Genomic DNA, 229,821 nt, shown 5'->3' with positions numbered 1-229,821 from the left:
TGGACCGGCCAGAGCATCCTTATACCCATGCGCTCGTGGCAGATTCCCCGCGTTTGCGGGATACGGCAGCGTAACCGCATCAGGCTTGAAAGCCCAGCTTTCGGGCGCTCAATAATTCTCAACTGTTTTAGTAGACAATCTGTGTTAGCCTCGTTCTCGACAAGTGGAAGCGGACCACCGCACTGGCTTGAATGCTAGGAGCGACAAAAGTGGGACCTTCGACATGCGCGACACGATCCTGAAATTCGAAGTTTCGGCCCTGGCCATCCGGGCGCGGACGTTTATCTTCTCAGACCCTCGATCGAAGGCGCTGCTGCCGCTGATCGAACGCACGGCCCCCAGCAATGCCACGATTCTGATCACCGGCGAGACGGGCACCGGTAAAGAACTGGTTGCCCGACACGTCCATCAGCAGAGCGGAAGGGCCGACCGGCCATTCGTAGCGGTGAACTGCGGGGCGTTTTCCGAGACGTTGATCGAAAGCGAACTTTTTGGGCACGAACGAGGGGCCTTCACTGGTGCGCACAACGCCCGGGAAGGATGGTTCGAGGCAGCCAACGGAGGGACCCTGTTCCTTGATGAAGTGGGCGATTTGCCGCAGTCGCTTCAGGTCAAGTTGCTGCGCGTCCTGCAGGAACGCGAAGTGGTGCGCCTTGGCGCGCGGCGTGCCGTCAGTCTCGACGTGCGATTGATCGCGGCGACTAACGTCGATCTGCGCGCGGCGGTGGAGGCCGGGAAATTCCGTGAGGACCTCTATTACCGTCTCGGCGTGGTCACCCTGCCGTTGCTCCCGCTGCGCGAACGGCGAGCTGATATCCTGCCGCTGGCCCGGCACTTTCTGGGGGTCTATGGGGAGAAATCCGCTTCTCCGGCGATCGAGTTGAGCCCGGATGCAGAAGATCTTGTTTTCCACTACGCATGGCCCGGCAATATTCGCGAGCTGGAAAACGTCATCCAGCGGGCCAGCCTGGTTGCTCCGGGCAAGCTGATCGAGCCCGAACACCTTGGATTGCCCAGCCACAGGCAGGTCGAGGGGCCGATGCCTGCGCGGGATGCCGAAGGCTTCGATCAGATTCGCGCCACACTTGCGAAGCTCATCGGTTGCGGAGAGCCACAGTTACTGGACCGGCTGATCGATCTTGCCGTTCGCGAGGCCTTTGCCTCGTCGAATGAAAATCAGGTTCGAACCGCGCAGGCGCTTGGCGTCACGCGCAACGTAATCCGCACTTATTTGAAAAATGCTGGGCTGATCGGCGAATAAGGGTACGCGGCGGATGGCAGGATCCGCCGCGCCCCTCACAACTGTCAGGATGCTGCCGAGAGCGTGGGGCGCTCATCGATCAGGTCGCCGCTCTGGCGCTGATAGGCTTCGTAGAGCGCTGCGTAAGCGCCGCCTCTAGCCGTGAGATCGGCATGACTGCCTAGTTCGACAACCTGACCTTCGCGTATCACGGCGATGCGGTCAGCATCGCGGATCGTGGCAAGGCGATGGGCAATGATGATCGCGGTGCGCCCTTCGCACAAGCGGCGCAGCGCGCGCTGGATCATGCGTTCGGTATGGACGTCGACGGCGGACGTCGCCTCGTCAAGCACCAGAACGGCAGGATCGGTCAGGTAGGCCCGAACGAGGCAGACCAGCTGACGCTGACCATGGCTGAGGTTCGCGCCAAGCGGCCCGACTTGCGTGTGGTAGCCATAGGCAAGGCGTGCCAACACTTCGTGGGCGTCCAGCGCGCGCGCGGCAGCGACCAGTTCATCGTCGCTCGCCTCGGGGCGGGCCTGACGCAGATTGTCGAGCACAGTGCCGCTGAACAGCACGTTGTCTTGAAGCACCACGCCGACATGGCGGCGCAGTTCGGACTGGCGCATGTGTTTCACGTCGATCCCGTCTATCAGGACCTGGCCGCTCTGGGCTTCGTAGAAACGCGTCAACAACTGGACCAGCGTGCTCTTGCCGTGGCCCGTAGCTCCCACCACGGCCACGACTTCGCCGGCATGGATGTGCAGCGAAAGATCGTGCAGCACTTGTGGCAACGTGCCGGGGGCGTAGGAGAAACCGACCGAGCGGAATTCCACTTCGCCGTGCAGGACTGGGACCGGAATAGGCTCTTCGTGGTCGAGGATATCGGGCCGGGTATCGAGCAGGAGGAAGATGCGTTGGGCTGAGGCAGAGCCGGAGGCGTAGCGTTCGAACAGGTCGTTCAGGTCCTGCAAAGGGCCGAGAAAAAGCATGACGTAGAAGAGGCTCTGCGCGAGCTGGCCCAGAGTGATCTGCCCTTCGAGCAGGCCATAACTGCCGACCAAGAGGATCATCGCCATGCCGGCGGCATTGAGCAGCCCACTGAGCGGGGCGAACCATCCTGAACGCATATTGCCGCGCACGAGGGAGCCGTCGAAGTCCGAAAGCAGTTCGCGGTAACGTTTCCTGTTGGGCTCCTCGCGCACCAGTTGCTGGATCATGCGCACCCCCGAGACTGTCTCGACGAGGTGGGATGTGAAGCGGCTGCGGTTTTCCGCGACTACAGCCCAGCTCTTCTGGGAAACACGCTTGAACAGCCAGGTGCCGGCCACAAGGAAGGGAACCACGCTCGCCAGCGCCAGCAGCAGTAGGGGGGACATGACCCACAGCATCAATGCCGCGCCGGCAAACCGCAGAATCGCCGAAAGCATGTCCGGAGGGCCCTGCACCAGCAGGGCTTCCAGCGCGTCCACGTCGCGGTCCGCACGGGAGAGAATACGGCCCGCCTTGGTCCGGTCGAAATAGCCGACGCTGAGCGCCTGGATATGTTCGAAAATGCGGATGCGCAGGGTGTTCAGTACGGTCAGTGCGGCGGAACCGGCAAGATAGCCGGACAGTCCCGCGAAGACGAAACGCGCCAGCCAGGTGGCCGCAAGGCCGAGACTGAGCCAGGCAAGCAGGCGTTCGTCCAGCGTCCAGCCCCGGGCATCCTTGACAAGGCCATGGTCCAGAAGCTGGCCGATGAACCAGGGGCGGGCGAAGACGATGCCGACCAGCAGCGTCTCCAGCGCGAAGACGCTGACGACTTGGCCGCGCACCGGTCCCAGCAGCGGCACGAGGCGCCCGAACATGCCGCGATCGAGCGCGTTGCGCGCCAGCATTTCCTCGATTTCGATGTCACTCAGGACACGTTTGTTGTCAGGCGGCGGCACGGTCGATTCCCAGCAGGTCGCGATAAAGCGGGTCGTGAAGAAGGTCCTCGTGCGCGCCGCTGGCGCGGATGCGGCTGGCGGCAAGAACGAGTGTGCGATCGGCGAGCAGGACCGACGACAGCTTGCTGGTGATCAGCAGCACCGTCATACGCCCGCCATGGGCAGCGCGCAGGCCGCGTATACCCGTCAGCACATGGCGTTCGGTGACGGCGTCGAGCGCGCTTGTGGCATCGTCGAGGACGAGAATATCGGGCTGCGCCAACAGCGCGCGGGCCAGACAGAGGCGTTGGCGTTGGCCGCCGGACAGGGTAACGCCGCGGTCGCCGATCCGGGTTTGGAGGCCATCGGGCAGGCGCGCAAGCAATTCTCCGGCCCCAGCAAGGGCAAGCGCCTCTTCCAGTGCGCCGTCATCGGCGTCGGGCGCGGCGGCGCGCAGGTTTGCGGCCAGCGTATCGGAGAAAAGGAAGATGTCCTGCGGCACGACATGGACGCGCTTTCTCAGCGTGGGAAGATCGAGCCGGCGCACATCGTGCCAGCCCAGCGCGTCGGAGCCGATCGCCACCGAACCGCCGTTTACATCGGCAAGGCGGGGCAGCAGCGACGCCAGCGAACTCTTGCCTGCTCCTGTCGCCCCGACCAGAGCGACGATCCGGCCCGGTTCGACGGTGAGACTGCAATCCTGAAGGACGGCGGTGTCGCCGCCCGGCGCCAGCAGGCGCACCGCTTCTAGCCGGAAGCCGAGCGGGCCGCCGGGCAGAACCTCGCGTCCGCCGACGATCGCCGGCTGTTCGTCCAGCAAATCCCAGATCCGTGCGGCGGAGGCGCGGGCGTCGGCAAAGATGCGCATGACGCGGCCCACCGTTTCGACCCGGAAGACCAGCGTGGTTGCGATCAGCAGGGCGGAGACCAGCGCGCCCACGCCCAGCCGGCCGGCGGCGACGAGATGGGCTCCGCAGGCAAGGATCCAGACATGGCCCAGTGCCACCACCGCCTGCGGTATCGGAATGCGCGAACTGCACCAGCCCAGCGCATGGCGGGACTGATCGAGAAAGAACCCGACATGGCCGCGAAACTTGCGAATGCGCCCTTGTTCCAGCCGGAAAGACTTGATGACGCGGACGCCGCCGATGCCTTCAGACAGGTCCTGGTTCACCTGATCGTAGGCATCGCTGACATTGCGGTCGAGCACGACGAGCGTGTCGGTCTGCCGCACGAAGATCAGGAAGCCCAGCACGGTCAACAGGAACGGCACGAGGCCAAGGCGCCAGTCGTACAAGAACAACAGACCCATGGCCGCGCCCACCACCAGCGCGGTCTCCACCGTCTGGCGCCAGAAGGCGACCAGTGCGTCGCGCAGCTTGTCGGCATCGCGGGTGGTGCGGGTGATCATCTCGCCCATGCCGTGCTGCCAGTGGTAGCCGAGATGAAGCGACTGCACCTGCAGCAGTATCTTCTCGCGCAGGGTCGAGAGCAGCGACTGGCTGGCGCGGATGCTGCACATGCCCGCGATGTACTGCACCACGCCGCGCGTTGCGGCGAGAGCTATCAGCAGGGTGGCCCAGTGCAGGGCAATTCTGAGGTCGATGCTGCCATCGGCAAGCCGCCTTGCGGCTTTGCCACTGTTTACCGCGTCAAGTGCACGGCCGACCAGCCATTGCTGGAAGGCGAGGCTGAGATTGACGAATGTAAACAGCGCCAGCGTGACGGTGAACAGCACTGGGATCGTCCGATAGAGGGCGAGACTGCGGAGCAGCGGATAGCCGGCCAGCGGTGAAATGCTGCTACGGGGCGAAGATGGCTTTCCGCCTTGGGGTTCTGCATCCTCGGGCTTGAGATCCGGGGCAGCGGTAAGGGTTGCGATTGTCATGTCGGCCTGGGTCAATCGCCGGACGGCGGGGCAGGGCGGCGCACGGCGGCGGCGGAGTATTCATGCGGCGGCGTACCGTTTAGGTAGTAGTCGCCAACATGATGCAGGCGCCACCGGACGGGATCGTGCGTAGTGTGGACGCGTACGTCGACCCAGAAGCGATCGAGATTGAACTTGCGGTAGGAAGAGCTTGCGCCGAGTAGCGAGAACATGTCGCTGGAGATCAAGAGTGCCGCCTCGTCCGTTTTCACGCGCGCGGCGGCGACCGACAGGATCAATTCGTCGTCCAGCGCCTCGGGACGACCGGCGGCGATATAAGTGTCGTAGAGTGCGGCAGCGTCGCGCAGCAGAGATTCTGCGACGCGCAATGCCACGGCATAATCCCCAATGCGCTTAATTATGAGCGGTTCCTGCACCGCGCGCTCCACATCGGCGTCGATCCAGACGTTGGAATGGGCGTTGAGATAGCCGATCGCCGCCTCGAACGCGCCTCGAGCGATGCCAGCATCGATGGCGGCGTGAAGGATCTGTGCCCAAGTCAGGCCGGTGCGCTCCGGCTTTGCCGGTGTGCCGGCGGCGGGAGGCGTTACCTGCTCTGCGTCAAGGACCAGATTGACGAAGCGTACGCCGCCGCTCATCGAATGGCGCTGACCGAAAGCATTCCAGTCGTTGTCGAGTAGCAGCCCCTGCGTATCGCGATGGATGATGAAACCGATTTGCCCTTCTTCACTTTTGGCACCCGAGAAGATCCACTCCGCCAGATAGCTGCCGGTGGCATAGAACTTGGCGCCGTTGACCACCCATTTGCCGTCGGCTCGGCGTTCGGCTCGGACGCGGGTATCGAACTTGTGCTTGCCGCCCACTTCGGCCGCAGCATGTGCCAGGCGCTTGCCCGCGCGGACATCAGTCAGAATTCGGTCGCGCAGGGGATCGGCAGGTCGGTGCAATAGGCCGCGCAGCATCATGAAGTGGATCTGGACCAATTGACCGACGCCGCCATTGGCCGCCGAGATGATGCGCGTGATCTCGACGACGGTGGCGACCGACGCGCCGATCCCGCCGTACTCGGGAGGCAATGCGACAGTCGTGATCCCAGACCGTTCAAGGATGGCGCTCTGCTCATAGGGAATGCGGTTGCGCTGGGCAGGATCGGACGAGATCGCGGCGATCAGGGCAGCAGCGTCGTGCGCCGCGGCTATGGCTTCCGCCTCGCTGGAGAACCCACTCGCGCCGGGCGGCGAGTGAGGCGTCGCGTGGTCGAGGACCTGGCTTTCGGGTGGCACGCTCATGACGGCGAATTCTCCCTTGCGACGGTCTGCGTCGCCGTTTTCGATTTGGGGATGTGAGAATGCGAGGGGTTGGAATGCGTGGCGATGGCGATCTCCTGCTGACGCAGCCTTGCCGCGCGCCCGTATTCGTCAGGCGGGACGCCGTTCAGGTAGAAGTTTCCGATGTGGTGGATGCGCCAGCGGATCGGGTCATGGGTCGTATGGACGCGCGCGTCGGCCCAGTAACGGTGGAGGTTCCAGCGATCGAGCGTGGAATTGGCGCCCGTGAGCGAGAACAGGTCGCTGCCGATATGAATTGATGCGGCATCCGACTGGGCGCGGGCGGTGGCGACGGCCAGGATCAGTTCGTCTTCGAGCGCCCGGTTGTCCTGATCGTCCTTGAACCGATCGAAAGTCCGCGCTGCATAGCGCAGGGAGGATTCCGCGGCGCGGACCGCTACCGCGTATTCGCCGATGGTCTTGATCGTGTACTGCTCGTCCGCGGCGCGGGCGACACCGGCTTCGGGCCAAGGGCGCATGGCGTCACGGATATAAGCGGTGGCGGCCTCCAGCGCGCCGCGGGCGATACCGGTATCAATGGCGGCGTGCAGGATCTGCGGCCAGGTGAGGCCGGTGCGCGGCATGAAATTCGCAGCGTCTCCCGCTCTGGGCCCGGGTGCGAATCGGGGATCGACTTCGACATTGTCGAAGCTGATGCTGCCGCTGACCGAATGCTGCTGGCCATAGGCATCCCAGTCATCCGCAAGGACAAGGCCCGGTGCGTCGCGGTGAAGCAGTACGCCCACCGGCCCCTCGCCGCCGACGGCAGAGATCGAAATCCATTCGGCAAGATAGCAGCCGGTGGCGAACGTCTTGCGGCCATTGAGGCGTAAGATGCCTTGATCGTCGCGGGACAGGCGCGTGCCGCCGCCCATGCCTTTCCCCTTGCCTTCGGCGAGCGCGTTGCCGAAGCGTTTGCCCGCGAAGATGTCGGCGATCAGGCGTTTGCGAAAGGCATCGTCCGGGCGGGAGAAAACGCCCCGGATCATCACGTTGTGGATCTGCAGCAATTGCCCCACGCCGCCGTCCGCCGCAGAGATGATCCGGACAGTTTCGACGACCGTTTCGATCGATGCGCCAAGGCCGCCGAGTTCGCGCGGCACGTAGATGCTGGTGATGCCGGAGGCGGAAAGGATTTCGGCCGCTTCGTATGGAATGCGGTCATTCCGGACGGCGTCGCGGGCCAGCAAGGCGATCTTCTCCGCTGCGGCATGGGCGGCGGCGATGGCCTCGGCTTCGCTGGCAAGGCGGGGGGGAAGGATGGTTCCGGTCATTCTTGTTCCCGCTCAGGCCGTTTGCAGTTCGTGCGCGCTGGCGGCCGCCAGTTCGCGGCGGCGGACTTCCTCGCGCACGGCGGGGATGATCCAGCGGCCATAGTCCACCGCGTCGTAAAGGGGCTCGTAACCGCGGTTGAGGAATGTGGTGACACCGATATCGTAATAGTCGAGCAGCGCCGCGACGATCTGGTCGGGCGTTCCGACGAGCGAGGTGGAATCGTGGGTCGCGCCAACGGCCGTCGCTGTGCCCATCCATAGGCAACGGTCGTGCCGCTCGCCGCGCTCTGCCGCAGCGAGAAGGCGCTTGGTGCCGGTGCCCTGAACGCCGTGGAACAACGGGTTTGGCGGAGCATTGCGGCGGTTGCTGGCCAATTGCTCGGCGATCCAGTGCGCGCGTTCCCAGGCCTGTTCCTCGGTCTTGCCGATAATGAGGCGCACGGAGAGGCTGACGCGGGGGGCAGGCTTGCCGATAGCGGCTGCTGCGGCACGCAGTTTGCCGATCTGCTCCTTCACGTCCGCCAGCGGTTCGGCCCAAAGCGCATAGAGGTCGCAGTGCCTTGCAGCGACGTGGTAGGCGGCATCGGAAGAGCCGCCGAAGGACACCGGGATATGCGGCTGTTGCAGCGGCTTTATCGGGGTGAAGACGTTTTTGAGCTGATAGTATTCGCCTTCATGATCGAACGGTTCGTGAGATGTCCAAGCGCGGCGCAGGACATCGAGATATTCGCTGGTGCGGGCATAGCGGGCGTCCTTGTCAGTCAGAAAGTCACCGTTTCCAGGCTCTGCGGTGATGCCGGTGATGGCGTGCACGCGGATACGACCACTGGTTACATGATCGAGCGCGGCGAGCGATTTGGCCGCGTGCAACGGCGTCGTCAGGCCGGGACGATACGGGATCATGAAGCCGAGCTTTTCGGTGTGGGCCGCAGCAAAGCCGGTAGCGACGATGGATTCCCCGCCGCCGAGCATCAACACCCTGTCAAAGTCGGCCTGCTCATGCGCGCGGGCCAAGTCTCGTAGAAAGTCGAGATCAAGGTTCTGCCCACCACCGGCCGGCCCCAGAAACTGATTGCGGGCGGCCAGCGCCCCGACAAATTCCACCGGCATTCTTGTACCTCTGACTGGGCGCGAGACGCGCAATTCGCTCTTCGCCTATCAAGAGGTGTGCCAATTTGGTGATCGTGGCTGTTCACCGGCATTATCGCCAGTTCGTTTTCCGTGAGGATACTGCGTTTAGTTCAGATTTGCGCAGTAATCGGTAGGCAGGTGTTGAAAAATCAGAGCTGGCTGCTGTCGGAAGGGACGTTGCAACCGTCGCCGACTAGCCCGAGAGCAGGATGATAAATCCTGCCTGATTTGAGATCGGGAAGGGGGGGCAATCGATCGATTGCCCTGATGGCCGGTGTTGGCGCCGCTCGGGTAAGTGCTGTGACAGGGAGCAGCACAACCGCATGTCTCCCTAGCGAGAGCTGGACGATATGCGTCGTATCATTGCGATTTGGGCGTCGCGAATTGCTTCGGCGATGCCGGCGCTATCGTTCCGAAGCGTAACAAGAGAGCCTCTGCAACCGTAAGGTTTCATTACCACAGCTCGGCCGAGCCCGGTTTGTATAGTCTCCGCCTATAGCGCTGCAAATTATTGATATTTTAGGCTGATACATACGATAGCCAATCGTATGAAGAATGTTGGGAGACAATGCGTATACGAGCCGGTGAATCGTCGTCAGGCCCTCTGCCTATCAGGCGCTGTTGCCCTGGCGGCTATCCCATGCGGTTCCCATGCGGAGATACGCAGAACTCCCCAGGCGCGCGTAATTGTCGATAATGATTTTGCAGGTGACCCCGATGGTTTGGTCGCCCTTGCTCACCACCTGGCATCCCGGGCAACTCGCTGCGTGCTGATAACCACTTCCACGCTGGACCCCAAGCTCGCTGCAGGTGGTGGGCTGGACCCGGCAAGAACGGCGGAAAAAGGTGCCCAGCTTGCTCGAGAACTGCAGGCCAAGATGGGAGTGTCTTCGGCGACTTGCCCAGTGGCGGCAGGATGTGAAAGAGCCGGTTTGAGGACGAGCGAGCCGTCACCGGCAGTCAAGGCCATCATAGCTGAGGCGATGCGCGATGATCCGCTGCCTCTCTTCTTTGCATGCGGCGGGCCGCTGACCAATCTTGCGCAGGCGTTGCAGCTCGAGCCCAGGATCGGGGCGCGCATGACGTTGGTTTACTATCCGCGAACTTCGACTGTCAGTTTTCCAGCGCGCCTTTCACCTCATCGACCGCGCTCATCGCCTCGTCTGCGGCGCCCGCCGCATCATCTGCTGCACCCTGCATGTCAGGCACCACGTCGCGCCAGTTCTCACTCGACAAGCGCTCTGTCTGGGACATTGCTTCATGAGCTGCGTTCTGGGCGCGCTGTGCCGCTTCGGATGCATCGTCCACCGCGCTTCCTGCATCCTCCAGTTGTTGTTTGAGGCCGGAGTTTTCCTCCTCAAGGCTCGAAACCTGGTCTTCCAGTTCGGAAACCCGTTCTTCAAGCTCGCTTCGGCTTGGGCCGCCGCCGCACCCAGCCAGCGTCAGTACTGCCGCGGCAGCCAATGAGCGCATCTTTCCCCCCTCTCATTTGCCAGCACGGGCAAGAACTATTTCGTTAGTGCGTGCGGCCTATTGAAATCAACCTCTTGTCTGGTACTTGCGCCCCCTTCCAAACACCCAGGGGGGAACAATGAAGAAGACGTCGGCCGCAATTGCGGTCATGATTGCGCTCGTCGGTGCTACACCGGCATTGGCATCCGGCATCGTCGTCGAAGCCAATGGTGCGCGTTCCGAGGGGCAATGGGGCGGCGAGCTCGGCGCCGGTTACAAGATCCCGGTCGTTGCCGGCTTGCGCTTGACGCCGGCTGCCGGTGCCTTCCTCTACAAGGGCGACAACGATCGGTATTTCGAGGATGGCAATGGCGGCAATCCTCGGTGCCGGGACGGAGAGACCGGTCAGTACGCCAGCGACAGCAAGTGCAACAATGTCGCTGCCAGGTTCTACGGCCGCATCGAGGCGACATACACGATCCCGGCCACCCTCACGTTTGGCGCAGGCGCGCGGTACATGAGCAGCAAGGTCAGGCCTTACGGGACCCTCGGCGTGCCGTTGGCGCCCCGGATAGATCTCAAGGGCAACTTTGGCGACCATTATCTGGCCGCCGGCCCTCTCGCTCACTTCTGACTGATTGCAGGGCGGCCGATGGGCCGCCCTGATTTTTCCAATGCGATGCCGCTCGCACGGCCTCCGCCGGAGAAAGGACCTCTGGAACGCTATTTCAGCGCCGGTCAGTCCGTGAAGGCGCCCGCGGGCACGGGGGTTCCGCTCTGTTCGGTCCAGATCAGCTTTGACAAATCAAAGCCCATGGCGGTGGCTGCTGCCAGCATGCCCTGTGCTGTTTCCGGGCGCGGGCGGGGCGTTCGCGACAAAACCCACAGATGATGACGGTCGGGCGTACCGACCAGCGCTGTCTCGTAATCGGGCGTGATCGCAAGGACCCAATAGTCTCCCTTGGCGAAGGGGAACCAGCGCAGAAACTCGGGCAGGAAGCTGACCTTGAGTTTGGCTTTGCAGGCATCGACGGCCAGCGCCCGGCCGATGGCCCTGTCGGGCTTTCCATTCTCGTCGAGGAGCCGGTTCTCGACGCGAAGAGTCCCGTCATCATTCAAAGAATAAGTGGCCGTGATGTCGGTTGCCTTGGCGACCTCGTATTTGAGCGGAAGGCGGCAGATTTCGAACCACGTCCCGAGATATCGGACAAGATCGAGTTCAGCGACAGCGCGGACTTGGGTATTTTGCTCGGACATGAATACACCTCCTGCAGTGCAACCGGCGAATGTACGCGGCGGTTCCGTGTCCGTGTCGCCGCGATGAAGGTGAGGATGGATTGGGCCGGTGGTCAGCGGGAAGAGGAGGGGGCGCCTCGAAGACCGAATGATGCCGCCGCCGCTCCTGGCTTTGGGCAGTGCCATTCAGTTCCCTTCTCTCTTGCGAGAGAAAGCCAATACGCCGCTTGTCGCTCTCCCCGCATCCCGCTTCTGCCCGAAAATATCCGGGAGATCGCTCGCCGCCGGTACGCCGGCACGTGCCGCCGCAGGTCTGGTGCTCAATCGAAAGAGCTCTTGCAACTCTTCACGGGCTTTCGAAAGGAAATATGTTCGCGGGCTGAGGCGTGTTTTTATATATCCAAACGAAAAGGCCCGGCAGCCGAGTTGGGAAACCGACTGCCGGGCCAGTGTCGGTCAACTCGGAGGGAGCTGCCTTTGGGTCGCGCTGGACAGAATATTGAATATGCCTGCCACAAGTGTGATAGAGATCACGGTTTTGGTCTATTATATAGGCATGCAATCGATTTTCATCGTGTTATTGCTCAAATTTAACTTGGCGGCGGCCCGCCTCCTGCGTCACGGCATTCTGTGTGCGACTTTGAACACAGAGGGGCTGTCATGGGGGATGAAATTCTTGTTGAAATCATTGGGGCCGGCGCGGCGTGGGCGGCTCTACTGATCGTCACCACACCGTTCGTCGGGTTCGTATTGCGCGGGCTGGAAAATACCGATTGGCTATTGCAGCGGGCCCGCGTGAGCAATGCAGTACTAGAGGCTCATATCCAGCGGGATCTCAAGGGTCAGCGCATTGTCAATTCTGTAAGCGTACTGATCGCGGTTGGGCTCATTACGGCACTGTGGTGGCTGTCCAATGCAGCGGTCGCGCTGGTCGCGCTTGCGATCATGCTGGCACGGGTGCCGGATCTCAACTGGGAGATCGGTAGCGGTCGCCGGATCGGACGCACCGACATGCGCAAACCGGCCTTCTATAAGGCGGCAAGCGTGATCCTGTGGGCAGCATTGCCTATGTTGTGGTTCGCGCTCTATCACATGAGGTGAACTGGACAGGCAGCCGGGCGGCGTCGAACCTGAGTTCCTCTGAGATACCAGGTTCAATCCGCGGTGCCGAAACTGGCAAAATCGAGAGTATTGCGCGGGGAGCGCGCCCGACTTGATCACGCTGGGACGGCACGAAGCGCGCTGTGGCGTGATCGCACGCGGTCTGCGCGTATTTTGCCGATAATTCTGCTTGTCTGAAAAATTCGGTGAATGTTTACTGCCTCCACCTGGCTGATGGCGCTCAACCACCGGCAGCCACGGCAAAGCGCATCAACTTCAAATTCATCGATCGAGCAACGGAGCATTGAGGTAAACAGTCGGCAGGGGGCCGGGCGCATTAGGCGGGGTAGACCATGACAGACAGTGGCAGCGGGGATTCCACCCAGGGCAAGGGCGCGGCATCGGCCTATCAGCGAGAACTGGACGCGATCGAAGCCCGCCGATCAACGTATGACGTGGACCGTGGTGTGCCCCACTGCGGGCTCGCGCTTTCTGGCGGCGGAATTCGCAGCGCGACGTTCAGTCTCGGCCTGCTACGAGGCCTCAGTTCGCATAAGCTCCTCCAGCGTATCGACTACCTCTCCACCGTGTCCGGCGGCGGATATACCGGTGCATTCTATTGCGGCCTTTTCGCCAAACGCGGAGATGAGCAGCCGATAATACCTTCCCGATCAGGAGGTGTGGATGCACAGAATGGCGATCTTCTGGGCGGGGACGAGGCGCAGCGGGCGCTTGCATACCTGCGCCAATCGGGGCGTTATCTGACGCCCGATGGTTTCCGCGACTACATCTATGCAATTGCCTTGTTGTTCCGCAACTGGCTGACACTGTCCATCGTTGTCGGTATGACCGTGGTTCTTGCCGAGCTTCTTTGCGATGCGGCGCGCGCCGCGCTTCTACAGCTTTCGTCATCGGGGCCGCCGATACTGAAGGCAATCGCATCGCTTTATTCCGCACATCCTTGGCTGAGCCCGATACTGCTGCCGGCGTGCCTGTTGATTGTCCCCCTGCTGATCAGCGTGGGGTGGGCTTACTGGCTCACGCAAAGCGATGCAGCGGGGCTCCCGGTCGGGCCGCCATTCTGGGGGACCTTGCTGATTGTCTTCGCCTGTCTGTGGGCGCTGGTCAGCGGTGATGCGATCGAGACGCCATACAACTACCTTCTGGCGGTCTTGCCGGCCTTGGCGGCATTTGCCTTGCTATGCTGGTTGATTGCCGCGTGGCACAGTGCGCCGGCGGCAAGGGATAAGCCTGCGCACCTGAAGGCGATCGCGCAAGATGCCATACGGCACCGCCTGACAAGCGCCCAGGGAGCGTTGGCGCAGGCGTTGCTTTGGACCCTCCTGGCTGCTCTTGCCGATATGATCAGCGCATTCATCTTTGTGGAGGCGCGTAATATCCATTCGTTCTTTGGGGCGTCGATAGCGGGGTTTGCCATCCCCGCGGGTCGGTGGCTGGTGCGCCAGCTTTCGTCACTGAAAGTGCCGGGCTCGGGCAAGCCTTCGCTGTTGGCGCGCTTCGGCCCGTTTCTCGCCTGGACAGCGGCGCTGCTCTTCATTGGTGCAGCGCTTGTGTTCTGGGGCGGCCTTGCGCACTTTGTCGCCTTCGGTGGCAGCTCGTTCGGAACGCTTGTCTGGCCCCCGTGGACGGCGGCTGTGCTGTCGTGCGCAGCGTTCGTCATATTGGCCTCGATCACCACCGGCTTTGCAAATCTGTCGTCGCTGGCAACGTTCTACGCCGGGCGTTTGCGGCGGGCCTATCTTGGTGCTGGAAATCCGAAGCGGATCGGCATCGCCAAGACCGACAAGGACGTTCGGAGCGGCGTTTCTCCAAAACCGCAGCGTGTCAGCGATGCACAGGACGGTGACGATTTGGGGCTTGTCGAATACTACCGGGAAACCAGCGCGGGCGCACCTGTGCACCTCATCAACGTCACTGTGAACGCAACCCGGGGGCATGGCCCGGCAACGGTCCAGCGCGATCGCCACGGTCTCAACCTGACCGTCTCGCCCGATGGAATAAGCTACCGGCTCTCGCCGCAGGATCCACTCGTCCTGCTTCCGCTCGGGCAAGACCCGGCGCAGAACGCGAATGGGAATGCGGAGGGCCGCCAAAGAGATAGTGTACCGGGGATTGCCAAGGACAAACCCCATCCGGGGCAAAGCCTGCCCTTGTCGATGTGGGTGGGCATCTCGGGCGCTGCCTTCACCACCGGCCTGGGTTCCCAGACCAGCCTTGCGAAATCGGTTCTCGCCTTCCTCACCAATGTTCGTCTCGGTTACTGGTGGAATCACGACCGTGAGCATCGTTTCCGCTGGAACAGCTATCGACTGCTGTTCGACGAAATGTTCGGCAGTTTCCCGGGCGTTGAGCGGGCGCAGTGGTATCTTTCGGACGGCGGCCATTTCGAGAATACGGCAGTCTACGAACTCGTCAGGCGCAAACTGCCGCTGATCATCGCCTCGGACAACGGATGCGATCCTCACTACGGATTTGAAGACATCGCAAATCTCGTTCGCAAATGCCGGATCGACTTCGGCGCGAGCATCGAGTTCATCAGCGAACCCGAGGAATTGAAGCGCGTGGTACCCAATGCGCGTGTCCGTGAACTCTTCGCAGCCCCAAGCGGCTTCGGCCCGTCCGCCACCAGCAAGGATGCTATCGCAATGCTCGGGCGCATTCGCTACGCGGACAACACAGACGGTACGCTGATCGTGATCAAGCCGCGCCTGACCACCGACGGTCCGGCCGATCTTACGCGCTACCTCCTCGACAACGCCGAGTTTCCGCAGCAGACGACGATCGACCAGTTCTTCGACGAAGCGCAGTGGGAGAGCTATTACGAGCTGGGTCGGCTCATTGCCGTCAACCTGTTTGCGCCGCGCACGACCCAGGAATGGGAGCCTGCAAAAATGATGCCGGTAAAATGGTGACGTCCTGACCTCGAACGATGAGCTGCGCGGATCGCGCCGCCGCAGGTGGGCCATGCCCTCTGGCAAGCCGTTAGACCTCGGCTCGGCCGATAATGCTGCGGGCAGGATGCGTAATGGCTCCGCCTAGCGCAGATCATGGTCCCGCCTGGAATCGATGTTCATAGGGTAATTCCTGCATTCCCGCGCAAGGGGGGACTCCAGTGCCTCCATGCACGCGTCATCGCGAAAGGGCCGACACGTGTTGCCGTCGCTTCTTTGCTCGGATGCAGGGTCTGTTCCCGTATCGAAAGCCGGGCGGGCTACTCTCCTGTCTCGTGCGAGCGAGGGTCAATAGACGCAGATCTTGCGGTCGCTGCCCTGTAGCCAGCAAGCGGGATCCTGCTTGCTGCGCGTGAACGAACCTTGCGGAACCATCCTTGCGCCGTTGTCGTAATTGACGGTGACCTCGGTCGGGGACATCTTGTCGGCATAGTAGGCCATTCCCGCAACTTCGATGGCAAAGCTGCCATCGCCGTTGCGCGGGCAGAACGTGCAGACCTGCGGCGCAGCACTGTCCAGCACGCACTTGGCCGCCCGTCCGGCGCTGATCGTGCCGCCATCGTAATCCGGCGCCGGTTTGCCTGGCATGCCGACCCGCAGGGCATTTCCATGGCCGTCCTTTACCTGAGCCAGGACGCTCGGTGCAGCGAAAGCAAGGGCAGCGAAGGCGGCGATCTGGATGAGGTGCATGAGTGATCTCGCTCGGAGTCTTTTGAGGGGGAGTTCGAGGCGATGCCGCGAACCGGAAGTGTCCGGCTTGTGCCTATGCCGCCTCGTACTGGAGCGGGCTATCGGATGTCAGGTCGCCTGCAAGCCAGCGGGTGATCTCTTGGGCCCGGGCCAGCGATGCCTCGAACTTGCCGAACCGCTCCATGACGTCCTCATCGAGGATCGCGTCGAGATTGCGGATCACAACCGCCGTCCCCTGCATGTTCACGGTCGCCGCATTGTTGGCGGTCGTTCCATAATCCACGTCGACCCCGATGATGCAGTTCGCGCCCATCGCCATTGCCTTGGTGACGAGGATCGAGCGGGCCGTCGCCTCACCGCTGTTGACCTTGAGCGCCATGCCGGAATTGACATTGGTCGCTCCGAACATGTCCGAGAAGCCCTGACTGAGTTCGCTGAACATGCCCGTGCCAACCGTGACGTTCGCGGTCACCATAGACTTGATGCGGCAATCGGCGCCCGGCGGGACCTGCGAAATCGTCATCATCGGAAAATCGACGACGTTCGTCGTCAGGTATTCCTGGCACGCGTGGCGTTCGGTCCTGAGATTGAGGATCGCGGCCTCGTATTCGCCCCCGCCGCACTTCTCGCAGATTTCAGCGTACTGCGTGCCGGATACGAAGTTGAGGAGATTGGTCTGCTTGGCGCTGTAGCGCCGGTTCGGACCCTTGATGATTCCGCCGCTGGTGATCTCCGCGCCGCAATTCCCGCACGTATCGCTCATGTAACCCCCTGATTTTCCCGAAGGGCGGTCATGTCGCGTGAGGCTCCGGCTTGCAATAGGCTTACATTTTATTCCTTATTTATTCAATTATCGGGCTTTGCAACCAAACGACCCCCAGCAGCTATCGGAGGCTATCTTGGGTGCGCCGGCCTGAGCCCGCGTTGGCATCACCGTGCGCGACGAGCGCATGCGGCTCAAGGCCGCAGCAGAGCTCGCCCTGTCGATCGTCGAGCGGCTTTCCGATTACCCCGCCATTCCGGATCCCGATCAGTTCAAGTTGTCTCCGTGAGGAAGCCTTGATCTGAGGACCTGCTCGGCTCCGCGCACAGGTCTGGGTGTTTTGAGAAAGTGCGTTTTCAGTTCGATGGATTGCGTTTTGGCGGGTTCGAGAGAAGCGAAAGCGCCAGATCGGCCTCCGCTATCCTTCTCAGCAGTGACCATGAGAGCACGGGAGGTTCGAGCAGGAACTGCACGTCGCGATAAAGTTGCCTGGTCGATGCCAGCGAGAGGCGGCGGAATTTGCCGGGTGCATCCGGTGCAGCCACGATTCTTGCCCTCTCGATGAGTTCCATGAGGTAGTCGCGAACGCCCGGTTGGATCCCCGGCGTGGCGACGGTCTTGGCGATTGCCTCGATAGTTTCGCACTGCGTGCGCAGTGCCTCCCGCCTGTCTAGCATCGTGACCCCCGCTGCCCCTTGGGGAATTATAGGAAAGGCGAAGTCAGGATAGGCCGACTAAAAGGTCGATCAGACTTTTGGATGAGTGCGCCGTGATAGCACTGTACTGGCACAGCTCGAGACTGCCGGAGACCAGCATAGCCGTTGCGCATTGGTCCCGATCTTCGATCGCGGGCAGGGCGAGATCATTGTTTCCAGCAACCCGCTACACCTTAATCGTTCTGCGCAATCATGATCGGCCACCAGCGGCCTGTATCTTCGTAGACCTCCTCGGACCATCGATCGGTAAGACGACCGTCGCTGAAGTGCGTAGGCGCGACATCGGCCGGTTCGTCGTCGAGTTTGTGCAGGAGCACCGCGCCCCCGAATATGAAACCTCCCGGCGGCAGAGACTTGAACTCGCAGGCACCGGGATCGCAGACCTCATCGACCAGGAGAGCGAGCTCGCCGGCCGGGCAGGCGAAGATGCCAACCGATACCTTGTTGTGTTTCACGCGGACCATCCAGGCATTGTCAGCCAATCAAGTCTCCATCCATTTTCCCGTGCCTGGCTCCTTGAATGTCAGATCGAGGACGGGGCGGCGATTGAAATATGATGTCCGGGCTTGTCCGGATACATCGGACACAAGAGTGCGATCATGGCTAACCGGTCGGTAACTGCATTACGGTTAGAGGCGATCGACTCTCTGGGGGACCAACCATGCTTCGCACACTATCCGTTGCCGCTTGCCTCGTGCTGGCGCCATCTGTTGCTTATGCCGATGAGGCCGCCTCGCATCTCGAACTTGCCTGCATGGGAGGCGGCGCGGCGAATAAGGTCACCGACACGACTGCTTACGGGTGGGACAATCATGGGAATTCGGCCGGCGCCAATGTTGTGGGGACCCGCTCGGTCGGCTTCGAGGACCAGGTCAATGTCTCGATCGATGGCAGCGAAGGCCGGATCCGCATGCCGCGTTTCATGCTGCCGCCGATCCATGGCGGCGATGATGGCTGGTTCAAGCTCAAGTCGATCAAGTTCGGAGAGCGCGAAATTACCGCATCGGTCGCCGTCAATACGCTCAACAATCCCAAGATGCGGATCGACCGCTATACCGGCATGATCAGCATTTCAGGCAAGGCCGGCGAATTTACCGGTCGCTGCGAGAAGTACGATCCGGCGACCGAGCGCAAGGCGTTCTAAACCGGAGCCTACTGATGCCGCTCGATCACTTTGTCTCCCAGGTTCATCTGAAGCGCTTCTATGCCCCGGCCCTGAGCGGCAGGAAGATGCATGCCTTCCGCAAGACGGATGGCAAGTCATTCCCTTGCGGCTCCGAGGACGTTTGCCGGATAGCGGATGGCAATACCAATGAGTACCTGTCCGAACCAAGGCTAATCGAGGAATTCGCGAAACTCATCGAGCCGCGGTACAATGCCGCCTGTGCGGTCCTGGAACGAGGCGGGGTCGATCCGGACGCTGTCTTTGTCATCGCCGGCTTCGCAGCCTTCGTGCTGTGCTGCTCACCGACCGGCATGCGGCTTGCCTGCGCGCCGCATGAGGCCAGGCTCCCGATCGAGGCTGAACTTATGGAGCGCGCCGGCCTCCTCGATCCGCCGCCGCCCGACCTCGGCGGCAGAACGCTTGCGGAATTGATCGCGGATGGACAGATCGGCTTTAATGTCGATAGCAGATATCCTCAGGCGATCGGCATCAGCAACATTATCGGGCATGTCACGGCCTTCGGCAATTTTCACTGGGACGTCCTGCTGAACGACCATCCGGACACACCCTTTTTCACCAGCGACTTCCCGGTTGCCGTGGAGACCACTGCCGATTCCCGCGTTATCAACCGGATCGTTCCGCTCACGCCCCGACTGGCAGTGCGGATCTGTCCGCGAATTGAGCTTGCCGGAAAGAAGCTTGGCCCGACATTCGAGCACTTCAGTTATCGGATGGCAAAGCCGCCTCGCCAGGAAATGATCGCGCTGAACCGCCTGATCGTGCGCTCTGCTGAAAAGCTGGTCTTCTATCCTCTGGCGCGGTCGTGGGTTGCCGGGTTTGTCGCCAAGAACGCCGGATTCAAGGCTGAGGTAGAAACGCAGCACTTCCCCCATGGTACTGGTTTTTTGAGCATGTCTCGGACCGTGGTCCAGGAGCGATGATATCGAACGGCGCCCCCCTGCGTTAAGCTCTATGCCGCCTCGTTAATATGTCTGATCGCCTCATCTTCGCGGGCAGGGGCCATCGATATTCGAGCGGTTTCGGCCTTAGTGGACGATTTGTTCGCGCTAATTGAAAAGTGGGGGCGGCCTGTCATGAGCGGTCTCGATGCAGTCACTGCTCGCGAGTGTCACGTGAGCAAGCCACCCTGTTTCGCGCGACTCAGAGCGTTTTCTAATCAGGTGGGATCACCTGATGGCTCGGAAAGCGCGTCCAACCACCAGTTTAGAGCAGCCGAGCCGACGTAGTCAGATCGGCTGCTCTAAACGCGCCTGTTCAGGTTTTGACGTGCGCGTTGCATCATCCACTTCACCTTCCCGTACAACGCTTCGCGGCTTTCGAGCGCAACGTAGCCATCACCGCAATTGGTCTCGGCCGACAGCTCGGCATGCGCCCGATTGAGGCGTTTCAGGCGCACAATCTGGAAACCCATAACCAGCAGGCCAAATCCGACGATTTTTGCCATCCTCCAGAGTTCGTCGTGGGTAGCCGGGTTTAGGCCCAGCGTGTTGAGGTGCAGGAAGGCGACGACTTCGTGATAGAACAGCGTCGCGGCGGAAAGCAGGCATGTGCCGGTAATGTTCCAGTAGCTGCCTTCGACCACGCCCAGTGCTCGTGCACGATCGAGGTCCGCCTGAGTGAATTGCGCCGTCTGCAGCGTGATTGTCTCGAGCACAGTATCTCCGTTTTCAGCTTGTTTCTCCGTTATATGATGGACGAGCCGTCTTCTGGACCTTGGTGGATTTGGTAAGTTGCATCGCAGCTTACGTGTGCGCCTCCCGCCGACGGCGTGACCGCGCTCTATGCCGCCCGTGAAAGGCTGATCGCCCTCCATTTCGCGGACAGGGCACCGAGCCCCCTCGATTTGCGAGCGGTCTCGTCCTTCGGTTGCGATCGCCGGCGCCAAGAGGCGAGGGGTTCGGCCGGTCACGACCGGCCTCGATGTGGGCGCGCGGGGATCCCCACGCGCGGCGTTTTGGTGAGCCTGTCCCCTTGCGAAGCCGGCGGGTGGGCTCGCCGCCCGTCTAGGCCCGCCGGCGGCGCCTGCAAGCCGCGCGAGGCGCGGCTCCTCCACTCACGTTCCGGCCGCAAGCGGTGCAGGCGCCGCCCTGTTGCGGGCCCTGTCGGTCGTCCGGGCCGCCCACCCCCCGCCTTCGCCGGGGGAGGCCATGGTGGTTTTGGGGCGGGTTTGGAGGTGAGACATGCGCAGCAATCGTGAGGTTTCGCTTGGCCGCAGAGGCCCGGAAAACAGGGCTTCGCTTTATGACGAGGTGACAGCCCAGATCATTGCCCAACTCGAAGAGGGGCGGGTGCCTTGGGTGCAGCCTTGGAGTGGTCAGGCTGCCGCAGGGCCGGTGGCGGGGCTGCCCGTCAATGCCCTGATCCGGCGCGGGTACTCCGGAATAAACGTGCTGATCCTGTGGGGCGCGGTCATTGCCGGGGGCTGGGCTTCGCAGGGCTGGCTGACCTTTCGGCAGGCGCTCAGCGCTGGCGGCAATGTCCGCAAGGGCGAGCATGGAACGCAGGTGGTCTATGCCGATCGCTTCACCCCCGAGGCCGAGAAGACGCGGGCGCAGGAGAGTGGCGGCGATCCGCGCTCGATTGCTTTCTTGAAGCGCTTCACCGTCTTCAATGTCGCGCAGTGCGAGGGCCTGCCCGAGGACTTCATGCCCGAGCCGGTGGCGTTGCCCGAGCGCGAAGTCGTGCCGGTGGCCGAAGCCGTGATTGCCGCAAGCGGGATCGATTTCCGGATAGGCGGGGACAAGGGGTTCTATTCGCCGGGGCAGGACTTCGTTCAGGTCCCGCCGCAGCAGGCATTCCACGATCAGGTGAACTTCTACCGGACGGCGCTGCACGAATTGACGCACGGAGTCGGCCACTGTTCACGACTGGGTCGGAACCTTACCGGCCCGTTCGGTTCCAAGGACTACGCCCGCGAAGAACTGGTGGCCGAAATGGGTTCGGCGTTTCTCTGTGCCTCGCTCGGGATTGTGCCGACCGTAAGGCACGCCGATTACATCGGCGCATGGCTCGAAGTCCTGCGCGAGGACAACCGCGCGATTTTCCGCGCCGCCAGCATGGCAAGCAAAGCGGCCGACTGGCTGCTTTCGCGCTACGAGGCGAGCCTCCCCGAAGGCGAGGGACCGGACCACATGGGCGCCCCTGATGACGGCCAAGGTGACGAGGGGAGGGCTCAGCCATGACCCTGCTTTCCCGCTCCATCCGCTCGATGCTCAGTGCCAATTTCGAGCATTGCATGCAAAATCCAAAGTTCGACCCATTCCCGCTGGTCCGCCTGTTCAATCCGATGGGCCGCGCGGTCTGGCTGGTGAGCGAACTCTATGCCGATGACGACACCCTCTTCGGGCTGGCGGACCTCGGCTTGGGATGCCCCGAACTCGGGATTTCCTCGCTTCGCGAAATCGAGGCGATCCGACTGCCCATGGGGCTGACCATCGAGCGCGACATGGGCTTTTGCACCCGCCACCGGCTTTCGGTCTGGACGGAGGCTGCGCGCCTTGCAGGCTCCATTCCCGATGCCGCGTTGCTTCTGGACCGGCTCAGCCGCGAGGACCCTGCCGCCATCAGGCTTCTGCCCCGCTGAGGGCCGATGACGCGGGCGGTCGTTCACCGCCATTTCCAAGCCGGTCCGCCCGACCATTCCACCTGAAGGACGGACCGGCACTCTCAATCAGGAGTGCTAACCATGAAACTCGAATTTATCCCGCTGGACAACCTCTCTGTCAGCAAATCGAATATGCGCTACGCGCGTAGAGCCCCCGACGTTTCGGACATCCTGCCGACAGTGAGCGCGCGCGGCGTGCTGCAACCCATTCTCGTCAGGGCAAATTGCGGGGCCAATGATGACGAGCGCCATTACGAGATCGTCGCCGGATGCCGCCGCTTCCATGCTGCGCAGCTTGTCGCATCCGAGCGGCTCGCGGCCTGCGCCGAAGCCGGCGAGCCGGACCCCGAGATGGCCATGGTGCCCTGTGCAATTCTCGATGACACTGACGATGCCAGCGCCGTCGAGGCCTCGCTGATCGAAAACATCGCTCGTCTCGATCCGGATGAGGTGTCGCGCTGGTCCTGCTTTACCCGGCTGGTGAAGGAAGGTCGCAGCACCGCAGATATTGCCCTGACATTCGGCCTGCCTGATCTTGCCGTGAAGCGCATTCTCGCGCTCGGCAATCTGCTGCCGCGTATTCGCGAGTTGTATCGCGTCGGGGAAATCGATGTCCCGACCGTCCGCCACCTGACGCTTGCATCCAAGAATCAGCAGAAGGCTTGGCTGGCCCTTGTCGATGACCCGCATGCCTACGCCCCGCGCGGGTTCAATCTCAAATCGTGGCTGTTATGCCGAGGTCGGCATAACAGCCAGTACCTGCTTTTCGCGCCTGATGGGAGATTTGAGATCCAAAGCAAGGATGTCGGCTATCCATCGCACAAGCTCAGGAATTATGACGGTCGTCGCGTGATGTCGCGCTTCCTGTGCCTGCTCTCTTGGAACCGACCCAGCCCGAACGTAGAGCCGCTCATAGGCAGCATTACGGTTTGGCGGCCAGAAATGCGCATCAAATAGCTGACCCGGGCTGCGAATGAGGTGCACGTCAATGTCGATGCCAGCCTCAGCCAAGGCCCCTTCAAGGGCGGAGGGCCTCAACGGGTAACTATGCCCTTTTGGCAGTTTTGCGGTTTCTGAACGCATCGCGGCACAATGAATTTCAGATATTTATTTAGCAATGCCCAATCTCCCGACAAAACGGAATGGCAGGCTTTCAGTGTTTTAACTGGAAATCTGCCTTTCCGGACACGCCAACAAAGCCGGCATATTCGACATTGCCGAACATCCCGATAGCGGCCATTCTCGCGGGAAATTTTTGCGGACTACGAGAGGCGGCGGTGCTTTCCAATTCGACGAATAGGCTCAAATTGGCGGGTCTAAGTTTCCTATATGCCGGCAGTGTGTTCGTTCTCGACAAGCTGGGTGTTCATGACCTTGCCAGTCCATGGCTTTGGGTTTCCCTCGTCCCTCTTATTGTAATCTACGTAGGCGAGCGCGTCGGCTGGATTTCGATGTTTCGGGGAATATCACTCCCCGCGCTGTTACTGTGGGCCTCCGCGGACGCTGTGGTCTGGCTTGTGAACACCCAATCCACGGTGCCCGTGTGGATCGGATATTTCATAATGGGCTTGTTTTTCGGCGCTGCCGCCTTCGCTTTGATACGTACATGGACCTATCAGGATAATCCGCGCCACGTCCGGCTGCTAAAAGCCGCCTGTCCGCTTCCCCCAACCAAGCAGAATGGCAGGATTTCAGCGTTTTAATCGGAAAACTGCCTTTCCGGACACGCCGACGTAGCGGCCACTAGATCTTGCCTTGCCTACTCGGAAACAAGCCGTTCATTTTTGCAAGTTATTTAAGGGTTGAAGGATTGAGTCGCACGCGATTTCGAGACGGAATGAGGGAAATTCCACTATGAAGGCCACGTTAGCAACTTTTGTTCTCGCCCTCACTTTCCCGTCAACCGACTCTGCTGCGCAAGCTTTCGATAACCCGAGGGATTTGCAGCCGTATGGCGATCTTGGTTCTTGGCAAAAGGTTCTCGGCAAAGCCGAGATTAAACAAGAAGAGCAAGTTTATCAAAGCCGACTGGCTCATATAGGTATCAAGGCCACCGTCCATTCATGCCAGTTTGTCAGCCAGATTTCTCGCGGAGTAGCGGATGGGGCAACTGCAACTGGCGGCCTCTGCTCGATCTCGATCGGGCGTGAGGCTAAACGTGACTTCTGGGTTTGCGAAAACAATCTTGGATCATTCAACATAAGTGATGCTGAGCAATATAGTCTCGATTATGACACCTCGAAGAATTTCATAGGCAGTACTTGTTGGGGCTTTTGAATACGCGCAAAATCCGTACGGTTTACCCAAAGCAGACTGTCCGGTTTCTCCGACATCAAGGTCGTGCAGGCGGGCAAGAAAACCCGCCATATGGCGTCTTTCGCAGGCATCGCGACAATGAACCTACGGCCGCTTTGCAACAGTTGGCTTGGAGCCAAGAACGGCGGCTCCCGTCTGCCCAGCACACCCGCAGGCGAACGGCAATTTTTCAATATTTTAACCCGGAAGGCGCCGTTCCGGACACGCCGACTTAGCTGCCGTTGTTACTTGTCGGCCTGCTTGTTCAGTCGGGACATCTCACTAGGCTAAACATGCGCGTCTCCACCGCATCCGCATCGACCGCGCCACCCCGATCACCGTCCCCGAGGATCGCCCGAAGTTGCAGATGATCGCCCTCCAAATTGAACCCCATCGTGATCGCGCGGGGCAAGCGCTTGGCGCCCGGCTTTTTCGCTGCCTGCTTGATCGCCTCGGACGGCTCAACAGTTAGGATGACGTCAGTCGGTGAAGCATCCCCAACAAGAGCAATGTGGCCAAAATCAAACGTCCCGTCTGGCAGGTGCCAGCGAATTGTCTTGCCACTGAAAGTGGTGAAGCGCTTCCCGCACTCGCTAAGGCTGTTGGCCCACTTACCGTCAGCCATTCTGTCAAAGGTCGCGCTTTTTGTACCGCAGGCGGCTAGGACGAGGGTAGCTAGGGTTACAAATATCGTTCGCATAGTAGCAGCTTGTGCCTTAGCCGTGTTGCCAGACCGTAAACTGGTAGGCCGCTATGACACACTGATCGCGATTAAGCGGACGGTGCCGAATCCCCAGCAACGCTGAATGGCAGGCTTTCAGCGTTTTAATCGGAAATCTGCCATTCCGGACACGCCGACATTGCGGACGTTGATTGATGTCCCCCTCTGGTCGTGTCATGTCATGACGATGCGAGAGCGCTACGAACCTCCCTCGGATTTTCTGAAATTGGTTATCGCAGAGCAAGTGCCTCTGGCCGGTGGATTACACGCTGATGCAAACCTCCAAAGGCTAATAGAATTCACGCGGGACCCTGATCGGGTAAATCGCGATTGGGCCGTACTGCTTCTCAGCCAAGAGGGAGGCGACACATCCGCAGTGCGCGATGCCTTGTATCACGCGGCAACAGATGTGGACGATGTGGTCAGGGGCGAAGCGATACTCGGTCTTGCGGGACTCGATCCCGCTATCGCGCTGCCCTTTGTGCAAGTGGAACTCAGCAGGGATTCAGTCACGATCCCTATTTTGGAAGCAGCCAGCATTTGTGCCGATCCTTCGTTGATCGGTGACCTGAAAGTATGGAGCCAGCCTTCGGATCAGCCTTACGCAGACAGCCTCGCTGCGGAAGCATTGGCGGCTTGTGAGCGGACTGTCCGCTAATCCCGACGAAGCGGAATGACCGATTTTCAGGATTTTAATCTGATACCTGCCCTTCCGGAGACGCCAACATAGCGGACTTTTACTTACATCCCGCCTCGTCTGCGGTCCGACCGTAGTTAATTGCGGTGCCGTCCTTGGCGATGATCTGAAAACGCCCGCCGTAATCCTTCGGCTCCCGCATGTTTCGAGGGTCATCGGAGCGCTTCGACAGCAAAGGCCAAAAAAAGCCGATACCGCGTTCGTCGCGAACGAACACGTATTGCCCCGCTCCAATGGGCCGCAAACTGAGAGCCGGACTTACGGTGAAGTGGTACCCTTGTTTGTCCGGCTCTACCGAATAACTGAAGGTGCGTCGTTCAGGTTCTATAATCGTGATCGCGACCGCCCCGACTTTGAGAGACGGGACGCCTGACGCTGTATAACAACCCAGAACAGCGTTTCGGTTGATCGGTTCAGAACGTGCAAAGATCGCGATCAGCAGCACAGGGACCAGGATTGCCCCCATCGTCATGCAAAGAAAAATAATACGGACCTTGAGGGAAAGGCCCTCAAATATGCTTCCAGCCATGACCGAACACTGGCCTAAAGCCTTCGTTTCGTCATCGAAAATGTGTCTGCTTCCCCCAACATGGACGAACCCGCTTTCGCGGGAGGGGTGCGTGGTGAGAGGCAGGGGTATATCGTGAGGTTTTGGTCGGGGTGAGGTTTCCGTCCCAGAGTGAAGTTCCCTTGAACGAGAGGAACTCACGATGGCTACGATCTCCACTTCTGCCCCGATCAGCCCGCTGCGCCAGCGCATGCAGCACGACATGATGATGCGAGGCCTGCTGCCGCGCACACAAGACCAGTACATTCGGCACGTCCGGCGCTTCGCCGCCTACCTGGGCCGACCACCCGATACGGCAACCGCAGAGGATCTGCGCAATTTCCAGATCCACCAGCACGAGAGCGGAGCCAGCGCGGGCACCATAAACGGCGCGGTGTCGGCGTTGCGCTTCCTCTACACCGTCACGCTCCGGCGCCGGGACTTGGCACGCGCACTGGTCGCGACACGCCGCCCGGACAAGATGCGCGAAGTCCTCAGTGTCGAGGAGGCCACCCGTTTGCTCGAGGCGGCACCCGGCATCAAGTACAAAGCCGCGCTTGGCGTTGCCTATGGTGCAGGCCTGCGCGTTTCTGAGGTCGCGCATCTCAAGGTTGACGATATCGACAGCGAGCGCATGCTGATCCGGGTTGAACAGGGCAAGGGCGCGCGCGACCGCAACGCCATGCTGTCGCCGCATCTGCTTCAACTGCTCCGTCTGTGGTGGCGCGAGGGCAAGCGGCGCGGGGTGATGTTCCCGCATGGCTGGCTGTTCCCCGGGCGCAGCTACACCGATCCAATCTCATCGCGGCAACTCCACCGCGCCGTCCAGGAAGCCGCCGAGGTCGCGGGCATCCGCAAGCGCATCAGCCCGCACACCCTGCGCCACAGCTTCGCCACCCACCTGCTTGAACAGGACGTCGATATCCGCGTCATCCAGGTCCTGCTCGGACACGCCAAGATCGATACCACTGCGGTCTACACCAAGGTCTCGACCCGCACGATCCAGGCTGTCGCCAGTCCGCTCGACAGGGTTGTGGCCCTGATGGAGGGCAAGGCCCCTCCCGGCTGAGACCGTGCGCACCTCACTCGAGGTCGCCGATATCTTCCGCAGCGCCGGGCCCGGTTACAGGGCGGCCCATGCCGGACACCTGAGCCTCGCTCAGCTCAAGGTCATGACCGCGATCGAGAACTGCCGCACCGCAGCCCTCGGCGGCCACATCGAAGCGTGCCAGGACTGCGGGCATTGGCGTCTCGCCTACAACTCGTGCCGCCACCGGCATTGCCCCAAGTGTCAGGGCGCGGCCGCGCGCACCTGGTTGGCCGAGCGTGAGGCCGATCTCTTGCCGGTGGGCTACTTCCACGTGGTCTTTACCGTGCCCGCCGAGATCGCCTCCATCGCGCTACAGAACAAGGCCCTGGTCTACGACCTGCTGTTCAAGACGGCATCGGAGACGATGCTGACCATCGCTGCCGATCCCAAACACCTCGGCGCCCGCATTGGCATCACCGCTGTCCTGCATACGTGGGGATCGGCGATGACCCACCACCCGCACATCCACATGATCGTGCCGGGCGGCGGCATCGCACACGATGGCAAACGCTGGATCACTTCCCGGCCCGCATTCCTTCTACCCGTGCGTGTACTCGGCAAACTGTTCCGGCGCCTGTTCCTCGCCCGCCTGGCCGAACTCCATCGCGCCAGGCGGCTTGGCTTCTTCGGATCTCTGGCCGGTCTCGCCGATCCGCCCGCCTTCCAGCGCCACCTCGCCCCTGTCCGCAAGAAACCCTGGGTCGTCTACGCCAAGCCGCCCTTCGCCGGTCCCGAAGCGGTGCTCGCCTATCTCGCGCGCTATACCCACCGCGTCGCCATCTCGAACCGCCGCCTCATCGCCTTCGACGAGAATGGAGTGACGTTCCGCGTCAAGGATTACCGCCGCGACGGCGCCGATCGTCAGCGCGTCATGACGCTTGAGACCTACGAATTTATCCGCCGGTTCCTGACCCACGTCCTGCCCCGGGGCTTCCATCGCATCCGCCACTACGGCCTGCTTGCCGGCTCCGCGCGCAAGACGTCGCTTGCCTTGGCCCGTCACCTTCTCGATGTTGTCGCGCCGAGCGAGCCGCAGCCCGACCAGGCTGAAGACTATCGCCCACCGTGCCCGTGCTGCGGCGGCCACATGGTCATCATTGAGGCCTTCGTCCGCTGGCGGCAGCCACGTGCGCCGCCGCCGCCCACATTCGCCCGGATGCTTGCGCCATGACCCGGCATGGCTTGCGCCTCTCCAGGTTCGGCAGATCGGCACGCCGGGCAACCGCCCCGCACGCGCCTCATCTTATGACCACCTGGCTCGGCTCCCAACGAACGCCCTGGAAGCCCCTCTCCACACTTCCGAAACATCCCGGCACCGTCGGCGCTAGCCCGCGTCGCACCGTGCGCGGTGGCCCCAACCAGACCACCCCAAAGCACAAATCCCCATAGACCAGCCTATGCGGCCCGCGGGTTCCTCCATGTTAGAATTTCGTACGCAAGCGCCCGAAATCCTTCGACCTCTCTGCCATTCAGCCAATCTACGGGGCTATCCGAAAGCGGAAATTCATTAAGGGTGGAATTTGTTGACGTGGCCTAACGGCCTCTTGAGCCGCCACAATAAGGCGCGCCGGCGTTTAGACGAGCTTCCCGGCCTCGCGCCGCATGCCCGCCGTCATCCTGCGGAGCCTCTTAAGGTGATCGTCTGTACCGGTGATCCGAGCCATGGTGTCATGGTAGGGGCCAGTGCGCGCATCAATGCAGATGGGGGCGTCATTTGCGTTGAATGACGAAGCTCCCTACCTTCTTGCCCTCGTTGCTCCCCCTGTGGTTGTGGTACAGCCGATGGACCTGAAGTTTATCGGGTGTATTCGTTCTGATTGACAACTCGGCAATCTTCGCACGCGTGAACGTCGCGATAGCCTCGTTCAGCAACGCGTGAGGGCTTCGGCTTTCCTTGGCGTAATGGACGTTGCCTGATTGGCGGTAAACCACAAGAATCCAGTCACCATCGCCGGAGAGCAGCGCTTCTCCATTAAGCTCGTGCAGAAAAATCACCCGGCGATTTGATGGATCTTCAAGTGCATTCTCAGACGCGAAAAATCCGATAAGTAAAATTACACCGAATACAGCGACGGCGCCGAAGCTGACCAGAAGTTCAGTTGTCGATTGCTCTTTCGCCTTTGCGAGTGCATTTTCACTCGGGATTAGAAAACTGAACGCAGTAAATGCGATGACCTGCAACCGCCAGATTTTCATATCCGACTCCCGTAAGCCATAATATTAAATTATAGTTGCCGGCAATTCCTTATGCAACTGTGAGGCGGATCATATCTTCCTCCCCCGACATACCCAATGCGACCGCGCCGCATCTAGCGATGCACGCTGGATCGAGAACTTCCCCCCCGTACCCATCCGTCACCTCGTGGTCGCTGGTGACCTTGGTCACATTCAGCGCGAGAATGATCAGGGTCACGTCGCCCCATGCGCCCCTCCCGCGCGAGCGGGTTCGTCCAAGTCAGCGATACCAGTCCTTCGGCACCGTTGGCTGGAACGGCGGTTATGTTCCAGACCCGGTCGAAATCTAAATGCCTGCTTCCTGGCGCGGGAAAGCCGCGCTCTAACGTCTTGAATGGGCGCGTTGCTGCCGTCTCGCCCCGCCCCTTTGTCGCCGTTCAGCCGTTAATTTTCGAACGCCAGGTTCGGACGTTCCGCTCTTATGTTCGTTTTCAAGAGCGTTTGGCATGACAGTCTCCTTTCGTCGCTGACGACGAAATTTGGAAGTAAAGTTTGGTGTACGAAGTAGGAGACAGGGCTTTAGACGACGGTTGGCACACTCTTATTCGCGGGTTGGATACCGCATTTCCGTATGTTCGTCTGGGGCTGCCTCGGTCTTTTGTTCGGGCATAGACTTTAATAGTCCGCCACAAAGCGGATGCGAGGGTTCCCCACCGGGGCCCTGTCCCCAACTTCGTACATCAAACAGATGATATCGGCTTCGATTTTCTCCTTACTATGATTGCAGGCGTCCGCCTCAGTCCTGTGCGGCAGGTGAGACCTCTTGCCCAATGGCCCAAAGAAACGCCGCCATCTCGCGCGCAATCGCGGTTACGGCGACGGCCTTTCGCTTCCCGGCCGCCATAAGTTTTCGATAGCGAGCGCATAACCTGACTTGCGCCTTCCAGGCGATTTCCCGCACAGGGATTGGCAGATCTTCCAGGCGAGCTTGAAGCGTGTGGCTCACTCTAGCCGGGAAGCGATATGTCCACGCGCCCTCGACCAGCACCCGGCGCGCCCGCATGTTGCCTCCCTTCGTGATGCCGCCGCGCCTCACCCGTTCCCCAGTCGAACTTTCTGAGGGCACGAGCCCCAGATACGCCATCAACTGCGGGGCGCTGTCAAAGCGACGTATGTCCCCGATCTCGACAACAAAAGTGACAGCGGTGAGGAATGCAACGCCGCGCATCGCCTGATAGGCGTTGACGACGGGGGCCATCGACCAGGAGGCTGCCGTCTCGGAAACCTGTTTGGTGATCCTTTCCAAGCGGACTTCAGCATCCTCGATCGCTCGCATATATTCCTCGAGCACAATGTGGTGGGCTGGGTGCGTGAAGCTTTGCTTGGCCAGCCATCGACGATGGATCTTTGTCCATGTCGCCTTGCCTTTGTAGATCCGACCGTGTCGTAGCAGGAATGCCTGAAGCTGCTGGCGTGCTTTTCTCAGCGCGTCGTTGGCGGCTTCGCGCGCTCGTACAAGATCGCGTACTGCTTCATGCGCTTCGTCGGGCACCCATACTCGTGTCAACTCGCCAGCACGGTGGAGCCGAGCCAAGCTTAAGGCATCACGCCGGTTTGTCTTCACCCTGTCACCGGGACGCTTGGGGATAAGTGACGGTGCCACAACCTCGCAGTCATGACCCAGCCCCAGGATCTGGCGATAGAGATCGTATCCGGTCGGTCCAGCCTCGTAGCAAAAGTGAAGCCTGCCCCCGCGCTTTGCCAGCTTCGCCACCATCGCGACTACAGATGCAGGCTCCGACGAAATGTCACCAAAAAACCGCACTTCGCCAGTCCGATCACCTTCCGCAATTGCGACCGAGATCTTCAACTTTGACGTGTCGAGTCCGACGAAAAGTTCGCTATGCTCTTCCATGGTCCGCCCTCGCTTAAGCTTGGGGCACGGCGCTGGCCCTTCCGGCGCAACCCCCGATCCTAGCTTACCGTGGGGGCGGGCCACCTTCACCAATCGAACATACGGTCTTTCCCCTCTCCGGCACGCATGACTGGCCGATGCACGAACCGCTTCGCGGAGGGCGTAATCGGCGAGGTTCCTGCACGGATCGTGGGTCGCCCGGGGATTGAGCGTCGCGGGCGGTAGGTTGAGCATTCCGGCTCCTTTCAACCAAGGAGCCGAACGATGATCGAGTCTATTTCCGCCGCCCCCATCAGCCCGCTGCGCCAGCGCCTGATCGAAGACATGGAACTGCGCCATTTCTCGATCGAGACAAAGCGCAATTATATCCGCGACGTTGCACGCTTCGCGACTTGGCTTGGACGTCCTCCCGACAAGGCGACTGCGGAAGACCTGCGCCGTTTCCAGGTCGAGCAGCGCGAAGGGGGCATGCCGTCTCCCACCATGAACAGCGTCGTTGCCGCGCTGCGTTTCTTCTTCACGCACACGCTGGATCGACCGGATCTCTCCCGGCGGCTCTATCGTGAGAAGGTCGTGCGCAAATTGCCGGTCGTGCTGAGCCGCGAGGAAGTCGCGCGCCTGCTGCAGGCCACGACATGCCTCAAGCACCACGCCGCGCTGGCCGTTGCCTATGGCGCGGGACTGCGCGTGGCTGAGGTGTCGATGCTCAAAGTTTGCGACGTCGACAGCGAGCGCATGCTGCTGCGGGTCGAACGCGGCAAGGGCGGCCGATATCGCAACGCCATGCTCTCGGCCGACTTGCTCGCCCTCCTGCGCGAGTGGTGGAAGATCGGGCACCGTGAAGGCGTGATGCACCGCGACGGATGGCTGTTCCCCGGCCAGCACTACCTCAAGCCGATCAGCACCAAGCAGCTTCACCGCGTGGTCGTCGAAGCTGCCCAGTCCGCCGGGATCGCCAAGCACGTGAGCCCGCATACGCTGCGCCACAGCTTCGCCACGCACCTGCTCGAGGACGGGATCGATATCCGGATCATCCAGACCTTGCTCGGCCATGCCAAGCTCGAGAACACCGCCTTCTACACCAAGGTGGCAACACGCACCGTCCATGCCGTGGTCAGCCCGCTCGACAAGCTCGGGATCGTCATTCCGCCACCAGTCGCACCTGACGGCTGAGCCGTTGCGCGCCTCGCTCGAGGTCGCCGATATCTTCCGCAGCGCTGGGCCCGGCTACAGGACTGCCCATGCCGGGCATCTGAGCCTGGCCCAGCTCAAGGTCATGGCGGCAATCGAGAACTGCCGCACCGCCGCGCTCGGCGGCCACATCGAAGCCTGCGTGGACTGCGGCCATTGGCGGATCGCCTATAACTCGTGCCGCAACCGGCACTGCCCGAAGTGCCAGGGCGCCGCCGCGCGGACCTGGCTGGAAGAGCGCGAGGCCGACCTGCTTCCGGTGGGCTACTTCCACGTCGTGTTCACGCTGCCGGCGGAGATCGCCGCGGTAGCCCTGCAGAACAAGTCGGCGATCTACGACCTGCTGTTCCGCGCCGCATCGGAGACGATGCTGACCATCGCCGCCAACCCCAGGCATCTCGGCGCCCGTATCGGCATCACCGCCGTCCTGCATACCTGGGGGTCGGCGATGACGCATCATCCCCACGTGCACATGATCGTCCCGGGCGGCGGCATTGCGCCCGACAATGCCCGGTGGATCTCGTCGCGCCCCGCCTTCCTTCTGCCCGTACGGGTCCTGGGCAAGTTGTTCCGGCGCCTGTTCCTGGCCCGGCTGATGCAACTCCACGCAGCGGGCCGGCTCTCCTTCTTCGGATCCATGACCCATCTGTCGGAGCGCACAGCCTTCCTGCGGCATCTCAGGCCCACTCGCTGCAAGCGTTGGGTCGTCTATGCGAAGCCGCCCTTTGCCGGCCCGCAGGCCGTGCTCGCCTACCTGTCGCGCTACACGCACCGCGTTGCCATCTCTAACCAACGCCTTCTGCGCTTCGACGAGACCGGCGTGACCTTCCGCTACAAGGACTATCGCCGCGATGGTCCCGAGCGTCAGCGCGTCATGACTCTGACCGCCGATGAGTTCATCCGCCGCTTCCTGCTCCACGTTCTGCCCCGCGGGTTCCACCGCATCCGACATTACGGCTTGCTTGCCGGCTCATCCCGCAAGGCAAGCCTCGCCCTCGCACGACAATTGCTCGAGGTTGCCACCTCGCCAACGGCTTGTGCCGAAGAGGTCGCCAACGATCCGCTTCCGCCGTGCCCCTGCTGCGGCGGCCACATGATCGTCATCGAGACATTCACGCGCTGGTGCCAACCTCGCGCGCCGCCACATGCAGCCCTGCAACACCGGGAAGCCGTTCCATGACCCGGCATGGATCGCGGCCCTCGTGGGCCATCGCGCTCTCGCTTTGGCCATGGGCCCGCCTTGCGCCGAATGGTCAGAGCGCTCCTCAGAAAACACCGGATCGGCTGCTGGAACGCCTCGACGTCCCCCGGTCAGACGGCGAAACCAACCTCGACCGGTCCGTTCAATGGCGCTCGCGTCGCCGCTCCATCGCCATCCCGGCGGCCCCAAAAGCGAAATATCCATAGACCAGTGAGCGGGGCCCGCGGGTTCGTGCCTCGGAGACTTTCGTACGCCTATCGGCGCCCGAAACTCTTCACGGTAGCTGACTGTCGCGTTTGGAGCGCTGAGTAGCGACTTGCTGCCGCTAAGCCATGTCGCAAGGGGTTGCGACGCTTTTCCAATCCGAGACAGAGTGTATCGCGCATTCGCCTCCCCACAAGCGGCAAGAGATCGTGCGCAAGGCACGTTCCCGGCGGGGTCGCGTGTCGTTTACCGGAAAACATGTGATTTTTGTTAGGCGACACCAAAATATGTGATGTGTTCCGCGGCTACAGCGCGCGCCTTGAGAACTTGAGCAAAGACGGTCGTTATTTAGACCAAATTGTCTAAACTTCTTTCATTGGCCAATGCCGGGGAACGCGCAGGCCAGCGTCTGCAATCTCGGCCTGCAACCTGTCTGACATGCACAGCAAATAACTGCAGAATCGCGGCTCGATCCATAAATGCGCATCTCCGATCATCTCTCTTCGGAAAGCAAGATGACGCATCAGGGATGCTTTTTCCTCATGCGACACAGAAAGACGATCCTGGGTAATCCTGAACGAATTAGGGCGACTTTGCACTTCTGAGAAACTGTCGATCCGCCTCTCTACCACAAGAATGTATCGGCTGCCGATCGGTTCAGGATCTCGATCCCTTCTGACTTCAATTGGCACGAAGGTATGAACTCCGGGTTCCAGCCAGTCGATGAATGACTTCAAAGCTTCATCCACTGTCAGAACCGGCCCGCTGAACGTGGCGAGCGAGGCCAGCTTGTTGAAGTTTCCGCTAGTATCCTTGATGTAATAGAGAGGCTTTTCGTGGTCCCGTATGCATTCGTCCGCTCCCTCGTGTGCGGAGCCGAAGAACTCGCGACGCATGGAAAACTTGTTGACTGCGTGGCAGGCATACCTATGTGCGCCCGAGCGATTTTCATCTTGAAAGATCGCCTGTTCGCCCAAAGGCATTTGATCTGCAAAGTGGCGCTTGAGGCGCTCTCGCCAACCATCGGAGGAAATTCCAGCCGAACCTTCGAATTTACCCGGAAGAAAGAAGCCATTGCTTCCGGGCGGGTGGTTCATTCCCCAAACCAAGACAACCTCCGTATCCTGAATAGCTTGGATTTCTCCGCCGCTTCCGTTGGTCGTATGAAGGAATCAGCTTAAAGTTCTATTGCTGATGCGGCGTCGTGTCACACGACAGTCGGCTCGCGAGACATAGCAAACGGATATTCGACAATCAGGTGGTTTCCCGCATGGCCGGTTTGCTGAGCGCGCATTTGGACGTTGAATGACCGACTTGGGGCGCTTTGCTGCTCAGCACCTCATGTATCAATTGTCGCGCCACCCTATGCCGTGAAGAATCGGCATTCCGGCCAGTTCCGCTGTTCAGTTGGTTAGGTTTTGCCGATTGGCCGATCCTTGAGCCAGAGGCCGAATTGCCGCATGACCTCGACCACTGGCACAAGGCGTTGGCCATCCTCGGTCAGATCATATTCGACCGTCACCGGCACCGTCGCGAAAACGCGGCGACTGACCAGTCTCGCTTCTTCCAGCGCACGAAGATCGAGCGTCAGCATGCGTTGCGAGATGCCGGGGATACAGCGGCGCAGTTCGCTGAAGCGCTTCGGCCCATCGAGCAGATAGGAGACGATGAGCAAGCGCCACCGCCCGCCTAGCAGGCGCATGGCTTCCTCCACGGAACAGCCCGTCACATTCGTCCTTCGATTGACCCGGAACTGATGATCCGAATGCTGCTCATCGGCTACTGCCTGGGGATGGATCATAACATCTGCCTCTCACCCTCGCAGAAGCGTCCAGCCGTTTGCAGGTCTTCGGTCCCTAAACGCCGACATACTGTTCATCCAAGGCGTTTCTGGCTTGGCGGCATGAGCAATCGTGCTCGCGACTACCCGGTGGGTTTCGATTTAGGCGACCTCCTGTGTTAGGCAAGCCCATGTCCGACCGGTATTATTCCGACCTGCGCGCATTGCGCTGCGTTATCGATCAAGGCAGTTTCGTTGCCGCGGCCAGAGACCTTCGAGTGTCACGCTCTGCGCTCAGCGAGACGATCCGCCGGCTGGAAGGCCTTGTCGGCGTGCAATTGCTCAACAGAACAACGCGTAGTGTCAGTCCCACGCCCGCGGGCGAGCGTCTTGCCGCACGGTTCGGTTTGGCCTTCGAGGAGATCGAGGCTGCCTTGAGCGAAGCCAGCGCTATGGGGAGAGAGGTCACCGGGGTGGTGCGTGTTCACGCACAACGCCTGGGGTATGAACTCTTCCTGCGTTCGTTTCTGCCAGGGTTCGTTCGCCGCTTCCCCAGAAATAGTGTGGAGGTCCAGATCGACGACTCCGGCGTGGATATCGTTTCGGAGCGGTTCGACGTGGGGATACGGCTTGGAGAAATGCTGGATCAGGATGTCATCGCCTTTCATCTTCAGCCCAATGTGAGGCAGATTGCTGTCGCCGCCCCGGCCTATCTCGACGAATATGGCGTGCCGCTTCATCCGCGTGAGCTTCGCGATCATCTTTGCATCGGTTTCCGCTGGCCGGGCCATGCAGCCTTGTACAACTGGGAGTTCTGCGAAAATGGTGCGTGGTTCTCCGTACCAGTATCTGGCCCTTTGACCTTCAACGATCAGCGGGCAGCACTCGATGCCGCGATCGCCGGCGCGGGTGTTGCGTTCTGGCTCGAGAGCGAGGTCGAACCGCACATTGCCGCCGGACGTCTTGCACCAATCCTGACGGCCTATTCCGCCGTTTTCCCGGGTTTTGCACTCTACTACCCGCCACATCGTCATCGGTCCGCCGCAGTGAAGGCCTTCATCACAGCCTTGCGTGAGGTGGGAAACCATTGAGCGATTGTATCGGAATGACCGAACAACTCATCCGGAATGTGCGGTATTAACGTTATGGCACGGCCGCTCCAAATGATGTTCTCGACATCATTGGAGGCCGATATGGATACGAAGATCACTGCTGGAGATTTTGCGGGCAAAGTCGCGATCGTCACAGGTGCCGCTAGCGGTATTGGCCGCGCGACCGTGGAACTGCTACATGCACGCGGCGCATCTGTAATCGCCGAGGATCGCAATTCAGAGGTCAAGGCGCTTGCCCGGCTCGGGATCATCCCTGTTGTCGCCGATGTGGCGGACGAAAGCGCTGCCTGTGTGGCTGTGGCGACAGCGATCGAGCGGTTTGGAAAATTGGACATCCTCGTCAACAATGCGGGTATCATCATCAACAAGCTGGTGGTGGACACGACCCTCGACGACTGGGACCGAATCTTCGCCGTCAATATTCGAGGCGTGTTCCTGCATTCGCGGGAGGCAATGCGGGCGATGATCCCGAAGGGGAACGGCGCAATCGTCAATGTGGGGTCCTATGCCTGCTTCCAGACATTCCCCTCGATCTCGGCTTATGCGGCGTCGAAAGGCGCGCTTGCTCAGTTCACCCGAACTCTGGCGGTGGAAGCGATAGGCCATGGCATTCGCGTGAATGCGGTGGGCTCTGGGGATACCGTGACAAATATCCTCAATCTCATCCACGAGGACGGCCCGTCGGCGCTTGCCGACTATGGCAAACACGCACCCATCGGACGAGCCGCGCAACCTGAGGAGATAGCCAAGGTAATCGCCTTCCTCGCATCCGACGAAGCGAGCTTCATGGTTGGATCCGTCGCAATGGCAGATGGAGGAAAGAGCGTAGTGCTGCCCGCCTGACCAGTCCAGGGCGCGCTCCTTGAGTGCGACTTCCCTGCCAGCGGCGCGAGGCAGAGCGCGTTCGCCAATCAGCTTCATCACCCTTCAAGTATCTCGATGGCGCATTATGCGCTTACGTCTTGGCGCAAGCATGTCCTGATACTGGCCGCAACCGCGCCTTGGAGGTGAGTGTCGGGCCGCCGTCCTTCACCAAAAACTGACGATGCGAGGATCTCGTTATATAAGGATCGCTATATAACCTTGACGCACTCGCTACTCCATTATATAGTGATTATTATATAATGGAGTTCAGATGGCCCGGCCCCGCGAATTTGACGAATCCGACGTGTTGGACCGGGCCATGGCGGTGTTCATTTCGCATGGGTACGAAGGGGCTTCCATGGCCGCTTTGTCGTCCGCAATGTCTTTGACGCCGCCAAGCATCTACGCGGCGTACCAAAGCAAAAGAGGTCTCTTCGAGGCTGTCCTCAATCATCACGTCCTATGTCAGGGTGAAGCGCGCGCGCGCGTCCTCGCCTCGCCAACAGCGCGGGAGGTTGCCGAAGCGTGGCTCATAGAGGCCGCGAAGGGCCTTACCAATCCCGAGGAGGGCGCCAGGATTTTAGTGGCAGGAGGCCTTTCGGCTGGGCCGGGTAACGAGGACGTGCCGTTCGCGCTCGCCCGTCGCCGGCAGGCGAATGAGCTGGCGCTCTGGGATAGGTTCGAGCAGGCAAGGGCCGCTGGCGACCTTGCAGCCGACGCCGATCCCGCTGGCCTCGCCGCCTTCATCACGACCGTTCATGACGGAATGTCCGTCCGCGCCGCATCGGGCGCAACGTTCGACGTGCTGGAGCAGATCGCCCGCCAGGCCATGAAGAGCTGGCCAAAATAACGACAATCCGGATTGCCCGGCTGCATCAAGTCTTTCTGAGCATATCGCGTAGATCGAAACAGACCTCCGATGCGGGAGGGCTCAGCTCAGGGGTAGCGCATCAAGCCAAGGCATTCATCAACGGTCAAAAAACGGACTCTCGACATGGATCTCCAAATCGACGGCAAGACGGCTCTGGTCACAGGCAGCAGCAAGGGGATCGGCGCCGCAATTGCTCGGAAGCTCGCTCAGGAGGGCGCGACCGTCATCGTTCACGGCCGCGATGGCGTTCAAGCTGAAAGCGTCGCGCAGTCCATTATTAACGAGGGGTGGCGCGCCCGTTTCGTCATCGGTGATCTGACTTCGGAGAGCGACGTGCAGCGGCTGACCGAGGAGGCCGAGGCGACCAGCGGGAGGATCGACATACTGGTAAACAATGCGGGCGGATCGGGGGGCAATAAGGGGGCGTGGAACGGCGCGCAGGCTGCCAACTGGGCTGCTGCGTATGATCGCAACGTCCTGACAGCCCTTCGCGTGATTACGCGGCTGCTTCCCGGGATGCAGGCTGCGAAGTGGGGCCGGATCATCAACATTTCCAGTTTGGCGGCCACTGTGCCGCCTGCCGGCGCGGGCGACTATTCAGCCGCCAAGGCTGCGATCAACGCCATGACGGGCTCGCTGGCTAAGGCCGCGGCCGGCGACGGGATAACGGTCAATGCCATCTCGCCCGGCACCATCCACAGCGACACGTTCGATAAGCGTTTCCGGGAAACAGCAGCCGATCGTGGACTGGCAAAGGCAGACGCACCTTGGGAGGAGATCGAGCGGGCAGTTCTGCCGCTCTTCGCCCAAGTCCCAATGGGGCGGGTCGGCCACCTAGAGGAAATCGCCTCTGCCGTTGCCTTTCTCGCTAGCCCGCTCGCCGCCTACATCACGGGCATAAATCTCCGCGTCGATGGAGGAATGGCGGCGAGCGGCCTTTAGATCGCGGTTTCTCCTAAAGGAGATGGCCGCAGCGACGTATCGCATCGCTCGACTGCGAAGAGCAGGCCGACGCCCGTGGGGGAAAATGAAACGTGAGTAACAGTAAACGAGGTGTCATGCGGGAAAGGCAATTGGTGCCGGTCCCACAATCAATCAGTTTGGAAGCACAGGCGGCGTTGCAGCGTCTCGTGGGTGACGACGGCATACCCGTGAATGCATTGTACGACATGCCTGCCCCCGACGCGAAGGAAGCCTGGCGCGGCCTCAAGACGGCAGCCAACCTGCAATATGCATCCTCGGTTCGAGACCTAGGTGGCACCGTTCGCGCAAGCCTCGCAGCGATCAAAATCGGCGAGACCACGATTCACCTCGCTACGCCCGAGGACCTGGTTCGGTCAGATTGCGCCTATGTCGACCTACACGGCGGCGCGCTCGTGTTCGGCGGGGGCGACGCATGTCGCGAAGGTGCTCGTATGCAGGCCGACCAACACGGCGTCAGATGCTATGGCGTCGATTACCGCACACCGCCGGAGCACCCCTATCCCGCAGCGCTCGACGACTGCCTGGTGACCTACCGCCATGTGCTGGAGCGGCACGAACCCAAGAATATCGTGATCGGAGGAAGGTCGGCCGGCGGTAACCTCGCTGTTGCGATGCTGCTTCGCGGAAGGGAAGAGGGGCTCCCGATGCCCGGAGGCCTCGTTCTTCTGTCGCCGGAGGTCGATCTCACCGAATCAGGCGACAGCTTCCAGGTGAACCGGATGGTCGACGTAGTGCTGCCCGGCTCGCTCATGTCGGCGAACCTACTCTATGCCGACGGCGTGGATCTCGCGCATCCTTATCTTTCTCCGTTGTTCGGCGATCTTGCGGGACTGCCACCCACATTCATTCAGACCGGCACACGCGACCTTTTTCTGTCCAATGCCGTACGCCTTCACCGCGCGTTGCGGCGGGCTGATGTGGTGACCGAGTTGCATGTTTTCGAGGCCATGCCCCATGGTGGGTTCATGGGCGGCACGCCGGAGGATCGGGAACTGGCTGAAGAGACGGTCCGGTTCGTGCGGACCCGCTGGCGCCAAAGCCAGCAGGATGCTGTCCTCTAAGGGGCGGTGAGAGGATGTTCGTGCCTTGAAGATGAACGTGCCTATCGAAGGCAACGTTGTCGCTATCACGGGGAGCAGTAGTTCGGCCAGCTTCACGAGGACGTTTCCGCGGAGGTTGCGAAAGCAAACATCGAGAGCGGCGTGACGCCTGGAAAGCCTGCTTAACGGAGGTCTCGTTTTAAGGAGGACGCTTTGGATTCTGGACGACTGCCATGTCGGCGGATTTCGAGCTAAGCCGGGCAGGGCGCTTACGGCGGGTTGCGACCCATGCACGAACCCGCTTCGCGGGAGGGGCGCGTGGGGCCGCCTCGCCACGCCCCATTCTTTCCGTAAAGCCGCCAAATTTCGACGCCCAGGTGCGGACTGTCCGCTATTCCGGCAGTTCCCGACCAACATTCGCCGTTCGCCTCATCGCTACGGACCGCCCGTTTCTGGGATAAGCCGCCATTGGTGAAACCTGTCGATCAGGCATTGCGGACGATCAGATTTCCGGATCACTTGAAGGGACCTGATTGGAAGACCTAGCCTCAACAGCCGTCACCAACCGAGAGTGTCGCGCGCCTTATGCAGCTTGCGTAATCCCGGTGAATGCCTGGACGAGCGCGTCGAACGTGAACCTATAGCGGCTGCCGTTTCGCAGGTCTTCGTGCATCACGATCCAAACCGGCAGAGGCAGATCGAATGCGTCTGCCAGCACGCGACAAAGATCTGGATCGCGCCCGGCAACCACGGTCTGGCAAATGCCGATGCCGAAACCCGCGCGGATGGCTTCGAACTGGGCCGCCGCGTCGTCGACGCGCAGGGCGAACATCGAGCGCTCGATCCCCGGCAAATGGCGCATCCCTGCCCGGGTGAATGGCGTTTCGGCATCGAAGCCGATCAGGTCGTGTTCGCGCAGCTCTCCGATCCGGTTCGGCCAACCTCTTCGCTCGAGATAGCTGTGGTGTGCGTGAAAGCCCAGTCGGACGGATCCCACGCGCTTCGCCACCAGCGATTTCTGCTCTGGCTGTGCCATCCGAATCGCGATGTCGGCCTGGCGTTGCAGCAGGTCGTCCAGGTCGTCGGTCAACGCCAGCTCGAAGTGCAGCCTGGGTTGCGCATGTCGCAGGCCGGTCAGGATCGCCGGCAGATGGTGCGTTCCCACCGCCTGGCTGGCGGTGATGCGCACCGTGCCTTCCGGCATCCCCGGCGCGCCTTCGGCGGATCTGCGGAGCGCCTCCGCCGCGGCGACAAGCGCTTCGGCGTGCGGGCGCAGCGCCAACGCGTGATCCGTCGCTGACAGACCCCGCTGCGAACGGATGAACAGCTTGGCATCGATCGCCTGCTCCAGCGCATCAATGTGGCGGGCAATGCTGGGCTGGGTCATGCCGAGCGCGCGCGACGCAGCCGAAAGCGAGCCCTGCTGCAGCACCGCGGCAAAGCTGCGGTAGACATCCCAACTCGGTTCCTTGGTCATCTATTTTCGTATAGCGGATGCACACCATACGACAATTCCCGTTTACCTGCATCGGCGTCATCTTGCCTCCAGACAAACAAGGAGGCGAACGATGAAGAAAGCAGCCCTGGTGCTGGGTGCGACGGGTGGAGTGGGCGGCGCCGTGATGCATCGTCTGATCGCTGGCGGTTGGAGGATCAAGGCGCTGACCCGCCGCGCCGATGTCGACTTCCCGGAAGGATGCGGGGCGGTGATGGGGGATGCGATGGATTTCGCTTCGGTTGCATCTGCCGCCCAATACGCGTCGGTCATCGTCCACGCGGTCAACCCGCCGGGCTATCGCGACTGGGATCGCCTTGTCCTGCCGATGCTGGACAACACGATCCGCGCCGCATCTATCATCGGCGCCCGCATCCTCTTGCCGGGGACGATCTATAATTACGGGCCGACCGTGTTCCCGAACATTGTAGAGGACGCACCGCAGACGCCGAAGACGCGGAAAGGCTTGATCCGCGTGGAGATGGAGCAGCGGCTCCGCATCGCGGCGGAACAGGGGAAGTGCAGCGCGCTCATCGTCCGGGCGGGCGACTTTTTCGGCCCTGGTGCGGCGAACAACTGGTTCGGGCAGGGCATGGTGGCTCCCGGGGGCCGTCCCAAGGCCATTCGTAATCCGGGCACGCGAGGCGTCGGCCACCAATGGGCATATCTGCCCGACGTCGCCGAAACCATGGTCGGGCTGCTGGAGCGCACGGATCTGCCAGCCTTCGCCTCATTTCACATGGAGGGGCACTGGGACCATGACGGGCGCCAGATGGTGCAGGCCATCGCCCGCGTGCTCGGGGATCCCGTTGTGCCGATCCGTTCGCTGCCATGGTGGCTACTTCGCATCGCCGCGCTGGTGGCGACTACGCCGCGTGAAATGATGGAGATGCGCTATCTCTGGCGGCAGCCGGTCCACATGGCCAATGACCGGCTCGTGGCGACACTGGGCGGTGAGCCCCGCACGCCGCTCCTCGAAGCGGTGCGCGCAACGCTGACCGATCTGCAATGCATCTGAGGCCGCCGCAGGCGTGGTGGCGCGCGGTGTGCCCTGACCGTCACGCCTACCCTCGACCCACGCCCCTTCGACCTGCAAAGAGCGACGCCATGCAACTGTTAGCGCGGACACTTTTCGTTCTGATCTGGTCCACCGGCTTCAACGTGGCGCGGGCAACGACACCCTACGCCAGCGCGGAACTCGTGCTCACGGCCCGGCTAGTTATCATTGCGGTGCTGCCCACTTTACCATTCTGAGCGCCGAAGGCTGGCCGTGAAGAGACCGGCGGCTTTCGGATCGCGAAGGGGAGACAGCTGCCGTTCCAATATCGCCAACGTTACGGTCGTTGCAATCTGTCGTACCATCTGGCTACCTAACTCTATGAATACAGCCTCAATTGAGCATCTATGGTCGAGCTTGTGGGCGACGCACTTTGTCGACGGGGAGGCTCGCCTGCGATTCGAGTTGGGCGGCGAAGAGTTCGATAATACCGTCCAGCAAGTTCCTCGCTTTCTTCAAGCCCATCGTCGAGCATCTATCATAGCTGATACGCTGTTCACCGAGAACTGCGTGGCAGTCGTTGCTTGGAATGGGCAAGTGCCATTTCCAGCAGGACTTCCTGAGGAAGTGACGGACGGATTTGCCGCCTTGCAGTCCACGGGATTTGACAGGCCACTGATAAGCGAATGGCAGGCAACGCTTTATCCTGATCCAGATGACGAGGCGTATTTATGGACACTGCGCAGCTATGATCTGGGTCAAGACAAGTTGGCTCGCGACACCATTCTTTGGCACGCCATTGCCTGCGAGATGCCCATCTATCCGAGCGCTCCGGTCGTAACCTTCCTACTTGATCCTTTTGAATCTGTGATGCTGCATGTCTACGACGACCGAGGAATGGACGTGATTGCATTTGAGCCAGCCAAGCTTCATGGAATTCACGCCGATTTCGCCGATTGGCTTCTGGACCACGACCGTGAACGGATGGAGAAGCTGTTCTAGAACTTATGGCAGCAAACCCCCGGCAAAGCGGAATGGCGGATTTTCAGAGTTTTAATCTGAAACCGGCCATTCCGGACACGCCAACTAAACGGAATCTGGACAACTTCAGAGGCCGTCTTTTCGAAGCCCTGCCGATAATGCACCAATGCCTTTATGGAGCATGAAAAAGATCGATACATAGGCGAAAGGGAACGGCGGACAATTCTCTACACAGCTGTAGGGATTGTAGGATTCTTCCTCTTTATAAATGACCTAGTGGGCGAGATTAATGGCGGCGGGATCATATTGCTCATGTCCGGTATCCGAGCAGCAAATGCTCAAGTTCCGGCCATCGATATTGATAGAGCCGGCCTGAGAACAGTATTCATGGTGGGATGTGCCTTCGTGATCGCCAGCATCGGAATGGCATTGAAGGCCGACATCACCAAAAAGGGGCCGCAATTCCTCTTCATTTTCTCTATCATCGCTGGCGGATTCATTGCGGATTCAACGTTTGATGAGCCTCTGATCGACAGGTACATGACCGCACGTGGGTACAGCCATTGTGCTCGCCGGGATCACGAGGTGGGGCGCGGCAAAGGGAGTGTTTGGTTCGATAGTTATGTATTGAACGCTGCAGCTTGCTCTAGAGTTGGATCTGCGCGTTGACGTCCAGTTGCCCCAACCAAGCGGAATGTCAGGGTTTCAGCGTTTTAATCGGAAACCTGCCGTTCCGGACAGCCGGCGCTGCGGACATAGAAATTGCCTCTGATCGTACACTGTGGTCAGACTGGACTATGAGAAATTCATGCGTCTTTTTGCCTGCCTTGCAGCCGTCTCTTTGATGGGCTTTGGGTCCGATGCCGCATATGCGAAGTCGGCACGACACGGGCGACCAAGTGCTTGTGCAGAGGTGGTGGGAATTTTTCGATATTTTTGGGAAGGGAGCATGCTCTTTACTAGAGACTGTGGTGGCGAAGAGGCTTTCATCCCGCTGCTTGATGCCCCCAATATAATGGAAAAGCTGGGGCTTCGTAATAATGCCCCTCAGACTGGTACCCTCGATATTTGCGTCAAAATTCAAGGGAAGCCCGACTATCGGCAGCGCGACGATGTTGGTCGACCAGCCTATCTGATACGCAATGTGGTTTGGGCCAAACCTGCGACCTCATCCAACTATTGCGTGGAATAAAGTGACGTCCGCATCTTCCGACAAAGCGGGATGACCGATTTTCAGGTTTTCAATCTGAAAGTTGCCACTCCGGACGCGCCAACGAAGCGGTCGTTAACGATTCGTCTTATTATGCTTGAAACCCGCTGCGAATTAGAATTGGCGCTATGAGAAAAAGACCTCCCATCCTCTCTCCGCTCCTCACCTCATTTATGATGGCAGCGCTCGGGGCATGTGATAGCCGCGATTTCCAAACCCTACCGGATGGTGTGAACTCCGTAAGGGTCGAGATGGGTCTCTTTTCTAGCGAATGGACAGTAACCGTCAGGAACAAGGGTGGTAGCGCATCGGATACGATGTTCGCCGCAAACGATCATCAACTTACCAACATATATCTCACGCCAACAAATCAACTGGTGGCCATTGAGCAAGGTGGCAGTGATGCGTTCTTCGCTCTGCCTCAGGACAGCTCTCCTGAGGCACTTAATGGAAGCCGATACAAGGAACGTGACACGCGATCTGATACTTGGCGGTATATTGGTGTAATCCGAAACGGAGATTTCATTTCCGCAAATGAAGCGCCAGAATGCATAGGTTTATTGGGTGCAGGGAATTCACCGTACCGAAAAAAATACCAAGCCCCCGATTTTTGTTGAGAAGACTAATGCATCTGGACCCAAAGCGACGGTAATTCTCACAGCAGCTCGGAAAACTGCCAAGCCGCTTTCCCCAACAAAGCGGAATGGCGGATTTTCAGAGTTTTAACCGGCAACCTGCCGTTCCGGACACGCCAACTTAGCGGACGTTGCGGCTCCAAGCAGGTCGGATATAGAAGGCCACATGACGACCTTACTTCTTTGGACGCTCGCTTCACTCTCAGGTGCCCTATACTGCGCTGTGAAAGCCGTGATTGATTTCCGCACACGCAGATACGTTTGGGGAGTATTCGGGCTGATCAGCGCTGCGCTTTTCATTTTCACTCCCGTCCAGACCCACTCAGTGACAGTGGATTTGCCGGCAGCAGAGAAATGACTGCATCCGCCGGCAAAGAGGAATGGCAGATTTTTAGGACTTTAATCCGAAAGTCGCCTTTCCGGACACGCCGGCGTTGCGGACATTGATGTGCGTAGTAGGCGGTAGTCATGAGTGAGAGTTACGAAGGCTTGCCGCCCGAAGATCGCGCCGGCTGCATTTCAGCGGCGACCATTGGCGTACCCGTCCTGATACTCGATCTGGCCCGTGCGATGGGCGATGCAGGGCCGAAGCGAAACGAACTCATCGATCGCATCCCGATCTTCTTGCCCACTCTATTCATTGTGATAGCCATCTTTTTCATAAGCCGCGCGGTAGTTCGCTACCTGAAATAGCGTGCCCGCTTCCCCCAATATTGCGATCATTGAGTATTGCATCAAGCGCTCAGAGCACCAATTTAATTGCAACAAACACCATAGCGGCCCCAATCGGGAGACCCCAATTCAATAACCATCGTCTGAAGAGGTGCTGAGGGTGCTGAGATCGCCACTGCGTTGGCGAGACAAGCTCTCCATTCCTAGCAGCTGAAATAACTGCTGACATTTCTTCGTAGGTTGCCCCAAAGTGGCTCGGAGGCAATCTAAGCTTCCGACCAGTCGCCCTTTCGATGATCTGAAGCAATTCAACTCCCTGACTGCCATAGCTTTTTTCCGGGCCATCGAATTCTTGCCAGTTGTAGGCGGTTTCGCGCTCACGCATTGAGCGATTTTCCCAACGGATGCCTCGCAGAGAGATTTCCATTTTTGGAGGCCAACGTAGTTTTGCAAAAATAACGTAATCGATCCAAAGAAAAATTGGAGCAATAAATAGCATTACCCAAGCATTGCTCATCTTTCTGTCACCCAGGATGACGGCATCATATGCCAGAGCAAGAATGCCGAACGTGATAGGGGCCAAAAAAAGCGCAACCAATACGAACCGAAGTCGGTTGGCTTGGTAAGTGATGACGCCGTCGTGAAATTGCATGACAAATGTGTTATCATTGTCAGTGTGATGCGTCGATGCGTTCGACGTCGCTCTATGTCAGCCAAGCCCGGTCATCAGCGACACCGCACAGCGCTCACGAAAGCGGAATGGCAGTTATCTAGGGATTTAATCTGAAACCGGCTGTTCCGGACACGCCAACTTTGCGGACATCGAGCTGATAGCGTAGTTTGCCCTAAAATGCCGGAGACGAGAGAAGTGAGCACGGACGCGCGAAACTCAATTTACCTTTGGGTAGGCGGCTTAGCATTCTTCGGCCTTTTCTGGGCTGGCGTCCATTTTGCCGTTTTCAACGGCGTGTCGAGCATATGGCTTTGGCGGATGCTCGTCATTGTGACCATCATAAATCTGACCCGATTCATACGGGGTCTGTGGAAACGACGTGCGTCGAACCCTAACAACCCGAACCGCCGCTAATGTCCGCTCTCCCCGGCAAGCAGATCATAGAGCTCTGCCCAGCGCGGCTTTCCAAAGGCGGAATGGTGGAATCGCAGGATTTCGATCTGAAGTCTGCCAGACTGTACTCGCCGACGTTGCGAAAATTCGACGAGAACGGCATCCTTCGACGATGGCACAGCCGACAGATCACAATCCGCAGGTGGAAGGGCGTCTGGCACGGCAACTTTTCGCTACCGCTTTGATGTCCGACACGAAATGGCGGAAGCTGTTCGAAGTCGTCCAGGCGGCGCGACCGGATTTAGGGCGTATGATCGTGAAGTTCATCGATACTCCCGAGGATCGTCCCATGCGGTTTCCTCCCGATCTTCGTTGCCCTCGCGCTTATATGGATACGATCGAGTTCGGCCCCACAGCACTTCGAGCTATCGAGTGGCTAGAGTTTGAAGCTGACCTGTCCGCAGTCCTTGCTACGGTTGGTCGCTTTCCACTTAAGGTCGATGAGGGGCGCACGCGCGTAATTGGCTATAGTGACCCCTTCGACGCGAATGGCAGCTAACCCCAACATTTCTGTCATTCAGCGCCTGCTCAAGGACTTCCCGATAGCTGCCAATCGTTCAGGCAATTCTATCCTAGCGGCGTAGCAACGCAGACCGACCGCTTTCAGGTTCATCAAAGCAGCTGCCGAATGATTGAATCGGGGCGCGCAGCCGACCGCGGACTCAGCCTCACGGCTAAATAAGTGGGATTGGCAGTTCATTTCCACCATCCTCCGGGACACGATCTCGCTCAGAAAGTCCAAGCCCTGGCCTTGGTGCCGGGATGGTGTCCTTCGCGGAACTTCAACAGCGTCAACCTTGCTGGGCAGAGGCGCGTGGCCGAAGCTCGCTAACGATGACACCGATCACGATGAGTAGAGCGCCGAAGAGAGCCAGACCCGGCAATCGATCGCCGGCAATACGCCCAACGATACCGGCCCATACTGGCTCACCGGCATAGATGATTGTTGCCCGTGCAGGTGAGACGGACTTCTGTGCCCAGTTCATAGTCAACTGGATTATCGCGCTCATGATCCCGAGGCCCAGCGCAGCCGCAGCCCACGTGTAGGCGAAAGTGGGAATAGCTTCCCCCGCGAACGGCATCGCGAGGAATGAGAGTGCGCTGGCAACAAGGAGCTGGATGGTCGTAATCCGCGCACTATCAACTTGGGACGCGAACTGCCCGATGAGCAGAATCTCGCCTGCAATCGCCGCGGCGCTGACAAGAGTCGCGAGTTCGCCAATGCCAAGCCCGATATGGAGAACACCAGGACCGGCGAGGCAAACAAGACCCGAGAAGGCGAGGAAAATGCCGAGCCAAGTCATTGCTCTCGGGCGGCGGCGCATGATCACCCACTGCAGAAGCGGTACCATGGGGACGTAAAGTGCAGTCAGGAAAGCAGAGGTGCTGCTGTTGATCGTTTGCAGCCCGAATGTCTGAAGCGCGTATCCCAAGAAGATCGACGCGCCGATCATACTGCCTGCAACGAGCTCGGTCCGGGTCACGCCCAGAAGCGCTTTGTGGAAGAAGACCAGGCTAAGCGCGCCCGCGGTCAGAAACCGGACGCCAACAAAGAAGAGGGGGCCGACCTGCTGGACAGCGAGATGGACAATGAGAAAAGTCCCGCCCCACAGGAAAGTGATCGCAATCAAGGCCAACTCCTGGCGTGAGAACGCCACTTTACGGGACAGTGGTTGATGCATCATAATGCGCGTCTATGAGCAGTATATTGCACAGTCAAGTTGGCCGAGGCGACGTCCTCGCACACGTCGCCAGCAACCTCAGGCGGATCCGTCTGGCAGCAGGGCTGAGCCAGGAAGGGCTTGCGAAGGCTTCCGGGGTCAGCCGGCGGATGATCGTCAATCTGGAAGGCAGTGATGCCAATGTCAGCCTGTCCAATCTAGAGAGGCTGGCTGAAGCGCTCAATGTCAGTCTCGCGGCGATGATCGCGGATCCTGCTACGCGTAAAGAACGTATCGATGCTGTGACTTGGCGCGGCGTGGACAAGGCAAGCATGGGATTGTTGCGTGCGAGCATTCCGGCAGTTCGCGAAACGCAGCTTTGGGAATGGAGTCTTGCTCCTGGGGAGCGATATCCGGCTGATCCCGATCCTGATGGATGGCGACAGATCATCATAGTCTCGCAAGGAGAGCTGCGGCTTGAAAAACCCGATGGCAATGCAACCATCAGGTCAGGAGACTTTCTGATCTACGAAAGCGCTCAGACCTACGCTTACGTCAACGAAGGCAGAAAGGTCGTGCACTTCGTCAGCCTCGGAGTTTTTTGATTCCGGGAAGAGGTGCGCGGATAATTTCATTTTTGGCCGTAGTTTTTTGCGCCGGTCACGGTCGGAAATTTGCCGCCGGCCGCGACCGTCGTGCATCCTTGCAAGGATAATGTGCGCGAGAATTTAGCCGCCGCAGTTCTCTTGTGACGAATGTCGATTGAGGGACGTCGGAATTCCGCGCGCTTCTGAGGATTGCGCGCAACGGTCTAAGGCTGCGCGGAAAATCTCCCGACTTTCAAAAAAATACTCAACGTAGCGATTGACTAGTTCAAAAATTGAATCAATATTCCTCCCAACGACAAAATAGCCGGACGGGAGAATGCCATGAGAGCCATTTGGCCGACGGGCGCAGCTATGCTGGCGCTGGTTGCGATCGCCACGCCCCTGATTGCCGCACCTGCCGATACGATCCGATCGAGGGTGGACAATTACCGCGAGCTTGGGGCGGCGTTCAAAGCGGTGAACGATGGTCTGCGCGGCGATGTTCAGTGGGTGCTGCTGGCGCAATCCGTGCGCCAGATCCGGAATGCCTCGCGCGGTCAGTATGAATGGTTTCCTCAGGGCAGTGGGCCTCAGGCGGGCGTGAAGACACGCGCCAAACCGGATATCTGGGCGCAGCCGGCAAAGTTCAGAGCCAATCAGGATGCATTCGCCAAGGCGGCCGATGACCTGCAGCGAGCGGTCACCGCCAAGGATGAAGCAGCCGTCAAGGTCAGCGCACGAAACCTCGGCGGAGCCTGCAAGAGTTGCCACGACGCTTTCCGCGCACCGGAGGGCTGAGGTGAGCCGGGAGCCTGCGGCGATGCTTGCCGCATTTGCCGCCACGATCACCGCCATTGCTCCGGCCGGCGCAACCGCGCAGCCCGCCGATTTCGCGATCGCAGCGGCAGACGGATCGCCATTGCCTGCCGGTATCCGCACCAAACGGACCGATGATGGCAGCGTCTATGTCGATGCCCGGGGTGAAGTGCTCTATGGCATGGACATGCGCACGGTCCTGCGCTGGGCGCCGGATCCGAGCAAGTATTGCGCCGGAGCCTGCGAACAGGACTGGCAGCCACTGCTTGCACCGGCCGGTGCCGCGCCGAATATCCGCTTCCCAGATGGCTCGGGCAAGGCTGCCGATGCCGACGGCTATGTGGATCCTCGCAAGGCACCCGATTGGACGGTCATTGTCGGCGCGCAGGGGCCGCAGTGGGTCTACAAGGGATGGCATCTCGTGTTCACCCGGCATTCGGGTAACCGGGCGTCGACGGCGTTCGACGGCACGGACGGCATGACCTGGAACACCCTGAAATACGTGCCGGCCGTGCCGAAAATCGATGCGCCGAGCGGGATTACCACCGCATTTGTCGACGGCGCTTACGCGCTGACGGACAAGGACGGCCGCGTCCTGTTCACGGGAAAGTGCGAGCGCGATTGCCGATGGCATCCGTTGCCGGCGCCGATGGCGAGCAGCGGCTCCAGGGATTGGAAAGTCGCCCTCGCCGGCGATGGCCCGGAATGGACATTGCAGGGAAGGCGCGTGTTCGTGGCAGCGGAGAGCGATCCCCATGCCGTGCCGCCGGGGGCCAAGATCCTGCGGCCCTGAGATTGTGAGGGAGAGGCAAGGTGAATAATCGAAAAGTGCGCGGGCGCCTGCTTCTAGGGGGCATAGGCTGCACGTTTGTCGCAGCGGTTGGTGCCGGCGCCTTGCTGTCGCTGCAAGCTCCGGCGCAGGCCGATGCGATGGGAGGCAAGCTGCCGGCTCCACCGGCGGATGGGGTGATGGGCTTCGTCGTTCAGGACTTCGTGCCCCCGGTGCTTCAGGACAAGGCCGCTTGCCCGACTGGAACCAGCCCCAAGATCCGCGAGACCTATCTTGCGTCGCTGTCGCCTGACGAGCGCGTGCGGCTGGAGCGCAAGGAGAATGAGCCGGAACTGACCAAACGCTGGCAGGCAACCGTGTACGGGCCGAACGGCACCAATATCTGCTCGCAGCCCGATCAGTTCGACCGGCCGTTGCTGAAGACGGTACAGAGCGCGAATGCGGGCGGCCTCGATCTCGACGGCGAAGCTCCGGGCCAGAGCTGCAACCACGAAGAGTTCACCGCGCCAGACGGCCGCACCGGCATCGACAATCAGGAATACCGCGTGATGGGCTGCACGCTCGAATGGCGCGGCAAAGACGGCATCGGCGGAGACCTTCTGACCGGCATGCGCCAGTTCCATGCCTCGGGCGAATGGACGCAGGTCATCCTGCTGCGCGGTGTCGACAGTCTTGAGAACGACGACGATGTGGAGGTGATCTACGGCAATACGCCGGACCGGCCGCAACTCGACAGCCACGGCAATTTCCTGCCCGGTTACAGCTTCACGATCTCCGACAAGCCGCCTCGCCACCGCAACGTGCTCCATGGCCGGATCGTGGCCGGCGTTTTGATGACCGATCCCCAGGACATCAAGTTGACGCAGACCTGGGGGCAGGGCGGGCCGCGTGATATTCGCGGTACGCGCACGGCCTATGATCTGCGCCATGCCAAATTGCGTCTGGCCTTCCAGTCGGACGGGTCGCTGCGCGGTCTGGTCGGTGGCTATCGCCCGGTTTTTGATGTGATCCAGAGCCCGTCGATCGGTGGCGTGGGGGCCGCGCTGGCGGCCGGGATCGATTGCGCGGGGACGCTTGCGACGCTGCGCAAGTATGCGGACGGCATCCGCGATCCCAAGACCGGCAAGTGCACGGGCGTTTCCAGCGCCATGGAACTGCGCGCCGTGCCGGCCTTCGTCAACGACGTGCCGGCAGCGGCCCGTCCCGTCAGGAATCAGGCGCAATGAGACCTTCACGCTTTGTGCCGCTCGGTATCGCTGCCGCTGCGCTCGCCGGTGCTTTGTGGTTCGGCGGAGCAGGGTCGACCATTCCACAGGTCCATGCCGAGGCGAACGCTTCGCAGACACTTCTGGAGGGGCCGCAAGTCGTCGGCATGCGCCGGCTGACCGAAGCCCAGTATCGCAATTCCATTGCCGACATCTTCGGCACCGATATCCGCGTGGCCGGGCGGTTCGAGCCTATCGTTCGTCCGGCGCATCAATTGATCGCTTCCGGCGCGCGCAGTGCGGCAATTTCGCCATCGGGGCTGGAGCAGTTCGATGCGATGGCCCGCGACATCGCCCGGCAGGTCTTTGATGAGAACCATCGCGGGCAGTTCGTGGCATGCACACCGAGCGATCCGGCGAGTGCGGATGCCGAATGCGCACGGCGGACGCTGGCGCCGCTGGGCCGACTGCTGTTCCGCCGCCCGCTGACCGAGCAGGAACTGGCGCTCTATGTTCGCATCGCGGGCGAGGGGGCTGGCCCCACGAAGTCCTTCGCGAAAGGGCTGGAACTCGCGCTCAGTTCCATGCTGGTTTCACCCTGGTTTCTCTACGTGGTGGAGACGGCCGAGGCTGATCCGGTGAAACCCGGCATACTGCGGCTCGACAATAGCTCGCGCGCTGCGCGCCTCAGCTTCATGCTCTGGAACTCGACGCCCAATGCCAGTCTTCTGGATGCTGCGGCGGCCGGCAAGCTGACCGATCAGCCGCAACTTACGGCAATCGTCCAGCACATGGTCGCCTCGCCCCGCTTCGAACAGGGCCTCAGGGCCTTCTTCTCCGACATGCTGCTGTTCGAGAAGTTCGACGAGCTTGCCAAGGACCCGGTGATCTACCCCTACTTCAATCAGGATGTGTTGCAGGCACTGCCCGAACAGATGCTGCGCACGATCAGCACGCAGCTGCTCGACGGCGATGGGGACTACAGGGAGCTGTTCACCACCCGCAAGACCTGGATGAACAGGCCGCTGGGCGCTCTCTACCGGGTTCCCGTCAGCCAATCGCAGGGCTGGGTGCCTTACGAGTTTTCCGCAGGCTCCGATCGGTCCGGGCTGCTGGGGCTCGCCGGCTTCCTGGCGATGTATTCCCATTCCGGCCGCAGTTCGCCAACGCTCCGAGGGCGGGCGATCCGCGAGCTGCTGCTGTGTCAGCCCGTGCCCAATCCGCCGGGCAATGTGAATTTCACTGCAGTGCAGGATGTCACCAACAGGGCGATGCCGACGGCCCGTATTCGCCTCGATGCGCACACGACCGATCCGGTCTGTGCAGGCTGTCACAAAATCACCGATCCGATCGGACTTCCGCTTGAACGCTTCGACGGCATCGGCGCATTCCGGGCCAGCGAGAACGACGCGCCGATCGATGTCTCGGGAGCAATGGACGATGCCCATTTCACCGGCGGCGACGGCCTTGGGAAGACCATCGCCGCCAGCCAGGATGCGACGATGTGCGTGACCTCGCGCGTGCTGGAATACGCGACCGGCAGGCCCAGCGAGGACGGTGAACTCGTGGAGAGGCTGGAAAGCCGCTTTGCAGGCGACGGCTATCGCTTGCGCAAGCTCGTCGAGGCGGTCGCGACATTGCCTCAAACCTACGAAATTCCCCGCGAAGACCTGAAGGCCGGCACCGCGCAAGTGGCCAGTCGGCGCTAACGACAGGAGGATCATCATGGCATTCGACATGTCCCGCCGCTTTGCCCTCAAGGGCATGCTGAACGGCGCCGCCATTACCGTGGGCGTTCCGCTCCTCGATATCTTTCTCGACAGCAACGGGGAGGCGCTTGCCGCGACCGGGGCGCCGATGCCCGTACGTTTCGGCACGTGGTTCTGGGGTCTCGGCGTCAATCCCACCCGCTGGTTTCCGGATAAAGCTGGGCCGGGATACGACCTCAAGCCCGAGCTTGAAGTGATCAAGCCGCATGCCGGAAAGATCAATATCCTGGGCAACTTCAATGTCATGCTGGATGGAGCGCCGAACCTGCCGCACGTTTCGGGCGGCCCGGCGATCCGGACCGGACGCGCGATCACGGCGGAGGGCGGGCTGCCCGGTGAAAGCTTCGATGTCACCATCGGCGACCGGATTGGCTCGCGCACGCGCTTTCGCAGCCTTGAGACCTCGGCCTCGGGCGATCCGCGCAACTCGCTGAGCGGGCGGGGTGGGGGCAATCTCAACCCGTCGGAGGGATCGGCGGCCGGGCTCTATCGGCGCTTGTTCGGCACCGGCTTCAAGGATCCCAACAGCGCCCAGTTCACGCCCGATCCCGAAGTGATGGCGCGCCGCAGCGTCCTTTCGGCCGTGACCGAACAGCGCCAGTCGCTGGAAGGCGCGGTCGGGGCGGCGGACCGGCAGAAGCTCGACCAGTATTACACGTCGGTACGCCAGCTTGAGAACCAGCTTGAAGTGGAACTGACCAAGCCCGAACCGCTTCAGGCCTGTCTGGTGCCGAAGCCCGTTGCCGATCGCGCGGTCAATGCGGAGATCGAGAATGTGGTGACCAACCATGCGCTGATGACCGACCTGCTCGTCATGGCGCTCGCATGCGACCAAACGCGCGTGTTCAACATGATGTTCAACAATGGTGCTTCCTCGCTCACGCGGATCGGTAGCACCATCACCCACCATCAACTCACCCATGAAGAAGCGCTCGACAACCGGCTCGGCTATCAACCGGAGGCCACCTACTTCCTCAATCGCATCTTCGAGGCGTGGACCTACTTCGTCGGGGCGCTCGACAAAGTGCAGGAGGGATCGCGTACCCTGCTCGATAACACGCTGGTCTTTGCGCATTCGGAGACCGAATTCGCCAAGTTCCACACTATCGACAACATCCCGATGATGACGGCGGGGAGCGCCGGTGGGCGGATCAAGACGGGCATCTACGTCGATGGCCTTGGCACCCCGGTCAGTCGCGTGGGGCTTACGCTGCAACAGGTGATGGGAGTGCCGGTCGACAAATGGGGGGCCAAGAGCATGGAGACGGGCAAATCGATCGCGGAGCTGGTTGCATGAGGCTGTATTTGTCCATCGCGATGGCCGCAGGCGCGCTCGTTTCGATGCTTGTGCCCGTGATTTCCCATGCCCAGCAAGCACCGGCTTCGAGCTCGGTCCGAATGGTGGGCACAGTGCTCAATGCCGCCGCCATCGACAAGGAGCTTGCCTTCTACAAGGCAGCGTTCGGACTTGAGGTGGGCATGACTCTCGATCACGGGACGCGGCGCGAATACATGCTGCGCTTCTCGCGGGACCCGATGGAAGCCGGGCTGATTCTGGTTCACGACAGCGCCCCGGCCAGCCCCGCGCGCCTGACGCATGGCAATGCCTTTGATCGCATCGTGCTGCGCATCAGCGACATGGATGCGCTGGTTGCCCGGCTCGATGCCAGCGGTTTCCCTCACGAAGCGGTACGCAAGGTTGCGCAAGGGTATTTCGTTCTCCAGCTTCAGGATCCAGAGGGCTATCCCATCGAAGTGATCCAGAGCGGCGGTAAGGAGCATGCACGATGACCGCTTCTCGCAGACAACTTCTTGCGCAGGCATTTGCCGTGGCCGGCGCAGCATCCGTGGGAATAGTCCTTGGCAGCGATGCTTTCGCCCAGGGTGCCGCCCCCGTTTGCTATGATCCGGCGTCGCTGCCCTTCACGCAGAAAAGCCGCCGCAAGTCGCTCGGTTATATCGAGGCCTCGTCCGATCCCGCGCGGCATTGTTCGGCTTGCGCATTCTTCACGGCGACGGAGACAGGCTGCGGGACCTGCCAGATGCTGTCGGGCGGGCCGGTCAATGGTGGCGGCGTCTGTAATTCGTTTGCGAAGAAGGCGGCGAAATGAGTGCTGGAACGAGCGTCCGAGTCTGGGATCTGCCCACGCGGCTGTTCCACTGGTTTCTCGTGCTGTTGTTCGCGTTCTCCTGGTGGAGCGCGGAAAACCGGCACATGGACTGGCACTACCTGTCGGGCCTGAGCCTGCTTGGCCTGTTGGCGTTCCGCTTGATATGGGGCTTCGTCGGCGCCAGCACGGCTCGCCTGCCCGCACTGTTCGCTTCCCCGCGCGCGGCGATTGCCTATTTGCGGGGACGGGGCAATCCGCGCCTGGGTCACAATCCGCTGGGCGGTTACAGCGTGATCGTGATGCTGCTTTTGCTGGCCGTACAGATCGGCACGGGACTTTTTGCGACGGATGTCGATGGCCTTGAATCCGGCCCCTTGTCGTTCCTGGTTACTTTCGATCAGGGCCGTCTGGCGGCGGAAGTCCATGCCTTCAGTTTCAATCTGCTGCTTGCGCTGGTGGCGCTGCATATCGTCGCCATAGCTTACTATCTCGTCGTTCGGGGCAGAAACCTGGTTGCGCCGATGCTCAGCGGGCGGGATCCCGCGATCGGCGATGCGCAGCAGCAAATGAAGCCGGGGCACCCGGTTGCCTTTGTCATTGCCGCTTTACTTGCTACCTTGCTGGCCTGGTCGGTCAGCAAGGGTTTCGGTTTGTGAAAGGTACACCGCGCGAAGAGCTTTTAAGGCGCGCGTTTTCCCCCCAGGAAGGGGATACTGAGCGACCGAAAGGTGCTGATGACGAGATAGAATGGAGCGATATCGCCCCGGTCATCGAAGGGCTGGTCTTTGCGGGGCGCCCGATTGGCGATGCGACGGCGGAGGTCACGGAGCGATACGATCTTGGGCCTCGCGGATGCTACATCCTCAGCGCTATCAATCGCGGGATCACCTACCCGCAAGACCTCGCTTCGCTGCTCCGGATCGGGCGAAGCTTGGTGACGGCGGAACTGAATCGGCTCAATGCTGCCGGACTTATCGGCAGCACGCCGGGCAAAGATGATCGTAGGCGTGCCGAACTCAGTCTGACCGCGCAGGGTCGGGAGGCCAGTGAGGAGGTCCGACGAGCACTGGAACAGAGCATCCGCGAAAATTTGCGAGAATATTCGTTGGAAGAGATCAGATTGTTCGCGCGGATGCTGATGAATGTCTCCCGTCCTCGCGACTCCGCAGGCGATGACGAGGCTCTCGACCGGTCCTGATCGTCCATCTTATCGTTGCCGGGAAGCCAACCCGAAGAATGGTCATCAGGCCGTTGAATGGGTGATAAGCCGATAGCTCGCGCGACGTGGTCGGCTCGCTGCGGATCCAGGTTTACGGCGAAAAAAGGGCGGAGGCCGTGAGACCCCCGCCCAGTTGCTAGCTCGGAGAGAGCTTACTCGGAGGTATCAGCGAGAGCCAAAGGCGTAGCGCACGTTGATGCCGAATTCGCGAGGCGCCGTTGCCGTTACGCCGGTGTATGTGCTGGTCGCAGTGGCAGCCATGGTGCTGGTAGCGCCTGTCGGGATCAGATAGCTCGTGGACAAGGGGTTGGTTCGCGAGAGTGTTTTGGTCGTGTCCAAAATGTTCTTGGCGAACAGCGACACTTCCCATGCTCCCTTCGGATCCCTGATTCCGGCGAACAGGTTGAGCAAACCGTAAGCGCCGACGTCGTCGAACAGGTTGGTCGGATCTGTCTGTGAGTGCCCGTTAAAGCTGAACAGACCGCGCAGGTACCCATCCACCTTGTGGGAAATGGGGAGCGTATATTCGCTGGTCACTGACGCGCTAAACGGTGCCTGGAACCCGGAACGCTGCGAAACCTGGCAGGATGCGACATTGTTGGCGCCGACAGCTGCCTGCAACTGAGCCAGACTGGGAGCAGATGTAACCGAATCCGGAACGCCGTCTCCGTTCAAATCGTTACAGGGCACTGTCCCGTTCTTGATCTTGCCGAGCGAGTAGCTGCCGACGAGGCCGACAGACCACTGCGGCGTCACGCTGAAATTGAGATCGCCCTCGAGGCCATTCACTTCAACGGGAACTGCCCCGACGAAATTGAACTGCGATACCTGCTGTGCAAGCCCGGTGACGGCACCCGCTGCATTGCGAAGGGCAACAGTGTTGATGAAGTAGACGCCCTGGCCGCCAACGCGGTACGGATAATTTTTGAACTTCTGATGGTAGGCGGTGAGGTTGGCCCGCAATCTGCCGTCCATCAGGGTGCTTTTGACACCGAGCTCATACGACTTGGAGGATTCTGCCGGCAAGTTCGTGAACGAATCCTCGAGCGCGGAGCGGGCAAGGTTGAAGTCGCCGACTACATTGATGCCTGGGCGCCACGAGCTTCCGGTGCTTACATAAACCATCAGGTCGTGATTGATGTTGTACTTGGCCGATGCGGAGTAAATCCACTTCTTCGCATCCTGGCCGTCCGTGGAAATCGTATTTCCGTTCACAATCGTTTCGTCATTCGACGTATAGTCGATGTGGCGCAGGCCCCCCGAAAGCTCGAACGCGTCGCCGATATGTCCCGTCAGGTTGCCGAAGAACGACTGTTCATGGGAGGATCCGACGCGTTCGATCGGCGTATAGACCACGGAAAGCAGCTGCCCGGTTGGCAGGCCGATCATCGTGGGTGACGTCAACTCGGTTGGTGAACTGTTCTTGTAGTCGAAGAAGCCTGCCACATAGTCCAAAACTCCGAACATGCGCTCGCTGTTCTGGATGCGAACTTCATGCGATGTCGAAGCCGGGTGAGAAAACGTGGTCTGATACACGTCCCCAGGGAAGAAGTTGGCACCATCCTGGTTGGCCGTGGAAAATATCTTCTGTGTGTAGTGCTGCCCCTGATAAATCAGGGTCTGCCCCCACTGGCTCGCTTCCGCGCGCCAATTGTAGATATCGTAAACCTGACGGATTTCTCGGGCGTTCTCCTGATCGGAGAGGCGGTCCTTCGTGGAAATGAAGATCGGGCTTGCCGGATCGTCGGGATTGACCTCGCTAAAGGATGCCACCTGATCATAGGCATAAGACAGTCTGTCCAGGCGCTGATACAGCGCCTCAGCCTTGAACCAGTCAGTTGGCTGCACCAGCGCGGAAATCCGTCCGCTTTTGGTTCGCGCAAAAGGATCTCGATCCCTGAAGATCGTGCGAACGCGATCGCCATCGCCTTCGTCCCAGACGCCGGCGGCACGGATTGCGGCAATACCCTCGATAATCGGAATGTTGACGGCACCCTTGAAGTTGGTGGTGCCGATGTCATTTGCTGTCAGGTCGACTGTGCCGCCGAATGAATAGAGATCGGGCTTCTTGGCGGTGACAGTGATGGAGCCAGACGGCGCAGCCCTGCCGCGAAGCGTGCCTTGGGGGCCGCGTTGGACCTCGATCTGCCCGATGTCGTACATTTGCTGCAGGATTACACCGGCAGTGATCGGAGCATCGTTGAAATAGAATTCAACGGTCGGATTGTTACCGCTTGCCGTGATGTCGAAATTGACGCCGCGCATGCGCGCGTTACCGCCGGTGCCGTTGGATTCCGTCGTGAGTTGCAACCCCGGCACGATCGTGGAGACATCCTTGAAATCGCGCAAGTTGAGCTTGCTGACTTCATCCGAGGTCACGGTATCGATGACGGCAGGTACATCTTGCACATCCTCATCGCGGCGCCGTGCCTGTACGATGATGACGCTTCCGACTTCTCCATCGCTGACTTCGGGTGATTTGTCCTGCGCCACAGCAGGCGCCGAAAAACCCGCCAATGCCGCAGAGCACAACCAAAGCGCATGAACCCTCATTCAATCACTCCCATATATTGTACGACTCGTTTAATTGCTTTGGCGGATAGGAGGGGGGTGTCAATTTTTTGTCGGACAAGTTCATCCCGATATAGCCGTATTCGCTACGGCGATGGCTGGGGCACCTTCGTCGAGATCAGGCTTGGTTGAGCTTGTCGCCGATATGGGCTCTGCGCTGTACAGAGGCGACCTTCCTACGAGGGGCAGGGCGTCTCCGCGTTGAAATTGATCGCCGATTTAACTGCTTTCGGCGGAATTTTGCCGACTTCGGCTGAGGTCAAATCGTTCAGCGTGCGACGAGCGTAGTCGGACAAATGTCGAGTGACGCGCCGAGCAAACTGAAAGGACCGGGCAGACAAATAAACAGAGCGGTTCGCCACCTGCTTCTTTCGCCTGCCCGATAAGGTTTTCAGAGGGCTCGGGGTTCAGGCGAGCCAAAGGGAGGGAGGTCCCTTCTGATATCACTACGGATAGTATAATTGAGTTGAGTGTCAACGCGAAGTTCGAACGCAATCGGCCCGTATATTTGGCAATCGCGCGCGCGATCCGAACCAGGCTTTCAGGTACCCACCATCAAATTCAGCCGAATGCGATGGTGGGGACCCGCCATAGCATGATGCAGGTGAAGGCACCTCCCAACGATCAGCTACCCTGGATCAGACCTCAGGGGGCTTTGACGAGGCCACTGCTTCGCACTTCCCATGATCCGTTCTTTGGAAAACCCGGTGCTTTGCCGTCCGGCGCGCCGTCCCACCCACCAGCCATCATGGCCACGGCATAGAGCAGGGATCCATTGCTCGGAAGGTAGAGCGGGATGGCAGAAAACTGCGGCGAATGGCCGTTCGGGAGGTAGGTGTTCTTATCGGATTCCATCATCAGCGCTTCGATTGCCAGATCGGGTTCGCCTAGACGCGCAGCAGTCATTGCCATGACAGGAAATTGCCAACCGATGTCGCCATGCTTGGCGTCGAGTATCTTGCGGAAGGTGCGTCGCATCACTTCGCGATCGATGCCATCGCCGTTGAGCATTCCCAAGCTGCCGATGATCATCGGCATGGTCGTGTCGGTGGCAGTTTCACCGGTTACATAGACGCCGTCGCGAATTGGGAGGGGCGGCATGTTAGCGAGAATGTGATCCCACTTCTCTTCCCGGGGCAGGCCCAGCCGCTCGCGCCATAGCTGTGCTGTTTTAAGCCCATAGCGCCAGTACGTCAGTTCGAAGACGTGGTTCCATTGGCGATCGTGATCCTGGGCGTAATGTTCATTGGCGTCCGACAACGGAGGGCCGAGGCGATAGTAGCCGAGGCCTTTATCGAAGACGATGAACGACGCCATGAACTTGGCGCTTTCAAACACCATCTCCTGATGGAGCATCAGCGTTTCGCGGGTTGGCCGGTCGCGATAGCACAATTCGGCGAGACTGATCGGGTGAGGCTGCTGCCAAACGAGAAATGGCTCGATGTCGTTGGGCTTGAGATCGCCTTCGGGTCCGCAGCTTTTTGGCCAGCGCGCCCCGTCATAACCCTGCTTTCTCGCTAGTCGCTGCGATTTCGCAAGGATCCGGCGATAGAATCCGAGACTGCGTTCGAGCAATTCGCTGCGTCCCCACAGCGCAAAGTGCGCGCTATGGAAGAAGTGCATTTCAAGGTGGAATTTGCCGTACCAGCTGTTCGTAGTCAGGCCGGTTTCTTGAGGGGGCGTCGTGCCGCACGATTGAATGCGCGTCAGATATTGCGACAGTACAATGCGCCGTTCCAACTCCTTGGCGCGGGGGTCCGTGCAGCCTGCCAAATCTATCGAACCACGCGAACTCCAGAAATTCTCCCACATGGCCGTCGAAGCGGTGGCCGTTTTTGTGGGACTTGGAAGGTTCGCGGGCAGCGCCGACGGGGCAAACGCAGCAACAAATTCGAGCGTGCGGGCAGATGCCGATGGAGATAGCAGGAACGTATGGGGCGCCGTCTCGGCCAGAGAGGCATTGCCCTGCCACTCGAGCGCAACATCGTAGTGGTCACTGTCCAGATCGCGAGCAAAGTCGGCGCGCGACTTCCTACTCCGTCGCATGACGGTGCGATGGGCAGTAGGGCGATCCCATATCGCGCCATCCCCGACAAAACCGGGGAAAGCGAAAATCGGGCCTTTCTTGTGGGCTGCACCGGGACCGTATGGAAAGGCGATGCTGACGGCCAACTGCCCCTTACCGATAAGCGCCGATTCCACGCGGACCGCGATTTGAGCCTGCGTGGGATGGCAACTCGTCGTCACCGTCACGGGTTCGCCGTCGAACACGAAATGGCTTTTGATCAGGCCCTGCCACAGATCGAGCTCCTGATGGATTTCCGTCAGATCGCTCAGCTTTGCAGGCGTTCCGGCCTTGTCTTTTAGCATCATCGCGATGCGCCCGAGATTCATTCTGCCAGGCGTCGAGTACAGGTAATTGGAGGCGGCCTCCAATTCTGCCGGTGTGACACCCTTTTGGTAGACGAGATAGGGGACGTCCCGTCCATCGACCTTGCTGTTCGTCCAGGGGAAGTCTTCCAGTTTGAAGCCCTCTGGGCTCGGTTCTGTGTGGAAGCCCCATTGGGATTGGGTGGCGAGCGGAATGCCCTTTTTGTAATCGCTGGCAAAGGACTGGAGGCCAGTGACGTCTGTGGTGAATGCAAACTCGCCGTTCCCTACGGAGAGAGGGCAGTGGATGTCGACAGCGTTGAGAACCACTTTATGCCGATCGACAAGCGCGCGCCTGTCAGAATGGATATCGGCAGCGATCGCTTGTTCAGGATTCAAGCCCAAGCCGATGGCGGCCGCGCCGACCCCGCCAATTGTGCCCACTGCAAACTGTCGGCGGCTCACGCCTGCAACGTTTCGAATTCCGCTCACGTCAGTTGCCTCTCCATGGCCAAGCTCTCCGGCCGTAAGCCTACTTAAACGTCGAGGCGTATTTTAAAAGGCGCTTATCGAATTAGCGTTGATCGTAATCGGCAAGGCGATGGAGGGTGCCTGATTGTCTGCAACGTTTTCGGGTTCGTTACGTCGGCAATCTCCTGACAGCACAGACGGATTGAGGAGTGCCGTTAATTGCTGGTGTGGAGATTTAGGATGATGCGCCGGTAGCGAGTCAGCGCAGGAGTGCCGTTGTCAGTCACTGCAAGGATGACATGAGCGATGCCGCTCTTTGGGCAAGTGTGGGAGTCAATCCAGGCGGGGCGGCACGTAGAGGTGGCGATTATCTGGGGCCGGGCGGCGTGGGAAGCTGCGATAGTCACGGATCCGAGCGACGCGCCGGTGACGGCCCCTGCCTCACTGTACTGAAACCATTCGAACGCGAGCCCGTCATGGTCCGGGTCTCTGGAGTCGGTCGCATCAAGTGCAATGGGCTGCCCAATGGTCGCGTCGATTGTGATCGGCTCATTGCCGCCCAGCCCATTCACCACGACTTGCGGTGGATGATTGGCGTTGGCGTATGATTTCACTGTCCAGTCCATGCGGGCGGCGAAGTCATTCTGGAATGCCGTTCGCCAGCGCCAGATTGTTGCTTGATCCGAAGTATGGCCATCTACAGTGTCGGCCGATGTAACCCTCGAGAATGAATCCCCACCCTGCGTCCATATAGGTCGCGTTTCCCCGTACGGCTTGCGAAGCAAGTATCTTCCGCCCCAGCCTCCCCAGTCGGGGTGGTCGGACGATTGGAGGCCGTTGGGGATGAGACCCAAAAAAGACGGCGTATCGCCTTCCATGATGAAGAGGTAGCGCGGGTAGTGCTTTCCAAGAGGCCCTTTCGACCTGACGTTCGCGTCGAGCCATTCATTGCTGACGGATGTGAAATCCGCGCCCTCGCCGTTGCGGTAAAACCGGTCTCCGCTGATCCCGGTCCATGTCGCGCTCGCGTATTCCTGGCTGTCGACCGTCGAAGGCTTTACGATGTAGAACAGCTTCGGGAATTCCTTGCGGATCCACGCTCCAGCATCGTCCTGGTCGGAAATTGCGGAAACTCGCAATTTCTGGACGAAACTGTCGACTTCGCTCGGGCTCCGAGTTGCCTGTACACGTTGCAAGGCTTCCGCGAGTGTGCTTGCTCCGCCCCACAAGGTCACCCACAAAGGGCGGGCGTCGTTTCGGTCTGTAGCTGCAATCAGTGCCTTGGCGCCGTCGGAAAGGGACTGCGTGCCGATCGCCTTCAGCCCGTAGCCAGCGATGCCCTTTGAAACTCGCGCCTTTAGAACTGCCGCATCGGGCCAACCGCTTGCATGCTTGCGCAGATTGGGCAGGACCTGGGCATAACCGTCGATGACGTTTAACGCGATGTCAGGGGAAACCTTCGTTGGCTGCCAAACGGAGGTTGTTGCCGCGATTCCCTCGATGTCGAGTTCGTTGGAATAAACCAGTAGACGAACCAGTGACATTTGATCGTCGGGCTCGTTGCCTATGTCCGAAAGGACGAAGATCCTTGGCTTGCCGGGAGACTCCGCGGCCAGGACGGGTGAGGGCGCGATTGCGAGACAGCCGACAGCCGCCAGAAGCCATCTGGATAACGCAGATCGCTGCTGCACAAATGCCTTGGACATATGGGGCTTATGAGCAAACGCGAGACGAGTTCTCGATCCTGGTGTCATGAGGTGTCCAGTCGATTAGTCTGAACACCTCATCGTGGAATCTACGAATCAAAGCAACACGGCGTTCGTTTTTGTGAGCAATTGATGCGAGTCATCATTTTACAACGACGCGCACCCGTCTAAGATTTTGAATGCGCCCGAATGCCGTTTTGCGATCGCCATCTCGCTGGGAAATTCCGCGCAAGGCCGGAAAGTATGTGCCCGGCTTATCAAACCTATGGGTGATTGTGACGCTCGCGGTCTTGAGACCGGGCTTCACGGGTGATTGTACGGCAAACGTTCCAGCTCCTTCGAAATCCCATTCCGCCGCAATGACTGTGCCGGTTCCCGGAGGAACCTCGATCGTGCCCGTGAACGTCACGGTCTGGCCAGCGGCGATATCGGCACGTTCGCCCCCATCCACCTTGAGTGCGACGACGGGCTGGATGCCCCGTCGTTCTGCCGCGGTTGGCGGAACGATGATCTGCCCGTCGTCATAGCGGTAGTTGGTTGAAGCTGGAGGAGCGATGCCTTTTTCAACCCACAGCGCCACGTCGCGAAGCGCCTGATTGAGAACCGGTACGTAGCTAACGGTATGGATCGCATCCTCTTGCGAGTCGCTGTCGCCGTGCAAGGCGTGGTCCGTGAACCACAGCCGGAAATGGTCATCGGCTTTTGATCCGAAATGCTTCTCTACACGCGCGCGATACCAATCCGCCGACCAGGGATAAGCTTCCCGATCCCACAGCGATTCGACCAGGATCATCTTGCCCTCGAAATTGCCCTCGGGGATCGATCCTGCGGTCGCCTTGGTGAACAGCGGGCCCAGCAACATCGGTCGTTGAGGGTAGATCGGCTTGCCGTCAGCGCCGCGGAACTGGTCCCACACCTTGAATTCCGCTTCCGGCACCTGGTGCCGGTGATAGGTCTGAGCGGCCAGGAAGTTGCTGTTGTCGACCTGGACCTCATCGCCCTGGGCGAGCTTTGCAGCCACAGTGGGATCGACGATTCCGAATACAGCGGTATCGCCTTCGATCCTGCTCAACGTCAGCCGCGCGCCTTTCGCGGCTCCGGACAGGACGATGAGATCGCCGCCCAGGAATTGGATAGCAGGCGGCGGTGAGGACAGGCGGACGGCGACGACATACTGCGCCTCCTTGCCTTGCGCCGCGGCATAGCTGTCATCGACATTGCCCTTGGTCTTGCCGTTGGTCACGCTCGTTTCAAGCTTCTGGCGCGCGGCGTCGGCGCCGGTCACCAAGCTTGCGATCGTCGCCTTGTGCTGCATTCGGTAGCCGGTGAAACTCTCCGGGTGATCGAAACCATAATAGCCCGGCTTGGTCCAGAAGTCGGTGAAGTAGCCGGGGTCCGCCATGACGACGCCGCCGTAGAGCGCCGCAAAGCCGTGGATCCCCATCGTCTTCCATCCGAACCAGGACTGGAGCGGGAAGCCCATGCGCGTCACTTCATGCAGCGCAGCGGCCTGTTCGGTGTTCAATCCCGCATAGGGATCGCCGCTGCCGCCGGGTTCCATAGCGTCGACAATCTGCGGGAACTTGTCCTGCAGCAGCCGCATCGCGTGCATGCGAATGGTGAAGCTGTTGGGGATCGCCATGCTGGACCCCAGCACATGGGGTACGGCACCGTCCCAGACGCCGCGTGTGTTTTCCATCGAGCCGACAGTGCGATAGGCTCCGCCACTACCCCCATAGGCGTAGCCGTAGGGCCGCTTGCCGCCGTACATTTGGAGAGCGACGACGCGCGAATACTGAGCGGCAGCTGCGTTGGCGCGATAGGCGCCGATTGTTGGATCCTGTGAACCGAAGCCGGCAACGGCAGGGCCGCCGCCGTTGGTTTCGACGAAATAGCCGCCGCTGGCGATCGAAAAGCTGATCTTGTCGTTTGCCGGCGAACTAGGCTGTTGGGCCAAGTTCTCGTTGTCGGGAGCGGGCGTAAAGTGCTGGAAGAACCTGCCCTGGTATTGCGCCTTTGGCGGGAAATAGAAGGAAAACCGCGTGTCGGTGCCCTTGAAGCCGCCATGGACATAGCGATGGCGGACCGGTGCATCGCGCCATTCGTCCTTGTCGATGTAAGGCTGGGCAAAGAGAGGATCGGGCGCCGGAGCGGTTGCCGGGGAGGCGTTGGTATCGGTAGATGATCCCTGCGCCATGGTGCCCCCTGCAATTGCGGCCGAGGCCAGAGCAAGCCTGATGAGTGTGCCGGTGATGCCGTTCTTGTTGCGCGCGCGCTTCATGCCGCAGGCTCCGTATTCTCGGGATGGGAAGGGTGCCGCCGCCGCCCAGGAGAGAGGACGGTGGCGGCAGATCGGGCGATCAGAACTTCTTGCTGATTCCGAACTGGAACACGCGCCCGATGGAGGTGACCGCATAGCCGTCCAGCGAGTTCAGTGAACCGTTGTAGGGCGGCGGATCCTTGTCGAAGAGATTGTCGACATTGAAGGTGAGCGACAGGTCATTCATCACGCCGCTGCCCTTGAAGTCGTACTGTGCGAACATGTTGATCGTATCGAACGCCTTGATCTTCGACTGATTGAGGTTCGACGCGAGCGGAGCGACGTCCCAACCGCCAAGGTGGCGCCAGGTGGCCTGAGCACGCAGATTGCCGAAGGTTGCGCCCAGCGTACCGGTCAGGATGAAGCGCGTCTGGGCTTTGACCGTGTCGACGAAGTCCGCCCCCGCGACCGACTGCTCCTTGCGGTTCAACACATAGTTGCCGTTGATCTGCGTGTATACCGAACCAAAGCCTGTCGGGTGATCGTAGGCGAGCGAGAAGTCCAGGCCATCGGTGTTGACCGCGGCGAGATTGGTGCGCCGTCCGTCGGCAATCGAATAGACCTGCCCCTCGGTCACCGTATAGGGCGAGACTTGCGCGAGGCCGCCCGGCACTTGCGAGGCCAGCGCGTTCACCTGAGCGATCGTCGGGTTCATCACGTAGTTACCCGTGAAGAGCGTGTAGAAGGTCGACGGGTTGAAGACCGGCGGTATGTCGATGAGGTCCTTGAACCGGATATTGTAATAATTGAGCGTGGCGGTGAGCCCGGGCAGCGTAGGCGGCGCAATGTCGAAGCCCAGAGACCAGGTGGTTGCCTTCTGCGGCTTAAGATCTTCACCGCCACCGCCGAGGAAGATCTGGGCCTGGCCCGGCTGCGGGGTTACGGCCGGGTTGGCGAACAGGATGAATGGGAAGGCGAAGATCGTGGCGGGGGCTGCTTGGGCGCCGTCGGCAAGGCTGGGGGCCTGGAACGATTTGCCCCAAGTGCCGCGCAGCTTCAGACCGTCGAGAGGCTCATAGGTCGCGCCGAACTTCGGATTGAAGGTGCCGCCGAAATCGTTGTAGTGGTCGTAGCGTCCGGACGCCGATAGGCTCAGCGAGTAGAGGCCGCCCGTCCGGTTGTCAGGGCCGACGACAGGGACCTGAACTTCGCCGAATACAGCTGCGATCCGCCGGCTTGCCCGGTTCAACGGGATATCGTCGACAGCGCTTGCGCTCACCGTGCCGTTGATCCGGGATTGGTAGCTTTCGTAGCTGTACTCGCCGCCGACAGCGACTTTCACATCGCCGCCAGGCAGGTGAGCCAAGCTGCCGTCGATAACCACGCGCGTATTGGCCATCTCGTTCTTGCCCAGACCGTAGTCGAGGAAGTTCGAGATTAGCGGCAGGACGCCGCTGTTTGCCGGGTTGGACAGATTGTAGGGATCGAAGTTGCCGGTAAGGACCAGCGTCGACAGCGTGCCGTCGTCGATCTTCTCGTTCGCAACCTCAGATCGGCCGCGCCCGTAATTGGCCAGCCAGCGCAGTTGCCAGCCGCTGCCGAGATCGGCGGTCATGGTGGGGGTGAAGCCCCAGGTTTCCAGCTTGGTGCTTTGCCGCGTGTGCTCCCCCAGCACCGAGGAGAAGTCCATTGAAACGGACTGGGCCTGGAAGCTGTTGGCATCGCCGGTGTTGCGGTAAAACGGGTTGAACACGAGACCGGGGGCGAAGGGATTGATTGGCGCGATCGTGGCGGTCGCAGTGACCGGGCCGCCGTCGCCCTTATTCACGCGGTTCATGTAGAACGCGCGAACGTCGAAAGTGATGGGGCCGCCGTCGTCGATGGAGAGGCCGGCAAAGACCGAATGGCGCTGTTCGCTGGGATAGAACGTACGATTGTCGCTGACATCGCAGCGGTTGCCATTGCCAAGCGTCAGACCCGGAAGAGCGTAGATCGAGGAGCCGATCGAGACGTTACCGGCACCGCAAGTGAGGTCGAACGGGAGCCCGGTCGGGTAGTCGAGCCGGCGGACATAGTCGCGGTCGCGGCCATAGAGCGAGTCGTGCCACGAGTAGTCGTAACTGGCGTAGACGGATACAGAATCCCAGGTCTTGCCAACGGTGAGATCGGCATTGACGGATTGATAGTCGTCACCGACGCCAAAGCGGCCCTTCGCTTCGATGCCGTCGAAGCGCTTGCGCGTGATGAAGTTGATAACGCCGCCGACAGCGTCCGCACCGTAGATCGAAGAGCCGCCGTCGAGCACGATTTCGACGCGTTCAATAGCACCAGGCGCAATGGCGTCGGGGTCAGGCACGGTCTGGCGGACACCCATGCCCGGCAAGCGATGGCCATCAACGAGGATCAGCGTGGACGAGCCGCCACCCGACGCGCCGGGCAGGTTGCGCAGATTGGGGCGGTTGATCGTGATCTGGCTCGAACTGATGGCCGAAACAATCGGCGCCGAGTTGAAAGAGGCGGCCTGCGGGACGGTGGCAAGAAGCTGTGCCGTGGAATTGGCGCCGATGGCGGTGATCGCCTCGGAATTGATCGAGACCGCTTCCGATCCTGCCGGTGCCACGCCGCGCAGCAGCGTCCCCGTGACGATGATTTCCTTGATTTCTTTGTCGGTTAACGCCGACTGACTGTCCTGGTCGGGCGCGGCTTGCGCCAGAGCGGCGATGGGTGCGAGTGCCGCCAGCGAGACGCCAAGCAGTGCGCACTGACGGACGGCTCCGAAAGTCGTTTTCATATCCACTCCCCTGTATGGCACCTGCGGATTTTGTTCCGGGTTGCCGGTCTTTTTTTGGCGCCTGCGATATTCCTCCGAAGGTTTTCGCCCGCGTCCGTTCATAGGGGTGACAGATTCGCGGTCGGTTGTCTTGCTAAAAATTTAGATACTAAAATAAATATCCACGGGTCGGTATTGCCCGGGAGGCTGAATTGGCCGATTGGGTGGTGATGCGTTTAACCGATCAGGAATATAACCGCCTTCTGTTGCTCAAGAAGGTGCGGATGAGCGAGCCAGTGGCACGAATCGATCTGGTCGGGCTCACCGGGCTCACGGGGGGCACTATCACTGCGATTACGGCCGATCTCGTCAGTCGGGGGATCGTGATCGAAGAGAAAGTGGCGTCCAGTTCGCCGGGACGACCCCGTGTGAACCTGCGCATCAACCCGACCGGCAAATACGTCGTTGGCATGACTGCGACGGGCGAAGGCCAGGTGGTGACGGAACTGGTCAATCTGAGAGGCGAGAGCCTTGGTGCGTTCAGCACAGCCCTGCAACCGGCGACCAAAATTGCAGATCTGGCGCATCAATTTGTGTCGGCACTCGAGAATGCGGTCACCGATTGGCCCGTGAAACGCGAAGAAATCTTCCGGATTGGCGTTGGTCTCCCTGGCATCGTCAACAGTCGTACAGGAATTGTCGAGCACATCGTCACGCTCGAGCCGGGGCCTTGTGACTTTGGCGGGATCATCTCGCAGGCCTTTGGCATTCCAACGCTGGTCGATAATAACATCAACCTACTGGCCCGTGCGGAGCACTGGTTCGGGGCTGGTGCTCATTCCGATGATTTCACGTTGATCAATGTCGATCTCGGTATTGGTGCGGCGCTCTACAAAGGCGGACAGCTGATCACCGGTGCCCATGGGATAGCTTCGGAGTTCGGACATACCAAAGTGTTGCCGGATACTGGACTTCCGTGCTTCTGCGGGGCGCGAGGATGCCTTCAGGCCTATTGTTCCGTGCAATCGATCGTGCATCAGTCTTGCGAGCTGTTGGGAAGAGAGATCCCGTCTCATGAAATCATGCATGCTTGCTTCGACGGTTTGATGCGAGAACACTCGGCTGACTCAATCGACATTTGGCCGGTGCTGGAAAAGGCCAGCCACTATCTTGGAATTGCTGTCGCCAATCACATCACCATGCAGGATCCGGAGGCCGTGATCATTCTTGGGCCGCCTATAGCCAAAATGGAGAAGCTGCGCGGAGCGTTCTTCACCGCTTTGGAGCAGAACACGTTCCCAGCGCTGCGCCGGCGAACCAAGCTCCACTTCAAAATTTGGGACAAGAGCGCATTTGCGCGCGGTGCGGCCGCAATGGTCCTGGAACATGTTTACGCGGTGTCCTGAGGGAGGGTTGGTAGCCGGGTCAGGACCTAGGCCGTCGCAGCCATATGAAGCTTTGCATAGAAGTCGGCAAACATGAGTCGGGTATCAATGCTGCGGTAAAGACGCATCTTCCTCGTCCCGGTTTGCTCTTCGCGTTTTCCCTTCGCATCAAGCCGAGGCGTCGGAATTTCATCGAATTCGTGCGAGCCCCTGCTTCCCGGTATTCCGGACGTCAATGCCGTCACGGCGACGAGGGGACTATCGCCCATGGTCCAGATTTCCCCCATGTTGACCCTGTAGCGAGCAAGCATTTCAGGGCCTTCTAAGGCTCGCGCATAGAGCCAAGCACCTATCTTGCCGAGAGGCGCGACGGAGACTTGTAGTTCGGTCTGGGATACCGGGCACATAGCGTAAACTTCCGAGGGGATCTGCCAGATCGTGACATTGCTCTCGTTGAAGATGTACTGCGCGGCAAGCGGGTCCAGACTGAAATTGTACTCCGCCCCGAAATTGGCTGCGTTGCCACCAATCCAGACCAGCGTCATCTTTGCAGCGATCTCCGGCTTGATCATCAGAGCGCTGGCGATCTCGGTGAGACCACCTCCGACGGCGACAAACAGGGGGAGCTTGGTATCCGTCCGCATCGCTTCATCGATGATCTTCTGAGTGCCGCGCGAGAGCATCGGTTCAGAGGCAGCGGCAAGCTTGCGAACGGCACCGGCAAAGACGGGGACACGCTCAGTGGCGCCGGTCAGCGCGAGTATCTCGCGCGCCAGTTCGCTTGATCGTTCAGCCGTTTCCTGAGGGAGCAATGCCTTGGTTGCAATGATCCCGCGCAGATCAATGGATGGTGAAAGCACCGCATGGACGGCGGCAAACAGGCCGTCGAGGTCGCCGCTCAGATCATTGATGAACAGCATTCGCAGCCTGGGGCCCATCTCGGGCGAGAACGCCTTTGCCGAGCGGGAGGCAGTCCCGTCCAGGCTGGCGGCGCGGGCGGTCGATGAGAGAGAGGAGACCACTCCGGTCGCGGCCAGGATTTGCATCAGATTGCGGCGATTGATTGCCATTGGGCCAGTCTCCGGGCTGGTATGATTTGTCTGTTCTTAAGCGAATCTAGCAGGGGGCGACTTCACCGCCCGCCGCCCGTTATTGATGGTAGGCTTGTAGTTCGACCGGCCCGATAAGCCCCGCCGGACGAAGAGCTGCCTTCGGCAAATACGTTGGGAACGCCGTCCAGGTAATCTTGGTCGCGCCAGGCTGAGCATCGCCGATCAGGCGGTTGACCCAGAGATTTGCCACGCGCACTTCGAGCTGGTTGGATCCCGAATGCATCTGGTTTCCGATGTCCAGGCGATAGGGCTTGTGCCACACCGTCCCGACAACCTGGCCATTGACTCGTACTTCGGCCAGGTCTCCCACGTCGCCGAAGTCGACGGTCAGGCGCCGGCCAGGCTCCCATCCCGCAGGCGCGGTGAAGTCCTTGGTGTAGGTAGCAATACCGGAGAAGTAGCGAATGCCAGGTACATCGCTTTCGTTCAGCGGCGTCAGGCTCGGAAGTGCCGCACCTGCCGGTGCGCCTCGCCCCTCCTGAAACTTCACATTCCAAGAACCGTCCAACCGGATGGCGGGATTTGCTTCTGTCTGGGCGTAGGTCCGCGCGGAAGTTGTCGCTCTCTTTCGGAAGACCACGTGTACTGACTCTTCGGGGCCAAAGTTCAGCGGAATGATTGTTTCACCGTGTTCGATCCTGAAGCTGACTGGCTCGCTGCGGCCTGTGTCCGCGTGCCACAGCTCCGGCTCTTTTCCAGTCACGCGGAAACGAGCCTCGATGTTCTCCTGCCGATATTTCCTGTTCACGAGGAAATAGGTCTCGCCTTCAGGAAGCGCGCGATGAACGAAGAGGATCTGGCTATCGCCCTGTCCTCCATCGAAGTGGAAATCGGGTGCGACGCCGGCTTGCTCGAGCGCGGCACCAGCGTCTGACGTGGAAATGACGCGGCCCCGGCCGTGCCTGGTTTCCGCGCCGCCCGGCCACAGTCGTTTCACCAAGGCATCGAACGCGAGGCGGTTGTCTCCCAGGCTCGGGTCGGTAGTTGGGGGAGGGCCGGCGACAGTGGCGCCGCCTGCGACCAACGCCTCAATTTTCTTCAATACCTTCAATGTCATATGAGTGGAAGTGCCACCCAGAAAGAGCAGCTTGTAGCGCGCGCCGGCAGGTGTGATCAGGTCGGACCCTTCGTTCTGCAGCAAATTCACCAGTGCATCGGGGTTGATCAGATCGAAGGCGTTTGATTTGGGGGCACCCGAAATGCCCGACTTGCTGAAGAGAGAACCTGCGGGGGCCTCCTCACCGTAAAAGTAGGCGAGGTCCGCCACGTTCCGGCCTTGCTGGAGCATGAGCGCATTGCGTGCGATGTAAGTGACCCATGGCGCGGCAAGCTCAGCCCAGGTCTCGTGCCGGTTGAAATACTGTCCGAAGACGCCGAGCGAGAGGCCCGGCACTTTGTCGTCGGTTGGTTGGTGAACCGAGGTATGGATGACAGGCAGGTTGATACCCTGCGCAAACTCCAGATCGATAATCGGCCTCAATTCGGAAGGGCCGGTGGCCCAGGGCATGAGTATTGAGGTCATGGATTCGGCCGCAGCAATGTTTTGGCCGTAGAGATGGGCGACAGACGATGCCCCCTTCATGTCTGTCAGGAAGGAATTGGAAGGCGCAAGGTCGCGCGGACTGTACCACATGGCTGCCATTGGATAGTCGGCATGACTGCGCATGGTCATGTCGTCGCCAAGGGAAGGGCGGCCACCTTCCAGTGACTCGCCATAGACTTTGAGCCCGTTCTCATGCGCAACTTGCGCCACAGTTCCGTAGTGCGCCGATGCGTGGAGATCGGCGATCGTGCGCCTGAAATCGTAGAGGAAGCCATCCCGCTGCTCGGACGTGCCGATCACTCCTCCGCTAAGAACCGGAAGCCACGGAGTTGGATCGTAGCCGCGCAAGCGCTTGAATTCATCAATCAGGCCGGGAGTCCAATTGAAGGCGCCGACTTCGGTCGAATCCGTAACGAGGGCACGAACCCCGCGCTTTCCGATCAAAGCCGCTCCGGCCGTCGATCGGTACATGTCCAGATAGTGCTCCAGGTAGGACCGCACCGCGCGCGCATCGAGCTTGTCGACTTCAAGACCTGTTGCCTCATCCGTTGCAGGATGGTTCGTCTTGCCCACCAGCGACCATCCGAGACGGACAATCCGCCACTGGCTGTCGTCCGGTAAGGTTGGCGGCGTCCACTCAATAGATCCGTCAGCGCGCATCCGCTTGGTCAAATTGACGACGGCCTTAGGCGACGGGCCGATCTCTTGGCCGGGTTGGGCCCCGGAACCGAAGGCGTAGTAATCTCGCGCGACGGAGAAGCCGGCCTTGGTTTCAAATTGGTCGGTCCTCGGCTCGCTCGACAATCGCAACTCAGCGATGGGCAAGCCACTCGGCCCGCGTCCAATCCCCAATGAAGACAAGGCGGACAAGTCGACGCCAGAAGGTAGGCTAAAGCCGGAAGATGCCGTGCCGGTCCCGCTCGCCGCGGCAAAGACCACGCGAAAGCGCTTGCTGGTCACGGCAGGAAAGCTGATCGTCGAAGGAACATTGCTCACTTCGATATCGGCGACCGGGGACCAGTTCATGCCATCCTCGCTGGCCTCCAATCGAGGGCGAAGTCCCGCACTCATCGGCGTCGCGGCAGTGCCGGGGGCAAACAGTGTGAGAGAGCGCACGGTTTGTGGCTGCTCGAATTCGAGTTGCAGCACCGCCGGTTTTGCTTTGGTTCCGTTGGCCAAGGTCACTGCCGTGAGCAGGCTTGTGTCGAGCAGCGGGCCCGCATCTATCGGGTTGCCGTCGATGTCCGTTGCTCTCGGTGTCGGCAGTGGGCGGCTGGCTTTTACCGGGTACGCGAGAACGAGCGCATCCCTATAGAATTCCGTGATCGATTTGGCAGTTTGGTCGCTTCCTTCGGGCGGCAGATCTCCATACAGTCCGATCGTGCCTGCTGGCCTGGGGAGTGTGCCCGAGAACCGGCTTCCACCCGCAACCGTCACTTCACTCCAGACCAGTTTTTTCATCGCGTCTTCGGGCTTCACCCAAGGACCCCCGGTTTCCGACCAGCCAGGAGACGAGGCGATGCCCAGTTCCAGGCCCAGGCGATCTGCTTCCTCGGCTGCGAAACGGAAAGCATCCCGCCATTCCGGCGTCATGTAAGGAAGGCGTTTGTCGACAATCTGCGGTGTGGTCTGATTTGCATCGAAGTTCTGGACACCGCCGATCCCAACCCTCTTCATCCAGGCGAGGTCCTTGGCGATGCCCTCTTTGGTGATGTTACCATTCATCCAATGCCACCACACCCGGGGCCGGGCCGGTTGGGGAGGGTTTTGAAATGCCAGGTTCAAAGGATCGGTCGATGACGTGCTTTCATTGGGGCGAACCGAAGGCGCAGCATCTTCTGCCTGTATAGACGTTCCCTGCACCGCAAGCATGGCTATCAGGGATAAATTAAGCAGGCCGTATAATTTAATGCAGGCCATCGACAACCCTCTTCCAAATTCATTTTCTATATCGGGCGCGATGAGCCACATTCACTGACAATCCCGAGGGTGATCGAGTAAATCTCGTCAAATTATCGGCCGATGGCATAGTCGCCGCGGCTACCGAACCAATATCACCCCTACGCTCAGGCGCCGACTTTCTGGTGCCGAATCAAGCTTCCGCCAACTGAATGCAACTACAATCGCAACGACACGTATATTAAGTGGTTTGCGCGCACGCGCCATAAAAAAACGCTGCGTGGTGCGAGTTCAAGATTTTGACACGGAAGGTCTGGGCGAGCGGGCGAGTGAAACCCGCATCTTTGGATCTGCGCTTCCAGGACCACCGGCCGTTAGGGCCGTAATGCCGAACCAGCTCCCTGAAGACTGGAAGCCGGGTCGGCGTACGTTCGGTGGCGCTGGGTTGCTCAGGTAAACTCGGCCAGTGCCTGGCTTTCAAATGCGATCAGGTCCTCAAATCTTCCGGATTTCACTTTGAGGCTCCAATCCGGATCGACAATGAGCGCCCGGCCGACCGCGATCATGTCGAACTCGTCTCGTTCCATCCGACCGAGCAATCCGTCGATGCTGGTGGATGCAGCATTTTGGCCTTTGAAGACGGAGAGGAAGTCGCTGTCGAGGCCGACGGATCCGACGCTAATTGCGGCCTTGCCTGTAAGTTTCTTGGCCCACCCGGCAAAATTGAGGCCATGCTCGCCATCGATTTCCACAAACTCTGGCTCCCAGAAACGGCGCTGCGAGCAATGGAACACGTCGACCCCGGCATCGGCAAGTGGCTCAAGCCATGCCGCCATGCAGTTTGGTGTGAGGGCAAGCCGGGCCGTGTAATCCTGCTGTTTCCATTGACTGACCCGCAATATCAGCGGGAAATCGGGACCGACAGCGGCTCGGATCGCGGTGATAATTTCGGCTGCGAACTGGGAGCGCTCCGACAGCGACGGCCCGCCGTAGCGGTCAGTGCGCAGATTGGTCGCCGACCAGAAGAATTGATCGACCAGATAGCCGTGTGCACCATGAACTTCGATGCAGTCGAAACCGATGCGCTTTGCTTCAGCCGCTGCATTTGCGAAGGCCGCTACGGTATCGGCGATGTCCTCCTCGGACATTTCCCGTCCGCGTAATTGACCCGCCGCCTGAAGGCCGGACGGGCTCTCGACGGGGACGTCGGGCTCCCAATCATGGGTGTGGCTCTTGCACGCACCCGTGTGCCAGAGCTGGGGCCCGATCGCGCCGCCGGCACCATGGACGCTCTCGACTACTGATTGCCATCCCCCAAGCCTCTCGCCGTAGAACAGCGGGACATTGGGCTCATAGCGCGAGGCGGGGCGTTCAACCACGACACCTTCGGTCAGCAGCAGCCCGGTTTCCCCTTCGGCACGGCGACGATAATAATCGACGTGAGAGGCGGCGACGTAGCCATCCATGGCGAAGCCGCGCGTCATGGGGGCCATGACAATGCGGTTCTTGAGATCCATGCTTCCGATACGAATGGGCTGGAATAGCACGGCGGGATCGGCACTCATTAATCGGGCTCCAGAGCTGCTAAGCAATGGCCTAATTATGCATGTGGCCACGCGCGCCAGCCAAGGCGAGATTGTTTTGCCCCCTAAGTATCGGATCGCCGCTCGGGAACAAAGTCGCGGTCAAACATGGTATGCAAGCGTTCGATCACGCGTTCGAGATCGGCGCGATCACGATCATCGAGCTTTCGAAAATGAGCTAGGAAACGCCCCTGCGTTTCAAGCATGGTGGCAACCGCATCGACACTTGACCTCCCGGCATCGGTCAAGGCGAGCAGAAATGCCCGCCGATCGTTCGCGATCGGTTGCCGGATAATCAGGCCACGCTTCTCCAGCTTTCGGGCGCGCTCTGAGAGAACCGCGTGCGAGACATGGAGCGCCCGAACGAGATCGGTTGCGCGCAGGGCCTGTGGCTCGGCCATCATGATGGCGCCGAGCATGTGAAAGTCTGCGATGCTCAGCTCTTGCCCGGCTGCGATCCTGTTGAGATCGTTGGCCATGAGTTCACCGACTTTGAAGAGGTGCCAGATAGCGCCAAAGTGGGCGACCTCAAATCCGCGTTCGGCGAAGTACTGCTTGCCGCTCGCGATCTGCCGGGCCGGGCTTGTGGCATCGGAATTGCTCATAGGGCCTCATGTGAGTGGTTGCCGCTGTGCTCGTGGATACATGCATTCCCCGTCAAGTCCGGATCCGGATTGGATCGACGTTCTAGCTGACTGGCAGCCTGCATCAGCTCCAACTCGCTGAATTTCGCTGAGCCGGGCCAGGATGCAGGCGCCATCGCCGATCGGCTAGGCCGAGCCCATGTAGCGCCCGCCGTTCACACTGATGGTTTGGCCGGTCACGTAGTTGGCTCCTTCGGACGCGAGATAGGAGCAGGCAGCAGCAATATCCTCGGGCTTTCCTGGCCGCTTCATGGGCATGGTCGCCGCGTAGGTGTCGATGTCGACGGGCGTGTTGCTCCGCAGCATGGGCGTATCGACAAAACCGGGCGGCACCATGTTGGCCGTGATGCCCTTATCCGCATATTCGATGGCAAGGACTTTAGTCAGACCCATCAGGCCGGCTTTGGCCGAAACATAGTGCGCCATGCACGGCGCGCCGGTCTGTATGGACGAAGAGGTGATGTTGATGATCCGGCCCCATCCGGCCGACAGCATGTCGCCGACAATCTCCTGCGTGCACAGGAACGGCCCTTTCAGATTTACCGCGATCATGCGGTCCCAGTCAGCCTCGGAAAGCTGCTGGAAAGGCACGGTCCCGGTGATACCCGCATTGTTGACGAGGATGGTAACTGGCCCGAGTTTGCTGCGGGTTTCCTGTGCGGCCGCTGCGATATCAGAAGTATCTGCCGCGTTGACGCGCAAAGCCACGGCTTTGCCGCCTTCATCGCTAATACGTTTGGCGGTTTCCTGAGCACCACCTTCATCAAGATCCCAAATGGCGACGGCAGCGCCATCCTGGGCCAATCGGAGAGCAATGGCCCGGCCAATGCCTGAACCGCCGCCTGTAACAACCGCATTCTTGCCTTGAAGCGACAACATTCGTTCCTTTCAATCTTTGCCCCACTGACGCAGGCAGCCTGCCGGAGACGTCACCATCGCGGCCAACTTGCGTCTGGACGCCTGACCCGGGCATTGGGCCGACGGCTCTTCCATTATTGCCTCGTCCACGGATACCGCGGGTCGCCGGGAATTGGCGCAGTGAAACGGGCAGCACCAAGACAAAATCAGTCGTGACGTATAGCAAGGTGATATACCATTGGGCCATTCGGGCTCCGCGTGGGGCCAAACCCTGACGTTCCCAGCAGAGGGGGCTGGGGTCGATCGTTGCAACAGTCGGTGAGGGCCGCTTACCGGCTCAGGCAGCTGTCACTATCGCTCGGACACAGGGATAATATCGCGGATAATCACGAAATTAGAGCCATACCAATGATCGTTCCCCGACCTCCGACTGTCGCCAACCGATTGGCGAATCGGAAGACGAGAGGGTTTCATTTTCATCCGGGCATTTGCGGAATCGGTGCCATCGTGATGGGTGCCGGGTTCGGGCTGCTTTTTAGATATCATTGTATCGCAACGGATTCCCGAGGCGGGATACTCCAAAATTTTGAACAACGCGACGTTGCTTTGCTGCGATTCTGATGATAGCATCGGGACAGACGACCTGAATTGGCCACTTGGCAATAAAAGAGGGCGACTGGGATGGGGAAATCAGAAACAATCGTGACCGAGTTCCGATTGTAAAATCCTGACATGCAATAGTTATCGCGCCTTTTTGGTGCCGATGTAAGCTGTCTAATTGCTTCGCAGTAGATTGCGAGCGCCGCCTTCGTGCGTCCAAAAGACCCGCCAGAAAGATAAATTCTGCGAGCAAATCGCAGAGCGGGGGTAATAATTCATAACAGGGAGAGTGTCTTGAAATCCATAGCTTTTGTTTTGCTGGCTTCGACGGGCGTATCGGCGCTTTCGGCTCCCGCTCTGGCGCAGCGAGCCACCGAAACCACCGCCGAAAGTACCAACGTCATCATCGTTCAGGCACGTCGCCGCGACGAAGATGTACAGGACGTGCCGGCGGTAGTGGATACCGTTACGTCGGACTCCATCGCAAAGCTCAATATTCGCGACTTCAAGGAAGTGCAGACGCTGGTTCCCGGTCTGCAACTTGGTACGGAAGTCAACGGTGTGGGCGGCAGTGCAAAGCTGCGCGGCGTGAATTTCGATATCAATGCAAGCGGCTTCAATTCGACCGTCGAATTCTACATGAACGACGCTCCGATCACGGCCGGCGTTTTGCTTCAGCAGATGTTCGATATTGGGCAGATCGAAGTCTTGCGCGGACCGCAGGGCACCTTGCGCGGCCGCGCGTCGCCGTCGGGTTCCATCACGGTAACGACCCGCAAGCCGGACCTGATCTCATTCGGCGGCAACATGGACATGACCGCCAACGATATCGGCACGATCAACGTCAAGGGCGCGCTGAACGTGCCGGTAATCGAAGGTATTGCAGCAATCCGCGTCGCCGGCGTCTGGGATGAGAACGAAGGCGATCGGGTGCGTCCGATTACCGCCGGCCGCGATCCCTTCGAACGCACGAAAGCCGGCCGCATCAGCGGTCTCATCGAGCCGGCCGATTGGCTCAAGTTCGAAGGCGTCTACCAGTACATGGAACGCAATGCGGTCGGATGGGACCAAGTGGCGTCGTTTAGCGAAGTTAATCCCGATGCGCTCCCCAGTCCGGTTTTCATTTCCACAAAAGACCGGCTCTCGATCCAGACGCTGCCTCGTACCGTTCATCAGGTCTACAACGTCTACAACTGGCATGCAGAAGCAAGTCAGTGGGGTCAGTCGCTGATCTATCAGGGCCAGCACTATACGCAGAAGGTCTTGGCCAGAAACACACAAGATGGCGCGAACCTGTTCCCGGGCGAGGATGTGCGGCAGGTTACGCAATCCCAGGCCATCGCGACTTCGCACGAAGTGCGCCTGCAGAATGAGACGCGTCTGTTTGACGCGCTCGACTACGTAGTCGGTTTCTTCGACCAGAAAAATGACTCTCCTACCGATCTGACGCGGCCTACTCCCGTTCGTCTGCCGATCGCGTTCGGGGGCGGACTTGCTGCGGTTGCCCAGACGCCGATTTCCCGCCTCGGCGGTTCACATGAACAGTCCTTCTTTGGGAACCTTACCGGCCACATCGGCGACGCAACCGAGATTTCAGGCGGCGTCCGGCACATCGACTATAACTCGGACAACCAGCTTGTGGTGGCGGGGCAGACGATTTCCAGCGACGGCCAGGATGCCAAAAAGTGGATCTACTCCGCTTCGATCAAGCACAACTTCACGCGCGATCTCATGGTCTATGCCAGCACCGGCAGTTCGTGGCGCCCCGGTCTCAATGTCGTTGGCGATTTCAATATTACCCCTTCGGCGTTGGAACAGAGCTTCCTCAACCTGCCCGCAGAGACGTCAAAGTCATATGAAATCGGCTTGAAATCGACGTTTCTTGACGGCCGCATGAGGTTCAACCTCACAGGCTATCATCAGAAATTCAAGAATTACCCATACCGCGTTCCGGGCAACGGTGTGTACTTTGTCAACACGGCGGTCGATCGCAATAGCGCCGGGCAGGTCATCGGCACGCACCAGGAAGTGGCGCAGTTCAATTTTGTTGGCGCGGTCCCGGTTGAAGTGAACGGCGTCGAAGGCGATCTTTCGTTCGACATCTCTGATCGCTGGAATCTCGATCTCGTTGCCAGCTACTCGCTGGGCAAGGTCAAGGATGGCACCATCCCGTGCACCGACCTTAATGGCGACGGCATTCCCGACGTTGTGACCTCGGCGCCTTCGCTTGACCAACTCAAAGCCGCCGTTGGTGCGAACAACGTTTCCGCATGTCAGGTGACGCAGCGCTCGGCATTCCAGGCACCGTTCTCGGCGACCATCCAGAGCGAGTACCGTGTCCCGGTCTCGAACAAGGTAGATGGGTATTTGCGCGGCCTAGTGTCGTTCAACGGCAAGTCGCAGACCGACCCCAGCAACATCTTTGACGACGTCGGTGCCTATGCGCTTGTGAACCTGTTCGCCGGTATTCGCGACCCTGACGGAGCCTGGGAAGTATCGCTGTTTGCCAAGAACATCTTCGAAACCGAGAAGACGCTCACCCGCACAGATCCGCTAAGCACAAGCTATCAGCAGCTTGGCTTTGGTGGGTTCGGTCCGAACGGGCCCATCCTGACGGGCCCCACATCGCAGAACACGACCAGCACGTATAACGGCGTCACCATGACCGCGCCCCGCGAGTTTGGCATCAACGTCCGTTACGCATTCGGGTCACGCTAAAGGCGCAGCAATGCGTCCCTCCGGCCTGGAGGGGATGGAGCAATCCATCCCCTCCTTTTTTGTGCCGGACCGACCAGCTTCCGTCCGGTCAACTAGGCCAGGACGAAGGGCGAGTTACGCCATCGTTAGAGAGAGGTTTGCGCCGGCGATGCCTTCGCTGGAGAACCGAAGGCTAGCTGGGCCGGTTGTACCGGTGCCCCGAAGGATAAGCAGGGCACGCCCGCGATAGGTTTGTGCAAACGGTGCCTGGAATGATCCCACCGCCAGCGGATCGGCGCTGCCGAACCCCGCGAGCGCCGCCGGGCCGCCGATCTGGACATCGATCCTGCGCTTATCGTCGGGAAGGACGCGCCCCTGCGCGTCGACGACTTCAACAAGCACATAGCTCAGCCGATCTCGCTCAGCGCCGCCGGTAGCGGTTTCGACGGTGGCCTTGAGGCGTACGGCAGCGCCAACGGTTTCGATAGTGCGCCGCGCCAGCACTCTTCCGCCTTTGTATGTCACGGCTTCGAGTTTGCCCGGCGCGTATGGGACTGCGAATTCGGCCCGCCGCCTGTCTTTCGCAGTCATGTCCTTCGTGCCGACAGTCTTGCCATCGAGAAGGAGTTCGACGCGCTCACCGCCTGCGTGAACGCGCACATTCAACTTCTGTCCTTCGGAACCGGGCCATGTCCAGCTCTGGAGCTCGTCGGACCAACCCCAGTTCGAGACGTACTCGAACATTCCCTCGCCGACCGGGCGCTGCACGGCCATCTCCAACGGGCTGACACCCCAAACAACGTCGCGCGCCAGGGAAGACGCCTTCTGATGACCGATCAGATCGATGTCGCCGCACCACGCGTTCACCCAGGGGAAACTGGGCATATAGAAGGGCATAGCGTTCAATTTGAGCTGCTTGTTCGCTCCAATCCCTGCTTCGCCAAGGTAATCCATCGCGGTCCAGAGGAACTCGCCGAGGAAATACGGCGCCTTGTCGGAGAGCTCCTGATAATCGTAGACGTCCCGAGCGAAGGTTTCAGACGCATAGATCACGCGTTCAGGATGACGCGCCTCTTCCTCGACGATGTCCTCCAGCCTGTAATTGTAGCCCGGCACGTCGAGGAAAATGGTCGAGGCATTGTCGGCCTTACCGGCCCGTCCGGCATTCGCCGTCCCTTCGTCCGCCACCATTTCCTGACCCAGGACGCCATTCAGCGCAGCGGTGACAGGGCGTGTCGGATCGATCCTGCGCGCAGTATTGGCAAGCTTCCATTGCCATTCGACACCTTCGTCGGTGGCGCGGAAGGGTATTTCGTTGCCGATGCTCCACATGATGACAGAGGGGCTGTTGCGTGCCGACTTGACCATCGTTTCCAGCACCGCTTGCCAATGCGCCGCAAATTTCACCGAGAAATCCTGCGGTTCCTTGGCGACATGCCAGGAGTCAAAGGCTTCCTCGATGAGATAGACACCGAGGCGATCGCACGCTTCGCGTAAGCTACGCGATGCAGGGTTGTGGGACGAACGGATGGCATTGAATCCGCGCGCTTTCAGCAAACGGAGCCGGCGTTCATCGGCATCCGGGAATGCACATGCCCCCAAGAGGCCGTTGTCGTGGTGGATGCAACCGCCGCGCAGATGCACTCGCTCCCCGTTGACCGTCATTCCGAGCTTTGGGTTGAACGAAACGATCCTGATCCCGAATGGCTGGCGAATGAGGTCGATCGTGCGTCCGCCGCGAACGAGCTCACTTTCGAGCGTGTAGAGTTCAGGCTTGTCTGCAGACCAAAGGCGCGGACCGCGCAGGCGCAAGGTCTGCGATGTGGAGGTCGCCGCCGGCGCCGTAGCTTCCACAGCAACGCGCCCGCCGGGTTCAACAAGCCTCGTCTTGAGGACATCGCCGGGTTTGGCATCGACTACAGCGGTACCCACCTCGACAATGGCCCGGCCCTGTTCGAGCTTGCTGGTCCAAGCGCCAATGCCCCAGCGGTCGATATGGCCGGACCCATTGAGGACTTCCAGGTCGACGGAACGATATAGCCCGGAACCACTGTACCAGCGGCTGTTCCGGCCTTCGTTGCGCAAGCGTACGGCGAGAACGTTGTCGCCGGCGCGGTCCAGGTACGGCGTGAGGTCGTAGGCGAACGGCGCATAACCGAACACATTGGAGCCCAACAGCTCACCATTGAGCCAGACATCGCTGTCCAGATAGGCACCGTCGAAGACGATCTCGATGCGGGCGTCAGCTGGAAACTGGGAGACTGTGAAATGCTTGCGGTACCAACCTTCGCCGCCTTCCGTGAAACCCGTGGCGGTGCCACCGATTGCACGCTTGTTGAATGGACCGACAACACCGGGAGGGGCCTGGTCGGGCAGATCTTCTACGCTCCAGTCATGCGGCAAATGCACAGTTCGCCAGCTGGCATCGCTGAAATTGCGCGCGGACGCGTCCTGGGCGCCGCGCATAAAGAGCCAGTTGTCGTTGAAGTTTTGCCGCCGGCCACTTGGCGAGGGGCTTCGCCGCGTCTCTTGGGCAGCGAGTGCCACTTCAGGCAGGCCCGCAACCGCAGAAACTGCTGCGGCGGCTAGAACCGTGCGGCGGTTGGCCAGGAGGAAATTGGTAGCCATCAGCGCTCTCCCAGCGTCTTGAGCTTCACGTCGATGCGATCAAGCGCATCTACCTTCACGATCCCGAACTGGATCAGCGACCGGAACGAGAAATTGCCGAGATGCGGTTTGATCATCTCGTTACCAATCATCGCGTTGATGTTGGGGATTTCGGCGAGAACGATGGCCCATGCCTCCGGAATGTTCCTGAGATCCGCGATTGCGGTGTCGCGGGTGCTGAGCACGCGCGGAGTTCGCCGTGGCGCCGTGAAGGCGCGGGCGGCCGGGTAAATAGGTGCTTCCATCAGTTTCGTCCGTATTGAAGGATGGGAAGGGCGACCGTCGCGGATTTCGGATCCGGCAGGAAAATCGGGTTCGGCGCCGACGCTAGCTCATATTCCTGCTGCCGCATCGGCTCGGTCCAATCGCGGGTGGTCGATGCCCTTCGGTTCAGATTGAGGGCGGACAGCCGGAGTTTCTCGTCCGATTTCCTGCGAAAGGGCAAGGAAGCGCGCGATCCTCGCGACTGGCAGGACGAGAACCTAACGTCCGGATACCGGTAGCGCCGGGCGGTTATGGGCGCCGCCGCATTTGCCGCCAGTGCCTGGATCGTCGCCCACCATCACCGTCTGTCGAGGCACATGCTATGTTGGCGCTTGCGGTTCTCATCGAGATGAGACTTGAGGTAAGCACGGAGCAAAGTGAATGCCTCCGGTGTCATCGCGTCAAAGAAGCGAAACGCGAGGAGACCCATCCGGGCCGTCTCGCGTCCCCCGCCCCACCTACTTCTTCGCGGGAAGCTTCGCGAGCTCAGCGTCGATCGAAGCCAGCTTCTGATCGGTCACCATATCACTCGCGTATTGCTGGATTCCCCGCAGCGTCATGCTGCGGGCCATGTCAATCTGGGAGCTCTTCACCAGGTCCGGCAGGTACTTTACGAGAATGGCCTTTGCCGCCGGGTCATCCAGCAGTGTGCCAAGGTCAGTATCCTCAGTCGTGTAGTGCTGCGCGGCTGCCTGCGATTTTGCAGGCGCCTGGTTCGTGGGCGCCTGTGCGCCAGCTGCGGTGGCAAGGCCGAGGGCGAGCGCGGTGGCGATGATCATACGCATGGAAATTGCTCCTTCTCCAATTTTTTTGTTACGCCGAATCCTGACGTTCAAAGCCGGATTGGCGACACTTAATGTACAATGCGTATATATCAATGGCGCGGGTGGCTAGAGGGGAAATGAATGGGACGTGCGAAATCCGTCCCGGCAATGGATGTCATGCGCGGTCCATAATCGCGTCGTTCACATCTTGGGTCGCCAACGCGGTCCCCACGATCCGGATTGGTTGAGCCGTAATCGGTCGACAACCGCGATGACGAAGGCGGGTGGGCAGACGCAGCACCGTCGGATCCCTGAGGCTATCAGGTCTCACCGACATGACAAAGACGCGCGCTCGGCCAAGATCCCTGATCAACAAGGCCAGCGATTTCTTGCCTCACGAAATTCTCCACTTGAAGAATGGCGCGTGCCGCCTCTGCGTCGGGTCGCAATGCAAGAAACAGCTGGCGTTTCACCGCGGGCTTTCTCAAGCGCGCAAAAGTCAGCCGACCGAGCGCCGCTTCCCGGAGAAACGCGCTGTGGGGCAGGGCCGTGTATCCAAGGCCCGACTCGACGAGCTCTTTCATCAGGCCGTAGCTATCCGCCTGAACGGTCACATTCAGCTTTATCCCGGCCTTCGCGGCAACGGTGTCCATAAGGATGCGCAGGCCGTGGGAGGGGCTTGGTAAAATCATTGGCAAATCGGCAAGCCTGCGCAAATCGACAACGCTCTCCGTTGCAAGCGGCGAATTTGGCGGACCAACCAGCATCATCTCGTCTTCGAGCAGGCGGACCGCATTCACGCCATTGGGTGTCGGGCCATAGAGTATTGCTATGTCGAGCTCACCTGCATGCAGCCATTCGAGCAGATGGCCGGTGTAAGCATCGACGATCCTGAGTGAGATGTTGGGAGCCGACGCCGCAACGCGGCGGGCAAGGGCACCGGCCAACATTTGAACGACCGTTGGCGGCATTCCCAACACCACGTTGCCTTGAGCTTCTGTGGGCAGGGAGCGCACCTCATAGATGGCATGGCCGATTTCGCGAAGGGGTCCCGCGATCCTCGTGTAGAGCATTTCTCCGGCCTCAGTCAGGTTCATTCCTCGTGCGGCGCGTACGAACAGGGTGACTCCCAGTTCCTCTTCGAGCAGTCTCATCTGGCGACTGAGCGAGGGCTGCGAGATTCGCAGGCGTTCAGAGGTTCGGGAGAGCGATCCCAGCTCAGCGACCTGGGCGAAGTAACCTAGCCGTTTGAAGTCCATGCTGCGCTTCCTCGACGAATACGACCTATAGACCCGTTCTATATCACGCGACGCGTTTTGTCATGGTTTCGGCCAATGGCGCTTGATAAGCCGCCTCCATAAGACAGACCCATTGCCGAGAGAGACGCCATGAAGTTCGAAACAGTTGACCTCACGCCGCGCATCGGCACTGAGATCAAAGCCAGCAAGGCGGAGCTCCTTAAAGGCGGTCTTGCTGAGGAAATTCGCGAACTGCTCGAACAGCGCGGGGTCCTCTTGTTTCGCGAGTTGGGTATGACGGATGAGGAGCAACTCGCGTTCGCATCGACGCTTGGCGAGGTGATCCCGCAAGGGATACGCGGGATCTACAAGATCAGTCTCGATCCGGAGGTCAACGATACCGCCGACTATCTCCACGGGACCTACTACTGGCATATCGATGGCGCTCAGGACGAAGTGCCGACCCGCGCTTCGTTGCTGAGTGCACGGGTGCTTTCAGAGGTCGGCGGCCAGACCGAATTTGCCAACACTTACGCGGCTTACGATGAACTCGAACCCGCCATGAAGGCCCGTGTAGACGGGCTTCGAGTGATCCACAGCCAGGAATACATTCAGCGCGTAGTTGTCCCCAATCCGACTGAAACCCAACTTGCGCGCTGGCGCGAGCATGCGGAGAAATCGCATCCGATGGCCTGGACGCACCAATCGGGTCGCAAATCCTTGGTGTTGGGACTGACCGCCGGGCGCGTCGAGGACATGGATCCCAACGAAAGCCGAGCACTGCTCGACGAAATGCAGGCTTGGGCCACGCAATCGCGCTTCGTCTACCGTCACCACTGGACCGTTGGCGACATGATCATCTGGGACAACACTGGGGTAATGCACCGCGTTGAACCCTATCCCGCTGACAGCGGGCGCCTGCTCAGCCGGACTACGCTTCTGGGGGAAGAAGCGCTGGTCTGACGGCTCGGCCAATTTTTGGAGTGTGCGCCGCAACTGGCGCAGGCAGGCGAAAATAGCCCTGCGGCGAGGAGAGCGCCGCAGGGCTATTTTGCGTGAACAGCAGCAAAAACGCCTAAGGTCGGTTTTTTCGGCGGAAAGCCTCGCGCACCTTCTCCCCGTGGCGTTTGAACGTTTGTCGGTCGTTCGTGCGCGGAAATGGCGTGTCAGGCACGGGTACGCCCAGGAATGAGCAGAGCGGCTCCCAGCCTTGTTTGACATCGAACACCAGCAGCCGTTCCGAAGGAATGCGGGCTCGAACCTCTGCATTGTGGCGCTCGAAGGTAGAGATGGCATTGGTCTCGCTGATATCGTTGTGAAACGTTTGCTTCAGCACGATGGTCGACACGAATTGCATCGGGAACCTGGCCAGCGCCATCAGCAGACGTGCGGCCCGCCCTGGCATGTTCTGGAAGATGGTCTCGTTCATGCTGACATACCACGCGCGGCTCTCACGTACCGTCAGGATGACCTTGGCTTCCGGGAAGGCCTCGGCCAGTTCTGCATAATAGTGGCAGCCGGGCCAGTCGACGGTGGCACGATAACCATCGTAGACCTCTCTCCAGTCCCGTTCCTTGCCGCTTGCAATGCCATTCCAGATTGGTCCTTGGCGATGCATGTCGTCGATGACCTCGGTCATGTGGTGGCATGGCCCAAAACCAAGCTCTTCGAGCGCGCTTTTCAGCGACAGTGTACCTGTGCGTCCAAAGCCGGCGCCAATGACTTCTAAGCCCAAGCCTCTTCTCCACATCGGTTGAACGTGAGTTCGCTTTTAGGTCGTGAACCCATAAAGTCGGAATGGCCAGACTGTTGGCCTGGGAGGGGGATCCTTGTACGATTCTGCGATGAGGGTCGAGGCATCTCCCCACTGGACGGCCGCTGCGATGAGGTGAGCTGATGCTACTGATTGTTGGAACAGTGCGCCTACCGGCGGAGAACCTTGAGCTAGCGCGGCCCGTGATGAAACGCATGGCCGACGCCAGCCGTGCCGAAGACGGTTGCGTTCAATACGGCTACGCTGAGGATGTTTTTGATCGCGGCCTAATTCACGTCAAAGAGCTCTGGACAACTCAGGCGGCCCTTGATCGCCATTTTGCCTCTACGCACATCGCTGAATGGCGCGCAGCTTGGCCAAAGCTCGGGATTGGTGAGCGTGACCTGTGTATCTACGAGGTTGGCGAACCTCGGCGGACGTAAACTGATGGCGTGCGGATTATTAACAGCTGCGCCAGTTTAAGACTTTTTGCCTTTCATCTCGGAGCTGATCCTGATTCGGCGATGGAGTTCGGGCAGAATGTCAGTCGGCTTACTCACTGCTGCTCGGGGGCATACACTGCTGGAATGGCAGAGGGTTCGTGGCGGGGCGAAACACCTGGACGGCTAATCCCGAGTTTTCCGGCCGAATTTGTCCCTGCGGCCAAGGGAGATGCCTTCTCACGAAGGTGCCGATCGATGCTGGATTTGGGATGATCGCTCGTTCGATCCTGGCGTCCTCCGCCGTGCTGTCTCTTGACAAAACGCATAGGACGTAAATAAACGCGACGTATGTTATGTGGCGGATGGGATTCGTATTCCCTTATCGACCGGCAGGAGAGCGATCGTGTTTGAAGCAATGACGTCAGGGGAGCACATGCTCCGCCTCTGGTTGACAGCGTTCGTGGCGGTCGGGGTCGTGGCTGGCATCGTCAGCGGCTATTTCAAGGCCCGCAAGATCCAGCCTCGCGGATTCAAATGGAAGACTCTGCGCACAGAGGCCTTGGTGGCAGTTGTCACTATTGCGATCTCAGGCAAGATTATCGGCCTGTCGACCGGATGGCTCACGACGCATGGCTGGATTCGGTTCAACCCCGGCGGCGCCACATGGTGGGTGATCGGCCTGGAGTACGCGCTCTACTTCTTCCTGTTCGACACCTGGTTCTACTGGCTCCATCGCTGGATGCACAAGGAGCCCATCTACACCTGGGTCCACAAGCTTCATCACAAGTCCACGTCGCCGAATCTGCTGACGACACTATCGGTCAATCCGCTGGAATCGATCATCAACGGCGGGTTTGTGCCGCTGTTTCTGACCGTGTTCACAGTGCACGATGCAACGCTGGCGCTGATCCTGCCCACTAACATCTTCATGGGTCTCTATGTCCACTCGGGCTATGAATTCATGCCACGGTGGTGGAATCGTACATGGGCAACGAAATGGTTCATCACGGCCACATTCCACGACCAGCACCACCGCTATTTCAACGGCAACTACGGGGGCTACACGACGATCTGGGATCGCCTGTGCGGTACGATGCGCCCCAAGTTTGAAGCCGATTTTGACAAGATCAAGGCACGGACCGAAACGGTCGACCCGGCTGCAGAAGCGGCAGCCTAGGGTTTTGATCCACAGCGCAGGGGATTTCAGCAAGCCGATCAGCGGGCGGGCTTTCAAAATATACGAATCGTAGACATTGTGGGGCAACCGCCTTTGGTCGGTGCTGAATACACTAAGAAAATTCATGGGAGATCTTGGCATGTCGAATGCACGGCTACGGATCGGGCGGCGAGGTTGCTATCCTGATACCTCGCTCAGGCTTCTCCCATGACCCAGGCGCTTGATCGGCGGACGCGAAGCGACCGGGACCGCCGTCGCACGGTCGATCCAACGGCATTCTTTGCCACCGAGTTGCCGCGCCTTCTCGAACGCAACGGTCCTATCGCAGCGCAAGGGTTTCAGGCGCTGAACGCACCTCCCTTGACGCTGGAAATCAGTGGTGAAAGCTGGACGCTCACGTGCTTCGGCCAGACCATGTCATTGTGTCCCGGCGGCAGCGACGGTGCTCTGGTTATCAGTCTGACGCTCGGCCAATTCTCTGATTGGGCCCAGAACCAGATCACCTTCAATGGCTTGCTGGTCGCGCGACTTCTCGAATTCAGCGGCGGCAATTTGCGGGATGTGTCGGTTTGGGACTCACTGTGGATATGCCTTCTCGAAGGCTGGCCGCTCATTGACGAGGGTTTTGCCTTCCGCGCGCTCGATGGCTCTGCGCTCGATCTCGCGCAAACATTCACACTGCATGATGACCCCAGCTCCATCGCGCATTTCCTGCGCGAAACAGGGTTTCTTCATTTGCGCGGAGTTCTCGATGCCGACGAGGTCGCGAAGATCTCAGCGGATATGGATCACGCGCGCCACCGCTATGTCGAAGGCGATGGTCGGTCATGGTGGGCGACGCTTGTGGACGGGACCCGGACCTGCGTCCGGATGCAACATTTCGCAGAGCTCTCAACTGCAACGACACGCTTGCTGGCGTCGGAACGCTGGGAGCGCATGATTGCCATCCTTGAAGGGCCGGAAAATTTTGCGCGCAAGCCGATTGAAGGCAACATCATTGAGGCGCTTTTCAAACCTGTCGGCGTGGTTGCTGGGCCTTCGGACCTGTCGTTCCATCGTGACTGTCATCTCGGACGGCATAGCTATGCCTGTTCCCGGATGACGGTGGGCGTTGCAGTGACGGCGGCGGACCCTGCGAACGGCCAACTACGTGTGGTTGCCGGATCCCACAGGCTGGCAATGCCGGTCGAGACCGCCAAGTTGGCGCCGTATCTACCTGTCGTGGCTCTGGAGACCAGTCCGGGCGATCTGACGATTCATCTCTCGTGTACACTTCACGAAGCGACTGCACCGCAGTCTGCCGAGCGCCGCGTCATGTACACCGAGATTCCGCTGCGTGAACCGGACGACAGACTGATCGATACGTCGGTGGCTCAGCTGCGCGGGCAGGTCAACGAACTGCATCGGGACAAGGCGTGATGGACATTCGATGGCTTGCCAGCCTCGGTCCCATATATCCGTCGCTTACCGGTATCGGGAGTACGGACCGCGACGCTCAGCCGACCGTTCGAGGGCCAGGCCGGAGACTGCGAGGCTCGGTCGTCCAGAAGTTGGGACGCGAAATCGTATCCGGGCGTTATCGTCCCGGTGACGTCCTTGCAGGCGAAATTGCATACGCCGGGGAACTGGAAGTGTCTCGCGGTGCCTATCGTGAAGCGATCCAGGTCCTGACTGCCAAGGGTCTATTGGAAAGTCGGCCGAAAATCGGAACGCGCGTGCTCGATCGGTCTCACTGGAATGTGCTCGATCCAGACGTACTTTCCTGGGCATTCAGCGACCAGCCCGAGATCGGCCTCGTGAGGGATATATTCGAGCTTCGCGCTGTCATCGAACCGGCAGCGGCAGGCCTCGCTGCTGCGAGGTGTGAAGATCGTGATGTCGTTGCGATGAAAGGCGCGCTCGATGTGATGCAGCGCAAAACCCTTTCGACCGACGAGGGCAGGGCTGCCGACCGCGATTTTCATCATGCCATTCTTCACGCCACCCAAAATGCCGCGCTCGTCCATCTGACGGCCAGCGTAGGGGCGGCCGTCAGCTGGACCACGCAGTTCAAGCAGCAGGCAAAAAGCTTGCCGCGCGATGCGATAGCCGATCATGCGATGGTTTTTCAGGCCATTGCAGACAGGGACTGCGCGGCAGCCGCCGCGAATATGAGGGCTCTGGTCGAAATGGCCCTCGAAGATACTCAGCAAGTTATGGAGGGCATGTGAGGGACTTATCACGGCGAGGTGTGCTCGCAGCGGGCGGTGTTCTGGCCGCAGGAGTTGCCACGCGAGCTCTGGGACAATCGGCACGGAGCGAGAGTGCATACAAGTCTTTCCGGCCGGGCGAAATCTGGCTCGACACCAACGGCAAGCCGATCCAGGCCCATGGCGGATCCATGATCCACGCGGACGGTCGCTTCTACTGGTATGGCGAGAACAAGGAGTTCACCGCCGGCAAGTCGGATATCTGGACTTGGGGTGTGCGATGCTACGCCTCAAGCGATCTCTATAATTGGGAAGATCTCGGCCTTATCATTCCGCCGGTCGAAACCGATCCAAAATCGCCGCTCAACCCGCGATCGGCCAAGCTCGACCGCCCGCACATCATCTACAACCAGCGCACCAAACAGTTCGTGTGCTGGATCAAGATCATGGGAAAATCGGACCAGACAAGGACCGTCCTGGTCGCGGACAAGATCACCGGACCTTATACGATCGTTCGGAGCGACATTCGGCCGCTTGGCATGAGTGCGGGCGATTTCGATCTCATTGTGCACCCCGCCGATGGAAAGGCGTACATGTACTTCGAGCGCGTCCACAGCGAGATGATCTGCGCCGATCTCACCGACGATTACACGGATTTCACCGGATACTATTCAACCCACTTCCCGCATCCGGCGCCGCCGGCGGTTCGCGAGGGGCCGGCGGTCTTCGCCCGGCGCGGCAAGCTCTATCTCGCGACGTCGGGGACCTCAGGCTATTTCCCCAATCCGTCGGAGATTGCCGTAGCCGATACCTATCACGGCCCCTGGACGGTGCTGGGCGATCTGCATCCGCAGGATCGCTCGCGGACGTCATTCAACTCGCAGATCAGTTGCATCTTCAAGCATCCGGGCAAGCAAGACCTCTACATCGCCATGGCCGACCGGTGGATGGGGCCGCAAGATAGCGATGCGTTTAAGAGCGGAGAGACTTCGCGCCTACTGCAAAGCGCAATCACCAAGGCCATGAGCCGTCCTCGCGGCCAGCTAACACCTGAAGAAACGAAGGCGATGCCTTTGTTGGGCTTGAACGTGGCGACCGCCCAGTCTCGTTACGTCTGGCTGCCGATCCGCTTTCAGGACGACCGACCGGTGATCGAATGGCGAGCCGATTGGACGCTTGACGAATTCGCCTGACACTTGGTGAGCGGGCTGCTCGAGAATGGATGCTGGCACGTGCGCTGTGCCAGCATCCGCCTCCGCTTCATACAGGGATGGTTGCTAGAAGGTCCGGAAGATCGAGCCGCTCTGCGTGTTCCGTGAAGACTGGTTCCAACTGAGCTTCGGCAGTGTTCAGAATGCAGGCTAGCGTGAGATAGGTGCCTATCACGTAAAGCAATTCCATCCGCTCTTGCATCGAATAGAAATTGCCAAGCTTGCTCCAGGTCTCCTCATCGATCCGTTGATTGCTCCAAAGCCCGTCGGCGGCAGCGATGATCAGCCGGTCTGGCGTGTCCCATCCTTCGCCGGGATCCTCGGATTGCAGGGCCCGGAAATTCTCTCGTGTCAGACCTTCGCGCAGGCCCGAAAGCATGTGATGGACCCATTCGTAGTTGCTGCGGGCCCTCCAGGCGATGCGCAGGATCGCGATTTCCTTGGCGCGCGCGGCCAGAACCACGCCGCGTGAAACTGCCGCGTTGAACCGCAGCCAGGGTGCGGACAGCTGCGGATGGTTCGCGAGGACCAAGATCGAATTGAAATCAGACCCCTTGGCGCTTGATCCTGGCGGCAGCATGATTGGAAACAGATCCCGGACCTCCTCGGTCCACTCCTCTTCAGGAACGTTGGGAATACGCTGTTCTGCAAGCGGCATCGAATATCCTGACGTTGGTCCGCGCTGCAGCCGGGAGCGAACCGAGGCTGCGTGCGAAATTGAAGTGAGATCAATCGGGCGAGCGCGGCCAGGCAGTCGCGACAATGCGAGTGCGCTGCAGACGCAGCGTTTGGATCAGCCACAGACCGTCCCTTAGCGTGTATGTCTCGAAGTAGTGGCCGAAGCCGGCAAGTTCTGCAAAAGCGGACCCGACCGGCAGAAACAGCCTGTCGGTCATTGCCCAGATCCCGGTTGCCCCGGCATCGCCAACAATGTCGATTTCACAGTTGGGGGCTTGATGGCAGCTGACGATACCTGCGGCAGCAAGGCCATTGCCGGCGTAGGCGGCACGGCCCTGCAGCACAAGGCTGAGCTCAGGGAAGAAGTCCCTGCCACTCGCCGGATCAACGAAGCAATCAGTGTAATCGAGGACGCAATCAGGCGCGAGCACGCTACGAACGAGCCCGCCGTCGCCGGTATCGACGCCGCGAAGATAGCGTGCCTTGATCTGCTGGATCGCTTCGATCGCCGATAGCCTGTCGACGCAGGTCATGCAGTTGGGGGAGCCGCGTCGAGCCCTTCAACGATGATCGTGCGCCAGGTAGCGGCTTTCTGACGGAACGGGAGTGCATCCTGATATGCATCGCTGTTGTACCATGCGCGAGCGGCGTCCGCGTCGGGGAACTTGAGTATGACGACGCCATCGGGCGCGGTTCCCTCCAGAGCCTCGATCTTGCCATAGACGACCAGCGGCTGCGTCCCAAAGTCTGCCTGCGCCGATCCTGCATTTTCACGATTGCGGCGCGAATATTCCGCGATCGCCTCAGGGTCGGTAACCGGGCTTTCGCGATAGACGATCAGATAAGCGCTCATTCTTAATTCTCCCAATGTGCCGTACGGGCCTTCCCGCCGGCTGGATTGTCCCTGCTGGTCCAGTTTGACCTTACAGAAGATTGATGGCGATCTTGCTGAAGCTTGCTCCCGCTTCGAGGTGCCTCGCAGCATCGCCAAGACGTTCCAGGTCGAAGACGGCATCGATGACGGGGCGGGTCGCGTGCTGCGCAGCAAAGGCGAGCATCGCCACGCACTGCTCCCGGTTGCCCACTACGATAGGAACGATGGGCTTGCCGATGTCCTGGCCCCAACTCGCAGCTCCCTCGAGCCTACCAACCGCCGAAATGATCCCGCCATCGTTCAAAGCGCGAGCGCAGGCAGAAACCTCTGCCGCGCCGACAACATCCACTACGATATCGTAGCCCTGACCGTCTCTGGCCTGGCGGGCGGCCTCGCTCCAGTCGGGCATTTCGCGGTAGTTTATCAGGACATCCGCACCCAGTGCTTGGGCCCGCGCAAGCTTTGCATTGCACGAGGAGGTAATAGCGACGTGCGCCCCGGCAGCCTTGGCCCATTGCAGCGCCGCAATCGAGACGCCGCCAGTACCTTGCAGCAAAACCCATTCTCCGGGACGCAGTGGCCTTGCCGCGAACAGCGCATTCCATGCCGTGACGCCGGCACAGGGCAGGGTGGCAGCCTCGAGATCGCCGAGAGCGTCGGGCAAGTGGCACAGGCTTTCGGCATCGAAAACCGCGTACTGACGGGCAACTCCATCGACCGGACCACCGAGCATGGTTGCAGGCGGTCGTTGTCCGCTCAACCATCCTTGAGCAAACAGAGGGGAAACACGGTCACCCGCTGCGACGCGCTCCACGCCTTCCCCCACTGCGACGACGTGTCCGGCAGCGTCGGATAACGGAATATACTGGCGGCTTTCAATTCCAGGCAGCTGACCGCGAAGTGCCAGCAAATCGCGATAATTGAGACTTGCGGCCGTGAGCCGGACAAGCGCCTGCCCGGGACCTGGAACGGGAATGCCGACCTCCTTAATCGTAATACTTTCGATGCCGCCGCCGCTCGTCGCGAAGGCTGCTTTCATCGTGGCCATTGGTTTCCCTTTCTCGCTGGGCGCGATCCGTGCCTTCGTTCGGTCTCCACCTGCCAAGGATGGCATGTGGAGCATCCGCCGAGGCATCATCCGGCATCGTAGCGCCGCTTGATTTCCGCCATGCAGGCGATGTGGGCGTCGATATCGGCACCGAGTCCCTTGTCCGTAGTACGCACGCTGCCATGAGTACCGCCTGCGTCGCGAAACTGGCGCAAATGGTCTGCCGCTTCCTGCTCGCTGCGAGCAAACAGCGCGAGCAGCTCGCTGCCAAAGCAGTCTCGGTCGCGGCCCAGTTGTTCGAGGTGGTGCCGCACGTGGCCGAGCGCGGCGACACCGTTTGCACCGTCGGCGGCAAACACAAATCCATCGCCGAGCCTCGCGCCACGTTCATACGCGACTTCCGAATGCCCGCCGATCCAAATCGGAATCTTACGGCGCGGACGCGGGTTTATCCCGGCCCGGTCGATCCGATCGAAGCGACCTTCGAAGCTGAGTACAGGAGTCTGCCATAGCTGCCGCAAAAGCCCGATTTGTTCCTCGAACCGCGCAGCCCGCGTCCGAAAATCCTGGCCGAGCGCATCATACTCGACATAGTTCCAACCGATGCCGACTCCGAGCCTCAGGCGTTGCTTGGAGAACAAATCCAGGTCTGCTGCTTGCTGAGCGACCAACGCCGTCTGGCGCTGCGGCAGGACCAGAACGCCAGTCACGAACTCAAGGCGGGTCACACCTGCGGCAAACGCAAAAAAGATGAACGGATCGTCGAAGCTGTCTTTCTCCGTGTAGGGGCCAGTAAGCTTGGGCTCCCGACCCTCATGCGGACATTTGACTACGTGGTCTGGCATCAACAGGTGATCGAATCCGAGGTCTTCGGCGGCCCGGCAGAATGCGCGAAGGGCATCGGGGTCTCCCGGGACTTCGCGGGTTGGATATTTAACGCCAATTTTCATTGCGGACCTGCTCAGACGTGCCGGCGGCACGCTCCTCTCGAATATCGCGAGGATGCATAGCAACGTGAGAGGTGAGCGAACCAAGTCAAACTATGTCGGCAAGATATATAATTCCTCTATACCTTCCGCAGCCCGATTTGGACGTCCATGACGCGTCGTCTCCATCGAGTCGTGCGCTTTTGGCCATGTTCTTGGCATCTCGGTTGTGCGAGCACCCACCAAATGGAGCCCGTACCGGAACCTTGATGTCTAAAAATCGCTAGACAGTCGGCTAGATTGATCGCCGACCAGATATCTCCGTGGGCTATGGCTTCCCACTGATCCTTGTTCTCGGTAGCGTCAGGCTAACGGCCGCACAACCGAAACGGCGAGTGTTCTTCGATCAAGGTCGGTCAGGCGAGTACGAAGGCGAATACAACCACGTAAACGAACACGGTCACGGCCATGCCCAAGCCACGGAACCGAATTGAGAATGCGCTTCGATACAAGGATCTTCGACCTGCTGCTCGTCAATATGAAACGGTCTTGTATCGACAGACGCAGCAGCGCGATTGGCGGGAAATGTTCTTTCGCAACGATTGCGCGATGTGGGCCAAATGGACGTGGTCCAGGGTTTTCCCCGTTGGCGTTCCGCAGAATGGGGAGGACAGCGTGAGTTGGATCCGTCAATTCCTGCTCGAACTCTGGGCAATGCTGATTTTTGCATCGGTTATCGGATTTCTGGGACCGTTTGGGACCTATGTGGAATCCGATCTGCCCGCTCGCATTTGGGAATGGTGGACTCACCTGATGGGCGCCTACGTCCTTGTTCGGCCAGCGATCATCATCTGTAGTATCTTGGCAGATGCTACCTCGCTGCCCAAAAAGGCGACAGTTTTCTGGGGCGTCGTTATCGTCAGTCTGCCGCTTACATTGGTGTGGCAGTGGGGCGCCCATGTACTTTTTCACGCGCTCGGCGGCTTCACAGGAATATGGCCCTTTGCGCTGTTAAGTTCGGTGGCTGTGCTGGCAGTAGCGTGGTGGGCGCGGCGGGTTGATGGACAGCTTCGCAGCGAAGGTATCGCGACTGCCGCCGATGCGGTTCGATCGGTCCCAGCTAATTCTAAAGTGGCAGATAGCGCGACAGGTTATCGCGTAGAGACCGATTTGGAGCACGCTGTGGTTTCAACATCTTTGACGCCTCGCCTGGCGCACCGGCTCCCACCGCACTTCAACGGACCAATCCTCGCGCTCCAAAGCGAAGATCATTATGTCAGAATCCACGGCAGTGAGGGAAGTGAACTGGTTCTAATGCGCCTTCGCGACGCCATAGCTGAGATGGACGGTGTTCCCGGAAAGCAAGTCCATCGCAGTTGGTGGGTCTCGCCGGATGGAATCGCGTCGGTAAAGTCCGATGGGCGAAACCGAATCCTGGTACTCAAGAATGGTGCTTTTGCGCCGGTTGCCCGAGAATCAGTCCGTAGCCTCGAACGCAGCGGTTTTTTGCCCGGCGAGCGCTGACGGCCAAATTAAGCGTAGAAGGGCGGAAAGTCTTGCATTACCAGACGGACGCTCCGTTCATAAGCAGGTCGACAGTGAATGTCGCCTGTTGCCGAGCTTCTGCCTCGGTTACGGTCTGATCCAGCCCGCGCCGTTGCAGCCATCCCGAGTTGATGGCCATTATGGTCTGGGCAATCGAACGGGGGGCCTGGGACTGGATACCGGACTTTGGCCCATAGGTGTGGATCTCGTCGCGTAGATAGTCGACCATGTCATTGTAGGCGAAAAAATCTGGTCCCTGGGCATCGGCTCCACGGCCTGAAGCGCTCAGCGCGAGACGTGTGAACGCCCTCACCTCGGGCTTGCCGGACCAGACGAGGATCGTGGTGATGAACTGGATAAGTCGCTCACGCAGATTGTCGCTGAGGAATTGGTCCTGCTTCGACGTCACCTTGGACCATGAGGCCACGCGGTCCCGGAGCACGCCGTTGAGCAGGGCCATTTTGTCGGGAAAGCGCTTGTAGAGCGTAGTCTTCGGGACACCGACTACATTCGCCACCATTTCCATGGTCGTGCCGTCAAAGCCTTCGCGAAGGAAGACTTCGGCTGCTCTGGCGAGAATCTCATCGGTGATCGCTTGGGACTGAGCCTGCGAAGGACGTCCTCGACCAGTGGGCCGCGCAGCAGTGGCCGTCTTCTTGACTTGGGTCGTGGCCTTCGCTTTGGTCAACGCATTTTCCTCTTACCGTCTGAGGCACATTAGCGACACGCGGGTTTCGAGCAAGTTGCACTTGCGAGTTCTCGGCGGCTGAAATGCGATCACTCCGACTGTCAAATATAATATACGAAAAGTATATTAAGTTTAACACGGCGCCGAGTTTTATCCCATCGATTGAGCGGATGCGATGCCAACGACGAGCATCGATCAAGTCGAGAGAGGAAATGCTATTTCGCCGTCAGCTCTTAGGCAGCGGGGCCATGGGCCTTGCCTTTACCAGCTTCAGCGGAACAGTCCGGGGCGCCAGACCCGCTGAGCCGATCGAAATCGATACCCGGGGGACGATCGGCAATCTTGCCCATCTCTGGGAGGAATGCGTCGGTTCCGATCGCGCCGCCATCTCTCTACGCGAAGAGTGGCGCCAAGATCTGCGTCTTTGCGTGGCCTAGGCTGGTATCAAGTGGGTTCGATTCCATGGAGTCTTCGGCGACGAGTTGGGGGGTAAGAGGATTCTCGAAATGCACCGCAATGGCGGACTGAATTGGCAGAATGTCTAACGCGTCTACGACGAGTTGCTCGGGAACGGGGCCAGGCATTGAACGTTGGGCGCGGCGATCTATTTCGAAGTCCGTAAAAAGCTTAGCGGGGAGGCCCCGATATAGCGAAGCGACTTCAAAAAATTAATTCTGCGTTCGTCTGTATCAGATGCAGTATCTTGCCGATCGTGGCGGCGGTGCAACTTGATAGCATTGAGATCGCTTTGCATCGCACGAGATGACAGCGGAAGCCGTCATAAGGTGAATAGGCGCAGTAAAGTGGTCTGGAATCGTCCGGGCGGCTGAGACGTATGTCCAAGTCTTATGTGACTAAAGGTCTCGGCCCATGTCTCAAGACAATGGTGTCCCTCACGCCCGGCACTTTTCATGAAAACTGCCGCTTGCCTTGATGAGCTTCATCCGTATGGTTGCAAATGCGCCTTCAAAGGGTGTGAAGGCGAGCCAACTGCCTTGCTGGAAAAATCGCTCGGTGCATGCATCCGGGCCGCTGGCGTGAATGTCCAGGCCTCAGGCTAAAGACGTCGGTAAACGATTCCAAGTGTTGGCCCCGCGCGGCGAATGCCTCGCGGTCTCCGGCTGGAGAACTGCCCGTGTTTTTGGGCAAGAAGAACGCGTCTTGCGTGCGCGTATTCAAAACCCCTCTCATTGCAGGAGGGGTGATCTCATGCGGCTGAATATCGACGTAGATTGTTCGCGAGGCTCGACGCTCGGCGAAGGTGATCCGCTGCCTCCTGAAGATCGGGCTCCATTTCCGAAGGGGAACTGGATCGACCGGCTCTACCGGTCCCACCGCGATAAGCTTGTGCGATTTGCCATGCGCCACACCCAGCCCGATCGCGCGCCTGATGTCGTCCAGCAACTCTTCGCCCGGCTCGCTGCAAGGGGGCAGGAAAATCCGCTCGAAGTGGAGGCGCCAGGCGCTTATTTGCAGCAGGCTACGATCAACCTGATCCGGAGCGAGGCAAAATATGACCGGCGTCGCTGCGCAAACCTCCACGTCTGTTCGGATGACGTTCCGATCGCCGACGTTGACGCTGTCGCGGCCTCCGAGGCCCGCGACATGCTGGTCCGGCTCGAAGCGATCATGGCCGAATTGGCCCCTCGTACCCGCGAAATCTTCCTCGCTCACCGCTTTGACGGCTTCACCTACACAGAAATTGCGGTCCGGACGGGTCTGAGCGTAAAGACCGTCGAGAAACACATGAGCCGCGCGATCGGGCATGTCACTCGAAGGCTCGATCCATGACGCCGTGCAGGAAAGCGATGGGAAGGGAATGAGCCTCGAGCAGGATGCCGATGACTGGTTCGTTCGGATGCGGAGACCGGATGCGGAGGCCGTCCGCGACCAGTTCGAAGAATGGCGCGCTGTGCCTGGCCATGCAGAAGCGTACGAACGCAGGGTACGGTCGTTCGACACGACCATGTTTCTTGCCAGCACAGGCACTGTGCGAAACCGGGATCTCGACATCGCGAAACCCTGGGCGCTGCGAAAGTACGCAGCGGGAGCCGTTGGTCTCTTACTGCTGGGGGCGCTGGTTCTCATCGTAGCGCATCGCGATTGGAGTGCGCCGCAAGCAGTCTCCCGGATGGAAGTGGCGTCACTGGAAGAAGCTCCCAGGCGAATTGCACTTCAGGACGGGTCGACCGTAATCCTGGACCGCGGATCGAGGATGCAGATTTCCTTCGACCGGCATCGGCGGCTGCTGCGGTTGCTCGCCGGGCGCGCGCGCTTTGCCGTCGCACACGGACAAGCGCGACCATTCGTGGTCGAGGCAGGCGTGGGCAGAGTGATTGCGCACGGTACGCTCTTCGATGTGGAACTGTCGCCGAACGTTGTGAGGGTTGCTCTTCTGCGGGGCGCTGTCGAAGTGCGCAATGCCGCTGACGAGCATGGCAGTAGGAGACAGGACCTCACAGCCGGGCAGGGAATTGCGATCGAAGGAGGCTCCGTTGGCAAACCCACGCCGATCGTTGCTGCCGATAGCCAGTGGCCCAACGACATGCTGGTTCTTGACGGGGTGGAACTCAGTCAGGCTGTCACCGCTTTCAACCGGACTGCTCCCACTCCAGTCCTGTGCGAAGTGTCGTCGGCCCGCTCCATGAAGGTCACCGGGGCGTTCAGGCGATCGGATTCCGAAGGCTTCGCTCGGCAAGTGGCTGCCACATTCGGCTTAGGCTTCGAGAAGCGCGAAGATGGCAGTTTCGCGATTGTGGGCGGCGCGCGTTCAGGAAAGTAAGGGCACGCCGCTCAAGCGGCGATAGGCGAAGTGGGCAGGCCGTCAAAGCGCGGGCGGCCCATGTGCCTCGAGGTCGACCGTACTACACCTCACGAAAGTGTTGTCGTGGACCCGAACTTGTCTAGAATCGGGTGATTATGAAGACCGACCTCGATCACCTTCCCGAACAGAAGCGCGCCGACCTCAAGCGCGTAGTCGAGATTATCTTCTCCGAGTTCGGCGACGTTCTGGGGCTCGCGACGCAAGGGTGGAAGAAGCAAGGGCGGATCACGAAAGTGATCCTCTACGGTTCCTACGCAAGAGACGACTGGGTGGCGGATCCGGTGGGCGGGTACTTTTCGGACTACGACATCCTGGTCGTTGTCAATGACGAGCGCCTGGCCGACGAGGCAGAATACTGGGGCAAGGCGAAGGATCACCTCAACCGCGCATACGACATCACCAAGGTGCTGTCGGCGCCAGTGGGGCTCACTGTTCATTCGATGGCGGACGTGAATTTCCAGCTGTCGCGTGGAAGGCCGTTCTTTGTCGATATCGTGCGCGAAGGCATCGTGCTCTACGAGCTCGAGGCCCAGCAGTTCGAGCTTCCCAGGCCGCTCGATACCGGACTGGCGCACGTCGAGGCAGAGAACCATTTCAACCAGTGGTTCGAGAGTGCCAGTCGATTTCTTGCATTTGGCAAAATGGGTGTTCAGCAAGGTTGGAACAATCAGGCGGCATTTCTGCTGCACCAAGCGACCGAAAACTTCTATCACACGGTGCTTCTGGTGCTGAAGCTCTACAGCCCGAAGTCGCACAACCTCAAATATCTGCGCGGGCGGGCCGAAGACATCGCGCGCGACCTGATCCCTGTCTGGCCTCGCGACACCAAGTTCGGGAGCCGGTGCTGGGAACTGCTCTATCAGGCCTATGTCAAAGGCCGCTATTCGCCGCACTATGTCATTCGCGACGTGGAGCTTGAGTGGCTGGTCGAGCGGATCGAACTGCTCGAGGCCGAGGTGAAGGCGATCTGCGAGAGGCGCCTCGAGATTTCTCGGGCCACGTAACGGCCCGTTTTCAAGGCATTGCCGGTGAGAGTTGGTGGCGATGCCGGGCGGTCCCAAAAAAATTTGCCCTTAGCGTAGGGTGTTTCTGCACGGACGGCGCTTCGCCTCCGAAGGGTTCTGCCAAGAGCAGACCTCGGGGACGGAGGTTCATACGTGCGTTACCACCTACTGGCGTGCTGCAGCATGGCTGCGGCCGCAACGATGATCTGTGCGCCGGCTGCTGCGAAAGCCGATACGAGGATCGAGGTCCATCTTCCGGCGCAGCCGCTCTCCGCATCACTGCGCGACCTGGGGCGCCTCTTCGGCCGCAATGTCAGCGTCGATGATGCGGTGGTCAGGGACCGGCTTGCTCCTGCGGTCGATGGCAACCTGACATTCGAGGAAGCGATCGGCTCTGTCCTTGCCGGCACCGGATTGAAGTTCACGCCGTCTGGCGGCGGTGTGATCGTCAGCAAGCGTGCCGAAAACGATGCCGATGAGGGCGGCATCGTCGTGACGGGTTCGCGCATTCGCGGAGCGCCGGTCGCCTCGACGCAGCTCACATACGGCCGCGAGGAAATGCGCAATGCCGGGCAGTCGAGTGCGGATGACGTGATCCGCGCCATTCCGCAGAACTTCTCAGGTGGCCAGAATCCGGGTGTGGGCGCCAACCTGCCGGGCGGAAAAAACCTGGACGTTGGGGGCGGGGCCTCGATCAATCTGCGCGGGCTGGGAAGCGACGCGACGCTGACGCTGCTCGATGGCCGCCGGCTCAGCTTCGATGCAGCCCTGCAGAGCGTCGATGTCTCTGCCATTCCCTTCGGGGCGATCGAACGCATCGACATCGTGCCTGACGGCTCGTCGGCGCTGTTCGGCTCCGACGCGGTTGCGGGCGTTGCCAATATAATTCTGCGCCGAAACTTCGACGGGCTGGAAACGACGGCGCGCGTGGGCGGCTCGACCGATGGGGGCAACTTCCAGCAGCAATATGGGGCAACGCTCGGCAAAGTGTGGCCGTCCGGCCGCGCCATGGTCTCGGGAGAGTACGGGAGCAACTCCGCGATCAAGTCGAGCCAGCGCTCCTACCTGAAGGACACGTCACCGGGCCTCGAAGTCTTCCCGGCGATGCGTCACTACAATGCCGCGCTGACGCTTCGTCAGGACATCGCCTCCAATCTGACTTTCGATCTCGACGGTATCTACAACAACCGCCGGCGCGAGCAGGTGATGCCGCTCGATGCGACCGGTGACCTCTCGGTCAGCCGATACGACACGCTTCAGAAAGCCGAATCCTGGGCGTTGGCGCCGAGCCTGACATTGTCGCTGCCGGCGCAGTGGGAAGTGACGCTCGCAGGCAGCTACGGATGGAACAAGGTCTATTACGAAGGAACGGTTACCTACGGCGCGACCTCGGCGAGCGTGGGTAATGGCTTCTATCGCAATGCGACCGCCAATGTGGAAGTGAGCGGCAACGGCAAGCTTGTCGATCTTCCTGCGGGGGCAATCAAGGCGGCGTTCGGAACGGGGTATCGCCGCGACGAGTTTCACCGTGAGACGACCCTTGGGCCCAGCCAGTTCGTCGATAAGTCCCGCGACAGCTATTACGCCTTCGGGGAGCTCAGCATTCCCGTCATCGCCCCCGACCAGAACTCGCCTCTGGGCAAAAGTCTCAATCTGAGTGCGGCCGCGCGCTACGAGAAGTACCCCGGCATTGCTTCGGTGGCGACGCCCAAGCTGGGCCTGATCTACGATCCGACGAAGGACGTGTCGATCAAGAGCAGCTGGGGCAAATCCTTCCGGGCGGCGACCTTCTACGAGCAGTATACCGCCAACCCCGGATACCTTGAGGACTCCTATTACTTCGGCGGTACGAGCGGGACGGTGATCGACTTCCAGGGCGGAAATCCCGATCTGAAGCCCGAGCGATCGACAAACTGGTCGGCAACGCTTGTACTGCATCCGACCGCTCTCGACGGTGCCGAACTGGAAGTGAGCTACTTCGACATCCGTTATCGCAATCGGATCGTGACGCCGATCACCTATACGCGCGAAGCCCTGACCAACCCGGTCTACGCGCCATACGTCACGCTCAATCCCACGGTCGACCAGCAGAACGACGTCATCTCGCGGCTCATCACCTTCACCAACCTGACCAGCGGGCCTTACGATCCCGCCAGTGTCGTTGCGATCGTCGACAACTCCAACGTCAATGCCGGCCGTCAGGACATCCATGGCGTCGACATTCTCGGCCGCTACAGCTTCGATCTTGGCGAGGGACGTCTGAGCGCCTCGCTCAATGCAAGCTATCTCGACAGCAAGCAGCAGCTCGGCCCCGGCCAGGATTGGACACAGCTGGCCGGCACGCTCTTCAATCCGCCGCATGTTCGCGGTCGGGGTGAGCTGGGTTGGACCGGCGGCGACGTGACGGCCACTGCCGCAGTCAACTACATCGGGCCGGTCCGCGACATCCGATCGATGCCATCGATCAAGGTCTCCGGCATGGTCCCGGTCGACTTCACGCTGCGGTTCCATCCCACCGGTCTGCATGGACCGTTCGGCGGGATCGACGTGATCGCTTCGATCCAGAATGCCTTCAATGACAAGCCGGATACGATCGCCACCAGCTCGTTCCTCGACACGCCCTACGACAGCACGAACTATTCCCCGTTCGGCCGGGTGGTCAGCCTGTCGGTGACCAAGAAATGGTAATTCGCGTTCCAGCCATGCTCGCGGCGCTTGCCGCAGGCATGGCCTCGCCGCCGGCGCATGCCACCTGTGAAGACCTTATGCCATTGGTTGCGGGTATGCATGGGAAGAGGGACATTACCACCCGGGACCTCTCGCGCTTACGCGATATCGGATATCCGGAAGTCATGGGCGGACCAGCAAGTCCGCTTTCTCTCTCGCCCGATGGCAAGACCATTGCTTTCGTAATCACGCGCGGCGACCCGAAAACCAATTCGATCTGCTCGGCGCTGGTCACGGTCGCGACCGACGGCCGCTCTCCTCCCGTAGTGCTCGATAGAGGCGGCGCGCTTCCCAAACTGGCGGGCGTATTCAGGGGCGTGTTCATCACGACCGGTTTGCCTGAACTCATCACGCCCGCCTGGTCTCCCGATGGCAGGTCGCTTGCTTACCGAAAACTGGTCGACGGCGTAGTCCAGATCGTTCGCGTCGGAGCTGATGGCACCGATGCACGGGTGGTGACGCAGTCTCCGGTAAATATCGAGGATTTCTCCTGGTCGCCCGACGGGTCGCACATAACCTACCTCGCCAGACCAGGGGAGCTCGAGTCGAAGCGAAAGGCGGAGGCAGATGGCCTTTCCGGCTGGCGCTACGACTCGAGCATACTTCCCCAGCAATCCTGGGAGCCGCAGCCCTGGGCGAGTGACATCCCGCAGCAGGCCTTCATCGTGGATCTCGAGACCGGGGCGGTTCGGGCGGCAACCGAAGACGAGCGAACACGCTCGTGGCCGCCGCCCGTACCGGGTACGCACGGCGGCGCAGCGGTAAAGGCGAGCAATGGCGCGATCGCTTGGACCGCAGGGACGACCGATCATCCGGAAGCGCCGCTGCGCGTCTGGGCACAGGTGCCCGGCGGGCAGGAGCTTCCCTGCGGGCTGGAGCAATGCGCCGGGCGCATATCGCGGATATTCTGGGAACAAGGCGGGCGCTCGGTTCTGTTCCTCCGGCGTGAAGGCTGGAACGGCGAAGACTGGGCGCTTTATCGTTGGGTGCCGTCATCCGGCCGCATCTCGCTTGTCATGCGGACGCGCGATGCACCGACCGGCTGCCTCCAGGCATCCAGCGAGCTCATATGTGGCCGTGAAAATGCGACCACGCCGCGCCGCATCGCTGCGCTCGATCTGAAGTCCGGGCGCTTTAGAACTATCTTCGAACCAAACCCGGAATTTGCCGGTTTCAGGCTGGGGACGGTGCGCAGGCTGCGCTGGGTCAATGACCGGGGCCTCCCGGCGTGGGGCGATCTTGTCCTTCCACCGGGGCACGATGGACATGCCAAATTGCCGATGGTGATCGTGCAGTACCATAGCGCAGGCTTCCTGCGCGGCGGCATCGGCGATGATTATCCAATCTATCCCATGGCCGCGAGGGGCATGGCGGTTCTGAGCTTCGAGCGGCCACCGTCCTCCTCCTCGACCATCCCCGGTCTGAAGACCTGGGAAGAGACACTCGCCGCAGATCACAAGGACTGGAATGAGCGGCGCAGCCTTCTCTCGTCACTCGATCGCGGCATCGACGCGGCAATTGCAACAGGCTTCATAGATCCAGGCCGGATCGGCATCACCGGGCTCAGCGACGGCGCCTCGAGTGTCCAGTTTGCCTTGGTCAACTCGCGCCGGTTCTCTGCGGCGGCGATGAGCTCGTGCTGCGACGATCTGCTGAGCTCGCTTGCATTGGGAGGCTTTGCCTGGGCCGACGAGAACCGAAAAACCGGCTTGCCACCCTCGGTCGACGATGACCGGGAATTCTGGAAGCCGCTATCGCTGACCGTCAATGCGCGGGCGATTAACACGCCAATCCTCATGCAGCTTGCCGACCGGGAAACGCTGCTGGCGCTGCCCGCGTTCACCGCACTTCGCGAAGCCGGAAAGCCTGTGGAACTGTTCGTCTATCCCGACGAGTTTCATGACAAGTGGCAGCCGGCTCATCGCCTCGCGACGTACGATCGCTCGATCGACTGGTTCGCGTTCTGGCTTGCGGGCCGTGAGGACGCGGACCCGTCAAAGCGGGAGCAATATTCGCGATGGGAGGCTATGCGGATTGCCGGGAAGCGGGCGCAAACGCCCTGAATTCCGCTTTCCTATAGCCGCAATCTCCCCGCTGAAGCTGGCGCCGTGGGGTGCGTAATCCGAAATCTGAGATAGCTCTTACCTTTGGTGAATTGGCCGATTGGCGATTGTCCGGTTCGGGGCCGCAATAAGGAGATGTCTACCGTTCGTCCGGTGTCGGATTTCACCCGATGGACCGAAGCACCGCGATCATCCCACTGGACCAGGTTCGACATGAGTATTAATTAGGCTCATGGGCACCGCTTCCTCGAACCAGTCTAACATTTCCGGCTCCTGTCTTTGCGGAACCGTTCGCTTCAACATCAACGGCTCCTTCGACAGCTTCTTCCTCTGCCATTGCTCGCGGTGCCGAAAGGGAAGCGGCACGGCCCATGGCGCCAATCTCTTCGCGACTGACGCATCACTCCATTGGGAAGCCGGAGAGGCTGAAGTAAAAATTTTTCGCCTGCCTGGCACCCGGCATCAACGCAGCTTCTGCCTCGAGTGCGGGTCAGCGCTCCCGGATGTCCAGATGGATGGCGCACTACTCAAGGTTCCCGCAGGCTGCCTCGATGGACCCATCAAAATTCGACCGACAGCACACATCTGTTGCGCCAGCCGTGCAGACTGGGATGTCGATCTGGATGAAATCGTCATGATCGATGGCTCGCCCGGCTGAACGCCCCAAGTCCCTGGACATCAATAATGAGGATCCCTCGAAGACTTCGCCAATCACGTGTTTCCAGCTCGTCTGCCGCCATTCCTGAAGACGAAAGAGGAGTAGGGGGAGGCGGGCAAGCCGGCGCGTCACCCCAACCGGGCGCCTATCTATGCTGAGCAGCCAGGCGCAGTTCTGCGAGTCCTTCTTCGACCGAGACCAGCGGCGAATAGCCCAGTTCCTGTCTGGCCCTGGTGATATCGAGCGTCACTTCCACCGCCATTGTCGCCAGATCCTGCCGCGTTACCGGAGGTTTCATCCTGCCTCTGGTCAGCTTGGATAATATTTCGCCAACCCTGGCGACGGTATGGACCACCCATGAGGGCACTTCTTTGGCCGGTGGAGTAATGCCTTGCGTTTCCAGAATGCCCGATACGAGATCGCGAAAAGCGATCGGCTCGCCATCGGTGACGAAGTAGGCCTCGCCGCTTCTGCCGTGATGCAAGGCAAGATCGATACCGTGGCACGCATTGGCCACGTGCGTCGCCGAAGTCAGATATCGCCCGCCGTCGATCCAAGCCAGGTTACCCGAGCGAGCCGCTTCCACGAGGATCGGCAGCGCTGTCGTATCATCTCGTCCCCACACGAACCGAGGGCGCACGGCCATAACATCGAAACCTTCGCCCGCCGATGCGAGTGCGATGCGCTCCGCTTCGGCTTTGGTGCGCGAATAGGCACCCGGAAACCGTTTCGGGAAGGGGCGGTGCTCGTCGGCGTTGATCAGCGGCTTACCGTCGAGCAGCACGGATTCCGTGCTGACATGGACCGCGCGCGTGATACCGGCCTTGCGGGCCGCGGCAAACACGGCACGTGTTCCTTTGACATTGACTGCAACATGGTCAGGCGTTTCCGGACCATGATTGGTATGGGCCGCCGCATGAACCAGTGCGCAGCAACCTTTCATAGCCTCTGCCAGTTGCGGGTCGGATAGCCGTCCCTCAACGGGTTTCGCTCCAAGCGTACGGACAACGCTTGCCGCCTCGGGCGAGCGCACGAGCCCAACCACCTCGCACCCGACGTTCACGAAGTGCCGTATGAGATTGCGGCCGAGATAACCGCTCCCTCCCGTGAGGAAGATGTGCGAGCAGGGGCCAGGAGCGGAGGCGTGATTGCCTCCCTCCGCGATGCGGTCGGTCATGATTTGAAAGTGCCTTCAGTTGGGGGGAGTTCGGCGGAATGTCGTCAGGCCGGGCGTGCGGTCGCCAGCCAGCGAATGTCCGCCAGCAGGGCAGTGCGCTCCGCTTCGGGCCATTGATGATAGTCGAGAGATTCTAGCAGCTTGAGGCCTTCAAGCGCGAGATAGGCCAGCATCGGACCGCGCGCACCTTCCGCCTCTTCGCGAATGCGCGCGATCACCGCATTCTGATTTTCCTGGATGGCAGAGCGCAGCCCCTGATCCTGCGCCAGCGCCGCGCAGATGTTGAGAGCGACTGCTCGAAAAGCATCGGGAAAGGGCTCGGCCGCCGCCGTGATACGCCCATGAAGCGTGCGATTTTCGGCAGCGTCGCAAGCTTTCGCCGCTGCCTCGTTGAAGGCATTGTCACGGGCAACTGCGCGTTGGACCATGGCCTCCAGCAGCGCCTGTTTCGACCCATAGTCGTAGACGACGCTGCCCTTGCTGATCCCGGCTTCCTTTGCGACACCTTCCAGCGTTAGGCGCGCGGCGCCAGCGCTGGCGACGACCGCTTCTGCAGCATCGAGGATGCGATCATTATCGATGGATTTCTTGCGGCCCACGGGCATTCCAATTTATATCTGACCGGATGGATATAAATTGGAATGCGGTCGTCCGTCAATGATTCAAAGATGCGGCTGGAGCGGTTTTGGGATGGGCACGCAGCGTAATGAATTGCGAAAATGGCGCTCGGCTGCCGATGCCGCAGCCGACCCAATCCGGTCGTTCCGTGGCCAAATTTTCTGCCCTAGGTGCAGCCCTTCCGCTCTTCATTCTGAACGCCCAAGATTGGGCTAGTAGGTGCCGCCCGTTGCTGAGGCGCTCCTGCCCCTGTGGAGTTGGCCCGGCGCGGCGACCTCGCTGCCTCGGCGAAAACGGGCGCAGGCGTGCGATCTTCGAAACTGAATCGGGCCGCGTGCGCCGCATATTTGAGAAGCTTTTCACCGTTGCTTGGGCCGTAAAGGACCCGCGCTTGGTACAAGCCCCCTTGCATCTATGGACGCCGATGAACGTAGCTTCTGCAAGGGGGGTAGCGCATCGTTGCACAACGATGCCAGGAACCGGGCGCCTTCGCCTCCACCGCAGGTGCCGATGGCAAGCAACGTCATTAACGCGCGATAGCCGCTGGCCTCAAGATCCGCTACATCGTCCCGTCCGAGGCTTGCCTTTACGAGCCTGTAGCTGTTCACGAATCGCAATGTCCGGCGCGGCGAACGGTCGAGGATCTCGGCGACCATGCCCATGTAAGCTCGTTCGTCCGGCGTGACGAGAAGACTGCGGGCGCGGGGCCTTGTCTCCTTGACGCTTGCCCCCGCCGTGTCGATGTCATCCTGCGGCATGGCGTACTGATGCAGCTCTCTTTCACGCGTGGTCTGCTCGGCCCTCTGCCAACATTCGGTCTTCCAGAAAGTGGCTGATAATCGCTGTACAGTGAATATGGACTTATTGGCGAATATACGCTAGAGGGCCGTTATTCACTGGACAGAAAATATGCTAAAATTCAAAAATGAAGAACAGGAGCTGCTGGACGGGCTCGTCGACGCGATCGGCGGATTGCCCGAAGGACAAGCCTGGATCGAAGGTCGGGAGGTCGCGCTGACGCCGCGCGGCGGCCGAGTCGATGCCATTATCGAGGCGATGATCGCGGGTCGGTCGCTCAAGCTTCTAGTCGAAGCCAAGCGCGAGGCCTTTCCGCGCGACGTGCGCCAGGCGGTTTGGCAGCTCCGCAGCCACCTCGCTCATCAGAATGACCTCGAACGCGAGGTGGTGCCCTTCTTCATCGCGCGCGCCATCTCACCCGGCGCACGCGAGATACTGCGGGAGGAGAAGATCGGGTTCTACGACCAGGGCGGAACGCTCTACATCCCGGCACCGAACACCTTCGTCTATATTGATCGCCCCGTCCCGCCCAAGGACAGCAAGGCATTCGGGGCGATTTTCCAGGGCCAGCGCGCTCGGGTGGTCCAGGAAATCTTCGCGAGACGCCCGGACTGGGTGAGCGTCAAACAGATCGCCGAGGATGCCGAAGTCTCATCCGCCACCGCATCCGAAACGCTCAGCGAAATGGAGCGGCGTGAATGGGTGGAGGTCGAAGGCGCCGGGCCTTCGAAATTGCGCCGGCTGCGCGCACCGAAGCTTGTCCTCGACGCCTGGGCCGATTTCCTCGCCGATCAAAAGCCGCCGAAGTTCGAGCGCTACTATGTCTCGAGCACCAATGCCGAAGAGCTCGCCCAAAAGCTCGATCGGGCATGCGGTGAGGCGAATGCTGCTTATGCGGTGACGTCGGAGGCGGCCGCACAGGCTTATGCGCCCTATCTCTCGAACGTCTCTCAACTCCGCTGCCGGATCATCCCCGGACCCCAGCGCGATCTCGCGCTCGAACGCCTCCACGCCCGCCCGGTCTCGGAAGGCTGGAACCTCGCCGTGATTGAGACCAGAGCGCGCGGCGACGTCACCGTCGGCGACCGGATCGAGGGGATCGCCCTCGCCCGGCCGCTGCAGGTCTATCTCGACCTGCTGCAGGGCTCTGGTCGAGCCAAGGACATGGCCGCCCATCTCCGTACAGAAAGGCTCGAACAGTAATGGCCAAGCCCCGTACTATCGGTGGCTATGGCGCCGTTGTCACCGAAGGCTGCGAGCGGGTTCTCGTCACGCTGCTGCGCGGGCTCGGCCCGTGGAAGGAGTCGGTCTTCCTCATCGGCGGGCTCGCACCGCGCTACATCATCACCGCCCGTCCGCCGTCCGTTCCGCAGCATGCAGGAACAGGCGATGTCGACATCGTCGTCGACATCGCCATGCTCACCGACACGAAGGCCTATCAGACGCTCGAGAAAAATCTTCGCGCGATGGGCTTCGACCGTGCGGAGAACGACGCCGGTAAGAAGCAGTCCTGGCGCTGGAAAGCGCAGGTAAGCGGCGGCGCGACGATGATCATCGAATTTCTGGCGGACGCGCCCGGACTCAGCGGTGGACGCGTGACCGAGCTGCCGACCGAAGGCAACGTGACCGCGATCAACATCCCACACGCCTCGATGGTGTTCGACCTCCATGATCAGGTCGAGATCACCGCCGAGTTGCTCAATGGCGGTGGCCGCGCGACGGAGGTGGTCCGCTTTGCGGACATCGTCAGCTTCACCTGCCTCAAGGCGTTCGCATTCGACCAGCGGGCCGAACCCAAGGACGCGCATGACCTCGTCTATTGCCTGGAGCATTACGAAGGCGGCCAGGACGCTCTCTACGGCGCGTTCAGCGCCGCTATGGAGGGAGAGCACGGCGCTGTAATCCGAGAGGCCCTCGGGCGTCTTGCGGTCCGTTTCAGCGACCCTAATCCTGACGAGAGCTATCTTCGTGACGGGCCCACCGCCGTGGGGCGCTTCGAGGATGACGACGCCGACGTGGAGACTGAGCCAGAGCTGCGTGACCAGCGCATTCTCCGTCAGCGGCGTGTGGCCGACGTGATGAAGGATTTTCTGGCTGCGCTCGACCCGTCGGTGTCGAAATAAAGAGGTGATGGTGCTGAACCCGGTTACACCGGGAGAGGCACGCAAAGAGAGAAACAGGGCATATGGATATCGCCGAAGCTCGTCATCTTGATAGTGGCGCCAAATTATTCCGGGGCGATTTGCGCCTCCACAGTTTTGGCGGATCGCATGATGTCCAGGACAGTACGGCGACACCTGCTGCTATCGTGCACACCGCCATCACCGAGCAACTCGATCTGATCGCGATCACGGACCACAATGAGATCAGCGGAGTGGGCGCGGCCACGTTCGCCATCGAGGGAACGGATGAGGACACATGGATCGACGCTATGCTGCCGGCCTGGGGCAAGATCGCCGCTGCCTTTGGAATCGATCAACCGCCGCGCGAGGTCATATTGAGACAGATGCGGCACGGCTGAGGGTCCCCGCTTTGTTTCTCTGCCGTCCCGAAAAGGGAAAAAGTCGCATGTCCGGTTCTATAGAGCACGGCATTCGATGACTCGACTCTGAACGGCAGGAATGCCCCAGGACCCAGCGGTCATTCCCTACAAAAACGACCCTTCCCAGCCACTCAGCCGCCGATTTTCACTCCCCAGGTGCGGCCCGTCAGCTTTTCCGTTCTGAATACCCAAGACTGGCCGTAAAGAGACCGTCGGGCTTTGGCATCGACACGACGACAGCCGCCGTTCGTGGGCCGAAGCCCCCTCCATGAAGCCCGCTTTTTGTTAATGCGGCAAAGTGCAGGGAGTTCTTGCCGAAAATAGTCCCCCAAGTTGCCGTCTATCTGCGATATTTGAGGACAGTAGGATTCAGCAAGAGCTCAGTCGAGCGATTGCACGTTTCAATCGAACTTGCCCGGACAACCGGAAGCAAATTACGGCAAGACCGGCTTCAGCATCAACATCCGCGCCGCACACGAACAGATCGACCGCCGCAATTCCGTTTTCAGGCCAAGTATGGATGGAGATGTGAGATTCCGCCAGCAACGCAACACCGGTAACGCCCATGCCGGGGCCGAAGTGGTGCAATCGGATGTCTATCAACGTCGCGCGCGCGGCGGCGGCAGCTTCACGTAACGTCGCCTCGATCAGCGGCAGATCGCTCAATCCGTTGCACCCTTCGATATCGGCGATTACGTGGAGGCTGTTATCGGGGGTATGCGCCATTTCAGGCAAGACTTTCGAAAGGATGGTCGAGCTCGGAGAGCGCAGCTTCAGCGGCGCAGACGCCGCGATGATGGGCTTCTTCGAATAGCGAAAGGCCGCTCATGTCGGAATGGGCGAATAGCACTGGTGGATGCGCGGCGACGGCGCCTAAACGTGCAGGATCGGAGAGGAAGCCTGGCGTTGGCCGGATCATCGCATGGCCCCAGCGCCAGACGTCGATGCGCTCTATAACGCCGTCCAGATCGGGGTTCATCGCCAACAGGTCATCGCGCACCATGGTCTGCCATTCGCGCAGCGGGCGCGTCATCATGATCTTGCGCGCTTCTGCCGGGCTCTCTTTCGACAACGGCAGATACCATGTGAGTACGGTCGGCCCGCCGTCGTTTGCCTCGCTTTGATGCGTGGCGACCACGTAGCCCAGCGCTTCGCTGGCAGTCGAGACATTGTCCCACGCCAACGACACGCCCTTGCCTTCGGGATGGCGCCCCACGGTGACATTGGCGACTACCCACGGGGCATAGGACATGGCTCCCTCGGCCGCGAATTGCGGGGCAACGCGCGCGGCGACGAAATGCGGCATGGCCATGATCACCGCCTTCGCACGCAGTCGCCTGCTTCTGCGCGCGGTGTGATCGAACAGGTCCACCAACGCGCCGTCTCCATCACGTTCAACGTGAAACACGCTGTGCGCCGGTCGCAAGTGCGGGCGGATACGCTGCGCCATCAGGCTGACGAGGCGGCCATTTCCTTCCGGCCATGTCAGTTCGCGGTCGCCGTCGCCCTGGGTCGCCCAGCCCCGACGACCGGCGAAATAGTGGATGCCCGCCCATGCGGAGACATGCTCCGGCTCGCTGCCGTAATCGTCCCGGCAACAGTAGCGCAGATAGGCGCGCAGCACCGGAGAGGTGAAGCCTTCGCCATCCAGCCACTTTGCGAAGCTCACACCATCGAGCGCGCGGAAGATCGGATCGATGCTGGAATAGGCCATCGGAATGGCAAAGGCCGGGCGGCCGTCTGCGCCCACCGCCTTGCGATATGCGTCCATCCGCCGGTCGAACGCTGCGCGCTGATCGCGGTCGGCAGCGGTTACGCCGGAAGTGGGGTAGAGCCCTTCCTGCCAGCGCCCGCGCCACAGCAGGCGCTCCTCCAGGTCGGCGCAGAGCTGGTAGGGATCGTAAACAGGCACGCCTTCCTGCTCGCCCGTCATCATACCGAACTGGCGCAGCATATGGCGCAGCGCCGTTGCCTCGCGATTGGGTACCGGAAGGTAATGTGCGCCGAGCGGATAGGCACTCACGGCATTGCGGCCGGATCGCGCATTGCCGCCGGTCAGGTCTTCCATTTCGAACAGGGCGAAACGATCGAACCCCGCCTCGCCCAGCCGCCAGCCTGCGGCAAGGCCCGCCGCGCCGCCGCCGGCGATCAGGACGTCGATCTCCTCGACCGGTCCTTGCGGCGCGGGAAAACGGCGATCGCGCAACAAGTGGCCGCGCTGCCAGTCGGCGCCGCCCAGTTCGCCGGCAATCGCGGCTTCGCCGCAGCCGCCGAGCATCGCCGCACCTGCTGCAAGCGTACCACCGGCCAATAGCTGCCGCCTCGTAGGCTCAGCCTTCATATTTGCCCCATTCCTCGGCGAAGCTGCGCACGAGGGCCTGGTTGTCCAACCGGTTCACCGGTGTGGGGCGGCGGGCCATGTCGGGCGGAAAGTCAAACATCGCGCGTTCGCTAGATGCGGTCAGGAAGCGCAAGCCATGCGGCAGGCTCACCGCGTCGGTCAGCGGGCGATGCGCGGCCAACGTGAAGCCCCATTCGCCGAAGCTGGGCACGTAGGCATGGTATCCGCGCGAGGAGAGCCCGGCCGCTTCCAGCGTGCTCGCCACCGTCCAGTAGGAGCGCGGAGCGATCAGCGGGGATGTGCTCTGCACTGTCATCACCCCTTCGGGCGCGAGCAGGCGGGACACTTCGCGATAGAAGGTTTCGGTGTAAAGCTTGCCCAGCGAGAACTCGGTGGGATCGGGAAAATCAACGATCACCGCGTCGTACTGCCCCTGCGCCTCGCGCACCCAGCGAAAGGCGTCGGCATTGTGCACGGTGATGCGCGGCGAGGAGAGCGAGTGGTTGTTCAGCGCGGCCAGTTGCGGCGTATCGCGGAACAGATGCGTCATTTCCGGATCAAGATCGACCAGCGTGACATGCCGCACGCGCGGATCGCGCAGCACTTCGCGCGCGGCAAGGCCGTCTCCGCCGCCCAGGATCAGCACTTGCGCCGGATCGGCAACGCGGCCCAGCACCGGCCAGACCAGCGCCTCGTGATAGCGATACTCGTCCCGCGTGGAGAACTGGAGATTGCCGTTGAGATAGAGTCGCAAGTCCTCGCCCCGCCGGGTGATGACGATGCGCTGGTACGGCGTGGAGCGGGCGTGGATCACCGGCTCCCCATAGAAGGCCACTTCGGACCAGCGCTGCATCCGGTCCGCCATGGCAAGGCCGACCAGCAGGCTGGCTGCAACCACCAGCGCCGCCGCCATGTCCGCGCCGATCCGCCGTTGGCGGCGCAGGGCAAACAGCAGCGCCAGCGCGACCGCCACGTTGGCAAGGCCGAACACGAAGCCGGTCCGGATCATGCCCAGCCACGGCACCAGCACCAGCGGGAACAGCAGCGATGCGATCAGCGCGCCGACATAGTCGTAGGTCAGCACGTTGGACACCAGTTCGCGGAAAGCGAAGCGGTGGCGCAGGATGCGGATCAGCAGCGGAATTTCCAGGCCCACCAACACGCCGATGGCCAGTACCAGCGCGTAGAGTACCACGCGGAAATCGCCCACCAGCGGGAACAGCATGAACAGGCCCGCTGCCGACCAGCCGCCCAGCGCGGCGATCATCACTTCCACCCGCACGAAGACGCCGATCTCGTCGCCCCGTACATGGCGCGAAAGCCAGCTGCCCACGCCCATCGCGAAGAGGTAGGAACCGATCACGGTGGAGAACTGGGTGACGCTGTCGCCCAGCAGGTAGCTTGCCAGCGTGCCCGCAAGCAGTTCGTAGATCAGACCGCAGGTCGCAACGACCAGCACCGAAACCAGCAGGATGATCGCGAGCGAGGCGGGGGCCTTGTCATCATCCCCCATGCCCTCACCGCCCGCGGCGAGATCGCTTTCAGCCATGAACGGCCGCGGCGATGATGTTCGAGATGCCGATGGCCACCGCGCCCGCCAGCAGGGCGACGGCCGTGTTTTTGCGCTCGATGATCTCGCGCCAAAGTTCGCCGGGGGTCAGTTTGTCCACCAGCACGAAGCTGACGATGAAGATGACAATGCCCAGCAGAGCATAAAGCAAAGTCGCGAGGAAGACGGAAAGCGTGAGCATGTGTGGGCTCCCAAAAATCGATATTGCCGGAAAAGGACTTGCCGAAAATCACTTGTGCGTGGGGCCGCCGCCGCGTGCGCCGAAGCCGCTGCCAGTGCGAGCTTCTCGCTGCTCGTCGGAATAGGGGGACCAGGCGTAGAAACTCGTCAACGCGATGCCCCCCAGAAGCATCAGGCAGCACAGCACGTGGAAGATCAGGCGCGGGCTCATCGGTTTTTCCAGCCGCGATAAATGGCAAATGCCGGCATCACCATCACCAGAATGCAAAGCGTCCAGAAGTTGCCCTGCGGCATCGTGTTGGTCTGGACGACGATCTCCACGGGCACCGGATTGGGCTTGTCCGCTCCCCACCCGCCATAGGAACCGGCGCTGGAATTAGTGGAAGAATCGCTGGCGGACGTCGATGCCCATGGCGAGGGCGTGCTGTCCGGCGGGACGTCGGTGGGCCAGCGGTGCGCGCCGGCGTCTACGAAGACGTCGTAAGAGCCCCTGGGAATGTGCCCGAACTGGGTCGTGGTCCTGGTGCTGCCTTCGCTCCACGGGCCGTCGCTGTCGCTGCCGGTATAATGTTCGACAAGGCCGTAGGCATCGATGGACTGCCCCGTCGCCCGGTCGACCAGACTGTAATCGAGATCGACCCACTCGTTTTCGATCGTGCTGGCGCGCGCGCGGATGCTCACGAATTGCCAGGGACGGCTGACAGTAATGCGACCCACCCTGATGCCTTCTGCCGTCCGACCGAAGGGCGCTTCGATATCGCTGGTGCCCGCCGCCGATCTGCCTGCGAAGACCCACATCAACAGCGCGACGGTCAGGATCGTCAGCATCGAAGCCCCGAACATCGCGGGAATGTCGGAGGTATCGGATCGCCGTTCCGCCTGGAATAGCGTATAGCCGCGACCGCTGGAGTTGCCCCGCTTCGTTTGGCGTGCCGGTTCGGGCATGGAAAGACCGAAAGCGCTTTCCACCTGACCGCCCGGCAGCGCAACGAGCTGGGTCCAGTTGATCTCCCCGTCGGCTTCCTCGCGCGAAAGCGTGAAATCCCGGCATGTGTAGGAGGCGCAGAGCGCCCGATCGCCGCTGGCGATGCGCCAGTAGAATTCGCCGATCACCTTGTCGACGGTGGCCTCGCTGGCCTCGTCCTCCTGCCGGAAGCGCTGGCCGCGCCACTGGACGGAGCCTTCGCTTTCCTGTGGCCGATCCAGCAGCATCGTGCCGAACTGCCAGTCGCCGTCATACTCGACGAGCCAGCGATAGCCGACATAGGGGTTGAGCAGGAGGTATTCGCGCCAGTTGGACCACGCATCGCTGCGTTCCAGCGCGCCGATCACATCCCACTCGGTGTCGAACAGCTGCCCCCGGCTGCCCAACTGCAGTGTGAAACCGGCGGCAGCGCGGTTGCGCCGTTCGATGATCTGCACTTCGGGCCGCGAAACGTCGAGAATCGAGCCGCAATACTGGCAAGCAAGGTTGATCGACCAGCCCGCCGCCCGCACTTCCAGCGTGCCGCCGCAATTGGGGCAGGAGACCGCGCGCACGGCGCTTTTCGGCGGGTTCACCGCATCTGCTCCGGGATCGTCCAACCCTCGATCTCGCTCAACACGCGGGGCGCCAGATCGGCGAGTTCATGCCAGCTGCCCAGCCACGCCGTCGCGCCCTGCCCGTCAAGTTGGAGAGACAATGCCTCTCCGCCCGGCGTGCGGAAATCGACATTGGTCATCGTCCAGCCGGCACGCGGCGGAAACGGCAGATCGCCTTCTCCGCCAAGGCATTCCGCCTGCTTCACATCAGACACGGCATAATCCGCACCGTCCAACGTCAGAATCTGGCCCAGGACCAGTTCTCCCCCGTTCGCAAACCGGTGCGCCAGCGGCGCTGCCATCACATCGGGCCGTTCGGCGGTGAGCATGTACATGCCCATCGCCTCCCCCAGCCAGCGCGTCTGCCCATCAGCCGAGGCCAGCAACCATTCGTTCCACGAACCGCCGCTCCAGCCCCAGCGTACCCTGCCGGCGGCAACGAATTCGCTACCGCCGATCCGGAAGTGCGTGCCGATCTGCACCGGGGAAACATCGTCGGGTACCACGGCAACCTTGCCGATCTCCTCGACCGACTGTTCCAGTCGCAGGATCAGAGACTGGCAGTGGCTGCATGTCGTGTAAGGCGCGGAGAGCCCCCGCACAGGCAGGGCCGCGCCGCAGGACGGGCAATTGATCACGCCGGTGTTCCCCCCGATACTTTCGCGTCAGCGGATGCGCGAGAGCAGTTCGGCCTTCTTGGCGTCGAACTCCTGCTGGCTCAGCGCGCCGAGCGTGACCAGCTTGTGCAGCTTTTCAATGGTGGCGATGGGATCTTCCTCGGAAGCCGCTACCGAGGCTGCAGCCGCCGTGCCCAGTCCGGCCGACATCGCACTGCCCAGCGCCGTTGCCGCCGCCACGCCCGCGCCGATTCCGGCAACGCCGCCGTCCGCGCCCGCTGCCTGCTCGATCGCCTCGGCCGCCTGAAACCGGGTGTATTGCGCCAGATCACCCAGCACGCGCATCGACGACCCCTTATCGAGATGGGCCTGCACTTCCTCCGGCAGCGACACGCTTTCCACGTAGAAGCTCAGGCATTCGAGGCCCCACTGCGCGAAGGCCTTGTCCACTTCCACCTTGATCCGGTCCGACAGCGCCTGCTGGTTCGCCGCAAGGTCAAGGAAGGCAATGCCGCTGCCGCCCAGCGCCGTCGCCAGCGCGGTCTGGATCGCGGCGCGCAGTTGCGGCTCCAGTGCGGCGACCGAAACGCCTGCTAGCGTGCCCAACACACGCGAAACGAAGGGCTCCAGATCCGCCACGCGGAACGAGTATGATCCGAAAGCGCGGATGCGCAGCGCGCCGAACTCGGCATCGCGCACCGTCACCGGCTGAGCAGTACCCCACTTCAGCCCGTGCTGCTCCTTGCGCGAGAGGAACACGACGTCGGACTTGAAGGGCGACTTGAAGCCCTTGTCCCAGTTCATCAGGTTGGTCAGCACCGGCAGATTGGCGGTGTTGAGCGTGTGCAGGCCGGATTCGAAGAAGTCCGCCACGCAACCTTCGTTGACGAAGACAGCGGCCTGGCCCTCGCGAACCGTCAGTTGCGCGCCATTCTGAATTTCGCGATCCTCGAAAGGCACGCGCCAGGCGAGTTCGCCCGGGTGTTCCAACCATTCGATGACATCGACGAACTGCTTACGAAGAAAACCGAACATAGGAGGCCCGCACCTTTCGCGACCTACCCTAGAGGCTTTCCCATCCCGTGCAAAGAAGCGCGTGATGTGTATCGCATTATGCGGCCCTTCCGGCCCCTCAGAAGATCCCCAGAATTGCGATTTTCTGTAGTCTAAACCGACGGCCAGTTTCAGGCCATTCCGACCGTGGCGGAGACGTCAGTTAAGTTGAAATTTATGTGCCGATGCAGAGCAACGGGACAGGAATATGACTCCGATCTACCATCAACGTGGGAGATCCGGAGCAACCGTTTTTTTGGGTTCAGCGTACACGGAGCAGAATGACGGCAATGGGTGCGCATTTTCGGACAATCAGCCGATGACATCGGAACCAAGCCACGGAACTTGCGGTAGGTGACGTCGTCTTTTTCCGCTAGCAGCAGGCTATGAGCATCGTTCAGATCATACGAACTCGGGACTGCCCCGAAATGCCATGGAAGAACGGTGGCGGAACGACCCGAGAAATCGCAGTCTTTCCACCCGGCGCCGGCATGGACGACTTCCTTTGGCGGCTCAGCATGGCAAGAGTGGAGCATGGTGGCGCCTTCTCGACGTTCCTCGGTATCGATAGGACACTTGCGGTGCTGGAAGGCACCTTGCACCTTGAAGGCGACGGAGTGGATATCCGGCTTGATCCGCAGAGCGCCCCCTTTCCCTTCGATGGCGGCGCACAAATATATGGAGAACCTGCGGGCGGTCCGGTGCTCGATCTCAATGCCATGACCCGGCGCGGCGAGTGTACCGTAAAGATGGCCCGCCGGGGGGCAGGCATAGTCACGGCAAGCTCAAGCGCTTCCTTCCTTGTCCTGCTGGAATCGCAGGATCTGGAGAGTTCGCCAATGGAAGCGCTGGACTGCGCCGTGTTCACTGGCAAGATCTTACTTGAGGGTGACGCGATACAAATTGATTTCATCAGCGAATGCTAAGTTCTTGACCGAAAGCAGTCTTTCAAGTGGCGGGGCTGGAGCGACGGCTGCTTCCCAGCTTCCGCCTACCGATGTCGACCCAAGCCGGTCATTCAGCGTTCAATTGCTGTTCCCTAGGTGCGGACGGTCCGGTTATCCATCGGAACCGATCCAAACAGGCGGTGTCACCGGCAAAGCAGCGCTTGCCGGCTAACATGAGCTCCTTGGACCAAATGTAATACAGGTTCTGGGCAATGCCTTCGGGGCGACGTAGTTCGGCGATGCGGTCCTCGCGGTGCAATCCGTCCAGCACGATCGGATCTTGTCCTCGACCGAGAAGTGCCGCCGCGCCTGTCGGCGAATGTCATTCACCCAGGGTTTCGGTAGCGGCCTTGGTCGGCGATTTTCGCAAGGAGGGTAGGCTTCATCTGCGTTCCTTCGTCACCACGACGAGGCCCAAACCCTTTTTAAATCTCACCCCTGATCGATGCCTTGAGCGCTGACGCCGGACAGATGCTAGGATCGCCCACATTGAACGGCAATGTAGTCTATTCTGCAAATCACTTCGTCGCCGGAACGACAGAAGGCGCCGCAGCGACGGGAGGTGTGGTAGGTGCAACTGACTTCGGTTCACCCACAGCCAATGGTGCTGGCGCTGCGCTGGCAAAAGCAAGCGGCACGTCTTCGTCAACAAAGCCGCTGACCGCAGCGCCGACTGGAACTTTGGCGCTCGTACCGGTCATGAAGAAACCTGCAGGCAGAAAAACGATCGCCGAAGTCGCGACAGCACCTACACCACCTGCGACGCCCTTGTCATCAAAGGCGCCTGACAGTCGAATCTGCCTGCCATTGACCATGACATATAGCAATTCGGCTGACAGGTGGCCTGACTTTCCCCACATGCCCTTGTTGCTCACGTCAGTAACTTGACCAACAGCAGGACTCCCCCCAGGGATCACAACTCGGCCGTCGACCAGCACATCGCCAGAAGTTTCCAGTCGAAAACGCTGTCCAACCCGAAGCTTTTTGCCCTTCGTCGTCAATTCCTCAACCAACTTGAGCGGAACCGCTGTACCTGTACGGAGAACCGCGTTTTGTGGGTTGGAGACAGGCAGCACCACGTTTGCGGTTTGAGCGCTCGTAGGATTTACCGCTTGCGCACAAACGGCGGTAGGAACGAGCGATGCAGCGATAATCACTGCGAGCGAAACCGATTTCATTAAAAACTGCCCCCTAAGCCTTGATAGGCGGTGCTAGCTATGTGCTCGATAAGTTTACGGTCAAGTTCCAAGCATAATTACATTTCTGTAACCGCGCGCCTGTCGCTTTCGGGCTTGAGATAGTACCGCGCATTCGCGTCACTCACGAGTGCCGCTATTAAGACCAATCCGAATGTCATATCTTTTTCATCTGGCAGATAGAAGCGATCGGGCTGCTGCCATCCCGATTGCAGGACTGGATGGGCTCGCGCGACACCTTTCATGCTGCTGACTGGCCAGATCAGCCGGCGACCCATCCGAGACACTCAGCGGCCAAATCTGTGTTTTCAGGAGCGGACGGTCGGCTCTTCGGCGACTGTCGTCCAATTCCCTCAGATCGATGGCGACTACGCGGACGACTGTACCGATGACAGCAGTCGCCCACTGATCGTAAACTATGGTTATTCGGCTTCTGCCATCCACTGCACGGCGTCCTCACCGGCAGGAATCTTCAGCGGTGCGTTCGGATCGGTGGCGGCCTGCCAGACCGCCGCGGCCACATCGGCTGCATGGGTTACCGGACCACTCTCTTCGCGGAAGCCGGCGATCATGCCTTCGATCATCGGCTTGTAGTCGGCATTATCCAGACCCCGCAGATGCGGCATGGCATTGCTGCCGAAGCTTGTCTCGGGCGAGCGCCCCGGCAAGACGATATGCACGCGCACGCCGAAAGGCTCCATTTCGACCGCGAGGCTCTCGGTAAGCGCGTTCACGGCCGCCTTGCTTGCGCGGTAAACACTGACCAGGGGCAGCGGCTTAAGCGTTGCCGAGGAGGTCACATTGATGATCGTGCCGCTTCGGCGTTCCCGGAACTGGGGCAGGATTGCCTGCAACATGGCCAGCGTTCCCAGCGTGTTGGTTTCGAACAACTGCCGCGCGGTGTCGGGCTCGATCAATTCAATCGGGACGGCGGCGCCGAACCCGGCATTGTTGACCAGCACATCGACCGTGCCGGCTTGCGCGAGTACGCTCGTGATGCTGCCCGGATCAGTAACGTCGAGGGACAGAACGGAAAGATTGTCGGATTGGGGCAGGATATCGGCCTTGGGCTGGCGCATCGTCGCGATGACGTTCCAGCCGTTTTGGAGGAACAGTTTCGCAGTTTCGAGGCCAAAGCCAGAGGAACAGCCGGTGATGAGGATGGTAGGCATGACAACGTTCCTTTTGGTTTGCGGTCGTCCCACATATGGCCATGGATCGTCAGACCATCTATGGTCAACTGTCTCGAATCCATTGGCGATAGTCCTGTAATGAATGTCGATCCGCTTGCCGAAATCGTGACGCTTCTCCAACCCTCGGCGAGTTACTCCAAGCTCGTCGAATATGCCGGGTGCTGGCGCATTCGCCGTGATGTCGAGGGCAAGCCAATCTTTCTCGCCGTCCTGGAGGGCGAATGCCGATTGGTGTCGCCGGGTCGGCCGCCAATCATCGTCCGCGAGGGCGATTTCGTGCTGTCACCTTCGACCAATGATCACATCGTCGAAAGCATCGATGCGCCGTCGCACGCAGTCGCAATGGTGCCGACGGAGATCGGCGAAGGGCGGTTTCGGGTCGGACAGCTTGGCGATCCTGTCAATCTCAGGATGCAGGTGGGCATTTGCAGCTTCGCCTCGCCCAATGCTGCTTTGCTCGTATCCTTGTTGCCGGCGATGATCGTTGCCCGCGGCGAGCCGCGGCTCGCGCTTTTGCTGCAACTGGTTGCGGACGAGACCCGGATGTCCCGACCGGGACGCGAGCTGGTGTTGGAGCGCCTGCTCGAAGTGCTGCTCATTGAGGCGCTGCGATGCGGGGCCGATGTAACGTCGATACCCAGCGTCTCGCGCGGGCTGGCCGACGACCGCCTGGTCTCCGCCTTGCGCGCCGTACACGCGCGACCCGCACATAGCTGGACCGCAGCCGATCTTGCGGCCGAGGCTGGTATGTCGCGCTCGGCCTTCTTCGCACGCTTTAATCGGATCGTCGGGATGCAGCCGATGGAATATCTGCTGGCCTGGCGCATGGCACTTGCAAAACGCCTCCTCCGCACGCGCGAACTGGCGATAGAGCGTATCGCCGCACAGGTCGGCTATGGCTCAGCCAGCACGTTCAGCACTGCCTTCACTCGCCACGTTGGAATGCCGCCGATGCGATACGCTCGGGCAGTAATCGCTGAATAGCAAAAACGGCGGGATTCCGTCCGAAACTGCCATTTACTTTGGGAGTTGGAACGGCGACATAGTCCCAACTGCCACCTACCGATGTCGACCCCTGTCGGTCGTTCAGCCCGTGGTTTTCCGTTTCCAACTGCGCCTGCCGGCTTCTTCATTTTGGATGCTCAAGACCGGCCGGAATGTGCGCACCGGTCGTCACACGCCCTATTGGACCAACCCGCATCATGCGCTAGGCGACAGGAATGCGGGGGCTGAACATTGCGATTGCCGGCTGTGGGCCGTGCGGGCTGGCTGCGGCCCTGTTGCTTCACCGTGCCGGGCATCACGTTTCCCTGTTCGAACGGTTCGAGACACCTCGGCCTATCGGGTCCGGACTGATGATCCAACCTACGGGGATGGCGGTCCTTGACCGGCTCGGCCTGCTGGACGCGGTGCTGGCGCGCGGCGCGCGCGTTGACCGCCTGTTCGGCACGGCGGGCAAGCGGGTCGTGCTCGATGTGCACTACGCTGCGCTGCGCCGTCCAGACACCTTCGGCATTGGCATACACCGCGCCAGCCTGTTCGCGGTCCTGCACGAGGCCGTGCTGCAATCGGGCATTCCCCTCCACTCCGGACGTACCTTGGCCGCGAGTACGCTGCTGGGAAACAAACGCACGTTGCGCTTTGCCGATGGCCAGACGAGCGGCCCCTACGATCTCGTCGTCGATGCCCTGGGCACACGAACGCCGCTTGCTCAACCGACAGGCCGGGAACTGGCCTACGGAGCACTGTGGGCCAGCCTGGACTGGCCTCAGGGTGCCGGATTTGATCCCCACGCCCTTGCCCAGCGTTACGACCGTGCGAGCATCATGGCGGGCGTTTTGCCCATCGGAACACCACCGGGCGCGACTGTGCCGAAGGCCGCTTTCTTCTGGTCGCTCCGGGCGGATCGGCTGGACGACTGGCGCGACGTTGGACTTGCCGCCTGGAGGGCGCAGGTCGCCGCGCTCTGGCCCGATTGCGCTGCGCTACTCGATCAGATCAACGATCCGGATCAACTGACTTTCGCGCGCTATGCGCATCGCACCCTGAACTCGCCGGCGGAACCGGCGCTGGTCCATATCGGTGATGCATGGCATTCCGCCAGTCCGCAACTGGGGCAAGGCGCCAACATGGCGCTGCTCGATGCCTGGGCGCTGGCGCGTGGTCTGGAGCATGCGGACACGGTCGACGAAGGCGTTCGGCACGGCATCCGGCTGCGCCGTCGCCATGTCCTGACGTATCAATGGCTGACTGCGCTGTTCACCCCGGTCTATCAATCCGACAGCCGGTTGCTGCCGTTGATCCGTGACCGTCTCGTCGGCCCCCTGTCGAAGCTGTGGCCGGCCACTGCCATACAGGCATCGATGGTGAGTGGATTGGTAGGCAATCCGCTCCGCCCGCTGGGTCTGGAAGACGATCTTCAGATGGCCCGGCCCGTTGAGGAAGCGGCATGACTGCCACTTCGGACTATGGCGATCACCCGATCATCGTGTTCGACGCGATGTGCGTGCTGTGCTCCGCCAATGCCGCCTTCGTGCTGCGGCATGACAAGATCGGGCGGTTCCGACTTGCCTCGATGCAGGGGGAGGTCGGAGCCGCGCTCTATCGACGGTTCGGCATCGACCCAGCCAATCCAGAAACATTGATCGTGGTGGAGGGCGACACGGCCTTGCGGAACAGCGATGCGGTGCTGGCCATATGGGCAGGCCTCGATCGTCCGTGGAACGTGCTGGCAATGTTGCGGATGGTGCCGCGCTGGCTGCGCGATCCGGTCTATCGCTGGATCGCACGGCATCGCTACCGATTGTTCGGGCAGAGGTCGGCCTGCTGGATACCGACGCCCGAGCAGGCCGGCCGCATCCTGTGACCCGCATTCTGCTCCTCGGCGGCTATGGCGGCTTCGGCGGGCGCATCGCCCGGCGGCTTGCTGCTGCGGGGCATGAGGTGCTGGTCGCGGGCCGGTCCTTCGACAAGGCGCGGGCCTTCTGTGGGGAAACGCCGGGCCTGATACCGCTGGCACTGGACCGCAGCCGGATCGCTCAGGCTTTGGGCGAGCACCAGCCTGGCATGGTGGTGGATGCATCGGGTCCGTTCCAGGCGATGGACCATGCCATTCCGAAGGCCTGCATCGCCGCCGGAGTGCATTATATCGACATCGCCGACAGCCGCGATTTCGTGTGCGGTATCGCGGTACTCGACGCTGCGGCGAAAGACGCCGGGATCGTCGTCCTTTCCGGCGCATCAAGTGTGCCAGCCTTGTCGGGCGCGGCCGTACGGCATCTCGCCGGGGGCATGGACAGGGTCCGTTCGGTCGAAATGGCGATCAGTGCGTCGAACAAGGCGGCGGCGGGCCCGGCCGTGTCTGCGGCGATACTGGGCCAAATCGGGCAGCCCATGCACCTGTGGCGGGGGCAGCGCTGGACGCAAGCCTTCGGATGGCAGGAGATGCATACCGCGCGGTTCGAATGCGCGGGGGGCGAAGCGATCGCGCGGCGCAGTGTTGCGCTCGTCGACGTGCCTGACCTTTCCCTCCTGCCCCTCAGGCTGGCAGGCCGTCCCGCCGTCGCTTTTCGCGCGGGCACGGAACTGGGGTTTCAAAATTGGGCGCTGTGGTTCGCAAGCTGGCTAGTGCGCACGCGCCTCGTCGCATCTCTCGCGCCGTTTGCATGGCTCCTCAACCCGCTCCAGACACTAACCCGTTCGCTCGGCAGCGATCGGTCTGCCATGATCGTGCGCCTGTTCGGCGATACGGCCGGACAACGAGTGGAGCGGCGATGGACACTGATTGCGGAACGGGGGGACGGGCCGGAAATACCGACCTTGTCGGTCGCGCCGATCGTCGCGCGCATCCTTTCGGGCAAGGCGGCGGCGGGCGCGCGCGATGCCGGCGAGGCGCTGACGCTCGACGACTATGCCGATGCGTTCAGGCAATTGACCATCCACTGCTGCACGCAGGAACTGACGGCATCGCCCTCTTTGTATGAGCGCGTGATGGGCGACCGCTTCGCGCAACTGCCGCTGGAACTCCGCACAATCCACGATGAGCATCGCGATGCGGGCGCGACCGGAGAAGCGCAAGTAACGGGCGCCGCGAACCCCATCGCCGCATTCGTCGCCCGGATCGTGGGATTCCCGAAACCCGGCCTCCATCGCCTGCACGTCCATTTCCGGGAGAGCGGCGGGTGCGAAACCTGGACCCGCGATTTCAGCGGACGGCGTTTCCGCAGCCATCTCAGTCAGCGCGGTTCCCAGCTTGTCGAGCGGTTCGGCCCCCTGCGCTTTGCCTTTGACCTTCCCAGTGACGCTCAAGGTTTAAGTATGGTGATGCAGCGGTGGTGGATCGGCCCGCTGCCTTTGCCGAAATTCATGGCTCCGCGTTCAATCGCGAAGGAATGGAGCGAAGACGGGCGTTTCCATTTCGACGTCCCCATCGCGCTGCCGGTAATAGGACGACTGATCCATTATCGAGGATGGCTGGAGAAAGCGTAAAGGGCGAGATATCCAAGCATCCCGTTTCTTTGTCTGACTGCCACCGACCCATCTTTGTCGTTCATGGACAAAATTTCGATCCCCAGGTCCGGACCTTCAGCTATTCAAACCTCGCACCCTCCAATGACGGCAAGGGACTGATCGCCTTCGAAACAAAGACACTCCAGCCGTCCGTTGGCTGGCAGATTCGCGGGGGCAGAATTCCTACTTGGTACTCCTACTATCGACCGTTCAATTCCTACCGGGACGGATCCTTCGCATCCGAGACCAGCTAAGTCTTTCCCCCCAAGCGTCTGCGGGTTCGCCCCGATTGGCGGGAACCAAGAGGGCAGGCGACTGTATTGCCCGGGCTGTCGACGAATTCGCGATGGAGCAGGTATGACAGGATCTACGGCAACCGTTCCGGTGACGGTGGACAATTTCAGGCGCGCCGAAACGGAGCTTTACCTCAAACAATTGTCTGCGCAGGGCGCGTACGGCCAATTCAAACATGATCGCGACGCGCCAGCCGCGGACAATCAGGCCGTCATCCGCCTGAACCGCGACACGCTCTACAGCTATGCGGTGCTGGACCTGACTTCGCCCGCGACCATCGTGAAGAGCGATACCGGCACGCGCTTTCAGTCGCTGATGGTGATCAACCAGGACCATTATATCAAGCTGGTCGCCTACAAGCCGGGTACCTACCAGCTCACCCACGATATGGTGGGCACGCGCTATGCGGTAGTGGCCTGCCGCACCTTCCTGAACCCGGCCGATCCGCTGGATGTACAGGCCGCGCACGCCGCCCAAGATGGAATCGTTTTGAGCCAGGCCGACGCGGGGAGGCTCGAACTGGTGGATTTCGACCAGACCCAGCGCGCCAGACTGCATGACCTGCTGAACGAGCTGGCCGCGTTCGAGCCGGATCCGAAGGGGCGCTTCGGTGACGAGAAGGTTGTCGATCCGGTGCATCACCTGATCTACACCTCGGCCGGCTGGGGCGGGAACGCGGCCGAGGACGCAATGTATATCTCGGGCAGCGTACCGGCGAACGACGGCACGACCAGCTATGTGATGACGCTCGCGGACGTTCCGGTGGACGGCTTCTGGAGCCTGATCGTCTACAACAAGGACGGATTTTTCGAGGCCCCGGTGGACGCTGTTTCCTTCAACAGCGTCACCGCGACACCGAATGCGGACGGCACGGTGACGCTGCATTTCGGCGGCGATCCCAAGGCGCCCAATTACCTCCGGATCATGCCCGGCTGGAATTACATGCTGCGCCTCTATCAGCCGCAACAGCCGGTCCTCGACGGCAGCTGGAGCGCACCGATTCCAACGCTGGCAGAATAAGGGGGAAAGGCATGACTGCGAACACGACGATGGCCGCCGCGCCGCTGGTACCGGTCAATCTCGACAATTTCATCCGGATCGAAACACATCATTATATGAAGCAAGCGGTGGACAAAGGCTGCTTCGCCAAACTCTTGCATGCGCGTGGCCCAACGCCGGTGGACCAGCAGATCATCATCCGCCTTAACCTCGACACGCCCTACAGCGAAGGCGTGTTCGACTTGACCTCGCCACTGACGATCACGATGCCGGACCCAAAGGACCGCTTCCAGTCGCTATTGGTGATCAGCGAAGACCATTATATCCAGCATGTCAGCTATGGCGCCGGCACCTACAGCTTCACGGCTGACAGCGTCGGCAGCCGCTTTGCCTATGTCTTCATACGGACCTTCATGGACTCGCTCAGCCCCGACGATCTGACAGCCGGCGCCGCCCTGCAGAACCAGATCCAGGTGGAGCAGGCGTCGATAGGTTCATTTGAAGTACCCGCCTGGGATCCGCAGAATCTCGCCAATGTGCGCGCGGCGCTTCTGGCCGGGGCTGTATACATGCCGGATGCAAAGCGGGCCTTCGGACGGCCGGACCAGGTGGACCCGGTGCGACGGCTGTTCGGAACGGCGGGCGGCTGGGGCGGCAATAACGAGCATGACGCTTTCTATTTCCCGTTCCAGCCCGCCGATAATGACGGCAACACGCCCTATGTGCTGACGGTCGGGACTGTGCCGGTGGACGCCTTCTGGTCGATCACCGTCTATAATCAGAAAGGCTATTATGAGGCGCCCGAAAACGCGATCTCGGTGAACAACGTTACCGCCAGCCCGAACGAGGATGGCACGGTAACGATCCATTTCGGCGGCGATCCCCAGGCACCCAACTATCTGCGGATCATGCCCGGCTGGAATTATCTGGTGCGATTATACCGTCCGCAGCAGGTGATCGTGGACGGCGACTGGCATTTTCCCACGGCCTCTCCAGCGGCAAAGTTATGAGCAGCATGACCAACTCAGGGACAGGGTGCTGCCCATCGCTAATTGCAACTCTTAAGGCTGAACTTGAGTCTCGAGCGACCAAGGTGGGATGATTTTCTGCTGTCCTGCGACGACCCTTATAAGACGCTGAGCGATCAAATCCCGGCCCCTAGGTGCAGACCGTCCGGTTTAGGTAGCTCGCGACCCTAGTGCAACGTTCGCTGATGGGCTTTGAGAGGCGGCTTCCGCTAAGACTTACCATTCGTGGAGCGCGGAACTGTCCAGCAACAAGTCCCGATTTCGGCCGTTCAGCTTCCCCTATGCCATGCAGCGTAGCAACGGTTTGCCATACGCGTCCTCAATAAGCGGCAGGTCGCCGTGACGCAGGATCTCAATGGCTTTCAATAGGGCATACTGGTGATCCTCGACGTTCGACCCGTCTGTCGTTGCTCCGGGAAGCGGCACTCTGCCAGACCCTTTCCGATCGTCGTCCGCGAAGAGAGACCAAGCCGCCCGATGAAGTCGCGGGGATAGGACTGCGCTGATTCCGGTCGTTTACGGACGAGTATGACCGGCGACATCGACACTTCGGCGGTCCCGGCTGGTCGCCAAATCGGCGCAGCGCAAGAAACTGTTGGGTGCCTGCGATGGCAAAGTCGTGCGTCTGTTAGATGATACTCAATTCGACCGAATGTGCTACTTTGCTTCAGCGGTGACTGGCGGGTCCAATATGAAAGAAGGCGATGCTTGCGAAAGAGAGCGTGAGGTGTGCGTGGGTGGCCGCATTGATCGTGGCATCGTCACTGCTATGCACCTCGGCCCTTGCGCTCGACCCTCGTCGGCCGATCAACAGCTACCAGCATACGCGCTGGGGAACCGCCGAGGGCGCTCCTGCCATTATCACCGCAATTACCCAGGACAGGCATGGGTATTTGATCGTTGGAGCTGCAACAGGCCTCTATCGGTTTGACGGAATTACCTTCGAGCTTATCCGGCCAGACGATGCGGAACTGACGCGGGGGCGTGTAGTCCATCTCCTGCAAGGAAAAGATGATACAATCTGGGCCTTTTACGACACCGGCCAAGTCGCGAGCTATCGCAACGGCAGATTGACGCGCGATCGGACGATCCCAAAAATCCCGGCGAAGACTCCAGCAGGCGCCGTACAGACGTCAGATGGAGACCTCTGGATGGATGGCAGCGGATCAGGGACCGGAATCCTACGTCGCCATAACGGCAGTTGGCAGCCTGTAACAGCAGAAGCGGGGATCAACCCGTCCGAGTGGGCAAACATCTTCCTGGCGGCACGTGACGGCTCGTTATGGATCTCAACCAACCACTCTCTTCTCGTCAAACGACAAGGAAGTGAGCGCTTTGAGACGCTGAAGCCTGCGACCTTGCGAACGGTCCTCAGTCAGGACCGTCAAGGGCAGATCTGGGCATCCGATAGTCACGGTACAGTCGCGATCGACGCTCACGGGCGATCAATGGGACAGGTTTACCTGACGCCAAATTTTCAAAATTTTACCGCCAAAAGTCTCTTCGACCGCGATGGCAACCTATGGATGGCCAACGGTCAAGAGATTTTACGAGTTCGCACGCCGGGCCAACCTGTTCGCTCACCAAGCGGGCGCGTCTTGCCGGCCGTGGAGCGGTTGACGGCCAACGACGGGGTCGGCGCGAATACGACCATGTTTGAAGATCGCGAAGGCAATATCTGGGTCGGTACGTCGCGCGCGCTGCACCAGTTTCGGGACGTACCTATCTTCCTGGAGCCGATGCTGGCGACTACATCTGCTGGCTCGCAAATAAGCATGCTCGCAGCCTCGGACGGGACGGTCTACATGGCGGTGGGGCAATCCTTGTTCCGCGCTCGGCCTGGTGCCAGGCCAGAGAAAATCGCTAACCTCGCTGCTAGTGCAGATTGCCTCACCGAAACCAATGATGGGGCTATCTGGCTATTCGAATTCGATCGCGTTGTTCGGCTTCATAAGGGCATAGCCACCGAAATGGTGAGGTCGAAAGACCTTGCCAGCTTCGGCGTTTATAATGACGGTGGATGTGCGGCCGACAATTATGGCACAGCCGTGACAATCGAAGGTTGTGTTGCGTTTCCCAATCAAATGTCGATTGGCCGGCGATGTCCGCTTGCCCCAACAAAGCGGAATGGCCGATTTTCAGAGTTTTAACCGGAAACCTGCCATGCCGGACACGCCGACATTGCTGCCGTCGGCAGCATATGTCACCATCTGGCAATGAGGATCATTTCGATAGCTATACTTTTAGTGCTCGGCGGCTGCGACCAGCAAAGTCAGCGCATTTGGAACTGCTCCTCCAAGCCAATAAATGTTACAAAATTACTAGATAATGGTCGTCAATATAATGATGTGATCAAGGCTCGAAGCTATCTCGCTTCGATGCATGGTGGTGTACAAATTATTGCACTCGAAGTTGGCGATAAGGGTAATCGGCACATCATTTGGTCGCGGGAACAATCTGGATCAGACTTTTCCTCTTCTGCCGATGATGCTTGCGGAACAAAATTGGATGGGGTCGCTGGCGAGCAGCTTTACGACCGCTAACCTAGGCAAAGCGGAATGGCAGATTTTCAGGATTTTAATCCGAAAGCCGGCTATCCGGATCCGCCGACATTGCGGACATGACTTCCGTTGCTAAAGTCGTACGATGTCTCTTGAGATTGCTATCCCGGTCGCTCTTTTCGGCGTACCGATCTATGATCGGCTATTAACCTCGCACGCTGCGTCATTCATGCCCAGCCTCAGGTACAGCTATACGCCGTTCACTAGGCTTAGATGGTTGAGTTGCATCGTTCTTTTGATCCGTACTTTCATCACGTTCTTACTGGCCGAGCCTCCGGAGCAGAGAATCTGGGTGGGAGTACCGTGGCTGGCTGCGATGTTCTTCCATGGTGTTGTTGCCATGGCCGACCTAGTTCGGCAACGGCGGGACGCAGCTACTAGGCCTCACGGCAACTAACCCCAGCAAAGCCGAATGGCAGGCTTTCAGCGTTTTAATCGGAAATCTGCCATTCCGGACACGCCGACATTGCAAATACTCTGCGGGCGTCAATGCTCGTCAAACTCCGCGCACAGTGTAAGGTGTTTCCATGTATCTGTTGCCTATCGCCGTTGCGGTATCACTCGCAGCCCTTGCACAAAGTGCTACGATTGACTGCCATGCCGGGCCGTCCGATTTTTTGAGTGGCAAACAATACTGGAGCGGCATACCAGCGGACGTGGAAACTCCGGTGAAGAACCGGATTTATGTCCTGAAGTCAGGGGAAATTACCTGGAACCATTATCCCCTTACTATTGATGAGCTAGATTATTTATTAAAGCAAGTTCGCAACTCCGGTTATCACCCCCTGACCCAATTTGAGTGGGATGATAGAGCCCCGTGCAGTAGCATTGAACTCGTGCGCAGCATGATGCGACAGCGGCTAGGATGCGCCCATTCACGAAATTGTATGGAAGGGGCGGATCCGCGAGCAGTGCTTCCGGCTAGCCGCCCCTAACGTCCGCTTCACCCAACTTTCCGACTTTGAGGGCGCCTGATTCGGTTGCCGAGAGCGGTCGGTCATTCAGCCGAAGGGCTGCTTTTCAAGATTTTAACCTGCAAGGGGCCTGTTCGGAGCCGCCGACAAAATCGCCATTCGCTATGCGATGATTAGCCGCTAAAGCTGCCAGATGTTCATTAGGTTCGTAATTGACGCATTGGATGAGGATTCAGGTCGGCGGCAGGGGCTGTTTCAAGCTGGAGAAGGTCTGGCTTTAAGTGGCCATATGAATTTTGATGATCTCGAATATCTCGAAACTTTATATTCTTGGTTCAAAGCTAATCTGCCTGTGCCGACTCGTTTTGCACTTTCTGCAAGGCCCCATGCTAAAGCACAGGCGTTAAGCTGGTTTCGCGCCACTTCAGTCGAGCATATTGATCAGATGCGAGAATATCAGCGGGTTTTGGAGCAATACGGCCTTCAAATCACCATGCTTAAAACCAGACGCCCCGGCTACATCGTGTTTGAAGATCAGCATCAGGTGGTTGCATATCCATTTGCCGATACCCCGTGTTAAGTGTCCACTAAATCGGCCTCTCTGTTCAAAACCAGCCGGTCAGCTTTCCCCAACAAACCGCAATGGCAGAGTTGCAGGGTTTTAATCCAAAACCTGCTGTTCCAGACACGCCGACTTTGCTGACGTTTGCAAACTGTGCCAGAGTTGCGTTTACTATGGGGGGCGGATGAAGACGATACTCTGGCTGGCAATTCTGGCATCGCCTCAAGTTGCTCAAGCAGAACCGCTTGAGTGTTCGAAAACCGTCGCGCTTTATCAGCCTAAGGCTGGGGTAATTGCCACAGGTGCAGTCGCCAAAGAAATCGCAACCATCTACCTTCGCCAGATATATGGGGCAGAGCAAATCCGGAATGAATCTCCAATTATCGCGACGCTCCGTGACGGCGTGTGGACAGTGGAGGGTAGTGTCCCGCCCGGCGCGGACGGTGGCGCTGCCATCATCCGCCTCTGTCGTCGTAATGGGATGGTCCTGAGCATCATTCAAGAAAAGTGATGACCACTTCCCCCGACGAAGCGGAATGACGGATTTTCAGAGTTTTAATCTGATACCTGCCGTTCCGGACACGCCGACAAAGGAGACGTTCAAAGTTATCGCTAGCTCAGTAAACCGTGCGGCAGGGCTGGAGTTGCCACCAACGGAGATGAAGTCGTCCAGTATGCACCGCCACGCAAACGCGGTCGCCGACAGCGCTTGCATAGTAATCCACACCGCTCACATCAAAGAGCCCTTCTGTCGTCGTATTACTGAACGCAGCTGCGGGGCCTGCGAGCATGATATAATCACCGCCCCCCTTACCGTGCGTGCGATGCATTTGAGTAATAACGCCGGGCACGACGCGCGGAGGCAATGCCTCGGTCCCAGCGTTGACGAGCTTTACAAGGGGTTGAAAGAAAAGCGCGCCAACGAAAAAGCTTAGCATGATGCGCACTGGCCAATCAATTTCCTCGGAACTGTCTTGGCTCAGATGAAACCGGCGCCGCAGAATATAGAATCCGATGGCAAATGGCATGAAGGCTAAAGTAGCCAACAGCCCTGTAGTGAAGGGCGCGATAGGCGTATAGCGATCGGTCATCGCTAGCATCGTGAAGCCGGGCACCATGATCACGAGCATGAAGGGTAAAGCAAATCGACGCCGGGTAAGTACAGGCGGCAGAAACAGTACGACCATCAGCCAAGCGATGCAGCCTGAGGCGGCAGATCCGAGAAGGGCGCCGCTCACCGGCGTGAATGAAGAGGGCGACGCGAGATTACGACTTTGAGGAATTCGCCAAATGACCCGCGTCCGCATCATACGCACCGTCTGACCGCTCTCGTCGGGCATAGGTTGTACGCTAAAATGGGCGCGTTCCCTAAAAAGTCGGCAAGTCAGGGCATCGAGCAGCGGCGTACCACTGGACTGAGTTACCGTGCATTGACGGAGCAAGCCGGACGCATCGACCTGCAGCAGAACAGCAACCGTGCCTTGCGCATTATCTCGCAACAAATCGGCGGGATAGTCCTCGGAGCGGATGATCGCCGCCGGATTGGTCAGTGTGATTCCCGAAGAGTGGAAGGGTTCATTGCCACCGTCCTGGCGCGTGATAGCAGCCGCAGCATCGCCGGACTGCTGTGGTCCGGCAGTAGAAGCAGTACCAGCAGCGCTAGCGGAAGGCAGCAGTCCAAAGACCAGCGCTGCGATCGGCCCCAACCATCCGCGTTTCATCAAAATTCCCACAGCGCGCAATTTCATTTTGCCTCCCTAGCCCATTTTTCAAGGCTGCAAAGGGCTGTGGGCGATGTCCGCCCCCCCCCCCCCCTGTACCTCGTTCGAGTCCGCGTAAGCCTGTTGTAGGTTCTGCGGACGGGCCACCCTGTCGGGAGCGACCAATTCGCCCCCTGCGCCTTTAGCACCTGTCAAGCGAACCGCAGATTTGACCCCCAGCGGACGCTTGCGACAGGGCTCCGCGTGGTGCAGCAAGGTGCAATGATTAAAGCCGTCATCGTAGCTATCGGAGCTGCAGCAACACTGTGGGCGGCGGCAGGAGCATTTGCTGAAGCCACGCATCAAAGTGTTGCAGGGCACCAGTTTGAAGTTCCAAAGGATCATTTATTCGATGCGAGGATCCCATGGCTTCCCACACCTGGGAGTGACCGCTTCACCTTTCTTTTCGAACCAAATCCCAATCCGGATAAGATTCCGAAGCACCGGGTGCTGGTTCAATCGCTAGAAGGTCGATGTAATGGTAGCCTATCTGAATTGATGCGCGTCGCATGCGGCGTGGATCGTCAACTCGTGAATGCAAAACCCGAATACGAACGCCGGGAGAATGAACTTGGATCGTGGTCTTCGGATTTATTTATTATCGAGCGCGATACACGAAACGGGTCTATCCTGAGTCAAGAGGTTGCTTACTGCCAGCTATTTGAGCCTAATCCGGTGCAGCCCAAACCCACAAACCTCTGCACGACGATTTGGGGGTACAAAGGAATGCTGCTTCAGTTCAGTTTCGATGAGAGCGAAGTCAATCAGCTTCAGGGAATGAAAGCCCAGGCCATGAAGATGCTGGACCGTTGGGAGGTCAGCTAACCCCAACTTTCCCACTTTGAGGGCGCCTGATTCGGCTTTCAGGAGCGGCCGACCGTTCAGCCGAAGGGCGGCTTTTCAAGATTTTAACCTGAAACCTGCCTGACCGGACCCGCCGACATTGCAGCCATCGGAAAACGAAACGATCAGCGATGCCGAATGAGCCAAAGGACGCGCTTAGTTCCGCTGTCTCTTCCGGACGGGTCCACGGTAATCCTGGACCGGGGTGCGCGGATGCAGATTTCCTTCGATGGGCAGCAGCGGCGTTTGCGGTTGCTTGCCGGGAGGGCCCGCTTCTCCGTGGCACACGAAAAGGCGCGGCCATTCGTCGTTCAGGCAGGGGCGGGGAGAGTAATTGCCCACGGTACACTCTTTGACGTGGAACTTGCGCAGACTGTTGTGAGGGTCACTCTGCTACAGGGCGCTGTCGAAGTGCGCGATGCCGGCGGCGGGCATGGTCGCAAGCGTGAAGAACTGGCAGCCGGCCGGAGCATCGCGATCGAAGGCGGCTCTGTCGGAGACGCCACGCCGATCGTTGTTGCCGACAGCCAGTGGCCCAACGACATGCTTGTTCTCGACGGCGTGGAAATCGGTCAGGCAGTCGCTGCCTTCAACCGCACTGCTCCCACTCCTGTCCTTTACGAGGCATCATCGACCCGTCCCATGAAAGTCACCGGCGCCTTCAGGCGATCGGATCCGGAAAGCTTTGCTCGGCAACTGGCAGGCACCTTCGGTCTTGGCTTCGAAACGCGCGCGGACGGCAGTTTTGCGATTGTGGGTGCATGACCTGCGGGCTTGCATAAAAATTTCTCACGAAGCGTAGGGTGTTTCTTCAAGGACGGCGCTTCGCCTCCGAAGGGTTCTGCTGAGAGCAGACCTCGGGGACGGAGGTTCATAAGTGCGATATCACCTACTGGCGTGTTGCAGCATCACTGCGGCCGCGACGATGATCTGTGCGCCGGCTGCTGCGAAAGCCGATACGAGGGTCGAGGTCCATCTTCCGGCGCAGGCGCTTTCCATATCACTGCGCGACATAGGGCGCATTTTCGGCCGCAATGTCAGTGCCGATGATACGGTGGTCAGCGATCGGCTTGCAGGCGCCGTCGATGGCAACGTGACCTTCGAGGAAGCGATCGCCTCCGTCCTTGCGGGCACAGGTCTGAAGTTCAGCCCTTCTGCCGGCGGAGTGATCGTCAGCAAGCGTGCCGAAAGCGATGCCGATGAGGGCGGCATTGTCGTGACGGGATCGCGCATTCGCGGTGCGCCGGTGACCTCGGTGCAGCTGACTTACGGACGCGAGGAAATGCGCAATGCCGGGCAGTCGAGCGCGGCCGACGTGATCCGCGCCATTCCGCAGAACTTCTCCGGCGGCCAGAATCCCGGCATCGGCGGCAATGTAACCGGCGGCAAGAGCGCCGATATGGGAGGGGGCGCTTCCATCAACCTGCGCGGGCTCGGCAGCGATGCCACGCTGACATTGCTCGATGGCCGCCGCATGAGCTTCGATGCGGCCATCCAGAGCGTCGATGTTTCGGCGATACCGTTCGGGGCCATCGAACGGCTCGATGTGGTGCCTGACGGTTCCTCGGCTTTGTTCGGTTCGGATGCGGTGGCGGGGGTCGCCAACATCATCCTGCGCCGCAATTTCGACGGCCTCGAGACCACGGCGCGGATCGGCAGTTCGACCGATGGCGGGAATTTCCAGCAGCAGTACGGCGCGACCGTCGGGCAGGTCTGGTCCTCGGGCAGTGCGATGATCTCCGCCGAATACGGCAGCAATTCCGGCATCTGGTCGAGCCAGCGTTCCTACCTTGAAAACCGGTCACCGGGGCTCGAAGTCTATCCCGCCCTGCGCCACCACAATGCAGCCGTCACGGTGCGGCAGGAACTGGCGCCCGGGCTGACATTCGATCTCGATGGTATCTACAACAAGCGGCGGCGCGATCAGACCATGCCGCTGAATGCCGCGGGCGATCTCTCGGTGAGCCGGTACGACTTGTTGCAGAAAGCCGAGTCCTGGGCGGCTGCTCCTTCGCTTCGGCTTGAACTACCCGCCGACTGGGAGATCTCGCTGGGAGGAAGCTACGGCTGGAACAGGGTCTACTACAACGGGACCTATACCTACGGCACCGTGGCATCGAACGCCGGCTACGGGTTTTACCGCAACGAGACTGCCAACATCGAGCTAAGCGGCAACGGCAAGCTTGTCGATCTGCCGGCAGGGCCGCTGAAGGTCGCGCTTGGCGGCGGCTTTCGCCAGGACAAGTTCGTTCGCAAAACCTACCGCGGCCTGACCGAGCATGTCGATGAGACGCGCGACAGCTACTACGCGTTCGGCGAGCTCAGCATTCCGGTCATCGCGCCTGATCAGCAGTCCGCATTGGGCAAAAGCCTCGATCTGAGCCTCGCTGCGCGGTACGAGCATTATTCCAACGTCGGATCGGTCGCCACGCCAAAGCTTGGCCTCATTTATGCGCCGCTGTCCGATGTCACTCTCAAGGCCAGTTGGGGCAAGTCCTTCCGAGCGCCGACCTTCTACGAACAGTACATGCCGACGCCCGGCTATCTCTACAGCGCCGCCACGTTCGGCGGCACAACGGGAACGGCCATCTATGTCGTCGGCGGCAATCCCGATCTCAAGCCCGAGCGCTCGACCAACTGGTCGGCGACCGTGGCCTTGCATCCGGCGGCGCTGGACGGAGCGGAACTGGAGGTAAGCTATTTCAACATTCGCTATCGGAACCGGATCGTCACGCCGATGGCCTATCCCCGGCAGGCTCTGACCAATCCGGCCTACGCGGATTACGTGACGCTCAATCCCGATGCCGCGACGCAGGCCTCGGTGATCGACCGGCTGGTGTCGTTCACGAACGCGACATCCTCGGCCTACGATCCCGCCAGTGTCGTTGCGATCATCGACAATTCCAACATCAACGCCGGGCGGCAGAACATCTACGGTATCGATGTCCTGGGACGCTATAGCTTCGATCTCGCCGATGGGCGGCTGAGCGCCGCGATCAACGGCAGCTATATCCACAGTGAGCAGCAGATCCAGGCGGGGCAGGCCTTCACCCAGCTCGCGGGTACCCTGTTCAACCCGCCGCATTTCCGGGGACGCGGCGAGCTCGGCTGGGCGAGGGGAGGCATCACGCTCACCGCTGCTGTCAATTATATCGGCTCGGTCGAGGACAAGCGTACGGCAACCCCGGTGAACGTTGCGAGCATGGCACCGGTCGATTTCACGGTTCGGTACCGAACGGGCGAGGAACATGGCCTGCTTGCCGGCATCGACGTGGTCTTCTCGTTGCAGAATGCCTTCAACGACAAGCCTGATACGATCGCCACGAGCAGTTACATGGATCCACCCTACGACAGTACGAACTATTCGCCGTTCGGGCGCGTCGTCAGCCTGACGGTCACCAAGAAATGGTGAGGACGATGACCAGCCTGCTCGCGCTTGCCATCGCGAGCTTTGCTGTAGAGCCCGCCCTTGCATCCTGCGACGACGTATTGCCGGCCCAAGCCCTGACAGCGGCGCACGAGCATCGCGACGTATCGCCCGAGGATCTTGTCCGGCTCCGCGTGATCGGCTTTCCGGATGTCATATCCGGAACGGTCTCGCCGTTCGCGCTTTCGCCGGACGGACGGCATCTCGCCTTCGTGGTTACGCGCAGCGAACCCACCGACAACACGATCTGCAGTGCGCTGGTGGTTGTGCCAATGGATGGAAGGAACGTCCCCACCCGGGAGCAAGCGCGCGTCGTGGATATCGGTGGGGCTCTCCCGTTGTCGAGAGGCGTCTATCGCGGTCTCTACATCACATCCGGAGTCACCGAACTGATAACTCCAGCCTGGTCGCCCGATGGCAAGATCATCGCCTATCGCAAGAAGGTGGGCGGTGTGACGCAGATCTACCTCGCGAAAGTCGATGGCAGCGGAGCCTCTGCCTCGACGCATTCCGAGATCGATGTCGAAGATTTCTCCTGGTCGCCCGACGGGTCGCAATTAACCTACCTCGCCAGGCCAGGGGAGCTCGAGTCTAGACGCCGGACGGAGGCGGCTGGTCGCTCCGGATGGCTCTATGACTCGAGCATTCTCCCCAACGAGTCCTGGGACCCACGCGCCTGGGTTCAGGACATTCCCCCTGTGGCGTTCACTGTCGAACTTGCGAGCGGTACGACGAGGGCGGCGAGCGAGGACGAACGCGTGCGCGTGATCCCCGCGCCCGCTGTCGGAGGCTTCTATGAGTTGGAAGTGCGCGCGGCTAACGGCGCGTCGGCGTGGACCGAGCGGGTGGGCGCCAATCCGGGAAGCGACCAGAGGCTTTGGGCTTTGCTTCCCGGAAGGGAGAAGCAGGCTTGCACGCAGGCAGAATGTGCTGGACGGATCGTCCAGACCTGGTGGGACAGCGCGGGTACTTCTTTGGTGTTCCTGCGCCGGCAGGGGTGGAACAACGAGGAATGGGCGCTCTATCGCTGGACGCCTGGGGCAGGCCGAGTGCGTTTGATCACTCGTACGCTGGATGCTCTCACCGGATGCCTGCTCGCAGGCGGCGAACTGGTCTGCGGCCGGGAGAATGCCGTCATGCCCCGGCGTGTCGTTGCGATCGATCTGAAGTCAGGCAAGAGCCGCACCGTGTTCGATCCCAATCCCGAATTTGCCCGTTTCAGGCTGGGCAAGGTTCAGAGACTGCGCTGGAGTAACGATCGCGGGCTTCCTTCCTGGGCGGATCTCGTGCTGCCGCCCGGCTATGATGGGAAGTCGCGGCTGCCTTTGGTCATCACTCAGTACCACAGCATGGGATTCCTGCGCGGTGGCACCGGGGATGACTATCCCGTCTTCCCGCTTGCCGCCAAAGGCTTCGCTGTCCTGACCTTCGAACGCCCGCCGAGCGTGTCGACGATAACGCCGGGCGTAACGGATTGGGACGAGGCCCTGACCGCGCAGTTCAAGGGGTGGGCAGAGCGGCGGAGCATTTTCTCTTCGCTGGATCGCGGTGTCGACAAGGCCGTCGCGACGGGTTTCGTCGATCCTGACCGGATCGGCATCAGCGGGCTCAGCGACGGGGCTTCGACGATCGAATTCGCGCTCGTAAATTCGCGGCGCTTCGCTGCGGCTGCAATGAGTACCTGCTGCGACGATATGCTGAGTTCGATGGTGCTGGGCGGCTTCGCGTGGGGCGATCACAACATCAAGATCGGTCTGCCGCCATCGGTAGACAACGATCGCGACTATTGGCGGCCGGTGTCGCTTTCGGTGAACGCGCGCAAGATCGACACGCCGATCCTCATGCAGCTTGCCGATCGGGAAAGCCATCTGGCCCTTCCTGCGTTCGGAGCGCTTAGGGAAGCCGGCAAACCCGCGGAGATGTTCGTCTATCCCGACGAGTACCACGACAAGTGGCAACCCGCTCACCGTCTGGCGGTTTACCGGCGCAGTATCGACTGGTTCGCCTATTGGCTCCAGGGGCAGCGCGATCCCGATCCGGCGAAGCAGGACCAATATGCCCGGTGGGACAAGCTTCGCGCAGCACGTGACGCTGCAAATGGCGCCGCCAAAGGCACAGCCCGCGCAGCTAGCTCGCCATGATCCCTTGTGCCCAGGATTCCGCATCGACCAGTTGCAGGATCCGCCCGTAGATCGTTCCCTTCAGGCGCTCCGTGTCCCTTAGCGCCCTGGCGAGTGCGGTCGTGTCGATCACGCCCGCGCTCGCCAGAACACCGTCAAGAAGATGCTCGGTCATGGCTTTCCTGTTCCTCTCAAGGAGTCCGAACAGGAAGCTTTCGGGATTGCCTTTGCCATGTCGCCAGGCGACTTCCGGCGGCAGGAGGCCCTCGAAGGCGTTCCGTGCTGCGGCGCGGTTGTTGCCGCGGCCAAACCAGTGCCAACTGGGAATAGCGAGGCAATGCTCTATCAGCGGCTGGGTCACCAGCGGAGCGATGCAGTTCATTTTGGTGCCATGGGGGCCATCTTCGACGTAGCCTTGTGCCGCAATAAGGATTGCAATGTGGGCGCCGCGCCCCGGGAGCGCTTCATTGGGCGGCACGAGCCAGGGATGGCTTTCGGTGCCGGCTGCCTGTGGTTGAAAGTCCCGCGCCAGCAGGCGGGTGTCCGCTTGCAACTTGTAGGGGCGAGGTCTCGCCCATGCGCGTCGCCGCGCTTTCCAGCCAATCCGCCAGCGCGACACCCCTGCCAGCCCGCCGATGTCGCCGCATACCCTGCGGAAATGGCGTATGCCACCCGGTTCCATGAGGCAGTCGGCGGCGAACGATACGGAACGCAGTGAGCAGAACACATTATCGCCCCCGCCGCCGTCGACAATGCCGTCGCATCCCAGTTCTTCGGCCACCTGCGAGGCGATCTCGAAGGCCAGTTGCTGGTAACCTCTCGCCACGGCCCGGGGCGTGCGTGCAGCACCGATGCGCGCGAAGTCGTATTCGGGGACCGCCATTGGTCGCTCCACAAGGCGGCGATCGATGTGGCCGGCAACCCGGCGGGCAAAGTCCCGTTCGTCGCCGCCGTGATCGCGTGTTGCGAGGTTGAGGCAGGAGAAGCTGCGCCCGTCGGCGGCAAGGCTCGCAGCAAGGACCGAGGAATCAAGCCCGCCTGAAAGCATCAGGAGTGGATTGGTCAGCCGCAAAGTCTGCGTGGCGACCGATGCTATGCACAGCTGTCGAAGTCGGCGCGTGGAATCCTCGAGATCGTCGATACTGCGCCTCGCCGTCACGAAGGACCAGGGCGACCAGATATCCTCAAGGCGGATCCCGGCTTGCTCTATGAGCAACCGGGATCCGCCCCGGAGCTCCTCGATCCCGTTAAGCGACGTTGTAGCAAGGCGCATGTCGGCAAACACCAGCTGCCTTCCGATGGCTTCGAAATCGAGAATGAAAGGCTGCCCACTTGCGGCGCGGACCAGGTCGATGTCCGATCCGGCGATTGCACCGGAGCCGGAGCGCATAAACAGACAGGGCAGGGCGCCGAACGGACCGCGTACCAACGAAGCGCCGCCCTGGAGTCTTACAATGCCCAGGTAGGAGCCCCAGAACGCCTCGAACAATCTGGTGCCAGCCGATTTGACAATGGCGCGATGCGCTTCGGCCGAGACCGATTGCAACGCCTGGTGTGTTCCGGACTGATAAAGCGCTCCAAGAATTATCCCATCTTCGCCGAGGTTGGTGATTGCTGTCGAACTGCCAGCCGCAACGATCACCTCGGCCGTGTCGAAAACGATTTCAAGATCGTTGGCGGCCGCGGCGGCCAACATTCTTTCGCGTTCAGGCTCTGCAAGCGAAATGCCGGCAAGGAAGCGGCCCGCATTCATACGATCAGGATCGGCGTGAACCTGTCCGTCCTCTCGGGGCGCTCGTTAATCAGGGTTCCGCCCACTTGAACCCATGCATGTGCCGCGAATGGGGTGAGGCGTACGCCGAGCACCAGAAGTGGCTTGATCTCAAGGGAAAGCAGGCGATGCGCGATGGCGAGGGACCAAATCAGGCAGCGTCCATGCGTATCGATCAGCGCCGAAGCCGTTTCGAATGAGCCGGCGACATGGGATAGTGTGTGCTCGAAGCGCGCCTGAGCATCTCCGCTCGAGTAATCCTCTCGCAAGCATGCCTTGCGCTGCGCCAGATGCGCTATCGTTCCGGCAAGACCGCGCAGCTTCAACTGCATCCGGCTTCTCAATATCCATGAAATGGCGATCAGGGCGCCAAGCGCCGTCGAGCTCTCGTTGTCCCCTGGCAGCGCGCTCGTGGCAGCCGGCGCGTTGCACTCAGTAATGCCCTCCAGACGCGATCCCGGGACGGACAGATTCCGGGCTTGCAAGGGCTGCGAAGCACTATCGCCGACGGGAGAGTCTTCTATGCGCCTGCGGAAATCTGCTTCTATTGCAGGCGAGAGACAGAAATAGCGATCGGAGGGAAGATCGAGGAAAACGAGCCTGTCTTCGGTGACGCAGAAGGACAGGCCGCCGTGCAGTGCATAGGCCATGGCGATAATCCGACAGTCAGGGGACGCCGAAAGGGATGCGTGAACGTATCACGCATCCCTCTTGCTCAGTCTTCGGCGAGACCCGCGACCGGATCGCCGATGCCGAGATCCGGGTTGAGGCCGCCGTGGCCCTGGGTTTCGACGCTGGCGGCGCCGAGTTCGATCACATCGTCATTCCTTTCCATGTCACTTCTCCTCGTTCAATCGCCGCGGGATTGCGGCAACGAGAAGTTTACGGCATTCCTGTTAATACTTGAAATATATATAGAAAATATAGACCGAATGTTATCTGCGAGACGACGTGTTTTGAAAAATGGCGATTATTAATTTTGGAATGATCGATATTCTTGCCTTGTGATACTCTTGTATGAGTACTTTAGTCGATCTTGCGCCTTGATTCAGGGACTCGCTAATGGCCCGAATCTCGGCGAAAGTGTTCGGGATGATGCTCGATTCGATTTGTCGAATGTAAGCGAGGCGGTCATTGGACAATGCGACTTGCATCACGATCTCGGCGCTGCGCGACCGAGCCGCAATGAATGCGAACAGATCGGCTGCGTCGTCCGGTTGGGTCTCGGAACAGATCGGGCGGTATGATCCGTGGCTCACGCGCAGAGCCGTTCGCACGAGTTCGTCATTCCACCGGTAAAGATCGCGCAGCCCGATCTCGGTGACGGCTGGCACGTGAAAGCCGTCGCTCGCGCGCGTGTCGACAAGGCGTTCTCCAGCGAGGCGATTCAGCGCATCGCGGATCGGTGTCGCGCTACTGTTGAATTCCTGTGCAAGGCGGGCAGGTTCCAGCCGCGCACCAGGCGCGAGGGAGCCGCTTGCCATGGCGCTTTTGAGCCTGTCGTAGACCCGCTCCGTCGTAGTTCCTGCGTTCATGGGAGCGGCCTGCGGCTGGCTGGCGCGCCAATGCTTTCGAAATGCGGCATGTCGTCCACATCGAATTCCGCGGTCCGGCGAGGATCGAACACGCTGGCGAGGGATCGGGCCTCCAAGTTGGCGAGGTATGCGAAATGCCCGCGATAGCCGACCAATGCAGGGAGTTCGGGCGAGAATTCGCCCGAGACCCTGCCTTCGCGGGACATCGGATCAGTGAACATGGAATACCTCCCGATGGCCGTCGCGATCAGGAGCGGGCGCGTAGATGCCGCCGCGTTCGAGCAGGGTCGGGGTGTCCTCGTCGATCCCGATGAGCATCGCGCCGAGTGTATTGCCGTCCACGATCTTGGGCATGCCGAGCGGGCGGGATCGCCAACCGAATGTCAGTATCTGGCGCAGCCATGGCAGGTCGGCGACACCGCTATAGCGCTCCACGCCGTTGGCGAGGGCGAAGGCGACAAGGGCGTGCACGAGCTCGTTCCTTGCCTCGCGCCGCTCGGCCGCCGTCGACCGACGCTCGAGGCAGAACCGCGTGATTTCCATGGTGGTGGGCCCGCGCGGGATGGCCTCGTCGCACAGGGCCGGAAACAAGGTGTCCAGTATATGCGGCGCGGTGGTCGGCAGCAGGCGCGCCGATGCGCGGTGCGCGCCATCCTTGTCCGTAAGGACGATATACATCGCCGCTTCGTTGTCGAACTGGTCAAGCTCGAAGCGGCCGGCAAGTACGGGCAGGTCCCAGCGCAAAAGGTCGATGAAGACGCGCTTGCGCGCCTCGAACATGTTTCGAAGCACGGCGTGCTCGCTCACCTTCGGAGATTTGGACAGGCAATGGATCATAGCGAACCTCCTCTGAAAAGGTTCGCAAAACTGCCCTAGGAAATTCGCCCGGCGCTATGCACGGTTCCGTGTATAGGAGCCGCACGGCACCTCGGGGTAACTGATCACTCCGTTCCGACATGCGAGGAAAGCCAGCAATGGTCTGTTCAGCGCTCCCAGCCTTCTGCCGGCCTCGTTGAGATGGCGCCGGACCGTCTGATGGCTGATCCCGAGGATTATCCCGGTCTCCCAATCGGTCTTGCCGGCCATCATCCAGATCAGGCACTCGCGCTGGCGTTCGGTCACGAGCGGAGAGTCGATGCATTTCATGACTTCGGCAAGGCCGACCAGTCTTCGCGCCGCGGCGAAGACTTCGGGTGCAATGAGCCGGGCGAGGATGAGACCATCCTCGTTGAGCGAACGCCCCGGCGCCGTGGCGAATGTGCACGAGCCCAGGAATTCGCCGGGTACGTTCGAGGGAACGGTAAATCCGTCGCAAACGCCGTGGCGCCGCGCAAGATCGAGGAAGCGTTCGTCGTTGGCGCTGTATTCGATGAAATCAGCAGCTTCGCGCCAGAGGAAGGGATTCTGCGTGCGGCCCGATGCCCGGTGCACGAAATCGCGGCCGACGAAGCCGTTGCGGTCGTAGAAGTCGATCCATTCCTTCGGGTAGTTAAGCAGCCGAAAGGCCTGCAATTGGCCGGACCCCCAGTCTGTGTGGTGGCCGATCGCGTAGTAGTCGCAGCCGACATCGCGGGTAATATCGCAGAGAGTGAGGTCAAGACTGTGCAAGTCGTCGGCTGTCCGGATGAGCTCTTTGTATTTCCGGTACGCAAAAGTGACGCCCATGCGCTGACCCGGCTCTTCGCGGCGTCTCAAGCCGCCAGGACGCGTCGAGCCGTCCTTTCCGCTTTGGTGCGAAATCGCCTCGGGCCCTCATTCCCTCCGCGATCCGCGTTTCTACGTAGTACGCAACATATCGTCGTTCCGACGAGCGACAATGTGATCTGTGTCACACAACTGTCATGCAGGCGGTGAGCAGGCCGCGCGAGCTTGTGACAGGCCGGTGCGGCAATGAGCGGAATTGGCGCGATGCATCGCCCTACCGCCATCTTGCCAAGCTCGATCGTGCTGCGCTGATGTGGGAATGGCTACGCCGCGATCCCGCTTATGTGGAATGGTACGACTGTGCAAGCGATGCAACCCGGGGCGGAGGCGATGGGGAGGTGACCCGAAAATGGGGGCTTCACTTTCGCCGAGGACCCCGCAGTCGGTGCCTGCGGGGCTAAGCTTATCTGGAGCGCGGAGCTCGATCCCGGAGCTCTCAAGGTCGAGGCGCAACGTGTACCCGCGGGTGATCAGGACGCGATCGATCCGCTCTGCTTCAAGGCATGGCTAAGCCTGGTGAATGGGCCCGGTGGGTACGAGCACGTTGTCCTGGCGGACGGACCGTATCGGATACGCCTCGATGTTGTTGCCGGAACGCTCCGGGACGGGCCGGTCGTTCTCCATTACAAATTGGCGGGCGTGCATTCCCTCCGCCACCGGATCCTGCCGCTCCGACGACTGCTGGCTCTGTGCAGTCACAAGCGCTTCGCGAGCTCGCTGTTCCCACCGGATCCCCGGATGGAGCGCTTTGCACACGCGCTGAGAGTGGGTGACGCGCTCAGCGATGGTGCAAGCATCGCGCAAATAGTGGACGCTTTTTACGGAACCGAGCGCACCGCGCAAGACAGCGGATCGGAATCTCTCAGATCCCGTATCCGCCGCCTTGTCCGCGAAGCGCGGGCGATGGCGGCGGGCGAATATCGGTGGTTGATGCGCAAACCTGGCGATGTGCACACGCACGGGTTCCGGGAGCCTTTTGGTCCCGGCAAACGCACCGGCCCGAACCGAACTGGCTATCAATAAACGCAGATCTTGCGGTCGGTCCCTTGCACCCAACATGCAGGATCCTGGCGGCTGCGCGTGAACCTGCCTTGCGGGACCAGCCTTGCGCCATTGTCGTAGTCGACGACGATCTCGTTGGCAGAGACCTTGTCGGCATAATAGGCCATCTGCGCGACATCGATCGCAAAACTACCGTTGCCGTTGCGCGGATAGAACGTGCAGACTTCCGGTTCGTCGGCGTCGAACACGCATTTTGCCGCGCGGCCGGCGCCAATGGTTCCGCCGTCGTAATCCGCAGAAGGCTTGGCGGGGAGGCCCACCTTCAGCGCGTTGCCCTGGCTGTCCTTGACCTGGGCGGAAGTCGCCGCGGCAACGAGAATGAGCGGACAGCACAAGGCTGCGTAAATGGCACGCATGGGACTACTTTCGGTTCGCTTGATGATCCGGGGAATGTGAAGTTCGGGAGCCGGGAGCCGGGAGCACCCAAACTCCCGCACTTCGCCGACAGTCGTTTACGTGGCGGAAATTCCCAGCTTCTTGCGTCCGCGGCTCTTGGGTGCTGGCGGCGTCTCTTCGACGGGTGCCTTGTGCGCCTTTGCTGCTTTCGCGGTGACCGGCAGGGGCGCTTTTGCGCCAACAGCCGGCTCGCTTGGGGGCACCGGAGCTTCACCGGTCTTTGCGTGCGCAGAATTTCCTGCCTTGACCTTGGTGCCCTTCTTGCGGCCGAGACCGATGGTCTTGGCAAGTTCGCGGCGCCGCTCGGCATAGTCGGGCGCGACAGTCGGATAGCTCGCCGGCAGGTTCCAGCGGCTGCGGTATTCGTCGACCGAGAGCCGGTGGTCCGTCGTGAGATGCCGCTTGATCGTCTTGAACTTCGAGCCGCATTCCAGACAGACGATTCCATCGGGCTTTACCGAAGCGCGGATCGAGACGGCGGGCACGCGCTCTTCTGCGACTGGCTCGGGAGCCTTGCCGAGACCGGCGAGCGATGCATAGACCGTCTCGATTAATTGCGGCAGCTGGTCCGATGCTACGGCGTTGTTGCCGACATGTGCAGAAATGATGTCGGCCGCGAGGGCAAGTAGAGCTTCATCAGCCATTTGTTGTGATCGTACCCGAATATTTTAGTTGGAGAAGTCGATCTCGGACATTCCCTGCCGTAGCGCAAGTACATTGAGAAAATTATCGTACGAAATATTGTCATAGCCGGGACGACCGGGCGAGCGAGATGGGGGCGCTTTGTGGCCCCAGGCGGTGATGTTTGCAGCCCATTCGGCTGACAGCGCGCCCAATACGGCGATGGATCGCAATGCCCGCATTTTTTGGGCGATGGTTGAGGGAAATGGGATCGTTTCCGGTGTGACGCTGCGCGAGAGCGTTCGTCGCGGCGGCCCGCCTCAAGGTCATCAGATTAGTCCGGGAATGCGCTGGCTGGCACTACAGTTCCGCTCTGCAGGGTCCAGATCAGCTGCGACAGGTCGAAGTCCATGGCGGTTGCTGTCGCGAGCATGCCGTCAACCGTTTCGGGGCGAGGCTGAGAGGTCTTCGACAGAACCCAGAGGTGATGGCGATCGGGCGTTCCGACGAGCGCGGTCTCGTAATCGGGCGTGATCGCAAGCACCCAGTAGTCGCCCTTGGTGAAGGGGATCCACCGCAGATATTCGGGCAGGAAGCTGACCTTGAGCTTTGCCTTGCTGGCGTCCACGGCCTGCGCCTGGCCAATCACCCTGTCGGGCTTTCCATCCTCGTCGATGTGCCGGTTTTCGATGCGAACGCTGCCGTCGTCATTCAGCGAATATGTCGCCGTAATGTCGGTGGCCTTGGCATCCTCGTATTTGAGCGGCAGCCGGCAAATCTCGAACCAGGTGCCAAGGTAGCGACCAAGATCGAGTTCGGCGACGGCGCGGACTTCGTTGGTTGGCTGGGACATCAGATACCTCCAGCCTTGTAACCAGCGAATTGGCGGGGAGGTTGCGCATGCCTCGTCACAATCCTCTCGCCGAGCGATCCGCCCGGGATCGAGGAGGATAAGGGACGGCGGCGGCTCAGGGGTTTGGAGAGCCTGCCGCCGTTGCCGGGATCGGCTCCCACCTTCCGGCTCCCTTCTTCCTGCAAGGAAGAAAGGCAATATGAACGATCCGAGTACTTCTGCAATCATCTAAAGGGGTTAGGTGATTATCGGGAGGGTCGAGGTCGCCATAGATACAGGGGAGGTCGCGCTCCTTAGGGCTTGGCTTCAGTGCGATCGAGATGTGCTATTCGGCCTCAAATTCGCCGGCCAACCAGCGGGTGATTTCCTGGGCCCGGGCGAGCGATGCCTCGAACTGTCTGAACTTCTCCAGCACGTCCTCGTCGAGGATAGCCTCGAGGTTGCGGATCGTGACCGCTGTCCCCTGCATGTTCACGGTTGCCGCGTTGTTGGCGGTCGTCCCGTAGTCGACGTCTACACCGATGATGCAGTTCGCGCCCATCGCCATTGCCTTGGTGACGAGGATCGAGCGGGCCGTCGCCTCACCGCTGTTGACCTTGAGCGCCATGCCGGAATTGACATTGGTCGCACCGAACATGTCGGAGAAGCCCTGGCTGAGTTCGCTGAACATGCCCGTGCCAACCGTGACGTTCGCGGTCACCATCGACTTGATGCGGCAATCGGCGCCCGGCGGGACCTGCGAAATCGTCATCATCGGAAAATCGATGACGTTGGCCTGCAGGTAGTCCTGGCACGCCTGGCGCTCGGCTTTCAAGTTGAGGATAACGGCTTCATATTCACCCCTCCCGCACTTTTCGCAGATTTCCGCGTACTGCGTGCCGGAGACGAAGTTCAGGATCTGGGTCTGCTTGGGGCCGTACCGGCGATTTGGGCCCTTGATGATGCCGCCGCTCGTGATTTCCGCGCCGCAATTCCCGCACGTGTCGCTCATGTAAGCCCCTGATTTTCCGAACAGCGCTCATGTCGATTGAGCGGAGGGCTTGCAAGGGGCTTGCACTGTGTTCCTTATTTGTTCCATTATTGGGGTATGGAACGAATCGACGCCCAGCAGCTATCGGATGCCATTCTGAATGCGCCTGCCTGGGCGCGGGTCGGCATCACAATGCGCGATGAGCGCATGCGGATGAAGGCCGCAGCCGAGCTTGCCCAGTCGATCAAGGAACGCCTGGAGGACTATCCTGCCATACCAGATCCCGATCAGCTGAAGCTCTTTCCGTGACGGCACTTTGATCGAGAGTGGAAGCCGCAGGCCGGGCCATGGGGCGGCCGCCGGCTTGTGCGATTTTCAGGCCGGCAGTTGGCGCTTCGGCTGTGCTGAAAGCACTGAGAGAGCAAGGTCTGCCTCTGCGATCCGGGTCAGCAGCGACCAGGACAGCACGGGAGGCGCGAGCAGGAACTGCACGTCGCGGTAGAGCTGTCTGGCCGACGCCATCGCAAGGCGGCGGAATTTGCCGGGCGCGTCAAGTGCGGCGACGATCCTCGCTCTCCCGATGAGTTCCATCAGGTATTCCTGAATGCCCGGTTCGATACCCGCCATGGCCACGGCACTGGCGATAGCCTCGATAGTCTCGCACTGCCTCCGCAATGCATCCCGCCTGTCCACCCTGATATCCCCGACTGCCCTTGGGAATTTATAGGGGACCCGCGTGCGGTATCGTTCGGTAAATAGGTCGGTCAGACTATTGGATGAGTAGAGGTTGGATGGGGCCGTCGAGGCCATTATGCCTTGCGTCTTCGCTTGTCGGACAGGGTGCTTAAATCCCGTTGAGGGCGCGGGGAAGGGCGGGAACCGGGCCTTTGAAGACGGCGTCTTTGCGAAACGGCCATGAGTTAATGGATCGATCGCACCTCAAGTTGCCCGTCGGCAACCGTGAAGAGTTTCGGGCGCCGGTAGGCGTACGAAAGTCTCCGAGGCACGAACCCGCGGGCCCCACTCACTGGCCTATGGATATTTCGCTTTTTGGGCTGCCGGGATGGCGATGGAGCGGCGACGCGAGCGCCATTGAACGGACCGGTCGAGGTTGATTTCGCCTTCTGATCGGCGCCCATCGAGGCGTTCCAGCAGTCGATCCAGTGTTTTGAGGAGCACTCTGACCATTTTGCGCAAGGCGGGCCCATGGCCAAAGCGAGAGCGCGTTGGCCCACGAAGGCCGCGGTCCATGCCGGGTCATGGAACGGCTTCCCGGTGTTGTAGGGCTGTATGTGGCGGTGCGCGAGGTTGGCACCAGCGCGTGAATGTCTCGATGACGATCATGTGGCCGCCGCAGCAGGGACACGGCGGAAGCGGTTCCGTGGCAACCTCTTGGGCGCAGGCTGGCGGCAATGGGGCGACGTCGAGTAAATGCCGTGCAAGGGCGAGGCTTGCCTTGCGGGACGAACTGGCAAGCAGGCCGTAATGTCGGATGCGGTGGAACCCGCGAGGCAGAACGTGGAGCAGGAAGCGGCGGATGAACTCATCGGCGGTCAGGGTCATGACGCGTTGTCGCTCGGGACCATCGCGGCGATAGTCTTTGTAGCGGAAGGTGACGCCAGTCTCGTCGAAGCGCAGGAGGCGCTGGTTCGAGATCGCAACGCGGTGCGTGTAGCGCGACAGGTAGGCGGGCACGGCCTGCGGGCCGGCAAAGGGCGGCTTCGCATAGACGACCCAGCGCTTGCGGCGAGTGGGCCTGAGATGCCGCAGGAAGGCTGTGCGATCCGACAGATGGGTCATGGATCCGAAGAAGGAGAGCCGGCCCGCTCCGTGCAGTTGCATCAGCCGGGCCAGGAACAGGCGCCGGAACAACTTGCCCAGGACCCGTACGGGCAGAAGGAAGGCGGGGCGCGACGAGATCCACCGGGCATTGTCGGGCGCAATGCCGCCGCCCGGGACGATCATGTGCACGTGGGGATGATGCGTCATCGCCGACCCCCAGGTATGCAGGACGGCGGTGATGCCGATACGGGCGCCGAGATGCCTGGGGTCGGCGGCGATGGTCAGCATCGTCTCCGATGCGGCGCGGAACAGCAGGTCGTAGATCGCGGACTTGTTCTGCAGGGCTACCGCGGCGATCTCCGCCGGCAGCGTGAACACGACGTGGAAGTAGCCCACCGGAAGCAGGTCGGCCTCGCGCTCTTCCAGCCAGGTCCGCGCGGCGGCGCCCTGGCACTTCGGGCAGTGCCGGTTGCGGCACGAGTTATAGGCGATCCGCCAATGGCCGCAGTCCACGCAGGCTTCGATGTGGCCGCCGAGCGCGGCGGTGCGGCAGTTCTCGATTGCCGCCATGACCTTGAGCTGGGCCAGGCTCAGATGCCCGGCATGGGCAGTCCTGTAGCCGGGCCCAGCGCTGCGGAAGATATCGGCGACCTCGAGCGAGGCGCGCAACGGCTCAGCCGTCAGGTGCGACTGGTGGCGGAACGACGATCCCGAGCTTGTCGAGCGGGCTGACCACGGCATGGACGGTGCGTGTTGCCACCTTGGTGTAGAAGGCGGTGTTCTCGAGCTTGGCATGGCCGAGCAAGGTCTGGATGATCCGGATATCGATCCCGTCCTCGAGCAGGTGCGTGGCGAAGCTGTGGCGCAGCGTATGCGGGCTCACGTGCTTGGCGATCCCGGCGGACTGGGCAGCTTCGACGACCACGCGGTGAAGCTGCTTGGTGCTGATCGGCTTGAGGTAGTGCTGGCCGGGGAACAGCCATCCGTCGCGGTGCATCACGCCTTCACGGTGCCCGATCTTCCACCACTCGCGCAGGAGGGCGAGCAAGTCGGCCGAGAGCATGGCGTTGCGATATCGGCCGCCCTTGCCGCGTTCGACCCGCAGCAGCATGCGCTCGCTGTCGACGTCGCAAACTTTGAGCATCGACACCTCAGCCACGCGCAGTCCCGCGCCATAGGCAACGGCCAGCGCGGCGTGGTGCTTGAGGCATGTCGTGGCCTGCAGCAGGCGCGCGACTTCCTCGCGGCTCAGCACGACCGGCAATTTGCGCACGACCTTCTCACGATAGAGCCGCCGGGAGAGATCCGGTCGATCCAGCGTGTGCGTGAAGAAGAAACGCAGCGCTGCAACGACGCTGTTCATGGTGGGAGACGGCATGCCCCCTTCGCGCTGCTCGACCTGGAAACGGCGCAGGTCTTCCGCAGTCGCCTTGTCGGGAGGACGTCCAAGCCAAGTCGCGAAGCGTGCAACGTCGCGGATATAATTGCGCTTTGTCTCGATCGAGAAATGGCGCAGTTCCATGTCTTCGATCAGGCGCTGGCGCAGCGGGCTGATGGGGGCGGCGGAAATAGACTCGATCATCGTTCGGCTCCTTGGTTGAAAGGAGCCGGAATGCTCAACCTACCGCCCGCGACGCTCAATCCCCGGGCGACCCACGATCCGTGCAGGAACCTCGCCGATTACGCCCTCCGCGAAGCGGTTCGTGCATCGCCCGAATGCAGACATACGGGGGCCATTAGGGCAATCCTAAAAGCTGACGCTCCGGTTTAGCCTCCAATCGCGTGCAGTGGCCTGGTCATTGAAACGAAATCGTCCTCTCCGGAGGCACTTGCTTTGCCTTTGAACGGAGTAATCGAGCACCACCGGGGAGATGATCAATGGCGCGTTTCGGACGCAAGCTCATGGGCGACGAACACAGGCCCAAGGTTTCGTGGCTGAACCGCCCCGTTCCCAACGAAGCGTGAAACAGATTTTTGATTACTCTACCAACCAGTTAGTATTTAACTGGACAATGTGCGACGGTTCCGCGAAGCCATGAATGTCGCCAGAGCTTTCGCTCAATCGGCGACGAAAAATCAAAAAATGGCAGAGGCTAGAGTGATGAAATGGGTATCAGCTGCGTTTCAGGCAGCCTTGGTCGTGGGCACAGTAACGAGTGCCAATCCGGTTCATGCTGAATGGATCGCAAGTTGGTCGGCGGCTCCCCAACAGCCCCACCCCGGGCTCGGACCAATTCCCGCAACGCCTTCGTTCGAGAATCGCACACTGCGCCAGATCATGAGGCTGTCTGCCGGGGGATCAGCGGTGCGGATCCGAATTTCGAATACGTATGGTCTCAAGGCGTTGACAATTGGCAGCGCCAAAATTGCCCTGATCGACGAACGGGGGCGGGAAGTCCCTGGGACTGGACGAATGCTCACATTCGCCGGCGCAACATCCGGCACCGCGCCCAGAGGCGCGCCATTATTGAGTGATGCGGTAGCCTTGCCTGTCCCTGCCTTGGCCCGCGTTGCCGTGACTATATACCTGCCAGGCGACACCGGTCCCTGCACGTGCCACATGATGGGGCTCAGCGATACCGAGGTTTCACCGCCCGGCGATTTCACCGCGTCCGGCTTTACGCCTGAAAAAACAATCGACACGCGTCCATTTGTGGCGAGCGTGGAAATCGATGCTCCCGCCAGCGCGGCAACTGTGGTGACTTTGGGCGATTCAATTACCGACGGCGCAGGATCTACTCGAAACGCGAATAAACGTTGGCCTGATTACCTCGCCGAACGCCTTGCTGCGCGCGGAGGCAAGGTATGGGGTGTGGCCAATGCTGGGATAAGTGGGAATCGCGTGCTCGGCGATGGCGCGGGTGAGAACGCGCTGGCGCGCCTTGACCGTGACGTGCTCTCGCTCCCGGGCGTCAAGGCTCTGATCGTATTCGAGGGCGTCAACGACATTGGCACGGCCTTTGGAACCCTATCGGGCCCTGCGGCCGATTACATCAGGGCGATGCCGGATCGCGCGACCGATGCGCCGCACCTGATCGCAGGGTACCGCCAGATCATCGATCGTGCACATGCCCATGGCATCAAGGTCTACGGCGCGACCATCGCACCGTTCAAAGGTGCCGACTACTGGACTGCGCAAGGCGAAGCGGTTCGACAGGAACTCAATCGATTCATTCGCAGCGGTGCATTCGACGCGGTGCTGGATTTCGACCGTGTGCTCTCCGATCCGTCCGACCCTCAGGCCATTCGCGCGGGCTATCACATGGGTGACCACCTCCACGGCAATGATGCGGGCTACAAAGCCTTGGCCGATTCAATCGATCTCGAGCTGTTCGCGCACTGACTGAGCACTGCGGAAAGCCGATCCAATATCGGCTGCCCAGCTTCGTTTCATTTCAAGCCAAACTGCAAAAGGTGGCGGGGGCTCCGGAGCCCCCGCCAAGGCGCGTGGACACGGGAGTGCCGCCCACGATTCCGGTTCCTGGCGGTATCGCGGACCCATGGCCCTAGCGCCCGTCCGATATCGGTCGTCAATGTGCGAGAAGCTTCGCGATCCCCCCTCACGGTTGACTGTCCAATTGCAGAGTCACCGGTCCCATCAGTCCACTCTTACGCGGCTTGAGATTGTTGGTGAGCCACATGGCCTCGGGCAAATCCACGCTGGGGGGGCGAGAAGCAGCCGCATTTGACAAGGAATTCACCACCTTGATTGCAACCATGTTCTCGCCCGCTCGCAAGGCGCGGGAAATATCCAGTCGGTAAGGCGACCTGAGCAGCGCGGGAAAGGCTTTGCCGTTGACCGTCACTTCCGCCACATCGCCAACTTCGCCCAAATCGAGAATGGCTTCGTGATCGGTTTCGAGGTTCCGATCAGACAGATTCAACGTCGTACGGTACTCACCGGCGCCTGAGAATGTCCGCAGTTGTGGCAACTGCGACCAATCGCGAAGCTCCGGCAATTTTATCGTAGCCGTGCTTGCCTGGCCTGTCGCGTCGTGCCCGCTGGCATTGAGGTCCCAAGGGCCATCGAACGCAATTTTGCGGCTGATCGAAGGCAGCACGTTCTGCTGAAGCCCAGGCTTCCCCTCAGGATTGAACACGATCTGGATAGCGCCCTTGGGCGGGACCGACAGCGCAATTGATCGGATCCCGCCCCCGGCGATCCGCGATGGGATATTCGTGATCGCACCCGTCCAGGCATCCCATTGCTGGGGCAGACCTGGCGCTGAGATTTCGACGCTGCCATTGAATGGCTGGTCTGAAGGATTTCGGAAAAAGAAGGTCTCAAGCGAACCGATCCGCTTGTGAAGATAGGGAATCCCCGGCGAGCCAATGAAGGTGACGGGGGCTTTCAGGTTCGATGCCAGGGCTTTTGCCACCAAACTCTCGTCCAGGACGGACCGAGACTGAGACGATTTGAGCACTTCCTGAACCCGTGTTTGGACGCCGCGGCTCTGGTCGTCAAAGTTGGCAAGACCTTCGCTGTAGGCGGGCAATTTTCCGACGAAGATCACGCTGACGCCCGCGTTGGATGCCCTGGCCAAGGCGTCAGCCACATCGGGACGCAACCAGTCGGCCTGGACGATCACGGCTTTGTATGAGGCGGCGCCGCTCAATTGGAGTTGCCCGCCGTTGAGGTGGGCACTGACCAGTGCATCCGCGTTGACGAAGTCGAACGGGTAACCGCTATCGACGAGAGCATTGGTCAAAGCCGTGTTCCCGGGGCGGTGGATATCAATTCCGGTTCGGTTCTCCAGTACGGCCACCGGCGCCACGTCGACGCCTGCCTGCGAGAGGTATTGGAGCCTGGCGATGTATCCGTTGATCGCCTTCAAGTAGGGCCAGAACGTGTTTCGTTCGTTCATGAAACTTGCGAAACTACCGTTCGCGACACCTGTGTTGAACGGGCTCCAACCAGGACAGGCGCGATCGTCGTACTTGTACGGGTAACCGTGATAGACGATCTGGTTGACACCGGCGACCACCATCTCGTCCGTCTTCTCAAGCAGCGCCTGCGGGTTGGTCCAGTAGGGATCCCCCATCGCGGCGAAACTTTCGCTGGAGACAATGCGCTTGCCGTTAATGTTGGCAGCCGACGAGGCAATCTTCATCGCATCGAACGCACCGTTGGCGATCATTTGCTCAGTTTCAGGGATCGAAGCTGCGCCGTAAATCCTTAGCAGATCACCTGGCGCGCCGTGGGCCTGGACCCGGGTAAGCATGCCGTGCGCTGCCGACCATTTGTTGAGAGGCTCATAGTATCGCTCTGCGATCAGCTCGCCCACCGTGCGCCAGTAGTCCCTGCGGACAGCGTCGCCTTGTGGTCCGCCGCCGTAAAACGGGCCGCTGTAACCCCAATTGTAGCCGTCGATATATCCAAATTGCATGAGATACGGCAGATGGACCCTAAGGTCGTAGCCCCGGCGACGGCTAAATTCCTCCAGGAAATCGTCGCTCCAATTGATCTGCGTCGGTATCTCCAGGCTATCGACAAAGAGTGCCCGCAGACCAGAACGACCACCTTCCTTCAGGGCAGAGTCCAGAGGCTCCCCGAAGGCGCGCATGTAGGTGTCGAACGCCCGTTCGTTCATGTGGTCCAGGATAAGGCTGCCTCCGGGAATCGCGTTGCCGACGACATGGTCAGCCAGGGCAACGCGCCCGAAGGCGATGATCTGCCAGTCGCCAGGAGGCGCTTGCCAATCGAGAAAACCTTGCTTGTCGACGTTCGCTGTGAGGTCGATGGTGGTCCCAGGCGCCATCTCGCCCGGCGTGGCAACTGCACCTTGCGCGCCGGGAAATGGCGATGGCGCGAAGGCTGGCGTAGACCCCTTGAAGGCTAGAAATGCAAGGGTCCGTGACCTGGCCTTCAGACGCTCGTCCCAGCCTGCGGGGTTGGGCTGCACGGGATCGCCCAGGGCTTGATGTACGAATGAGCCGGTGGCTGAGATCGAGGTCGCGGGCAGTTCCAGCACGAGACGCACGCGCGTGCCACCCGCCACGTGATATGTTCGATACTCGACCCCAACGGGGGCCAGCTCTGGGGTTACTTGCGGTCCACCACCCGTCGGCCAGCCAGACCCAAGTGTCAGGTCGATCCACATCCCCCGCGCCATTGCGGCCTGTGCGGCGGCCTTGACGTTATGGAAGAATTCCGGGGTGCCAACACTGCGGATACGCGCTTCTCGGTCAGCCGGCAGTGTTTTGGCAAAGTTGAGGAAAACGGGCTGGATTTCGGCACCTCCGAAACCCGCATCATCCATTGCAGCCAACTCACCCCGCAATTCTGTCGGAGTGACGTCGTTGCCCGGCCACCACCATCGCACCATCGGCCGATAGGCCTTCCCTGGATTCTGGAACGTCTGCTGGACAGTCGCGGGTGAAGGCTCATCGCCAGCTCTCGACGGTGTTGCCAACAGCAAGCTCAGCGAAGCCGATCCCGCAAAAAAGAATGTGCGGGACAACCTGCCCGTTCGAGAGAAGTTCAAAGGATATTCCTCATTCGAAACATATCCGCGCCGGGCGACCTCCGCACTCGGATCATTTGCAGGTGTAGCTTTGCGCAAGATCGGGGTCGGAGCCCTGCTTGAGCCTTGCCTGGGCCGGATAGGCACAGATCAGCCGCTGCCGGTTCGGTGCATTGGGAATGCGTCCGACAATACCAGTGGGTGCGCGGCCCTGTTCGACCCAGTCCTGCATCGCCGCCGCAACATTGGAGCCTGGATCGGCTGAAGGTTCTGGCGCCCCATTCTGCCCGAAGTTGGCTGGCCCCGTTCCTCCGAAGCAATGTTGCATGCCAGGCACCATATAGAGGCGCATGGATTGAGCTGCCCAGTTGCTCGCCGCGCGCAATTGCTCGTAATAATCGATCGAAAGCTCCGGCGGCGCCGCTGCATCGCCCCAGCCATGATAAATGATCAGTTTTCCGCCTCTGGCGAAGTATCGCCCAAGATCGGCCCCCGGGTTCAAATCCTTGCCGACCATCTTTTGCAGCCGAGCCGGATCATTCTGGAAGTCGAAACTTTGCACCGTCGCGATCGGGGTGGAGGTAAAGTCCTTGAGCAGAGCTCCTGAGAAAATCGCGTGAAGCCGGGGAGCAGGGCCGGCAAAGATCCAACCATCCCAACCTAGATAAGCCGGGTCTGCGGTCTCCACGCCGGCCGGCAGATAGGCCGGCGCGATCTGTTTGCCGTTTTGATCCTGCGGACCGGCGTAGATCTGCTTCAACGCTTTGAGTTGTGGGTCTGAAAAGCATGATTTGGAATTTGACGTCTTGCACGAGAGCTTACTGAGATCAGGCTTGCAAGCGCGCGGATCCGCGATCAGGCCATCAGTCTGCCCGTCGAGCGCGTCACACTGGCGGACCACTTCATCCCTCAAAAATGCAGCCTGAGAGGCCTTGATCTGAGCGCCTTCCGCCGATTGCGCCCGAACCGTCCACAGCATCGAGGTGGCAAGCTGGGTGAAAGAGGATGCCGGAGCACCAGCGACGATCCCGTCATAATCGTCCGGGAAGCGCGCGGCTTCCATCAGTCCCTGCCGTCCCCCGTTCGAGCAGGACACAAAATAGGAATGATGCGGTGTGCGTCCGAAAAGTTCGAGACTCAAGCGCTTGGCAATGACTGCGGTCTCGTGAATCGCCCTCCATCCATAGTCTCGAACTCTCTCAGGATGGTCTTTGGCCCATCCCGCATCGATGCCGTTTGCCTTGTGGCCCGTATCTGTCGATGCACCTACCTGCCCCGCCTTAATGGCCTGCGCTAGTTCCAAGTACGAGATCGAACCGGCGAAACCGCCATTCCCCGCTCCGTTGAGGCGGCCATCCCATCCTTGAAGCGGGAGCCAGACTTCGAAGCCGATGTCGGATCCTGCTTCAGGGTGAAGGGCGCCTGTAACCCTACAAAAAGCTGGAACATCCTTTACCGGCCCGCCGGTTCCCAAGCCGGAGATCGGCGGAAGAACGGCCCCTTCGACGGGATCACCGGCCTTGAGGCTCTTGGCACTCGTGATCGTGGCATGGTCCCATTTCAAGGAGGCAAGGTTGTCGCAGGCAGTCGGCGACTTGGGAAAATACGCGGTTTCGTGCGGCCCACTTTGTGCGCCCCCACTGCCACTTCGATCCTGCGCAGGTGAAAGGCAACCTGTCGCTGCGGCGCATAGGGCGGTCGTGGTCAACGCAGCCCCGACTAGGTGGCGGCCAAATTTCATGATGGTAGTCACTCCCCAAACAGTGCCCCGGTGCGATCTCACACGATGAATCGCGGGAGATCGCAGGCAATCGTGAATGCTTTGCCGAGTGGATTTAACGAGAACCGAACGCGAAACGTGCGGTCACGCCGAACTCGCGCGGCGGCGTCACTGTCAGACCGGTGTACCCTGACGTCAGCGTGGTCGATGCAACTCCAACCGGTACGCGGAACGTGGGAGCACCAAGAAATACGTCGGTGGGCGACGTGCTGTAGGGCGTCGCATTGCGGGAGACGATCTTCGTCACATTCGTGATGTTCTTGGCATAGGCCGAGATCTCCCAAGCTCCATCAGCACTTCTTATCCCGCCGAAGAGATTCAGCAGACCATAGGCGCCGACATCGTCATAAGGGTTGTTTGGATCGTTTTCTGACTTGCCCTTCCAGGCCAGCAATCCCCGGGCAAATCCGCTGATCCTGTCGTTGATGGGGTGATTGTACTCAGCCCGCACCGATCCGCTCCAGTCAGGCTGGAAGGTCGCACTTTGCCCTCCGCCAGGGCATTGGGCCAACCGTTCGGCACCATAAGCTTGCAGCATCTGGGCGAGAGTCGGCGCAACCGTGTCCGCTATCCCGTCCTGACCAACCGCTCCAGTCGCGTTGATCAGTGCATCGGTGCACGCCAGTAGCGCGTTACCGATTTTGCTTTGCGACCAATTGAATGTTGAGGTGATGCTGAAATGTTCCGAAGGGTTGAATGCGACCTCACCTTCGACACCATTCACGGTAACCGGAACAGCACTGATGAAGTTGAACTGTCCCCGCTCCTCTGCCCCCTGACTATTAACGTTGATGAAATAGACGCCGCTTCCAGCTGCGCGGAAGGGATAGTTTTTGAATTTTTGATGATAGTAAGTAACGTTGAAAAGAACTTTCTTCTCAAACCAGTCAGATTTCAATCCAATCTCGTAGGACTTGGAGGTCTCAGAATCCAAATACAGGTGCGCAAGTTCGTTGGGCGTATAGGGAGCGGTGGTAAAATCGCCGATCGCTTGCACTTGCGGACGCCAGGAGCTCCCGGTCGAGGCGTAGACCATCAAGTCGTCGGTAAACTTGTGCCGGACCGTCGCGTTGTAGATTGTGGTGCTGCTCTTGAAGTCGTTTTCCGATCCCGCCGCCTGTGTGCAGTCAGGATAGACTTCCTTGGTGCAGCCGATGAACAGTCCTGCACTGTCATTGACGTAACGGATATGGCGTAAGCCTCCCGACACTTCGGTGGACTCACCCAGATGTACCGTCAAATTGCCGAAGAAGGATTCCTCCGACCCATTCCCTTTCGGAAGATAAATGTTGGTGTGGTTCACGGAGGGCGGGATCGGCAGCGGGAACGTAATTCCCGGTGCGATCTGCCCATAGAAGCGCAGCACCGTATCGGTAGTCAAAGAAGTCTCGGGCTGGCCAGTCAGATGGAAATATCCGGCGACATAGTCGAACAGGCCCAGAACCCGCTCGTCGTTCTGGAGGCGGACTTCGTGAGTAGTGCCACTCGTTTGGGTGTGCGTCGTCTGACCGACCACTAATGATGGGAAGAAGTTGGCAATGTCTACTACGGTGAAGGGGTCATAGCGCGTGGACGTATGGGAACCGGTGTAGATAAGCTTCTGGCCGGCGAAAGACAGCCCAGCATCCCATCCGAAATACTTGATATGCTGCGCCATTGTCCTGGGATAAGATGAAATCGAGAGCCGGTCAGCCGGCGTGATGGTGCCGTAATCGGGGGCCCCCGCCGTTGGCGTGAAGTTGGGATCGAGTTCATTGAACGACTGAACCTGATCGAAGGAACGGGACTTGCTTTGCAGCGCCTGGTAAATGAAGCCCAACGACAGAAAATCGGTCGGTTCGGCTAGCGCGCTGGCACGGATGGAGCGGGTTTGGCGATACGGGCTGATGTCGCTGTTTACGCTGGATACCCGGTCCCCACGATTTTCATCGCTAAGGCCGGCAATGCGCACGCCAAGCTTGCCCTCCACGATCGGCACATTGATGGCGCCTTGAAAATTCTTGGTATCGGCCGATCCGAGAGTTCCGCCGATGTACCCGCCTGGATTGAACAGGTCCGGCTTGCGTGTCGTGATCGTGATTGAGCCTGACGGAGTTGCGCGTCCTCGTAAGGTACCCTGCGGGCCGCGAAGCACCTCAATCTGGCCAATGTCGTACAGGGCCTGCAAAACGAAGTCCGATCCGACGGGCGAATCGTTCAGGTAATATTGAATCGTGCCGTTATCGCCTGACACGTTCACATCATGATTGACGCCGCGCATCGACGAGCTGGAGCCGATGCCGTTCGCATTTGGAACCAGAGACAAGCCCGGAACAACATTTGTAATCTCACGAAAGTCGCGAATATTCAGCTTCTCGATCGTATCGGAAGTCACCGCATTGACGACCAGCGGCACGTCCTGCAGGTCTTCGTCACGTCGCCGTGCCGTGACAATAATCTCGAGGTCACTCGCCGAAGCCGAACGAGATGCATCCGGAACTGTTTGTGCCTGCTGTGCATATGCCGGTGCAGCCAGTGAAACGACGCTCACGCTCACCATGGCGAGCTGACGAATAGCCCTCATATCATCCTCCCCTATTGATCCGCCTCATGTCGGACGAATTTTGTATTTGAATGTTTTAGGAGGTATGCATGCGCTCTCCATTCCCATCTGGTAATGCCGAGATTGCCGAGTGCCCGAGATGAGCGATCCGAATTTAATTCCTTTGATTTCAGCTATCTTTGACGGAATTTACGAAGACCCACCATGGCAAGGCTTCGTCGATCGCCTGCGTCACCTCACGCGCGCCGACCATGTCATATTTGCAGTCGACCCCCCGGACGAACACTGGTCCAGGATGGGAACAGTCGTTTCAGGCTCCGCCGATCCCAGCGCACTGGAAAGCGCGCTCAGCGGGATGCCAGGACCTGGGGCGATGCCTTGGCGCCAGTCATACCGGGATGGCGAACCCTATTCACTCGACGAATTGGTTCGGACGGCCGAGGGTCGCGGTGACGAGGTAGTCACGCAGTTGCTCGGACTGCATGGCATCGTCGCCGTTCAACACATGCGGGTATGCGAACCGAGCGGCATTGCCGCGTGGCTGACGTTGACACGATCCAAAGGACAGTTCGAGCCCCGAGACGCGACTCTTCTGCGTCACATCGCCCCAACCTTGCGAGGCGCCCTTCAGTGCTTCGTCAGGAGAGAACGAGAGAGTTACGCCTCTGCACTTAACGCCGATGCGGTTCACAGACTGCAATTCGGATGGATCACACTGGACGCCAACGGCACTGTTCTCGATTTCGACAAGCAAGCGGGAGATGTCCTTGCCACATCGAAGGTTTTGCGGCGGGCGCGCGACGGCAGCCTGCGGGCCAGCCAACCGGAAGTGAACGCACGCCTTTGGCAAGCAATTCAGCAAGTTTCCCGCGATCCGAACAGCCGAGCCCACGCAATTTCGTTATGCCGAGAGCCTTGGCTGGACATGTTGATAGTTCCTGCCCGTCGCAAATGGGTCGCTACGCGCCGAGCTCCAGCAGCGATCGCGTATGTCCATGGAGACAACTGGCTACTGGTCGATCGGCAGGAGCAACTGGCGGAACTGTTTGACCTTTCCCCTCGCGAGGCAAAAATGGCACTGGCTCTCAGCCGTGGAATGTCAATTACTGAAGCGGCAGGCGAACTTAAATTGACTGTGGGTTCAGCTCGAATGTATTCAAAGCTGATCTACGCAAAGACTGGTGCTAGAGGCTTACCGGACTTAGTCCGCATCGTCATGCGCAGCGTGCTCGCTATTACGCCGGAACTCTAATCGCCCAAAGGGGCGTATCGATTTTCCGAGCTGTGCGGGGCAATTTTCTAAAAGGATTCATGTATCTGTGCGCAATCGGCCGACGTGAGACTCGATCGTGCGATTTTGGGTGTGTGAACAAATTTCAACCTGAATGACTGTCGGCCACCGCATGCCGCGGGCGAGAATGTCAGCTATCCTGGGTCGCTTAGCCGAAACTGCCGGTCTCTTCACGGCCAAGTAGTGCCTTTCGCATTGCCTTTCTGTCGCGAGAGGCGGAGGCCTGCGCCTCTCGCGACCGGAACGACTACCAGTTCAGCCCGGCCCGCACGTAGAGATAGCGGCCGTTGAAGCCGAAGGGTGAATAGTACGGGAAGCCTACAACACCGGTAGTGTTGAGCGCAGCGGGGACTTCGCGCGGATAGACGTCGAACAGGTTGCTCGCGCCGATCGCCAATTGCGCGCCCTTGGCGGGTTGATAGCGCAGTTCTAGGTCGGTGATCGTAAGCGATCCTGTCCGGTAATCGGCCGAAGCGGTGGTACCGGGCTGGAGCACGTCGCCGTAATAGGTCGCACGCAGTGTGGCGCCCAGTGCACCGTGCGACCAGTCGACAGTGCCCGTCACCTTCTCGCCCGGCGTGCCTTCCTCGATGGTGAGGATACGGCTGCGGGCGAAGAGAGTGGGCGCCGGTTCGAGCACCGATGTGGAGGTCGGCACCTTGGTCACCTTCACGTCGTTGACGTTGCCGGCCAATGTGAGGTCGAAGGTGTGCTCGCCCGCGTGCAGGCGGTAGTGCGCCACGGCATCGATGCCCTTCGCGGTCGAGGCAAGCCGATTGATGAAGAAGCGCGCAGCCGAGACGTTGAAGGGCGCCAGCAATGCCGCGACTTGCGGGCTGAAGCTGGCCTGGATGTTTTCAGACAGACCCAGTTGATCGCGGATATGGATGCGGTAGCCGTCGACCGTAAGGTCGAAGTCGCCGCTGCGCACGACGAAGCCTGCCGAAAGGTTGGTGGACTTTTCCGGTTGCAGCTTCTGTCCGCCCAGCGCCACGGCCACGTCGCTGGTGGACGGATAGGTACCCGTCAGGATCGGTACGCCGTTCTGAACCACCGAGGAGACGGAGGTGAAGTACTGCTGCTGAAGCGAGGGCGCGCGGAACCCGGTCGAGGCGGTGCCACGGATCGCGAAAGCCGGACTGAAATCGTAGCGAAGCGACAGCTTGCCTGTACCCGTCGATCCGAAGTCCGAATAGTGCTCACCGCGCCCGGCAAGGCCGACCAGCAGCTTGTCGGTCACTTGTGCTTCCAGGTCGAGGTAGATGCTCTGGTTGCCGCGATGCCGGTCCACTTCGTTGAGCGGAGAGAAGCCCAGGAACCCTTGCGCGCCCGGCGCCGCGCCCGCGACCGGATTGGCGGCATAGTCGTAGGAGGCCGGCTCGCCCGCCTTGATCTCGAAGCCTTCGCGCCGCGCTTCCGCACCGAACGCCACGTTGAGCGACTGGAACACGTCGAACTTGCGCGAGACGTCCACGCCGCCGACGAGTTGATCGTAGATCAGCGCGCCGTCGTAGAAATCGGTCTGGGATGAGTTGCCATAGCTGTAGTTGGCTGAGTCCAGCGTCCGGAAATCGATCCGGTTGCGCCCGTAGCTGACGTTGACGTCGACGTTCCAGCCGCCCAGATCGCCCTTCAGCCCCAGCGCCGAGTTGAGATCTTTCGAGCGGGTGTTGATGAGCGGCAGGAAGCCGTCGGGATAGATCCCCGAAACAGCCGTGGCCGCACTGGCAAGGCGGGGGAAGGCCGCGCTTTCGCTTTCGCGGTGCTGATAGCCGAGCCAGCCGTAAAGCTGCCAGGTGTCGCCGACCGAGGTGCCGGCATTGGCCCAGAGGCTGTACTGTTCGACCTCGGGATCACCAAAGCGCCCGGTGACGCGGCTGGGCGTAACGCGCGGGTCGAAGTCGGCCCGATTGGTGGGATCGCGGTTCACGTATTCCCCGGAGAGCGTCAGGTACCCTTCTTCGCCGAAGCCGATGCCCTGCCACGCCGACGCGGTGATCGCGCGTTCCCCGGTCACGCTGCGACTGCCGCGCGCGGTGTCGATATCGGTGTCGTAGATGCCGTAAGTCACGTTGGCGCCGCCGCCCGATCGCGCTTGCCGCAGGCGCAAGTTGATGACACCTGCGATGGCGTCCGAACCGTACTGCGCTGAGGCACCGTCACGCAGGACTTCAATGGTCTCCAGCGCCACAGTCGGGATAGTGTTGAGGTCCACCGCCGCTGAACCGCGCCCGACCGAGCCGTTGGTGTTGAGCAGGGCCGCAGTATGGCCGCGCACTCCGTTGATCAGAACCAGCGTCGCGTCGGGCGAAAGGCCGCGCAGCGTTGCCGGGCGAATGGCGTCGGTGCCGTCCACGGCCGAGGGGCGGGGAAAGTCGATGGACGGGGCGATTGCCGCCAGCGCTGCGCCCAGTTCGGTGGTGCCCTGCCTGCGCAGGCTGTTGCCGCTCAGGACATCGATGGGCGAGGCGGAATCGAGGCGCGAGCGGCCTTGTGTACGTGTGCCGGTGACGACGATTTCGGATTGCTGCGTTTGCGCGCTTTGGTTGGCTGGCGCTTCATCGGGGGGGTGTGCCCAGGCCGGGGCCTGGATGGCGACGAGCGCAGTGCTCGCCGTCAGAATGCTGACGGTACGTCTCAAGTTCATGCTCCCTGTGAGAGATTGTTATCGTCGCACTGCCCTCAGCATGGCGACTTTGGGTGGGATTCCTATGGAGATGCTGCGTCGGCGGGCGTCACGCTGGCTGTCGTCTGGCCGAACAGAATCCGCCGCGCTTCTTCGCTGAGCGGGGTTCCGGAATCGGGATTTACCTCGGCCACCAGATCGTAGGCACGCTGCGTTGCGGGGCGGAGCGTGATCACTTCGAACCAGCGCTGCAAGTTCGGAAAATCGTCCAGCGATTGGCCAAGGCGTTGCCACGGCACGATCCACGGATAGCTAGCCATGTCCGCGATCGAATAGACTTCGCCGGCCAGGAACGGGCGATCCGCCAGCCGCTTGTCGAGCACGCCGAACAGGCGGTTCGTCTCGCGCGTGTAGCGCTCGATCGCGTAGGGAATCTGCTCCGGCGCGGCATAGCGGAAGTGGTTGTTCTGCCCCGCCATCGGGCCAAGACCGCCCATCTGCCAGAACGTCCACTGCACCGCCTCACTACGCTCGCGCGGGTCGGTGGAGAGGAATTTCCCGATCTTTTCCGCAAGGTATTGCAGGATCGCGCCGGATTCGAAAACGGCCAGCGGCGGGCCGCCATCGATAGGATCGTCATCGACGATCGCGGGGATGCGGTTGTTCGGCGCGATTGCCAGGAAATAGGGCAGGAACTGCTCACCCTTGGCGATATTCACCGGGGTAATGCGATAGGGCAGCCCGGTCTCTTCCAGAAATATCGTGATCTTGTGACCGTTCGGCGTAGTCCAGTAATAGAGATCGATCATCGTACCAACCCTTTCGCAGCTGAGAGATCAGGCCTCGGGTACCGTTTCGGTTTCCGGTTGGGGGACGAGCCGCAGGTACGGCTTCACGGTCGTCCAGCCCTCCGGGAACAGCGCCGCCGCGGCGGCATCGTCCAGAGAGGGGACGATGATCACGTCCTCGCCCGGCCGCCAGTCGGCGGGCGTCGCCACCTTGTGGCGGTCGGTCAGTTGCAGGCTGTCGATCGTGCGCAGGATTTCCTCGAAATTGCGGCCGGTGGACGCGGGATAGGTCAGCGTCAGGCGCAGCTTCTTCGCCGGATCGATCACCAGCACGGTGCGCACCGTGGTCGTCTCGGAGGCGCCCGGATGGATCAGGTCGAGCAGGGTGGAAACCTTGCGATCATGATCGGCGATCAGCGGAAAGTTGAGCGCGGTGCCCTGCGTCTGCGCAATGTCTTGCGCCCAGTCGTGATGGCTCTCCACCGGATCGACCGAAAGACCCAGAACCTTGACGCCGCGGCGGTCAAACTCGGGTTTTAGACGGGCGACGGTGCCCAGTTCAGTGGTGCAGACCGGCGTAAAATCCTTGGGATGCGAGAACAACACCACCCAGTCCGCACCCGCCCAGTCATGAAAATCAATGCGGCCTTCGGTCGAATCCTGCGAGAAATCGGGAACTGTATCGAAGAGCTTGAGGGACATGGGATCACTCCTTTTGTCTAGGTGCCGTAAAGCGGTCCGTTCCGCGTGCCCTGGGGCCCCGCGAAAATCGGATGGGAAGGGAGAAGTGCCTGACGCTGTCGTCCCGGCGATTGCTGGCCGTCCCGCAGTGAGAACATCTCACGGATCGGAGGCGGCAGCCACATTCTCAACTTATTTACTGGAGAATATGAGTCAATCACAAGATTTGCTTCGGGAAGGGCAACGGATCGTTCTTCGCCGGTATCAGTTTGCCCACTACCTCCTGCGGGCTCTCATCCTCCCAGCGCTTCAACGCACCGGACAGAAGACTGAGTTGGGAAAACACGTCGTCGAACTTGGCAGAAAGCAGTTCGCGTCGCTGCAATTCAACGCCCAGCGTCAGAAAGGATATGTCAGAGGCGACGAGAAGGCAGCTGCAAGCGGCGTCGCATGCAGTATGCAACAGCATACGCACGAAAACAGCTCATAGTCTCTGATCGTGGCCCGAGGAAAACACTTACGGACCGCCAGACCGACCTGTCGGTTTAACCGGCACGAACCGCATCGTCGGGCGCGTTACCGCCTCGCAGATCGCTTCGGCATCAGCTGCGTCATTTTTTCCCCGCTTCACGTAAGGTTTCACATAAACGGGCGGCATAAGTCGGACCTCGTGTCCCAGACCGGTCAGTTCACGCGCCCAATGATGGGAAGTCCCGCAGGCCTCGATGCCGACGAGACACGGCGAAAGCTTCGCGAAGAACGGCAGAACCTGTGCTCGTTTCAGCGCCTTGCGCACAACGACAGTGCCTGCCGCATCAACACCGTGAACCTGGAAAACATTCTTGGCCAGATCGAGGCCGATCGTGGTAATTTCCATGGCGGATGGCTCCTCTGCTCGGGTTCGCATGACAGCAACCCATCTTGGCACTCAGATGCCGTGAGCGGGAGCCATCCACCCTATCCGGAATGGTGCCCTATTCCTCGTCCAAAGACGCTCCGATTGGCGAAATTGACCGATCGCGACACTGCGGGAAGATCGTCCGGGAGATAGTGCGGCGGCAGCCTCGACAGTGATCTGGAGGGCTCGAGCACGAACGGGCAGTATCGCGGAATGAACTTCATGGATGTTTGAAGGCTTGCAAACTCGGCGGCTCCATGCCGTCATTTCAGCAGGACTCCCGCGAGATTTATATGACCCGGTTTGAACTCGAACCCATCACCGAGCGCATTGGCGCCTACGTGCATGTCGCCGCGCAGGACATCCTCAATGAGGGTATACCTGAGAAGATCATGGCCGCGCTGAACACGTACAATGTCCTCGTGTTCCCCGAGGTTCACATGACCGATGACCAGTTTGTCGGTCTTTCGGATTATTTCGGCGAGAAGCACGATCTGGCGGCAACGCAGGACAATTCGGAAACGAGCAAAAAGGGCATCTACCGCATCGAACTCGATGCCCGCGCCAAGGACAAGAACCAGCTCGATTACATCGCCGGGAACGACCTGTGGCACATGGACGGCACGATGTACAACGTGCCGGGCAAAAGCACTCTCCTCAAATGCGAGCGTCCGGCCAGTGAGGGCGGCCACACCGAGTTCGCCAGCCTGTTCGCCGCGTATGAGGCGCTGCCGCAATCCCGCAAGGAGCAGATCGAGGATCTGCGGGTCATCCACTGCATGGAGGCAATCGGCGTCCAGCTTTACGATACGCCCAGTGAGGACGACTTCGCCCGCTGGAATGCGCTGTTCCCGGCCACCGAGCATCCGCTCGTCTGGCATCAGAAGGACGGCCGCACCTCGATGCTCATTGGCGGGACAGCCTATGACATCGGCGGAATGGACCATGCGCAAGGCCGAGCCTTCCTCGACGACCTTCTCGCCTGGTCGACACAGGAGCAGTTCACTTATCTGCACCGCTGGAAGAAGGGCGATATGGTGATGTTCAACAATCCCGGCCTGCTGCACCGTTCGCACCCGTACAATGCGGCATCGGGCCGCATCATGCATCGCACGACCATCAAGGGCACCGAAGAGATCGAAAGCGAACGGGTCGCGAATTGACCCGAGCCCGTATCCAACCGCTTCGGCCGACAGCGACGGTTTTCCGCGCCGCGTAGCCGTAGCCGGTCATTTTCCACTTATTGAACAAGAGGCCCGCACATGAGCGATCCCATCCTCGACTGCTCGGACATCGATCAGTATCTCGGCAAGCCCATTACCTCGTCGCGCATTCGCGAACCCATTGCGAACAATGATATTCGCCGCTGGGCGCATGCGATGCACTATCCCAACCTGCTCCACTACGATCCGACCTTCGCGGAAGGCAGCCGTTGGGGCAGGATCGTCGGTCCGCAGAGTTTCGCATGCGCCATCGACGACGGCATGGGGACCTCACCGGCATGCGTCGGCGGCATCCCCAATTCTCACTTGCTGTTCGGCGGTGAAGAATGGTGGTTCGAGGATCGACGCATCGCTGCGGGCGACTGGGTTCATAACGAACGCATTCCCTTCGACTATGTGGTCAAGGAAACCAAACTGGCCGGGCCGACATGTTTTCAGCGCGGCGATAATTTCTACACGAACCAGCACGGCCAGCTGCTTGCGAAGCAGAGGTCCACGGCAATCCGTTACAATGCCGCTGCTGGCGGCGCGAACGTCAACAGGGACGAATTCGACGAGCCCGAATGGACCGACGAAGAGATCGCCCTGCTGGAAATTCGCAAGCTCGGCTGGATCCGAATGCTTCGCGATCTGGGGCACAAGGAGCGCTGGTGGGATGACATCAGCATAGGCGATCAGTTGCCCGAGCGTGTGTTCGGTCCACACAGCATCGCAAGCTTCTCTACCGAATGGCGTGCCTGGATCATCAACACCTGGGGCGCTGTGCAGGTTCGCAAGATCGACATGATTGCGCTTGGCTTCACGCCAGAAATGGCGGGATGCGAGAATGACCCTGACATGCTGCTTGAAAATCCGGAGATCACCGACGGCGCCTATTACGGCCCATCGCGCGGCCACCTTTTCCCGAAGTTCGCGCGCAAGATCGGGATGCCGCGCGCCTATGGTTACGGGGGCGCGATGGGCGCCTGGGTCGTGGACTATCTTTCGGGCTGGGCAGGAGAATACGGAATGGTGGTCCATTCCGCGGCTAACTTCCGCGGTCCTGCGCTTTCGGGCGATGTTACGATTCAGACGGCGGAAGTGGTCGACAAGACCATCGACGCCGAGGGGCGTCATCTGGTTCACGTCAAACATCATATGGCGAACCAGAAGGGGGTAACCATGGCTACCGGGACGGCTGAAATTCGATTGCCGAAGAAGCCGGGCTGACACGGTTGCTGCGTTGCAGGCGGTCTCGGGAGTCAATCTCGAGACTGCCTGTGGGCTCCACGGTTTGTGACTTCAGACGTCCGCTCACGCGCAATTCAAGCAGGAAGGCCCGGCGAAGGTTGTTTGCCATTTACGCCATTATCTGCAGTGCCAACGGTTGGAACAACCCAGCGTCGCAACGAACACGTAGACGCGCACCGTCTATGCTTCAACGCACGCGCTTCTCGCTGAAATCAATCGGAAGCTGATGACCTGGCGGTGTCTCAAAACGCGTCGTGCCCCTGGCTTCGGCAGCAAGCTGCTGAAGACATCCTGCCGCAACGCGCTCGACCGTGCGCCGGCTGACTGCGAAACCCAACTTCTCGCAGCAGACCCTGACGAACAACGTCGGCATTACGGCGATGGCGGAAGAAACGCTCTTGTGGCCGTTCTTCATGGCCGACCAGCTTCCCAATCGTCGCTCGGCGTTGGCAGGGCTGTCATCGCCTCGCGCTCAAATACTGCTCACGGTCGTGCGGGACCAGCACAACTCGCGCGCCAGGCGCTTGTTCCCCCAACCAAGCTTACTCAGCCTCAGCATCGCTGTAATCTCGTCCGGCTCAAGCATTGCTTCCCACCACAATGCAACCGCGGAGTCTGTCGCATCACACTTCATCATCTTTCCCTTTCTTCTATCGCAGGGGGGCAGTTTCAGTGAGGAGAGGGGGCCAGTTTTGCACGTCGCCTGACAGCGGGCTCGTTACATCACATCGGGCGGCCGAAGCCGCGGGTCTGTAATTGGCTTGCACACCCGACCCCAGGTTTGTCGATGCGACGCCGTTGACTGAAAAGGACGAAGTTTGCAGCCTCAGTTTCTCGGAATTTCGCAAATATTTCTCCAAGTAAGCGAGGCCTGCGTGGGCGAGAAACATCGATGATAACAGAAGACATTGACGGATCGGACTTCGAGAGATTGAATGCGCCGCTGCTGCGTCACTTTACGGTCCTCGTCACGGAACTGGGCGGTGATCTGCCAGCATTGTTGTACGAGGCGGGTATATCCACCCATAGCTTCTCGGAATGCTCGGGGGGTCTGACCTATACGCAGGCGATTCGTCTGCTCGATATCGCCTCCCGGCGAGTCGAATGCCAAGATTTAGGCATGCGGCTTGCGTTGCGACAATGTGGGGGCGCCGGTTTTGGCACTCTCGGCAATGTTATGCGCAATTCGAAAACTTTCGGCGACGCCCTCAGGTCGGCCAGCGAACATTGCCGCGCGCACAGCCGGGCCGCTCGGGTCTGGCTTTCCAGCGACACCGAACATTCGACGACGTTTGCAGGCCATGAATTGCTGCTCAGCGATACGGCCAATCGGGCGCAGCTTATCGAGCAGATCTTGCTTATCGGTCACCTTGAAGCATTGGAAATGACCGGCGGATTTTCAAGAGCGCGGCGAGTGCATTTTCGCCATGAGCCGGTATCTTCACCTGCTCTGTATAGGCGCAATTTCGGATGCGATGTCCTGTTCGGAGAACCGGCCGACGGCATCACTTTCTCTTCCGAGGACCTGAGCCACCACGTCATCAATCAGGACGCCTACGTCTACCGGGACATGATCCGCCATCTGGAAGAGAACTTTCCGAAGCGCGGGCTTCCCGTCGACGCGGAAGTGCGGGGACTGGTGCTTCGTTCGTTGGCTATGGGGGACAGCTCGAGCGACAGTGTGGCTCAGGCACTGAACCTCAACCCTCGAACGCTGCGGCGAAGGCTTCGGCAGGAAGGCGTAAGTTTTCAGGAACTTAAGGACGAGGTTCGCCGCGAGCTCACGCGCTATTATCTTGAGCGAACAGATCTCGAATTTCGCGAGATTTCCGAAAAACTGGGGTTTGCGGAACAGTCGATTTTCTCTCGAAGTTGTAGGCGTTGGTTCGGAAAATCACCCACGGAATTCAAAAGCGCATTGTGTCCGCGCGATGAGCCTGTCCGGAAAGGTCAAGCCAAATGCGGATGAGTTGGCGCATGCTCCACCCAATGAGAACATAAACTGTGCGTCGGACGAAGTCGTCCGGCTCTCGGATCAAGGGAGGGAGAGCAGGGTGCGACTGCAATCCCCTATGCACACGACAATCATGAGCTCGGCCTGGCGCTGAGCTCTGGCTGTCCATTATGACCGGCCGTGCTGCGATGCACGGCGCGATGGGCCGTGAGCAGGGGAAATCAGCCAAATCCTGAACTCGTCCCGAGGAATCGAGGACGAAAGAACGAGTCCAAATCAAGGCGTCTTGTTGCCTCGATCGGCCGCAAAGGTCGGCGAGTCGGATCTAACTGGGAGGAAAAATAAGTGGCAAGAATGTACAAGTATTCGGCCCGTCGATTTGCGCTTGGGGTGGCATCAATTGCTGTCATGCCGACTGCTACGCTGGCGCAGACCGATGCCCCGCAGCCCGCGCCGGACCAATCGGCTGCCGAGCAGGTAACAAGCGAGCCGATCGTTGTGATCGGCACGCTCATCCGCGGCATTGCTCCAGCCGGTAACAATGTTATCGACGTCGACACTGATCGAATCCAAGCGACGGGCGCTGCCTCGACCAGCCAGGTCCTCAGCACAATTCCGCAAGTCGGCAACTTCTTCAATGGACTCCCAGCGGGCGTCTCGCAGCAGCCCGGGGCCAACACCAGCAACCCCATCAACCGCCCTAACCTGCGCAATCTGCCGGGTGCAAATACGAGTGGCGGTGCGCAGACGCTTGTCCTCTTTGACGGTCAGCGCGTCGTCGGTGCCGGCATTCAGCAGGTCGCCGTCGATCCCGACATTATCGCCCCGGGCGTGATCCAACGGGTCGAGGCGATGACGGACGGCGGCTCGGCAGTTTATGGCTCGGACGCGCTTGGAGGCGTGATCAATTTCGTCACCCGCGATCGTTTCAACGGTGTGCAGGTCGACGCCCGATACGGCATCGGCGAGGACTATCAGTCGGTCGATGCAAGTGCGATTGCCGGCAAGGACTGGGGGTCAGGTGGCCTCTACGTCGCATACGGCTATTCCCATCACGACAGCGTGTTCGGCTCCGATCGGGACTGGGTGAAGCAGGTCGACTGGAACACCAATATTCCGACTGGTCGCAACTGCGCCGAGCCCAACGTGACTGTCGGCGGAAGGTCCTACATCCCATCCGGATCCGGTATTGTGGCGGGAGGCCCCAATGTCTGCGATTTCTCGGATCCCGTCGCCATCTATCCGACGACGACACTGCACACTGTCTTCGCCCGGCTCAACCAGCACCTTTCCAGCAATGTCCGCTTCGACATGACGGCTTTGTACGCCAATCGCTCGATCGATCAGATTGGCGGTACGTTGGGGACGGGCGCCCTTGGCACGGGCGCAGCGGGTCAGGCGACCCTTACCAGCGCTTCGCCGTTCTATCGCCCGACGGGCGATGCCAACGCGGGTCTGCCTCAGGTCGTCAAATACGACTACAGCCCGCTTTACGGAACCCGTTCGGCGACGCAGGAAACCGATCTCGAGACATGGCGTGTGGCGCCTTCGCTCTCGGTCGAACTCGGCTCAGATTGGGAATTCAGCGGCCTGTTCAGCTACGGCCTGTCGACGACTTCGTTCAGCAACGCCCAGATCAGCGCAGCGGCCCAATCGGCAGCTCTCGCGGCCGGCACACTCAACCCTTACGACGTGGGCTCGACCGCTCCGGGCGTCGCCTCCGGATTGCTCCGCTACGCCACGGGTACCGGCCGGAACGAATTGTTCGACTACCGGGCCATCGTCAACGGGCCGGTGTTCGCGCTTCCCGGCGGCATGCTGCGTGCCGCCGCGGGCTATGAGCACATGCAGGACAACTTCACACGGCGTACGTCGAATGCCTCGACTTATGCCCTGCAGGATCCGACGAACTATACCCAGAAGGTAGACTCGGTCTTCGGGGAGCTGTCCATTCCGATCGTCAGCGACGACAATGCCATGCCGTTCCTCAACGAGCTGACACTCTCGGCATCGGCGCGGTACGACAAGTACAACGACTTCGGCGACACCTTCAATCCGAAGTTCGCGGCAACCTTGCGCCCGGTCGAGTGGATCGCGATCCGAGGAAACTGGGGCAAATCCTTCACCGCGCCTTCGCCGGTTGATCAGCTTGGCGTTCTGGCGTCCTCGGTGGCGACAGTGCCTGCGGCATTCCTGCGCACACCGCCCGGGGTCACCGCAGGTCCCGGTGAAATCGGCCTGTTCGTCTCGGGTACGGCTCCGGGCATCCAGCCGCAGAAGGCGACAAACTGGTCGATCGGCGCACAGATCGATCCGCCGTTCGTGCCCGGGCTCACGCTGAATGCGAGCTATTACAACATCGACCTTACCGGCACGATTGGCCGTCCGGTGACCGGCGCGGATCTCAGCGATTACTATGCCAACTTCCCGCAGCTCTACGCAGTTCGTCCCAGCGGCCAGGAGCTTGCAAACTACCTTACCCAGTTCGATCCGGCCAATTTCAACTTCACCGTTGCGAACCCTACGTCGACCAGTCAGGCGATTATCACTTCGGGCGGCACGAGTTCCCCGGTTCTTGTCGCGCTCGACACGCGGGCAAGAAACCTCGGGACCGCAAAGCTCGACGGGATCGATTTTTCGGCAAACTATGTGCTCGACACCAGCTTCGCCTCGTTCGACGCGAGCGTTGCGGGCAACTACCGGCTTTCGCAGAAGTCGCAGGCGCTTCCTTCGCTGCCGGTCGCCGACGATTTGGCGTTCAATACCCCGGTATTCCGCATCCAGGGCACCTTGGGCACGCGGGTCGGCGGCCTTCGGGCGCAGATCACCTGGAACCACACCTCGGGTTACAAGCGAGGTACGGTCGAATTCGGTCAGACCCGGGTATCCGCCTTCGACGCAATCAACTTGTTCTTCAAGTACGACGTGAAATCCAAGTCTGTCTGGGCAAGCGACTTGTCCTTCACGCTGAACGTCCAGAACCTGTTTGACGCGGCGCCGCCCGAGTTCCGCTCGGCTGCCGGGCAGGGCTACGATACCACACAGGGAAGTGCTTTCAGCATCGGCCGCATCGTCCAGCTTGGCGTGACCAAGAAGTTCTGATGGTATGTCGGACCGCACGACCCGCAATGGTCGGGCGGTCCGCGGCCTGCTTCCTCAGTAGCGATGTGTGGTTTGCGTCATATCTTTGTTCCAGCAATTCTGGATGGACCCACGGCCGGTTCGATACGCTTGTCGCCATTCCGGGCGGAAGCGCTTGCCAGTAGCATTTGAGCGGGGTTTCTCGGTTTCAGGAAAGGCCACAATGAACGACTACCGCATTCAATCCGGTCCGACGCATTTCGACATCGATGCACGCGATGCGCAAGTTTCGGGAAATCCCCGCATCGCCCCGTTGGACCCGCACGAGTTTACCGATGAGGCACGGCAGCTGATCGCGGAGACTTTCTCCAAAGTCGAAGCCATCGACACGTCGGACATTCCATCCATCTTCGGCATCATGTTCAAGCATCCCGGGCTATACCGGGCTCAGTTGCAATTGGGCAACGAACTTGGCCGGGGCGGCTGCATCCCTGCGCGCGAACGAGAACTGGCGGTGCTGCGGGTCGCGTGGCTGTCGCGAACGCCCTACGAATGGGGGCAGCACCTCGTATATGGCAAACAGGCCGGACTTTCGGACGTGGAAGTCGAGCGCGTCACCCAAGGGTCGAATGCTGAGGGCTGGGATGACTTCGATCGGGCAATCGTGCGCGCGGTGGAGGAGCTGATGGGTGACTACGCCATTGCCGACGCCACGTGGGAGGTGCTGGCCAGTCGCTGGAGCGAACCGCAACTCATGGAATTACCAGGCCTTGTCGGACAATACGTTATGGCTGCGATGGTATTCAACACAATGCGCTTCGACCTGCTGGAGGGAAACACCGGATTGCGCAGGCGCTGAGAGCCGCAGGCTCGATCGATTTCCCAATCATCCCATCGCGCTGGCGCTGAAAAAGCGGGGCCGGTGGCCTGAAGGCGCAGGTGCATACATTGTCGCCTTCGCGGACAAGCACCGGCAGCTTTTGCATCCGGCGAAAAAATGCACTCACCCCGAGGAGAGAACAGATGAAAATGATCCCCGCACCGCTTAACGGAAAAGTCGCCGTCGTCACCGGCGCTGGCTCGGGCATGGGGCGGTCGATCGCTGAGCGCTTCGCTCGCGACGGCGCCAAAGTGGCGGTATGGGATATCAATGGCGATGCCGCAGCCGAAACCGCCAAGGGCATCACCGATGCTGGCGATGTCGCCATCGCCCTCGCCGTCGATTGCGCCGATGAGGCCGCGATCAAGGCGGCAGCGGATGAGACCCGAGCCGCGCTCGGCCCGATCGACATTCTAGTCAACAATGCCGGTATCGGCCCACATGTCCGGTATTTCGACCAGGACGTGGCCATGTGGGAGGAGATGCTCCGCATCAATCTGACCGGACCGCACTTGTGCATCCGCGAGATGCTGCCCGCGATGCTGGATGCCGGGTGGGGCCGGGTCATCAACATCACATCCTCCTCGACTCAGAGCGGTTCGCCTAGCCAGGCGCATTATGTCGCCAGTAAAGGCGGCTTGCTCGGACTGACCAAGGCGTTGGCCCTCGAATTCGGCAAGAGCGGCGTCACATTCAATATGGTCCCTCCAGGGTCCATCGACACGCCCATGCTGCGCCGCGCGACAACGCTCGATATGGAAGCATTTGGAAAGACCATCCCGGTCGGCCGTCTGGGGGTTGGCGAGGACATCGCTGCCGCTTGTGCCTACCTCGCTTCGCCCGACGCTGGTTACATCACCGGCCAGACCATCAGCGTCAATGGCGGCAGATACATGGGGTCTGCCTGATTGCGCAGACCCCTGTCCGGCAGGATATTTGGTGGATTCTGACCGCGGTCAAGCGCAGTGTTGGATGCTGAACGAACTCTCCCTGTCACTTCCGATCAACGAGTTGTCAGCAGGCCGAGCGCGGCTCCGCTGTTCGTTCGGCGATCTTGTGCTGGGTAATGAGCGGATTTTCCTGCCGACCCATCGTCCAGTTCTTTCCCAGCCGTACAGTCGCATTGGGCGCGCACCAGATCTCACCCGAACTGTCGAGCGCGGTGACCCAGATCAGGTTATGTTCCTGGCCGTAGTCGATGATCCCGATCGCATAGCCGTCGCCTTTGCCAAGAACGTGCAGGGGAACAGTGGGGTTGAGCTGCGTAAACATGCGGCGAAACTCTCCAGGAATGACCGGGCCGGCGCGACGGGCGCACGCCGGCCCGTCGTGGCTTATTCGCTCTTGTCGGTGCCCGGCTTTGAGGTCTTCGGCGCCTTGCCGTCCTCGACCCGGCCTTCGTTGCGAAGATCGCGACCTTCTTGGGCCTTCTTTTGCGCCTCGGGCGACTTGCCGTGCTCGTTCATCTCTTCCTTGATGTAGCCGGCAGCTTCCTTGGCCTTGCCTTCGATGCTCATGGTTCTCTCCAAAGTACACATCCAACGCTCTTGCGTGGTGTATACTAATTGCACGAGAAACGATTTGGCTCCTGTGAACAAAAGTGATCATTTCGCCGTGCTATATTCATCGATAACTAAGTATTTTAGGGTGTCTCGGGAACTTTTTTGAATTGTTCCGGAGTTGGTCAGCGGTCAGCGGGTAACGGCCAATGGTCAACGGGATGCGCTGGCGTGCGATGCATCCGTCTGAGGCGCCGGGATCAACAGGCTTGTCACACAAGCCGTGCCGATGTGCGGCGATCGGCGGGACGGATGGGTTTCAGCCTCTTGGACGGCCGGATTAGCGGGCAGAATGGGTAGTGCTCCCCCGCGCCTGAGGCGCGAACGCGCTCTATGCCGCGCGCGGACGGGCTGAACGCCCGGTTTTTCCGTGCACACGGCACCGAGCCCCTTCGGGTCTCGTCCTTGCGGCCACGATCGCTGGCGCTGCGAGGGCACGCCTTCGGCGCGCTACCCTGCAAACCGAGTCCGAACAGGTGGTGGATGAGGTCGGTGAGGGTTCGGCGCAAGATTACGATTCGCGTGTGACCCATGGCGCTGGGCCCGAGGAGCGTGAAGAGGATGCGGGGCCGGAAGGCGATCGGCAAGCAGCCTGAATAAATGATGGGAGGCGGGCACCCCGCCTCCCATTCATCCGCTTGACCGGACGCGAAATTTTTGCGGGGAGCCCGCGCCCTGAAAGGCGCGGGCTCCCCGCTGATACCAAAAGTACATTGCCGCAAGTCCAGCCTGGTGGCACGGCCTTGGGTGAGGGAAAAAAACGGCCATGACTGCACTTCAAGCCATCGAGAAACTCGTGTCCCGGCTTTCGCCAGAGCCGGTCTGCGACGACTGCATCGCGCAGACGCTCGGGCTTTCGCCATGCGAGCATACCGAACAGGCTGCGCGCGAACTTCTCGGAGCCGGCGGCTTTGAGCGCAGCAAGGATGTCTGCAGTCTGTGCGGCGAGACGCGCCTCGTCACGCGGCAGCGGTGACGAACAACCGAGGCATCACGCGGCAGCAGTGACGATTGCCGAAGCTTCATCCGGTGATGACGTTTCGGGCCGAAACGACCGCCGAAACGACCGCCGAAACGACCGCCGAAACGACCGTCGCGGCTGTGTGCATTATGCCTCGTTTCGGGAACGCCCTGTCGCCACCTTGTTGCCGTACTGGGCAGAGCCGCTAGGCGCTCGGGCGCGGCCCGGTGCCCCCCATTCAGGGCCGCGAGCCACTTTGTGGGGGGACCGTCTCACCGCCCCCCGAGGCGGTCCCTTTACGAACCCGCCATTCGGCATTTGCCGCGATCAGAACGCATATTGATTGAAACTTGCGGCTACTTCGGCCGGCTTGCGGATGGTGCAGAGCTTCATTGCCCCTTCCCAGAGTTCGGCGCTGCGGCGCGCCGCCTCGCGGTGCGCGATGATGAGCGCTCCCATCAGATCTTCGGCCTTGAATTCGAGGCGCCGGGCGACGCCATGTCCATCATCGCTAAAGCTCAGCGTGTAGATCTTCATCCGCTTCCTCCAACCTGCCCCCAGGTATTTGCAGCGTATTGGTGCCTGCGGGTTTCGATACTTTCGGAGTGCATGAGTGATGAGCCGGTTTGCGTTGGAACGTTTCGCGCGAAAGCCGGTCTGCCGCGTTTTGCTTTTGAGTACTCCGATTTCTCCGAACGACTTCATGCGACACCGGTTTCCTTGAAAGAGCGTTCATTTTTTGTAAGATTCGCTGGGCTTTGGCGGCCTTCTGAAAGCTTGGGCTGCTGGCGGCGATCCTGCGCTGCATTGGGGATCACCCGGGCATCGACCTCGGCCCATTCCGGCTGGCAAGGGCAGCGACCTGGAACAGTCGCGCCCCCGCAAAACCATCGCGCCCCGCTTATTTCCCCGCCCGCCGGAGGCGGTCTCCTCGCGCCCGCTTGCGCGTTCAAATAAGCTCGTCGCTCCGGTCCGGCACTAAAGCTGCCGGCCTTCGGTTCGCGGAGGCGCTGCAACTGTCCCCTTGGTCTGCCCATCGCCCGGAAATGGTCCGGAGCGAGCAATACCAAGGAGATCATGAAATGCCCGCAATCGGATATGTCACCCGCGATGGCCACAGCTTCAAGGGCCAGCTTAGCACCCTCTCGATCCGCGCCGAAATCGAGATCGCTCCCAACTCCCGCAAGACCTCCGATGCACAGCCCGATTACCGGGTAACGTCCTCCGGCGTCGAAGTCGGTGCCGGCTGGCTGCGCCGCAGCGAGGCGTCCGGCAACGACTACGTGTCGCTGAGTCTTGCAGCCCCGGAATTCGGGCCGCGCCGGCTCTACGCCAATCTCGGGCGTGCTGCCGGGCAGGATGATGAAGACAGCTACGCCATCATCTGGAATCCGGCCGACTGACCGCTCGGACTGGCACCTTCCCCGCGCCGGAAACGGCGCGGGGATTTCCTGGCGGATGCGCAAAACGAGTGTTGTCCTTACCCGGAACTCGTCTAGAATCAGCCGATTATGAAGTCGGATCTCGATCACCTTCCAGAAGAAAAGCGCCGCGACCTGAAGCGCGTGGTGGAGATTGTCTTCGCTGAATTCGAGGATGTCCTGGGGCTCGCCACGCAGGGCTGGAAGAAGCAGGGACGGATCATGAAAGTGATCCTCTACGGCTCCTATGCGCGCGGCGACTGGGTCGCGGATCCCGTCGGCCGGTACTATTCCGATTACGACATCCTTGTCGTGGTGAACGACGAACGCCTCGCGGATGAGGCCGAATACTGGGGAAAGGCGAAGGATCACCTCAACCGGGCATACGACATCATGAATTTGATCTCGGCGCCGGTCGGCCTGACCGTCCATTCGATGGCGGATGCGAACTTCCAGCTTTCGCGTAGCCGACCGTTCTTCGTCGATGTCGTGCGTGAAGGCATCGTGCTGTACGAGCTTGAGGCCCAGCAGTTCGAATTGCCCAAGCCACTCGATACCGCTGTGGCACACATCGAGGCCGAGAACCATTTCAAGCAGTGGTACAGCACCGCGCAGCAGTTCCTGGTACTTGGAAAACTCGGCATCGCCGGCGGAATGAGCAACGTAGCCGCATTCCAGCTCCACCAAGCCACAGAGAACTTCTACCACACAGTGCTGCTGGTCCTGAAACTCTACAGCCCCAAGTCGCATAACCTGAAGTATCTACGCGGGCGAGCAGAGGACATCGCCCGCGACCTGATCCCGATCTGGCCGCGCGATACCAAGTTCGCCAATCGCTGCTGGGAACTGCTCTATCAGGCCTACGTCAAGGGGCGGTACTCGCCGCATTACGTCATCCGCGACGTGGAACTCGAGTGGCTGGTCGAGCGCATCGAACTGCTCGAAACCGAAGTCAAAGCGATCTGCGAAAGGCATCTGGGCAAGTCGCTGGATTAAAAAACGAACACCTGCTGGGGGTGTTTCTCGATGATCGGCGTCTTTGCTGCGGACTTTTCCAAAGCCGGGGGGATTATGAGGACCGATCTCGACCATTTGTCAGATCAGCATCGACGTGACCTCGAGCGGGTTGTGCAGATCATTTTCTCCGAGTTCGAGGACGTGATTGCTCGGGGAACACAGCCGTGGAAGAGGCGGGGGCGGATCCTGAGCGTCATTCTTTACGGCGCCTACGCCCGTGCCGATTGGACCGCCTCTCACAGCGAGGGCCACCCATGGGATTACGATATCCTGGTCGTCGTCAACCATGAGCGGCTCGCCGACGAAGTTGACCATTGGAGCAAGGCGAAGGACGCGCTCACCCGCGAATACGCGGTAGCCAAACGCATATCGGCACTGCCAAATCTGGTGGTCCATTCGCTCGATGATTTCACCGCGCAGCTCAATCACGGACGGCCGTTTTTCGTGGACCTCCTGCGCAAGGGGATAGCCCTTTACCAATGCAGCGCGACGCGGTTCGGGATACCCAGGAGGCTCAGCCGCGACGAACTTCGCCAGCAAAGCCAGCAGCTTTTCCACCAGTGGTTCGACAGCGCCAAAATCTTCCTCGATATGGCGGATTTCGCACTGTCGCGAGGAGCGAACAACCATGCCGCGTTCCAGCTTCATCAGGCCGCCGAGCAATCGTATCAGGCCGTACTTGCCGTCAAGACACTCCACTGCCCGGGGACGCATCACCTCACGTTCCTGCGCGCCCGGGCCGAGAACGTCGCGCGCGAATTGATTCCGATCTGGCCGCGCGAGGACAAGTTTTCCAGGCGCTGCTTCCAGCTCCTGCACCTCGCTTACATCAAGGGCCGCTACTCCCCCTACTATTCGATCAGCGACGCCGAACTGGACTGGGCTTTTGAGCGGGTTCAGGCGCTCCAAACGGCGGTTCAAGACATCGCCGAGAAGCGGATTTCCAGCATCTGAAGGTTGAATATCGTGCTGGGTCTGCAGAAAAATGGCCCTTGTGAATTCCGGCTTGCAACAATCGTCAACTAACAGACTTGTCCTCCTTGGGGACTGCGGCTCACCTTTGCTGCAGGTTGAAAGGCTGGGCAGATGCCGCGGGGGAAAGTTCTGAATTTCGACACCGGAAAAGGCTATGGCTTCATCGCGCCGGTCGATGGCGGGCCCGACTGTTTCGTCCATATCTCGGCTGTGATCGCATCCGGAATGTGGACGCTGACGGCCGATCAGCAGGTTTTCTATCAGATATTGATCGCAAGGAACGGCAAAGTCTCGGCGGTCAATTTGCGCGGCATTTCTCGCGAATGAGCGTGTAGCTGACAATCGCTTCCTCGCCATTTTTCGAACCCTGGAATACGATCTGTCAGCTCAGTTTGTCATGATCGAAACGCCAGCGACCCAGAAAGGCGCCATCGTCATATTGATGGCTCATGGCGAAGCCGTCGGGCCGGGGGGAGTCGAATTTACCTATAGCCGAATTCGACCCTGCCTGAAGCATGGATTGTCCCTCATTTGAGTGTCCCCCAGGGCGACAACGTGTCGCCCGGCGCACGGAAGGGACACCATGGAAAACTCCGACGAGATCGATCGGGCGCGGGCTGCGAAGCGCGGTTCGCCTTTCCTCAACACGCCGCAGGCAGCCGCTTATCTCGGCATCTCGATCCGCCTGCTTCTGCGATATCGGCGCAATGGGGGTGGGCCGATCTTCCGGCGCCACTGCCGTTTCATCCAGTACCACATCGACGATCTCAACGCCTGGAGTGAGGCGAACTCCGACCGGGCCTTCCGCCGATGAACGGGCCCGACGTCGCCGGCGGCGACGTACCGATCCTGCCAGTTGTCGAGGCCTGGAAGACCCGATGGAGCCGTTATCGAAGGCGGCGAGCCTTGGTGCTTGGCATCGCTTTCGCGGGCAGCCTGCTGGGTGCAACCTTGGCCTTCCCGCCTGCACCGCGCCTTCTCTGGAATGCCAGTCCCAGCGCGCCGATGGGCCTTTACCTGGTATCGCCGGGAAGCGACCCGCTTCCGGGCGATATGGTGATTGTCCGCATGCCCCGCCCCTGGCGCGACCTTGCCGCCTCGCGCCGTTATATTCCCTCGAACGTACCATTGGTGAAGCGCGTCGTCGGCTATCCGGGACGCGAGGTTTGTGCACTGGGAAACGAGATTTTTCTCGACGGCGCTCCACTGGTCGTACGCAAGGCGCGCGATGGGAAAGGGCGGCCCATGCCTTGGTGGCAAGGGTGCCGCGTGCTCGCGCGCGGTGAATATTTCCTCCTCATGACGGCCAGCCCGGATTCCTTTGACGGGCGGTATTTCGGGATAAGCCGCAGCTCGGACATCATCGGTCAGGCCTATCTGTTATGGGAGCGCTGAAAGCGATGATCGTCGCCGCGACGATCATCGCGGCAAGCCCTGTCTGTGCCCAGGATCTGGAGCGCTGGCAGCCCCATATCGAAGAGGCGTCGGCTCGCTTCGGCGTGCCGTCGGCATGGATCCGGAAGGTGATCTGGGCCGAGAGCCGGGGCCGTACGCAGATCGGCGGCGCACCGATCCGCAGTCCCAAAGGCGCCATCGGCCTCATGCAGCTCATGCCGGGCACCTGGGCGGAAATGCGGGCCCGCCTTTCGCTCGGCAGCGATCCGGACAACCCGCGCGACAACATTCTTGCAGGGACATTTTACCTGCGACTGCTCTACGATCGCTTCGGATAAGCTCGACGGTGAGGCCCTGGTCCGTACGTTGCTCGCCTATAAACGTGGAGAGCCGAGGGTCTGCGCGATGGTCGCAGTACCAAGCGTCGAAGACGAAGACCGCCGTCGCATCTGCCGGGAGCGACGCTCGCTGGTGATCGAGCGCATCCGGCACGTTAACCGAGTGAAAGGCCTGCTGTTCGCGCAAGGAGTGGGCGACTACGAGCCGCTGCGCACCAACCGGCGGGCTCGGTTGGAAGAGCTCACTACCGGCGACGGACGACCGTTGCCACGCCATCTCAAGAATGAGATCGAGCGCGAGCTAGACCGGTTGGAGTTGGTTCTGGGGCAGATCAAAGACGTTGAGCGGGAACGCGATGCGATGCTGGAACTAGACACGGCGATCGAAGAGGCTCCAGCGTCAGCGTCGGCCAGCGCTCGTCTGCTTCAATTGCGCGGTATCGGCCCGGAATTCGCTGGCGTGCTTCATGCCGAGGGGTTGTTCCGCAGCTTCAGTAATCGACGACAGGTCGCCAGCTATGCGGGACTGGCGCCATCGCCGTGGCAAAGTGGTGCGATGGACCGAGAGCAAGGGGTGTCCAAAGCGGGCAATAAACGGCTGCGCGTCACGATGATCCAAGTCGCATGGCTGTGGCTGCGACATCAACCAACATCAGAACTGACACTCTGGTATGAGGAGCGGGTGCGAACCAACGGCGGCCGCGTCCGCCGCGTGATGATAGTGGCTCTCGCGCGCAAGTTGCTGATCGCGCTGTGGCAATTCAATTCCGCTGGCGTCGTGCCAAAGGGCGCAATCCTCAAAGCAGCCTGACTGGGTACTCATAGAAGATTTCCTGCGGGGCGACACCCGCCGGATCCAGGTAGACGGACCGTCGATCCCCCTTGGCTTCGATTGCCGATAAAAAGGTTGGTCCCGTTTTCCTGAGCCAAACCCGACGCAAGCGGGATTGTGGTGTAGCCGTGCATGAGCGGCGACCGGATGTGAGGTTAGAGCGGACCGGTTGATGGGACGCTTGTTGCAACAGGCTCAGACCATGGATCTGATATCGAGAGACAGCAAATGCCGTAGCTAGACCGACGATTGACACAAAGCTCCCCATGTGAGGGGGCTTTGGCTAATAGCTGTGGGAATCCAGGAACGTGAGCCCGTCGGCCATAAAAACTACTGTTGCTTGAAGAGGATTTCGGAAAGCTTTGCCTTTGCATTGTTGAAATCCAATCGGCAGTCGTCCGCACGAAAGGTCTGTGCTGACAACGGCGCCATCCATGACGGACGTTCGAGCCCGGATCAATCGCTGTTCGCCGCGCGGCGCGCCTGCTTCCGTTCCATCGCTCCATTTTCGGCAGGAACGATGACCACCTCAGCGGTTTGCATTCGCATCCACGGTCGATCGTTCTCACCTTTAGCGAAGGAGCCAAGCCGACCATGCAAAAGCTTGCCGAGAATTTCTGGAATTTCCGCGGCTCGTTCAAGGTCGCAAAAATCGTCAATCTTGGCACCCAGATGTCTCTGGTGCGAAGCCCTAGCGGGCGTTTCACCCTTATCGACAGCTACGGCGTGTCCGGTGACGACCGCAATGCGCTGCTCAGCCTTACCGGAAACGGCGATGCAATCGACACAATTATCAATGTCCACCCCTTCCACACGCTGCACTGCGCCGCCGCCCATGAACTGGCGCCGCATGCGCGGTTGTTCGGCACACGGCGGCACCGCGAACGGGCGCCCGAACTGCCTTGGGAAGACGACGCGATAGAGGACCAGACAACGCAGGCCAGGTTTCAGGATCTCGACTTTTCAGTCCCTGCCGGGCTCGATCTGGTGACCGCGGATGACGCCGTCCATGCCGCCTCCGTCCTCGTCCGGCACCGGGAAAGCGGCATCGTCCATGTCGACGACACGCTGATGGTGCTGGCGGCGCCTGGCTTGCTCGGCCGCGTTCTCCCCCAGTCGCGGCTGCGCTTTCATCCGATGCTGGGAAAGGCACTGCAGCACCGCCCCGGCGCCGCCGACGATTTTGCAGCTTGGGCGCGGGCTCTGGCACATAACTGGGCGAAAACGCCGATCGTCTGCGCCGCCCATTTGGCCGTGCGGCGCCTGCGTCCCGGTGCCTGGCACGAGGAAGTGACGCATGCGCTATCCACTGCCGACAGGACACTCGACCATCACCGCGCGCGCCACGGCTGATGCCGGCGCATTCTCCCCAATCTACCGGAAGCACCCAGCCCATGAGCGAGAATCAAGCCCGCACGATTGTCTTGCAGACCGATGTCGCGGTAATCGGCGCCGGCACCGCCGGTCTCGCTGCCGAGCGCGCCGCGCGCAAGAACGGGGCCTCAACCCTGTTGATCGATCCCGATTTCAACGGGACCACGTGCGCGCGGGTGGGCTGCATGCCCTCCAAGCTGCTGATCGCCGCAGCCCGTGAAGCCGCGCGTATCGGGCGAGCGAGCCTGTTCGGGATAGAGGTCGATGGCGTCAGGATCGATGGTCCTTCCGTCCTGCAGCGCGTGCGCGCGGAGCGTGACCGGTTCGCCCGCCTGGTACGCGAGTCGATCACCCGGCTGCCAAAGGACGTGGCGATCCACGCACACGCCCGTTTCGAGGGGCCCGGCCGCCTCATTCTCGACGACGGGCGGCGCGTGGAAGCGCGGGCGATCGTCATCGCTACCGGCTCTGCGCCGATCCTGCCCGCGCCTTTCGCGGCGCTGGGGGAGGCAGCGCTCACCAGCGACACCGTGTTCGAACTGGCGGACCTTCCGAAGCGCCTTGCGGTGGTCGGCTCGGGCGCCATCGGCCTCGAACTGGCGCAGGCGTTCGCCCACCTTGGCGTCGAAGTCGCGCTGTTCGACAAGGGCGAGCGCATGGCCAAAGTGCGCTGCAACAAAGTCCATGGCCGGCTGCGCGAGGTTCTGGAAGATGATCTCGCCCTGCATCTCGGCGTTGAAGTCACGCCCAATACTGCAGAGCGTGGCGTGCGCCTGAACTGGAGCGGCGCGAGCATGGGCGAGGCGGAATTTGACAAGGTGCTCGTCGCCGTCGGGCGAAAGCCGCAGCTGGGCGGGCTCGATCTCGACAAGGCCGGGCTCGACCTCGACGATCACGGCGTTCCCCGGCATGAGCGCACGACGATGCGCTGCGGGGAAAGCGCTGTCTTCCTGGCAGGAGATGCGGCGGCGGATCTGCCGCTTCTGCACGAAGCTTCGCACGAGGGCGCCATCGCCGGCCGCAACGCCGCTGCCTATCCCGCGCCGATCCCGGCGGCGCGCAACACGCCCTTTGCCATCACTTTCACCGAACCGGTGCTGGCCACGATCGGCAAGGCGGAGGAGGAGGGCGCCGTCACCGGATCGGCGGATTTTTCCGATCAGGGCCGCGCGCGCGTTGACGGGCTCAATTGCGGGGTGCTGACTCTCTACGCCTCAGCGCCCGACGGCAGGCTGATCGGAGCCGATCTGATCGCGCCTGCGGGCGAGCATCTGGCGCACATGCTGGCCTGGGCGGTGCAGGGCGGCTTAACTGCGACGCAGCTTCTGGCCATGCCCTTCTATCATCCGACCGTCGAGGAAGGATTGAAAAAGGCACTGCGCACCATCTGTGCCGTTACCCCCATCGCGCTCCCTCCCGATCAGGATGCGGGTACGCCCGCGGGCGCGTAATGGCCCGCTTCACGAAAGGACAGGGCGTGAGCTGCCAGAGCTACGAGAGACCAATGCCGCGAAGATAGGAAGCTCGCTTTCTTTTACTCGCTTCGGCTTTCGCAACATCGCGCGGAACATAGGGACAGGCCGAAGGTTAGAAGAAAGAGCTGCTCGAAAAGGTCGGCGCAGCGTTTGCATAAAGGAGAGCCCTCATGTTTCGCTGGGCCATAATTTTTGCCGTTGTCGCGGTGATCGCGGCGCTTCTGGGCTTTGGCGGAGTAGCAGGTCTTTCTGTCAGCCTTGCAAAGCTCTTCTTGCTCGTTGCGGTCGTAATCCTTGTTCTTGGCTATTTCTTCGGTCGCGGCAGAAGAGTGCCTTGAGGCATGACGGTTCGACATATTGCGGTTCGCCAGAGACTGTCGGCCGTAACCTGAAGTTTCAGATCTCACGGCAGGAGGCTCTCGAGCGCTCGCTCCTGCCGTGACCTTTCATCCCCGCCCAAATGGGAGGGGACTCGAAATGTGCGTTCTTTGGCCGGCGTCACACGTCGGTTGGCGGCGTTCGCTTGCGCCGCCGAAATTCTGCGACCTTGGCCTTGTTTCCACAGGCCGACATCGAGCACCAACGCCGATCACCAGAGCGCGAAGTGTCTACGAATTGGATCGTACAGGTAGGCGACTGACATTGGCGAATGTTCGCCGCGTCCTCGTTGCCGAACAGGTGAACTGCTTTCCTTGCCAGGAACGACAATAGACCCGCGACCGATCCATCGAGCGTAAGCCCGCCGTCCGCACCCAGGACCGGCGCCGCCGCCGGGGCTGCGGCGATGCGATTGAGCTCATCGCGTGCATCAGCGTCGAAGTCCGACCCTTCCAGCCCTCCAGCGAGTTCGAAAATCGCCTCCCGTAGGGAGCAAGCTGTTGCCAGGTCTGCCTCTGTCGCACCGGGCGAGGATGCCACCATCCCTGCCGATACCAGCCAACGGTCGAGATCTTCCGGCGTTGCCAGCAACTCGCGAGGAGCGGGCTTGAGTCTGCCCTGAAGCGTCGCTGCCAGATCGATTGCGGCGTTGCCGCCTCGAAACCGAAAGCCATCCCGATCCTCGGGGAGGGAAACCGCCGTGCGATGTTTTCTCATGTAACCTTATTGACAGGTTTCTCGGATCGGCGCAACTGATGTAACCGCACAAAGAAGTTACATGGAGGCCGCCGTGAATCATCGCGTCTCGTTTGCGTCTATCGCCGCTGCTTCATTGCTATCCGGGGCCGCCCCCGGGGCGGCGCAATCTCGGGAAGACATCACTTCGCTGCAGGGCACATGGACGATGGTCTCCGCCTACGAGATCAAGGCCGATGGCACGCGCTCGACCAATTACGGGGAGCATCCGCTTGGCCTGCTGACGATCGATGCTGCACACCGATACAACATGCAGATTTACAGGGTCGGCCGGCCTTCCTTTGCCAGCGGGGATAAAGCACGCGGTACGACGGAAGAATACCGGCAGGCGGTGGTGGGATCGAGTACGCACTTTGGCACCGTCGCGATCGACAGGGCTAGGCACAAGCTGGTGTTCGATGTGACAGCCGCCTCCTTTCCCAATTGGCAGGGCAAACGGCAGGAGCGTGACTATACCTTCAAGGATGGCCTTCTGACTTATGCCGTTCCAGCCGGTGCATCGAGTAGCGGAATAGTCGCCTATTCGGTCTGGCAGCGCCTCGACCCGTGAAACGACCATGATCGAGGAAATCGCGAATTCCGCTTGGGCGGAGCACCAAACCCACGTTTCGGCGCAGTTTTCTGCCCTGCTCGCAGCTATTTCGCGGCATATCGCCCAGTTCGTGCCAAGCCTTCCTTTCATGAGAAGTACCCAGAACATGAGCGATATACTTTCCAGGCAAACCGTTGTCGTGATCGGGGGCGGAAGCGGCATCGGCGCAGCAGTGGCCGAACTTTCGCGCTCGAAGGGCGCCCGGGTCGTTGCCATCAGCCGATCCGGCAGCGCTCCCCAAGGCGTGCAACCAATCGCACTCGATGCCTGCGATCTCGATGCGCTCGGCAACGCCTTCGCCGCCATTGGTCCTATCGATCACCTCATATATACGGCAGGTTCGAGAAGCACGGCAACGGCGTTGCCCCTGCTTGATCCCGACGACCTGTCGCTGGCGTTCGACATCAAACTCTTTGGCGCAATCCATGCCGTTCGATTGGCCCTGCCTCATCTATCGGCTCACGCGGCGATAACATTTACCTCAGGCCAGGTGTCCCGCAAATATGGCATTGGCAGCATGGTTAGGGGCGCAGTCAACGCCGCTACCGATGCGGCGGCCCGCCATTTGGCGAAAGAACTGGCCCCGCGCCGTGTCAATGTCGTCAGTCCAGGCATTGTGGACAGCCAAGTTCACAAACGAAGTGCAACACCAGGTTATGGTGTTGTCATGGGAAGAGCTTACGAACAGCTTGATCTGGAAGAGCGGTGTACGATTGCCCGTCTTCATGAAGACGGGCAATCACTGCGCCAGATCGCGGCAGCTCTGGATCGCTCGGCATCGACTGTTGCGCGGCGATCTGGACGAGAAAGCGCGACAATCAAGATGAGAATCCGGTGTGTCGGGATCGGCGTAGGGCGTAGCCCGTAGCCGGTCCCGACACACCGGAGGCACTCTTTGCCGGGTGCCTGTGATGGTCGTGGTGGCCGCTATGCATCGGGTTTTCCGGGGAGGAGGACCTGACGTGTGGCCGGCCGACACATCAACGATCATCAAGTGAGACTTTTCATGACCAACAGACGTTATGACCCCGTCGCCTTGGCGGCGGCGAAGGCCGGGTTCAGTCCGGCGACGGGCTATCGGGTTCTGCAGGCCACCCAGCTGCCATCGCCGCGGATGGCGCCGCAAGCCCGGCGGATCCTCGGTCCGCTTCATCGCCAAGCGCCAACCCATCGCCATGCGCCCGGACGAGGCCGCGGATCGGTCCCGGCCCGGCCACTGGGAGGCCGACTTCATGCTCTTCGCCCGATACGGCCAGGCCATCCTCGTCGCCCATGAACGCTCCTCGCGCTACACCCTGATCTGCCATCCGCCCGACCGAAAGGCCCGGCGCACCGCCGACCTGCTCGCCGCCATGCTGCGGCCCTGGCCCGCCGCCTTGCGCCAAACCCTGACCCTCGACAACGGCACCGAGTTTGCACAGCACCACAGGTTGCACCGTCTCGGCATCGATACGTTCTTCTGCGACCCCCATGCCCCATGGCAAAAGGGCGGCGTCGAAAACGCCATCGGCCGCCTCAGACGCGACCTGCCGCGCAAGACCAACATCGAGGATCTCTCGCCTGCCCACTTTGAGGACATCATCCAACGCTACAACAATACACCGCGAAAATGCCTCGACTTCAAAACACCCGCCGAGGCATGCTCTCTTCAACCGTTGCACTTCGAATGTGAATCCACAACACCCCAACCTGGGGGGAGACCGGGTCCGATGTCCGTACGGCGTTTCTTACCCGCGTGGCAGCCGGGCTTTCGGTGGAGCGGGTCGGCACGCCGCAAGATCTGGCTCACGCCTATCTCTTCGCCATGAGCAACGCCTTCGTCACGGGATCGGTGATCGACGTCGATGGCGGCGGGCTTTTGTAAACTGGGAGGTAAAGAGCGTTGACAGTCCCGTACTGGTTCCAGGCCTCAAGAACCTGAGAACTGCGACGCCGCTCGCCAGAACACGAGCGATGTCGCGCAGAAAGTTCCACCGCTTTGGCGCAGACAGCTCAGAGCCATCAGGGAGTTTGAAACACAGTCCCAGACTGATAGGCTGGGTCCGTGGAAGATGCAGACGCCGAGCGCCAGAAACTGATCGCCGCGTTGGGCAGGGTGGCCTGCGGCGAGCGATCAGCACTCCGCGAAGTCTATGAGAAGACATCGGCGAAGCTATTCGGCGTGTGCCTGCGTATCTCCGCTGACCGAGAGGCTGCGGAGGATATTTTGCAGGACGTGTACATCAAGGTGTGGAATCGGGCCGACAGGTTCGATCCCGGACGTTCCAGCCCGATCACGTGGCTTTGTGCGATAGCGCGCAATGCCGCGATCGACTGGAGCCGGGCATCGCACCGGCTTGGAACTGCCGGCACCGTCCCGCCGGAAGAGACCGCTGACCAGATCGCCGACAATACCTTGCCGGCCGACCAACGGATCGAGCAGGACCAGCTTCAGGCGCGCATAGTGTTCTGTCTTGACGAACTGGAGCAGCGGCAAAGCGATTCCATTCGGGCCGCCTTTTTCGATGGCCTGACTTATGCAGAGTTGGCAGAGCGCATGGCCGTGCCGCTCGGTACCATGAAAAGCTGGATTCGACGTGGGATGCAGCGGCTGAAGGAGTGTATCGGTGATGGCTGATACGCCGTTGCCTCCCGACGAGCGCGATGCTCTGGTTGCCGAACTGGCACTTGGCGTTCTGAGCGCAAGTGAGCGTGCAGACGCACTTCGGCGCCTTATGGCCGATCCCAACTTCGCGCCTGAGGTGATCCACGAATGGGATCGACGGCTCGAACCACTTTATGACCAGTACGCTCCGATCCAGCCACCTTCGCACCTATGGGCAAGGATCGAGACGGGCATTGCCGGTGCTACGTCTTCAATTGACCCTGGCAATCGGCGGTTGCGCATTTGGCAGGGCAGCGCGCTCATGGCGGGTCTGGTTGCTGCCTCGCTAGCGCTGATGCTGGTTTTGCGTCTCTCGCCCGCCACCACGGCAGGTAATCCGCAACGCACGGAACAAGTCGTCATCGCCCAGTTGACCGGGGCGCCCGATGGCCCCGTGGTTCTCGCCCGCTTTGATCCTGCAAGCGGACGGCTTGCGCTACGTCCGTCCGGCATAAAGCCGGGCACATTGCAGCCCGAGCTCTGGATCATTCCGGATGATGGTAAGCCGCGATCGCTGGGATTGATTCCGCGCGATGCCGAAAGTCATGTCCTGGTCGGCGCCGCGCTCCGAGCGTACATGACGGAAGGCGCGACACTGGCTGTCACCATGGAGCCGGGTGTCGGCGCGCCCCACGCTGCCCCCAGTTCCACCCCGATCGCTTCCGGAAAAATATCACTGATCTGACTGCATCCAGCGGCAGCCCGCCGTCGTAGCTGTCATGCACGCCCGCCTTTCGGGACGCGCGACACAGGAAGGATGCCAGGATGTCAAATATCCTCACGAAGCTCTCTCTTTCGCTCGCTGGCGCGGCGCTGCTCGCCGCCGGCGCGCCGATCGTGGCGGCAAGCATGGGAGCTAACCCGATGGTCGGCGGCGCCGCAATGTATCCATCGAAGGACATCATCGACAATGCCGTCAACTCAAAGGACCACACGACGCTAGTCGCTGCGGTGAAGGCAGCGGGTCTGGTCGACACGCTCAAGGGAGCAGGGCCGTTCACCGTCTTCGCGCCGACCAATGAAGCTTTTGCCAAGCTGCCTGCCGGTTCCGTCGACACGTTGTTGAAGTCGGAAAACAAGGCGACGCTGACCAAGCTGCTCACCTATCATGTCGTTCCCGGGCGCCTGACCGCCAGGGATATCGCCGCGAAAGCGAAGATGGGCGGCGGCAAGGCCGCGCTCACGACTGTCGAAGGCGAGAAGCTGACTGCCTGGGAAAAGGACGGTGCCTGGTATCTGACCGATGCCAAGGGTGGCACCGCAAAGATCACTATCGCCGACGTCATGCAGTCCAACGGCGTCATTCATGTGGTGGATACGGTGCTGATGCCCTGAGCACAGGCTCGGGGCGGGAAAGCCCGCCGATCGTGGGGGTCGGCGGGCTTTCCTTTTGTAAATCCTGCAAATGTTGCCCAAGCTCCAGGGCGCGCTCGGGCAACCAAGTGCGGAACCGACCGTTGGTCTGATTGTGTCCCCGCAATGGAACCCAATGGCGATGATCACCGTCTACCATCTGGAGAATTCGCGATCGCAGCGCGTGCTGTGGATGCTTGAGGAACTTGGCCTTCCTTATGCAGTCAAGCGCTATGAACGCGATCCGAAAACGATGCTCGCGCCGCCAGAGCTGCGCTCTGTGCACCCTCTGGGAAAATCGCCGGTGCTGGTCGATCGCGATCCATCCGGCGCGAACCGTATCGTCGTGGAAACCGGCGCGATCGCCGAATACCTTGTCGACAAGGCAGACGGCCGGCTTGGCAAGCCTTATGGCGAGGATGCGGCGATGCGTTATCGCCAGTTCCTGCACTATGCCGAAGGCTCGTTGATGCCGCCGCTTCTGGTCAATCTGGTGCTGGAGCGCATACCAGTTCTGGGAAAAGTGGCGCAGAAGCGCCTGCAACCCATGATCGACGTGCATCTGGATTTCGTGGAGCGCGAATTGAGCGCCCGTCCCTGGTTTGCCGGAGACACATTCACGGCAGCCGACATCATGATGAGCTTTCCGCTCGAAGCAGCAAGGGATCGCGGCTTCTTGACTATCGGCCGGCCGATGACCGGGATCTGGCTCGAAACGATACAGGCAAGACCCGCCTATCAGGCGGCACTCGACAAAGGCGGCCCCTATCGGTTTGCGTGATTCCGACGATCGGCTTGGCCCTCAGGTAACGGTCACTCTCGCGCAATTTCAGGGAAGCAGCCAGATAGGGTGTCCAGGATAAGGCGCGCTTCTAGCTTCGCCGCCCGAAGTGATAGCTCGCACCGACCACCGATCGAATGACCTTGTCTGGCATCGCTTCCGAGGCGGAAGCGATGAACACGTCGCCGCTGCAATGGCCGGGAATGACATAGTCGGGATCGATTGCCTGCATCATCGCCACCGTCTCCAACGCCTGCGCCCTGGTTTGGGGCGGGACGAGATGAAACCCTCCGACAATGGCGTGGATGCGATTGACGCCGGAAACAGCCTGTGCGCGGCGCACGGTGTTAATGATGCCGCGATGACTGCATGAGCCAATGACGACCAGCCCGCGGCCTGCCACGTTGTACACGGTTCCCAATTCGTGGATCGCGTCATCTACAATGAAATCGACATCGCGTTTTGCCGGATCGAGCAAGGCGCGGTTGCAGTTCTGACCCGGAAGCATCGCAGTCGGGACGCGAGGACGTTCGGTCGTTACGAACGGAATTTCGCCCGTGGTGAACGCTTGTCCGGCGACCGACTGTGGGTCCGGCGACACGACGAGCTGAATGCCGGCCTGTCCCAGTGCAGCGCGATCAATTGCGCCGAAGGATGATGTCCCGGGTGTGACACCGCGCAGCCTTGCACAGAACGCTTCCTCGCCGCCGACGAACAAGGGTGTGCCACGACGGACCGCTGCAGTTCCCAGCAGGCCATCCAGCCCCCCGAAATGGTCGTAATGTCCATGGCTGAGCACCATCGCATCAAGCGTAGCCGGATCGGCACCGATCAGCACAAGGTTGTTGAGCAATGCCTGCGATGTGTAGCCAAAATCAATGAGAACGTTTTTTGGTGTCGCTCCAGAGCCCGGCGTGCTGCGGGCAAGAAGCGAATAGCCCCATTCGGCAGAGTAGGTCTGATGATAGTCCCGTGCTGGGTGCGGGGGAGACACCGATATATCGGGGCGTTCGAATTCCGTCATGAATACGTTGGCGAAATTGTCGACGACGACCGTCAGATTTAGTGAATCAACGAGCGGCACTTTCAGTATTTCTGCGTCGGCCGCGCGCGGAAACCGAAAGAGCGCTGCGACTCCCAGACCCATCAATGCTCTTCGATTCAGTTTCATTTCTTCATCCCCGGCTTGCATTCAAGCTCACTGAGCGCAGGCGCCCGGTCAAGATTTCAATTGGATCGGTTGTCCTCTTTGCGGCGGGTTGGAACTCAGCAACCAATAGACTGAACTTGGCCCGATTCGGTGTGGCCGAAGTGTGAAGTCCTCGAGCAGGCGCGTACGCGCGCCCAAGGCAACGCCGACAGCCCGACCGTATTGGCAGAGTTCCGCTCTCTCGGTGGAGGTCACCCGCCATGGACGGAGGCGGGCCATTCATCTGTCTCGAGCGGTTCGATTTGCTCAAAGTCGGCTTCGGAAAGCGCCAACGCCAGCGCATCGCAGCCAAATCTGATCATTCCGGCAGATACGGCGCGTAGAACTTCATCCAGTCCCCCAACTGCACTGGTGGCCACAACCACGTAGTTGATCTTACCGGAGCGGCATTCGATAAGCGCATCAACGGCTTTCCCGACGTGTTTGCCGTTGGCCGTAACCACGGGCATGCCCTTCAAGCCCGCTGCCGTGAAAAGGGTGGCGCTGGCCGATCTGCGGCTCGCCGAGGTTGCCGACCTGGCGCCATCTTCGTGGGCGGTCTGGCGTCCCAGCCAGCGCCATACACCGACAAGATTGACCAGCGTCAAAAAGGCATTTGCAACAATCAGAGAGGGTTGCCCCGACGCAATGCCGACTATCGTCCAGCAAATTGAGCCCAGGGTGAACACGGCAAAGCCCCACCCGGTCACGCGGGCGCCGATATTGGCGGCCGTCATCATTGCGGCTGTCATGGTGGCAATCGGGGCAATCCAGTTAGCGAGGTCGTTCATTCTGGCTACCCTCGTTAATCGGGCTGGAGGTTCGCTATCCCGATCCGGAGTGGGCCTGTCCCGGTGTCTCCGGGAGCGCTCAGTAGCGGGACAGTAGGCTGTCTACCGTCCGGGTGACTGAGCGATCCTTGTCGCCTTCAGAGCGTATGTCTTTTTCCAGCGCGGCGCGAATTTCACAGATTTGCGCATCGGTCAGATGCTCGATGCCCACGAACTGGGACCGGGCGCTCTCCTGAGACCGCAGGATTTCATCGAGTTTGGCCTGCATCGCCGCGCCGTCGCGGTTCTGGCTGTTCTGAATCAGAAATACCGCAAGGAAGGTCATGACCGTGGTGGCAGTGTTGATGATCAGTTGCCAGGTGTCGGAGTAATGGAGCGCCGGGCCGCTCACGGCCCAGAGAATGACAGCGGCCACCGCGACAACGAAGGCCGAGGGGCGGCCCATCCAGTTCGCTGCTTTGGAAGCGATTGCAGTGAAGAAGCGATCCATAAGAAATTCCTGAAGCTGGAGACCGCAAAAGCGATCAACACGGCAATCGCACCCATGAGGAAACGAAGCTCGAACTGGCTTTGTTGCTACGCTCTGAAGAGAATTAGCGGGCGAGCGGGCTCTGCTCTGCAAGGTCATTCCGGATAGTTGTCGCCGCCACGCCGGCCTCGCCCATCGCGTGGCTGATTTGATCCAGCCCTTTGCTCACGTCGCCTGCCGCGTAGAGCCCCGGAACCGTCGTTCGCTGGTGCGCGTCGACGACAAGGCACCCGTCGGCACTGCATTCGGCGCCAAGGGCGCTCGCGAGTTCGGAGCGGATTTGCGATCCAAGCGCGGGATAGACGGTATCGAACGCAAGAATGCCCTCGGGGGTAGGAACCAGGATAGCTCTGTCCTCAAGCTGCAACGACGAGCAGGGGCCGTCGACCAGGTGCACGCCCAGATTGCCCAGCATTTCCCTTTGCCGCGCTGAAAGGTCGTGGCAGCTGTCGGGCGCGATCAAGGTCACCAAGCGACTGTACATTCTGAGAAAGATCGCCTCGTTGTAGCCGTGGGTATGCGTGCCGAGGACTGCGACCTTTTTGTCCGTGACTTCATAACCATCGCAAATTGGGCAGTAGCGGATCAAGCCTCTGGCAAGCGCCTCGTCGTGCACCGCGCAAGGCAGGTCCGGGCGATTGTTCACAACGCCTGTCGCAAGCAGGACTGTCCTTGCCGTCAGGCGGAGCTTTCCCAGTTCGGCCTTAAAGCCGCCAGCGCTCCGCTTCAGGTTCGTAACAGAACCAGAAATGATGTTGCCGCCGAACTCCGCCGCCTGCTCGCGCATCCTGCCGAGCAATTCCTTGCCGGAGATACCTCCAGGATATCCCGCGTGGTTGCGCGTATGGGGGATCAGCGCAGCCCGACTGTTTCCGTCATCGATTATCGCCAGCTTGAGGTGGAAGCGACCCAGGTAGATCGCTGCGGTTAACCCGGCAGGCCCGCCACCGATAACAAGACAGTCAAGCAGCTGTTCCATGACGGATCTCAGTCGATCGATCTTCGAGCGCTAACGGTCAGAGGCGCGTTTTGATCTACCTTTCCGGCAAGTCCGGGCACTTCGTCGAGTTGATGTACCGCGGTAAAGCGGCCACGGTCTTCGCGGTAGCGCACGATCTCAAAGCCATGGCCCGTCAGGCAGTCCACAGTGTCGAGTTCCTCGGCCGTAGCTGTATTGATGTCGATCCGGGATTCCATGCCGACTCATCCTCTGCCTGCGTAAACGTGACCGATGAGCTGAACGCCTGGAGGGCTGGCCAGTTGCCCGTGGTGGCAAAGCCGCAGAAGCAACCAAAGCCGCGCGCAACCCTCACGATGTTGCTGGGGTTACGCATGCTCGGTAAATGACGGGAAACGAACAGCGCGTAAACGCTCGCGGCGCCGCCTCGACATAACATGGAGGCGCCGCCCTGGCTGTAGGGCGGCATTGTCGATGCTACGCTTTATCGGACGAGGCGATGAAGGAGATGATCGTGAATATTGAGCGACCACCCTCAGAAGTGCGGGTTTTCGGGTGGCTGACGCTGCCAATGCTCAAGACATTCGGCTATCTGGTTTCCACAGCAAGCGTCATCCTCCTCGCGATTGTGTCTTGGCCCAAGGCAAAGGAGGACCCGCTGCTTATGGGCTGCCTGTTTGCCGGCGTAGCCACATCGATCATTGGGATGTTCTGCCGCTGGCTGACGTACCAGATCGAGAATCGTGCCAAACGCGGAACCTGAGATCATCACGTTCTCCCGGTTCAGAATTCAGCATTCTTCAAACGGAAGTCGGGATCCGTACCCAGCAGCAGTGTATCTGTCTCATAGCCTCACAAGCGGATGAATCTGCGGTCGCCGATCTAACGAAGCGGAGTCCAGAGTGGCTGACTATCCTTCCAGTTTCGGGCGCAGTCTTTCCTCGAAAAAGCGGATGAACCCGGATTGATCCGGGCCAATGCCCGTCAACACGATGTGATCGAAACCGGCATCGAGCGCTTTCTCGATCGCCTCCAGATGTTTGCCCGCATCGGGGCCGGCCGGGATCCTATCGGCGAGGTCGTCCGGCCGGACGAACTTCGTCGCGGTCTCGAAACCCTCGACGGTCGGTATCTCGCTGTTGACGGACCAGTCGAATGCCGAAAAGCGAAAGCGCTCATGCGCGATCTTTCGTCCCTCGTCCTCGCTGGACGCGTAGGCGAGGGCGACTTCGACGTATTTCGGACCATGCGGAAAGCTGCTCGCAATTGCCCGATCGGGATCCGTCGTCATGATCCCATCGGCCTTGGCCCGGGCAAGTTCGATCGATGCCGGGCCGCTGACGCCCAGAACGATGGGAAGGAGTTGGTTCGGCAGGTCGAAAACCTGCGCGTGATCCACGGTGAAGTAGGCGCCCTGAAAATTGTGCGCGCCCTCCGACCACAGGAGGCGGAAGATGTCGATGGCTTCCTCCAGCATGGCGTGCCTCTCCGGGATCGACGGCCAGAGTTCTCCCGTGACATGCTCGTTGAGCCGTTCGCCTGCGCCAATGGCGAGCGAAAAGCGATTGTCGCTCATGACCGCGATGGTTGCGGCCGCCTGAGCTATGATCGCGGGGTGATAGCGGATGATAGGGCAGGTCAATCCGGTTGTGATCCCGACCTTGGACGTCGCGTGCGCGATCGCCCCAAGCACGCTCCAGGCGAATGGCGCGTGCCCCTGGTCGAACAGCCACGGGTGGTAGTGGTCGGAAATCGAGACGAAATCGAACCCCGCCTGTTCGGCGGCGAGAGCGTTGGCAACGAGTGCCTTGGGCCCGTGCTCCTCGCTCATCAGCTTATATCCGAAACGCGCCATCGATCGTCTCCAGTAACGTCTGGTTCCAACGCCCCAAGGGACGATAGGTTCGCCAGACCGGTGCTCGATCCTGAACGGCAGGAAGGTCGGCGGCGTCCTGGGGCAAGTTGGCGAACCTTTGACCTGTCAGAGGTCTAATTTACGACTGGTCTCACAGGAGCTAACGCCATTGCTTCAGTTCTCAGCCTTCGTGGGCGTGACAATAACGGCACCATCATCGACCTTGAAGATGGTTCAGAAGTATCCGTTCTGGCGACGCGGCAGGGGAGGTCGTCGCCCGTCTCGACCTCGATCCTCTCGAATTCGTGAGCGGCAAATATGCGGGAGACGATCTCCCGAGGAATCCGACGAGGGCGAATACGGCGACGAGTGAGATCGGTCAGATCGCCGCCAGCTGCTCCGATAGCGGGGCGGAATGACGGAGAGTCCTCAACCAAAGCTGCCCCGCTTCGTTTTCTCGAGGAAGGAGCCGATCATGACCGAGACCGCACCGATGATCCATGAAGATGCCCTGCCGGGGCACGAAAGCAAGCTGGAGCCGCAACCTCAATGGCAGCCGCGTTATCCGGGGTCCTCCCGCCTTGCCGGCAAAGTGGCAATCGTGACCGGAGCGGACAGCGGCATCGGGCGGGCGGTGGCGGCTCTCTTTGCGCGCGAAGGTGCGGATGTCGCAATCGTGTACCTGTTGGAGGACGACGATGCCGAGGAAACCCGGCGCATCGTGGAAGGCGAAGGTCGCCGCGCCATCACGATCCGGGCGGATGTGGGCTCTACCGAAATGTGCGATCATGTTGCCCGGGAGACGATGAAGGCGTTCGGCCGGATCGACGTGCTCGTCAATAATGCCGGCGAACAGCACCCCGACAAGGACGTTACAGACATTTCCGAAGAACAGCTTCGCCGCACATTCCAGACCAATATCTTTGGCATGTTCTTCATGGTGCAGGCGGTTCGGCCACACCTCAAGGCGGGCGCTGCCATTGTCAATTGCACTAGCGTCACGATGTACAAGGGAAGCAAGGAATTGCTCGACTACAGCGCGACCAAGGGGGCGATCACGGCGTTCACGCGTTCGCTTTCGGAAAATCTGGTAGGCGAGGGCATCCGCGTGAATGCCGTTGCGCCTGGTCCGATCTGGACACCGCTCAATCCTTGCGGCGGGGCCAGCGAGAAAAAGCTGGAGCATTTTGGCGAAAGCACACCGATGGGACGGCCCGGACAGCCCAACGAGGTGGCGCCTTCATTCCTGTTCCTGGCTTGCGAGGATGCCAGCTACATGAGCGGGCAGGTGCTCCATCCCAACGGCGGGACTGTGGTCAACGGCTGATTTGCCCGGCCGACCGGCCTGCGAGTACACAAGACTGGGATGATCAGATGCGTGCATTTCCTTGCCCGAATTGCCACCGACTGCTCCATTTCGAAGCGCGGCTCTGTCCTGGGTGCTCTGTCACGCTGGGGTATGATCCCGCCGCGGACACTTTCCGGTTTCTTGCAGACAATGCGACCCAGTGGCGTGATGACGGCGGCGCCTCGGCCGAGGTTGTCGTTTGCGCCAACAACGACGATTTTCAGATCTGCAACTGGCTTGTCGAGAAGGACGAACCGACCGCCCTATGCCGTGCGTGCCGGCATAACCGCACAATTCCCGATCTCGCCGGACCCTCCGTACCCGCGCGATGGGCTAGGATAGAGGAAGCCAAGCGCAGATTGTTCCATACGCTTCTGAAATTGCACCTGCCGCTGGAGACCAAAGTAGCCGGGCAGGCAGGCGGGCGGGGACTGGCCTTCGATTTTCTTTACGATCGCGCAGCCGAAGCTGCGGGAACGCCGCAAATCCTTACCGGCCACGATGGCGGCGTTATCACGCTCAATCTCGTCGAGGCCGACGATGCCGAGCGCGAGCGCATCCGGCACGCGGTGGGCGAACCCTATCGCACGCTTCTGGGCCATTTCCGGCACGAGGTGGGGCATCATTTCTGGTCGCGCTTGATCGGCAATGATCCGGACGAGCTGCAGGCATTCAGGCAGGTATTCGGCGACGAGACAGCCGACTATCAGGCAAGCCTCCAGGCGCACTATGGCAGCGGTAACGGCAAAGTGTGGACCGACGATTTCGTCAGCTATTATGCTACTTCGCACCCTTGGGAGGACTTCGCCGAAACGTTTGCCCATTATCTGCATATCGTCGACGTGCTGGCCACTGCGGGCGGTTTTGGCCTTTCCTTGTCCTCGATCGAGGAATGGGCGGGTTCTTCTCCCTCGTCCCCTGTGCTAGATCCTTACACGGCCGACGCGGCACAGCTCGCCGAAAGAATGGCGCCGCTGTCGTTCAGCATGAATGCCATGAACCGTGCGATGGGACAGCCTGATCTCTATCCGTTCCACCTTTCGCCGTCGATCGTGCGCAAACTGGATTACGCCGCGCGGTTGGTAGCGAAAGCGGCTGTATCGGAAAGGTGAGAATCCATCGACGCCGTGCCGCAGGAGAACAACGCCTCAACCCGCCGGAGGGCAACACATTCCCGGAATGCATTCCGACGGGTTCTTCGCCTCCGAGCCTGAGGCTTTGAAGGCGCGAACGGGTTTCCGGGATTGGCGCAGGCGAAACGTCAAAGCAATTTATCGAGCGTGATCGGCAGATCGCGCACCCGTTTGCCCGTGGCGTTGAAGACCGCATTGGCAATGGCAGCGGCGGTGCCTGTTATCCCGATCTCGCCTATGCCACGGGCGCCCATCGGGGTGTGAGGATCGGCTATGTCATTCCAGATCACGTCGATTTCCGGCACGTCCATGTGCACGGGTACGTGATATTCCGAGAGGCTGGGGTTCATCACCCGTCCGCTGCGCTCGTCGAACTGGGTCTCCTCCATCAGCGCAAGGCCCATGCCCATGATGATGCCGCCGCGAAATTGGCTGGCGGCGGTCTTCGGATTGAGGATGCGCCCGCAGTCGAACGATCCGAGGAAGCGGCTGATGCGCGGCTCGCCCGTCACCGCATTCACGCGCACTTCGCAGAACATCGCGGCATGACTGTGCATCGACCAGTGCATGGTTTCGAGCGGATCGGGCGGGCTCGCCTCGACGGTAAGGCTTTTCTGCCCGGCGCGCCGGAGGATCGAGGCATAGCTCTCCTGGCGATCGGGCGCGTCGTGCTTGCAGAGGCCCCCGTCGCGCCCGGCCACTTCGTCCGGCCCGAGGCCTGCGAGAGGGGAATCGTTCCCGGCGATCCGCAGCAGTTCTTTCACCAGCGCGCGGTGCGCTGCGATAACCGAGGCACCGATGGACGCGGTCTGCTGGGATCCTCCCGCCAGTACCACGCCGGGAAGAGTGGAATCGCCATAGTTGAATGCAACCGCATCGAGGGGAAGGCCCAGCCGTTCGGCCGCGACTTGCGTTTGGGCGGTCGCGGTGCCCATGCCCATTTCGTGCGCAGCGATATCCACCGTGGCGCGGCCCTCGTCGGTCAGCGTGATCCGCGCGGCGCCGCCGGGCATGCGGTAATACGGATAAGTGCCGGTGGCGCAGCCCATGCCGATGAGCCATTCCCCGTCGCGGTGAGCTGCGGGGCGCGGACTGCGCAAGTGCCAGCCGAAGCGCTCGGCGCCGGCGCGCCAGCTCTCGGACAAGTGGCGCGAGGAGAAGGGCAGGCCGGAGAGGGGATCCTTCTCCGGCTCGTTGCGCAGGCGCAGTTCAATGGGATCCATGCCGAGCGCTTCGGCAAGTTCATCCATGGCGCTCTCCAGCGCAAAGGTGCCGACGGATTCTCCCGGCGCGCGCATGAAGGTGTTGGCCAGCATGTCCAGTTCCACGGTCTGCACATCGAGCAACATGGTCTCGGCGGCGTAGGCGCTTCGCGTGGGCATGATAAAGGGTTCGGGGAGGACGTTGTGCCTGGTCTTGGCGGTGGTGCCCGTATGGATCAGCGCCGCGAGTTGGCCTTCGCGGTTTGCGCCGAGAGCGACGCGCTGCTCTGTCAGCGATCGCCCGCCGATCAGCCGGTAGACACCCTCTCGCGAGAGCACGAGGCGGATCGGGCGCCCCGCCAACTTTGCCGCGGCAGCGGCGATGATCTGATGCTGCCACAGACACTTGCCCCCGAAGCCGCCGCCAACGAAGGGTGACGTGACGACGACCTGGTTCTCCTCTATCCCGAACATGCGCGCAATCGACCAGGCGGTGTGGGCGACGAGTTGGGAAGCGTCGTGAATGCGCAGTGTGTCGCCGTCCCAGGCGACGGTTGCGGCGTGAAGCTCGATGGCATTGTGATTGTGGCGGGGCGTTCGATAGGTGCGATCGATCCGCACTTCTGCTGCGGCGAGGGCGGCCTCGGCATCGCCGCTGGCATTGTGGAGCGGCTGCCCCATGAACAGGCCGGGCGCAGTGCCCTGCGCCATGGCCTGCGCGAAGCTGGTGGTGGGGGGCTCTTGCGCATACGTCGCGCGGACAAGCGAAGCGGCATGATCGGCCTGCTCCTGCGTCTCGGCCAGAACGACGGCGATGGGCTGGCCGTTCCAGTGCACCCGGTCATCCTGCATCACCGGCAGATCGTCCCCGCCGGCCGCCTTGGCAGCCGACATGAACACCGGCGGCGGGGTCAGGCGCGGGGCATTGAGATGCGTCATCACTGCGACCACGCCGGGCGCCGCTTCTGCCTCGGCAGTATCCAAAGCAGTGACGCGACCGCGCGCGATCGTGGCGTAGGAAAGCGCGCCGTAGACCATGCCTTCGAATGAGAATTCGGCCGCGAACCGTGCATTGCCCGTTACCTTGAGCGGGCCGTCGATACGTGAGACGGGCTGGCCGACGTGGCCATGGCGATGCTGGATCAGCGGGTCGGGCTTGCCGCCGGGAACCCAGCTGTCGGGCGCCAGCGCAACGGCCTTGGCCATCATTCCCTGCATTGCGCCCTGGGCCGCTTGCTTGGCGTCTTTTGCGATGCTCATGCCTGCTCTCCCGCCAGTTCGCTCAACACGGCTGCGATCGTGCGACGCGCCAGTTCGATCTTGAAACGGTTGCCCGGCAGCGGCTGGGCTGCGGACAGTTCCGCATCTGCTGCGGCGAGAAAGACGGCCGGTTCCGGCGGTTTGCCGCGTATCAGTGCTTCAGCCTCGTGGGCGCGCCACGGTTTGTGCGCTACCCCGCCCAGTGCGAGACGGACATCGGTGACGATGCCGTCCTGCACGTCCAGCGCCGCAGCGACCGAGATCAGTGCAAAGGCATAGCTCGAGCGGTCGCGCACCTTACGGTAAGTGGAGTGCCGGGCAATGGAGAGCGGGGGCAGGACCAGGGCGGTGATGAGTTCGCCGGGCTCCAGGCATGTGTCTATTTGCGGAAGATCGCCTGGCAGGCGGTGGAGCTCGTCGAAGGGGAGACTGCGAGCGCCGTGCACGCTTTCCACATTCACGGCCGCGTCGAGCGCCGCAAGCGCCACGCACATATCGGACGGATGGACAGCCACGCAGCAGGGGGATGCGCCGAGAATTGCGTGGTAGCGGTTGAAGCCGTCGATGGCATCGCAGCCCTCGCCGGGCTGGCGCTTGTTACAGCGGGACCCGCCGTTGTCGTAGAAATAGGCACAGCGCGTGCGCTGGAGCAGGTTGCCGCCGACCGTTGCCATATTGCGGATCTGCGCGCTGGCGCCCCCGACGATGGCGCGCGAGAGCATGGGATAGCGGGTGCGGATCAGTGGATGCTCGGCAACCGCGGTATTGCGCGCAGCGGCACCGATCACGAGCCCGCCATTGGCGCTTTCACCGATATCGGCGGGCATGCCGGTGACGTCGACGAGAGCAGTGGGGCGCTCGACTGTTTCGCGCATGAGGTCGACCAGATTGGTCCCGCCGCCGAGGAAGCGGGACCCGGCAGTCTGCGCTCGCTGCACGGCCTCGCTGACATCGGCGGCGCGGGCATAGCGAAACGGGCTCATGGCACCAGTTCCGCGAACGTCTCGACAATGGCCTCGACGATGCCGTTGTGCGCGCCGCAGCGGCAGAGATTGCCGCTCATCCGCTCACGCAGTTCATCGTGGGTGAGCGCGATGACGGGGGCGGCAAGGTCCCGCGTGACATGACTGGGTACGCCGCGCCGCAGTTCCTCGGCCATGCCGATGGCAGAGCAGATCTGCCCTGGTGTGCAATAGCCGCATTGGAAGCCGTCATGTTCGATGAAGGCCGCTTGCAGGGGATGGAGCCCCTCATCCGTAGCAAGGCCCTCAACCGTAGTTATCGCCCGCCCTTCGTACTGCACCGCCAGGGCGAGGCAGGACAGAATGCGTTCGCCGTCGGCGAGGACTGTGCACGCCCCGCATGCGCCCTGGTTGCAGCCCTTCTTGGTGCCCGGCAGGTGAAGATGCTCGCGCAGCAAGTCGAGCAGTGACACGCGTGGGTCGTCGGGCAGGGAAACTATCGTACCGTTGACGGCGATGGTCATCGCAGTGCCTCCGTAATATCGGCAACCGGTTATTGTCTGCGCCTGGCGCAGTGCCATCCACCCAACGTCACGGATGACGCTTGGTGCCTGAGCAGTGGAGCTTCTTCGACATTGGGCCGCTCGAGGCCAATTCCGAACGCGGCATTCGTCTGAGCTAATCTTCCAATGATTCTCGTTATTTGACAGTCGCCTTTTCACGCCGGCGCCATCTGCATCGCAGCAAAAAATAGGCTTGCTGGATTTCGCCGATCAAAATCACACGAAAGCGGCATCTATTGTCTAATGAATGTCTTTTCTTTGGGATCTACAAGCAGGGAGGTCCGCGTGAATTATGTCCGATCGACGCTCACGCGCTGCGGCGTTCTCATGGCGCGCCCCGCGGCGTTTCTCATTCTAGCCGTCTACTGCGCTGCATGGGCCATTTTTGAGCCGAAGACATTGGACTGGCATGGCTATGCGACGCTCGCCACATGGCTGATGACACTGTTTATCCAACGCGCCGAGCACCGCGACACACAGGCCATCCATGCCAAACTCGATGAGTTGTTGAGGCATGATCCCAATGCACGGACATCACTGGAACACGAGGATGAAGCTGAGCCGGAAGTCATTGAACGCCACAGACAGGAAGATCAAACCTGATCCCTGACCGGCAGGGCCATGCCCTTTGCTCGCCATGCAGTTTTGCAAGGAATTTCAACGAGAAGCGGGCTCAAATTCATGCCGGAACGAAATACTTCGGCCTTACCCGTTTTCCCGGTTTCTCGTGCGTCGCAAACTCGCCGCAACGTTTACACAAAAGGCCCACCGGATCGCCTCGGAAAGCCCGGGCGGCGACCGCCCCGCGCCGCCTGATAGACATGTCGCCGCTCAGTCTGACATCATGGGGCCAATCCCGCGTCCGGCTGCGCCGGCCGCTTCAGGCAGCCGCTGGCCTGGCCCGCACGAGCCTCGCCGATGGCATAAAGTGCGCGCATATTGTCGCGATCGAACAGCGGGGCCTTGGTATCGATTTCGGTAGGCACCAGTGCACAGAGATGAAACGGTATGCCGCGTTCCCGTGCAAAGGCCTTTAGCTCGTCGGCATTGTTTCGATCGAGCTGGCCGAGAACCGTCCTCAAGGCATGCGACATGATGGTCAAGGTTCTGGGCTTCACCATCTCGAAATCGGGCTCGAGGACGCCGTTGTATATGAGGAAGATCGCGGCATTGGATCGCGGGGCGGCCGGGTTGGCCGCGATCAAGCCTGTCGGCAGCGTGAAGAAACCGCCGATGGCGCCGCCGTCGACGTGCATCTCGCTGATCCGGCGACCGCCGATGGTCGTGTCGATCAGTACCGGCGGGAAAGCGCCGGGAATGCTTGCCGAAGCGAGCAGGACACGCCGAAACAGCGCGGCGCGTTCGGGTTCATTACTCGCAGCGATAGCGCCCATGTCCCAGATCGTGCCCTGCTGAGCGTCGAGCTGCGTGGTCATCACTAGCAGACGCCGCCCCCGCCGATGCTCGGCAGCTATCCGGTCGAGCAGGGCGGGGGTGACATAGCGCGCGATCAACGCGGCGAGCGGCCGGCTGTCGAGCAGGCTCGGACCGCCGAGAAGGCCGCCCAGAACTCGCTTGCGGTAAATGTCCTTGCTGCTGATATTGGTGTAGATCGCCGTGAGCGTGGAATCTTCCGCAGATCCCAGAAACGCGAAAGGCGCGATCAACGCCCCGGTGCTGACCCCGGTGACGATATCGAATTCGGGGCGGGATCCCGTCCGGGACCAACCGGTCAGGAGGCCGGCACCGAACGCCCCCTTATCCGAGCCGCCCGAAAGCGCCAGCAGCGTTGCAGGCGCCGCGAGCCCGCTCGCCGCGCGATCCTGACGCAAGGTCTCGCCCCACCGGCTATAAGCGGCGTCATCGCCTTTGGCCCAAAAGCGGACGGGCTGTGCCTGCACGGCCGAGGTCTGCGCCAGATCGCCCAGACTGTAAGGCGTTCTGGGCGGCATGGTCGCACAAGCAGCCAATATCGAGCTCATCAGTATTGCCGCGAGCAGACGTGAAAAGCTCATACGTCGATTGGCCAGCGTGAGACCGGCAGCCATGCGCTTTGGCTGAGATCCTGCACTGCGATGAGAAAGTGAAAGCCGATCAGGAGAAGGAGCCACGAAGCCAGTCTCTCCGAGCACGCGTCGAAGACAGTTTACCGTCCATAGGAATGCGACCCCACGAGAGATTTCCAGATCTGCCTCCATTCAATCAGCGCGATATTCCAGAACGCTCTCCTCGCGCATCGGTGGCGGATCGATAATCAGGCACGTGCTTTTTTGCGGCTGCGATTACTGAAGCTGTGCCGGCACATCCCTCTGGAACGCGAAAACGATGGCGGCGTTAGCTTTCAAAGGAGGGGTGAGGAAGTTGGCAGGACCGTGGAACGAGCATCATTCCCAAAGCGCCTCGCGCGGCGTCAGGCCAAAATCCCGGCGGTGCTGCCGGGCGCTTTGTCGGCAACGGCCCGCCCATGAAGCGTCTAGGCTCGGCCGGGCTCGGCGATTCTGGAGACTGGGCGCTGAACTCAATTGCGAAGTCGAACAACAGACGAGCGCTGACACCTCGGAACCACCCAAGCAGGTGGGTTGAAAGTGACTGGAGTCCGGTCTGACCAAAACCTGGTCCACCGGAGCGGTGCATCTGTTCACATTATGTTCGCACCGTGCTAAACCGGTTCCATGGAAGCTGCCACTGATCACCCAGCCACTGGGAAGGAGAACCCGGGCCCGCGGGATCCCTCGGCGCGCGCCGGGATTCGCCGATGAGCAGGAGAGCTGGCAGTGCAGATCTCCCCCTCCATGGCGGACGGGTGCCGGCGTGGCTCAGTGAGCGCATGGCCAAGCTCGGTGCGGTGATTACGCAGGCCATTGTCGTCGAATATGGCCGCGATGAGTTCCTGCGGCGGTTGTCCCATCCCTTCTGGTTTCAATCGCTGGGTGCGGTCATGGGAATGGACTGGCACTCGTCGGGCGTCACCACGAGCGTGCTCGGCGCGCTGAAGCGAGGATTGGCTCCCCTATCGGGAGATCTTGGGCTGCATGTCTGCGGCGGACGGGGCAGGCACAGCCGCAAAACGCCGGCCGAGCTTCTGCAGGTGGGAGAGCGCACCGGCCTTGACGGCGCTGCCCTGTCCCGCACCAGCCGCCTTGTTGCCAAAGTCGACAGCGCGGCAGTTCAGGACGGCTTCGATCTCTATCTGCACGGCTTTATCGTTGCGAACGACGGGCGCTGGGTCGTGATCCAGCAGGGCATGAACGATAGCCGGCGGCACGCCCGGCGCTATCACTGGCTCAGCGAGGGTATCGAGGACTTTGTCGATGCGCCGCACACTGCGATCGAAGGGCGGAGCCAGGGGGAAATCGTCAACCTGACCGACCGGCGCGCGGCAGGCTCGCGCAGCGGTCAGCTTGATTTGCTGGGAACCGCAGGCCCCGATGGTATCTTGAGGGAACTGCGCCGTATCACGCCGCAAGCCCCACCTGAGCAAGGCATGCTGCCCCATCTGGTCATGCCGGATCACCACGAGGTCCGTCCGGAAAACATCATCGAGAAGCGCCTGCACGGTGCCCTGGCTGCGGCCGCGGAAATGGGACCCAAGGATTTCTCGCAGCTCCTCCTCGTCCCGGGCGTGGGCGCGCGTACCGTTCGCGCGCTGGCCATGGTTGCAGAAGTCGTGCACGGCGCGCCGTGCCGGTTTAGCGATCCGGCTCGCTTCTCGATGGCACTCGGAGGCAAGGACCGGCATCCATTTCCCGTGCCGACCAAAGTCTACGATCATACGATCGCAGTCATGAAGTCCGCTGTGCGCAAGGCCAAACTGGGCCAGAGCGAGGAACTGGCAGCGATCAGGCGGCTCGACGAACAGGCTCGCGCGCTCGAAGCGGTGGCGAGAGGCCCCTCGTTCGATACCTTCATCGCAGAGGAAATGGCCCGTTCGCACGAATATGGCGGACGGAGCGTCTTTGGTTGGGAACCGGCTTCCGGCCAAAGCACGCAAGCCAGATTACGCGCCAAGCGCTAGCGCGGGCCACGAATGCCTGGCTGGATCATTGCAAAGTCTAACGAGCTTCACCGTCCTTGCTCGAGTTTGTCGCAAATCAGGGCGGTAGGGAACAATCCGGCGTGTTTCCGTTTGGTTGGAGGATGAACGAAAACTCATCGACCGTTTCGCACACGGCTCTCGCAGCGCCCGGTGCAATTCATCAGAGCCTCGATCAGCAAGCAAGAACACTCTTCGCCGAGGCATCTGGGTGGGTTCAGGCCCATTCATTCCATATTGCTCTGGCAATCGGACTTGGCGTGGCCGCCTATGCGCTGCTCAGTCTCGTGCGGCGATGGGGCGTGAAACTCTGCCGGCGAGAGGCGGGAAGCGCGAGTTGGTACGGAATTGTCGCCAGCGCTCTTGCCCAGACCAGCCAGGCCTTCATGATCCTTCTCTCGGCCCGGCTTGTCGTGGCCTATTCCGATGCGCCGCCCCTCCTGGCCGCCACGATACGGACGCTTTTTACAATCGTCGTCGTTTTTCAAAGCGCCCTGTGGCTACGAGAGATCGTATTTGGCGCGATCGAGCATCGCACCCGTGACCAATCCCACGGCGGCAAGGCTCTGGTCAGTGCGCTCGGCATCATCCGATTGCTGGTCACGATCGCACTTTTCGCTGTCGCGGTTGTTCTCGTGCTCGGAAATCTGGGCGTCAACGTAACCGGCTTGATAGCGGGCCTGGGCGTTGGCGGCATCGCCATCGGTCTTGCCGCGCAGGGCATTTTCGCAGACCTGTTTGCGGCGCTTGCGATTCTCTTCGATCGCCCGTTCCGAATTGGCGACAGTATCGCCTATGACGACGGCGCCGGGACCGTTGAGGAAATCGGGCTCAAGTCCACCCGCGTGCGGGGAGCTGCCGGTGAAGAGCGGATTATCGCCAACAAGAAGCTGCTGGATTTTGAGATCCTCAACACAACCCGCCGTCTTCACAACCGCTTCAAGTTCGATTTCTGCCTTGGCTATGCGACTCCGCCGGAACTCATCCTGCAACTTCCGGCAATACTGAAGGAGGTCGTGGAAAGCGAAGGTCACACTCTCATCCACGGCGGTCTCAATGGATTTGCCGCCAAGGGGCTCAGCTACGATGTGGAGTTCGAATCGAAGGGAACCGACTTTGAGGCAGATGCCCGCGACCGCCTCGCGGCCGCGATCCTGGCGTGCTTTCGCCACCATGAAATCAGTTTGGCCTATCCACCCGAGGTCAATCTGCGAGCGGCGGACAAGAGTGCCCCGCCTGCCAGCCTGAGGGCGCAAGCCCGACACTAGGCTCACCTCGGGCCGCCCTCTGGCCGCATCTGCTCGAGTATTTCAAACGGGAAGACAGCGAAGGTGGATGATTTGGAAGCGCTCGAGCCCGAATTGATCGGGCTTGGACGACCTGAAAGTTTTCCAGGGCAAAATGGATGGTCCGACAAGGGCGGACATCCATTAACAATCTTGCGTCATGCGGTGACGTAAGCCTCTGGGACATCCCATTCTTTGCTGTAATACGACAAGGCAAGAAACAAAAAGGCGCGCCGGGCATTGGGAATAGCAAGACTTCATCTCCGAACGGGAGAGCCAATTTGCCCAATCCCCAGTCATTTGGCCGGAACATGCGCCAGACGCGCACGGCGCTTAATCCGCTCCAGGCGGTTTTGCTGGCATTTCCGGTCGCCCTCTTTCCTACCGCGTTGCTCACCGACATTGCCTATCTCGAAACGGCAGAAATCCAGTGGAGCAACTTTTCCGCGTGGCTGATAACCGCAGTCCTGATGATCGGGGCCTTTGCATTGCTCTGGGCCCTCATCACCGCGTTGAGGAAGGGACCGCCTCAGTCTCGAAGGCACTATCGTTTGCACGCATTACTGCTCGCTCTCGCGTGGCTAGCGGGCCTCATCAACGCCTTCCAGCACAGCCATGACGGATGGGCGTCTGTAGGAACGCTCGGGCTCGTGCTTTCCGTGATCAGCGCCGTTCTTGCGCTGGCGGCAGGATGGCTCGCCTATTCGGGTGCTAGGATCGAGAGGATGGAGACGGCTCCATGAATCTTCGCGGTTTTGCCTTCTGCACGACAGGACTCTTGCTCGTTCTCGCATCCTGCGGGAGGAGCGAATCCAATCTCGACCAGACAGGTTCCCAGCCCGATCTGCCGAAGCAGCACCAAACACTCCTGCCGCCGATGAACATCGCGACACCGGCAGGATGGGGACGTGAAGCGCCCCAGGCGCCTGCCGGCTTTACGGTGACGGCCTTTGCGACGGATCTGAAGGTTCCGCGTCAGATCCTGGTGCTCCCGAATGGCGATGTTCTGGTGGCCGAGGGGATGGGAGGCGCCGATGCGCCCAAGTCGCGTCCCAAGGATTTTATCGCAGGCTATATAAAATCGCTCGGAAAGACGTCGGTGAAGGGCGGTAACCGCGTAACTCTGCTGCGCGATACGAACCACGACGGCCGACCTGACTTGCGCACGGAGTTCGCGACGGGGCTCAATGCTCCCTATGGTCTCGCCTATGTCGACGGAAATATCTATGTCGCGAACCAGGACGCGGTAATCCGGTTTCCTTATCAAGACGGCATGACCCAGGCGGCGGCACCGGGCCAGGAACTGGTGAAGTTGCCCTCTCGCATCAACCATCACTGGACGAAAGCGATGACCGTCTCGGCCGATGGATCGAAACTGTACGTGGGAATAGGATCCAACAGCAATATCGGCGAACGCGGCCTGAACGTTGAACAGGACCGCGCGGAAATATGGGAGATCGATCGCCAGACCGGAGCCCATCGGACTTATGCGCAAGGCGTGCGCAATCCGACGGCGCTTGCGATCAACCCCGCCAGTGCGCAGCTCTGGGCCGTGGCCAACGAACGCGATGAACTGGGACCGCAACTCGTGCCCGACTACCTCACTTCGGTGCGCGACGGGGCTTTCTATGGTTGGCCCTACAGCTATTGGGGACAGAACGTCGATCCGCGCGTCTATCCCCAACGACCCGATCTCGTCAGCAAGGCGATACGCCCCGATTATGCGCTCGGCTCGCACGTCGCGACATTGGGCCTGACATTCGTGGCGCAGGGCGGATTGGGTGGCCCATATGGTGAGGGCGCGTTCGTCGGCGAGCATGGCAGTTGGAACCGTCAGGACCTGGCCGGCTACAAGGTTGTCTGGATTCCCTTTGCGGGCGGACGGCCGTCGGGCAAACCACAGGATTTCCTGACCGGATTCATAAAGGACGGCCACGCCCGGGGCCGGCCTGTCGGCGTAGCCTATGATCCGGTCCGCCATGCGCTGCTGGTCGCTGATGATCTTTCCAACACCGTCTGGCGAGTGGCTCCGGCGAACCGTTAGCAGAGAATTCGAAGCACGGCGGGAAGGGTCGGTTGGTTGCTGGCCCTCGAAGTCCGGCGCGAGAGTGGCTGATCGTGTGCCTTCGAACGGCACCCCTCCAAAAAACCAGGTCGACCACCCTTGGTCGAACCGGTGTCGGAATCGGCCACAAGAAAACCTCGAAGCGTTTGCTGGCGGTCCTGAACGGAGGAGGTCTGGTTCCGCAGGGCGTCCTGACAGCGTGCAGGTGGGAGGCGTGAGCCCGTAAGCCCATCCCGGCGAATGCCGGGCAATGACTGCCGACTGGAACGGCTTCCCGCTGCTGGCGGTTATTTGCCTGGACAGCATCACTGCCAAAGGAGGCCGAAATGACGAATGATGGGTCGCGACCGAAGAACCGGGAAGTGGAGGATGAGATGATCCGTCCGCCGGCAAAAGAGGGCGAGCCCCCAAAATCCGCAACGGATGCGAAAGGGAAGGGATCGGCATCAAAGGGCAAATCGCAGGGGGGCTCCCCCCCGGGGCAAATCAGGGAGGTCGATCAGGATAACGCCGATGTGCCCGACAGCTAGTCCGCGATCCTCATTGGAGCGCCTGCCGCATTTCGGTCAAGGGAATGAACAGCGATCCCAAAACCGGGATGCGCTCTAAAGAGCCCTGAAGGACGGGTACTCCGCAGGGAAAGCCGGTTTATCCTAATCGTGGTTCGCCTCTTTCTTCTCCGGATGCGCCATGATGACATGATGAGGCGAGTTCGGCGCGATGGTCGCAGGTAGGGCGAACGTCCTCATACGGGCCAAAACGACATAATGAGCGGCGGTCCTGCGAGAAGAACGAGAAGAGACAGCGGCGCACCCAAACGCGCATAATCTGTAAATCGATAGCCTCCGGGCCCCATGACAAGGGTATTGCACTGATGACCGATCGGCGTCAGGAAATCGCACCCTGCGCCAATTGCCGTAGCCATCAGAAACGCGTCCGGTCGATATCCCAGATCATGGGCAAACACGGCCGCGATTGGTGCCATCACGAGAACCGTCGCGGCATTGTTGAGGAAGGGCGTCACTGCCATCGAAATCAGGAGCACCATCGCCACGGCTCCCCACGACGGCAGATGCGAAGCCAATCGGGCCAATTCGACCGCGAGTACGTTTGAAGCTCCGGTGGTCTGAAGCGTTTCGCTGACGGGGATGAGCGCACCCAGCATGATGAGGATTGGCCATTCGATCGCCTTGTAAGCATCCTCGGCTGGCAAAGCTCCGGTGATGAGGACAACACCGGCTCCGGCGAAAAACGCGAATGCGACCGGCACGAGCCCGGAGGCGGTCGCGATCATGGCGCTGGCGAGGATGACGATGGCGAGCCACCCCTTGCGCTCGCGTCCCAGGCGGATCGGTCGCTGCGCCAAGGCCAGCACTCCAAGTTGGGAAAGCTGGCTCGGCATTGCGTCGAGATCGCCCTGCAGCACGACGATATCGCCGGCCTGTATTTTCACTCCGCTTGGCTTGTTTTTGAGGCGCGAGCCTTCACGAGAGATCGCGATGAGCCTTAGGCCCATACGCTCCTTCAGCATCAGCCGGCCGGCATTGGACCCAACCAGGACGGATCCGGCGGTGACAACGGCTTCGATAACGCCAGTCTGATTGTCCGAGTGATCCGAAGCATCGGGTTCGTGGAGTATGAGGCCCGCGCCCGCGATCGCGCGTTCCAGAGCATCGGGATCGCCCATCAGGATCAGGATGTCATTTTCCTCGATCACCGTATCGGGCAACACCTCGGCGCGAAGCCCATGCCGCAAGACCGCCGTCACTTCGACAGAACCTTCCTGGCTGTCGACGAAAGACCCGACCGTATCTCCGATGATCGATGCCTGCGCCGTCACTGTCGCCTCGGTCGTGTAAGCCGAGATATTGAGCGCCTCTCCCATGGTGACAGGCGCCTGACGTTCCGGCAGCAGCCGTTTGCCGAACTGCAGGAAGACGAGACCGATAACGAGCAATCCAAGCCCCGTTGGCAGGTAGTCGAACATGCGGAAGGGCTGGCCCGTCATCTCTTCCCGCACGCGGCTGACGATAATGTTCGGCGAGGTTCCCACCATGGTCGTCAGGCCGCCCAGGAGCGAAGCGAAAGCCATGGGCATGAAAAACCGGGATGGATTGGTTTCACTCCGCTTTGCCAATTGCGAGGCGGCGGGCATCAGTATTGCAAGAGCGCCGATATTCTTGATCAGCCCTGAGGCCGCACCGACAAGCGCAGTCAAGGCGAAGAGCTGTGAGCCGGGTCGGCGCAAGCGGTCCGCCAGCCCGTCCACCGCCAGTTCCACCAATCCGGAGCGCTGGACCGCCGCCGACAATACGAGCGCGGAGGCGACGATAATGACGATGTCGTCGGAAAAACCGGCAAATGCCTTGTCAGGTGCCACGAGCCCGAGCGCAACGCTGGCGAGAAGGGCAATCACTGCAGTGACGTCAAACCGGAAGCGGCCCCAGATGAACAACGCCATCATACCGCAGAGAAGGCCAACCGAAAGCCATTGCTGAAGATTCATCACACCCCGCGCAGATTATTCTCGTCCAGCGAAAATGGCCCGCATCGATATTTGTTCGCTTCAAGCCCATCATTCTTTTTTGGCAGCGGGACGTGAGGTTGCCGTTCAAAACGCAGGTATGCATCAAAAATGCGAAGGGCCGCCAAAGGCGGCCCTTCCATTGTCAATCACGCAGATGGCTCAGCCGAGCCGGACCTCCGCAGCGGAGGCCATGCTCAAATGTGCCTTTTGCGGCATGCGACAATGAGACATCAGACCACCTCCTTTCCGTTGTTGAACGATGTTCTCGAGGTAATGCGCGATCCGCGCCGTTCAAGCCCCATGGAATGGCCCGCCCCCGGATGTATGGCGCGGGCGGCGGTTGCCAATCCATTGTCTCGCCGTAACGTTAGACGGCCGAGGGCATTGACAGCTCAAAAGTAGTCCCGCCAGCGCCTGATAGGACCTGCATCGTTCCTCCGTGGGCTTTGGCAATCTCGCTGGTGATGAAGAGGCCGAGCCCAAGTCCGGGCCTTGCTTCGCTGCCCTGCGAGCGTGTGAAAGGCTCGAAGAGCCTTGGCAGGAGTGCCGGCGCGATCGGAGCTCCGGCATTGGTGACGGAAAGGCTGAACCGGCCGTGGGCGCTCTTTGCCCGAACCTCGATCGGTTCCAGAGGAGCCCCGTGGGTAAGAGCATTGCCGACGAGGTTCGAAAGCAGCTGCATGATCCGGTCCACGTCGCAGGTAACGGGTTCGCCCAACTCCAGCTCGACGTTGATCCTCGCGTCGGGATGGACCACCTGAAGTTCCGAAACGATCTCCCGGATCGGGGTTTCGAGGGTGTATACCGTCTGCAGATTGAGCGCGAGACCGCTTCCCAGCCTGCCGCGCGCAAAATCCAGCAGATCCTCGATAAGGACCTCGATCCGGCGCGTACTTTGTCCCATTCTGTCGATGATCAATGAGGCCTTCGGTGGAAGGTCCTGTTTGGCAAGCAGTTTCGTACCGGAGATGATCGCGGCAAGTGGGTTGCGCAGGTCATGTCCAAGAATGGCAATAGAGCGCTCGCGGATTGTGGCCGATCGGTCCGCATCGGCAAGTTCCTCTTGCTGGCGGCGCAGGTCATCCTGCAAGTCCAGCTGCAATCCGATCAATGTGGCGAAATTTTCGAAGGTAGCCACGATGCCGGGAACGGACAATTTGGCTGGAAGCGGATCCAATGCACACAGGGTCCCGAAAAAACTGCCATCGCGTTTGAAGATCGGGAGCGAGATATAGCTCTCAAAGCCATATTGGCGCGGGGTGTGGTGCTCGTGAAACACGGCATCTGTCGACACCTGATCGATGATGACACCGGTGCGGGATTCCCGAATTTCGTCGCAGATCGTAGTCTTGAGGTCGAGCGCACCGCCCACTTCCAGTCCGAACGCGATTTCGTCTCTGACGGCGCAGGCCGTCCAGCTCGTCTCGGTTACCTTCGCCACCGCAGCGAAGCGCAAGCCGGTAATCCGGCAGGCGATCTCAAGGATTGAGGGAACCGCGTCGATGCGACCGACTGCATCGATATCCCTTGAGATTGCATCCGTCATCCGTTTCGACCTAGTCCCTGAAAATCGTCAGTAAAAATGACAGATGATCCTCGATTCGACGGCGTGGTCCGGTGAGTTTTATCGAACCGATGTTTGATCTCGCTTCCAAGGTTCATCAGAGCGACGTCGATTTCGACTGCTGGTGGCACGGTTTCTAGCGCACGTCGATGGTCCGGACCTCGTTTTTTGATTGGTGGGCCGGGTCTTCGTTCCAACCAGTCTGAGCACTGAAGCGTTCTCGCCGGATCGCAACAGCGCACCTTCTTGACTCTATGTGGCTTTGGCGGCCCGGATGACCTCGCATCCAACGGGCGACATTTCGGCAACCAGAAAACGCCGAACACGTTAGTGCAGGAGAGGAGAAGATCTCATGAAAGTAGCTCTTGTTGCGGCCTGCGCCGCGGTTCTCGTCGCGTCTGGTGCAGGCGCTCAATCCCACAATCCCGCCGTCAAGGATCCGACGGTGGAAACGACAAAGGCCACTGCGAAGGGACACAATTCCTTCACCGAGGATCAGGCGCGCGGGCGCATTGAAAAGGCCGGTTACACGAACGTCGGCAAGCTCCTGAAGAACGAGAACGGCGTGTGGCAGGGCAAGGCCCTCAAGGATGGAAAGCCGGTGATGGTTGCTCTCGACTACAAGGGCAACGTGACCGTCCACTGACCAGTATTCGCGGAGAAAAATAATGACCAAGACCATAACGCGTCTATTTGACAACTATTCGGATGCCGCAGAGGCAATTCGCGAACTCGAAAGAATCGGCGTTCCGCGCGGTGATATCAGCGTGATCGCCAACGATCCTCATGCCAAGCATGCCGGTGTGCATGAAGGTGTGAACGAGGACGGGGAAGTCACCGCAGGAACCTCTGCCGGCGCCGTGTTGGGCGGCGCGGGCGGATTGCTCGCCGGGCTCGGTATGCTGGCGATTCCGGGCCTCGGCCCGATCGTGGCGGCAGGATGGCTTGCCGCAACGGCGGTCGGTGCCGGCGTGGGTGCCGTCGGCGGTGCGGCGGCCGGCGGCATTGTCGGCGCTCTCAAGCATGCCGGTCATTCGGACGAAGAGGCCCAGGTCTATTCCGAAGGCGTCCGGCGCGGCGGTGTCCTGCTGAGCGCCAAGGTCAACGATGCCGAGGTCGAGCGCGCAAATGCGGCTATCGACGCCGTGCCGTCGGTCGATATCGCAGCGCGTGGCGCAAGCTATCGTGAGGCGGGATGGACCCGCTTCGACGAGACCGCTCCGGCCTATTCCGCCGAGGAAATCGAACGGGATCGCGCGATCTACGGACTGCCACCGCGCTATTGATCAAACGTGACGCTCGATATCCGAGCGGGAACGTCCCTGCAGGCCGCTTGCTTTGGGGAGAAAGCAAGCGGCCTGCAACGGTTTCAGGCGGTCTGACGCCCGCGAAACCAGAATCCTCAAGGAATGCGGGTCTCCAGCGACGCTCGAATCGCACGCTGTGGCCTAATGGCGATGTGGTCCGGATAGCTGCCGCTCACGCTGGGCCGCTTGCCGACCAAGACAATCCGTTCCTTACAGGCTGTCTGAATAGCGGCTCTGGCCGCTAGGAGACTGCCAGCTTCGGAGACGGGTTGCGGAGATAGCTGACACTCACGCAGAGTCGACTGCCAATCCAACCCGACAATTTGACGGACAATCTAATCACCAAATGCGGTCAGCCCGCTTCCCTACAATGGCTTGCCGCGGCTGATCGACGAACTCACCCTGGCCAAGGGTGACGGCCGTATCGCCGCCCGCATGAAAAGCCTTGCCCGGGTCGATCTGCTGATCCTGGACGATTGGGGGCTTCAGCCGCTCGACGGCAACGCCCGGCACCACCTCCTCGAAATCCTCGAAGACCGCTACGGTCAGCGCTCCACGCTGGTCACCAGCCAGCTTCCGGTGGCCCGCTGGCATCAGACCATAAACGATCCGACCTACGCCGATGCGATCCTGGACCGCCTCGTTCACAATGCACATCGGCTCGAACTCGAGGGGGAATCCATGCGTCGACCCGCAGCTGCAGCCGCTTGACCAAGGCGCCAACATAGGTGACATCCACGACCAACGATCAGGCGCTTCAACTGCGCGATCAGATCGGAACGCTGCGCGGCATCAAATCGGAATGCCTGCGCGCGATGGTCGGAATCCGCACACATGACTGTGTCACACCAAACGCGGCGCGCCAGGATCACGGCACCTGCCGCGTTGCGAATGGCAACGGTATTGATGAAATAGACGTCCTGGCCGTCGACGCGTTACGGATAATTTTTGAACTTCTGGTGGTAGGCGGTGAGGTTCGCTCGCAACCTGCCGTCCATCAGAATGCTTTTGACGCCGATTTCATACGATTGGGACGATTCTGCCTGAAGGTGCCATTGGCGTTCTGACTTCAGGGTGACTCGGCCAGCTAGGGAAAGGGGCGCTAACGTGTGATCGCCACGCGACGCCGCCAAGGATGATGGGAGAAATCGCCAGCACCACGGGAATCGTGAATGCGTTCACAGCAGCCTTAAGTATTCCATCAGTTGCTCTCTCGAACCAATTGGGAGCTCACGTCATTTTGCGGCTGGGAAGCATGGTGGCGATCATCGCCGGTCCCGCGCCGAGCAGAACCGGAAGGACGGTCGCAAGACTTTCTCCAGCGACAAGCGCCAACACGGCAAGCAAGAGGATCGTCGCTGGCAAAACGTAGGTGAGTGGAACTGCTATCCTATCCCAACCGCTCTTGGTCTGCTTTCGCCAAAGGTCGAGCGCTTCTGGCTTCTCGGTCTGCTTCACGAACGCAGCAAAGCTGCGATTTACGAGGCAAGGTGCGGGATTGAGCGTCACAAGTCCGCGGCGAATGAGCGAACGGATCGCCAGCGCCTCTTTGATATTGATGACGCGGCCGCGCGCGAGATTGTCGAGGATGACGCGTTCGGCAAGCGATGATGCTACCCAGATGTGCTGGTAATGCTCGATGAGCATCCCGCGCAAGTAGTCCACCGCCGCGCTATCAGTTTCAGGCCTTACGGAACACGCCCAGCGTACCACCGGGTTGAAATAGATCTTGTGGTATGCGGTCTGTGAAATGGGATAGGAGTTCAAATTAAGCTTGTTCCAATCCGCCTTGGTCGGCACATCGTCGGGATCCAGCAGAGAATCGATTACCGCTCCCGGCAGCTTCTGCACTTCGCCAATCAGCGCTAGAATACCATCGGCCTGTTCCTCGTCAGGCTTCGAAAAAACAGCCGGATCCAGGCCGTAGGGTTCGACGTTATTATTCATGAGATCCTCCCTGACTTTGTCGCGAGAGGTAGCCGACCAATCGAACTTGCCCTGCACTGGAAGGCTGTAGGTCTTGAAGTCCTCGAACAGGCGGCTCCAGCGCATCTGTTCTGTCAGGGAAAGTCCTTCGCGCAATTCGGCAGCATCGCGCTCCTGTGCCGACTTGCCATCGTGCTCGAGCATCACAACTTGTTCGCGTTCGTAGGCCTGCAGGATGCGATCAAGGGGAGAAAGATCGGTCATGACCACCAGATGGCCGCCGGTGGCGGACTCCCGATCCGAGGTTTGTACTTTGAATTTTTCGCGCCAGACCCTTTCAGCTTCAGCCGAAAGCGTCTCGAGTGCGGCAAGTGCAACCACGCGAAGCGCCGGATCCTTGAGTGCAATGTCCAGTCCCGTAACCACTACCGAGAGGCCGTTCTTCAAGCGATCGAGCTGATCCTGGAGACGCTGGCTGTCCACTACGGCCGCCAACGCATTGAGCCCATTTTCTCTCGCTGCGGTCTCGGAACTTGGAAGCGTGGTGTCGAGCGCAAGGTCGAACCCATCCGCGTTCCCTATGAGATCGTAGACGAGGGCCACCGGTCCATTCAACACAACCGCTCGAGCCGGCAACCGAGGCCGCCGCTCTCTCTCTTGGTCCGGGTTGTCCACGGGCTCCGAATTTACACGCGCATTGGAAGAAGCATTGGCCCGCCCGCTCGCAGGTGTTGCGACGGCCTCGCGAGGAACCTTGCCCCTGAACAGACCAACGATGACAGTCCGGGCAGATTTCAACAGCAGAGCCGCCCGAGCCGGCAACTGAGGCCGCCGCTCACTCTCTTGGTCCGGGTTGTCAACGGGCTGCGGATTTGCAAGCGCACTCGGGCAAGCATAGCTCCGCCAGATTGCAGGTGTTGCCACGGCCTCTAGCGGAACCCCGAACCCGAACAGACCAACTACAACAGCCCGGGCAGACTTCCACAGCAGCACAAGAGCAGCAGCAAAACCGAGCAAGCACCCCGGAACCCCTGGCCACCAAAAGAGATCCGACCTTTCGAGATCGGCAAGCGACCATCCAGCCACCCTGACGAGCGCAATCCTGCCGTCAGCGCCCACGCAATAGCGCGCCTCGTCCTGTCCCTTGGCGTCGCAACGGAAAATCGCAGGAAGGGGCCCCACGCCAAGCCAGCGATGGAGCAGGAGAGACGCCCACTGCGGATCATCCAGCGTGCGATTAGCGCCGCTATAAGCAAGGCCCGGTAAACCGTACCATTTCTTGCTCGGATCTACGCATTGCTGCGGCGAGCCTTGGCTGGTTTGGGCTTCGGTTCCGAATGCACCAGTCATGCCGTAAGCACGGCCGATGGCCAATAGTGCTTGCCGGTTCTGCACCCAGGCCTGTCCCAAGTGATTTACTTCACCGCCGGCATTTTCCCGAATTTCGGTCCCACGAGAATCGACGTAGGCCGCACACATCGGTACAACACCGATGGCCAGCATCATGCCCATCAGGAAGAGCTGAAATCCACGCTCGTCGTCGCGCTTGAGCACTTCGCGAGTTTCATCGTACTTGTGGTCTTTCCTGTCTCTCCCTAGCCAGTACCAAGCCAGGAATGTTGCCAGTACCGGCAGACCCACAACGACTAGCGCGTTCAAGCCAGGGACATTGATTATCTGGCCGAGAGTCTCTTCGGAAACAGCCAAGATGCCCACGAAAAGCAACACCACGACCGACATCCCCGTCAGCCAGAGACCAGCTTCCCGCGTTTTCTTGCCGCTTCCCGGATGTGGCCATAGCCAAATCCAGAAGCGTGCCCCGAAAACGACGCTCAAGAGGATGACCGCAATGGCCAGCGTCGCTGCAGGAAAGATCCACAGAGCCGCAGCCCAACCGATCCTGTTGGCCATGCGCTGGTCGATGGCGCTCACCTCGCGGTAGACCAGCAGCACCCATGGGGTGCCGGGCAGCCCCACTGCAGCGAAGTTCTGCTTCATGCCGCCAAAGGCGGCGGTGAATTCGAACAGCTCGGGTGGGGTTCTGCCGATGGGCGTGTAGCGCGAGCGTGCTGCTAGGCCGGTAATCAATCCACGAGCCGTGGTCGATTCCATCGTCTGACCCAGTTTGAACGTGTCGATCTGGTGCGCTGCGCTGCCAAACAAATATGGCAGCTCCGGATCGCCACCATTGACCACGACGTAGCGCACGCCCGCCGGCAAGACCGTTGAAAGGAAGGTGCGCAGGACGAACGCCTGCGTAATTACGCCGTGCCTGGGTCCCTTCTCAATTGTCCCGCGCGCACAAGTTTTATGCTGTCCCTTCGCAAATTGCGCGTTTGGGTTGAGAGTAAATGCATTGGTGACGATCACTTTCCCGATACCGTCATTCTGCGAACGCACGGCATCGACGACATAGCGCGGTGAGATATCCAGTCCATTCAACACGATCGGCCGTTCGGGTCCATCGGTCTCATTGGCAAGAGCTCTCATAAAGTAGCGACGCGTACTCACGAGGTTGCGCGTCCCGGTGTTGCAGCGCCAAGCTAATGGTGAGAAACCGGGAAAGGCGCTGCCGCGTTCACCGAAGACCCAGATCGAATCGCGTTTGGGCCAGTCCAAAGTGGGAAAATTCGAGGTCGTCTGTAGCGGCAATTGCAGAAGCCCATCGCTGCCCTGGTTGCCGTTGGAATAGTTGGCATCCACATCAGAACCGTCGGCGTACTGGCAGGGATGTGGCAGTTCGATTGCCGTTCCGGCTAGCGGAATCTTGCCCTTGACGCACTGGATTGGCGCGAGATCAAATGGCTGCTTCAACCCGTCGCCTAATTCATTGCCAAACTGGTTTGCCATCTGGCTGGCTGTCGTTGCAAGTTCAGCTTTGGCACGTGCGTGCAATGCGAGCCCATCGAACATCGCCAGCCCCAGCAGGGTGACCAAAGCCACAGCACCCAGCAATCCAAAGACTACCGTTCCAACTTCCAGTGAGGACAGGTCTCCCGCGGTCCCAAGAAAACGAAGCTTGGCAATCGGCACGAGCAAGATCGCCAACATAACCACCATCACGAAAAGCGTAACAACGTCGGGAGCAAGTGCAAAGGCGCGGGCATTGAGCGCGTGCTTGGGGACAAGGCCAATCAGCAGGCACCCGTTCGGGGGAGTAAGAGCCGCTGAACCAGGTACAGTGGCAGCCGGCGTGCCTCCATCTTGCGCCGACTTTCCCTCCGTCGCCGCTTTGGCCTGGTTGGCTGCATCGTTCGGCACCGCACAGTGCGTCATCTCAGCACCCTCGTGCAAATTGATCGGGCGAAAGTAGGCCACATAGCTTTCGCCTGCGACGACAACATCAAGCGGCTTGGCAGCACGCTGGGCTTCTACCACGGCACGACGCTCGCGACTGTCAATCTCGGCCTGGGTGAGAGCGTTCTGCTTCGAGGCGACCATCAGCGCCTGCGAAACGATCTGTCGGCTCTCCTCCTTCAATGGGACAACATCCTTGATGTCGGTCACCGGCAGACCGGAATTACCGAACGCAGCAAGCATGCGGCCGTTGGGATCAACCAGCAGAATGTCCTGAAACGTGGGCGCATTAGTGGTTATGTTGGCAATCGCCTCAAGCGGGATAGCCATGCCATATTTGAAGCGCGGGCACGGCCCCTTGGCGACTCTAGCCGCATTGGGAAACAGGGGGTTCAGAACGGAGCGCTTGGCGCCATTGTTGATTGCCACGCCGGGATCAAGTGCCCTCACAAGGTCAGTATAGTCGCCGTTCGGAGGCGGCTTGACCTGACTGGAAGCCTGCGCGAGCTCCATGTCCCACTGCCATAACTCAGGCAATGCCAACGCACCTTGAATCTTTAGTCTCCTGCCGTCGTCAACCGACACCTGTGCCGGTTGCGGGGCGCAATTGCTTGCCTGGGAAGAGCCGTCAGCGCCGTTCCCGCTGCCCTTGCCGCCCGATTCCAAGCGATAGTTTACGAAGAGTGTGCCGGCATCCGGACTATCAAGCCGCGCTCCGGCCTGCCACTGGCCAGATTCCCCCTCGACCGGGTCGGGCCGTTCGAGGCGGTCGCGCAGAAGATTACCCCGCGCGATGCTTACCGCTGTTTCTGTCCAGCCCTCAAATGATCGGCCGACAATATCGAGCTCCCGATAGTTGTCCCGATCCTCGGCCTCGTGCCAACTATTCCCCCGTATAAGTGTCACCGCAACGAGGAGGATACCTAACCCAACTAGCACCAGCGCAATCACCATCAGCAACCGCTTGCCCCGGCTTACTGCAGGTACTGAGCCTAGCATTGCACCGGCTCCTCACAATGAGTGGCACCGCTTGGCGTGTGATGCGGCCGAATTCGTTTCAGTAGTGTCGACGAATACCCCACTGCCACCTCTGTCAAATATTTGACGACGACAGGCAATCACTATTTTATAATACATGTAAATAACAACCATAACCCAAGTCTTCGTTAATGAAAATCAAAAATTCCATCGGGAAATATACGCGTCACTTTTAAGTATATTCCCTCGGCGGGAATAACCGGCTCTACGACGAACCCTGCAGTTAAAACTGGAAACTCAGCGTAAACACGATGCGTGCAATTGAGTGTCCAATTGGATCGCCTAAAAGTAGGTCTCGGTGCGTGGTGGGGTTGCGCTAAACGAGACCTCGGCATAGCCTCTACCGACATGGAAAAATCCACTCTGAAGGAGTGCCGCCAGGTTGGTGCCGGGCGTGAATTTCAAAGGGCTTGGTGGGTAAATATCGTTTTGAATTGATGGCTTAGCCGATTGCGGCACGCAGGCCGCATAAAATACGGATTGTGCTGAAAAACTTCGCGTACAGCCAGGAGG

The 229,821-nt window shown here is 60.5% G+C and carries 206 protein-coding genes and 7 pseudogenes (1 of these 213 cut by a window edge); 116 read left to right on the top strand and 97 right to left on the bottom strand.

Going from position 1 to position 229,821, the window contains the following annotated elements; genetic code table 11:
- Window positions 1–74, top strand: the final stretch of a protein-coding gene (locus AC1VVM_RS22480) for a dipeptide ABC transporter ATP-binding protein (RefSeq protein ID WP_482956565.1). The gene continues 1,720 nt to the left of window position 1, outside the view; 74 of the gene's 1,794 nt are visible here — the last part of the coding sequence; the start codon falls outside the window, past its left edge; it ends in the stop codon at window positions 72–74.
- Between the two features lie 149 nt (window positions 75–223).
- Window positions 224–1,261, top strand: a complete 1,038-nt coding sequence (locus AC1VVM_RS22475; RefSeq protein ID WP_482905938.1) for a sigma-54 interaction domain-containing protein — start codon at window positions 224–226, stop codon at window positions 1,259–1,261.
- Window positions 1,262–1,305: 44 nt separating this feature from the next.
- Here AC1VVM_RS22475 and AC1VVM_RS22470 read toward each other — a convergent pair whose 3' ends face one another.
- From AC1VVM_RS22470 to AC1VVM_RS22445, 6 genes are all read right to left on the bottom strand, one after another.
- A complete protein-coding gene (locus AC1VVM_RS22470; RefSeq protein ID WP_482956564.1) occupies window positions 1,306–3,171 on the bottom strand; it encodes an ABC transporter ATP-binding protein in 1,866 nt (621 codons plus the stop codon).
- Entirely contained in the window at window positions 3,158–5,038 is a 1,881-nt protein-coding gene (locus AC1VVM_RS22465) for an ABC transporter ATP-binding protein (RefSeq protein WP_482956563.1), read from the bottom strand. Before AC1VVM_RS22465 ends, AC1VVM_RS22470 begins: the two co-directional genes overlap by 14 nt.
- 11 nt (window positions 5,039–5,049) lie before the next feature.
- Window positions 5,050–6,327: an acyl-CoA dehydrogenase family protein gene (locus AC1VVM_RS22460; protein WP_482956562.1), complete on the bottom strand. Its 1,278-nt coding sequence runs from the start codon at window positions 6,325–6,327 to the stop codon at window positions 5,050–5,052.
- Complete coding sequence (locus AC1VVM_RS22455) at window positions 6,324–7,640, bottom strand: acyl-CoA dehydrogenase family protein (RefSeq protein WP_482956561.1); 1,317 nt, start codon at window positions 7,638–7,640, stop codon at window positions 6,324–6,326. Before AC1VVM_RS22455 ends, AC1VVM_RS22460 begins: the two co-directional genes overlap by 4 nt.
- A 12-nt stretch (window positions 7,641–7,652) precedes the next feature.
- Window positions 7,653–8,750 carry an LLM class flavin-dependent oxidoreductase gene (locus AC1VVM_RS22450; RefSeq protein WP_482956560.1) on the bottom strand — a complete coding sequence of 366 codons (1,098 nt, stop codon included), beginning with the start codon at window positions 8,748–8,750 and terminating at the stop codon, window positions 7,653–7,655.
- A gap of 1,134 nt (window positions 8,751–9,884) precedes the next feature.
- Complete coding sequence (locus AC1VVM_RS22445; protein ID WP_482956559.1) at window positions 9,885–10,244, bottom strand: alanine-zipper protein; 360 nt, start codon at window positions 10,242–10,244, stop codon at window positions 9,885–9,887.
- 118 nt (window positions 10,245–10,362) lie between these two features.
- Here AC1VVM_RS22445 and AC1VVM_RS22440 point away from each other — a divergent pair, with 118 nt between their 5' ends.
- Window positions 10,363–10,857, top strand: a complete 495-nt coding sequence (locus AC1VVM_RS22440) for a hypothetical protein (RefSeq protein WP_482956558.1) — start codon at window positions 10,363–10,365, stop codon at window positions 10,855–10,857.
- Window positions 10,858–10,961: 104 nt separating this feature from the next.
- Here AC1VVM_RS22440 and AC1VVM_RS22435 read toward each other — a convergent pair whose 3' ends face one another.
- Window positions 10,962–11,480: a lipocalin family protein gene (locus AC1VVM_RS22435; RefSeq protein WP_482956557.1), complete on the bottom strand. Its 519-nt coding sequence runs from the start codon at window positions 11,478–11,480 to the stop codon at window positions 10,962–10,964.
- A 639-nt stretch (window positions 11,481–12,119) separates the two neighbouring features.
- Between AC1VVM_RS22435 and AC1VVM_RS22430 the strand changes: the two genes are divergently transcribed.
- On the top strand, window positions 12,120–12,560 hold the full coding sequence (locus tag AC1VVM_RS22430) for a hypothetical protein (RefSeq protein WP_482956556.1): 441 nt from the start codon (window positions 12,120–12,122) through the stop codon (window positions 12,558–12,560).
- A gap of 353 nt (window positions 12,561–12,913) precedes the next feature.
- A complete protein-coding gene (locus AC1VVM_RS22425; RefSeq protein WP_482956555.1) occupies window positions 12,914–15,493 on the top strand; it encodes a patatin-like phospholipase family protein in 2,580 nt (859 codons plus the stop codon).
- 327 nt (window positions 15,494–15,820) lie between these two features.
- Here AC1VVM_RS22425 and AC1VVM_RS22420 read toward each other — a convergent pair whose 3' ends face one another.
- Window positions 15,821–16,222, bottom strand: coding sequence for a hypothetical protein (locus AC1VVM_RS22420; RefSeq protein WP_482956554.1), 402 nt, complete (start codon window positions 16,220–16,222; stop codon window positions 15,821–15,823).
- A gap of 73 nt (window positions 16,223–16,295) precedes the next feature.
- On the bottom strand, window positions 16,296–16,985 hold the full coding sequence (locus AC1VVM_RS22415) for a heavy metal-binding domain-containing protein (RefSeq protein ID WP_482956553.1): 690 nt from the start codon (window positions 16,983–16,985) through the stop codon (window positions 16,296–16,298).
- Window positions 16,986–17,151: 166 nt separating this feature from the next.
- On the opposite strand from AC1VVM_RS22415, the gene AC1VVM_RS22410 reads away from it, so the two are divergent.
- Window positions 17,152–17,274, top strand: coding sequence for a DUF6771 family protein (locus AC1VVM_RS22410; protein ID WP_482957365.1), 123 nt, complete (start codon window positions 17,152–17,154; stop codon window positions 17,272–17,274).
- A 67-nt stretch (window positions 17,275–17,341) separates the two neighbouring features.
- Here AC1VVM_RS22410 and AC1VVM_RS22405 read toward each other — a convergent pair whose 3' ends face one another.
- Both AC1VVM_RS22405 and AC1VVM_RS22400 read right to left on the bottom strand, forming a co-directional pair.
- On the bottom strand, window positions 17,342–17,662 hold the full coding sequence (locus AC1VVM_RS22405; protein WP_482956552.1) for a hypothetical protein: 321 nt from the start codon (window positions 17,660–17,662) through the stop codon (window positions 17,342–17,344).
- A gap of 212 nt (window positions 17,663–17,874) precedes the next feature.
- Window positions 17,875–18,183 (bottom strand): hypothetical protein, encoded by a 309-nt coding sequence (locus AC1VVM_RS22400; protein ID WP_482956551.1) that lies wholly within the window; start codon window positions 18,181–18,183, stop codon window positions 17,875–17,877.
- Window positions 18,184–18,362: 179 nt separating this feature from the next.
- Between AC1VVM_RS22400 and AC1VVM_RS22395 the strand changes: the two genes are divergently transcribed.
- Both AC1VVM_RS22395 and AC1VVM_RS22390 read left to right on the top strand, forming a co-directional pair.
- Complete coding sequence (locus AC1VVM_RS22395) at window positions 18,363–18,845, top strand: hypothetical protein (protein ID WP_482956550.1); 483 nt, start codon at window positions 18,363–18,365, stop codon at window positions 18,843–18,845.
- A 14-nt stretch (window positions 18,846–18,859) separates the two neighbouring features.
- Entirely contained in the window at window positions 18,860–19,807 is a 948-nt protein-coding gene (locus AC1VVM_RS22390) for a hypothetical protein (RefSeq protein WP_482956549.1), read from the top strand.
- Between the two features lie 320 nt (window positions 19,808–20,127).
- Here AC1VVM_RS22390 and AC1VVM_RS22385 read toward each other — a convergent pair whose 3' ends face one another.
- Complete coding sequence (locus AC1VVM_RS22385) at window positions 20,128–20,541, bottom strand: hypothetical protein (RefSeq protein ID WP_482956548.1); 414 nt, start codon at window positions 20,539–20,541, stop codon at window positions 20,128–20,130.
- A gap of 526 nt (window positions 20,542–21,067) precedes the next feature.
- Between AC1VVM_RS22385 and AC1VVM_RS22380 the strand changes: the two genes are divergently transcribed.
- The 5 genes and pseudogenes from AC1VVM_RS22380 (at window position 21,068) to AC1VVM_RS22360 (ending at window position 24,768) form a co-directional block, all read left to right on the top strand.
- Window positions 21,068–22,069 (top strand): ArdC family protein, encoded by a 1,002-nt coding sequence (locus AC1VVM_RS22380; RefSeq protein WP_482956547.1) that lies wholly within the window; start codon window positions 21,068–21,070, stop codon window positions 22,067–22,069.
- Window positions 22,066–22,470 (top strand): DUF2958 domain-containing protein, encoded by a 405-nt coding sequence (locus AC1VVM_RS22375; RefSeq protein WP_482956546.1) that lies wholly within the window; start codon window positions 22,066–22,068, stop codon window positions 22,468–22,470. The genes AC1VVM_RS22380 and AC1VVM_RS22375 overlap by 4 nt, the downstream gene beginning before the upstream one ends.
- A gap of 102 nt (window positions 22,471–22,572) precedes the next feature.
- Window positions 22,573–23,220 (top strand): annotated as a pseudogene (locus AC1VVM_RS22370) (ParB/RepB/Spo0J family partition protein); the annotation flags it as partial.
- A 413-nt stretch (window positions 23,221–23,633) separates the two neighbouring features.
- Window positions 23,634–24,194: a hypothetical protein gene (locus tag AC1VVM_RS22365; protein ID WP_482956545.1), complete on the top strand. Its 561-nt coding sequence runs from the start codon at window positions 23,634–23,636 to the stop codon at window positions 24,192–24,194.
- A 151-nt stretch (window positions 24,195–24,345) separates the two neighbouring features.
- A complete protein-coding gene (locus tag AC1VVM_RS22360) occupies window positions 24,346–24,768 on the top strand; it encodes a hypothetical protein (protein WP_482906441.1) in 423 nt (140 codons plus the stop codon).
- A 283-nt stretch (window positions 24,769–25,051) separates the two neighbouring features.
- On the opposite strand, the gene AC1VVM_RS22355 is transcribed toward AC1VVM_RS22360, so the two are convergent.
- Entirely contained in the window at window positions 25,052–25,411 is a 360-nt protein-coding gene (locus AC1VVM_RS22355) for a hypothetical protein (RefSeq protein WP_482956544.1), read from the bottom strand.
- Window positions 25,412–25,592: 181 nt separating this feature from the next.
- Here AC1VVM_RS22355 and AC1VVM_RS22350 point away from each other — a divergent pair, with 181 nt between their 5' ends.
- Window positions 25,593–26,165 (top strand): lyase, encoded by a 573-nt coding sequence (locus AC1VVM_RS22350; protein ID WP_482956543.1) that lies wholly within the window; start codon window positions 25,593–25,595, stop codon window positions 26,163–26,165.
- Window positions 26,166–26,244: 79 nt separating this feature from the next.
- Here the strand turns inward: AC1VVM_RS22350 and AC1VVM_RS22345 are convergent, their stop codons facing one another.
- On the bottom strand, window positions 26,245–26,733 hold the full coding sequence (locus tag AC1VVM_RS22345; protein ID WP_482956542.1) for a hypothetical protein: 489 nt from the start codon (window positions 26,731–26,733) through the stop codon (window positions 26,245–26,247).
- 181 nt (window positions 26,734–26,914) lie between these two features.
- Here AC1VVM_RS22345 and AC1VVM_RS22340 point away from each other — a divergent pair, with 181 nt between their 5' ends.
- On the top strand, window positions 26,915–27,820 hold the full coding sequence (locus AC1VVM_RS22340; protein WP_482906432.1) for a tyrosine-type recombinase/integrase: 906 nt from the start codon (window positions 26,915–26,917) through the stop codon (window positions 27,818–27,820).
- A 4-nt stretch (window positions 27,821–27,824) separates the two neighbouring features.
- A complete protein-coding gene (locus tag AC1VVM_RS22335; RefSeq protein WP_482956541.1) occupies window positions 27,825–29,012 on the top strand; it encodes an IS91 family transposase in 1,188 nt (395 codons plus the stop codon).
- Window positions 29,013–29,551: 539 nt separating this feature from the next.
- Here the strand turns inward: AC1VVM_RS22335 and AC1VVM_RS22330 are convergent.
- The gene (locus tag AC1VVM_RS22330) at window positions 29,552–30,037 is read right to left on the bottom strand and encodes a hypothetical protein (RefSeq protein ID WP_482956540.1); all 486 of its coding nucleotides are present in this window, start codon (window positions 30,035–30,037) and stop codon (window positions 29,552–29,554) included.
- A gap of 775 nt (window positions 30,038–30,812) precedes the next feature.
- Window positions 30,813–31,931 (bottom strand): IS110 family RNA-guided transposase, encoded by a 1,119-nt coding sequence (locus AC1VVM_RS22325; RefSeq protein WP_482956539.1) that lies wholly within the window; start codon window positions 31,929–31,931, stop codon window positions 30,813–30,815.
- A 264-nt stretch (window positions 31,932–32,195) separates the two neighbouring features.
- On the opposite strand from AC1VVM_RS22325, the gene AC1VVM_RS22320 reads away from it, so the two are divergent.
- Window positions 32,196–33,104 carry a tyrosine-type recombinase/integrase gene (locus AC1VVM_RS22320; RefSeq protein ID WP_482956538.1) on the top strand — a complete coding sequence of 303 codons (909 nt, stop codon included), beginning with the start codon at window positions 32,196–32,198 and terminating at the stop codon, window positions 33,102–33,104.
- Window positions 33,105–33,108: 4 nt separating this feature from the next.
- Window positions 33,109–34,302: an IS91 family transposase gene (locus AC1VVM_RS22315; RefSeq protein ID WP_482956537.1), complete on the top strand. Its 1,194-nt coding sequence runs from the start codon at window positions 33,109–33,111 to the stop codon at window positions 34,300–34,302.
- Window positions 34,303–34,889: 587 nt separating this feature from the next.
- Here AC1VVM_RS22315 and AC1VVM_RS22310 read toward each other — a convergent pair.
- Entirely contained in the window at window positions 34,890–35,624 is a 735-nt protein-coding gene (locus tag AC1VVM_RS22310; RefSeq protein ID WP_482956536.1) for an imm11 family protein, read from the bottom strand.
- A gap of 314 nt (window positions 35,625–35,938) precedes the next feature.
- A complete protein-coding gene (locus tag AC1VVM_RS22305; protein ID WP_482956535.1) occupies window positions 35,939–36,256 on the bottom strand; it encodes a winged helix-turn-helix transcriptional regulator in 318 nt (105 codons plus the stop codon).
- A gap of 242 nt (window positions 36,257–36,498) precedes the next feature.
- Here AC1VVM_RS22305 and AC1VVM_RS22300 point away from each other — a divergent pair, with 242 nt between their 5' ends.
- The 5 genes from AC1VVM_RS22300 to AC1VVM_RS22280 all read left to right on the top strand — a co-directional run bounded on the left by AC1VVM_RS22300 (window position 36,499) and on the right by AC1VVM_RS22280 (window position 41,199).
- On the top strand, window positions 36,499–37,398 hold the full coding sequence (locus AC1VVM_RS22300; protein ID WP_482956534.1) for a LysR family transcriptional regulator: 900 nt from the start codon (window positions 36,499–36,501) through the stop codon (window positions 37,396–37,398).
- A 102-nt stretch (window positions 37,399–37,500) separates the two neighbouring features.
- Window positions 37,501–38,262, top strand: coding sequence for an SDR family NAD(P)-dependent oxidoreductase (locus AC1VVM_RS22295; RefSeq protein ID WP_482956533.1), 762 nt, complete (start codon window positions 37,501–37,503; stop codon window positions 38,260–38,262).
- Window positions 38,263–38,554: 292 nt separating this feature from the next.
- On the top strand, window positions 38,555–39,133 hold the full coding sequence (locus AC1VVM_RS22290; RefSeq protein WP_482956532.1) for a TetR/AcrR family transcriptional regulator: 579 nt from the start codon (window positions 38,555–38,557) through the stop codon (window positions 39,131–39,133).
- Between the two features lie 144 nt (window positions 39,134–39,277).
- On the top strand, window positions 39,278–40,096 hold the full coding sequence (locus AC1VVM_RS22285; protein WP_482956531.1) for an SDR family NAD(P)-dependent oxidoreductase: 819 nt from the start codon (window positions 39,278–39,280) through the stop codon (window positions 40,094–40,096).
- A gap of 92 nt (window positions 40,097–40,188) precedes the next feature.
- Window positions 40,189–41,199, top strand: a complete 1,011-nt coding sequence (locus AC1VVM_RS22280; protein ID WP_482956530.1) for an alpha/beta hydrolase — start codon at window positions 40,189–40,191, stop codon at window positions 41,197–41,199.
- A gap of 562 nt (window positions 41,200–41,761) precedes the next feature.
- Here AC1VVM_RS22280 and AC1VVM_RS22275 read toward each other — a convergent pair.
- The gene (locus AC1VVM_RS22275) at window positions 41,762–42,655 is read right to left on the bottom strand and encodes a LysR family transcriptional regulator (RefSeq protein WP_482956529.1); all 894 of its coding nucleotides are present in this window, start codon (window positions 42,653–42,655) and stop codon (window positions 41,762–41,764) included.
- A gap of 91 nt (window positions 42,656–42,746) precedes the next feature.
- On the opposite strand from AC1VVM_RS22275, the gene AC1VVM_RS22270 reads away from it, so the two are divergent.
- From AC1VVM_RS22270 to AC1VVM_RS22240, 7 genes are all read left to right on the top strand, one after another.
- The gene (locus tag AC1VVM_RS22270) at window positions 42,747–43,691 is read left to right on the top strand and encodes an NAD-dependent epimerase/dehydratase family protein (RefSeq protein ID WP_482956528.1); all 945 of its coding nucleotides are present in this window, start codon (window positions 42,747–42,749) and stop codon (window positions 43,689–43,691) included.
- Between the two features lie 89 nt (window positions 43,692–43,780).
- Window positions 43,781–43,927 carry a hypothetical protein gene (locus tag AC1VVM_RS22265; RefSeq protein ID WP_482956527.1) on the top strand — a complete coding sequence of 49 codons (147 nt, stop codon included), beginning with the start codon at window positions 43,781–43,783 and terminating at the stop codon, window positions 43,925–43,927.
- Between the two features lie 124 nt (window positions 43,928–44,051).
- Window positions 44,052–44,672 (top strand): DUF3885 domain-containing protein, encoded by a 621-nt coding sequence (locus AC1VVM_RS22260; protein ID WP_482956526.1) that lies wholly within the window; start codon window positions 44,052–44,054, stop codon window positions 44,670–44,672.
- 153 nt (window positions 44,673–44,825) lie between these two features.
- Window positions 44,826–45,320, top strand: coding sequence for a hypothetical protein (locus AC1VVM_RS22255; protein WP_482956525.1), 495 nt, complete (start codon window positions 44,826–44,828; stop codon window positions 45,318–45,320).
- A 139-nt stretch (window positions 45,321–45,459) separates the two neighbouring features.
- Window positions 45,460–45,843: a hypothetical protein gene (locus AC1VVM_RS22250; protein WP_482956524.1), complete on the top strand. Its 384-nt coding sequence runs from the start codon at window positions 45,460–45,462 to the stop codon at window positions 45,841–45,843.
- A 146-nt stretch (window positions 45,844–45,989) separates the two neighbouring features.
- Window positions 45,990–46,478 (top strand): hypothetical protein, encoded by a 489-nt coding sequence (locus tag AC1VVM_RS22245; RefSeq protein ID WP_482956523.1) that lies wholly within the window; start codon window positions 45,990–45,992, stop codon window positions 46,476–46,478.
- Between the two features lie 486 nt (window positions 46,479–46,964).
- Window positions 46,965–47,189: a hypothetical protein gene (locus AC1VVM_RS22240; protein ID WP_482906421.1), complete on the top strand. Its 225-nt coding sequence runs from the start codon at window positions 46,965–46,967 to the stop codon at window positions 47,187–47,189.
- Window positions 47,190–47,238: 49 nt separating this feature from the next.
- Here AC1VVM_RS22240 and AC1VVM_RS22235 read toward each other — a convergent pair whose 3' ends face one another.
- Window positions 47,239–47,820 (bottom strand): hypothetical protein, encoded by a 582-nt coding sequence (locus tag AC1VVM_RS22235; protein ID WP_482956522.1) that lies wholly within the window; start codon window positions 47,818–47,820, stop codon window positions 47,239–47,241.
- Between the two features lie 586 nt (window positions 47,821–48,406).
- Between AC1VVM_RS22235 and AC1VVM_RS22230 the strand changes: the two genes are divergently transcribed.
- Window positions 48,407–48,793, top strand: a complete 387-nt coding sequence (locus AC1VVM_RS22230; protein ID WP_482956521.1) for a hypothetical protein — start codon at window positions 48,407–48,409, stop codon at window positions 48,791–48,793.
- Between the two features lie 292 nt (window positions 48,794–49,085).
- Here AC1VVM_RS22230 and AC1VVM_RS22225 read toward each other — a convergent pair whose 3' ends face one another.
- Window positions 49,086–49,925, bottom strand: coding sequence for a DMT family transporter (locus AC1VVM_RS22225; protein ID WP_482956520.1), 840 nt, complete (start codon window positions 49,923–49,925; stop codon window positions 49,086–49,088).
- Between the two features lie 65 nt (window positions 49,926–49,990).
- Here AC1VVM_RS22225 and AC1VVM_RS22220 point away from each other — a divergent pair, with 65 nt between their 5' ends.
- The 10 genes from AC1VVM_RS22220 (at window position 49,991) to AC1VVM_RS22175 (ending at window position 58,431) form a co-directional block, all read left to right on the top strand.
- Window positions 49,991–50,560, top strand: a complete 570-nt coding sequence (locus AC1VVM_RS22220; RefSeq protein ID WP_482956519.1) for a helix-turn-helix domain-containing protein — start codon at window positions 49,991–49,993, stop codon at window positions 50,558–50,560.
- A 354-nt stretch (window positions 50,561–50,914) separates the two neighbouring features.
- Window positions 50,915–51,340 (top strand): c-type cytochrome, encoded by a 426-nt coding sequence (locus tag AC1VVM_RS22215; protein ID WP_482956518.1) that lies wholly within the window; start codon window positions 50,915–50,917, stop codon window positions 51,338–51,340.
- A 1-nt stretch (window position 51,341) separates the two neighbouring features.
- The gene (locus AC1VVM_RS22210; protein ID WP_482956517.1) at window positions 51,342–52,151 is read left to right on the top strand and encodes a COG4315 family predicted lipoprotein; all 810 of its coding nucleotides are present in this window, start codon (window positions 51,342–51,344) and stop codon (window positions 52,149–52,151) included.
- A gap of 20 nt (window positions 52,152–52,171) precedes the next feature.
- Entirely contained in the window at window positions 52,172–53,374 is a 1,203-nt protein-coding gene (locus AC1VVM_RS22205; RefSeq protein WP_482956516.1) for a hypothetical protein, read from the top strand.
- Complete coding sequence (locus tag AC1VVM_RS22200; RefSeq protein WP_482956515.1) at window positions 53,371–55,062, top strand: DUF1592 domain-containing protein; 1,692 nt, start codon at window positions 53,371–53,373, stop codon at window positions 55,060–55,062. The genes AC1VVM_RS22205 and AC1VVM_RS22200 overlap by 4 nt, the downstream gene beginning before the upstream one ends.
- A 16-nt stretch (window positions 55,063–55,078) precedes the next feature.
- Window positions 55,079–56,419: a DUF1552 domain-containing protein gene (locus AC1VVM_RS22195; RefSeq protein ID WP_482956514.1), complete on the top strand. Its 1,341-nt coding sequence runs from the start codon at window positions 55,079–55,081 to the stop codon at window positions 56,417–56,419.
- Window positions 56,416–56,913 carry a VOC family protein gene (locus AC1VVM_RS22190; protein WP_482956513.1) on the top strand — a complete coding sequence of 166 codons (498 nt, stop codon included), beginning with the start codon at window positions 56,416–56,418 and terminating at the stop codon, window positions 56,911–56,913. The genes AC1VVM_RS22195 and AC1VVM_RS22190 overlap by 4 nt, the downstream gene beginning before the upstream one ends.
- Window positions 56,910–57,233 (top strand): high-potential iron-sulfur protein, encoded by a 324-nt coding sequence (locus AC1VVM_RS22185; RefSeq protein WP_482956512.1) that lies wholly within the window; start codon window positions 56,910–56,912, stop codon window positions 57,231–57,233. Before AC1VVM_RS22190 ends, AC1VVM_RS22185 begins: the two co-directional genes overlap by 4 nt.
- Window positions 57,230–57,889 carry a cytochrome b/b6 domain-containing protein gene (locus tag AC1VVM_RS22180; RefSeq protein ID WP_482956511.1) on the top strand — a complete coding sequence of 220 codons (660 nt, stop codon included), beginning with the start codon at window positions 57,230–57,232 and terminating at the stop codon, window positions 57,887–57,889. Before AC1VVM_RS22185 ends, AC1VVM_RS22180 begins: the two co-directional genes overlap by 4 nt.
- Complete coding sequence (locus tag AC1VVM_RS22175) at window positions 57,886–58,431, top strand: MarR family winged helix-turn-helix transcriptional regulator (RefSeq protein WP_482956510.1); 546 nt, start codon at window positions 57,886–57,888, stop codon at window positions 58,429–58,431. The genes AC1VVM_RS22180 and AC1VVM_RS22175 overlap by 4 nt, the downstream gene beginning before the upstream one ends.
- Window positions 58,432–58,617: 186 nt before the next feature.
- Here the strand turns inward: AC1VVM_RS22175 and AC1VVM_RS22170 are convergent, their stop codons facing one another.
- The 5 genes from AC1VVM_RS22170 to AC1VVM_RS22150 form a co-directional block, all read right to left on the bottom strand.
- Entirely contained in the window at window positions 58,618–61,005 is a 2,388-nt protein-coding gene (locus tag AC1VVM_RS22170) for a TonB-dependent receptor (RefSeq protein WP_482956509.1), read from the bottom strand.
- Window positions 61,006–61,668: 663 nt separating this feature from the next.
- Window positions 61,669–63,885, bottom strand: a complete 2,217-nt coding sequence (locus tag AC1VVM_RS22165) for a hypothetical protein (RefSeq protein ID WP_482956508.1) — start codon at window positions 63,883–63,885, stop codon at window positions 61,669–61,671.
- 194 nt (window positions 63,886–64,079) lie between these two features.
- Window positions 64,080–65,570, bottom strand: coding sequence for a DUF1593 domain-containing protein (locus AC1VVM_RS22160; protein WP_482956507.1), 1,491 nt, complete (start codon window positions 65,568–65,570; stop codon window positions 64,080–64,082).
- A 142-nt stretch (window positions 65,571–65,712) separates the two neighbouring features.
- The gene (locus AC1VVM_RS22155) at window positions 65,713–67,851 is read right to left on the bottom strand and encodes a PKD domain-containing protein (protein WP_482956506.1); all 2,139 of its coding nucleotides are present in this window, start codon (window positions 67,849–67,851) and stop codon (window positions 65,713–65,715) included.
- A 79-nt stretch (window positions 67,852–67,930) separates the two neighbouring features.
- The gene (locus tag AC1VVM_RS22150) at window positions 67,931–70,621 is read right to left on the bottom strand and encodes a TonB-dependent receptor plug domain-containing protein (protein WP_482956505.1); all 2,691 of its coding nucleotides are present in this window, start codon (window positions 70,619–70,621) and stop codon (window positions 67,931–67,933) included.
- Window positions 70,622–70,812: 191 nt separating this feature from the next.
- Between AC1VVM_RS22150 and AC1VVM_RS22145 the strand changes: the two genes are divergently transcribed.
- Window positions 70,813–72,006 carry an ROK family protein gene (locus AC1VVM_RS22145; RefSeq protein WP_482905912.1) on the top strand — a complete coding sequence of 398 codons (1,194 nt, stop codon included), beginning with the start codon at window positions 70,813–70,815 and terminating at the stop codon, window positions 72,004–72,006.
- Window positions 72,007–72,032: 26 nt separating this feature from the next.
- Here AC1VVM_RS22145 and AC1VVM_RS22140 read toward each other — a convergent pair whose 3' ends face one another.
- The 5 genes from AC1VVM_RS22140 to AC1VVM_RS22120 all read right to left on the bottom strand — a co-directional run bounded on the left by AC1VVM_RS22140 (window position 72,033) and on the right by AC1VVM_RS22120 (window position 79,645).
- Window positions 72,033–73,055, bottom strand: a complete 1,023-nt coding sequence (locus AC1VVM_RS22140; RefSeq protein WP_482956504.1) for a nucleoside hydrolase — start codon at window positions 73,053–73,055, stop codon at window positions 72,033–72,035.
- A gap of 79 nt (window positions 73,056–73,134) precedes the next feature.
- Window positions 73,135–76,611 carry a glycosyl hydrolase gene (locus tag AC1VVM_RS22135; protein ID WP_482956503.1) on the bottom strand — a complete coding sequence of 1,159 codons (3,477 nt, stop codon included), beginning with the start codon at window positions 76,609–76,611 and terminating at the stop codon, window positions 73,135–73,137.
- Window positions 76,612–76,988: 377 nt separating this feature from the next.
- A complete protein-coding gene (locus tag AC1VVM_RS22130) occupies window positions 76,989–78,104 on the bottom strand; it encodes an NADH:flavin oxidoreductase (RefSeq protein WP_482956502.1) in 1,116 nt (371 codons plus the stop codon).
- 83 nt (window positions 78,105–78,187) lie between these two features.
- Complete coding sequence (locus tag AC1VVM_RS22125) at window positions 78,188–78,727, bottom strand: MarR family winged helix-turn-helix transcriptional regulator (RefSeq protein ID WP_482956501.1); 540 nt, start codon at window positions 78,725–78,727, stop codon at window positions 78,188–78,190.
- Window positions 78,728–78,892: 165 nt separating this feature from the next.
- The gene (locus AC1VVM_RS22120; protein WP_482956500.1) at window positions 78,893–79,645 is read right to left on the bottom strand and encodes an SDR family NAD(P)-dependent oxidoreductase; all 753 of its coding nucleotides are present in this window, start codon (window positions 79,643–79,645) and stop codon (window positions 78,893–78,895) included.
- 873 nt (window positions 79,646–80,518) lie between these two features.
- Here AC1VVM_RS22120 and AC1VVM_RS22115 point away from each other — a divergent pair.
- Window positions 80,519–82,942 (top strand): TonB-dependent receptor, encoded by a 2,424-nt coding sequence (locus AC1VVM_RS22115; protein ID WP_482956499.1) that lies wholly within the window; start codon window positions 80,519–80,521, stop codon window positions 82,940–82,942.
- 114 nt (window positions 82,943–83,056) lie between these two features.
- Here the strand turns inward: AC1VVM_RS22115 and AC1VVM_RS22110 are convergent, their stop codons facing one another.
- From AC1VVM_RS22110 to AC1VVM_RS22095, 4 genes are all read right to left on the bottom strand, one after another.
- Window positions 83,057–85,549 (bottom strand): glycoside hydrolase family 2 TIM barrel-domain containing protein, encoded by a 2,493-nt coding sequence (locus tag AC1VVM_RS22110; protein ID WP_482956498.1) that lies wholly within the window; start codon window positions 85,547–85,549, stop codon window positions 83,057–83,059.
- The gene (locus tag AC1VVM_RS22105) at window positions 85,549–85,833 is read right to left on the bottom strand and encodes a hypothetical protein (RefSeq protein ID WP_482905904.1); all 285 of its coding nucleotides are present in this window, start codon (window positions 85,831–85,833) and stop codon (window positions 85,549–85,551) included. The genes AC1VVM_RS22110 and AC1VVM_RS22105 overlap by 1 nt, the downstream gene beginning before the upstream one ends.
- Window positions 85,834–86,310: 477 nt before the next feature.
- Window positions 86,311–86,637, bottom strand: coding sequence for a hypothetical protein (locus AC1VVM_RS22100; protein WP_482956497.1), 327 nt, complete (start codon window positions 86,635–86,637; stop codon window positions 86,311–86,313).
- A gap of 299 nt (window positions 86,638–86,936) precedes the next feature.
- A complete protein-coding gene (locus AC1VVM_RS22095; RefSeq protein ID WP_482905902.1) occupies window positions 86,937–87,875 on the bottom strand; it encodes a LysR family transcriptional regulator in 939 nt (312 codons plus the stop codon).
- A gap of 129 nt (window positions 87,876–88,004) precedes the next feature.
- Between AC1VVM_RS22095 and AC1VVM_RS22090 the strand changes: the two genes are divergently transcribed.
- Window positions 88,005–88,817 (top strand): TauD/TfdA dioxygenase family protein, encoded by an 813-nt coding sequence (locus AC1VVM_RS22090; RefSeq protein WP_482905901.1) that lies wholly within the window; start codon window positions 88,005–88,007, stop codon window positions 88,815–88,817.
- Window positions 88,818–88,929: 112 nt separating this feature from the next.
- Here the strand turns inward: AC1VVM_RS22090 and AC1VVM_RS22085 are convergent, their stop codons facing one another.
- Window positions 88,930–89,589 (bottom strand): sulfotransferase family protein, encoded by a 660-nt coding sequence (locus tag AC1VVM_RS22085; protein WP_482905900.1) that lies wholly within the window; start codon window positions 89,587–89,589, stop codon window positions 88,930–88,932.
- Between the two features lie 161 nt (window positions 89,590–89,750).
- On the opposite strand from AC1VVM_RS22085, the gene AC1VVM_RS22080 reads away from it, so the two are divergent.
- From AC1VVM_RS22080 to AC1VVM_RS22060, 5 genes are all read left to right on the top strand, one after another.
- A complete protein-coding gene (locus AC1VVM_RS22080) occupies window positions 89,751–90,050 on the top strand; it encodes a putative quinol monooxygenase (RefSeq protein WP_482905899.1) in 300 nt (99 codons plus the stop codon).
- 403 nt (window positions 90,051–90,453) lie between these two features.
- Window positions 90,454–91,227 (top strand): sterol desaturase family protein, encoded by a 774-nt coding sequence (locus AC1VVM_RS22075; protein WP_482905898.1) that lies wholly within the window; start codon window positions 90,454–90,456, stop codon window positions 91,225–91,227.
- 207 nt (window positions 91,228–91,434) lie between these two features.
- Complete coding sequence (locus AC1VVM_RS22070) at window positions 91,435–92,646, top strand: phytanoyl-CoA dioxygenase family protein (protein ID WP_482956496.1); 1,212 nt, start codon at window positions 91,435–91,437, stop codon at window positions 92,644–92,646.
- The gene (locus tag AC1VVM_RS22065) at window positions 92,646–93,437 is read left to right on the top strand and encodes a FadR/GntR family transcriptional regulator (protein ID WP_482956495.1); all 792 of its coding nucleotides are present in this window, start codon (window positions 92,646–92,648) and stop codon (window positions 93,435–93,437) included. Before AC1VVM_RS22070 ends, AC1VVM_RS22065 begins: the two co-directional genes overlap by 1 nt.
- Window positions 93,434–94,609: a family 43 glycosylhydrolase gene (locus AC1VVM_RS22060; RefSeq protein WP_482956494.1), complete on the top strand. Its 1,176-nt coding sequence runs from the start codon at window positions 93,434–93,436 to the stop codon at window positions 94,607–94,609. Before AC1VVM_RS22065 ends, AC1VVM_RS22060 begins: the two co-directional genes overlap by 4 nt.
- Before the next feature lie 67 nt (window positions 94,610–94,676).
- Here AC1VVM_RS22060 and AC1VVM_RS22055 read toward each other — a convergent pair whose 3' ends face one another.
- The 5 genes from AC1VVM_RS22055 to AC1VVM_RS22035 form a co-directional block, all read right to left on the bottom strand.
- On the bottom strand, window positions 94,677–95,285 hold the full coding sequence (locus tag AC1VVM_RS22055; RefSeq protein WP_482905894.1) for a carboxymuconolactone decarboxylase family protein: 609 nt from the start codon (window positions 95,283–95,285) through the stop codon (window positions 94,677–94,679).
- A gap of 70 nt (window positions 95,286–95,355) precedes the next feature.
- A complete protein-coding gene (locus AC1VVM_RS22050) occupies window positions 95,356–95,838 on the bottom strand; it encodes a nuclear transport factor 2 family protein (RefSeq protein WP_482905893.1) in 483 nt (160 codons plus the stop codon).
- Complete coding sequence (locus tag AC1VVM_RS22045) at window positions 95,835–96,158, bottom strand: DUF1330 domain-containing protein (RefSeq protein WP_482905892.1); 324 nt, start codon at window positions 96,156–96,158, stop codon at window positions 95,835–95,837. The genes AC1VVM_RS22050 and AC1VVM_RS22045 overlap by 4 nt, the downstream gene beginning before the upstream one ends.
- 70 nt (window positions 96,159–96,228) lie before the next feature.
- Entirely contained in the window at window positions 96,229–97,227 is a 999-nt protein-coding gene (locus AC1VVM_RS22040) for a zinc-dependent alcohol dehydrogenase family protein (RefSeq protein WP_482956493.1), read from the bottom strand.
- An 86-nt stretch (window positions 97,228–97,313) separates the two neighbouring features.
- Window positions 97,314–98,177, bottom strand: a complete 864-nt coding sequence (locus AC1VVM_RS22035) for an LLM class F420-dependent oxidoreductase (RefSeq protein ID WP_482956492.1) — start codon at window positions 98,175–98,177, stop codon at window positions 97,314–97,316.
- 444 nt (window positions 98,178–98,621) lie between these two features.
- On the opposite strand from AC1VVM_RS22035, the gene AC1VVM_RS22030 reads away from it, so the two are divergent.
- Entirely contained in the window at window positions 98,622–99,677 is a 1,056-nt protein-coding gene (locus tag AC1VVM_RS22030; RefSeq protein WP_482956491.1) for a LytTR family DNA-binding domain-containing protein, read from the top strand.
- Window positions 99,678–99,714: 37 nt separating this feature from the next.
- Here AC1VVM_RS22030 and AC1VVM_RS22025 read toward each other — a convergent pair whose 3' ends face one another.
- Window positions 99,715–100,386, bottom strand: coding sequence for a TetR/AcrR family transcriptional regulator (locus tag AC1VVM_RS22025; protein WP_482956490.1), 672 nt, complete (start codon window positions 100,384–100,386; stop codon window positions 99,715–99,717).
- 1,209 nt (window positions 100,387–101,595) lie between these two features.
- On the opposite strand from AC1VVM_RS22025, the gene AC1VVM_RS22020 reads away from it, so the two are divergent.
- The 6 genes from AC1VVM_RS22020 to AC1VVM_RS21995 all read left to right on the top strand — a co-directional run bounded on the left by AC1VVM_RS22020 (window position 101,596) and on the right by AC1VVM_RS21995 (window position 109,662).
- On the top strand, window positions 101,596–102,177 hold the full coding sequence (locus AC1VVM_RS22020) for an RNA polymerase sigma factor (RefSeq protein ID WP_482956489.1): 582 nt from the start codon (window positions 101,596–101,598) through the stop codon (window positions 102,175–102,177).
- The gene (locus AC1VVM_RS22015) at window positions 102,152–103,168 is read left to right on the top strand and encodes a FecR family protein (RefSeq protein WP_482956488.1); all 1,017 of its coding nucleotides are present in this window, start codon (window positions 102,152–102,154) and stop codon (window positions 103,166–103,168) included. Before AC1VVM_RS22020 ends, AC1VVM_RS22015 begins: the two co-directional genes overlap by 26 nt.
- A 137-nt stretch (window positions 103,169–103,305) precedes the next feature.
- Window positions 103,306–104,214 (top strand): HEPN domain-containing protein, encoded by a 909-nt coding sequence (locus tag AC1VVM_RS22010; protein WP_482956487.1) that lies wholly within the window; start codon window positions 103,306–103,308, stop codon window positions 104,212–104,214.
- A 183-nt stretch (window positions 104,215–104,397) separates the two neighbouring features.
- Entirely contained in the window at window positions 104,398–106,902 is a 2,505-nt protein-coding gene (locus AC1VVM_RS22005; protein ID WP_482956486.1) for a TonB-dependent receptor domain-containing protein, read from the top strand.
- Complete coding sequence (locus AC1VVM_RS22000; RefSeq protein ID WP_482956485.1) at window positions 106,896–109,004, top strand: Atxe2 family lasso peptide isopeptidase; 2,109 nt, start codon at window positions 106,896–106,898, stop codon at window positions 109,002–109,004. Before AC1VVM_RS22005 ends, AC1VVM_RS22000 begins: the two co-directional genes overlap by 7 nt.
- Window positions 109,005–109,236: 232 nt before the next feature.
- Window positions 109,237–109,662: a GFA family protein gene (locus AC1VVM_RS21995; protein ID WP_482956484.1), complete on the top strand. Its 426-nt coding sequence runs from the start codon at window positions 109,237–109,239 to the stop codon at window positions 109,660–109,662.
- A 145-nt stretch (window positions 109,663–109,807) separates the two neighbouring features.
- Here AC1VVM_RS21995 and AC1VVM_RS21990 read toward each other — a convergent pair whose 3' ends face one another.
- Window positions 109,808–110,839 (bottom strand): NAD-dependent epimerase/dehydratase family protein, encoded by a 1,032-nt coding sequence (locus AC1VVM_RS21990; protein WP_482956483.1) that lies wholly within the window; start codon window positions 110,837–110,839, stop codon window positions 109,808–109,810.
- 44 nt (window positions 110,840–110,883) lie between these two features.
- Complete coding sequence (locus AC1VVM_RS21985) at window positions 110,884–111,438, bottom strand: TetR/AcrR family transcriptional regulator (RefSeq protein WP_482956482.1); 555 nt, start codon at window positions 111,436–111,438, stop codon at window positions 110,884–110,886.
- Between the two features lie 928 nt (window positions 111,439–112,366).
- Here AC1VVM_RS21985 and AC1VVM_RS21980 point away from each other — a divergent pair.
- The 3 genes from AC1VVM_RS21980 (at window position 112,367) to AC1VVM_RS21970 (ending at window position 114,776) form a co-directional block, all read left to right on the top strand.
- Entirely contained in the window at window positions 112,367–113,458 is a 1,092-nt protein-coding gene (locus tag AC1VVM_RS21980) for a hypothetical protein (protein ID WP_482905879.1), read from the top strand.
- Window positions 113,458–114,378, top strand: a complete 921-nt coding sequence (locus AC1VVM_RS21975; RefSeq protein ID WP_482905878.1) for an antitoxin — start codon at window positions 113,458–113,460, stop codon at window positions 114,376–114,378. The genes AC1VVM_RS21980 and AC1VVM_RS21975 overlap by 1 nt, the downstream gene beginning before the upstream one ends.
- Window positions 114,379–114,440: 62 nt before the next feature.
- Window positions 114,441–114,776 (top strand): hypothetical protein, encoded by a 336-nt coding sequence (locus AC1VVM_RS21970; RefSeq protein WP_482956481.1) that lies wholly within the window; start codon window positions 114,441–114,443, stop codon window positions 114,774–114,776.
- A 390-nt stretch (window positions 114,777–115,166) separates the two neighbouring features.
- Here the strand turns inward: AC1VVM_RS21970 and speD are convergent, their stop codons facing one another.
- Genes speD through AC1VVM_RS21930 form a run of 8 tightly spaced genes read right to left on the bottom strand, consistent with a single transcriptional unit; the run spans window position 115,167 to window position 122,121 of the window.
- Complete coding sequence (gene speD, locus AC1VVM_RS21965; protein WP_482905876.1) at window positions 115,167–115,523, bottom strand: adenosylmethionine decarboxylase; 357 nt, start codon at window positions 115,521–115,523, stop codon at window positions 115,167–115,169.
- A 1-nt stretch (window position 115,524) separates the two neighbouring features.
- Window positions 115,525–117,138 carry an FAD-dependent oxidoreductase gene (locus tag AC1VVM_RS21960; protein WP_482956480.1) on the bottom strand — a complete coding sequence of 538 codons (1,614 nt, stop codon included), beginning with the start codon at window positions 117,136–117,138 and terminating at the stop codon, window positions 115,525–115,527.
- Window positions 117,128–118,687, bottom strand: coding sequence for a polyamine aminopropyltransferase (locus tag AC1VVM_RS21955; protein WP_482956479.1), 1,560 nt, complete (start codon window positions 118,685–118,687; stop codon window positions 117,128–117,130). The genes AC1VVM_RS21960 and AC1VVM_RS21955 overlap by 11 nt, the downstream gene beginning before the upstream one ends.
- Window positions 118,680–118,889 carry a DUF350 domain-containing protein gene (locus AC1VVM_RS21950; RefSeq protein WP_132392472.1) on the bottom strand — a complete coding sequence of 70 codons (210 nt, stop codon included), beginning with the start codon at window positions 118,887–118,889 and terminating at the stop codon, window positions 118,680–118,682. Before AC1VVM_RS21950 ends, AC1VVM_RS21955 begins: the two co-directional genes overlap by 8 nt.
- A 48-nt stretch (window positions 118,890–118,937) precedes the next feature.
- Window positions 118,938–119,099, bottom strand: a complete 162-nt coding sequence (locus tag AC1VVM_RS21945; RefSeq protein WP_165912368.1) for a hypothetical protein — start codon at window positions 119,097–119,099, stop codon at window positions 118,938–118,940.
- On the bottom strand, window positions 119,096–120,472 hold the full coding sequence (locus AC1VVM_RS21940) for a DUF4178 domain-containing protein (RefSeq protein ID WP_482956478.1): 1,377 nt from the start codon (window positions 120,470–120,472) through the stop codon (window positions 119,096–119,098). Before AC1VVM_RS21940 ends, AC1VVM_RS21945 begins: the two co-directional genes overlap by 4 nt.
- Entirely contained in the window at window positions 120,445–121,107 is a 663-nt protein-coding gene (locus tag AC1VVM_RS21935) for a DUF4178 domain-containing protein (protein WP_482956477.1), read from the bottom strand. The genes AC1VVM_RS21940 and AC1VVM_RS21935 overlap by 28 nt, the downstream gene beginning before the upstream one ends.
- A gap of 27 nt (window positions 121,108–121,134) precedes the next feature.
- Window positions 121,135–122,121, bottom strand: a complete 987-nt coding sequence (locus AC1VVM_RS21930; protein ID WP_482956476.1) for an SPFH domain-containing protein — start codon at window positions 122,119–122,121, stop codon at window positions 121,135–121,137.
- A 404-nt stretch (window positions 122,122–122,525) separates the two neighbouring features.
- Here AC1VVM_RS21930 and AC1VVM_RS21925 point away from each other — a divergent pair, with 404 nt between their 5' ends.
- The gene (locus tag AC1VVM_RS21925) at window positions 122,526–123,065 is read left to right on the top strand and encodes a HutD/Ves family protein (protein ID WP_482956475.1); all 540 of its coding nucleotides are present in this window, start codon (window positions 122,526–122,528) and stop codon (window positions 123,063–123,065) included.
- Window positions 123,066–123,222: 157 nt separating this feature from the next.
- Here the strand turns inward: AC1VVM_RS21925 and AC1VVM_RS21920 are convergent.
- The 3 genes and pseudogenes from AC1VVM_RS21920 to AC1VVM_RS21910 form a co-directional block, all read right to left on the bottom strand.
- Window positions 123,223–123,416 (bottom strand): annotated as a pseudogene (locus AC1VVM_RS21920) (transposase); the annotation flags it as partial.
- 188 nt (window positions 123,417–123,604) lie between these two features.
- Complete coding sequence (locus AC1VVM_RS21915; protein ID WP_482956474.1) at window positions 123,605–124,264, bottom strand: hypothetical protein; 660 nt, start codon at window positions 124,262–124,264, stop codon at window positions 123,605–123,607.
- Between the two features lie 440 nt (window positions 124,265–124,704).
- Window positions 124,705–125,595 (bottom strand): SDR family oxidoreductase, encoded by an 891-nt coding sequence (locus AC1VVM_RS21910; protein ID WP_482956473.1) that lies wholly within the window; start codon window positions 125,593–125,595, stop codon window positions 124,705–124,707.
- Here AC1VVM_RS21910 and AC1VVM_RS21905 point away from each other — a divergent pair.
- The 10 genes from AC1VVM_RS21905 to AC1VVM_RS21860 all read left to right on the top strand — a co-directional run bounded on the left by AC1VVM_RS21905 (window position 125,554) and on the right by AC1VVM_RS21860 (window position 136,853).
- The gene (locus AC1VVM_RS21905; protein WP_482956472.1) at window positions 125,554–126,459 is read left to right on the top strand and encodes an AraC family transcriptional regulator; all 906 of its coding nucleotides are present in this window, start codon (window positions 125,554–125,556) and stop codon (window positions 126,457–126,459) included. The genes AC1VVM_RS21910 and AC1VVM_RS21905 overlap by 42 nt on opposite strands.
- Before the next feature lie 236 nt (window positions 126,460–126,695).
- Window positions 126,696–127,928, top strand: a complete 1,233-nt coding sequence (locus AC1VVM_RS21900) for an FAD-dependent oxidoreductase (RefSeq protein WP_482956471.1) — start codon at window positions 126,696–126,698, stop codon at window positions 127,926–127,928.
- A complete protein-coding gene (locus AC1VVM_RS21895) occupies window positions 127,925–128,341 on the top strand; it encodes a thiol-disulfide oxidoreductase DCC family protein (protein WP_482956470.1) in 417 nt (138 codons plus the stop codon). The genes AC1VVM_RS21900 and AC1VVM_RS21895 overlap by 4 nt, the downstream gene beginning before the upstream one ends.
- The gene (locus AC1VVM_RS21890) at window positions 128,338–129,963 is read left to right on the top strand and encodes a saccharopine dehydrogenase family protein (RefSeq protein ID WP_482956469.1); all 1,626 of its coding nucleotides are present in this window, start codon (window positions 128,338–128,340) and stop codon (window positions 129,961–129,963) included. Before AC1VVM_RS21895 ends, AC1VVM_RS21890 begins: the two co-directional genes overlap by 4 nt.
- Window positions 129,964–130,341: 378 nt before the next feature.
- Window positions 130,342–131,298: a DUF1214 domain-containing protein gene (locus AC1VVM_RS21885; protein ID WP_482956468.1), complete on the top strand. Its 957-nt coding sequence runs from the start codon at window positions 130,342–130,344 to the stop codon at window positions 131,296–131,298.
- Between the two features lie 29 nt (window positions 131,299–131,327).
- Complete coding sequence (locus AC1VVM_RS21880; RefSeq protein WP_482956467.1) at window positions 131,328–132,287, top strand: DUF1214 domain-containing protein; 960 nt, start codon at window positions 131,328–131,330, stop codon at window positions 132,285–132,287.
- 755 nt (window positions 132,288–133,042) lie between these two features.
- Window positions 133,043–134,455, top strand: a complete 1,413-nt coding sequence (locus tag AC1VVM_RS21875; RefSeq protein ID WP_482956466.1) for a ligand-binding sensor domain-containing protein — start codon at window positions 133,043–133,045, stop codon at window positions 134,453–134,455.
- Window positions 134,456–134,521: 66 nt separating this feature from the next.
- On the top strand, window positions 134,522–134,848 hold the full coding sequence (locus AC1VVM_RS21870) for a hypothetical protein (protein WP_482956465.1): 327 nt from the start codon (window positions 134,522–134,524) through the stop codon (window positions 134,846–134,848).
- Between the two features lie 1,125 nt (window positions 134,849–135,973).
- Entirely contained in the window at window positions 135,974–136,360 is a 387-nt protein-coding gene (locus AC1VVM_RS21865) for a hypothetical protein (RefSeq protein ID WP_482956464.1), read from the top strand.
- A gap of 166 nt (window positions 136,361–136,526) precedes the next feature.
- Window positions 136,527–136,853, top strand: a complete 327-nt coding sequence (locus AC1VVM_RS21860) for an NTF2 fold immunity protein (protein ID WP_482956463.1) — start codon at window positions 136,527–136,529, stop codon at window positions 136,851–136,853.
- 106 nt (window positions 136,854–136,959) lie between these two features.
- Here AC1VVM_RS21860 and AC1VVM_RS21855 read toward each other — a convergent pair whose 3' ends face one another.
- Window positions 136,960–138,090, bottom strand: a complete 1,131-nt coding sequence (locus tag AC1VVM_RS21855) for a TonB family protein (RefSeq protein ID WP_482956462.1) — start codon at window positions 138,088–138,090, stop codon at window positions 136,960–136,962.
- Between the two features lie 234 nt (window positions 138,091–138,324).
- Here AC1VVM_RS21855 and AC1VVM_RS21850 point away from each other — a divergent pair, with 234 nt between their 5' ends.
- The 4 genes from AC1VVM_RS21850 to AC1VVM_RS21835 all read left to right on the top strand — a co-directional run bounded on the left by AC1VVM_RS21850 (window position 138,325) and on the right by AC1VVM_RS21835 (window position 144,513).
- Window positions 138,325–138,927, top strand: coding sequence for a hypothetical protein (locus AC1VVM_RS21850; protein ID WP_482956461.1), 603 nt, complete (start codon window positions 138,325–138,327; stop codon window positions 138,925–138,927).
- A gap of 156 nt (window positions 138,928–139,083) precedes the next feature.
- Complete coding sequence (locus AC1VVM_RS21845; RefSeq protein WP_482956460.1) at window positions 139,084–139,710, top strand: FecR family protein; 627 nt, start codon at window positions 139,084–139,086, stop codon at window positions 139,708–139,710.
- A gap of 112 nt (window positions 139,711–139,822) precedes the next feature.
- The gene (locus AC1VVM_RS21840; RefSeq protein ID WP_482956459.1) at window positions 139,823–142,357 is read left to right on the top strand and encodes a TonB-dependent receptor domain-containing protein; all 2,535 of its coding nucleotides are present in this window, start codon (window positions 139,823–139,825) and stop codon (window positions 142,355–142,357) included.
- Window positions 142,358–142,362: 5 nt separating this feature from the next.
- A complete protein-coding gene (locus tag AC1VVM_RS21835; RefSeq protein WP_482956458.1) occupies window positions 142,363–144,513 on the top strand; it encodes an Atxe2 family lasso peptide isopeptidase in 2,151 nt (716 codons plus the stop codon).
- Here the strand turns inward: AC1VVM_RS21835 and AC1VVM_RS21830 are convergent.
- The 7 genes from AC1VVM_RS21830 to AC1VVM_RS21800 all read right to left on the bottom strand — a co-directional run bounded on the left by AC1VVM_RS21830 (window position 144,500) and on the right by AC1VVM_RS21800 (window position 149,463).
- Window positions 144,500–146,245, bottom strand: coding sequence for an asparagine synthase-related protein (locus AC1VVM_RS21830; RefSeq protein WP_482956457.1), 1,746 nt, complete (start codon window positions 146,243–146,245; stop codon window positions 144,500–144,502). The genes AC1VVM_RS21835 and AC1VVM_RS21830 overlap by 14 nt on opposite strands.
- Window positions 146,242–146,913 carry a lasso peptide biosynthesis B2 protein gene (locus AC1VVM_RS21825; RefSeq protein ID WP_482956456.1) on the bottom strand — a complete coding sequence of 224 codons (672 nt, stop codon included), beginning with the start codon at window positions 146,911–146,913 and terminating at the stop codon, window positions 146,242–146,244. The genes AC1VVM_RS21830 and AC1VVM_RS21825 overlap by 4 nt, the downstream gene beginning before the upstream one ends.
- A 65-nt stretch (window positions 146,914–146,978) precedes the next feature.
- Complete coding sequence (locus AC1VVM_RS21820; protein ID WP_482956455.1) at window positions 146,979–147,098, bottom strand: benenodin family lasso peptide; 120 nt, start codon at window positions 147,096–147,098, stop codon at window positions 146,979–146,981.
- Window positions 147,099–147,198: 100 nt separating this feature from the next.
- Window positions 147,199–147,798: a GntR family transcriptional regulator gene (locus tag AC1VVM_RS21815; protein ID WP_482956454.1), complete on the bottom strand. Its 600-nt coding sequence runs from the start codon at window positions 147,796–147,798 to the stop codon at window positions 147,199–147,201.
- Entirely contained in the window at window positions 147,795–148,019 is a 225-nt protein-coding gene (locus AC1VVM_RS21810) for a hypothetical protein (protein WP_482956453.1), read from the bottom strand. Before AC1VVM_RS21810 ends, AC1VVM_RS21815 begins: the two co-directional genes overlap by 4 nt.
- A complete protein-coding gene (locus AC1VVM_RS21805) occupies window positions 148,009–148,635 on the bottom strand; it encodes an acyl-homoserine-lactone synthase (protein ID WP_482956452.1) in 627 nt (208 codons plus the stop codon). Before AC1VVM_RS21805 ends, AC1VVM_RS21810 begins: the two co-directional genes overlap by 11 nt.
- 54 nt (window positions 148,636–148,689) lie before the next feature.
- The gene (locus tag AC1VVM_RS21800; RefSeq protein WP_482956451.1) at window positions 148,690–149,463 is read right to left on the bottom strand and encodes a helix-turn-helix transcriptional regulator; all 774 of its coding nucleotides are present in this window, start codon (window positions 149,461–149,463) and stop codon (window positions 148,690–148,692) included.
- A 176-nt stretch (window positions 149,464–149,639) separates the two neighbouring features.
- Between AC1VVM_RS21800 and AC1VVM_RS21795 the strand changes: the two genes are divergently transcribed.
- A complete protein-coding gene (locus tag AC1VVM_RS21795; protein ID WP_482956450.1) occupies window positions 149,640–149,903 on the top strand; it encodes a transcriptional regulator domain-containing protein in 264 nt (87 codons plus the stop codon).
- 115 nt (window positions 149,904–150,018) lie between these two features.
- Window positions 150,019–150,525: a DNA -binding domain-containing protein gene (locus tag AC1VVM_RS21790; RefSeq protein ID WP_482956449.1), complete on the top strand. Its 507-nt coding sequence runs from the start codon at window positions 150,019–150,021 to the stop codon at window positions 150,523–150,525.
- On the opposite strand, the gene AC1VVM_RS21785 is transcribed toward AC1VVM_RS21790, so the two are convergent.
- The 4 genes from AC1VVM_RS21785 to AC1VVM_RS21770 all read right to left on the bottom strand — a co-directional run bounded on the left by AC1VVM_RS21785 (window position 150,519) and on the right by AC1VVM_RS21770 (window position 153,425).
- Window positions 150,519–150,920, bottom strand: coding sequence for a hypothetical protein (locus tag AC1VVM_RS21785; RefSeq protein WP_482956448.1), 402 nt, complete (start codon window positions 150,918–150,920; stop codon window positions 150,519–150,521). The two genes, AC1VVM_RS21790 and AC1VVM_RS21785, sit on opposite strands and share 7 nt — an antisense overlap.
- Window positions 150,921–151,016: 96 nt before the next feature.
- Window positions 151,017–151,604, bottom strand: coding sequence for a Ros/MucR family transcriptional regulator (locus AC1VVM_RS21780; RefSeq protein WP_482956447.1), 588 nt, complete (start codon window positions 151,602–151,604; stop codon window positions 151,017–151,019).
- A 311-nt stretch (window positions 151,605–151,915) separates the two neighbouring features.
- Window positions 151,916–152,434: a lipocalin family protein gene (locus AC1VVM_RS21775; RefSeq protein ID WP_482956446.1), complete on the bottom strand. Its 519-nt coding sequence runs from the start codon at window positions 152,432–152,434 to the stop codon at window positions 151,916–151,918.
- 325 nt (window positions 152,435–152,759) lie between these two features.
- Entirely contained in the window at window positions 152,760–153,425 is a 666-nt protein-coding gene (locus AC1VVM_RS21770; protein ID WP_482956445.1) for a heavy metal-binding domain-containing protein, read from the bottom strand.
- 96 nt (window positions 153,426–153,521) lie between these two features.
- Between AC1VVM_RS21770 and AC1VVM_RS21765 the strand changes: the two genes are divergently transcribed.
- Window positions 153,522–153,713: a DUF6771 family protein gene (locus AC1VVM_RS21765; protein ID WP_482905846.1), complete on the top strand. Its 192-nt coding sequence runs from the start codon at window positions 153,522–153,524 to the stop codon at window positions 153,711–153,713.
- Window positions 153,714–153,779: 66 nt separating this feature from the next.
- Here the strand turns inward: AC1VVM_RS21765 and AC1VVM_RS21760 are convergent, their stop codons facing one another.
- The 3 genes from AC1VVM_RS21760 to AC1VVM_RS21750 all read right to left on the bottom strand — a co-directional run bounded on the left by AC1VVM_RS21760 (window position 153,780) and on the right by AC1VVM_RS21750 (window position 156,768).
- On the bottom strand, window positions 153,780–154,097 hold the full coding sequence (locus AC1VVM_RS21760; RefSeq protein WP_482956444.1) for a hypothetical protein: 318 nt from the start codon (window positions 154,095–154,097) through the stop codon (window positions 153,780–153,782).
- Window positions 154,098–154,661: 564 nt separating this feature from the next.
- Window positions 154,662–155,855: an IS91 family transposase gene (locus AC1VVM_RS21755; RefSeq protein WP_482956443.1), complete on the bottom strand. Its 1,194-nt coding sequence runs from the start codon at window positions 155,853–155,855 to the stop codon at window positions 154,662–154,664.
- A gap of 4 nt (window positions 155,856–155,859) precedes the next feature.
- On the bottom strand, window positions 155,860–156,768 hold the full coding sequence (locus tag AC1VVM_RS21750; RefSeq protein ID WP_482956442.1) for a tyrosine-type recombinase/integrase: 909 nt from the start codon (window positions 156,766–156,768) through the stop codon (window positions 155,860–155,862).
- A gap of 831 nt (window positions 156,769–157,599) precedes the next feature.
- Here AC1VVM_RS21750 and AC1VVM_RS21745 point away from each other — a divergent pair.
- A complete protein-coding gene (locus AC1VVM_RS21745) occupies window positions 157,600–158,529 on the top strand; it encodes an SGNH/GDSL hydrolase family protein (RefSeq protein ID WP_482956441.1) in 930 nt (309 codons plus the stop codon).
- Window positions 158,530–158,746: 217 nt separating this feature from the next.
- On the opposite strand, the gene AC1VVM_RS21740 is transcribed toward AC1VVM_RS21745, so the two are convergent.
- The 3 genes from AC1VVM_RS21740 to AC1VVM_RS21730 all read right to left on the bottom strand — a co-directional run bounded on the left by AC1VVM_RS21740 (window position 158,747) and on the right by AC1VVM_RS21730 (window position 165,993).
- Entirely contained in the window at window positions 158,747–161,671 is a 2,925-nt protein-coding gene (locus AC1VVM_RS21740) for a glycosyl hydrolase (RefSeq protein ID WP_482956440.1), read from the bottom strand.
- A gap of 52 nt (window positions 161,672–161,723) precedes the next feature.
- Window positions 161,724–163,391: a tannase/feruloyl esterase family alpha/beta hydrolase gene (locus AC1VVM_RS21735; protein WP_482956439.1), complete on the bottom strand. Its 1,668-nt coding sequence runs from the start codon at window positions 163,389–163,391 to the stop codon at window positions 161,724–161,726.
- Window positions 163,392–163,485: 94 nt separating this feature from the next.
- A complete protein-coding gene (locus tag AC1VVM_RS21730) occupies window positions 163,486–165,993 on the bottom strand; it encodes a TonB-dependent receptor (RefSeq protein WP_482956438.1) in 2,508 nt (835 codons plus the stop codon).
- Window positions 165,994–166,111: 118 nt separating this feature from the next.
- Here AC1VVM_RS21730 and AC1VVM_RS21725 point away from each other — a divergent pair, with 118 nt between their 5' ends.
- Window positions 166,112–167,224, top strand: a complete 1,113-nt coding sequence (locus AC1VVM_RS21725) for a helix-turn-helix transcriptional regulator (protein WP_482956437.1) — start codon at window positions 166,112–166,114, stop codon at window positions 167,222–167,224.
- A gap of 286 nt (window positions 167,225–167,510) precedes the next feature.
- Here AC1VVM_RS21725 and AC1VVM_RS21720 read toward each other — a convergent pair whose 3' ends face one another.
- The 5 genes and pseudogenes from AC1VVM_RS21720 to AC1VVM_RS21700 all read right to left on the bottom strand — a co-directional run.
- Entirely contained in the window at window positions 167,511–169,910 is a 2,400-nt protein-coding gene (locus AC1VVM_RS21720; protein ID WP_482956436.1) for a TonB-dependent receptor plug domain-containing protein, read from the bottom strand.
- 62 nt (window positions 169,911–169,972) lie between these two features.
- Window positions 169,973–170,698 carry a glutathione binding-like protein gene (locus AC1VVM_RS21715; RefSeq protein WP_482956435.1) on the bottom strand — a complete coding sequence of 242 codons (726 nt, stop codon included), beginning with the start codon at window positions 170,696–170,698 and terminating at the stop codon, window positions 169,973–169,975.
- Window positions 170,699–170,725: 27 nt separating this feature from the next.
- Complete coding sequence (locus AC1VVM_RS21710; protein WP_482956434.1) at window positions 170,726–171,379, bottom strand: peroxiredoxin; 654 nt, start codon at window positions 171,377–171,379, stop codon at window positions 170,726–170,728.
- Window positions 171,380–171,575: 196 nt separating this feature from the next.
- Window positions 171,576–171,827, bottom strand: a complete 252-nt coding sequence (locus tag AC1VVM_RS21705) for an acyl-CoA dehydrogenase domain-containing protein (protein ID WP_482957364.1) — start codon at window positions 171,825–171,827, stop codon at window positions 171,576–171,578.
- 75 nt (window positions 171,828–171,902) lie between these two features.
- Window positions 171,903–172,235 (bottom strand): annotated as a pseudogene (locus AC1VVM_RS21700) (IS110 family transposase); the annotation flags it as partial.
- 314 nt (window positions 172,236–172,549) lie between these two features.
- Between AC1VVM_RS21700 and AC1VVM_RS21695 the strand changes: the two are divergent.
- On the top strand, window positions 172,550–173,419 hold the full coding sequence (locus AC1VVM_RS21695) for a TauD/TfdA dioxygenase family protein (RefSeq protein WP_482956433.1): 870 nt from the start codon (window positions 172,550–172,552) through the stop codon (window positions 173,417–173,419).
- A gap of 99 nt (window positions 173,420–173,518) precedes the next feature.
- Window positions 173,519–174,688, top strand: a complete 1,170-nt coding sequence (locus AC1VVM_RS21690; protein WP_482956432.1) for an FAS1-like dehydratase domain-containing protein — start codon at window positions 173,519–173,521, stop codon at window positions 174,686–174,688.
- Between the two features lie 208 nt (window positions 174,689–174,896).
- Here the strand turns inward: AC1VVM_RS21690 and AC1VVM_RS21685 are convergent, their stop codons facing one another.
- Window positions 174,897–175,124 carry a hypothetical protein gene (locus tag AC1VVM_RS21685; protein ID WP_482956431.1) on the bottom strand — a complete coding sequence of 76 codons (228 nt, stop codon included), beginning with the start codon at window positions 175,122–175,124 and terminating at the stop codon, window positions 174,897–174,899.
- A 477-nt stretch (window positions 175,125–175,601) separates the two neighbouring features.
- On the opposite strand from AC1VVM_RS21685, the gene AC1VVM_RS21680 reads away from it, so the two are divergent.
- From AC1VVM_RS21680 to AC1VVM_RS21665, 4 genes are all read left to right on the top strand, one after another.
- Entirely contained in the window at window positions 175,602–176,678 is a 1,077-nt protein-coding gene (locus AC1VVM_RS21680) for an AraC family transcriptional regulator ligand-binding domain-containing protein (protein WP_482956430.1), read from the top strand.
- A 393-nt stretch (window positions 176,679–177,071) separates the two neighbouring features.
- A complete protein-coding gene (locus AC1VVM_RS21675; protein ID WP_482956429.1) occupies window positions 177,072–179,765 on the top strand; it encodes a TonB-dependent receptor domain-containing protein in 2,694 nt (897 codons plus the stop codon).
- 202 nt (window positions 179,766–179,967) lie between these two features.
- Window positions 179,968–180,603, top strand: coding sequence for a carboxymuconolactone decarboxylase family protein (locus tag AC1VVM_RS21670; protein ID WP_482905841.1), 636 nt, complete (start codon window positions 179,968–179,970; stop codon window positions 180,601–180,603).
- A gap of 164 nt (window positions 180,604–180,767) precedes the next feature.
- Entirely contained in the window at window positions 180,768–181,532 is a 765-nt protein-coding gene (locus tag AC1VVM_RS21665; RefSeq protein ID WP_482905840.1) for an SDR family NAD(P)-dependent oxidoreductase, read from the top strand.
- A gap of 106 nt (window positions 181,533–181,638) precedes the next feature.
- Here AC1VVM_RS21665 and AC1VVM_RS21660 read toward each other — a convergent pair whose 3' ends face one another.
- Both AC1VVM_RS21660 and AC1VVM_RS21655 read right to left on the bottom strand, forming a co-directional pair.
- Window positions 181,639–181,896 carry a hypothetical protein gene (locus AC1VVM_RS21660; RefSeq protein ID WP_482905839.1) on the bottom strand — a complete coding sequence of 86 codons (258 nt, stop codon included), beginning with the start codon at window positions 181,894–181,896 and terminating at the stop codon, window positions 181,639–181,641.
- 62 nt (window positions 181,897–181,958) lie between these two features.
- A complete protein-coding gene (locus AC1VVM_RS21655) occupies window positions 181,959–182,141 on the bottom strand; it encodes a hypothetical protein (RefSeq protein WP_132392689.1) in 183 nt (60 codons plus the stop codon).
- An 808-nt stretch (window positions 182,142–182,949) separates the two neighbouring features.
- Between AC1VVM_RS21655 and AC1VVM_RS21650 the strand changes: the two genes are divergently transcribed.
- Window positions 182,950–183,159 carry a hypothetical protein gene (locus AC1VVM_RS21650; RefSeq protein WP_482905838.1) on the top strand — a complete coding sequence of 70 codons (210 nt, stop codon included), beginning with the start codon at window positions 182,950–182,952 and terminating at the stop codon, window positions 183,157–183,159.
- A 312-nt stretch (window positions 183,160–183,471) separates the two neighbouring features.
- Here the strand turns inward: AC1VVM_RS21650 and AC1VVM_RS21645 are convergent, their stop codons facing one another.
- Window positions 183,472–183,681 carry a hypothetical protein gene (locus AC1VVM_RS21645; protein WP_482905837.1) on the bottom strand — a complete coding sequence of 70 codons (210 nt, stop codon included), beginning with the start codon at window positions 183,679–183,681 and terminating at the stop codon, window positions 183,472–183,474.
- A 545-nt stretch (window positions 183,682–184,226) separates the two neighbouring features.
- On the opposite strand from AC1VVM_RS21645, the gene AC1VVM_RS21640 reads away from it, so the two are divergent.
- The 11 genes and pseudogenes from AC1VVM_RS21640 to AC1VVM_RS21590 all read left to right on the top strand — a co-directional run bounded on the left by AC1VVM_RS21640 (window position 184,227) and on the right by AC1VVM_RS21590 (window position 192,309).
- Window positions 184,227–184,547, top strand: a complete 321-nt coding sequence (locus tag AC1VVM_RS21640; protein ID WP_482956428.1) for a DUF736 domain-containing protein — start codon at window positions 184,227–184,229, stop codon at window positions 184,545–184,547.
- Between the two features lie 108 nt (window positions 184,548–184,655).
- The gene (locus tag AC1VVM_RS21635; protein WP_482905835.1) at window positions 184,656–185,561 is read left to right on the top strand and encodes a HEPN domain-containing protein; all 906 of its coding nucleotides are present in this window, start codon (window positions 184,656–184,658) and stop codon (window positions 185,559–185,561) included.
- A gap of 30 nt (window positions 185,562–185,591) precedes the next feature.
- Entirely contained in the window at window positions 185,592–186,536 is a 945-nt protein-coding gene (locus AC1VVM_RS21630) for a nucleotidyltransferase and HEPN domain-containing protein (RefSeq protein ID WP_482956427.1), read from the top strand.
- Window positions 186,537–186,668: 132 nt separating this feature from the next.
- Window positions 186,669–186,884, top strand: a complete 216-nt coding sequence (locus AC1VVM_RS21625) for a cold-shock protein (protein ID WP_482956426.1) — start codon at window positions 186,669–186,671, stop codon at window positions 186,882–186,884.
- A gap of 256 nt (window positions 186,885–187,140) precedes the next feature.
- Window positions 187,141–187,371 (top strand): helix-turn-helix domain-containing protein, encoded by a 231-nt coding sequence (locus AC1VVM_RS21620; RefSeq protein ID WP_482905832.1) that lies wholly within the window; start codon window positions 187,141–187,143, stop codon window positions 187,369–187,371.
- Window positions 187,368–187,952, top strand: coding sequence for a S26 family signal peptidase (locus tag AC1VVM_RS21615; protein ID WP_482956425.1), 585 nt, complete (start codon window positions 187,368–187,370; stop codon window positions 187,950–187,952). Before AC1VVM_RS21620 ends, AC1VVM_RS21615 begins: the two co-directional genes overlap by 4 nt.
- Window positions 187,953–187,957: 5 nt before the next feature.
- Window positions 187,958–188,287 (top strand): annotated as a pseudogene (locus AC1VVM_RS21610) (lytic transglycosylase domain-containing protein); the annotation flags it as partial.
- Window positions 188,283–189,101, top strand: a pseudogene (locus AC1VVM_RS21605) (IS110 family RNA-guided transposase); the annotation flags it as partial. The pseudogenes AC1VVM_RS21610 and AC1VVM_RS21605, both read left to right, overlap by 5 nt.
- 615 nt (window positions 189,102–189,716) lie before the next feature.
- Complete coding sequence (locus AC1VVM_RS21600) at window positions 189,717–190,475, top strand: hypothetical protein (protein ID WP_482956424.1); 759 nt, start codon at window positions 189,717–189,719, stop codon at window positions 190,473–190,475.
- Between the two features lie 41 nt (window positions 190,476–190,516).
- Window positions 190,517–191,947, top strand: a complete 1,431-nt coding sequence (locus AC1VVM_RS21595; RefSeq protein WP_482956423.1) for a dihydrolipoyl dehydrogenase — start codon at window positions 190,517–190,519, stop codon at window positions 191,945–191,947.
- 194 nt (window positions 191,948–192,141) lie between these two features.
- Window positions 192,142–192,309, top strand: a complete 168-nt coding sequence (locus AC1VVM_RS21590; RefSeq protein ID WP_482956422.1) for a DUF1328 domain-containing protein — start codon at window positions 192,142–192,144, stop codon at window positions 192,307–192,309.
- Window positions 192,310–192,469: 160 nt separating this feature from the next.
- On the opposite strand, the gene AC1VVM_RS21585 is transcribed toward AC1VVM_RS21590, so the two are convergent.
- On the bottom strand, window positions 192,470–193,066 hold the full coding sequence (locus tag AC1VVM_RS21585) for a CGNR zinc finger domain-containing protein (RefSeq protein ID WP_482905796.1): 597 nt from the start codon (window positions 193,064–193,066) through the stop codon (window positions 192,470–192,472).
- Between the two features lie 61 nt (window positions 193,067–193,127).
- Between AC1VVM_RS21585 and AC1VVM_RS21580 the strand changes: the two genes are divergently transcribed.
- The 7 genes from AC1VVM_RS21580 (at window position 193,128) to AC1VVM_RS21550 (ending at window position 198,475) form a co-directional block, all read left to right on the top strand.
- Window positions 193,128–193,655 (top strand): lipocalin-like domain-containing protein, encoded by a 528-nt coding sequence (locus tag AC1VVM_RS21580; protein ID WP_482905795.1) that lies wholly within the window; start codon window positions 193,128–193,130, stop codon window positions 193,653–193,655.
- 7 nt (window positions 193,656–193,662) lie between these two features.
- Window positions 193,663–194,565 carry an SDR family NAD(P)-dependent oxidoreductase gene (locus AC1VVM_RS21575; protein WP_482956421.1) on the top strand — a complete coding sequence of 301 codons (903 nt, stop codon included), beginning with the start codon at window positions 193,663–193,665 and terminating at the stop codon, window positions 194,563–194,565.
- Window positions 194,566–194,719: 154 nt separating this feature from the next.
- On the top strand, window positions 194,720–195,505 hold the full coding sequence (locus AC1VVM_RS21570; RefSeq protein ID WP_482956420.1) for an IS30 family transposase: 786 nt from the start codon (window positions 194,720–194,722) through the stop codon (window positions 195,503–195,505).
- Window positions 195,506–195,741: 236 nt separating this feature from the next.
- On the top strand, window positions 195,742–196,314 hold the full coding sequence (locus AC1VVM_RS21565; protein ID WP_482905793.1) for a sigma-70 family RNA polymerase sigma factor: 573 nt from the start codon (window positions 195,742–195,744) through the stop codon (window positions 196,312–196,314).
- Window positions 196,307–197,026 (top strand): anti-sigma factor, encoded by a 720-nt coding sequence (locus AC1VVM_RS21560; protein WP_482956419.1) that lies wholly within the window; start codon window positions 196,307–196,309, stop codon window positions 197,024–197,026. The genes AC1VVM_RS21565 and AC1VVM_RS21560 overlap by 8 nt, the downstream gene beginning before the upstream one ends.
- 80 nt (window positions 197,027–197,106) lie before the next feature.
- On the top strand, window positions 197,107–197,676 hold the full coding sequence (locus AC1VVM_RS21555; protein ID WP_482956418.1) for a fasciclin domain-containing protein: 570 nt from the start codon (window positions 197,107–197,109) through the stop codon (window positions 197,674–197,676).
- Between the two features lie 160 nt (window positions 197,677–197,836).
- A complete protein-coding gene (locus tag AC1VVM_RS21550; RefSeq protein WP_482957363.1) occupies window positions 197,837–198,475 on the top strand; it encodes a glutathione S-transferase family protein in 639 nt (212 codons plus the stop codon).
- 91 nt (window positions 198,476–198,566) lie between these two features.
- Here the strand turns inward: AC1VVM_RS21550 and AC1VVM_RS21545 are convergent, their stop codons facing one another.
- From AC1VVM_RS21545 to AC1VVM_RS21525, 5 genes are all read right to left on the bottom strand, one after another.
- Entirely contained in the window at window positions 198,567–199,646 is a 1,080-nt protein-coding gene (locus AC1VVM_RS21545) for an MBL fold metallo-hydrolase (RefSeq protein ID WP_482956417.1), read from the bottom strand.
- A gap of 230 nt (window positions 199,647–199,876) precedes the next feature.
- Window positions 199,877–200,455: a PRC-barrel domain-containing protein gene (locus AC1VVM_RS21540; RefSeq protein WP_482956416.1), complete on the bottom strand. Its 579-nt coding sequence runs from the start codon at window positions 200,453–200,455 to the stop codon at window positions 199,877–199,879.
- 79 nt (window positions 200,456–200,534) lie between these two features.
- On the bottom strand, window positions 200,535–200,945 hold the full coding sequence (locus AC1VVM_RS21535; RefSeq protein WP_482956415.1) for a low affinity iron permease family protein: 411 nt from the start codon (window positions 200,943–200,945) through the stop codon (window positions 200,535–200,537).
- Window positions 200,946–201,048: 103 nt separating this feature from the next.
- Window positions 201,049–201,963 (bottom strand): NAD(P)/FAD-dependent oxidoreductase, encoded by a 915-nt coding sequence (locus AC1VVM_RS21530; protein ID WP_482956414.1) that lies wholly within the window; start codon window positions 201,961–201,963, stop codon window positions 201,049–201,051.
- 8 nt (window positions 201,964–201,971) lie between these two features.
- Window positions 201,972–202,181, bottom strand: coding sequence for a ComEA family DNA-binding protein (locus tag AC1VVM_RS21525; protein WP_482956413.1), 210 nt, complete (start codon window positions 202,179–202,181; stop codon window positions 201,972–201,974).
- Window positions 202,182–202,441: 260 nt separating this feature from the next.
- On the opposite strand from AC1VVM_RS21525, the gene AC1VVM_RS21520 reads away from it, so the two are divergent.
- The gene (locus tag AC1VVM_RS21520) at window positions 202,442–202,705 is read left to right on the top strand and encodes a hypothetical protein (RefSeq protein ID WP_482956412.1); all 264 of its coding nucleotides are present in this window, start codon (window positions 202,442–202,444) and stop codon (window positions 202,703–202,705) included.
- A gap of 147 nt (window positions 202,706–202,852) precedes the next feature.
- Here AC1VVM_RS21520 and AC1VVM_RS21515 read toward each other — a convergent pair whose 3' ends face one another.
- On the bottom strand, window positions 202,853–203,797 hold the full coding sequence (locus AC1VVM_RS21515) for a TIGR03557 family F420-dependent LLM class oxidoreductase (protein WP_482956411.1): 945 nt from the start codon (window positions 203,795–203,797) through the stop codon (window positions 202,853–202,855).
- 475 nt (window positions 203,798–204,272) lie between these two features.
- Between AC1VVM_RS21515 and AC1VVM_RS21510 the strand changes: the two genes are divergently transcribed.
- From AC1VVM_RS21510 to AC1VVM_RS21500, 3 genes and pseudogenes are all read left to right on the top strand, one after another.
- Window positions 204,273–205,124: an SDR family oxidoreductase gene (locus AC1VVM_RS21510; protein ID WP_482905783.1), complete on the top strand. Its 852-nt coding sequence runs from the start codon at window positions 204,273–204,275 to the stop codon at window positions 205,122–205,124.
- Between the two features lie 47 nt (window positions 205,125–205,171).
- Window positions 205,172–205,441, top strand: a pseudogene (locus AC1VVM_RS21505) (zinc-ribbon domain-containing protein); the annotation flags it as partial.
- On the top strand, window positions 205,439–206,257 hold the full coding sequence (locus AC1VVM_RS21500) for a zinc-binding metallopeptidase family protein (protein ID WP_482957362.1): 819 nt from the start codon (window positions 205,439–205,441) through the stop codon (window positions 206,255–206,257). The pseudogene AC1VVM_RS21505 and the gene AC1VVM_RS21500, both read left to right, overlap by 3 nt.
- Window positions 206,258–206,406: 149 nt before the next feature.
- Here the strand turns inward: AC1VVM_RS21500 and AC1VVM_RS21495 are convergent, their stop codons facing one another.
- The 3 genes from AC1VVM_RS21495 to AC1VVM_RS21485 are packed head-to-tail and all read right to left on the bottom strand — an operon-like array spanning window position 206,407 to window position 210,226.
- Window positions 206,407–208,740, bottom strand: coding sequence for a xanthine dehydrogenase family protein molybdopterin-binding subunit (locus AC1VVM_RS21495; protein WP_482956410.1), 2,334 nt, complete (start codon window positions 208,738–208,740; stop codon window positions 206,407–206,409).
- Entirely contained in the window at window positions 208,737–209,723 is a 987-nt protein-coding gene (locus tag AC1VVM_RS21490) for an FAD binding domain-containing protein (protein WP_482905781.1), read from the bottom strand. Before AC1VVM_RS21490 ends, AC1VVM_RS21495 begins: the two co-directional genes overlap by 4 nt.
- Window positions 209,720–210,226 carry a 2Fe-2S iron-sulfur cluster-binding protein gene (locus tag AC1VVM_RS21485; RefSeq protein WP_482956409.1) on the bottom strand — a complete coding sequence of 169 codons (507 nt, stop codon included), beginning with the start codon at window positions 210,224–210,226 and terminating at the stop codon, window positions 209,720–209,722. The genes AC1VVM_RS21490 and AC1VVM_RS21485 overlap by 4 nt, the downstream gene beginning before the upstream one ends.
- A gap of 324 nt (window positions 210,227–210,550) precedes the next feature.
- Between AC1VVM_RS21485 and AC1VVM_RS21480 the strand changes: the two genes are divergently transcribed.
- Window positions 210,551–210,868, top strand: a complete 318-nt coding sequence (locus AC1VVM_RS21480) for a low affinity iron permease family protein (RefSeq protein ID WP_207904976.1) — start codon at window positions 210,551–210,553, stop codon at window positions 210,866–210,868.
- Between the two features lie 239 nt (window positions 210,869–211,107).
- Here AC1VVM_RS21480 and AC1VVM_RS21475 read toward each other — a convergent pair whose 3' ends face one another.
- Window positions 211,108–212,463 (bottom strand): patatin-like phospholipase family protein, encoded by a 1,356-nt coding sequence (locus tag AC1VVM_RS21475; protein ID WP_482956408.1) that lies wholly within the window; start codon window positions 212,461–212,463, stop codon window positions 211,108–211,110.
- 557 nt (window positions 212,464–213,020) lie between these two features.
- Between AC1VVM_RS21475 and AC1VVM_RS21470 the strand changes: the two genes are divergently transcribed.
- The 4 genes from AC1VVM_RS21470 (at window position 213,021) to AC1VVM_RS21455 (ending at window position 217,628) form a co-directional block, all read left to right on the top strand.
- Window positions 213,021–214,280, top strand: a complete 1,260-nt coding sequence (locus AC1VVM_RS21470) for a DUF763 domain-containing protein (protein WP_482905778.1) — start codon at window positions 213,021–213,023, stop codon at window positions 214,278–214,280.
- Window positions 214,281–214,336: 56 nt separating this feature from the next.
- Entirely contained in the window at window positions 214,337–215,566 is a 1,230-nt protein-coding gene (locus tag AC1VVM_RS21465; protein WP_482905777.1) for a mechanosensitive ion channel family protein, read from the top strand.
- A 329-nt stretch (window positions 215,567–215,895) separates the two neighbouring features.
- A complete protein-coding gene (locus AC1VVM_RS21460; RefSeq protein WP_482957361.1) occupies window positions 215,896–216,327 on the top strand; it encodes a DUF2231 domain-containing protein in 432 nt (143 codons plus the stop codon).
- Window positions 216,324–217,628: a PQQ-dependent sugar dehydrogenase gene (locus AC1VVM_RS21455; RefSeq protein ID WP_482956407.1), complete on the top strand. Its 1,305-nt coding sequence runs from the start codon at window positions 216,324–216,326 to the stop codon at window positions 217,626–217,628. The genes AC1VVM_RS21460 and AC1VVM_RS21455 overlap by 4 nt, the downstream gene beginning before the upstream one ends.
- A 766-nt stretch (window positions 217,629–218,394) precedes the next feature.
- Here AC1VVM_RS21455 and AC1VVM_RS21450 read toward each other — a convergent pair.
- Complete coding sequence (locus tag AC1VVM_RS21450) at window positions 218,395–220,155, bottom strand: SLC13 family permease (RefSeq protein WP_482956406.1); 1,761 nt, start codon at window positions 220,153–220,155, stop codon at window positions 218,395–218,397.
- Between the two features lie 388 nt (window positions 220,156–220,543).
- A complete protein-coding gene (locus AC1VVM_RS21445) occupies window positions 220,544–221,722 on the bottom strand; it encodes a GAF domain-containing sensor histidine kinase (protein ID WP_482905774.1) in 1,179 nt (392 codons plus the stop codon).
- A gap of 370 nt (window positions 221,723–222,092) precedes the next feature.
- Here AC1VVM_RS21445 and AC1VVM_RS21440 point away from each other — a divergent pair, with 370 nt between their 5' ends.
- From AC1VVM_RS21440 to AC1VVM_RS21430, 3 genes and pseudogenes are all read left to right on the top strand, one after another.
- Window positions 222,093–222,386, top strand: a complete 294-nt coding sequence (locus tag AC1VVM_RS21440) for a hypothetical protein (protein WP_482905773.1) — start codon at window positions 222,093–222,095, stop codon at window positions 222,384–222,386.
- 22 nt (window positions 222,387–222,408) lie between these two features.
- Complete coding sequence (locus AC1VVM_RS21435; RefSeq protein WP_482956405.1) at window positions 222,409–223,026, top strand: hypothetical protein; 618 nt, start codon at window positions 222,409–222,411, stop codon at window positions 223,024–223,026.
- A 387-nt stretch (window positions 223,027–223,413) separates the two neighbouring features.
- Window positions 223,414–223,758, top strand: a pseudogene (locus AC1VVM_RS21430) (ATP-binding protein); the annotation flags it as partial.
- Window positions 223,759–223,982: 224 nt separating this feature from the next.
- Here the strand turns inward: AC1VVM_RS21430 and AC1VVM_RS21425 are convergent.
- Window positions 223,983–224,180 carry a TonB-dependent receptor domain-containing protein gene (locus AC1VVM_RS21425; RefSeq protein ID WP_482905771.1) on the bottom strand — a complete coding sequence of 66 codons (198 nt, stop codon included), beginning with the start codon at window positions 224,178–224,180 and terminating at the stop codon, window positions 223,983–223,985.
- Window positions 224,181–224,277: 97 nt separating this feature from the next.
- Window positions 224,278–229,224, bottom strand: a complete 4,947-nt coding sequence (locus tag AC1VVM_RS21420; protein ID WP_482956404.1) for a hypothetical protein — start codon at window positions 229,222–229,224, stop codon at window positions 224,278–224,280.
- Between the last annotated feature and the right edge of the window lie 597 nt (window positions 229,225–229,821).

The organism is Novosphingobium sp. BL-S-33 (assembly GCF_056857025.1).
Note: the sequence above shows the minus strand (reverse complement) of the source record. Positions and strands in the feature narration are given on the sequence as shown.

Bases quoted from the DNA above. Each gene is read 5' to 3' on its own strand.
- AC1VVM_RS22170 (WP_482956509.1), bottom strand. From the start codon at position 61,005: ATGAGGGTTCATGCGCTTTGGTTGTGCTCTGCGGCATTGGCGGGTTTT.
- AC1VVM_RS21675 (WP_482956429.1), top strand. From the start codon at position 177,072: ATGCCGACTGCTACGCTGGCGCAGACCGATGCCCCGCAGCCCGCGCCG.
- AC1VVM_RS22030 (WP_482956491.1), top strand. From the start codon at position 98,622: ATGCCCAAGCCACGGAACCGAATTGAGAATGCGCTTCGATACAAGGAT.
- AC1VVM_RS22045 (WP_482905892.1), bottom strand. From the start codon at position 96,158: ATGAGCGCTTATCTGATCGTCTATCGCGAAAGCCCGGTTACCGACCCT.
- AC1VVM_RS22235 (WP_482956522.1), bottom strand. From the start codon at position 47,820: ATGCAATTTCACGACGGCGTCATCACTTACCAAGCCAACCGACTTCGG.
- AC1VVM_RS21730 (WP_482956438.1), bottom strand. From the start codon at position 165,993: ATGAGGGCTATTCGTCAGCTCGCCATGGTGAGCGTGAGCGTCGTTTCA.
- AC1VVM_RS22465 (WP_482956563.1), bottom strand. From the start codon at position 5,038: ATGACAATCGCAACCCTTACCGCTGCCCCGGATCTCAAGCCCGAGGAT.
- AC1VVM_RS21990 (WP_482956483.1), bottom strand. From the start codon at position 110,839: ATGACCGACCGCATCGCGGAGGGAGGCAATCACGCCTCCGCTCCTGGC.
- AC1VVM_RS22345 (WP_482956542.1), bottom strand. From the start codon at position 26,733: ATGGCTGGAAGCATATTTGAGGGCCTTTCCCTCAAGGTCCGTATTATT.
- AC1VVM_RS21710 (WP_482956434.1), bottom strand. From the start codon at position 171,379: ATGTCCCTCAAGCTCTTCGATACAGTTCCCGATTTCTCGCAGGATTCG.
- AC1VVM_RS22160 (WP_482956507.1), bottom strand. From the start codon at position 65,570: ATGTCCAAGGCATTTGTGCAGCAGCGATCTGCGTTATCCAGATGGCTT.
- AC1VVM_RS22140 (WP_482956504.1), bottom strand. From the start codon at position 73,055: ATGGCAATCAATCGCCGCAATCTGATGCAAATCCTGGCCGCGACCGGA.
- AC1VVM_RS21900 (WP_482956471.1), top strand. From the start codon at position 126,696: ATGCGGGGGCTGAACATTGCGATTGCCGGCTGTGGGCCGTGCGGGCTG.
- AC1VVM_RS22380 (WP_482956547.1), top strand. From the start codon at position 21,068: ATGCGCAGCAATCGTGAGGTTTCGCTTGGCCGCAGAGGCCCGGAAAAC.
- AC1VVM_RS21825 (WP_482956456.1), bottom strand. From the start codon at position 146,913: ATGGCCTATGCACTGCACGGCGGCCTGTCCTTCTGCGTCACCGAAGAC.
- AC1VVM_RS21885 (WP_482956468.1), top strand. From the start codon at position 130,342: ATGACAGGATCTACGGCAACCGTTCCGGTGACGGTGGACAATTTCAGG.
- AC1VVM_RS22230 (WP_482956521.1), top strand. From the start codon at position 48,407: ATGGCACAGCCGACAGATCACAATCCGCAGGTGGAAGGGCGTCTGGCA.
- AC1VVM_RS22185 (WP_482956512.1), top strand. From the start codon at position 56,910: ATGACCGCTTCTCGCAGACAACTTCTTGCGCAGGCATTTGCCGTGGCC.
- AC1VVM_RS21540 (WP_482956416.1), bottom strand. From the start codon at position 200,455: ATGAACGACCTCGCTAACTGGATTGCCCCGATTGCCACCATGACAGCC.
- AC1VVM_RS21845 (WP_482956460.1), top strand. From the start codon at position 139,084: ATGAGCCAAAGGACGCGCTTAGTTCCGCTGTCTCTTCCGGACGGGTCC.
- AC1VVM_RS21915 (WP_482956474.1), bottom strand. From the start codon at position 124,264: ATGAAATCGGTTTCGCTCGCAGTGATTATCGCTGCATCGCTCGTTCCT.
- AC1VVM_RS21580 (WP_482905795.1), top strand. From the start codon at position 193,128: ATGGAGGCCGCCGTGAATCATCGCGTCTCGTTTGCGTCTATCGCCGCT.
- AC1VVM_RS22350 (WP_482956543.1), top strand. From the start codon at position 25,593: ATGGCAGGCTTTCAGCGTTTTAATCGGAAATCTGCCATTCCGGACACG.
- AC1VVM_RS22425 (WP_482956555.1), top strand. From the start codon at position 12,914: ATGACAGACAGTGGCAGCGGGGATTCCACCCAGGGCAAGGGCGCGGCA.
- AC1VVM_RS22150 (WP_482956505.1), bottom strand. From the start codon at position 70,621: ATGAAAACGACTTTCGGAGCCGTCCGTCAGTGCGCACTGCTTGGCGTC.
- AC1VVM_RS21780 (WP_482956447.1), bottom strand. From the start codon at position 151,604: ATGGCTGATGAAGCTCTACTTGCCCTCGCGGCCGACATCATTTCTGCA.
- AC1VVM_RS22055 (WP_482905894.1), bottom strand. From the start codon at position 95,285: ATGCCGCTTGCAGAACAGCGTATTCCCAACGTTCCTGAAGAGGAGTGG.
- AC1VVM_RS22435 (WP_482956557.1), bottom strand. From the start codon at position 11,480: ATGTCCGAGCAAAATACCCAAGTCCGCGCTGTCGCTGAACTCGATCTT.
- AC1VVM_RS22325 (WP_482956539.1), bottom strand. From the start codon at position 31,931: ATGGAAGAGCATAGCGAACTTTTCGTCGGACTCGACACGTCAAAGTTG.
- AC1VVM_RS21440 (WP_482905773.1), top strand. From the start codon at position 222,093: ATGAAAGTAGCTCTTGTTGCGGCCTGCGCCGCGGTTCTCGTCGCGTCT.
- AC1VVM_RS21820 (WP_482956455.1), bottom strand. From the start codon at position 147,098: ATGGAAAGGAATGACGATGTGATCGAACTCGGCGCCGCCAGCGTCGAA.
- AC1VVM_RS21770 (WP_482956445.1), bottom strand. From the start codon at position 153,425: ATGAGCGACACGTGCGGGAATTGCGGCGCGGAAATCACGAGCGGCGGC.
- AC1VVM_RS22310 (WP_482956536.1), bottom strand. From the start codon at position 35,624: ATGAACCACCCGCCCGGAAGCAATGGCTTCTTTCTTCCGGGTAAATTC.
- AC1VVM_RS21865 (WP_482956464.1), top strand. From the start codon at position 135,974: ATGTTCATTAGGTTCGTAATTGACGCATTGGATGAGGATTCAGGTCGG.
- AC1VVM_RS21750 (WP_482956442.1), bottom strand. From the start codon at position 156,768: ATGATCGAGTCTATTTCCGCCGCCCCCATCAGCCCGCTGCGCCAGCGC.
- AC1VVM_RS22265 (WP_482956527.1), top strand. From the start codon at position 43,781: ATGCAACTGTTAGCGCGGACACTTTTCGTTCTGATCTGGTCCACCGGC.
- AC1VVM_RS21445 (WP_482905774.1), bottom strand. From the start codon at position 221,722: ATGACGGATGCAATCTCAAGGGATATCGATGCAGTCGGTCGCATCGAC.
- AC1VVM_RS21535 (WP_482956415.1), bottom strand. From the start codon at position 200,945: ATGGATCGCTTCTTCACTGCAATCGCTTCCAAAGCAGCGAACTGGATG.
- AC1VVM_RS21460 (WP_482957361.1), top strand. From the start codon at position 215,896: ATGCGCCAGACGCGCACGGCGCTTAATCCGCTCCAGGCGGTTTTGCTG.
- AC1VVM_RS21530 (WP_482956414.1), bottom strand. From the start codon at position 201,963: ATGGAACAGCTGCTTGACTGTCTTGTTATCGGTGGCGGGCCTGCCGGG.
- speD (WP_482905876.1), bottom strand. From the start codon at position 115,523: ATGGCGCATACCCCCGATAACAGCCTCCACGTAATCGCCGATATCGAA.
- AC1VVM_RS21545 (WP_482956417.1), bottom strand. From the start codon at position 199,646: ATGAAACTGAATCGAAGAGCATTGATGGGTCTGGGAGTCGCAGCGCTC.
- AC1VVM_RS22405 (WP_482956552.1), bottom strand. From the start codon at position 17,662: ATGCTAGACAGGCGGGAGGCACTGCGCACGCAGTGCGAAACTATCGAG.
- AC1VVM_RS21680 (WP_482956430.1), top strand. From the start codon at position 175,602: ATGATAACAGAAGACATTGACGGATCGGACTTCGAGAGATTGAATGCG.
- AC1VVM_RS22270 (WP_482956528.1), top strand. From the start codon at position 42,747: ATGAAGAAAGCAGCCCTGGTGCTGGGTGCGACGGGTGGAGTGGGCGGC.
- AC1VVM_RS22395 (WP_482956550.1), top strand. From the start codon at position 18,363: ATGCTTCGCACACTATCCGTTGCCGCTTGCCTCGTGCTGGCGCCATCT.
- AC1VVM_RS21450 (WP_482956406.1), bottom strand. From the start codon at position 220,155: ATGAATCTTCAGCAATGGCTTTCGGTTGGCCTTCTCTGCGGTATGATG.
- AC1VVM_RS21960 (WP_482956480.1), bottom strand. From the start codon at position 117,138: ATGAAGGCTGAGCCTACGAGGCGGCAGCTATTGGCCGGTGGTACGCTT.
- AC1VVM_RS22180 (WP_482956511.1), top strand. From the start codon at position 57,230: ATGAGTGCTGGAACGAGCGTCCGAGTCTGGGATCTGCCCACGCGGCTG.
- AC1VVM_RS21525 (WP_482956413.1), bottom strand. From the start codon at position 202,181: ATGGAATCCCGGATCGACATCAATACAGCTACGGCCGAGGAACTCGAC.
- AC1VVM_RS21785 (WP_482956448.1), bottom strand. From the start codon at position 150,920: ATGCGTGCCATTTACGCAGCCTTGTGCTGTCCGCTCATTCTCGTTGCC.
- AC1VVM_RS21560 (WP_482956419.1), top strand. From the start codon at position 196,307: ATGGCTGATACGCCGTTGCCTCCCGACGAGCGCGATGCTCTGGTTGCC.
- AC1VVM_RS22375 (WP_482956546.1), top strand. From the start codon at position 22,066: ATGACCCTGCTTTCCCGCTCCATCCGCTCGATGCTCAGTGCCAATTTC.
- AC1VVM_RS21570 (WP_482956420.1), top strand. From the start codon at position 194,720: ATGACCCCGTCGCCTTGGCGGCGGCGAAGGCCGGGTTCAGTCCGGCGA.
- AC1VVM_RS22120 (WP_482956500.1), bottom strand. From the start codon at position 79,645: ATGTTGTCGCTTCAAGGCAAGAATGCGGTTGTTACAGGCGGCGGTTCA.
- AC1VVM_RS21510 (WP_482905783.1), top strand. From the start codon at position 204,273: ATGACCGAGACCGCACCGATGATCCATGAAGATGCCCTGCCGGGGCAC.
- AC1VVM_RS21660 (WP_482905839.1), bottom strand. From the start codon at position 181,896: ATGTTTACGCAGCTCAACCCCACTGTTCCCCTGCACGTTCTTGGCAAA.
- AC1VVM_RS22130 (WP_482956502.1), bottom strand. From the start codon at position 78,104: ATGAGTGCCGATCCCGCCGTGCTATTCCAGCCCATTCGTATCGGAAGC.
- AC1VVM_RS21795 (WP_482956450.1), top strand. From the start codon at position 149,640: ATGCAGGCGGTGAGCAGGCCGCGCGAGCTTGTGACAGGCCGGTGCGGC.
- AC1VVM_RS21725 (WP_482956437.1), top strand. From the start codon at position 166,112: ATGAGCGATCCGAATTTAATTCCTTTGATTTCAGCTATCTTTGACGGA.
- AC1VVM_RS21585 (WP_482905796.1), bottom strand. From the start codon at position 193,066: ATGAGAAAACATCGCACGGCGGTTTCCCTCCCCGAGGATCGGGATGGC.
- AC1VVM_RS21905 (WP_482956472.1), top strand. From the start codon at position 125,554: ATGAATGTCGATCCGCTTGCCGAAATCGTGACGCTTCTCCAACCCTCG.
- AC1VVM_RS22040 (WP_482956493.1), bottom strand. From the start codon at position 97,227: ATGGCCACGATGAAAGCAGCCTTCGCGACGAGCGGCGGCGGCATCGAA.
- AC1VVM_RS21630 (WP_482956427.1), top strand. From the start codon at position 185,592: ATGATCGGCGTCTTTGCTGCGGACTTTTCCAAAGCCGGGGGGATTATG.
- AC1VVM_RS21455 (WP_482956407.1), top strand. From the start codon at position 216,324: ATGAATCTTCGCGGTTTTGCCTTCTGCACGACAGGACTCTTGCTCGTT.
- AC1VVM_RS21895 (WP_482956470.1), top strand. From the start codon at position 127,925: ATGACTGCCACTTCGGACTATGGCGATCACCCGATCATCGTGTTCGAC.
- AC1VVM_RS21625 (WP_482956426.1), top strand. From the start codon at position 186,669: ATGCCGCGGGGGAAAGTTCTGAATTTCGACACCGGAAAAGGCTATGGC.
- AC1VVM_RS22200 (WP_482956515.1), top strand. From the start codon at position 53,371: ATGAGACCTTCACGCTTTGTGCCGCTCGGTATCGCTGCCGCTGCGCTC.
- AC1VVM_RS22070 (WP_482956496.1), top strand. From the start codon at position 91,435: ATGACCCAGGCGCTTGATCGGCGGACGCGAAGCGACCGGGACCGCCGT.
- AC1VVM_RS22340 (WP_482906432.1), top strand. From the start codon at position 26,915: ATGGCTACGATCTCCACTTCTGCCCCGATCAGCCCGCTGCGCCAGCGC.
- AC1VVM_RS21695 (WP_482956433.1), top strand. From the start codon at position 172,550: ATGACCCGGTTTGAACTCGAACCCATCACCGAGCGCATTGGCGCCTAC.
- AC1VVM_RS22190 (WP_482956513.1), top strand. From the start codon at position 56,416: ATGAGGCTGTATTTGTCCATCGCGATGGCCGCAGGCGCGCTCGTTTCG.
- AC1VVM_RS21690 (WP_482956432.1), top strand. From the start codon at position 173,519: ATGAGCGATCCCATCCTCGACTGCTCGGACATCGATCAGTATCTCGGC.
- AC1VVM_RS22105 (WP_482905904.1), bottom strand. From the start codon at position 85,833: ATGGAAGCACCTATTTACCCGGCCGCCCGCGCCTTCACGGCGCCACGG.
- AC1VVM_RS21590 (WP_482956422.1), top strand. From the start codon at position 192,142: ATGTTTCGCTGGGCCATAATTTTTGCCGTTGTCGCGGTGATCGCGGCG.
- AC1VVM_RS21815 (WP_482956454.1), bottom strand. From the start codon at position 147,798: ATGAACGCAGGAACTACGACGGAGCGGGTCTACGACAGGCTCAAAAGC.
- AC1VVM_RS22215 (WP_482956518.1), top strand. From the start codon at position 50,915: ATGCTGGCGCTGGTTGCGATCGCCACGCCCCTGATTGCCGCACCTGCC.
- AC1VVM_RS21715 (WP_482956435.1), bottom strand. From the start codon at position 170,698: ATGATCGATCTCTATTACTGGACTACGCCGAACGGTCACAAGATCACG.
- AC1VVM_RS21600 (WP_482956424.1), top strand. From the start codon at position 189,717: ATGCAAAAGCTTGCCGAGAATTTCTGGAATTTCCGCGGCTCGTTCAAG.
- AC1VVM_RS22220 (WP_482956519.1), top strand. From the start codon at position 49,991: ATGAGCAGTATATTGCACAGTCAAGTTGGCCGAGGCGACGTCCTCGCA.
- AC1VVM_RS21745 (WP_482956441.1), top strand. From the start codon at position 157,600: ATGCTCACATTCGCCGGCGCAACATCCGGCACCGCGCCCAGAGGCGCG.
- AC1VVM_RS22285 (WP_482956531.1), top strand. From the start codon at position 39,278: ATGGATCTCCAAATCGACGGCAAGACGGCTCTGGTCACAGGCAGCAGC.
- AC1VVM_RS21860 (WP_482956463.1), top strand. From the start codon at position 136,527: ATGAAGACGATACTCTGGCTGGCAATTCTGGCATCGCCTCAAGTTGCT.
- AC1VVM_RS21640 (WP_482956428.1), top strand. From the start codon at position 184,227: ATGCCCGCAATCGGATATGTCACCCGCGATGGCCACAGCTTCAAGGGC.
- AC1VVM_RS22430 (WP_482956556.1), top strand. From the start codon at position 12,120: ATGGGGGATGAAATTCTTGTTGAAATCATTGGGGCCGGCGCGGCGTGG.
- AC1VVM_RS22155 (WP_482956506.1), bottom strand. From the start codon at position 67,851: ATGAAGCGCGCGCGCAACAAGAACGGCATCACCGGCACACTCATCAGG.
- AC1VVM_RS21550 (WP_482957363.1), top strand. From the start codon at position 197,837: ATGATCACCGTCTACCATCTGGAGAATTCGCGATCGCAGCGCGTGCTG.
- AC1VVM_RS21975 (WP_482905878.1), top strand. From the start codon at position 113,458: ATGGCCAAGCCCCGTACTATCGGTGGCTATGGCGCCGTTGTCACCGAA.
- AC1VVM_RS22320 (WP_482956538.1), top strand. From the start codon at position 32,196: ATGATCGAGTCTATTTCCGCCGCCCCCATCAGCCCGCTGCGCCAGCGC.
- AC1VVM_RS21470 (WP_482905778.1), top strand. From the start codon at position 213,021: ATGAGCAGGAGAGCTGGCAGTGCAGATCTCCCCCTCCATGGCGGACGG.
- AC1VVM_RS21685 (WP_482956431.1), bottom strand. From the start codon at position 175,124: ATGAAGAACGGCCACAAGAGCGTTTCTTCCGCCATCGCCGTAATGCCG.
- AC1VVM_RS21575 (WP_482956421.1), top strand. From the start codon at position 193,663: ATGATCGAGGAAATCGCGAATTCCGCTTGGGCGGAGCACCAAACCCAC.
- AC1VVM_RS22240 (WP_482906421.1), top strand. From the start codon at position 46,965: ATGAGTGAGAGTTACGAAGGCTTGCCGCCCGAAGATCGCGCCGGCTGC.
- AC1VVM_RS21735 (WP_482956439.1), bottom strand. From the start codon at position 163,391: ATGAAATTTGGCCGCCACCTAGTCGGGGCTGCGTTGACCACGACCGCC.
- AC1VVM_RS22460 (WP_482956562.1), bottom strand. From the start codon at position 6,327: ATGAGCGTGCCACCCGAAAGCCAGGTCCTCGACCACGCGACGCCTCAC.
- AC1VVM_RS22250 (WP_482956524.1), top strand. From the start codon at position 45,460: ATGCGTCTTTTTGCCTGCCTTGCAGCCGTCTCTTTGATGGGCTTTGGG.
- AC1VVM_RS22295 (WP_482956533.1), top strand. From the start codon at position 37,501: ATGGATACGAAGATCACTGCTGGAGATTTTGCGGGCAAAGTCGCGATC.
- AC1VVM_RS21980 (WP_482905879.1), top strand. From the start codon at position 112,367: ATGCTAAAATTCAAAAATGAAGAACAGGAGCTGCTGGACGGGCTCGTC.
- AC1VVM_RS21615 (WP_482956425.1), top strand. From the start codon at position 187,368: ATGAACGGGCCCGACGTCGCCGGCGGCGACGTACCGATCCTGCCAGTT.
- AC1VVM_RS22390 (WP_482956549.1), top strand. From the start codon at position 18,860: ATGCCGCTCGATCACTTTGTCTCCCAGGTTCATCTGAAGCGCTTCTAT.
- AC1VVM_RS21520 (WP_482956412.1), top strand. From the start codon at position 202,442: ATGAAGGAGATGATCGTGAATATTGAGCGACCACCCTCAGAAGTGCGG.
- AC1VVM_RS21945 (WP_165912368.1), bottom strand. From the start codon at position 119,099: ATGAGCCCGCGCCTGATCTTCCACGTGCTGTGCTGCCTGATGCTTCTG.
- AC1VVM_RS22095 (WP_482905902.1), bottom strand. From the start codon at position 87,875: ATGGACTTCAAACGGCTAGGTTACTTCGCCCAGGTCGCTGAGCTGGGA.
- AC1VVM_RS22035 (WP_482956492.1), bottom strand. From the start codon at position 98,177: ATGAAAATTGGCGTTAAATATCCAACCCGCGAAGTCCCGGGAGACCCC.
- AC1VVM_RS21830 (WP_482956457.1), bottom strand. From the start codon at position 146,245: ATGAATGCGGGCCGCTTCCTTGCCGGCATTTCGCTTGCAGAGCCTGAA.
- AC1VVM_RS21655 (WP_132392689.1), bottom strand. From the start codon at position 182,141: ATGAGCATCGAAGGCAAGGCCAAGGAAGCTGCCGGCTACATCAAGGAA.
- AC1VVM_RS21880 (WP_482956467.1), top strand. From the start codon at position 131,328: ATGGCCGCCGCGCCGCTGGTACCGGTCAATCTCGACAATTTCATCCGG.
- AC1VVM_RS22415 (WP_482956553.1), bottom strand. From the start codon at position 16,985: ATGAGCGATACGTGCGGGAATTGCGGCGCGGAGATCACCAGCGGCGGA.
- AC1VVM_RS22050 (WP_482905893.1), bottom strand. From the start codon at position 95,838: ATGACCTGCGTCGACAGGCTATCGGCGATCGAAGCGATCCAGCAGATC.
- AC1VVM_RS22300 (WP_482956534.1), top strand. From the start codon at position 36,499: ATGTCCGACCGGTATTATTCCGACCTGCGCGCATTGCGCTGCGTTATC.
- AC1VVM_RS22080 (WP_482905899.1), top strand. From the start codon at position 89,751: ATGCTACTGATTGTTGGAACAGTGCGCCTACCGGCGGAGAACCTTGAG.
- AC1VVM_RS22365 (WP_482956545.1), top strand. From the start codon at position 23,634: ATGGCAGGCTTTCAGTGTTTTAACTGGAAATCTGCCTTTCCGGACACG.
- AC1VVM_RS22135 (WP_482956503.1), bottom strand. From the start codon at position 76,611: ATGTGGCTCATCGCGCCCGATATAGAAAATGAATTTGGAAGAGGGTTG.
- AC1VVM_RS22360 (WP_482906441.1), top strand. From the start codon at position 24,346: ATGAAGGCCACGTTAGCAACTTTTGTTCTCGCCCTCACTTTCCCGTCA.
- AC1VVM_RS22440 (WP_482956558.1), top strand. From the start codon at position 10,363: ATGAAGAAGACGTCGGCCGCAATTGCGGTCATGATTGCGCTCGTCGGT.
- AC1VVM_RS22065 (WP_482956495.1), top strand. From the start codon at position 92,646: ATGGACATTCGATGGCTTGCCAGCCTCGGTCCCATATATCCGTCGCTT.
- AC1VVM_RS22000 (WP_482956485.1), top strand. From the start codon at position 106,896: ATGGTAATTCGCGTTCCAGCCATGCTCGCGGCGCTTGCCGCAGGCATG.
- AC1VVM_RS22010 (WP_482956487.1), top strand. From the start codon at position 103,306: ATGAAGACCGACCTCGATCACCTTCCCGAACAGAAGCGCGCCGACCTC.
- AC1VVM_RS21835 (WP_482956458.1), top strand. From the start codon at position 142,363: ATGACCAGCCTGCTCGCGCTTGCCATCGCGAGCTTTGCTGTAGAGCCC.
- AC1VVM_RS22260 (WP_482956526.1), top strand. From the start codon at position 44,052: ATGAATACAGCCTCAATTGAGCATCTATGGTCGAGCTTGTGGGCGACG.
- AC1VVM_RS21775 (WP_482956446.1), bottom strand. From the start codon at position 152,434: ATGTCCCAGCCAACCAACGAAGTCCGCGCCGTCGCCGAACTCGATCTT.
- AC1VVM_RS21620 (WP_482905832.1), top strand. From the start codon at position 187,141: ATGGAAAACTCCGACGAGATCGATCGGGCGCGGGCTGCGAAGCGCGGT.
- AC1VVM_RS21805 (WP_482956452.1), bottom strand. From the start codon at position 148,635: ATGATCCATTGCCTGTCCAAATCTCCGAAGGTGAGCGAGCACGCCGTG.
- AC1VVM_RS22020 (WP_482956489.1), top strand. From the start codon at position 101,596: ATGCGGCTGAATATCGACGTAGATTGTTCGCGAGGCTCGACGCTCGGC.
- AC1VVM_RS22290 (WP_482956532.1), top strand. From the start codon at position 38,555: ATGGCCCGGCCCCGCGAATTTGACGAATCCGACGTGTTGGACCGGGCC.
- AC1VVM_RS22275 (WP_482956529.1), bottom strand. From the start codon at position 42,655: ATGACCAAGGAACCGAGTTGGGATGTCTACCGCAGCTTTGCCGCGGTG.
- AC1VVM_RS21705 (WP_482957364.1), bottom strand. From the start codon at position 171,827: ATGCTGTTGCATACTGCATGCGACGCCGCTTGCAGCTGCCTTCTCGTC.
- AC1VVM_RS21650 (WP_482905838.1), top strand. From the start codon at position 182,950: ATGACTGCACTTCAAGCCATCGAGAAACTCGTGTCCCGGCTTTCGCCA.
- AC1VVM_RS22110 (WP_482956498.1), bottom strand. From the start codon at position 85,549: ATGGCTACCAATTTCCTCCTGGCCAACCGCCGCACGGTTCTAGCCGCC.
- AC1VVM_RS21970 (WP_482956481.1), top strand. From the start codon at position 114,441: ATGGATATCGCCGAAGCTCGTCATCTTGATAGTGGCGCCAAATTATTC.
- AC1VVM_RS22450 (WP_482956560.1), bottom strand. From the start codon at position 8,750: ATGCCGGTGGAATTTGTCGGGGCGCTGGCCGCCCGCAATCAGTTTCTG.
- AC1VVM_RS21490 (WP_482905781.1), bottom strand. From the start codon at position 209,723: ATGAGCCCGTTTCGCTATGCCCGCGCCGCCGATGTCAGCGAGGCCGTG.
- AC1VVM_RS22330 (WP_482956540.1), bottom strand. From the start codon at position 30,037: ATGAAAATCTGGCGGTTGCAGGTCATCGCATTTACTGCGTTCAGTTTT.
- AC1VVM_RS21850 (WP_482956461.1), top strand. From the start codon at position 138,325: ATGATTAAAGCCGTCATCGTAGCTATCGGAGCTGCAGCAACACTGTGG.
- AC1VVM_RS22195 (WP_482956514.1), top strand. From the start codon at position 55,079: ATGGCATTCGACATGTCCCGCCGCTTTGCCCTCAAGGGCATGCTGAAC.
- AC1VVM_RS22125 (WP_482956501.1), bottom strand. From the start codon at position 78,727: ATGAGCAATTCCGATGCCACAAGCCCGGCCCGGCAGATCGCGAGCGGC.
- AC1VVM_RS21810 (WP_482956453.1), bottom strand. From the start codon at position 148,019: ATGTTCACTGATCCGATGTCCCGCGAAGGCAGGGTCTCGGGCGAATTC.
- AC1VVM_RS21870 (WP_482956465.1), top strand. From the start codon at position 134,522: ATGAGGATCATTTCGATAGCTATACTTTTAGTGCTCGGCGGCTGCGAC.
- AC1VVM_RS21495 (WP_482956410.1), bottom strand. From the start codon at position 208,740: ATGAGCATCGCAAAAGACGCCAAGCAAGCGGCCCAGGGCGCAATGCAG.
- AC1VVM_RS21645 (WP_482905837.1), bottom strand. From the start codon at position 183,681: ATGAAGATCTACACGCTGAGCTTTAGCGATGATGGACATGGCGTCGCC.
- AC1VVM_RS21670 (WP_482905841.1), top strand. From the start codon at position 179,968: ATGAACGACTACCGCATTCAATCCGGTCCGACGCATTTCGACATCGAT.
- AC1VVM_RS21855 (WP_482956462.1), bottom strand. From the start codon at position 138,090: ATGAAATTGCGCGCTGTGGGAATTTTGATGAAACGCGGATGGTTGGGG.
- AC1VVM_RS22255 (WP_482956525.1), top strand. From the start codon at position 44,826: ATGGAGCATGAAAAAGATCGATACATAGGCGAAAGGGAACGGCGGACA.
- AC1VVM_RS21955 (WP_482956479.1), bottom strand. From the start codon at position 118,687: ATGGCTGAAAGCGATCTCGCCGCGGGCGGTGAGGGCATGGGGGATGAT.
- AC1VVM_RS21555 (WP_482956418.1), top strand. From the start codon at position 197,107: ATGTCAAATATCCTCACGAAGCTCTCTCTTTCGCTCGCTGGCGCGGCG.
- AC1VVM_RS22355 (WP_482956544.1), bottom strand. From the start codon at position 25,411: ATGGCTGACGGTAAGTGGGCCAACAGCCTTAGCGAGTGCGGGAAGCGC.
- AC1VVM_RS22100 (WP_482956497.1), bottom strand. From the start codon at position 86,637: ATGCGTATGATCATCGCCACCGCGCTCGCCCTCGGCCTTGCCACCGCA.
- AC1VVM_RS22005 (WP_482956486.1), top strand. From the start codon at position 104,398: ATGGCTGCGGCCGCAACGATGATCTGTGCGCCGGCTGCTGCGAAAGCC.
- AC1VVM_RS21515 (WP_482956411.1), bottom strand. From the start codon at position 203,797: ATGGCGCGTTTCGGATATAAGCTGATGAGCGAGGAGCACGGGCCCAAG.
- AC1VVM_RS21635 (WP_482905835.1), top strand. From the start codon at position 184,656: ATGAAGTCGGATCTCGATCACCTTCCAGAAGAAAAGCGCCGCGACCTG.
- AC1VVM_RS22420 (WP_482956554.1), bottom strand. From the start codon at position 16,222: ATGCACCTCATCCAGATCGCCGCCTTCGCTGCCCTTGCTTTCGCTGCA.
- AC1VVM_RS22245 (WP_482956523.1), top strand. From the start codon at position 45,990: ATGAGAAAAAGACCTCCCATCCTCTCTCCGCTCCTCACCTCATTTATG.
- AC1VVM_RS22015 (WP_482956488.1), top strand. From the start codon at position 102,152: ATGTCACTCGAAGGCTCGATCCATGACGCCGTGCAGGAAAGCGATGGG.
- AC1VVM_RS21925 (WP_482956475.1), top strand. From the start codon at position 122,526: ATGAGCATCGTTCAGATCATACGAACTCGGGACTGCCCCGAAATGCCA.
- AC1VVM_RS21800 (WP_482956451.1), bottom strand. From the start codon at position 149,463: ATGGGCGTCACTTTTGCGTACCGGAAATACAAAGAGCTCATCCGGACA.
- AC1VVM_RS22475 (WP_482905938.1), top strand. From the start codon at position 224: ATGCGCGACACGATCCTGAAATTCGAAGTTTCGGCCCTGGCCATCCGG.
- AC1VVM_RS21665 (WP_482905840.1), top strand. From the start codon at position 180,768: ATGAAAATGATCCCCGCACCGCTTAACGGAAAAGTCGCCGTCGTCACC.
- AC1VVM_RS21420 (WP_482956404.1), bottom strand. From the start codon at position 229,224: ATGGTGATTGCGCTGGTGCTAGTTGGGTTAGGTATCCTCCTCGTTGCG.
- AC1VVM_RS21475 (WP_482956408.1), bottom strand. From the start codon at position 212,463: ATGGAGGCAGATCTGGAAATCTCTCGTGGGGTCGCATTCCTATGGACG.
- AC1VVM_RS21765 (WP_482905846.1), top strand. From the start codon at position 153,522: ATGGAACGAATCGACGCCCAGCAGCTATCGGATGCCATTCTGAATGCG.
- AC1VVM_RS21435 (WP_482956405.1), top strand. From the start codon at position 222,409: ATGACCAAGACCATAACGCGTCTATTTGACAACTATTCGGATGCCGCA.
- AC1VVM_RS21485 (WP_482956409.1), bottom strand. From the start codon at position 210,226: ATGACCATCGCCGTCAACGGTACGATAGTTTCCCTGCCCGACGACCCA.
- AC1VVM_RS22090 (WP_482905901.1), top strand. From the start codon at position 88,005: ATGAAGTTCGAAACAGTTGACCTCACGCCGCGCATCGGCACTGAGATC.
- AC1VVM_RS21950 (WP_132392472.1), bottom strand. From the start codon at position 118,889: ATGCTCACGCTTTCCGTCTTCCTCGCGACTTTGCTTTATGCTCTGCTG.
- AC1VVM_RS21930 (WP_482956476.1), bottom strand. From the start codon at position 122,121: ATGTTCGGTTTTCTTCGTAAGCAGTTCGTCGATGTCATCGAATGGTTG.
- AC1VVM_RS21720 (WP_482956436.1), bottom strand. From the start codon at position 169,910: ATGAACTTGAGACGTACCGTCAGCATTCTGACGGCGAGCACTGCGCTC.
- AC1VVM_RS21995 (WP_482956484.1), top strand. From the start codon at position 109,237: ATGGGCACCGCTTCCTCGAACCAGTCTAACATTTCCGGCTCCTGTCTT.
- AC1VVM_RS22455 (WP_482956561.1), bottom strand. From the start codon at position 7,640: ATGACCGGAACCATCCTTCCCCCCCGCCTTGCCAGCGAAGCCGAGGCC.
- AC1VVM_RS21595 (WP_482956423.1), top strand. From the start codon at position 190,517: ATGAGCGAGAATCAAGCCCGCACGATTGTCTTGCAGACCGATGTCGCG.
- AC1VVM_RS22445 (WP_482956559.1), bottom strand. From the start codon at position 10,244: ATGCGCTCATTGGCTGCCGCGGCAGTACTGACGCTGGCTGGGTGCGGC.